This is a genomic window from Kurthia sp. 11kri321 (genome assembly GCF_001534765.1).
Classification (GTDB): Bacteria; Bacillota; Bacilli; order Bacillales_A; family Planococcaceae; genus Kurthia; species Kurthia gibsonii.
Genome location: NZ_CP013217.1, coordinates 467501 through 698186, shown reverse-complemented (window position 1 = coordinate 698186; position 230686 = coordinate 467501). Strand labels below are relative to the sequence as shown.

Below are 230686 nucleotides of genomic sequence, written 5' to 3'. Positions count from 1 at the left end.
GCTGCTGAGGCCCTTGGAATGAGTCGTCAAAACTTACAATATCGATTGCGTAAATTAAAAAATAATTAAATAAGGATTTAGTTTTCTTTTGAAGTATTTTACCCTATAATCAAATGAGAACATATATTCTCATTTGAAGGGGTGCTTTATTTTATGTGGAGAAAGATTGAATGCGTTGCAATTTATACACAAGATATTGAAAAATCGATTCGCTTTTATGAAATGCTCGGATTAACTAAATCATGGGATACTTTTCAAGATGAACAGAACAAGTGGAGACTTGTAGGAATGACTTTCCCTGATGGCAATTCAGAACTCGTTTTAAAAGATAATCCTGATTTACAATTTTCTGAAACCGAAATTATCGTATCGGATGTGCAAGAAACTTATGAAATGTTAAAAGACAATGAAAAAGTTATATGGATACGCACTCCTTTCTCCAATCACTTAGGGGGACATGTAGCGGTTATGCAGGCTCCTGATGAAAATGTATTTGTTTTAATCGGTAAATAACAGATTGTCACATATAAAAAGAAGAGCCCGGGACATAACAAAATGTTTATGTCTCAAACTCTTCTTTTTAATTTTGTTTAAAAACAATACTACTTTATTCTAACTCGAATAAAATTTTAGAGTAAAGTGGTTGTAGAGATGTTATTCAATTCCAGATTCTTTAATCCACTGATCGAGCTTTTCTTTTAAAGAATTAAATCCGACAGCGTCTCGTTCATTTACTCGATCTTGTAATGACTTACGCGGTGGCAATTCTTTCTTTTTCGGTGGTTTTTCTTGTAGCGCACGAATGGATAAACTAATTTTCTTATTCGCATCTTCTACTTCTAAAATCTTCACCTTTACTAAATCACCGACAGAGATGAAATCTGTAATGTTTTTGACAAAACCATACGTGATTTCAGATATATGCACCAATCCTTGCGTTTGCCCATCTAACGAAACAAAAGCGCCGTATGGTTGAATCCCTGTCACTCTCCCTGTCACCACGTCTCCTACTTTATATTTGTTTGACATCTCGTCATCCCACTTTCTAACTATTCAATTTTAAATGCTGTTATATATTCATTTAGCAGTATAGCACAGCACTGTATGTCGGGCAAAGAATCTACCAATTCACACCACTTTAGAAGATATGAATTTTCTATTTTTACAATTATAGTCATGTATTTTTTCAGAATATTGTTGTAAAATGAAACAATCGTATTTATAAGGAGGATATACATCGTGTCAAAAAGGGATCAATTTGCTTCTAAAATTGGCTTTATCTTAGCTGCTGCGGGCAGTGCGATTGGATTAGGGGCTATTTGGAAGTTCCCATATATGGCTGGTACTAACGGTGGTAGTGTATTTATTATTTTATTTATATTATGTACTTTAGTAATCGGTTTACCTATACTCGTCGCAGAATTTATGATTGGTCGTCGCGGACAAAGTGACGCTGTGACATCATTTAAAAAACAAGCACCTCGTACACCGTGGTTTTTAACGGGTTGGCTTGGCTTTATCTTATCAGGCATTATCTTATCATTCTACAGTGTGGTAGGCGGATGGATTTTAAGCTATCTTGTTCGTGCAATTGGCTTCAAGCTCTCAAGCAATGACGAAAATTTCTTCGCAGAATTATTCGGAAATTTAACGTTGAATGCATGGGAAGTTGTATTAGCACAAGGGGCATTCTTACTTATCGTCATCTTAATCATCTCAAGCGGGATTCAAAATGGTGTTGAAAAAGCAAGTAAATGGATGATGCCTTTACTATTTGTGTTCTTCATCATTTTAGCAATTCGCTCGATGACATTAGACGGTGCAATGGATGGAATTAAATTCATGTTTGTTCCTGATTGGAGCTATTTAACAGGAAAAACATTATTACTTGCGCTTGGTCAAGCATTCTTCTCACTAAGTGTCGGTGTAGCAGCAATGCTCACATATGCTTCTTATTTGAAAAAAGATGTGCGTCTTGGTTCATCTGCTATGAATGTCGCTTGGATGAACATTGGGATTTCAATTCTTGCAGGTCTTGTTATTTTCCCTGCCGTCTTTGCACTCGGCTTCTCGCCAGACCAAGGTCCTGGTCTTGTATTTATTATTATTCCAGCTGTATTCCAACACATTCCACTCGGTTCCATCTTTTTAATCATTTTCTTCATCTTACTACTATTCGCTACAATCACTTCGGCTATTGCAATGCTTGAAATTGTAGTTGCAACAGCAATGGGAAGTAAATTCGAAAAACGTAAAAAGTACGCTTGGTTATGTGGAATTGGTATTTTTATCATTGGGATTCCAAGTGCCTTATCATTCGGAAAGCTAGCGGATGTACAAATTCTAGGTCGCTCAATCTTTGATTTTGCTGATTTCTTCACAAACTCAATTGGTATGCCAATCGGTGCTTTATTAATGGCACTATTTGCTGGTTATCAATTAAAACGCGCAGAACAATTAGAGGAACTACCTGTGAAACCATGGGTATTTACTATTTGGCGTATTCTTGTACGTTATGTTGCACCAATCGCCATCATTATTGTGTTATATCAAGGGATTAAAGGATAATACTCACCAGAATAGGATGGAACAAAACATTTCAATCCCATTTTTAGAATTCGCAACGAAAAACTGGAACCACGCTGTGGCGTGATTCTAGTTTTTTTATGCTCATGTGAGATGATATTTTACACGTATTCCCCAACCCATTCTTTTTATTTAGTTAAACCTTGTAATCAAACTGTCACTTTTTCATGAAATATAATGTTTAAAAGCTTTTTAAAACGTGAATTTATTATTATTAATACTTTTATTTTAAAAAGGATGTGTTGAATATGATGCAACAAGAGATTGCAACCCAATTACGAGTAAGTCGAGCAGAAAGAGGACTTTCACTTGAAGAATTATCGTTAAAAACGAGGATTGGTACTGAAAAATTATTACGTTATGAAACAGGTGAAGAAATTCCGACTGAACCGACATTACTCATGTTATCAAATGCACTTGAAATTCCTGTTGCAAACTTGGTGGATGGTCTACATGATGAATAGATACAAAAAAGGAGGTACAACCAATTAAATGGTGTAACTCCTTTTTCTATGTATTCATTTCGCACTACACAATACTGTATTTCACATTTTGAATATGCTACTATTAATTCGTAATACGAAATTTTATAAAATACTTTTCATTTCAAATTTAATGGCAAGTAATTTATATGAAATTTCCACACACTTTTCGAGCGGAATCCATTGTTGGAAAGAATGTTGGTAGATTTCTTGAATGCTTTTACCTAAATCAGATGGATCGTCTACTTGTTGCAACGTAGTTAAGACTTGTTCTGCTTCTACCTGATAGGATTCACGTTCTAGGTTTAAAGGATTCCACTGTTCAACCATGTGAATCACTTTTCTATTCATTTCCTTTACATCCATGTTGTTCACCTACATATTTTATTTTGATAAAGGACATGATAACATAATTACGAACAAAAGTGCACAAAAGAGCAAATGCTGACAGAAAGAAGGGGTATGAATGTTTAATTTTGACGAAACTTATTCACGTAGAAATACAAGCTCACTTAAGTGGGATTTAATGGAGAAGATTTATTCTATTCCAGATGCTTCAAAAATTATTCCAATGTGGGTAGCAGATATGGACTTTGCTGCACCTGAAACGATTACGAACGCTTTAAAAGCACGTATGGATTTCCCGCTATTCGGCTACACATTTGAAGATGAGGCATGTGCTTCTTCTGTAACTTCATGGCTAGCACGTCGAAACGACTGGCATGTACCAACAGAATCTGTACTTTATCATCAAGGCGTTGTGCCTGCTATTTCAACAATTGTTGAAGCTTTTACGAATGAAGGAGATACTGTGCTTGTGAATGCACCCATCTATCCTCCATTCTTTAATGTACCTAAAAAACTAAATCGCCAAGTAGCCTATGCACCACTGCATGAAGAAAATGGTGTCTACACATTCGATTTTGAATCTTTTGAAGAGCAAGCTAAAAAAGATGATGTTAAACTGTTCATCTTCTGTCATCCACATAATCCATCTGGAACGGTTTGGTCTGAAGATGTTCTGAAAAGAATTGATACAATTTGTGCTGAAAATGGTGTCATTGTACTTTCTGACGAAATTCATAGTGATTTAATTCTAAACGGTACACAACATATTCCATTCGCAAAAGCTTCTTCACATGCTGATAATGTCATCACATGTGTTGCACCAACAAAAACATTCAATATCGCTGGTATTCAAGCTGCTATGATGATTGTAACCGATGCAAAGAAACGTCAAATAATTCGAAAAACAATGGAAAGTCATAGTCAAATGGGTCTTAACACATTTGCTTTAACAGCTGTACAAGCTGCTTTCTCCGAAGAATCTGAAGCATGGTTACATGCTTTAATCGATTATCTAAATGAGAATGTACGCTATGTCATTGATACCATCACACAAGAACTTCCAAAAATTAACATAAAACATCCTGATGCAACGTATCTATTATGGTTAGATATGCGCCAAACAGGTATGACTGAAAAAGAAATGATGCAAAAACTATTAGATGCAGGGGTCGCACTTGATCCCGGTACAAAATACGGTGCACCATTCGATGGTTTCCTTCGAATGAACATCGCTTGTACACGCGAAACTTTGAAAGAAGCTGTAAAACGCTTTATTCAAGCATTATCGTAAGCATCTCGTAGGTCAAAAAAAACTCCGATATGCTACGGCATATCGGAGTTTTATTATGCATTATTTTTCAATTACTTTAATGCTCTTAATTGAGATATCTTCTACTGGTTTGTCACGACCGTCTTTTTCTACGTCAGCCATTCCATCTACAACATCCATGCCACTTACAACGTGACCGAATACTGTATGTTTACCGTCTAACCATGGTGTACCGCCGTTTTCAGCATAAGCTTTGATTACTTCTTCTGGGTAATCATAATCTTGCATTTGTTTTAACATGTTTGAAGGAACATTTTTCGCTTGTACGATGAAGAATTGTGAACCGTTTGTTCCTGGACCCGCATTCGCCATTGATAATGCGCCGCGTAAGTTCATTAACTCAGGGTTGAATTCATCTTCAAATGTTGAACCATAAATTGATTCGCCGCCCATACCTGTACCAGTTGGGTCTCCACCTTGAATCATGAAATCTTTAATAATGCGGTGGAAAATAATACCGTCGTAGTAGCCATTTTTTGCATGTGTTACAAAGTTTTCTACTGTTTTTGGCGCTAACTCTGGGAATAATTTGATTTGAATTGGACCCATTGTTGTATCCATTTCAACTAGGATTTCATTTTCTTGTACTTCTTGGTTTAATTGTGGAAACATAATTGTCTCTCCTTTTATACGATAAGTTTATGCATTTTCTCAAAAGGGAATTTTAAGCGATACACGCGAAAATACCTTCTGAATTGTACCGTCATATTCTATCATAAAAACCATTTTAATTCAGTGTTTAACTACATTTTCATTAATATATAGAAAGAACGTGATTTTATGAGTCTTCAAAAACGCAATTTTATCATCATTTGGATTTCCAATCTCTTAGTCGCTGGAACGATGACGATGATTATGCCCTTCCTCTCTTTATACATCGAAACACTCGGTCATTTTTCAGAAGGCTATGTTCAAAAATGGTCGGGCTTAATCTTCGGAGCTACTTTTATATCTGCTTTTATCATGTCACCTATCTGGGGACGAATCGCAGATAAGTATGGCTATAAGCCGATTCTTATCATCAACGCCATCGGTCTAGCCATTAGTATTCTTCTGATGGGGTATGTAGAGAATGTTTGGCAATTCTTCTTCCTTCGTTTAGCAATGGGTGTCGTTACAGGATTTATCCCCACTTCACTCGCTTTCATTAGTACACAAACGGAGAAAAAAGAAGCAGGTAAGACACTTGGAACACTTCAAATGGGAAGTGTATCTGGTTCCCTATTCGGTCCTATTGTAGGTGGGCTATTAGCCGATGCTTTTGGTTTCCAATACACTTTCTTCATCACATCTGCTTCTGTCTTACTCGCTGGTATCATCATCTTCTTCGGTGTAAAAGAAGTACGCGCAGCTGTAAGTAAAAAAGCACGTCAAATCTATTCACGCAGACAAGTACTCCGTGGTATTTTTAAACACCGCTTATTATTCAATGTCATGCTGATTACATCGCTTATTCAAATCGGGAATTTCTCCATTCAACCACTTCTTTCTTTATATGTGGCTGATTTAACGCATGATGTCACACAAGTGACTTTCTTAGCTGGTTTAACATTCAGTGCAGCTGGTCTTGGGAATATTCTATTTGCACGTTTTTGGGGGCGTTTAGGTGATCATATTGGTTATGAAAAAGTACTGTTCATCTTACTAGGTCTCGCTGTTATCTTCATGATTCCACAAGCTTGGGTTACAGCTCTATGGCAATTAATTCTTTTACGTTTAGTTTATGGAACGGTACTTGGTGGCTTAATTCCGATTACAACAGCACTCATTCGTCGTGAGGCACCTGTTACTGTCCAAGGAGAAGTAATGGGTTACAATACGAGCTTCCGATTCTTCGGTAACATTATCGGTCCACTAATCGGTGGCTTTGTAAGTGGTATTTTTTCTATCTCTGCTGTTTTCTATGTGACTGCAGCACTATTTTTCATCGCATGGATTATTTTATACGTCGTAGACAAGAAACCTTTACAAGATTTGGACGATATAATAAAAGGTAAGTCATAAACTTACTTTTTATGCTATGCTATGACGGTATAATTTACATTGAAATCATATGAGGAGGATTGACTGTGAGAAAGGCACTCGGCATTATGCTGATTATTTGTAGCTTGCCTCTGCTCATCTTTTTATTTAATAAGATTGGTATAGAACTCATTTCAGCAAAAAATTTTAGTAAGCAATTCTCCTCCGCCATTGAAATTAAGGATCAACAACCGATTAATCCTACACTATTAAAAGACCAAGATAATGTTCTCTTTTCAGAAGAATACTCTGAATGGCGTGACCCATTAAAATTAGGCGATATTCCATCATTCGCACAGCAACTATTCGTTTTATCGGAAGATGCAGGTTTTTATGACCATATTGGATTTGATTTAACAGCAATCATGCGTGCAGTCATGGCAAATCGTTCAAGTGGTGAGACTTCACAAGGTGGTAGTACTATCACACAACAACTCGTTCGTATGCGCTATCTATCGCAAGAAAAAACGTATGAACGAAAAATGCTCGAATTATTTTATGCTTATGAGTTAGAGAAAAAAGAATCTAAAGATGAGATTTTAAATGATTATTTGAATGAAATGTATTTTGCAAATGGTGTTTATGGTGTGGGTGCTGCTTCAACCTATTATTTTAACAAGCCCTTACCAGAACTTTCAAAAGCTGAAATGGCTTTTATTGCAGCGATTCCGAATAACCCAAGTCTATATGATCCTCTTCGAAACTTTGAAAATACAAAAAAGCGTCAAGAACGATTACTAGATAAGATGGTTGAGAAAGAAATCTTAACAGAAGAAGAGGCAGCGAAGTTCAAAAAGGAAACCATTTCAATTTCAATCAAAAAGAAAACACAAAAATATCCTGAATATAGTACATACGTTATGTATGAACTCAGAAGTTTAATTTCAGAGGTAGATGGCTATCATAAACAATTTGAACAAGCGAAGACAGGCGCTGCTTTTGCAGCAGTTAATAAAGCATTAACAGAACGTGTAAATGAAGTTTTACACAATGGTTTGATTATCGAAACGAGTTTAGATCGAAAGAAACAACGTCAAGTAACAAAAGGTGCTAATACAATCTTAAGTGGTCGTGGTAAATTGCAAGCAGCTGGAACTGTTATTGATAACGAGCGTCGCGAGATTGTCGCAGTATACGCTGGAAAAGGTTATGAGAAATATGACTTTAATCGTGCTTATCAAGCAAAACGTCAGCCAGGTTCTGCAATTAAACCGATTTTAGATTACGGCCCTTATTTTGAAAACTATCGTGTAACACCTGATTCAACGATTGATGCTTCCCAATATTGTGTAAACGACTATTGTCCACAAAATTATGGTAACGAAAAGGTTGGTATTGTTTCATTAGAAAATGCATTCAAAAATTCGTATAATACAGTAGCTCTTCGTATCTTCGATCGTGTCGGCATAAAAAAAGCGTTCAATTACATGCAACCTTTCACATTTGATCGTGCAACGAAAAAAGACTTGTATTATACAGCTGCGCTTGGTGGATTCACCGATGGTATGTCCTCTGTTCAATTAGCAGATGCCTACACTTCTTTTATCAATGGGAACTATTCTCGTACACATGCGATTCGTGCTGTTAAAACAAGAAGTGGTAAACTTTTATATGAATGGCCAGATAAAAAAGAACAAGTTTGGGCTCCATCAACTGTCACATCTATTCGTCAAATGATGAAAGCAACAGCTGATTCTGGTACAGGTGTAGGTGTTCAAGCGAGCAGTAGTTATTTGGGAGTCAAAACAGGTACAACAAATGACTACCGAGATTATTGGATGGCTGGTTTGACAGGTCGTTATACAAGTGTTGTATGGCTTGGATATGACAAACCTGTTCAAATGAAAGATCTTGAAAAAGAAAAAATCCACCATAAATTATTCAATGTAATGGTGCAATAAAATATAAACAGGCTGGGACATAAGTGCAAAAAATACATCCCACATGAGCATAAGAAAAACTGGAATCGCGCTGTGGCGCGATTCCAGTTTTTCGTTGCGAACGCTAAAAAGGGAAGTGAAATGTTTCGTCCCAGTCTGTTTTGTATTTTACGATTTGAATGGCAAACTCGAAATAATCCCATTGTATAATTTTAATCCTGCATACACAACGAGCGTTAAAATAATCGCCCATACAACAATTTCAAAAAGCATAACACCAATGGATGCACCGAATGATACATGTACACTGATTTTATAAATAATATAAACAAAATAAATAAAGACAGTTGTAATAAATATGCCTCCAAGTATATAAATATTTGAAATACCTACTGCCGAAACCAGTGCACCGAAGAAGAAAATTACATTTCCACCACGAATCACAATCAAACTTTTACCATCCATATCTTTCGAAAAGAATAGCATGCCCATCTCGTGAATGGTCTCGCCGATTAATTTAAGAGCTGAAAAAATCATGAAATAAACTGCTGCAATAACAATTAATAGGAACACACGCAGTTGAATTTCAGATAGAAACTCCCGTACCCCCGCATATACACCAATTTTTTTAAATAGGACTAAACTTTCTGTTACGGAATACAATCCGAATGTTAAACTAAAGAGAATGATGGTAATTAACGGTAGATAGCCATAGATATATGGATTCTTCATAAAAAAATTTTACCTCGATTTTCGCGTAATTTTTTGTCTGTTTCTTCATATTTATAATATCGGAAAAATAGATTCACAATCAAGCGGGAATCCATTTGCCGAACCATGCAAAGCGCTCATTTATGAGCTATACTGTTGTTTAATCCATTGATTATTATTTGAAAGGGGGATTATAGTGAATCAAGTTCTACTCATTTTCCTACCCGTTTTATTTGCACTCTTCGTGCCACTACTTTATAAAACGTTCTCACGTATACATACGGGTTGGTTTGTTTTATTGGTTCCACTTACGCTCGCAATATACTATGCGCGCTTTATTCCAAACATTACAGAAGGTCCTTATACATCTACCTTCTACTGGGTAAAGTCACTCGACTTATCCGTAACATCTTATTTAGACGGTCTTAGTTTACTGTTCTCTTTATTAATTACCATTATTGGTTCATTAGTTGTTTTATACTCGATTTTTTATTTGGATCGAAAAAAAGAACAGCTGCATAATTTTTATTTCTATTTACTAATGTTCATGACAGCCATGCTTGGCGTGGTTCAATCCGATCATTTAATTAGTTTATATCTATTTTGGGAATTAACATCGATTTCATCTTTCCTACTGATCGGTTATTGGTACAATCGCGATCGATCTCGTTTTGGTGCGCTTAAATCGATGATGATTACTGTTTTTGGTGGTCTGATGATGCTCGGTGGATTTTTACTTCTTGCACAGGCAGGTGGTAGCTATTCCATTCGTGAATTGATTGCAAATGGTTCAGTGATTGCTGATTCGCCCTACTTCATTTGGATGATTGTACTCATTCTATTAGGTGCATTTACAAAATCTGCTCAGTTCCCATTCTATATTTGGTTACCAGATGCGATGGAAGCACCAACACCAGTTAGTGCATACCTTCACTCTGCCACAATGGTAAAAGCAGGGATTTACTTAGTTGCACGTCTAACACCATTATTTGCAGTGAGTGAATATTGGATTTGGCTCGTTGTTTTAAGTGGTTTGATTACATTATTCTGGGGTTCATTCTTCGCTGTAAAGCAAACCGACTTAAAAGGAATTCTCGCATTCTCGACTGTCAGTCAGCTAGGAATGATTATGGCGATGCTTGGTGCAGCGGGGATTGCATTCCATGTAGAATCTCCACAAAAGACAATTTTTGCATTTGCTGCCTATGCGGCTATTTTCCATCTTGTGAATCACGCCACATTCAAAGGTAGTTTATTCATGGTTGCCGGAATTGTTGATCATGAAACAGGTACACGTGATATTCGAAAACTTGGTGGCTTAATGAGCTTAATGCCAATTAGTTTTACAATTGCTGCAATCGGTAGTTTAGCAATGGCTGGTTTACCACCATTCAATGGATTTTTAAGTAAAGAATTATTTTTAACTTCTATGCTTTCATTAAAAGAATTTTCACTATTCAATTTTTCAACATGGGGTCCTATTCTTCCATGGGTCGCATTTGTTGCAAGTATTTTTACATTTGTTTACTGTCTATACTTCTTGTATTACACATTTATGGGCAAAGGAAATACAAGCAAATTACCGAAGAAGCCACATGAAGCACCGATTGGTATGTTAATTTCGCCAATTATTTTAGCTTCACTTGTTGTAGCAATCTTCTTCATTCCAAATGTTATCGGTAAATACTTCATTAAACCAGCTGTTCTTGCCATGCAACCACAGCTTTATGAAACAATTGATGATATTCCAATTCATGTACAAGCTTGGCATGGTTGGACAACTGAACTACAAATGACAATTGGTATTGTTGTCATCGGGTTCTTACTCTTTATAACACTTAAAAAATGGCAACCCATTTATCGTTTCGTATCAGAAAAATGGTCGTTGAATGGTCTTTATAACCGTTTAATGCGTTTTGCGGACGTAGATAGTCAGAAATTATCGAATCTTTATATGACAGGTTCGATGCGCCACTACTTAATGTATATGTTCGCTTTCATGGTTGTCGCTGTTATTTCGACATTGTTTATGAGTAATGGATTTAACTATAGTACAGCGAATACAGCAGAGGTTGGTATTTTTGAAATTGCAACCTTAATTGTCATGATTATTGGTACATTAACGGTACTGATTGCACGCACACGCTTAACTGCAATTATCGCACTTGGCGCTGTCGGTTACTCGGTTGCATTATTCTTTATTATTTTCAATGCACCTGACTTAGCGCTAACACAATTAGTAATCGAAACTGTATCAGTTGCGCTATTCCTATTAGCTTTTTATCATCTTCCAAAAATGTCACGTCACGAAGAACGTATGCCATTTAAAATTAATAACTTTTTAATTGCGCTTGGTGTTGGCGTCATGGTGACACTTGTTGCACTATCTGCACAGTCACAAAAATTACTTCCATCCATCAGCCAATATTATAAAGATACGGTTTATACAAAAGCAGGTGGCGGTAATATCGTCAATGTAATTCTTGTTGACTATCGTGGATTTGATACATTATTCGAAATCACTGTACTCGCAATCGCTGGTATGGCGATTCTTGGCATGATTAAATTACGTCGTCCAAAGAAGGAGAAGAAAACACATGAAACTAAATAACGTCATTTTAAAAACAACCACACAAGTTGTATTTTTCATGATTTTCCTTTTCTCCATTCATATCTTCTTTGCAGGACACTTCTCTCCTGGAGGCGGATTTGTTGGTGGACTTCTTACAGCAAGTGCACTTGTGTTACTTCTATTAACATATGATTTAAAAACGGTACAGCAGTTATTACCAATCAACTACACAACAATGACAGCGATTGGTTTACTCCTGTCATTAGGTACAGCTGCTACGTCTGCCTTTTTGGGCGATGCGTTCTTTAAACATTATTTTGATCATTTCACACTACCATTATTCGGCGACACAGAACTACATACAGCGATGTTATTTGACCTCGGTGTTTATCTGGTCGTTGTCGGTGTCACAATGATTATTATTCAATCGATTGGAGGGGATGAATAATGGAAGTTGTCATGTCCTTTGCTATTGGATTTTTATTCATGGCTGCTGTCTATTTAATTCTTTCTAAAAGTATTTTACGTATTATTATCGGTACAGGCTTATTAAGTCATGGTGCGCATTTACTCATCTTAACAATGGGTGGTCTAGGCGGTGAAGCACCTCCTGTTTTAGCAGATGGTGTTACAAATATGGCGGATCCTCTACCACAAGCCTTAATCTTAACAGCGATTGTGATTAGCTTCGGTGTCACAGCCTTCTTCTTAGTACTTGCATATCGTGCATATCAAGAGCTTGGAACAGATAACTTAGATGAAATTAGGAGGATTTTAGCAGATGATGACTAACTTTTTATTAACACCAATCATTCTTCCTTTTTTCACAGCCATTCTTTTAATGTTCGCTCCGAAAAAAGTATATTATCAACGTGTCGTAACACTTGTTAGTTTGATTTTAACGACAGCTTGTGCAGTTTACTTAATTCAAACGATTCACACAGAAGGCATCCAAGTTGTTACATTTGGTAACTGGCCGGAACCATTCGGTATTACGATGGTTGCTGATATGGTCGCGATGCTACTTGTTACGACAAGTGTTATCGTTGCACTATTTACAGTTTGGTATAGTTTCAAATCAATCGGTATTGAACGTGAAAAATTCTTCTACTATCCTGGTGTACTTTTAATGCTAACAGGTGTTAACGGAGCATTTTTAACAGGTGATATTTTCAACTTATTCGTATTCTTTGAAGTATTACTTATGGCTTCTTATTTACTGAGTGTATTAGGCGGGGAGAAAGGTCAGCTACGTGAATCCATTAAGTATATTCTCGTAAATGTTATTTCTTCAGCACTATTTGTTATTACAGTAGCCTTCTTATATTCTGTAGTTGGTACATTGAATATGGCGGATATTTCAGTGAAAATTGCCGAACTGAATCAACCAGGAATTATTACAACAATTGGCGTACTATTCTTAATCGTTTTCGGATTAAAAGCAGCCATCTTCCCATTATTCTTCTGGTTACCGAGTGCTTATGCTGCACCACCGGTTCCTGTTCTTGCACTATTTGGAGCCCTCTTAACAAAAGTTGGTGTATACGCAATTACGCGTACATATACGTTATTCTTCGTACATGATACAGGTTTTACACATACACTCTTACTCGTATTAAGTTGTTTAACGATTTTAGCGGGATGTATTGGAGCGCTTTCGACATTCAATGTTAAAAATATTATCATCTATAATATTGTGATTGCAGTTGGGGTTATCTTATATGGTGTCGCACAAATGAATGAAGATGGCTTGATGGGTGCGATGTTCTATATCGTTCATGATATGTTCATCAAAGCCGCACTATTCTTCTTAGTTGGTATTATGATTGTCGTGACTGGCACAGCCAATTTGAAAAAGATGGGTGGTATTATGCGCACCTATCCAACGCTCGCTTGGACCTATTTAATCGCTGCATTTGGTCTTGCTGGTATTCCACCATTAAGTGGCTTCATCGGTAAAATGTTGATTGTAGAAGGCGGACTTGCAGCTGGAAATCTATGGTCTAGTCTTTGGATTTTACTATCTAGCTTAATCGTGCTACTATCCGTTATTCGAATCTTTATTTACGGCTTCTGGGGTGAAGCAAAAACACTCGTTCCAAAAGAATCGAGAACGCATTATAAACAACTCTTGATTCCAAGCATGCTACTTGTTTTATTAACGGTAGCATACGGCGTAGGTGCAGAATGGATTACACCGTATATGCAAGACGCCGCAGAGGTACTATTACATCCATCTGTTTATACAGATGCGGTATTAAAGGAGTGATTGACGCATGGCAATTCAAGTACTATTGAATTTTTTCCTTGCATTCATTTGGATGTTTTTATCCATTAACTTCACACCCCAAGGCTTTGTTATTGGCTATTTACTCGGGATTATTATGCTCTTCATTATGCGTAACATGTTCCCTTCTCGTTTTTACATCGACCGACTTTGGTCTGCAATTCGCCTTGCATTCTTATTTCTAAAAGAATTGTGGTTGGCCAATATTGCAGTTGTGAAAATTGCACTCGCACCTAAAATGGACATGGAGCCTGCTTTCTTCGCTTATCCGACTATTTTAGAAAAAGAATGGGAAATTACATTATTGTCAAGCTTGATTACATTAACGCCTGGTACGATTGTTGTACATGTATCAGACGATTCAAAAACACTTTATATTCATGCGATTGATATTGATGATGTCGATGACACAATCGAGTCAATTAAACAATCATTTGAAAAAGCTATCTTGGAGGTGAGTCGCTCATGATGGATTACTTCATACTTATTCTCATCGTTCTGATCTCACTTACGATGATTCCTATTATTTACCGCTTAGTGAAAGGACCTACTGCACCTGATCGTATTATTGCGCTTGATGCAATTGGTGTTTGTATTATCGCTTTAGTCGGTCTATTTTCTATCTATGTGAAAACAAGTTTTTATGTGGAAATAGCATTACTATTAGCGATTCTTTCTTTCATTGGCACGACAGCCTTTTCTAAATTCTTAGAGAAGGGAGATATTATCGAACGTGACAATTCTAATTAATACCTTAATTGTTATTTCACTGGCGCTAGGAACGTTTTTTATCATTGTGACAGCAATTGGTCTACTTCGTTTCCCAGACGCTTATACACGCGCTCATGCTGCTTCTAAGAGTGCCACACTAGGTGTTATGTTCATCTTGATTGGTACTTTCATTCATTTCTGGTCTGTAGAGGGCGTTTATAACCCAAGAATTCTACTGGGGATTTTATTCTTGTTCGTTACAGGTCCTGTGGGTGGGCACTTAATGGCACGCGCTGCTTACTTTTCAGGTGTTAAACCATGGAAAGGTACAGTACAAGATGATTTAAAAGCAGAGTATCTCCGTAAAAAAGCAGAAGAAGAACAAATGACTAAAAAATAATAAAGAGACCAAAACGACTCGAGAGTTCGTTTTGGTCTCTTTTACTATCGATATTTATTATATGTCAATTTCTTGTTCAGTTTGACGCATAATATAAGTTGCAAGCGAACGTACCATGACACCTGTACCGCCTTTTGGTCCTAAGTCATGCGCTGCATTCGCGTCTGATGTACCTGCAATGTCTAAATGAATCCACGGTGTATCTCCAACAAACTCACGGATAAATCCACCACCAAAAATCATATGACCATCGCCACCTGGTGAGTTATTTAAATCCGCTATATCTGACTTACGTACGCGCTGTAAATCATTCTTTGTCAGTGGCATCAACCATGTAAACTCATTGGTTTCTTCAGTTGCTGCTAAAAATTCTTGATAAAATGCTTCATCATTTGTTAATGCACCTGTTTTATCATAACCAAGCGCTGTAATCACACCGCCTGTTAATGTAGCTAAATCAATGATTGAAGAAGCTCCCTGTTGTTTCGCATAAGCTACTGCATCTGCTAAAACAAGACGACCTTCCGCATCTGTATTTAAAATTTCAACCGTTTTGCCACTATAAGTTGTAATGACATCATCTGGCTTGAATGCACTCCCAGAAATCATATTATCTGTTGCGCCAATAATTGCCATAACATTATGGTTTGGTCGTAATTCACCGATAATACGCATCGCACCGAGAACTGCTGCTGCTCCGCCCATATCGCCCTTCATACCAACAATACCAGTCTTCGTTTTTAATGAATAACCACCTGTGTCAAATGTTACTCCTTTCCCTACAAAGGCAGTTACATTCGTCCATTCTTCTCGTGGTTGATATTTCATCGTAATAAGACGTGGTTCCTCTTGTGACCCTTTATTGACTGCTAAAATTGCACCCATTCCTAATTCTTCTAATTCAGTTTTTGTTAATATTTCTATTTCAAAATCATATGTAGCCGCAATACCTTTTGCATAATCTGCTAATAGTGGTGCTGTTAAAATATTACCTGGTAAATTCACTAGACGCCTCGCTTCATTTACAGCTTGACCATAAATTTCACCCACTTCTAATGCTGCACGTATGACGATGTCTTCTGCATGCGAAATAAACTTCACTTCTTCTAAATAAATTGCAGGAATATTTTCAGAGGTGCGATAATGGTCCATTTTATAATGCCCCATCACAATACCTTCCATCGCAATTGATGCAACATCTTCTGTCGTGATATCATCCGTTACGAATGAATCTATCCAGATTGCGAAATTTGATAGACGAAGTTGTTGAATTTCTTTCCCTACTAACCCAAAAGCTTGTCTTAGTTCTTCAGGTGTTAAATGTTTACGGTTTCCTAGACCAACATATAAAATACGTGGTACACGTGTAAGTGTTGTCGGTAGTTTTGTTCTCTTTTTTAAACCAACTGCAATATCATCTGATTTAAGCCACGTATTTGTTTGTTCACCAAACACCTCTGTAAATGTATTCCATTCACTTAAGTTTGTTTGATGCTCAGACACTCCTACAATAAGTAAATCTGCTGTTACATTCTCTAATGTCTGTTGTGTAAATTGCATACAATACCATTCCCCCATTCATTTTTTCTCTCTCTTTTATTATTCAATATTTTTATATAGAAAGCCAATCATTCATTCGAAATACGAAACATAAGCATTAAAAATATAATTTATAAGCAGTATAGCCAAAAATATTATCTTTCTCAAGTTCACCTAATCGTAATGGTTTAGCCATTAAATCTAACTCTAATAATTCCAAAATCATCAAAGAAGTTCGCTTATCTTCTCTCAATTTTTCTGGTGACATCCAGCAAGCTTCATATAGTTCATCTAATTGAGGTATAATCTGTTGTTGCGCTGAATGTGCTGTTAATAAGAAAACTGCTAAATTGTCGCTAATATCATATTTTAATACGCCTGTACGAAATCCTAAAAATCCTTGTAGTGCTGGTTTTACATTCGTTTCTTCCTCTAGTTCACGCAGACAAGCCTCATCAACTGTTTCACCTGGTTGTACAAAGCCTGCTGGCAATGACCATTTGCCATCTAACCCACCATATCTTTTCATAACCACTAGCCATTCACCTGATTCATTCACAACAAGTCCTGCTACACCAAGCCATACTCGTGTACGTTCATTCGGATCCATTCGTATCACCTCTCTCGAACAATCATTTTCCTCTACCATTCCCTTAAATTCGTTCGGTTCATACCTTTTTCTCTCACTTTTGCAATCTGACGTTTGTTTTTTATCATGAAGGAAATATTTTATGTAAAAAGAAAAAGGAGGTTTTTATATGAAACAACTCGATTTAACTTTTTTCAAACTCGGCCATCATCTTTTACAAGCAAGTGAGGAATGTCATTATTATCGCTTTCAATTAGCAGAAAATCCACTACAAGCCTCAAACTACGGTGAAATTTTCATGCCGAAAGAGGCAGAAAAGCCGAGTCGTATTATTTTTTATGATGAACACCATCAAACAGAACAATTAGATGAAACACCTTCATGGTTTATGGACTGCTTTAATATTTTAAAGCGCTCATACCATGTTTAATACATTAAAAAAATCGAGAACTCGGTCCATTCCGAATTCTCGATTTTATTTATACTTTAAACTTTCTCACCAATATTTGAAGATTTTCTGCCATATCAGATAATGATGCAGAAGATGCTGCAATTTCTTCCATTGCTGCTAATTGTTCTTCTGTAGCAGAAGCCATCTCTTGCGTCCCTTGATCTGTTTGTTCTGTAATTTGTTCTAGAATAGATGTTTGTCGTGCCATTTGTTCGGTACTCCTATTCATTACATTGAATGACTTTGTTACCTCTTGCATTTTTGTAGCAGTTTCTGCAATCGATTGTTGAATCGACTCAAATGATGTACCTGCTACTTTTACAAGTCCTATTCCAGCTGTTACTTTATTCGTAGTTGCATTCATCGAATGAACTGTTTGAGCGGTCTCTTGCTGGATAGTCGCAATTAAATCTGAAATTTGCTTTGCAGATTCTGCCGATTGTTCTGCTAACTTTCTTACTTCCTCGGAAACAATCGTAAAACCACGCCCATGTTCTCCTGCTCGAGCTGCTTCAATTGCAGCATTGAGTGCAAGTAGATTCGTCTGTTCTGCAATGGCCGTAATGGTATCCACAATTTGACGAATTTCACTCGAACGTTCACCTAAGTGTGTTACATCTTCTGATAAATTACTTACCGTCTGATTGATTTCATCCATTTGAGTCGTCATATTACTAATCGCTTTTGCGCCTTCTATCGCTTGTTCAGAAGCAATTGTAGCTGTTTTAGTTGCTTGATTCGTATGTTTAGTCATGTCATCTACAATCGCAGTTACTTGTTGCACCGTTGAAGTTGTCTCATGTAAACTTTGAATTTGTTTTTCAGAACCATGTGCCACTTCTTGGACAGTTGTAGATATTTTTTCTGTCGCATGCGTTGTTTCTTCTGAACTCGCTGTTAATTGTTCAGAAGATGCGGCTACTTGTTCAGCACTCGAGCTAACTTCTCGAATTAAAGAGCGTAACTGCTCCAACATTTGATTAAATGTTTTTCCCATCACGCCTAATTCATCTTTTGTTGTGACTGGAATTTCTTTTGTTAGGTCACCTTCACCTTCCGCAATCTCTTTTAAAGAGTCTGTCATACTATTAATAGGATGTATAATTGAACGCGCAATGAGATAAGCAAATACTTGTCCAATTACAAGTAAAATGAATACTAATGCATAGAATGTGATGGATTGATTCTTTTGTGTACTCTCTAAATTCTCTTTATACACTACAATCTCTTGATTCACTACCTCAGTCATTTTTTCAACACTTGGATCTACTAATTCTTTACGGATACTACGCTGTTTCCCTGTATGTACCATTAAAGCTTGTTTTTTATCGCCTCGTTGATAAAAATTCATCATATCCTTAGACTGCTCAAAGTATTGATTCATATTTTCTTCAATTGTCTGTAAACCTTGTAAATTATCTTTTTCTAAATGCGGCATTTTTTTCGCCTCATTTAAATAAGTCGCAATATCTTCTTTCTTCTGTTCAATTTGTTGAGTTAATGCTTCTTCACCTGTTAGTAAATAAGCACGTTCATCATTTGAAATACCCGTAAAACGATATTGAACTGATTTTAGTAATAACTGAAAGGCTTCGTGTTCTTGCATAATTTCATAGGCTTGCTTTGTAGACTTCAATTGATAAATCGACATACCAGCTGTAATGATTACTGCTGTTGTTAATACCAACATAACAAGCCTTAACTTCGCTTTAATTTTCACGCAAAATCCTCCATGTCTAATTTCTCTAGTTAGCATAAGACTATTGTACCTATTACTTAAGTATTAGACAATGTAAATCGCAGAACTTTTTATTTTACCCTAAAAATTTAATAATTTCGCTAATTTTGTCTGATATATTAGTTTTTCAACGATTGATTATAAACTTGAAACACATGCATGAGATTGTTGGTGAATTATCATTAACAATACGAACTATAGCCATTTTACTTTGCAAATCTCAATCTGTTAGTATGTCGCATGTCAGCAAAAAAAAGAACGACCTACATAATAGAATGTTGGCCGTCTATATATTGTTACTATAAAATGTACCCCGCCAGTACGCTTTGAACTTGATAAATATTAGTCGCTTTATTAAAGTTTTTCTGTATTGGAACGGCACTTCCAGAAACCCATATCTTTAATTCTGCATCTAAATCAAATGTGCCTGCAGTTTCAACAGAAAAATGAACGATATTTTTATATGGAATCGAATGATACGCTGTTTTCTTTCCAGTAACACCTTGCTTATCAATTAAAATAAGCCGCTTATTGGTAAAGATAAATGTATCTCTTATAACTTTGTATGCGTTCTCTATTGTTTCTCCAGATATTAATAACTCTTTTAGTTCTTCCTGTAATTTAGTTATACTCGCTTCGGATGCGTTTCCCATTAGTCCATCAAATAGCCCCATATCAAATCCCACCTTCAATTATTTTATATATCAAACTAATTTTACCATTTATTCAAGCGAATTAGAATCTTAATCCTATTACCTATTTTATGAACTTTATTTAGCTGTTCATTTCATGAATATCGGTCATAAAAAAAGCGCTCCCTTCCATATTATTTTTCAATACAGAAGAAAGTGCTTTTTATCATTAATATTCAAATATGTGATGAAAACTAACTAGCACATAGTTGTTATAAATACGTTTGCATGTCACACTACTGTTCACTCAAGAAATTAGCAGTTTTCAGGTGTTCCAGCAACTTTTGCTGTTCTGAATGATGTACCGCAACCACATGATGCGATAGCATTTGGATTGTCGATTGTGAAACCGCCACCCATTAGAGATTGTTTATAATCGATTTTTGTACCTTGTAAAATAGCTGCGTCTTCTTTTGAAACAATCACTTTTAATCCATTTTCCTCGAACTCAACGTCTGTTTCTTGTTTTTCTTGATCGAAGCCCATACCGTATGTTAAGCCGCTACAACCGCCACCTTTTACAGAGACGCGTAAGAACGCTGCTTCTTCTCCATTATTCTTCATCATTTCGTGAATATGGAAAACTGCTGCTTCTGTTATCTGAACGACATTTGTCATTTGCTTCACCTTCTTTCTTTCCTTTATCATATCAATTTTTCACATCAGAGTAAAACAACAAAACTTTTCATTTTCATCGCTATTTTTCGACAAATTATGATATAATAGTCTCATACATAACGTGAGAAATGAGGACTGTTAATATGGAAATAACTCCTTATTATGATAAACAAATGACATGTATTCATTGTCAAAAGAAATTTAACACTACAAAGATTCGCAAAAGCACAGTGAAAGTTGTGACAACAGACTCAGATTTTCATCCTATCTATGAAGGTGTGAATCCTCTGTACTATAATGTATTCGTTTGTGAACATTGTGGTTTGGCATTTACAGAGGACTTTTCTACTTATTTTGCACCGGGAACGCGTGAAGCGCTTCAATCACGTATTTGCGATCATTGGCAACCGCATTCTTTTGATGGGGAACGTACACATAACCAAGCTATTCAATCGTATCAACTCGCAATTATTTGCGGTGAAATAAAAAAAGAAAAAAATGTGTTACTTGCTGGACTTGCTCTTCGTACGGCTTGGCTTTACCGTGAACAAGGAAAAACCGATTGGGAAATTCGTTTCTTGGAAAGTGCGCGCGATAAATACGTTGAAAGCTATTTACAAGGTGATTATCAAGGGCTTGGTATGGGCGAATTAAAAATCCTCTACTTAATTGGAGAACTATCACGTAAACTTGGGGATATTGATATGGCAACACGTTACTTCTCACGTGTACTCGAAAAACAACGCACCTCAAACGAAACACGCATCGTTCAAATGACAAAAGAGATTTGGCAAGAGATACGTGAGAAAAAAGAAAAAGATATTGGGTAATACCCATACATATAAAAAAAGAGCGCGTCACGTTCGACACGCTCTTTTAAGCATACGTTGATTAGAATACTTGTTCAACCTCAATAACACCAGGTACTTCTTCTAATAATGCACGTTCAATACCTGCTTTTAATGTAATTGTCGAACTTGGGCAACTACCGCATGCACCTAATAAACGTAATTTTACAATTCCGTCCTCGATGTCTACTAATTCACAGTCACCGCCGTCGCGTAAAAGGAACGGACGTAATTTATCTAAAACTTCTTGTACTTGTTCTGTCATTTGTATCGACTCCTTTCTCTAAAATCATTATAATATTTATAGGCTTAAAAATCTATTAAAGAAATCGTGAGGGGATTAAAAGTGTCAGAAACAAATGTAGAAATTGAAATCTACGGAGCTAGCGTCCAATGTGCTAGTTGCGTGAATGCACCGTCATCCATCGATACGTATGATTGGTTGAAAGCAGCGATTGGACGTAAATATCCAAACCAACCTTTCAATATCACTTACATCGATATTGAGCAACCAATTGAGAATGAGCGCCATGCCGAATGGGCAGAGAAGGTTCAAAACGACGAATTTTTCTATCCACTTGTATTAATTAATAACGAAGTCGTTGGAGAAGGTTACATTCAGCTTAAACCAGTTCTTACACATCTAGAGCAATACGGTTTCAAAGTACCAGAATAGATTGAATAAAGAGTCTATGGGATACATCACCCATCTCTTTTAAATAAATATAAAAAAAGATCAACCTCGGTATTGTGAGATTGATCTTTTTTATGTTGCTATGTACAATCAGAAGGCTAATTTAGCCGTTTTGATTTTTGTACATCCATAGTAAACCAGATTTCATAAGACGTGCAATACGTCCTGTTACAGTACGGTCTGCTAAGTAAACGAAGCCTTGTTTCTTACCAAGCGCACCCATAAAGCCTTTTAATTTAATGTCTGGCATTTTTTCAGGTAGTGATTCATTCGCCCATACTTTTTTCAGTACCGTAACAATTTGCTCACCTTGTTCCTCTGCTAGTTGTGCAGATGGTCCAAATTGAGAAGCTGCACAGTCACCCACTACATAGATACTTGTATCGACTGGTGTTTGGTGGTATTGGTTCACAGCTACACGTCCGCAGTCCATTTCAAGCTCTAAATCACGTACGACTTTCACAGGTTGAATCCCTGCAGTCCAAACGATTAAATCAATATCAATTTGATCTTCATGATTGTAAAGTGCTGCTTTACCGACTTTTGTAATATTTGAGTTTGCAATAACATCGACATCATGTTTATCGAACCATTTTTTAACGTATTTTGATAAGCGTTCAGGGAAAGTTTTCAAAATACGAGGACCGCGGTCAAATAGTTTAATTTTTAAGTCTGAACGGCTTTCACGCAGTTCTGAAGCTAATTCAATACCAGATAATCCTGCTCCAACAATCCCTACTGTAGCGCCTGCTGGTAATGCTGAAATTGCATCGTATGCTTTACGTGATTTTGCCATTGTTTGAATGCTATATGAATGTTCTTCAGCGCCAGGTACGTTATGGAAGTTGTCTTCACAACCTAACCCAATAACTAATTCGTCATACGGAATTTCTTTACCATCTTCTAAAAACACAGCTTTTTTATCGCGATCAATATTCACGACTTCACCATAGACAATTGATAAACGTTCATGAGTTGGGAATGTCACACGCATATGTGTTTCAGGTGTTGTACCTGCCGCAAGTGCGTAGAATTCCGTTTTTAAACTATGGTACGGTGCGCGATCAACTAACGTAATTTGAACATCTTGTGGTAAGTTATTTGGTAATAGACGTAATAAAATACGCATATTGCCGTAACCTCCACCTAATAAGACTAAATTTCTCATTAGAACTCTCCTTTTCTGCTCACAATATCGTAACATTTTCTTTATCCCTAACGAGTATAAACGATTGTGAGAAGTTTCACAATATGTTTGTGAGAAGTTTCACAATTAAAATCAACTGATTGACGAAAATCGCGAAAAATAGTACTATCCTCTTTAGAGGTGACGCAACATGAATCCATTAGTTGAATTTTGCGTCAGTAACCTGGCAAATGGTGCACAAGATGCATTTGAAGTTTTAGAGAATGATCCGAATATCGATGTACTCGAATATGGCTGCCTAAGTTATTGTACGCGCTGTTCTGAAAGTTTATATGCGCTTGTCGACGGTGAGATGGTCGAAGCCGAAACTCCAGAAGAACTGACAAAAAAAATCTACAAACACATTGAAGAAAATCCATTATTTTAAATAATAAAAACTATAGTTTACGTAAAAAAGCTTGAGACAAAAATATTTCAAGCAATAATGATCCCGTATGATTTCTAAAGTCATACGGGATCATTTATTTATATCAATTTTCGCTTCGAAAAACGCTTTCCTCAGGAGTCGTTTTCTACTTGTTCAATTGATTCAATTATTCTTATTTAAAATACACTGATTTTGTTCTGTATAAATCTCTTTTACTATGTGTTACTTTTTAAATAATACTTCTTTATTAATATATTATTTTAAGTATGCATATTCTATAAATTATTTTTCAAACTTTAAATGTTAGAAATAACAATTAGTTCACAACTATTGGCTGTTTCATTTCGCCAATAATGCCCTTTAGATGCATCATAAAATAGCGTTTCTCCTTTTTTCAAAAAATAATCTTTTTTTTCAAGCGTTATATGTACTTCACCTTCTATTACATAAATAAATTCATGACCAAAATGTTGAATTTCGTCTCCTCGATTTTCATATGGTTTTAAGGTTACATGCAGCGGCTTAAAATTAGCATCTGTAATCCCGTTTGATAAATCCTTATAAATAAAAGGTAATTTATATTCTTCTTGTTCTGTATCACTGAAAAATGCACTTGGATGAATTTGAAGTGTATCTGCTATTTTTCTAAGTGTTTCTAATGTTGGGCTACATTTATCAAGTTCTACTTGAGATAAAAAACTAATGGACACATTTGTTTTTTCTGATAGCTCTTTCAAAGTCATTTTTAGTTCTTTTCTGCGTATTCTAATTTGTTTACCTATTGTTGACACGATGTCACCTCTTTTTTATTTTACATTAATTATAATAAAGTAATTGACAGAATTTTTTCAACTCTTTACACTATAAATTGAAGTAATACTTCAATTCATAGTAATTAGGGGTGACACAAATGGATAAAAAGCAAGAAAGAAGAATTTGGTTAGCGAGTTTAGTTGGGAGTTCTATAGAATGGTTTGATTATTTTTTATATGCAACTGTCGCTGGTTTAGTTTTTAATCAAGTGTTTTTTGTTTCAGAAGATCCAACTGTTGGTTTATTACTATCTTATGCATCACTTGCGTTAGCATTTTTCATTCGTCCATTCGGTGGAATTATTTTCAGCCATATAGGGGATAAAATCGGACGAAAAAAGACGTTAATCATTACTTTATCATTAATGGGTGGCGCTACATTTTTAATGGGTGTATTACCTACATATCAAGCTATTGGTGTAGCTGCACCAATATTATTGGTTTCGTTACGGCTTATTCAAGGTCTAGGTATTGGTGGCGAGTGGGGAGGCGCTTTATTATTAGCGTATGAATATGCACCACCTGAAAAAAGAGGTCTTTATGGCTCTATTCCGCAAATGGGTGTCACAATTGGTATGTTTTTAGGCACAGGTGCTTTAACATTTATTACATCTGTTATTTCTATAGATGCCTTCGTGTCATGGGGATGGCGCGTACCATTTATTTTAAGTGCATTTTTAGTTTTATTTGGTTTCTGGATTCGAAAAGGTATCGATGAAACGCCAGATTTTAAAAATTTAAAGGAATCTGGTGAGGTAGTTAAGGTACCTTTGTTCGAAACACTTAAAACACATTGGCGAGAAGTTTTAATTGCAATTGGAGCAAAGGTAGTAGAAACTGCTCCGTTTTACATCTTCGGTACTTTTGTTATTTCTTATGCAACTACACAACTTGATTTCACTTATGTAGAAGCACTCATAGCTGTTATGGTAGCAACAGTTGTTACAACTGTTTTAATACCTATCATGGGTAGCTTATCTGATAAAATTGGACGAAAGAAAATGTATATCTATGGTGTTTTAGCTATGTTTATTTATGCTTTTCCATATTTCTTACTCCTACATCAAGGTACTTTCATCACTTTACTAATATCAACTGTTATTGGCCTAGGTGTAATTTGGGCGCCTATTACTGCCGTTTTAGGAACTATGTTCTCTGAAATTTTCGATGCTAAAGTTCGTTATACAGGTATAACTCTAGGCTATCAAATTGGTGCAGCATTAGCTGGTGGAACAGCTCCACTCGTAGCAACAGCTTTACTATTAGAATTTAATAATTCATGGATTCCTATAGCACTTTACATTATGTTAACAGCAATTATCTCATTAATTTCTGTTTGGGCTATTCGAGATTCAAAGAAAACAGAAAAAACAATCGCATTAAAGGAGACTTAACTATGTATATATTCGAAACAGACTTAATGGAACAACACTATACGATGGCCGATGCCATCCAAGATATTAAAAGAACATTAAAAGCAAAAGCAGAAGGATTCATTGAAAGCCCTGAACGCACAGTGTTAGATGTCAAAAAACAAAATGCTTCAGCTTTATATATGCCCTGTTGTAATCTACAATCTGAAATGGCTTCTGTAAAAATCATTTCAGTCTTTCCAAATAACCCTGCTAAAGGGCTAGCTACTTCACAAGGTATTATCATACTAACCGACTTAAAAGATGGACAACATGTAGCAACTTTAGAAGCTTCATATTTGACGAGATTACGCACAGGTGCACTTTCTGCTATCGCCACGGATCGCTTTGCTAAAAAAGACGCTAACTGTTTAGCTGTTATTGGAACTGGTGCAATGGCTCTTGAGCAAGTAATGGGTGTGTCAGAAGTTAGAACTCTAGAAAAGATTTTCTTATATAATCGCTCAATCGAAAAAGCTCAGAAATTTAAAGAAATCTTAATAGTAAAAGGCTTACAAGCAGAAATAACGATTTGTGAAAGTGCTGATGAAGCAACGAGACAAGCAAGTATTATTAATTGTGCTACTCGTTCAAATACATCCGTCATTCATAAAGATGCTATAAAACCCAATACTCATATTAATGCAGTTGGCTCTTATTTACCTGATATGAGAGAAGTGGATACAGATTTGATTATCAAAGAAAATCAAATTATTGTAGATGACCTAGTGGGTGTAAAACATGAAGCAGGCGAATTTATTGCAGCTGTAGAATCAGGACAAATTAGTTGGAATAACATTTATGCTACATTAGAAGACGTTATTACAAATTCTGAGCTAAAGAAAAATTCATCTATCACGATTTTTAAATCAGTTGGTGCAGCCTATTTTGATTTAGCTGTTGCTGAAGGTGTTTATAAAAAGCTTCATTCACAAAGTAAAGAGATTACTTTATAGATATATTTAAATAAGAAAAAGAGAAAGCATTCATATTGAATGTCTTTCTCTTTTTTATACATCTATTCAAAAAAGTTTTTCAACTCTTCTAATGTCTGTACATAATATGTTGGTTTTAGCTTTTGCATACGTACTTGTTCTGTTGGTGATACGCCTGTATTCACATGGCATGTATCAATTCCAAAATGAATTCCTGCTAAAATGTCGGTCTCATAATTGTCTCCAATCATAATCATGCGACTTTTTTCTAGTTGGAATGTTTCTTGCAAGGCTGCTAACATATGCGGCTCAGGCTTACCAATACTAATTGGCTCTACATTTGATACTTCCGCTAATAATCGAACAAGGCTTCCGTTCCCTGGAACGAAACCACGCTCTTTCGGAATTTTCAAATCTCCATTCGTTGCAATGAACTTTGCACCGTTTTGTAGTTGATACCCCGCAAGTTCCATCTTCTCATAATTTAACGTCGTATCAAGACCTTGTACAACGAGTTGTGCATGGTCTTCTACAATCGGAATACCCTCTTGTTCAAGCGCCTCATACAAACCCGTTTCACCAATAATAAAAGCGGTTTCATTTGGATAGTACTTCGCAATATATTTCGCTGTCGCAATGGCAGATGTCATGATGTGATCTCGCTCTAATTCAATCCCCATACCCGATAGCTTTTCATAAATTTGCTGTTGTGTCATCTTCGCATTATTCGTTACGTAAAAAGGACGAATACCTTGCGCACGTAAGAACTGAATGAATTCACGTGCCTCCGGAATAACTGTAGAACCTCGGTAAACAGTACCGTCTAAATCAAAACAATACGATGTATAGTTTTTCATAGTTAGTCTCCTTCTGGGATGAACGCAGTAACAACAATACCTGACTCTCTTTCAACAAACTTTTCTACAGACGGCTTAAATTGTTTTAAGTTTGGTAATACTTCATTCATTGTAGCTAATAGAGCATCGATATCTACTTCTAAAATATCACGCACAAGTACACGACGGTGACTAATCAATGCTTTTAAAGGCGCTTCCATATCAGGTGTTACAACTTTTTCATCCACTAAGATATCGATAATATCATCATAACTTCCTGGATCACGCATAATAAAACCATCAATTAATGTATTCCCTACATCAATAACTGCTTCAATCAACACATTGGCAATACGAGCTGCTGCTAATTCATGAACTGTATCTTGTTTCCAATCTGTTGTTTCAAATGTTTGGAGTAAAGAGTCCATATAAACTAGATTTTTCGTAATTTTTTTACTATCGATGAAATACATTTGTACTTCTCCTCCATTCAAGGAATTAAGTTTGTTGAATCTTCTCTTATATAGTAACATATCTTTAGGAACTAGAGGGGGCAAGGTATAAAATGGACAGATTTTTCTTATATGATGACCAAGAAGACACATCAACGCGCTTTGTAAGCTTTATGGGCGAGGAACAGCGCTATGATTTAGCCATCATGCAAAGTACACGTTTTTACGGAAAATTAATCGTAATGGATATGCAATATAGTCGTTTCGCCATCATCGGTTCGGATGATTTAGATGAGCCTGGCTATCTCGAACATGTATTCAATCGTTCAGAAAAAGAAGCACAGGAACTACGTGAATATTTATATGAATTAGTTCACTAATAAAAAAGTAGCCCCTAATTAAAGGAGCTACTTTTCTTTATTCGCTGACTTCATTTTCTACAACTTCTGTTTCTACTTCTTGTACGACTTCTGGTTGCTTTTCGCCTCTTTTGAGTACAAAATATGCTGCACCAAAATTACAGTACTCATATAAATAATCTTGAAGTGTACCGATTTTTGTATCAAATGTTGCCTTGGCATTTTGATCATCATAAAAACCTTTTAAACGCAATTGACCATATCCCCAATCGCCCACGATATAATCATATTTCGCTAAAATATCGCTATAACGATTGGTGAAATCTTCTAGTTTAAAAGCCTCACGATAGTCTGTCTCAAGTGTATAAAGATATCCACCTGCACTAATCATATTCATCGTCCTCCGCTTATGGAGTGATTATTGATTTGACATTTGACGTTGTTTTGTTGCTGCATTTACTTGCTCGTCCGCATGGTAACTACTACGTACTAACGGACCCGCTTCACAGTGGCTAAATCCTTTACTCATCGCTACTTTACGTAACTTACCAAACTCAATTGGTGAGTAATATTTTTTAACTGGTAAATGCTTTTTCGTAGGTTGTAAATATTGACCAATTGTCATAATGTCTACGTTATTTGCACGTAAATCATCCATCACTTCATAAATTTCTTCTTCTGTCTCTCCTAATCCTATCATAAGTGATGACTTTGTAGGAATATCTGGCTGCATTTCTTTTGCACGACGTAAGAATTCTAACGAGCGATCATATGTTGCACGCGCACGTACACGTTTTGTTAAGCTACGTACCGTTTCAATATTATGATTTAAAATATCTGGACGCGCATCCATTAAAATACGTAAATTCTCCTCGATTCCACCCATATCTGATGGTAATACTTCAACTGATGTTTGAGGACTTTTACGACGAATGGCACGCACTGTTTCAGCTAATACGCTAGCACCGCCATCTTTTAAATCATCACGTGCTACAACTGTAATAACAACATGCTTCAGATTCATTAGTACAACCGAATCTGCTACACGTTCTGGTTCTGCTAAGTCTAATTCATTTGGTAAGCCTGTTTTAACAGCGCAGAAACGACAAGCGCGTGTACATACATCTCCTAAAATCATAAATGTTGCTGTACGACGCTCTCCCCAACACTCATGAATATTCGGACAACGTGCTTCCTCACAAACTGTATGTAGGTTTTTTTCTCGCATTAATTTTTTTAATCCACGATACTCGTCATTCGTATTTAGTTTGATTTTTAACCAATCTGGTTTACGAATATGTTCTTCTTTATTTGATTTTTGATTTGTCGGTTTACATGATGACACAAATATTCAGCTCCCATCATTATTTTAAGTAATCCCTTGCTTGTGTCAATGTACCATAAACGTGCTACTGTTACAACATTCAAAACCAATTATTTCAATCTTCTTTACAGAAAAAAAAAAGAGAAACTGCATACGAGTACAATTTCTCTTTTCTATTATTCACTTAAAACATAATCTAATTCGACTTTTACAATCTCAACATCATCTTCTAATTGATATTCATATGTAGCTTTTAATAATTGATTATCTTCTTCAAAAATACGTAGACCTGGTTTATTCGGTTGTGCATGATTTTGTTTATACACGATTCCTCGACGACCATCTGATAACAAAACAACCGAACCATTTGTATAAATCGCAATGACTTTTTCAAAAGCACGAACAACACGCTCATCATACAATGTACCCATACCTTCTTTAATAATTTCCATACCTTGTGAAGGGAGCATCTTATTACGATAGACACGGTTGGATGTCACCGCATCAAATACATCTGCAACTGCTATAATTTTAGCATAGGGGTGAATTTCAAAATCAACCAGTCCACGTGGATAACCACTACCATCTAAACGCTCATGGTGTTGGAATGCACAGTGTGCTGAAAGTAATGAAATCGTATGTAGATTACGCAATAAATCAAAACCATAACGTGCATGCAACTTCATCGTATCGAATTCTTCTGACGTTAAGCGACCTGGCTTGTTTAAAATCTCAAATGGAATGAGCATTTTTCCAACATCATGAAGCATCGCGCCAATACCGATTTGACGAATTTCCTCTGCATTATATCCTAATTCGCGTGCAATGGAGATGGAATAGATGGTCACCTGCAACGAATGTTGATAAATATATTCATCATAAATGAATGCATCGCTTAATACTGTTACAATCTCTTTACTCTCGAAAATATAGTCCATTAAATCATTAATGATTGATACAAATTGCTTCGAATTTTCATCTAGACAATACGTGATGTTTTTTTCTCTTGTTGCACGTTTAATGCTATTAAAAGAGTCTTGTATTTGTTGAATAGCTTTATGTCTTACTTGTAATGGTACAGTTTCTTGGACATCAATGTCTTTTGAAATAGTATCTTCAATATACACATAGTGAATATTAAGTTGTACTAAGCGCCCAATAATACGATCCGTAATCTGTACACCATCTTGCAAAAGTGGTCTTCCGGAATCATTCCAAATTGTGCGTCCAATGACCATACCTGGCTTAAGCGATTTCGTTGAAATTAGCCTCATTCTTAATCCCCATTTGCTGTTTAGTCTCTTAATTGATTTTATTATATAACATATATGGCAAATATAAGAATGGAAATTAGCCTATTTTCCAAAATATTTGTAACCATATATTGCTAAAATATCGCGTAAAAAATGTGGGAGTAAATATGTTTTTTTCATATCCTTTAATTCTGGGAAAAACCAACCAAATGTAAACATATCGAGTGTCACTACTTGAATACGCGCATCATCTTGCTTTTTCATACCATTTACATAAAGTTCATCCTTTTTTACCTCACAGTGATACTTTAGCATCTTACCTAAAATGCGCCCCCTGAAGCCCAATCCTTTTAGCTCCATTTGAGACCATTCTGCATTTTGCTCATCTATTTTTTGTAAACACGCCTTCAATTGTGTGCCTGTCATCTCAATCTTACAAGCATTAATTGGATGGGGCAGCATTTGATGTAAATCATATGCAGTAACAGGACCCTTTTTCAGTGGGGTTAAAAAGATACCTGCACTAAAAAATGCACAATCTGCCTTTGCATAGTCCATCAATGCTTCTGCAAAAAAACGTGCCAAATGACTATCGTGTTGCCATTCTAAATTACAATAGCGAGAAGCATGAAATACTTCTACACTTAATTGTTCTTTTCCCCAATTATGAAGCGCTTCGAATTCACGTGTCTCTCCCTCAACGTGTGGTAATTGACTTGTCTCGATTAACTCTGTTTCAATCTTTTCGATTTTATGGTTTTCTGCACTATATTTAATAACAGAATAACCAATATACTGTCCAAATTTTCCACCCCCTGTTAACAAGGCTTGTTCTACTTTCTTGCCATGTTTTAATACATGATGGGTATGTGAACCGATAATTAAATCAATATTTGGAATCGTACTAGCTAATATTTCATCTGAATTTAGACCTAAATGAGATAGACATATTACAATATCGGTCCTTTCACCGATTTCTTTAGCAGTTTTTTGCAAATTTTTTATAGGATCTGTGACTTTCCAACCTAACGGGCCATAATAATCATAAAAAGGAGCTGTTGCACCAATTACCCCTATTTTTATCCTGTCGTGCGTTGTATAGATTTTATAAGGGGATGCCCATACAGGCTGGGTATCATCTTGTTCTTTTAAATTCGATAAAATCACATCAAATTCTGTCTGTTCGTAAAGCGCTGCTAAAGCCTCTTTTGATAAGGTAATGCCTTCGTTATTACCAATTGTCACAGCATCATAGCCAGCTTCATCTAACAAGTGAACATTCTCTCGTCCAAGCGTTGCTTCTGTATAAAGGTCCGCTCGATCAATAAAATCTCCTAAATCAAAAATAAAACAAGCTTCTCCTTGTTGTTCGTGTATTCGACGCTGTGTTTGTAAATACTCACGCGTCCTTGCCCATGTTTTCAGATGACTATGAATATCATTCGTATGATAAATATGAATCGTTGTCATCTCATTCACTTCCTTATCTTCGTATTCGTGAAATGCTTACTCTTTATATTAATCCTACTACAATTGAACGAATTCCGAGAATCAGAAGCATAATTCTTAAAATAAAAATTACTGTATCTGACCCTAACCGTTTATTCCAAGCCGCACCAACTTTTGCACCAATATAAGCTCCTGGTATGACAGCTAATACTAAATGCCATGGAACATGCCCAAAGTAAATATGTGAAGCCGAATTAACAAGTGATGTTAAAAATACTAAAAACATCGATGTGGCAACTGCAATATGTGGTGGGAATAAAAAAAGAATGACAAGCATTGGCACAATCATAGATCCCCCGCCAATCCCAAACATACCTGACATCATACCAATTACAAATGTCATCACGAATGCAAACCAAATTGGATAGCCGTATGTATAACTTTTACCATCTAAATCTGTTTTTGTTATTTGCATACCATGATTTTTAAACCATTCAATCGGTTTAAATCGATTTTTAAAAATTAAAATGAGTGATAGTACAATCAATAATAGACCAAAGTAAAGGTTAAATGATGGCAAATCTAGCTGTTTACTAATCCATGCGCCAACGAATGTACCAGGAATACTTCCCGCGAATAAAATGAACCCAGATTTATAATCTACCGTACCTGACTTTATATACGATAAAGTTGAAGATAGGCCGATAAAAATCATCATAATGACGGATAAGCCAACAATTTTTTGTGGTGTTAGCTCTGGAATCATTCCTTGTGAAATACCAAAGTATAGCAATGCGGGTACAAGAATAACGCCCCCACCCAATCCGACTAATGCACCAATAATCCCTGAACAAAGTGAAAAAAATAAAATAATTGCGTATGTCATGTGTCATCTCCCCCAAATAAATCGAGCTGTTTTGGCGCAAGTCCATCGTAAGAAAGACCGAGCATATGAACCAGTGTTTTCGCATTTGGAAAAGCATCATAATCTGAATTATTATTAAAAACGACATATACATCTTGCACTTGTTTTTGAAGTGTCTCAATGACAGTTTTTAATTCTTGTAATTCCTCTTCATTATAATGATATAAAAAACGTACTTTTCGCCACTGTTCATTGTTCCCAGGATTACGCCATCCATGTACGTTTCGTCCATGAATTCTCACGAGTGCCTTATTCGATGTTGCCTGTGCAACAAGTGGAACACTGCCTTCTCCAACTTGCGGTTCATCACATACTGTATGAATTAGTTGTAATGATTTGAGTAATTGAAAAGTTCCTTCACGATACGGTTTGTCGTACCATGTACGATTTCGAAATTCAATCGCAACCGGAAAATCAGCTAACTGTTGTTTCACATAGCGTATATATTGTACATTTTTAAATTGGCAATCAAACCATGGTGGAAACTGTACAAGGACAGCCGCTAAACGTCCTGCCCGCTGAAAGATTTCGGCTACCTCTCGGAAAGCTTGGAACATCTCACCTTTTGTTTCATATGGTAAATTCTCACGTAGATGTCCTGTCATTCCTTGATACGCTTTTAATATGAATCGAAAGGTGGTTGGCGTATCATCCAGCCATTTTTGAATTGATTTTTCATTTGGAATCGCATAAAACGATGTATCCACTTCAACAATCGGGAAATGTCCACTATAATCGTATAATTTATCTGTTGCTTTCGTTGTTTTACTATATGCTGCTGGGTGATCTCCCCAGCCTGTTAAGCCAACATAAATCATCACTTCACATCCTTTCTTACTATGATAAAGGTATTTGCATTAAAAAAACAGCCACTAAGCTTCTAGTGGACTGCTTGATTTTCTTTAGATAAGGTTGTCTTAAAAGCAATTACGTAGCCATCTAAATCCCGAATTGCAAACTCTTTGAAACGTATACCCTCTTCATATGTATCACGTGGATTGAATGCAAAAAGAGCACCGTTATTTCGATATGTTAAATACATTGAATAAAGTTCTTCGACTGTATCTACACATACGTATAATTCTGGTTGTAACTTCTTTGGGTGTATTTCAGTGACATCCGTTGCTTGTTTTAAATGGATTACAAATTTTTTCTTTTCATCCACAAACTTCGAACCTTCTCCTTGAATCCCTAAAATCGTTGAGTAGTAATCGACGGAAAGTTCTAAATCCGATACAAGAATTTCTTTTTCAGAATTCTGCATAGGCGACATCTAAGAATCTTCATCCTTTCATAATGAAAATATTGTGCGTGCATCACAATGAATGACTCATATGTTCTTTCTATCTAAGGGACCATCATTCTATAAGAAAGACGCATAATTAGTAGTACCCCTCCCATTTTCATTTTAAACCTTCTTTTTTAAATGAATGAAATGTTTTTCACAATTGCTATCTTGAATACTCTTTACATGTATTCGAAATATGCGCTGAATCAAAGTTTCTGTCAAAATTTCTTCTGTGTTTCCTTTTGCAACAACTTTCCCCCCCTGCATAACGATAACTTCATCACTAAATTGCAGCGCTTGATTTAAGTCATGTAGTACCATGACAATCGTACGATTTTCCATTCGATTCATTTTTTCAATTACATGTAAAATTTCAAATTGATGATGCATGTCTAAGTAGGTTGTCGGTTCATCTAAAAGAATATATTCACTTTGTTGTGCGAGTGCCAATGCAATCCACACACGCTGTCTTTGCCCTCCTGAGAGTTGATGCATAAACTGATGTTGTTGGTCTATTAAGTCCGTTACGCGTAAAGCATCATCTACAATTCGATCATCCTCTGTCGTAAATCGCATCATTCCTTTACGATGTGGATATCTCCCCATCTCTACTAATTTACGGACTGTATAATTCATCGGTACATCATTTTGCTGATGAACAACAGCAAGCTTTTTCGCTCGTTCTTTTGCTGTATAAGTATAAAGCGACTGCTCATCTAATAAAAGTGCGCCACTTGTCGGTTTTAAAAGTCCTGCTAATAAATGTAACAATGTCGATTTCCCACTACCATTCGGTCCGATAATCGCTGTCACCTTTCCTTTCGGAATCATTAGCTGGTCAATCGCTAAAAAAGGAATTTTTGGATTATATGAAAAAGTAAGTTGTTTAATGTCCATAAATTGCACCAAACTTTCGAATTAATAAGATTAAGAACGGACCACCGATTAATGCCATAATAACCGAAGCTGTGATCTCATATGGCGGAATAATCGTTCTACCAATCGTATCGGCTACAAGTAAAAGCGCTGCGCCAAAGAGTGCTGAAAATGGTAATAAAAAACGATAATCTGAACCTACTAATAAGCGAGATATGTGTGGTACTAATAAACCGATAAAAGCAATTGAACCAACAATGGCTGTTGCGACACTCGCTAAATAAATTGATATAAATAAAACCGTCCATCTAACACGCATCAGTGGGAAGCCGATACTTCGAATCGTTTTCTCGCTCAACCCAAGTACATTACACCAACTCCCAACGAAAAGTGCTATGACAATTCCAACACCACTAAATAGCATTAATCCATTCGCATCATCCCACGTTTTCATACTTAGTCCTGTACTTTCCGTAAAATGAATCGCAGTCACGCCTGATACTTTAATAATGGCTGTAAACATCGCATTTAATGCAATCCCAACTAACAATACATAAATTGGTGACATCTGATATTTTTTCGTCACAGTATATAGGATGAGGAAGGCGATGATTCCACCTGCAAAAGCAAAAATTGGTGCATAAAAGAATAGATGCGGCAGAAAATTAATAACGACAATATTTCCAATCATCGCAGCTGTCGTAATACCGATAATTCCCGGATCTGCGAGTGGATTTTTAATTGCGGCTTGTAAGAGCGCTCCTGCTAGTCCTAGTGCAGCACCTGCGAATAGAGCAATCAGTACACGTGGTAATCGTAAATCAAATATAACGCCGATTTGTCCATCACGTTGGCCAAATATCCCCTTGACGAAGTCACTAATTGTCATGGGAATACTGCCTAACGTAAGCGACAGATACAAAATAACAATGAGCACGATTAACATTCCGCTATACATCCAAATGATTTTCTTCATGATTTTTTCTCCTCATACAATAGTTCATACAATGTTTGAAGGGCTTCATCTGCATTAACATTCGCTGTAATCCCAAAAAGATTTTCATCTAAGTCATAGACGCGCCCTTCTTGTATTGCTTTAAAATTACGCCATACGGTATTTGTTTTGAATTCTTCATCAAACATCGTTTTGACTTGTTTTGGAAAGCCATGTGAAGCACGTAAAATAACATCTGGCTGCATTTTGTATAACGCCTCTGTATTTGATGCAATAAACTCCTCATCTGATTTTGTCGCTTGAATGACATTTTCGCCACCTGCCAATTCAACTAAATTACCTAAAAATGATTTTTCTGTTGAAATGAGATAACTTCCTGGTACACCTAATAAAATTAATACTTTCGGCTTTTTCTTCTGTTTGATTTTCTTTTGAATGGTAGCGATTTGTTTGTCATACACTGCATTCAACTGCTCCGCTTCTTTTTTACGATGAAACTGTTCACCTAGCTCTGTAATCGCTTTTTGCATGCCCTGGATGGAATTATAATTATAGTAAGTAGCGGATACACCACTACCCTTTAACGCTTTTTCCATCTCTGGTTTAATACTTGTAACACTTAAAAGATGTGTTGGCTGTAGACTACGCACTATTTCTAAATTGGGTTGCTTCGCTTGCCCAATCGCCTGAACTTTCGCATATTTTTTTGGCAATACCTTTTCTGTATTTGGTACACCCACTAAATCTAAATTAAGCTTAGCAGCTGTTTCTGTTAGAGCAACAGTTGTTGCAATAATCCGTTCTCCTTCTTTTTTCGTTGGTTGTTCTTGTTTTCCACATCCTACTAAAAATAATAGACAGATTGTGACGCATAGGACGACTTTTTTCATGTTAGAACCTCCTTTATAAAAAGAGAAAACCGCAACAAATATGCGGCTTCCTCCTCAATTTTCTACCTATTTAAATACAATCTTTGTTGTGTAATGATGATCATATTTCATAGAAGGGATTTTTACATGTACTTTTACATACGCTCCCTTTTTTATATTACTTACTGGGAATTGGACTGTACGTGTATTTTTACCTTTTGCGACTACTTTGGCAGAAACATATTTACTTCCTTGTTTCACTTTAAAGCTTTTCCACCAACTTGCATTTTTTAACGTCATTTTAACGTATGTCTTACTGCCGACTTTTTGGATAGTAGCAGGTTTTTGAACATATTGATCCATAACAGAGCGTTTACTTGTTTTATTTTTATAGACTGTAAATGATTTTTTCGTTGTTTTTGCTTTATTTGAAACTTGAACTACTTTTTTCGTAGGAATGACTTTTCCAATTTGAATATAGTTTGTATAATTTCCTTCATATTTTGGTTTTGTTGCTTGAATATGAACTGTTGATTTCACCAGCTTTTTAGGTGATATAATAGGAAAATGAACCGTACGTGTATTTTTAGTTTTGTTCGTTGAGACTGTTTTTACAGATGTCATCTTTCCATTCACTTCTGTTTTAAACGACTTCCACCAGCTTGCATTTTTAATAGTCATTTTTGCATAATATTTACCGTCACTCATCTTCGTAATCGTCATCGGTTTTGTGACGTAAGCATCTGTTGCAGACGTACTTTTCTTATTCGACTTCAAAATTTTGTAATTGTAGTTTGTTGTCGATACAACTGTTGCTGGCTTCACATATTTTGATGTGATATCTAGATACGCCGTATAAGTACCTGCTAATTTTTTAGAAGCTGTCTGTAATGTGAAATGTAGCTTTGTTGTAGCTGTTGGTGACTTCACTTGGAAACGAACTGTACGTGTTTTCTTTTTCGAATTTGTAGCGATTGTTTTTACAGCTACTTTTTTACCATTCACTTCTGCTTTGACAGATTTCCACATCGCTGCATTTTTTAAAGTCACTGTCGCATAATATTTACCTGCTTGTGTTTTTTCAACTTTCACTGGTTTCGTCATATATGCATTTGCTTTGGATGTTGCTTTTTTTGTCTTATTTTTTAACACATAATTGTATTTAGTTGTGCTGATGACTTTATTTGGATCAACGATAACTGGTGGTTTAACTGTTGGGTCGATTATGCGATTAAAATCAAAATATGTCGTGTAAGTTCCTTCGTAATTACCCATTTGAATATGCGTTTTTGCTTTTATTAATTGATTAATTGAAGGTACTTCAAAACGTACAACTTTTGTATCTGCTGTTTTGTCTTCTTTTACAGTTGTAACATCTACAAGTTGACCAGCTACTTCTGTTTGGAATCCTTTCCAAATTGATGCTGATTTCAATGTCACTTCTGCATATTGTTTTCCATCTTTTTCGACAAGTCGAGCTGGAGTACCCATATAATTTGCCATTGTCGATGCTTTTTCTTTCGCTTCATCCCATACTTGGAAAGCTTGATCTTTTACAAACTGGAATTGCCCATTTTCAATGACATGATTAAAATCAAAATATGTTGTATAAGTTGCGTCGTAATTACCTGCTTGGATATGCGATTCTGTTTTTACAACTTCATCTAACGAAGGAATCTCGATTCGTACTACGCGTGTATTCGCTGCTACATTCTCTTCCACAACAGTCGCTTCTGTTAATACATCGCCTACAAGTGATTTTAACCCTTTCCAATACTGTGCTGATTTCAAGGTAATATAAGCATAGGTTTTATCACCTACTTGAACAATTTGAGCTGGTGTTTCTACTGAACGTGTCACACCTGAAGAAATCGCATCTTTTTGCTCATTCCATACTTGGAAAGAACGTAAGGATGTTGCATCTTGTTGGAATTGTAGATACGTGGTATGTTGCATCTTCGTAGGACCTGCTTGAATTTCAATATCAGCTCGAATCGCCTGAGATGTAGAAGGTACTTCAAATTTTACAAGTCGTGTATTTTCTACTTCATTCGTTGAGATTGTTTCAACTTCTTTCATCTCACCATGGACATCTGTTTTAAATGAGTTCCAAATAGAAGCACTTTTAATCGTGACATATGCATAGGTTTTACCATTCTCCACTTGTAATTTTGAAACTAAATCCATGCTACGTCCCATACTTGAAGTTTCTTGTAAATCTGCATGTTTATATACTTGGAATGGCATGTACTGAACTTGCAATTGCGGCTCTACAGCACTACTTTCTGCCGCTTTTACAGGTGTCGTATTCACTGAAAACATCGATGTAGTTAACAGTGTTGCAGCTGCTAATGACAGAATTGAATATTTCATCGGTTTCATTCTTTTCTCCTCCTTATTTGTTTTCCTACTATCGCAACAATCAAGAAGAACACCATCGCACTAATGACATAAACCCACCAACCCATTGGCTGTTCTTTCGTCTGTTTCTTCTCGATTATTTTAATTTCTTTTACATGATTGGATTGTTTGGCTAACTTATTTTCATCCAATACAAAATCAATTTCATAGCGGTTGTCATATAAAAAATCTTCACCATCCACTTTTTCATTGATATAAACAGCGAGTGTTCCTTTATGTTTTCCACTTATTTGTTTCAATGGAAATTGAATTGTTCGCATATCTTTTTCTTTATTTGTTTTTACAAGTGTTTCTTTTTTTCCATCAAACGTGACTTCTTTCGTCCAATGACTTTTTAAAATAGTAATTTCAAGGTACATCTTTTGGTTTGATACAATGAGGATTGCGGGTTTTTGAAAGTAATCATTCGCAATAGATGTGCTCGATTCTCCACTTTTTTTTACTTCATACGGTATTTTGTATGTTCCATTCTCGAGCGTCTGCGCCTTTGCATCCACAGGTAACATAAACAAACTACTCAATAAAAAAATAAAGATATATTTAGCCCACATAACCAACAGCTTCTGATGTATCGCTTTCTACAATCACTTCATAATGATCAATCGAGTTCCCTGTCACCATCTTTTGCCCGTCTGGTGTCATAGCTGGTTTTCGGTGTGCTAAGTGAAATTCTCGTGATGCAAACCAGTTCTCAAATGCTTTTTTATCTTCCCAAACTGTATGTACGAGTACTTCCTCATACCCTTTCATATTTAACTTTTTCATAACTTTTAATTCTTTAAAACCAGGCATCTCTTCAATTCCTTGACGTACTTTAAAACGCTCTAAAATTGCATCTCCATAACCTTCTAAAACTTGAATCGTATTTGTAACCATATACATGATGTGTTTCCTCCTTTATAATTCCATTTCATTCTATTGATAACGATTATCATTGTCAATTTCAATTCCTGTTAAAAAAATGAAAAAAATACGCAAATTTCTATGTTATAAATAGAAATTTGCGTATTCATTTCGTTGAATTCATATTTTATACATTCTTTTTATATAGATAATGTAGTTTTGCCCGACTTTAAATTTAAGCAATATACCATTTGTCTATAAAAAAATATTTTTAAAATGTCTTTTTATTCATTTTAAGGAACCTTATCTAGCAGAAAGTTCGTCTTTCAACTATAATGTAATATATCCATTTTAAGGATATTTAATAGTGAAGCGAAAGCAGAATGCGAGATGGAATGAATGACAAAAGCAAATTTTATCCAATATCTTTTAGCAAAAAAAGAAATCGAATTTTCATATGGGCGAAAAATTTTCTTTATTGCTTGGGATGAACAAAAAGGATTTATTTTATTAGATGTTTTATATGACGATACTTGTGTCGAGCTAACAGACTTTATTCAAAGTATTAAAGAATTTTTACAACAAGCACAAATTGATGGAAAAACACTCGAATATTTATTAGAACATGAGTTAGAACAAATAAAAATAATGGGTGTTTACTAAAAACTATTATAAATAACAAGAAATTAAGTTATAAAAAAAGCCTCCCAAATCAGGAGGCTTTTTAGTATTCAATGGATTAACCGATTGAACCTTCCATTTCAAATTTGATTAGGCGGTTCATTTCTACTGCGTATTCCATTGGAAGTTCTTTTGTGAATGGCTCAATGAAGCCCATTACGATCATTTCTGTTGCTTCTTGCTCAGAAATACCGCGGCTCATTAAGTAGAATAATTGTTCTTCAGATACTTTTGAAACTTTCGCTTCGTGCTCTAAAGAGATTTGATCATTCATTACTTCGTTGTATGGAATTGTATCAGAAGTTGATTCGTTATCCATGATTAATGTATCACATTCGATATTTGCACGTGCATTTGTCGCTTTTTTACCGAATTTTACTTGTCCACGGTATGTTACGTTACCACCGTGTTTTGAGATTGATTTTGATACGATTGTTGAAGAAGTATTTGGTGCTAAGTGAATCATTTTCGCACCTGTGTCTTGGTTTTGACCACGACCTGCAATCGCGATTGATAATGTCATACCACGAGCGCCTTCTCCTTTAAGGATACAAGCTGGGTATTTCATTGTTAATTTAGAACCGATGTTACCGTCAACCCATTCCATTGTACCGTGCTCTTCTACAACTGTACGTTTTGTTACTAAGTTGTACACGTTGTTTGCCCAGTTTTGGATTGTTGTATAACGGCAGTAAGCGTTCTTTTTAACAATAATTTCTACTACAGCTGAGTGTAGAGAACTTGTTGTATAAACTGGTGCTGTACAACCTTCTACATAGTGTACAGAAGCATCGTCATCAACGATGATTAATGTACGCTCGAATTGTCCCATATTCTCAGAGTTGATACGGAAGTAAGCTTGTAATGGTGTATCTAATTTTACGCCTTTTGGTACGTAAATGAATGAACCACCAGACCATACAGCCGAGTTAAGTGCCGAGAATTTGTTATCTGCTGGAGGAATGACTTTACCGAAGTATTCTCTGAAGATATCTTCGTTCTCTTTAAGAGCTGAGTCTGTATCTTTAAAGATTACGCCCATCTCTTCTAGTTCTTCCTTCATGTTATGATAGACAACTTCTGATTCGTACTGTGCAGAAACACCTGCAAGGTATTTTTGTTCTGCTTCTGGAATACCTAATTTATCAAATGTTGCTTTGATTTCTTCAGGTACTTCATCCCAAGATTTTTGCGTTGCTTCAGATGGTTTTACGTAGTATGTGATTTCATCGAAATCTAAACCAGATAAGTCGCCACCCCATTGAGGCATTGGTTTTGAATAAAAAATTTCTAAAGATTTTAGACGGAAATCTAACATCCATTCTGGTTCTTCTTTCATCTGAGAAATTTCTTTAACAATCGCTGGAGTTAGTCCACGTTCTGTACGGAAAATCGATACATCTTTATCATGGAACCCAAACTCGTAATCACCGATTTCTGGCATGTTTTTAGCCATCATTTCTCCTCCGTTCATCGCTTAGTTTTGTCTTACTTATTTTCGTTAATTCCTTTTTCCATCGCTTTCCAAGCAAGTGTTGCACATTTAATACGTGCTGGGAATTGTGCGACACCTGATAATGCTTCCACATCACCAAGGTCTAAATCTTCATCATGTTCTTTTCCTAACATCATGTCAGAAAATACATGTGCTAATTCGACAGCTTCTTCTGTTGTTTTCCCTTTAACCATTTGCGTCATCATCGATGCAGATGACATTGAGATTGAACAGCCTTCACCTTCGAATTTTGCGTCTGCAACAATTCCATCTTCTACTTGTAAAGTTAAGTGGATGCGGTCACCACATGTTGGGTTATTCATATCAATTGAAACGTTTGAGCCTTCAATTGTTCCCTTGTTACGTGGCTTTTTATAGTGATCCATAATAACGCTACGGTATAGTTGATCTAAATTAGACATTTGCAAAATACTCCTTCGCAAATCGCACACCTTTTGTTAATTCATCGATATCTGCTTCATCATTGTATAGGTAGAAGCTAGCACGAGCTGTTGCAACACAATTCAACCATTTCATTAATGGTTGTGCACAGTGATGTCCAGCACGTACAGCGATCCCATTACTATCTAGCGCTGTTGCTAAATCATGTGGATGTACATCATCGATATTGAACGTTACAAGCCCTGTGCGAATTTCTGGATTTTGTGGGCCATAAATTGTTAGGCCTTCAACAGTTGATAAGTTTTCGAATGCATACTTCGCTAGTTTATGCTCATGCGCAATAATCTCGTCCATGCCGATTTCGTTTAAGAAGTCAATCGCTGCACCTAGACCGATTGCACCTGCAATAATTGGCGTGCCTGCTTCAAACTTCGCTGGAAGGTCTGCCCATGTTGAATCTTGTAAGCCAACGAAATTAATCATTTCGCCACCGAATTCAACAGGTTCCATATTTAATAGATGTTCTTTTTTACCATATAAAACACCGATACCTGTTGGACCACACATCTTATGTCCTGAAAAGGCTAAGAAGTCACAGTCTAAATCTTGTACGTCTGTTTTCATATGTGGAACACCTTGCGCACCGTCAACAACCATTACAGCATCATGTTGATGTGCAACTTGTGCAATAGCTTTTACATCGTTAATTGTACCAAGTACATTCGATGCCATTGTGATTGCGACGATTTTTGTGCGATCAGTAATCGCTTTTTTCACTTCATCCATTGATAAAGTGCCATCTGCTTCTAATTCAATATATTTCAATGTGGCTTTTGTTGCTTTCGCAAGTTGTTGCCATGGAATCAAGTTAGAATGATGTTCCATATACGTGATGACAATTTCATCACCTTCTGAAACATTTGCACGACCATAGCTTGATGCAACCATGTTTAAACCTGTTGTTGTACCACGTGTGAAAATAATTTCCTCTGTGGACTTGGCGTTAATGAATTGACGGACTTTCTCACGAGCACCTTCATATTCGTCAGTCGCACGATTCCCAAGTGTATGCACACCGCGGTGTACATTTGAGTTATCAAATTCATAATACTTTTTAAGAGATTCGATGACTTGAATCGGTTTTTGAGAAGTTGCTGCACTATCTAAATAGATTAGCGGGTTCCCATTAATCTCTTGGTTTAAAATTGGAAAATAGCTACGAATGTCGTCTTTGATCATTATTTTACTTTCCTTTCGATTACCTCAACCAATTGTTTGCGTACGCCTTCAATTGGTAATTGGCTTACTACAGGCTCAAGGAATCCGTGAATGATTAGACGCTCAGCGTTTGCACGTGTAATACCACGACTCATTAAGTAGTAAATTTGAAGTGGATCAACGCGACCTACAGACGCTGCGTGTCCTGCAGTTACATCATCTTCTTCAATTAAAAGGATTGGGTTTGCATCGCCACGTGCATTTTCTGAAAGCATTAATACGCGTGATTCTTGTTCAGCGTTTGCTTTTGTTGCACCATGTTCGATTTTACCAATACCGTTGAAGATTGCGCGAGCCGCATCTTTCATAACTGCATGTGTTAAGATTTGACCGTCTGAAGATTTACCCCAGTTACGCACTTCAGTTGTGAAGTTTTGGCTTTGTTTACCGCGGCCAATGACAACTGTTTTTGCATCAGCGCGTGAACCGTCACCACGTAAATGTGTTACGTTTTCAGAGATTGTATCGCCATCATTCATTAAACCTAGTGCCCAATCTAATGATGCATCGCGTTTTGTTTCGCCACGACGGTTGATGTATGAAGTGAATCCTTCTGCTAATGTATCTACTGCGCCGAATGTTACGTTTGCGCCGTCATTTACGATGATTTCTTCTACGATATTTACTTGGCCTTTTGCTGCGCCAATTGAGATATAGTTTTCAACATATGTTACTTCTGCAAAGTTATCTGCTACAAGTAATACGTGGTTGAATAATGATACATTCTCATCATCTGTGAAGAATACAGCTTGAATTGGTTCTTTTACTTGTACATCTTTTGGTACATATACGAATAATCCACCGTTCACAAGTGCTGCATGTAACGCTGTTAATTTATGTTCATCTACTTCTACAGCTTCTGTCATGAAGTATTTTTGAACTAAATCACTGTGTTCTTTTACAGCAGTGAATAAATCCGTTACGATTACACCTTGTTCTTTTAATTCATCTGCTACTTGTAAGTAAGCAGGTGTATTGTTGTGTTGGATGTAAAGTGTTTGTTGGTTTTCATCAACGATTGCTTGAACTTCAGCTGGAAGTTCTGTTAAAGAAGAAATTGCTTTACCTTCAACCTTGTGTTCTGGGAATTCAAAGAAGTTCCAAGAATCTACATTTGTTTTGTCAGGCTTAACCATTTCTAATGTTTCTACTTTTTCAAGTGCACGTTCACGAAGCTCCGTTAACCACTTAGGTTCATTATGTGCTTCAGAGAATGAGCGTACGTCTTGAGCGCTTACCGCTAATTTTGTTTCCACAGTCATGGCTTGCTCGTCCTCCTTCTTATGCTTCTTCAGTTACTGCGTCTGTGTCTTCAATACCTAATTCTTTTTTAATCCAGTCATAACCTTCAGCTTCTAAACGTTGTGCTAGTTCAGAACCGCCTGATTTTACTACTTTACCTTGCATCATTACGTGTACGTGATCTGGTGTGATGTAGTTTAATAGACGTTGGTAGTGCGTAATCATTAAGCAACCGAAGCCTTCGCCGCGCATTTCGTTAATACCTTTTGATACAACTTTTAATGCATCGATATCTAAACCAGAGTCGATTTCATCAAGAACTGCGAATTTTGGTTTAATCATCATTAATTGAAGAATTTCGTTACGTTTCTTTTCCCCACCAGAGAAACCTTCGTTTAGGTAACGTTGGCTCATTTCTTCTGGCATTTCTAAGAAGTCCATTTTTTTGTCTAATTCACGGATGAATTTCATGATTGAGATTTCATCGCCTTCTTCACGACGTGCATTGATTGCTGAACGTAAGAAGTCTGCATTTGTTACGCCTGCGATTTCTGAAGGATATTGCATAGCTAGGAATAAACCAGCTTGTGCACGCTCATCTACTTCCATCTCTAATACATCTTCACCATCTAGTGTAATTGAACCAGAAGTTACTTCGTATTTTGGGTGACCCATGATTGCAGAAGCAAGTGTTGATTTACCCGTACCATTTGGTCCCATAATTGCATGGATTTCGTTTGTATTTAGTGTTAAGTTCACACCTTTTAAAATCTCTTTGTCTTCGATTGAGACATGTAGATCTTTAATTACTAAAGTTGACATTCCATTACCTCCATTGAATTATTAGGTTGGTTTCCCATTCCTAAATTATTATCATTCTAATTTTAACGCAAATAAAAGCCATTAGCAACTCATTTGATACTCATTATCATTTCACTATGAAATCCTTAAAAAGTCTTTACTTTATTCTATTTCCGAGGATTTCTAACATTTCCATTCTCATTTTCAATAAAGAAATCTAATTGAGAATTGTTTTCACTTCTGAAATAGTGATAACTGATTAAATTGTGGCTACTCAATGAACTCTCATCTAATAATAACAACTTTTAAAGAAAAAAAAAGACCAAATGAGAAAATTCTCACTTAGCCTTTTGGAAAAAATTATCTAACTGCGATTGCTAGGCGCTTCTTCAAAAATCCATGTACGACATCGGCTACTTCCCGTCCTTCGCGAATCGCCCAAACAATTAGGCTCGGTCCTCGTCTTGCATCTCCAGCTGTAAAGATGCCTTCTTCACTTGTTTCATATTTTTTAGTTGCGTAAATTCGATTGTTTAAAACACGTACATTGAAATGTTCACCGAGTTCTTCTTCAATTCCCTCAAAGCCAATCGCCACAAATACATAATCTGCAGGCCATACTTTTTCTGTCCCTTCTAGCTCATTAAAGTAGACATATCCTTCTTCATTGATTACCTTTTCCATCTGGATTGTATGCAGTTCTTTTAATCGACCATCAGGATATGCCACCATCTTTTTCGTTTGAATACAGTATTCACGAGGATCTTGTCCGAATTTTTCAACCGCCTCCTCATACGCATAGTCTAGTTTATATACACTAGGATCTACAGGCCATGGTTGGTCTTCTGAACGTGTCATCGGTAGTTGCGGATGCTTCCCAAATTGATGTACTGATTTTGCGCCTTGTCGAAGAGCTGTTGCCACACAATCCGCTCCAGTGTCACCTCCGCCAATAACAATGACATCCTTCCCTTTCACATCAATTGGTGCTGGTTCATTTGCTAGTATACTTTTTGTTGTCTTCGTCAAATAGTCCATCGCTCGAATAACACCTGTTGATTCGCTACCTTCTAAATGAAGTGAACGTGCGACTGTTGCACCTACACATAGAATAATTGCGTCGTACTCTTTTTGCAGCTGTGACTTTGTAATGTCACGTCCGATTTCTGTATTCAATTGAAAATGAATTCCTTCTGCTTCAAGTAAATCCACACGTCTTTGAACGACGGATTTATCTAACTTCATATTTGGAATACCATACATTAATAATCCACCCGCACGGTCGTCTCGTTCAAATACCGTTACTTCATGCCCCATTTGATTAAGTTGATCTGCTGCTGCTAGACCTGCTGGACCTGAACCAACAACCGCTATACGGTAACCTGTTCTAGCATTTGGAATACGTGGTTTTACCCACCCTTCTTCAAAACCACGATCAATAATTGCTCGCTCAATATTTTTAATCGCTACTGCTGGATCATGAATAGCTACCGTACATGCTCCTTCACATGGCGCCGGACAGACTCTACCTGTGAATTCTGGGAAGTTATTTGTTAATTGTAATCTTTCTAACGCTTCTTTCCACTGGCCTTTGTAAACTAAATCATTCCATTCAGGCATTAAATTATGAATCGGACAACCTGCTGCCATTCCTCGAATTTCTACGCCCATATGACAAAAAGGTGTACCACAATCCATACAACGCGCGCCCTGAATTGATAAAACATCATCTTCGAATCGACGTGTATATTCATCAAAATTCTTCACACGTTTTTTAGGTGCAACTTCATTCCCTTTTTGTCTCTCATATTCCATAAAACCAGTTTTCTTTCCCATGATGGACACCTCCTATTTTGTCGCAGACATGAATGCTTGCATCGCTGCTTCTTCTTTATTTAACCCTTCATCTTCAAATGTTTGAATCTCCTGTAGCATCATTTCATATTGCTCTGGAATTACTTTAATAAATGCTTTTTTCTTTTCTTCAAAATGATTTAAAATATCTTGTGCTTTTGTACTTTCTGTAATCAAATAGTGCTGTTCAATTAAATGATGTAAGTTCGTTTCATCTTTTTTCGTTAATACATCTGCGATACGAATCATCTCTTTATTACATGCTTTTTCGAATGCCTCACGATTTGTAGGGCAAATATAGACCACACCACCAGACATACCTGCTGCAAAGTTTTTACCGACATCACCTAAAATGACTACATGACCACCTGTCATATATTCACAGCCATGATCGCCTATTCCTTCTACCACGATATCAGCGCCGCTATTTCGAACTGCAAAACGTTCACCTGCTCGACCATTAATTAGCGCTTGACCACCTGTTGCACCGTAAAGACAGACATTCCCTGCAACAACATTTTCCTCGGCCTGCCCTTTCAATGGTGAGATGACAGCCGCTGTACCACCTGATAGCCCTTTTGCAAAGTAATCATTCGCATCACCTTCTACAGTCATCAACATTCCTTTTGGCATGAAAGCACCGAAACTTTGACCTGCACTTCCTTTAAAATGCAGTTGAATCAGTTGGTCTGGTAATCCTTTTGCACCGTATCTTTTTGAGATTTCGCTACCAACTATTGTCCCCACTACACGGTCTACGTTTCGAATTGGTGAAGTGACTTGGATGGCTGTTTTTGTTTGAATTGCGTAATCAACTTGTCTGAACAATGAACGCATATCAAGTGATTGATCTAAATGATGATTTTGTTCTACTTGTTTCGTACGCGGTCCTTCTACTTGCACAAGCAGTTTCGATAAATCTAAGTGGCGTGCTTTCCAATGCTCTTGCCCTTTCTTTCCTTGTTCGAGTATATCTGTACGTCCAACCATTTCGTCAAATGTACGGAAACCTAATTTCGACATCCACAAGCGAACATCTTCTGCAATAAAGTACATGAAGTTGACTACATGTTCTGGTTTTCCCATGAACTTTTCACGAAGCGCTGGATTTTGTGTAGCTACCCCTACAGGACATGTATCTAAGTGACATGCACGCATCATGACACATCCAAGTGCAATCAGAGGCGCGGTCGCAAAGCCAAATTCTTCTGCACCAAGTAATGCTGCTAGAATTACATCTTTCCCTGTCATAAGTTTACCGTCTGTTTCCAATGTGACACGCTCACGTAAATGATTCAGCATCAATGTTTGATGTGCTTCTGCTAAACCAAGCTCCCACGGTAAGCCCGTATGTTGAATACTCGTCTTAGGTGAAGCACCTGTTCCACCATCGTATCCACTAATAACAATTTTATCAGCTGCACCTTTTGCTACACCTGCTGCAATCGTCCCAACACCTGTTTTCGCTACTAGCTTCACGCTAATACTTGCTTCTCTGTTCGCATTCTTTAAGTCGTGAATCAATTCAGCCATATCTTCAATTGAATAAATATCATGATGTGGTGGAGGTGAAATTAATCCAACACCAGGTGTTGCACCGCGTACTTTCGCGACCCATGGATACACTTTATTTCCTGGTAACTGACCACCTTCACCGGGTTTTGCACCTTGCGCCATTTTAATTTGTAATTCATCTGCATTGACTAAATAATGCGAACTAACACCAAAACGTCCTGAAGCAATTTGCTTAATCGCACTTCTTCTTAATTGTCCTTTTTCATCGACTTCAAAGCGTTCTGGAGATTCTCCTCCCTCACCTGAGTTGCTGCGACCTCCAATTTGATTCATCGCAATCGCTAGTGCTTCATGCGCTTCTTCAGAAATTGAACCATAAGACATAGCACCTGTTTTAAATCGTTTGACAATCGATTGTGCTGATTCTACTTCTTCTAACGGAATTGATTGTAAGTCTTCTTTGAATGTGAATAAATGGCGTAAAAATCCGATTTGTTCTTCATTTGCCATCTCTGCATATTGATAATACAGTCCAGTATCATTTTTACGAACAGCCCACTGTAATGTATGAATCGTTTTCGGATTAAAGGCATGATGTTCTCCACCTGAACGCCATTGATATTCGCTGCCTGATTCTAATAATAAAGAATTAGCTTCAACTGCTTCATGGAATCGTTTTTCAGCTTCTAATTGAATCGTTGCTAAATCAATGCCACTCAACTGTGATTTTGTACCTGTGAAATGTTGAGCAATCACATCCGTATGAATCCCTACTGCTTCAAAAATCTGGGCACCGCGATAACTTTGTACCGTTGAAATCCCCATTTTCGCCATTACTTTAACAATTCCATCTGTCATCGCTTTTCGGTAACATGCGAAAGCTTCTGATAACGTTTGTGACAATTCTTCTGTATGCACTAGTTCCTCTACTGTTGCATAAGCCAAACTTGGATAGATTGCATCTACACCGTAACCGATAAGCGTTGCAAAATGATGAACTTCTCGCACTTCTAGCGACTGTACAACTATGCTGACACGCGTACGTCTACCTGTTCGAATTAAATGATGATGTACGCTACTCGCAGCTAATAAAATAGGTACTGTCGGTGTGATAGTGTGTAGGTCATCTGATAATACGATAATTTCAGCACCATCTTGAATTGCTTCATCTACTTGTTTTGCTAAATTTTTCAATATTTTTTCTAAATCTTCTGTCATTTCAAGAGAGATTGTCGCGATGCGGAATTGATTTTGCTTTTGTAATGCTAGCCATTCTCCTGATGTTAAAATCGGTGAGTCTAATTGAATGCGGCGACTATTATTTTCCGATGGATGTAATAAGTCACCTTCTTTACCAAGCAACGTCATCGTACTTGTTACAATATGTTCTCGAATCGAATCAATTGGCGGATTCGTCACTTGCGCAAATAATTGTTTAAAGTAATGGAATAACGACTGTGGTTTTTCCGATAAAACAGCGAGTGGTGCATCATTCCCCATCGAACCAATCGGATCTTTTCCTTCTTGTAAAACAGGTAACAGATATTTTTTCGTATTTTCATACGTATAGCCATGAATTTTTTGGCGTAATCTTATTTCATTTATTTGCACTTCGTCTTCCAGAGCTGTCAATTTAACAAGGGACTCATCCAACCACTGGCCATATGGTTTTTCTGTCGCCATTTGATGTTTCAGCTCATCATCCGCAATTACGCGGCCTTCTTCTAAATCAATTAATAACATCTTCCCTGGACTTAAACGCTCTTTATACAGAACATCTTCTTCTTTTACATCCACTACACCTACTTCAGAAGAAAAGATCATATAGTCATCTTTCGTTACATAATAACGCGCTGGTCGTAAACCATTTCGATCTAAAATCGCTCCAATTTGCTTTCCATCTGTAAAACAAATGGCTGTTGGACCATCCCACGGTTCCATTAATGTACTGTGATAGTTGTAAAAAGCTTTTTTCTCTTTTGAAATATGTGGATTTTCTGTCCAAGGCTCTGGAATCATCATCATCGCTGTTTGTGCTGGTGTACGTCCTGCTAAAACGAAGAACTCAAATGCATTATCTAACATAGAGGAGTCACTACCACTCTCATCAATAATCGGTAAGACTTTTTGTAAATCGTCTCCAAATGCATCTGAAATAAATTGTTGTTCACGCGCTTTCATCCAGTTAACATTTCCTTGTAATGTATTGATTTCACCGTTATGAATCAAGTAACGATTTGGATGTGCTCGTTCCCATGAAGGAAATGTATTCGTACTATAGCGTGAATGGACCATTGAAAAGGCCGAAGTAAAGTGAGGTTGTTGCAAGTCCTTATAAAAAACAGCTACTTCTTCAGGTGCTAATAGACCCTTAAAAACCATTGTTTTACTTGATAGACTCGCACAGTAAAATGAGATGTTTTTTGCTTTCGCAAATCGTTCCGTCTGTTTACGAATAAGATATAGTTTACGCTCAAAAGTGAGATTGACTGTTTGTGGGTTTGCTTGAATAAATAATTGTCGAACAACTGGTGCAGTCTTTTTCGCTGTATCACTCAATGTCGACGCATCAACTGGCACTGTTCGGAATCCTAGAACAGTTTGTCCTTCTGCTTCTGCATATTTTTTCATTTGTTCTTCAACTACTTGTTGACTTTTTGCATCGTCTTGCGAAAAGAATAGCATGCCTACACCATACATACCTTCTACCGGTAATTGAAAGGCAGTTATTTCTTGACGAAAGAAATCATGTGGGATTTGTACCATCAGTCCTGAACCATCACCTGTTTTCCCGTCGCTCCCTCTACCCGCACGATGATCTAGACGACATAACATTTCCAATCCTTTTTCAACGATTTCATGTGTTTTTTTTCCTTTTAAATTAACATATAGACCGATACCGCATGCATCATGCTCGTCTCTCGGTGAATATAAACCTTGCTCTTTTGGTAATAAATGAAATGACATATCGATTCCTCCCTTGTATTTTATATTTTAAATTCACAAATTCATATAAACAATATATAATTTATATAGAATCAATCGTTTTTTTAGATGAATAGGGGATGTATAACTATGGAATTAAGACAACTACGCTACTTTGTAGCTGTTGCGGAAAGAGAACACATATCAGAGGCTGCTGAATCTTTACATGTCGCACAGTCAGCAGTCAGTCGACAAATTTCGAATTTAGAAACAGAACTTGGTACAGAATTATTCGAACGTATCGGACGAAATGTTAAACTAACACCAATCGGTAAAATCTTTTTAGAACACGCTCTCATTGCGCTTGAAGCCATCGACTTCGCTGCCAAACAAGTCGAAGAATACTTAGATCCTGAACAAGGAACAATTAAAATCGGCTTCCCAACAAGTCTTGCAAGCTTCTTATTACCAACCGTCATTTCAGCATTTAAAAAAGAGCATCCGAATGTATCTTTTCACTTGCGTCAAGGTTCATATCGCTATCTCATCAATGCGGTGAAAAATCGTGAATTGAATCTTGTTTTTTTAGGACCTGTCCCTAAAAAAGATGAAATCATTGATACAAAAATTCTGTTTACAGAAAAAATATCTGCACTTTTACCTGCTACACACCCACTTGCAACCAAAAAAGAAATTCAACTAGCAGATCTTCGTAACGAACCTTTTGTTTTATTCCCAGATGGCTTTATTCTAAATAAAGTCGTAGTGGACGCTTGTAAGTCGGTTGGGTACACACCAATCGTTAGTTCTGAAGGAGAAGATATGGACGCTCTAAAAGGGCTTGTAGCAGCTGGAATGGGTGTTACATTACTTCCTGAGAGTGCCTTTTATGATTCGACACCGAGACGTACGGTGCGCTTGCCATTATCTGAGCCAAGCTTCACACGTAATGTAGGCGTTGTGTTCCCACATAACCGTGAATTAGCACCATCTGAAAAAATCTTTTTAGAATTCGTGAGCACCTTCTTCTCACGTCTTACACAATTCATCTAGTTGTATGAATACCCGAACCTCACATCATCTATACACACCTTAGAAAACGGGATATTAACCGAATGTAAAATAAAAGCTCGGAAAGCTGTGTCATTACACATGCTACTCCGAGCTTTTTCATGTAAAAAAATAAAGAGCATCGCCTAAACTGGCAATACCCTTTAATTCATTATTGATTCACAGGAACAACTGAACCTTTCCACTCTTTGTTAATGTAATCTTGGATTTCTTTTGAGTGTAAAACTTTCATTAATTCTTTGATTTCTTCTTTATCTTTGTCACCTTTACGAACTGCTACTACGTTTACATATGGTGAGTTTGAATCTTCAATTGCAATCGCATCTTTTGTTGGCACTAAACCAGCATCAATTGCATAGTTTGAGTTGATAATCACAGCATCACCTTCGTTATTTTTGTACATTTGTACTAATAATTCTGGAGCTGTTTTTGTATCGATTTTTAAATTTTTAGGATTTTTGTCGATATCTTTTACTTGTGCTGTTGATTTTTTAACGCCGTCTTTTAACGTGATTAAGCCTTTTGCTTCAAGTAATGTTAAAATACGACCTTGGTCTGCTACAGAGTTTGATACTAGAATTGTCGCGCCTTTAGGAAGGTCTTCTAATTTTTTATACTTTTGAGAGTAGATACCGATTGGCTCGATGTGTACGCCACCAGCACTTTCAAAATCATAACCATTTGATTTGATTTGATCTTCTAAATAAGGAATGTGTTGGAAGAAGTTCGCATCTAAATCTTTTGAATCTAAATCTTTATTCGGTAAGATGTAATCTTGGTATGGTTCGATTTCTAATTTAATGCCTTCTTTTTCAAGAATTGGTTCTGCTTGTTCAAGAATTTTAGCGTGTGGTACGTTTGAAGCACCGATTTTAATTACTTTTTCATCGCCGTCTCCTGATTTTTCTGAAGAACCACATGCTGCTAAACTAAGTGCTAGTGCTGCTGTTAAAAGACCTGCTACTAATTTTTTTGATGTTTTCATGATTCATTTCCCCTTTTCTTTGCTTTATCGTTTATCAATTTTTGCTGTAATCAAATCTCCAATGAATTGAATGATGAATACAACAACTAATACCAATACTGTTGCGACGAATGTTACGTCGTTTTGACTACGTTGGAAACCATCTTGGAAGGCTAGGTAACCTAGACCACCCGCACCAATGATGCCCGCCATCGCTGTATAACCTACTAAAGCAACTGCCGTCACTGTAATCCCTGAAATTAACGCTGGTAAAGACTCTGGAATGAGTACTTTCCAAATGATTGTTCCTGTTGTTGCTCCCATTGAACGAGCTGCTTCAATCACACCACGATCAATCTCTTTTAATGCAATCAATACCATACGTGCATAGAATGGTGCAGCACCGATAATAAGTGCTGGTAATGCTGCATTTGCACCACGCATTGTTCCCATTAAGAAAATTGTAAATGGAATTAATAAGATAACTAAAATAACGAACGGAATCGAACGGAAAATATTCACGATTGCTCCTGTTAAAAAGTTCACAACCTTATTCGCCCATAATTGGTGCGGTGCTGTTAAGAATAAAATAATCCCTAGCACTAGACCTAAAATAAATGTAATAATTGTTGAAACACCTGTCATATAAAGTGTTTCTAGCGTGGCTTGCCACATTCCTTCCCAATCAACATTTGGGAATAATCCTGTTGCCTCATTATTCATGTGACATCACCTCCGACTTAATTCCTTCAGCAGTTAAATAAGCTACTGCCTTTTCAACTTCTTCATCTGTTCCAGCAAGTTGTACGATTAACGTACCGTATGGACCACTTTTTGTCGGAGATATATTGCCATGTACAATATTTACATCGACATTAAACTGACGAATGAGTTGTGTCATAATCGGTTGCTCTGTTTTTGAGCCGACAAAGAATAATTTAATTAACTTTCCATGTTGGTATTGTTCTTTAATTTGTTCAATCGACTCTTGTTGCCCTACTGTATTCGTTACTTGTTGAACGAATCGTTGTGTAACAGGTGCTTGTGGTGCGTCGAATACTTGAAGAACATCGCCTTCTTCTACGACTTTCCCTTGCTCCATTACGGCTACACGATGACAGATTTTACGAATAACGTGCATCTCATGTGTAATTAAAATAATCGTAATACCGAGTTTTTCATTTACACTGCGTAATAAGTCTAAAATTGAATCCGTTGTTTCAGGGTCTAATGCTGATGTAGCTTCATCACAGAGTAATACTTCTGGGTCATTTGCAAGTGCACGCGCAATCCCTACACGTTGTTTTTGACCACCTGATAATTGTGATGGATAAGCCTTTTCGCGTCCTGTTAACCCAACAAGTTCAATTAATTCAGCTACTTTCTTCTTTTTCGCAGCTGAATCAATACCTGCAATTTCTAAAGGAAAAGCGATATTCTCTTCTACTGTTCTTGACCAAAGTAGATTGAAATGTTGGAATACCATACTAATTTTATGACGTGCTGCACGAAGTTTAGCGCCTTTAATTTTTGAAATATCTTCACCATTTACAATTACAGAACCACTTGTTGGTTTCTCTAAGCCATTAAATAAACGAATCATCGTACTCTTACCAGCACCACTGTAACCGATAATACCGAAGATTTCACCATCTTGGATAGTTAAGTTTACTTGATCGACAGCTGTGAGGGGACCATTTGAAGTTTTATATTGTTTTGTCACATTGCTGAGTTGAATCAAATTGTTTCCCACCTTTTTCGAACTTTATTCATAAAAAAACCCCTTCTGTCAGACAACAGAAGGGTTTAAACATCATAAAATATGCTAAACCGTTCTCTCATCTCTCAAAGACCATACAGTCCTTGCGTGAATTGGCACCTTTTCACATAATGTGATGGTTGCCGGGCTTCATAGGGCACTTCCCTCCACCTCTCTTTATAAGAGCAACGAATTAAGTTCATTTAGTTATTGTAGATACTTTATCACTTCTAAATTGAAAGGTCAATACTTCTTTAAAATTTTTTCAAATAAATGTGGTACTGACTGAAAGGCATAAATTTTCTCTACTAACTCGCCATTTTGCGTAATAAGAAGGCAAGGTACACTTTCAATTTCAAAGTCATACGCTAATTGCTCCATATAATTTAAGTTGGCTTTTCCCATTGAAACATGTTCGATTGCTTGCTCCGTTACATCCATCATTCTTGATGCAACTTGGCAAGTCCCACACATTGGTGTATAGAGGTAAAAAGCTGTTTTTTCTTGGGACTTCACTTGCTCTTCCCATTGTTCACGTGTCCATTCTTGCATTATTGTCATCCTTTATCTAATAAGTAACCTGACTTAATCTTAAATTTAGCTCCTTGTAACACTTTTGCTAAATGATAACGCGGCGTGCGTTCAACACCACCGTAACGCGGTAATGTATAAAGATGATGTGTATTGGGATATTCTTGTTGTACAAGCTTACGAAGTTTCTCGCCCATATCATCTGCATCGAAAAATGCATAAAAATCACAACTCTCATAAGGTTGTAATAGTTCATCTAAACGATGAGGACTTACGGTTCCGTTTGTACAGACAATCTCAACAGGTTCATTCAAAATAGGCTTTAACTGTAAACAATCTTGTCTACCTTCTACAATGAGGACTTTCTCAATAATCTTCATACACACCATCCCATCTGATTCCTTATTCTTTTTTCTGTTCTTTCTTACTTTATTTATACCATATTTTCGGTATATTTTTGTAGGAATAGTGCTTATAAAAAAAGCGCATAGAAAAAACTTTACATACTTTACAAAAAATAAAAAAAAGAAGACAACTGAAATCAGTGTCTTCTAATCAAATCGGCATGAAAACGCGCACCTACATGAAAGGGGTGCTATTAACCTGCGACTACTTCTTCATATTGTTCAGCAGTTAATAAAGCTTCTAGTTGTGCAGCGTCAGAAGGTTTTACGACAACCATCCAAGCTTTTTCGTAAGGTGATTCGTTTACTAGCTCTGGGCTATCTTCTAACTCCTCATTTACTTCTACTACTTCACCTGAAAGTGGTGCATATAGCTCAGAAACTGTTTTTACAGACTCAACGCTACCGAATGGTTGATCGATTGTTAATTCATCGCCTACAGATGGTAGTTCAACGAATACGATGTCACCTAGTTCAGATTGTGCAAATTCTGTAATACCGATACGTACTGTACCGTCTTCTTGTAAAACCCACTCATGCTCTTTTGAATAACGTAAATTAGTTGGAATGCTCATTTTTTTACCCCTCCATGAAATATGTAATGTTAATTTCATCTATAGTGTTACATATTTTTTCTGCAAATACAAGTCATTTTAGTTATTTTTTCCAATTTTCAATAAATTTATTTTCATTGAAGCCGACTGTGACACGCTCTCCATCGTACGTAATTGGGCGTTTAATCAACATGCCATCGCTTGCTAATAACTCTAATTGTTCGGATTCTGACATTTCTGCCAAACGATCTTTTAATCCTAACTCCCGATATTTCATACCCGATGTATTAAAGAATTTTTTAAGCGGTAAACCACTTTTTTCTTGCATCTCTTTTATTTCTTCAGCTGTTGGTGTTTCTGTCACAAGATCTTTTGTATCAAATGCAACGCCTTCTGCCTTTAACCAAGCAATTGCTTTTTTACAAGTTGTACATTTTGGATAATGATACACAGTGATTGTCACGATCATTCACTCCATTCTTATTGAATATCCTTATTGTATAAATCTATTAGAAAAGGTGCAACCTATTTCATCACAGATTCATCTATAAATTCCATACTAGATGTACAATTACCAATTGTAAAGGACAAGCTATGTTTATCATTGAGTTTCTACCTATATAATATAGAAGAAATACAATTGATTAAAACGCTTTTTACTGCAAGACAACTAATTGTGAACATTCTGAATGATTTTGTCACTACGTACAACTCTTTTTTTCTATTTTAATCTTCAAAGCAACAAAAAAAGAACCACATCATACTATGCGATTCTCTTTCTAGTTAATTACTTATTTTTTAATAAATTCATCAAATGTTACTGTTTGTTTGTTTAACAATTCTGCACGATTTTGAATAGAGTCATAATCTTTCACTACTTCGCCAATAAATGCTTGATTCAAATCTACTGTCTTTGAAATGGTATCTCCGGCCTTTTCAATTACTTCGATTTGTTTGGTTACATCTTTAATCATCGTACGAATATCCACAATTGATTTATCGACACTTTGCGACAATTTTCGCACTTCCGTCGCCACAACATTAAATCCAAACCCATATTCCCCAGCACGTGCTGCTTCAATCCCAGCATTTAATGCGAGTAAATTTGTTTGTTTCGCAATATGCTGAATCACTTTTACTATCTCTTGAATAGCATCTGTCTTTTCAATTAATTGATGAACAGATTGCTGATTTTGATTTGAAATTTCAACAACTGTATGAAAATTTTCATTCAAATTAGCTACATGATCTTTACCTGCGTCAGATAGAACATTCAGATCATCTGACATGGTTTTTAAAGCAGTTGCTAAATCAATCATTTGATTATTTCTCTCTGTAATATCAAATGCAATTTTCATAATGCCAATTACTTTAAAACGTTCATCACGAATCGGCATATATGTTGCTTCTAACCAGACACTTTTTCCATTCGCATGCTTTCTTTCTACTTTATCTTGAAAGCTTTTTCCAGATAGCAAACTACGCCAAAATTTTTCATACTCAAAACTATTTGCAAACTCTGTTAAACACAGCTCAGCATGTTTTTTACCGATTAATTCCTCTACCGAATACCCCATAGCTTCTGCAAATGGCTTACTTGCATATGTAACATTGCGATTCGTATCAAAGCGAATCACAGCTAGATTAGCTTCTAATGCTTTCATCAATAAATCATTCATCGTTACTTGTTCACGCTCTTGTAACTCTCTCATTAAGATGAGACCCCCATTAATTATAGTATTCACATTATACTTTTTTACACAACAAAAATATAGATTTTTTAGTTCTTTTATCATAATTTCTTTTAAAATATATGTCTGAAATTTCACTAATAATGATTTTCGAAGCATGATAAAGTATAAAAATGAGAAAAAATTAATAATTATTACTGAAAAAAGAATCAAAAAAACCTTAGAGTACGATATCATACTCTAAGGTTACTATTTACGTTAAGAATATTAAACAATATACTTTTCATTTTCAATTAATTTGCCTGTAGCTTCGCGTTTTTTCGCGACAATATTGTACGGTGTGTGACGTCCTAATTTACGTAGTGCCGATAATAACATACGTAACTCGTCTCCTTCAGTCGCTGTTAGCAATGTTTCTTTTGCTTCTTTTTCGATTTCAGCAAATGCTTCTTGTACAAAAATTTCTGTATATAATACTTTTTGATTTGCTTTTGCTTCACCATCACGTGCAATGGCTTTTTCGGTACGTAATACTACTGACTCCATTGCAAATAATTGATTTGCGATATTTGCGATATTCACTAATACTTCTTGCTCATTTTCAAGTTTTGGACCATATTTCATTGCCGCTGTACCTGCTGCAAGAAGAGCGATTTTCTTCGCCATCTTCACAAGATATTTTTCCTGGGCTAATGTTTCTGTGCCGATTTCTTCTGGCATCATTGAAAGTAGCTCAGCTTGTAATGCTTGTGCTTGTTGTAGAAGTGGTAATTCACCTTTCATCGCTTTCTTCATAAATGTTCCTGGTACAATCAGACGGTTAATTTCGTTTGTACCTTCGAAAATACGGTTAATACGTGAATCGCGGTAAATACGTTCTACTTCGTATTCTTGCATATAACCATATCCACCGTGTAACTGAACTGCTTCATCTACCACATAATCAAGTGTTTCTGAACCAAACACTTTATTGATTGAACATTCAATCGCATACTCTGCAATCGCAGCTGCTACTTCTTTACCGTCTTTTATTTCTGCTTCTGTTAATTGGCTCATACGATCTTCAAAGTAGCCTACTGTACGATAGATTAATGATTCAGACGCATAAATTTGTGCTGCCATTGTCGCTAATTTTTCTTTTGTTAGGTTAAATGAAGAAATAGCTGTACCAAATTGTTTACGCTCATTCGTATATTTAATTGCTAACTCTAATGCGCGTTTTGAAGCACCCACTGTACCTACCCCAAGTTTATAACGTCCAATATTTAGAATGTTGAATGCAATCACATGACCACGTCCAACTTCACCTAGTAAGTTTTCAATAGGAACTGCAACATCTTCTAAAATCAATGTACGTGTTGAAGATGATTTAATCCCCATCTTCTTCTCTTCTGCTCCTGTTGAAACACCGTCATACTCACGTTCTACAATAAACGCTGAGAATTTATCACCATCGACTTTTGCATAGACAATGAAAACATCTGCAAATGCTGAATTTGTAATCCATTGTTTTTCACCATTTAGTACGTAATGTGTACCTGCTTCATTTAAACGAGCTACTGTTTTCGCACCTAGTGCATCTGATCCTGAACCTGGCTCTGTTAACGCATAAGCTGCTAATAATTCACCTGATGCTAACTTCGGTAAATATTTCGACTTTTGTTCTTCATTACCGAACAACACGATTGGTAATGAACCAATTCCGACATGCGCACCATGCGTAATCGAGAAGCCACCAGCTGGGGAAATCTTTTCAGCGATTAATGCTGAAGATACTTTATCCAGTCCAAGACCACCATATTCTTCTGGTACATCGGCAGCAAGTAGACCTAAATCGCCTGCTTTTTTCAGTAGTTTTACTGAATGTTCAAACTCATGATTTTCTAGATTTGGTACGACTGGTAACACTTCATTATGCAAATAATCTTCCGTTGTTTTCGCAATCATTAACTGTTCATCTGTAAAATCTTCTGGTGTAAAGATATGTTGGAACTCTGCATCCTCCGTTAAAAAACTACCGCCTTTTACTACGTGCTTTTGTGTGTTTTCTGTCATAATCAATTCCTCCTCATATGTTTGTTAGATCATTTCAAATACGCCTGCTGCACCCATACCGCCACCGATACACATTGTCACAACACCATATTTTTTCCCTTGTCTTTTTAGTTCATGTAATAGTTTTAATGTTAAAATCGCTCCTGTTGCGCCAAGTGGATGTCCAAGCGCAATTGCACCACCATTAACATTCACTTTTTCAAGATCAATTCCTAGCTCTTTTACTACTTGAATCGACTGTGAAGCAAACGCCTCATTTATCTCCCATAAATCAATATCTTCAATCGTTAAGCCTGCAATTTTTAAAGCTTTTGGTACCGCAACTACAGGACCAATTCCCATAATTTCAGGTGGTACACCGCCAACAGCAAACCCTAAAAACTTCGCCATTGGTTGTAACCCTTGCGCCTCTGCTTCCTCGCGGTCCATCACGAGTACAGCTGCTGCTCCGTCCGATGTTTGAGAAGCATTCCCTGCTGTAACACTCCCTTTCACATGAAAGGCTGGACGCAATTTTTGTAACGTTTCAACACTCGTTCCTTGTCTAACGCCTTCATCCATTTTGAAAGTGAATGTCTTTTCTTGTAGTTTATTTTGCTCATCTACAAAACGTTCCGTTACTTCTACTGGTACGATTTCATCATTAAATTTGCCTTCAGCAATTGCCTGTGCCGCTCTTTCGTGTGAACGTACAGCAAACGCATCTTGTTCTTCTCGCGTCACACCATACTTACTTGCAACAGCTTCTGCTGTATGCCCCATTCCGATATAATACTCAGGCGCTTCCTCTGCTAATTTCGCATTTGGTCGAATAACATTCCCCATCATTGGCACCATACTCATCGACTCAATTCCACCAGCTACAATGGCTTTTGCATGTCCGAGCATAATTTTTTCAGCTGCATATGCAATCGCTTGTAAACCTGATGAACAGAAGCGGTTCACTGTAATAGCTGAAGTTGTATCAGGCAATCCTGCCAACGCACCGATATTACGTGCTACATTTAGCCCTTGTTCTGCTTCTGGCATGGCACAACCGATAATTAAATCTTCCACTTCACCTGTATAATTTGCTCGTTTTAGAGCTTCTTTCACAACAAGTCCACCTAAATCATCTGGTCTTACTTGCTTTAACGAGCCTTTTTTTGCTTTTCCAATTGGTGTTCTAGCACCTGCTACGATGACTGCTTCACGCATAATTCAGATCCCCCCTCTTAGTTTCTTAGTGGCTTACCTTTGATTAACATATGTTGCATACGCGCCTGTGTTTTTGGCTGTGCAACAAGTGATAAAAAGGCTTCACGCTCTAAGTCTAATAAATATTCTTCATCTACAAGAGAACCATATGGTACGAGTCCGCCTGCTAATACATGTGCAATTTTTTTCGCAATTTCTAAATCATATGGCGAGATATAACCTGATTTCAACATGGCATCTGCTCCTAGTAATAAGGCTGCATACCCTGGCGCACCCGATACAGGCACTTTTTCTCGCACTGGTGCTTGATAACCAGCTTGAACTAAACCAAGTACGGCTTGTTTAGCATCATATAATTGATGATCTGGATTCACACTGACAGCGTCTGCTTGATTTAAGAAACCTAAGTCACGTGCTTCTTCACCTGAAGTAGATGTTTTCGCTGTTGCAATTTTTTCGAATACCGATGCTGCTACTTGCACATAGTCAACTGCTACATCTTTCGGTAAACCTTTTAAGTGTTTCATATATAATTCTTTATTACCGCCACCGCCTGGTAATAAGCCCACACCTGCTTCAACAAGCCCCATATACGTTTCTGTTGTCGCTTGAATATGTGCTGCTGGTAAACATACTTCTGTTCCACCACCGAGCGTCATGCCGAATGGTGCTGCAACAACAGGCTTTTTACTATATTTCATACGAAGTGTACCTTGTTGGAATTGGCGCACGATATAATCTAATTCGAATAGAGCATCGTCTTCTGCTTCCATTAAAATCATGGCAAGGTTCGCACCAACTGAGAAGTTTTTACCTTGATTCCCAATCACAAGTCCTTTGTAATCGTCTGATGTATCTAATAAATCAAGTGCATGTGTTAGCATTTGCATAATGTCTAATCCGAGTGCATTTGATTTCGAGTGGAATTCTAGTAGTAATACACCATCTCCAAAATCGATTACGCTTGCACCAGCATTCGACTTTAATACACCATGCTGTTTTTTATATGTTTTTAAATTGATTTCTTTTTCATTCTTTGGAACAGCTACATACGTTTCACCATTATAGTAGTGTAGTACATGATCAATCTCTTTATAGAAAGTTTGATGTCCTTCTGCTAATAGTTGTTGAACGAAAGTCGGAATTTTTTGTCCTTGTTCTTCCAATCTTTGAACTGCGCGTTCAACACCGATTGCATCCCACATCTCAAATGGTCCTTGCGACCAACCGAACCCCCAGCGCATTGCTTCATCAATCGCTACGATATCATCTGCAATTTCACCATGTTTTTCAGCTGCATATACAAGTGTTGGACTAATAATCTTCCATAATAATTCACCCGCACGATCCTCTGCATAAATTAAATGTTTTAAACGATTCGATAAGCCTTTTAGTTGTTTACTTTGTTCAATTGAAGGAGCTTGCAATTTAGTTGTTGGTACATATTCAAATGTTTCAATGTTCAACTCTAAAATCTCTTTTCCTTGTTTTACAAAGTATCCTTTACCTGATTTCGCTCCTAAGTGACCTGCATCGACCATCTTCTGCATATGTGCCGGTACTTCAAATACACGCTGTTCTTCACCGTCTGTTTTGTGATACACCGTATTCGCTACATGGATAAATGTATCCAGACCTACAACATCTAATGTACGAAGTGTCGCTGATTTTGGTCGTCCAATTAGTGGTCCTGTTACGGAATCCACTTCACCAACTGAATAACCGTCTTCTAGCATGACTTGTAATGTTTTTAGCAGCCCATATGTGCCAATACGATTTGCGATAAAGTTCGGTGTATCTTTTGCAATAACAACACCTTTTCCTAATACATCTTCTCCGAATGTTTTCATAAATTGAACAATCGACTCATCTGTATAAGAGGATGGTACGACTTCAAGTAATTTTAGGTAGCGAGGTGGATTGAAGAAATGTGTTCCTAAAAAATGCTTTTTGAAATCATCTGAACGTCCATCTGCCATGGTATCAATACTAATTCCCGATGTATTTGAACTAACAATCGTTCCTTCTTTTCGAACAGCATCGATTTTTGTATAGAGTGCTTTTTTAATCTCTAAATTTTCAGTTACAACTTCGATAATCCAATCAACTTCGCCTAAGCGATGAGCATCATCTTCTAAATTCCCCGTTGTAATTCTCTGTAGACTTCTCTTGGTTGTAAGTGGTGCAGGTTTTTGCTTTTGTAACTTCTGAATTGCCGTATTAGCAAATTTATTTCGAAACGCTGGATGTTCAACAGTGAACCCCTTCGCCTGATCTTCTTCTGTTAATGTCGGTGGTACGATATCGAATAAGTAGGTATCAATCCCACAATTCGCTAAGTGTGCTGCAATTCCTGAACCCATGACGCCCGAACCAAGAACAGCTGCTTTTTGAATACGTCTTACCATGAACAACTCGCCCCTTCCACATTGAATGAATAACCATTCATTTTTTGATTAAAAAAAATAGCCATTGGCTTATAAACCCATTCTATGCCAATCTAAAAATGATTGCAACGAAAAAATACGATTTTTCTAATAAAAGTATATTTTTTCTTTATTATACACATTTTCTGTCCTTTATTCCGTACTCGGTACAACATACTATGCGTTTTCTCTAAAAAATTGTAGAATAATAATACATAGGAGGGATTTCATAATGAAACCAATTACAACTGTTGAACAATTCAACGAACTTATTTCGACTGACAAAAAAGTGCTTGTTAAATTTTACGCAGGCTGGTGCCCAGACTGTACACGTATGAACATGTTCATCGATCCAATCATCGAAAAGTACACACAATTTGACTGGTATGAATTAAATCGTGATGAACTACCTGAATTAGCTGAAAAATATGATGTAATGGGTATTCCTAGTTTACTAATCTTCCAAAATGGTGAAAAACTAGCACACTTACACAGTGCAAATGCTAAATCACCTGAACAAGTAACTGAATACTTAGATGCAAATATCTAATGAGTGATGAAGTTAATCACTCCAAACTAGCGTGAATTTTCATCATGCTAGTTTTTTTCTTTCTGAACAATCCATTTTTCTACTTAAAAACTTTTATTTGTCATATTACTATATTTACCCAACTACTACTTTTCGGCTATACTTAAGAAAATCAGTTAGAGGATGTGATGATGGGTGGCACAGAATTTAGAAGATCAAATTACTTTACTACGTCATGAAATAGCGCAGTACAAATCGATTATTAAAGAAATGTCTGTTCCATTAATCGAATCCAGCTTAAACAATACATTGCTCATGCCTTTAAGTGGTCATTTATTTCAAGAGCGCATTACACAAATTGAAGCAAAGTTATTCAACTACTTACAAGAACATCGCCATGTAAAAACCGTCATTATGGACTTCACAGGAATTTCGCACAAAAATACGATTATGATGTCGACCGATGAATTATCGGATGCTTTACGTAATCTACACACGACTTTAACTGTTGTAGGAATTCGCGTTGTTTATACAGGATTTCAACCTGAAGTGATTTTCAATTTTGTTAAATCTGGTTTTAATGAGCAGTTGGAGACTTATCCAACATATCGCCTAGCTCTTGAACATCTTTATAAAGAACTACATTTTTTTACAGAGAATTTAAAAAATGAAGATTAATTTTGATTGTCCCGTCTATTCACAATATGATTCAAATGTTAAAAAATCTTATCGTTCTTCCGCTTGTGGTCCTACTGCAGTTGCTTCGATTCTACATTTTTATAAAGATGATGCTCTGTCTATTAATCAACTTTACAAAGCACTACATTGTACAAAGATTGGATTACCTGCTGCTTTTATTCATTGGTTTTTACCGAGGGCTGTGCAGGGCAACTATTCAGTTCGAACATTACGGCTCTTTGAAGCTATACATTGGATTCAACAAAAACAGCCAGTAGCTGTTAAATTCGACCGCTATTTTACTTGGAAATTAAATCGCCCTTCTTATTTTAAATATCATTGGACGGTTATGACGGGATTCTATTGGAAACGAGATGGTCTTTATTTAATCGTTGAAGATTTAGGTACACCGAATCGAGCTAGTCGAACACATGAAATTCCTTATGCACCAAATGCACATGCACTCACATTTATAGGAATTCGGCCAAAATAGTGTTTTATTTTACTTTCTTCGTGGTATAAATTTTAAAATTGAATGTAGGAAGGTGCACCTTTATGGACATATATGCACAGGAAGCGCTCTATAAAACGTTATTACCACACGAAAAGATTGAATATTCTTTAAATGGTCTTCATGCAGATGAGAAAATGAATCGTTTGTTTAAATGTTCGACTTTAGTAGCTGCTACAACCGAACATATTTACTTGTGCATGACAGATGATGAAAGCTATCAGATTCGCAGTATTTCATACGAACAGATTGAAGCTATTTATCAGCGAAATCGAGTGTTAAGCGGTCGTGAAATTATTATTTTAACCAAAAATAAAAGATACTCCATTTCACATATCGAAGAAGCGAATTTACATCATTTTATGCAATTTGTTCAATCAGCTTGGAAGAAGAAATCAGCATACCGTCTATTTCAAGAACAAGAATCTGAAGAAACAGGGGCTTAAATGTCCCTTTTCTTTTAACATATGAGGTTTACATAGACGGTATAAAAGGTATACGGATATATAATATAAAAATAAGCGAGGTGCTTCATATGGAAAATACAACATCAATCTCTACACACTTACATGCTTTTTTAAATAAAAATGAACGTGTTCAAGTGCAATTAGTTGGGAATTTCGCTTATGTCCACGCGGAGACAAAAGGGACTTTATTTGCAACAAACGAACGCATCTGTTTTTATGCGCACGATGATTCAGCATTTTTAACATTTGATTATTATGAAATTGATGCAGTCATCTTACATCCCGACGAAGTGATTTTTTATAACCAAGGTGAACGTCATATTTTATCAGATATCGAACAAGGCAATGTAGAAGAATTTAATCAATTCGTCATTGACCGCATGCAAATTAAATCATAAAAAAACCGTTCGACTACCTCTTCTATTTTTTGTAGAATCCGTAGTCAACGGTTTTTTTATTTTATAGAAATACGCCTATTGCTGTAAAAACAAAAATAATAACTGCCGCTAAGATCAAAATCCATACCGTCGTCAAATCTTTTCGCTCTTTATACTCTCGATATGCAAGCATAAGAAACACGATACACATAAAGACATTGACTAACGGTAAATATTGAAATTGCTTTGTCAGTAGCATGAAAACACCTAGTGCTGCACTACATACACATAGAATCATGACCGAAATTCTCATGTTGCTCACTCCTGTCTAACGCATTAATGATGTTATATGTCTTACTACCAAACTATACTCCTCTGCCATTAAGCGCTCAAATTTCTCTTCATTCCAAGTTGGTAAAGCTAATTCATCGACTGTTGTCTCAATCATCAAATCTGTTTTTATACGTGCTAATTGTAGCGATAGTTTCAACATTTCTTCATCTGCTTCAATTTTTTTTCGTTGTCCTGGTGTTAATTCGTCAATCGAAGCTAAAACTCCTTCTACTGTTCCATATTTTTGAATGAGTTGAAGAGCTGTTTTTGGTCCAATCCCTTTTACACCTGGATATCCATCACCCGAATCACCCATAAATGCTTTTACATCTGCAAAACGTTCTGGTGCAATCGCATACTCTTCTTCAAAACGTTCAATTGTGTAAGGATTATATTCTGAGTAACCTTTTTTTGTTAAAGCAATCGTTGTATTCGGGTTTAATAGTTGTAGTAAGTCTTTATCACCGCTAATAACTGTAATCTTCGCATCAGACTTCCATTTTTCAACGAGCGATCCAATCGTATCGTCTGCTTCCATTCCTACTTGACCAAAACTTTTCCAACCAATTAAATCTGAAATTTGGCGCGCCAAATCAAATTGTGGTTTCATCTCCTCAGGTGGTTCAGGACGATGTGCTTTATAGCCTTCAAATAAGTCATTACGAAATGTTTGCGAACCCATATCCCAGCAAATTGCGAGGTGGGTCGGATTCATAATCGATTGCGCACTTAGCACATGTCTCGCAAATCCTTGAACACCATTCGTTGGTGTACCATCTTTTTTTCTAAAAAATTGATTCATTGGTGCTGTCGCATGGTATGAGCGGAATAGTAATGCCATACCATCCACAAGCATAATATGTGGTTGTGTCATGTAATATCTCCTCTATTCTTTCTTCTAGTATAACAAAAAAAGTGCTCAAAGAAGATTTCTTTGAACACGCTCTTCGCTATTCATTCGCAAATTGAATCGTTACATTTAGCGCTAATTCGACATTTCCACGAATCGCCTTTGAAATCATACACGTTTTTTCGGCCTTTTCAGCTAATCGTTGTACCATTCGCTGCGTGCGCTCATCTGTATTTTTTTCTAACAAAATAGTTGGATGGTGTGTAATTTTTTCATATGTGAAAACACCATTTGTCACATCGACAATTCCTGCTGATGATAGCGTTAAATCAACAGGAATAATTTTCGCGCGTTCCAACATCGCTGCATAGGAAATCAAATAACATGTAGCTGCAGCACCTAACAACATCTCATCTGGATTCGTGCCCACTCCAGGTCCATCCATCTCTTTTGGTATCGAAATTTTCGTTTGGAGCTGACCCGAAGAAATTGTTCCCACTTCATTTCTACCACCAGGCCACTGCGCTTCCAATATAAAGCGATGCGCTGTCATCTAATTCTCCCCTTACTTAGAAAAAGAATAGTATTGTTGATTATCTGGGTCAAACGCATAACGGTATACACGATCACCTTTTTCAACAGCAACTAAATACACTTCTTTTCCTTCATATGTTTTAATCACATTTGCATAATCTCGGTCTTTAATCACTTTACCACCTTCAGTTCGTACAATAAGAGCTTGTGCTTCTTCCACTTTTGTTTGTGGCATTTTTGAATGAAAAAAGAATGGCGCTGCTAATAATAACGCGTAGGCTGCAGCAAATAACATATATTTTTTTCGGAATTGATTCCCATCAATTAACACAAAATACACAACAAAAAAAGCGATATTCCCTACTATAATATAATCAATTAAATCATCTAAACCATTCACATAATTATAAGGTTTTCCCATGAAGTAGAAATAAATAATTTCGATTAACGATAAAATAATAACACCTAGTAGTAGACGTGTACGCTTATTCATTTTTTTGCGATCTTGTCTTCTCTGTTCTGCATCCATGTAAATCCTCCTTTATCATTGCTTCTATTATACATCATTTGATTTATTCAATATGACCGCATATGAGGACGGTTCACCCATCCAAATGGTTCCATTTAAGTAATACGAATGATTCGTTTAAATTGTTTCATTTATGTATACCTTTTTACCGCGCCCTCTAAATACATAACAAAATAAAAAAGAAGCTACATCACATCGATGCAACTTCTATTTTTTAATTAAGCTTGCTCAATTGTTGGTCCCATAATTGGTGGAACAGGTAGTTCAGCTTGACGAATTAACACCGTCATCTGACCACGGTGATGCGTTTGGTGGTCAATCATACTACGAAGTACTTGTCCAACAGGCATATTTTTTCCGAAAGCTTCTACTCTGCGCTCTAAATCGTGATCAGATAGTTTTGTTGCTTCTTCTTCTACTTTCGCTGCTTTTTTCTTATAAGCTTCTTCTAGTTCTTTTACCGTTGTTGGTTTTTCACCTTCTGGAATAGACGGTACATCAAGCCCTGCTAATCCACCGAAGAAACTCGGTGCATCTACTAAATGACTACTTAACCACCCTAATGTGTTATGCCCTTCAACAATTGCTTGATCGAGTTTATCATCTTCTAATGCCTCAATCGCTTTTAAAGTTCCTGCTGCTGAATAGTTCCAATCTCGAATAAAATCATCTACTTTACGATACATACTCGCATCTCTCCTTTAGTTATAGTTCCCTTTTATCGTATACACCATAACCAAAAAACACAAATTTTAACCTACCTTTGAATATATTGACTATAGAGTTGTTCTAATGTATTGATGTCATATTCCTGTAATTGTTCGACTAAGGCAAGCCAGAGCTGCGCTGTTAACTGTGCATCTCCTAAAGCATGATGACGATTTTTAATCGGCACTTGATAATGTGTACATGCTTCATCTAATGTTATAACAGAAGACGTTACATCACATACTTGCAGTGCGATATGCGTATCAATAATGCGATGTTGGAATTTCTTTTGAAAACATTTTAAATAATACGTTTCTAAAAAATCACGTTCATGTTGGGCATGATGAGCAATCAAAGGTCGGTGTCCGATAAATCGCATAAATTGTTCCAATACATCCCTTAACGGAAATGCATTTGCAATCTCTTTATTTGTGATTCCCGTCAGTTCTTCTACCTCTTTTGAAATCCACCCTTGAATTTTCGTCAGCGCATAAAATTGCTCCGTTGTTACCTTATTTCCCCTTACTTTAATGGCACCAATCGATAAGATTTCATCTCCTCTTAATGCCTCAAAACCTGTTGTCTCGATATCCAATATGACAAATTCATTTTGATGAAAAGGTTGGTCAAAATCACGTGCTAATCGAACCGTTTTCTCTAGTCTTCGTAAATAAGCCATTTGCTCTTTCGAAGCGACTTCATTCGTCAGTCCCGTATGTCCACGCCCAACGAGCTGACGAAATAAGGTTGAAAAATTCATTATGAACACCCGATTCCAATTTTTTCTCTCACATCATTGTGTAATTTACGAACCGATTTCACAAGTTCTTTTATAGCTTTTCGATTGGATGGCTGAATTTCGACGAAAGAAGGCTCTGTCATTCGAATTTCCATAATGGCATCATATAGCTTACAATCTTGTTGCATACCCGCCATCTTTTGTAATCTTCTACTATTGATGTAAGGTACATATACTGCATTTTTAAAATCGAAATATTTCGATTTTTCTAAAATCAATTTCCCTAATGGTGTCATACTTTTTTTTACCCACGTCGTCGTACAAATATATTTTTCAAGTTGTTCATGACTTTGAGGTTCCGTCCAGTTTTTCACCATCTGTTCATATGATTTATCCCCATAGACAATGCGTAAATCATAAAGCATTTGCAAATGACGAGTCGCTGTTATGTCATCACTGCAATACCATTCCATGAGTTGTTTTTGCCATTCATTTAGCGAACGACACCATGCACGTTCACTCGCCATAACGCCACCATCACAGTAAGAAAAGCCAATTTGGTGTAGACCATCTGCAATCTCTTGTCCTAATTGTTGAAAATAGCGCTCATGTCCATCCTCTCTATACATAATGCCGTGGTCTTGATCACTTGTTGGAACTAATTCTCTGCGTCCACCACTACCGATTACAAACCATGCGAAGTGACAAGGTGGCTCAGGGTATTTTTTTAGTGCAATTCGAATGACTTGAATCATCGCCCGATCATATAGACCATTTAAAGAACGAATGCCGAGCTCATCTTGCTGAACATCTTCTAACCATTCTTTAATTTCTGTGTAGCTTCTCATCGACTTCACTCCACACTTCTTGTTCACGACGCTTCATATGTTCTGGATAACCAAAACTACCATGTTCACTTAAATCAAGTCCCATAATTTCTTCCTCTTGTGTCACACGTAAAGTTCCCATGATTTTTTTCATGATATACAAGATGATATATGACCCGAAGAATGCAAAAGCACCACATGTCACAACACCTAGTGTTTGAACCCATAATTGTTCGAAACCACCACCATAGAATAAACCCGCTTTGCCGACTACAGCTAATTCAGGTGTTGCAAATAATCCAGTTGATAGCGTTCCCCAAATCCCTGGTACACCATGCACAGATAATGCAAAAATCGGATCATCAATACGTCGCGCTTCCAAGAAACGAGCGCTATAGAAACAAACGATTCCAGCGATAAAACCGATGATGACAGATGCATATACGTCAACGAACGCACAAGCAGCTGTAATAGCGACTAACCCAGCTAATGCTCCGTTTAAAATAGACGGAATATCCGGTTTGCCAAGTACTACCCATGAAATTAAAGTTGCAGCAACAGCACCTGCTGCGGCAGCTAAGTTCGTATTTACAGCTACAAATCCGAAGAAAGCTTCATCTACTGATACAGTTGAACCTGCATTAAAACCAAACCAACCTACCCATAAAATCAAAACAGCAAGTGCTGTATAAACTTGGTTATGACCAGTAATACGATTAGCTGAGCCATCTTTATTAAATTTACCAATACGTGGTTTTAAGAGCATTGTTGCAGCAAGTGCCGCCATCGCTCCAGTTAAATGGACGACTGTTGAACCAGCGAAATCTTGTTCACCGCGTTCTGCTAACCAGCCACCACCCCAAATCCAATGTGCGATGACAGGATAGATGAGTGCGCTAAATAGAATAGTGAAGATGACATATACAGAGAACTTTGCTCTTTCTGCAAAACCACCGAGTGCGACGGTTACAGAAATCCCTGCAAAAGCAAGTTGGAATAAAAAGAAGACGGTTGTAGAAAGGCTCGCATCTTTAATTTGCTCACCTGAAAAGAAGAAGTCGGTCATACCGACGAAGAAGTTTGCATTACTACCGAATATAAAAGCGTAACCTACTGCCCAAAATACGAGTGAAGCGAGACCAAATGTAAAGACTGTCTTACTCGCAACATGTCCTGCATTTTTCATGCGAGTTGACCCTGCTTCTAATAAGATAAAACCACCAATCATAAATACGACTAAAATTGCACCTAACATTGTCCACAAACTGTTCATTAAAAAAGAAACATCCATTGCATAACCTCCCAAATTTTATTCATGTCAGTTTTCCTAACATGAAAGTTTTATATTTCATATTTTACAGAAAAAAACGATGTAGTCAAATGTTTTTTCTGAATATTCTTTTTAATATGTCAGTTTTCCTCACATAAAAAATCTTCAAAAGCTTTATTTATTCTACATTTCTTATCTTTTTTATATTTATTAAATTTTTTTCTGGAAACGCTTCCTAATTTCTTTTTAAAACAATGTTTTTTCGCTAAATTGGTATTTTTAACCTTTTTCTGTTCATATTCTATTCATATTCACCCGACATACTAGAAGAAAAGTGGAGGTGTTCATGTTTGGAAAGAAAAGAGATTAAATTTTTACGTACAATGGGCATTTGGGATGGTATTTCATTATTAGTCTTACTCGGTATTGCGATGCCGTTAAAATATTTTGCAGATCTGCCAATCGCAGTTCGTATTACAGGTAGTGTGCATGGCGCAATCTTTATTACATATGCAATTGCAATTCTTATCGTGCAATTGCGTGTAAAATGGGCATTTTTCTACAGTGTTATTGCAGGTGCAGTAGCCTTTATTCCTTTTGGTAACTTTGTATTTGATAAGCACATCAAAAGGTATAGTGATTCATTACAAGCAAAAGAGAAAAAAGCAGTTCAAAACACAGAAGTTGTTTAAAATGAAAAGAGGTCAGGGAAAAATTCCCTTGACCTCTTTGTTATGTGGTTTATAAGCCTATTGAGATATATTTTGTTTCTAAATACGGCTCAATTCCTTCGACGCCACCTTCACGTCCAATACCTGATTCCTTCATACCACCGAATGGAATATGCGCACCAGACGGCGCACCATCATTCCAACCGACAATACCATATTGTAAGTTTTCACTGAAGTATAGTCCTGTTTTATAGCTTTCTGTGAAGAAGTATGTCGCTAAACCATATGGCGTATCATTCGCAATTTGAATCGCTTCATCAAATGACTCAAAAGTAGTAATCGGAATGACTGGCCCAAATGTTTCTTCATGCATAATTTGAGAAGATAGATCCACATTTGTTAGGACAGTTGGCTCTACGAAATAGTAACCTTTTTCATCATCAAAATCATATTGATTACCGCAAAGAACTTCCGCACCTTTTGAAGTGGCTTCTTCAATTTGTTGTTTGATTTTATCGAAGCCTTTTTTATTAATGATTGGACCTAAATCCACATCGGCCTCTAAACCATTACCCATCTTCAACTTACGAACGCGTTCTACCAACTTCTCTGTAAACGCTTCTACAACATTCTCATGTACGATGAGACGATTCGGTGAGACACATGTTTGACCTGCATTACGGAACTTTGCCATAACCGTTTGCTGTACAGCTAAATCTAAATTTGCATCTTCTGCTACAATAATTGGCGCATGACCACCTAATTCCATTGTTGCATGCTTCACTGTATCCGCACATTTTTGCATGAGTAGTTTACCAATTGGTGTCGAACCTGTAAATGTAATTTTACGAATCGCTGGATGTGACGTAAATACGTCGCCTACCATTGGCGCATCACCTAATACGTATTGTACAGCATCTTCTGGAATCCCCGCTTTATGCGCTAATTCGATTAAACGAATCGTTGTCAGCGGTGTTTCCTCTGCTGGTTTCACAATGAATGTACAACCTGCTGCGAGTGCTGGTGCTGCTTTACGCGTCATCATCGCTGCTGGGAAGTTCCATGGCGTAATCGCTGCTACGACACCAATCGGTTCTTTCGTTACAACAATACGTTTGTTTTGTACATGCGCCGGAACCGTACGTCCATATACACGTTTCGCTTCTTCCGCATACCAATCAATATAACTCACTGCGTAGTCTACTTCACCTAGCGCTTCTGCTAATGGTTTTCCATTCTCTAATGTGATGAGTTCACCTAGTTCTTGGCGATTTGTGCGAATCATCGCTGCCCACTTCATTAAAAGAGCTGAACGTTCATGCGCACTTAACTTCTTCCATGACGTGTAAGCTTCTTTAGAACGATCTACTTTTTCAACTACTTCTGCTTCTTCACTTCGTGTTAGCGTATGAATAATTTCACCCGTTGCAGGGTTCGTTACTTGAATTGTTGTCATCGGTTACGCCTCCTTCGCTGCTGCTTCGAATGCACGATCTAAAATCGCTAAACCCTTTTCTAATTCTTCATCTGTAATAACAAGTGGTGATAAGAAGCGAATGACATTTCCTTTAATGCCTGCTGTTAATAACAGTAATCCATTGTCATTTGCATATTTTGCAATTGCTGTTGCTGCTGCTTTATTTGGCGCTTTATGCTCATCTACTAATTCCACTGCTACCATCGCACCTAGACCACGAATATCGCCTACAAATGCATATTTTTCTGCATAGCCATGTAAGTGTTTTGTTAACTTGTCACCTAAAACTTGTGCTTTTTCGCATAATTTTTCATCTTCAATAATATCAATTACTGCAAGTGCCGCTTCACATGCTACTGGACTTCCTGCATATGTACCGCCTAATTCACCTGCTGTTGAAACTTCCATCATCTCTTTACGACCAACAACCCCACTAAGTGGTAGACCTGCCGCTAGTGATTTCGATACCGTCATTAAATCTGGCTCTACATCAAATTGCTCAATTGCAAATAATGTGCCTGTACGTGCAAAACCTGTTTGAATTTCATCTGCTACAAAAACAATATTGTTTTCTTTACAGAAGTTCGCAACGGCTTGTACGAATTTTTTCGGCGGTACGATAAATCCACCCTCACCTTGAATTGGTTCCATGACAACACACGCCACCATCTCCGGTGCAATTGTCGAGATAAAGAAGTCATGGAATTGCTCGATAATATGATCTACATAAGCTTCATCTGTAATGCCTTCTGGTTTACGGTACATGTATGGATAAGGCGCTTTATAAATTTCAGGAGCAAATGGTCCAAATTCATATTTATAAGGCTTTACTTTTGACGTCATACCCATTGTTAAGTTGGTACGACCGTGATAACCGTTTGTAAAAGCTACAACGGCTTGTTTTTTCGTATATTTACGTGCAATTTTCACTGCGTTTTCAACTGCTTCTGCACCTGAGTTTAATAAAACGACTTGTTTTTCAAAACTTCCTGGTGTAATTTCTGCTAATTTTTCTGCTAAACGAATATAAGAATCATACATAATGACATTGAAACCAGGGTGTAAGAATTTTTCTACTTGGTCTTTGACAGCTGATACTACTTTCGGATGACTATGACCTACGTTTAATGTACCAATGGCTGCTGCGAAATCAATCCAGTCATTACCTTCAATATCGACGATTGTTGCCCCTTTTGCTTCTTTCGCAACCGCAAGATTTCCGTTACTTACCCCTTGCACTACGTATTGCTTGCGTTTTTCAACTAATTCTTTTGTTTGATTTGTTTGTAACATTTCATTTCCTCCTTCGTTTCTTTTTTCTAATTATGCCCTTTTTTGGTACAATAAAAAGCACCAAGTTTATAAAAAAAAGGTACCAGAGGTGATAAGATTGCAGATTCAAGTGAATTCAAAAGGAAAAGGTCGCTTTATTTACCAACAAATTTATCGTCAAATTAAAGAACAAATTCTAAGCCATCAAGTGCGTGCACATCACAAATTACCACCAAAACGTGAACTCGCAAAATCACTTGCTGTTAGTACGAATTCAGTTGCGACAGCTTACGACCAGCTTTTGGCTGAAGGATATATTTATACAATTGAACGACTTGGCTATTTTGTAGAGGAAATTCAGCGCTTTGATATTAACGACCAGATTACGCCCTCATTCCCTGAAATATTAAGAGAAGAAGAAAGTTCGCGTGAGGGATGGATTTCGCTTTCTCACATGAATGCAAATCCGAAATTATTCCCCTTTCGTAAGTGGCTGAATTGTCAGGCGAAAATTTATGAGGAACATATGGATGAATTAAGTGAAATGCCACATACACAGGGACCTTACATACTACGGAAAAATATTGCGAATTTTATTTATGCGACGCGTGGTGTGAAGTGCGAACCTGAACAAATTATTATTCACGCAACAAGTCAGGGGTTGATGGAACGTCTCTTAATGTTGCAGACAACTAAAACAGCTTTTGCAGTCGAGAATCCGGGCTATGCAAGATACTATCAACTTCTACAGCGACATCAGTTTAAAACACACCTCATTCCACTTGATGATCACGGGATTGATGTAAAGTATATTGAGCAGACGAATGCACAGTTTATCATCACGACACCTTCTCATCAGTTTCCAACAGGCACTATTATGCCGATTTCAAGACGTGTTGAATTACTCAACTGGGCTTCACGCGATGAACAGCGCTATATTATAGAGGATGATTATGATAGTGAGTTTAAATACCAAACGGACAATGTTCCTTCGCTTCAAAGTTTGGATTATAACCGAAAAGTTATTTATATGGGGACATTCTCAAAAACACTGTTACCTGGAATGCGTATTAGTTATATGGTACTTCCAACAAAACTATTGGCAGCTTATCAAGAAGCATTTCCACTTGAGATTCAACCAGCGAATAATTTAGCGCTTTATACGTTGAATGAATTTATCGAGAGTGGGCAATATGAAAAACATATTCGAAAGATGACGAAACATTATGAGGAGATTCGAACCGCATTAATTGAAGCACTCTCTAACAATTTGACGCGTGATCTTGTGATTTACGATATTCCTGCTGGACTTCACTTTTTAATTGAAGTACCTACATCAAAATCTTATGAAGAAATCGAACAAGCAGCACAACAAGAGAAGTTAGAACTCTATACATTAAAACGTTTTTCATTGAATCCACTACCACTTATTCAGCGCAATCGTTTACTTGTGATTGGCTTTGCAAATATTCAAATGGAGGAAGTAGACGAAGCCATTCAGCGACTGGCGCGCTGTATTTAAATATAAATCTATAGGCTTTAAAAAAACGAAATCGCTTCACACAATGCGATTTCGTTTTGATGTTATACGTGTCCTTTCATTATTTCGCCACTTCTTCAAATGCTCGACCTAAAATGACCAACCCTTTTTCACATAACTTTTCTTCATGTACATTAAACCCAGGTAATAAAAACTTCTCTGCTTGCTCTTTTACAGCAGCTACAACTTCCGGGTGATTATGCCCAACATTTAATACACCAATCATAGATACAAAATCACTCTACTGTTTACCACCTAAATCCGTAACCGTTGCGCCTTTTGACAATCGCTAAATTCCCATTACTTACACCACGTACAATATATTGTTTTCTTTTTTCAATCCATTCATTCGTTTATTCTGACTAAGACATACAATTTCCTCCTTTGATTTATAAAGATTCCTTCTACAATCATTTGCACTTATACCCTTTTCAATAATGAAAAAGCAAACTAGACAATGTATGCACTAGTTTGCTGTAATGTTTGTTTATTTGAATGTATTTGGTTGATTTGTTTGCAAGAATTTTGTCACTGCATTCGTTACTTGAATCGCTTCTGCATTTTCATTCGTTCCAATCAAACCCGTTAAGTCCGAATGAGATAATTCATGTGTTGTGAGTAAATCAACTGGTTCGCCTAGTTTTTTTGCAGCCTTTACGAATTTCGTAGTTGATGCGTCCTCTCTTGAGATAATTAACATCGGCGGAACTGCTTGCTGACCAAGATAAGTACTAGGTGAAGCTGCTTTCCATACATTCGGATTTTTTCCGTAAACTGATTTATATTTCGGGACTTCTTTAATAAAGTCGCTCATATCAAGTGGTCCTTCAATATTAATAACACCGCGTATCGTATGAAGTGGTAATCCTACTTCTTTTAAGTATTGAGGATCTAATGCAACCAATGAGGCCAAATGTCCTCCTGCTGAATGCCCCATCAATGTAATTTGATTGGCATCTAAATGATATTGATCCGCATGATCGACAATCCACTTCATCGTAGCTGCTACATCATTCGCTTGGTCTTGATAATTGCCTACCGGTGATAAGCGATAATTCATCGAAATAAAGGTGTAACCCTTTTTGTTAAAATAACCTGGTTTTTTACCTACATTCGCTTTATCTCCTGCATACCAACCACCGCCATGTATATACAGTACAACAGGCGTTTTCTCTCCTTTTTTTAACCCTTTTTGATAAATTTTTAAGTCTTGATTCGCCTGTTCTCCATATGAAAACTCGTGCTTTGCATCAAATAATTCTGCACTTGTATAGTCGGCCCTCATTGAAAATACACCTACACTAATGACAAGTAATAATAATACAAATAACGGGATAAAGATTTTTTTATTCAGTTTTCCCAAATCGAACACCTCTTTACAAAATTTATATTTTATAAAAAATGTCATTTCGTAAGATTTTTACTATCATAAATAATTGTAATTTTAAATAAAGTACCCTTTTTTATGGTTATTAATATATCACCTTTATTCAAACATCGCACGTAAGTTGTCTTGTCAGATAACAAGATAAAGAAGATTTTTAAATTCTGATTTTACGAAGATTATTTTTGTGCAGGATGCGCGAATAAATGATACTATTTAGGATAGTGAAAATTTTATAGAAGTATGCAAGGAGAAGATACGATGAGTAAGCAATCAGAAAACTTTTGGCAAGATTTACCAAAGCCATTTTTTATATTAGCACCGATGGAAGACGTAACAGACGTTGTATTCCGTCATGTAATTAGTGAAGCAGGTCGTCCTGATGTGTTCTTTACTGAGTTCACAAATACAGAGAGCTTCTGCCACCCTGAAGGTATTTATAGTGTACGTGGTCGTCTTACTTATACAGAAGATGAACAACCTCTTGTTGCACATATTTGGGGAAATAAACCAGAGATGTTCAAAGAGATGAGCATCGGTATGAAAGAGATGGGCTTTAAAGGGGTCGACTTGAATATGGGTTGTCCTGTGGCGAATGTTGCTTCACGTGGTAAAGGTTCAGGTCTGATTAATCACCCTGAAACAGCTGCGGAAATTATCCAAGCCGCAAAAGCTGGTGGATTACCAGTTAGCGTAAAAACACGTCTTGGTTATACAGATGTGAATGAATGGCGCGAATGGTTAACACATGTTTTAAAACAAGATATCGCGAACTTAACGATTCATTTACGCACACGTAAAGAAATGAGTAAAGTGCCTGCGCACTGGGATTTGATTCCTGAGATCAAACAATTACGCGATGAGATTGCACCGAATACATTATTAACGATTAATGGCGATATTCCTGATCGTAAAGTCGGCTTAGAATTAGCTGAAAAATACGGTATCGATGGTGTCATGATTGGTCGTGGTGTATTCACAAACCCATTTGCATTTAGCGAAGATCCACGCGAACGTAGTGTAGAAGAATATTTAAATCTTCTATTGCTACAACTTGAACTATATGAAAAATATGCAGAAGAAACACAACGCCCTTATAATCATCTACATCGCTTCTTTAAAATCTATGTACGTGGGTTTAGCGGCGCAGCTGAATTACGTAACAGCTTAATGCAAACCAAGTCAGTTGAAGAAGCACGCAGTATGGTGGAAGCTGTACTAGCGAGTGAAGTAATCTAATATATGAAACCCGAATGCCCATCATTCGGGTTTTTTTGTGCCTTTTATAATCGCCTTCACCTTACAAACTTTGCATTGTTGTGGAAGCAAATCACTTACTTGATGAGGCAAAATCACATCGCCCATCCGAACTTTTTTAATTTTTTTATGACATGTATCACAATAAATAACTTTTGTTTGAGACTGCATGTAATCCCCTCCTATAAGACAATGTTACCATTCGTCCTGTACATTTTAATGCACACTTCAGCAATCCAATTTATTATATTTTTGATTAAAATATCATTTTTTCGCGTTAAACTACTCTTTTTTTCAATATGATTCAATGTCAAAATAGGATTTAATCCATATATTACCTTTCGTATTCATTAGGGTATAATAGGATGGATTGGAGGTTTTAGACAAAATGAAATTAAAATTAACTTGGAGTCTATTCATCATTTTAGCAGGGTCTTTATTCTTTTCCGCACAGGTCGACGCCAAATCGACTACTTATTATGCAAAGCCTGATACGTATTTATATGCAAAACAAAGCAAGTCATCTACGAAATTAACTACATTAAAACAGAACCAAAAATTCACAACAACATCGAAAGCATCTGCAACTTATTACAAAGTGAAGATTGGAACAAAAACGGGTTATATCCCAAAATCCAAAGCGTTAAAAAAGAAAACATGGTATTACTATGCAGATCGAGCGAATCTATCAGGTTACCATAAGAGAAGTTTCCAAGCGACTTCAACAACCTTAACAAATAAAAAAGGAACACTATTCACATCAAACGAAACCCCAAAAGCTACAAAAAATATTTCTTCTGCCCAAAATTTAATTCCTATTACGTATAAAGGAAAAAAATACTATGTACCTTTTATGTATTTGAATATAGGAAAGACCGAAAAACAATTGCGTTCTTATTTTACGAATATTCATAAAGGCAAAGATTACGCATTCCAAGGTTCGTATTTTGACACGTACACATTCTACGACGCAAAACGTGCCAAGACAATGCAAAACTATATTGAACGAAAAGGATTCGTAAAAGCCAGCCCAACCCTTTCTTTCTTCAATCCCTACACATACACCTATAAATTTGAACAGTTTGGTTCGTATAAATATTACACTTTGAAAGTGAATAAAAAGTAAAAAAGAGGAGGTATCGCCATCGCGATACCTCCTCTTCTTTATCCTAGCCTTCTACATATACTGCATCAAGTGCAGCCGCAATTTCTTTCATCTTTTCTTCTATGACTGGATGGGAAATTGCTACATAGAGTTCTCCATCGAAGAAACGAAATGGTACTTTCACTTGATCGACATGCCACATAAAAAAGTCACCTTTGATCCTCATCTCAACGCCTTCTTGATTGCGTGACACAAATGCATCTTCATACGTAAAATCAGATTGTGTAGAAAAGAATTGTTGCAAATCTTCCAATGTTAACATTGGCTCCTCTTGCTCATTCAAACGTGTAATTTTATAACGTGTATTCATCGTAAACTCCTTTAACATAGTCGTTACTTATATTATAAAGCTTTGAAAGCTATTCGCAAAGTAACCTATTTAATGACAATCCGATGAATCGTCTTATTCGTCTTTGTATCGACTAGACGAAGCACACCTTTCTCGATTACCGCATCATGCTCTAAATACCAAATCGCCATACCTTCCAGACGATATTTTTTTACAACTTCTTTTGGCAACTCATCTAAATTTAAAAATGTTGCTTGTTGTTTATTAAAGTAGACAGCGTGATTTTTTGTATTTTTCAATAGACCATACATGAGCTGTCCTTCGTATTCTTGATAACCTGTTAGCTTTTCGGAAGTATTTCGATCATCATGAATTTTTGTCCAAATAATACCACGTGTTTTCCAACCCCACATCCCTTTTTGAGCGTAGGTTACACCATACTTATAGTCATCCTTCACAAAAAAGTACAGTGCTTGGTTGTCTGTCTGATGAGCAGGAATCAATGTTAAATTCTTTTCAGCTGCACGAATCGCCTGCTCGGGCTTTTCATACGATGTATTCTTTAAATAAAATAACCATATCACAGCTAATACAAGCACAATAATGCCCACAATCGTGACAGACTTTTTATTAAGAATACCTTCTTTTCGCTGATGCACAGGCAACACCTCGTTTTTACAAGTTATTCCCTATTCATCATAAATAACACGCCTTACTTGACTGGTTGGTATATCTCATATAAATGTTCAAATGTTTTTAAAAACTCCTCACGGAATGCTTTCGGCTCTAATACCTCTACATGTTCACCTTGACTCATTAACCACATTTTAATTCCTTTACCGAACACTTCTGCTTCAAAAATCCAACCATCATCAATCGCCATGACCTCTTTTGCTGTTGGTAAACGATCTAATACAGCTTGTTTAGAAGCTCCTGTGAACTTAAACTTCACTTTTAATAAATCTCCTGTATACATAAACTGCACACGTTTACGGAATTCTCCCTCTTGGAATCGTTCTGAATAAGGGATTTTGAAAGATACCTGTTCCGCTTTAATCGACTTAATACGATCAATTCGGTAAATAATTGGATAATCAATTTCTTTATTTGCAGGGTATGCAAGTAAATAGAAATAGTACTCTGAAAAAATAATGCCAACCGGTTTAACAAGATGCTCTTTTTCAGCGTCTGCTAGTTCACGCTGATATGTAATCGTCATGATGTGTTGATTCTGGATATGCTCTGATAACGTCCAGATTTTTTCAATCACTGCTTGCCCATGCGATAAATCGGTATAGAGAAGTCTTTCATTCCCTGTCATTTTCTTTAAAATTTCTTGATCCTTTTTATTTACAAGCATTAATAACTTACTTACAATGCTGTCCATCTCATCTTTTTTAAATGCCCTTGAATCCATTAAAACTTTTAAAATCGCTAAGATATGTTGACTATTCAAACGACTTTCATCTTCACCTATACTCAACTGATACACTTTTTCTTTACGATTATAGTCTAAGTATGCATTATTTTTTTCCAATTCTAAAAATCTTCGAATATGATCAATATCACGTTGAATTGATTTCTCACTCGTTTGGAATCTTTGAGATTCTTCCTTCTTTACAAGTTTTTCACCTTTTTCCAGTCGATCATACATCGATAAAATACGATGTATTTGTGTTTCTTTTTCTCGACTCATAACATCACCTCTTTACACTCTATCTTACATAGGTCAATGGTCGTTATATGACCATTCAAAAAATATATAACTAAAATAATTATAACATTTTTCCCCTCAAAAAAGGACTTTATATCTAATGATCGAACTGTTTTTGAATTAAAAACAACAAAAAAAGTTATTTTTAGTATTTATGATTCACATGAAAAATGATTTCACAAAAATCTTAGCGGTTAGATAAGTAAAACAGTATTATTTCCTCTTAAAAATAATCTTAAATAACTATTGCATACAAATCCCAATTTTTCTTTTCAAATCAAATCATTCGTTCTTTTGTTTTATTTTCTTATATAATAGGAGTGTAAAAACCCCTAGATAGAAGGAGGACTACTTACTTATGAGTATTTATAATTATTTAGTAAAGAAACCAAACGGTGAAATTTTATCGATGGAAACTTATCGTGGAAAAACAATGTTAATCGTTAATTCCGCAAGTCAGTGTATGTTTACATATCAATATGAAGACTTACAAAAGCTCTATGCAAAATATAAAAATCGCGACTTCATTGTACTCGCATTCCCAACGAATCAGTTCGGTGAACAAAACCCTGAAGATGGTGTCACAACGATGACGACATGTAAAACTCACTTTGGCGTGGAGTATCCTATATTTGATTTAATTGAAGTAAATGGTGAACGCACTGCTCCATTATTCAATTACTTAAAACACGAAGTCGATGTACGCGATGTCGATCAAACGAATATGCAAGAGATGATGGTCATGGACCGTGTAAAGCGTGATTACCCAGACTATTTAATCGGACGTAATATTCGCTGGAACTTCACAAAATTCTTAGTCGATGCGAATGGTCAAGTAATTTCACGCTTCGAACCAACTGATTCACTCCTTGATTTAGAACAAGCAATTGAAAAAGTATTGTAATAAAAAAAGAACATCCTGTATGCTTTACCACATACAAGATGTTTTTTTATTTATTTTTTTAAAGCTACTAATTCAGATGACTTTGTAATTTCACCTTCACTTATGTCTTCGCTTTTAATGATGCCATAGCCTTTAGCATAGTAGTTTATAGACTGCATGCTTAAATCTGGTGTTGAAATCCAAATTTTCAATACATGTTTAAAAGTTTTTGCTGGTGTTCGAACTGTTGTATTTGTGGATAAAACTTTATATTTATGACGATCATAGTAAGCGGCATCACCCATATAACCTTTCGCACCCTTTTTTAAATTTCGCGGTAAAATTTGAGAACTTATAATACGTTCACCCGTTTTGTGCTTATAAACAGCTGTGCCATAGACACCTGTTGAATTGCTGCCATAATCAACATACCAGTTTTCATTATTAATTCTCCACATGCCTTTGTAAGAACCTTTTGACATATACCGATGTGTGACGATTTTAGCTTTTTTACCTTTTTCATAACTTTTAAAAACATATGTTTTATACGTATTTGAGCGTTTATATTTTTCATGATTATATTTTACTTTTGCTTCGACAATTGAAATCGTGCTGTTTCCACTTCCCCATATTAATAAGCCAATTAAGAAAAATAAAATGTATTTTCTTTTACCCATGAATCGCACCTGTTTTACAATTCACACGTCCGATTGTGTACCATGTACCATTCCATTTGTGCTCAATGCTATAGTAACCATCTTTACCGTATTTTTTACTTTTCACAAAACGGTATGGATCGTTATCTGCGTAGCTTTTTGCATATTTCTTCGCTTTTGCTTTTACGCCTGGAACCCAACTATAAGCACTTGTAAAATTTAAATTACCTTGTGCCACATAGCCCTTTTTATTTTTGTATGTGATTTTATAAAAACCAAATTGATCAGCAATCGGCCAATAGTATTGATCCGAACCTACATCTACGCCACCAATTACTTTAACTGCTTTTCCTTTTGGTACAGTGTACGCTACTTTATAAGATGTACCAGCCTTCACATACACTTTTACTGTTTTTGCTGTTTTAGCGCGGTCATACGAAGCCGCAGAAGCTTGTGTTGACCAGACACTACTAACTAACATTAAAACAAATACCATACTTAGAATTTTTTTCATTTGAATTCCCTCCTCTTATTTATAAACCAATGGATACAATAAACTGCTCATCTTGAATCGCAATTTCTTTAATATGTCCAATGGGAATTGCCTTCACTTTATCAAACGCATTGAGGTCAATCTGAATGACACGCTCATCATATGTCACAACGGGCGGCTTATGAAAAATCTTTTTATGCACTGTACTAAAATCAAGCGGCTTCATCTTTTTCAACTCAAACTGTAGCGCACGCCCCTCTGCATGAACAGGCTTTAAAGAAAGCGTGAAGTGAATATTTTTCGATATACCAAATTTCTTCACTTTCGTATCCCCTTCTAAAATAAGAAGCCCTTCCTCAATCTTCACTTGAAGATCCTCTACCCCTTCAATAGATTGACGCTCTAAAATCTTTTCAAACACAGACGCATTTAACAGTAAATCCACTGCCTTCTTTTCTTTGAAGTCCATAAACCCTGCTTTTAATTGGTCGAACATCTAAAAACCTCACTTCATTTATTTGTAATATCTACCTTCTTTTACAGTATAGAGTTTGTATTGGACGAAATATGACCAATTTAACCAATTAAAAAATACCTTTACCGACTATTATGAAGGCAAAGATATTTTATCTATTATTAAATCTCACAACACCATTTCAAAATCTTCTTCAATTTCTAATACTTTTCGACCGACGCGTGTCGCAATATCGGGTGGTAGTGTCACGATGACAGGATGTTCTGCTTTTAATGGCTTTTGATTCGCTGTTAGTTGAATTTGCAGCGAGTCGTGACATAAGAAATCGACGGTCACTTGTTTGTAGGCATCAGCAATAAGTAGCTCCAACCCTTCATCACTAATGAAGCGAAGTGGTTTTGCCTTCCCTTTATATTCGCCAAACCAGCTATTTCCGAACCCTGTAAGTATGACTTCATGTGCTTCTGGTACGGGCTTTGGTTCGATTGTTGCACGTTCTTTTAAGTAAATGGGTTCTCCTTGATGGAAGTGAACAATCGTTTCATGAACCGTCTGATGAATCGACTGTACTTGGCGTTCTTCGACACATATTAATTGTTTCGTATCGACTTCAAAAGCGTATAAATGCCAATCTCGGTCCACACAGCTCATATAGAGTCGCCCTTGTTCAAACGTACAAAACTGCACACGTTCTTCTAAATGAAGTGTTTCCGTTCTCGATAAAACATCGAAGGACATGAGTGAAGCAGTTTTTGGTTTTGGATAGTAAATATTTTTACCATGTGATGCGACATCATAAAGGTTCGTAAAGTATTGATAACGCTCGCTCAAACATTGCGGGTAATTCGCTTCATTCCACTGATGATCTTTTTTCATAAAAGCATCTGAACGGAGCAGGTAGCGATAACGAATTTCATGGTTCTTCATTTTCGAACCGACATCATCCCACGTCGCATCGATATGATACCAAGCGTCATCCAATTTCACCATATTCCATGCATGTCCTAAATCACTCTCACCGTCCGCTTGACCAATAACGTAATAACAAGGAATTTTTAGCTCCTCCATCATTTTTTCGAACAGTAGTGCATACGCCATACAGACGCCCTGCTTCTCATGCATAAATGTATAGACCGTAAACGGTGAACCAGTCGTATTCATCTCATATTGGTGATTGCGTACAATATAGTCATGAACAGCAATCACTTTTTCCACATCACTCATCGTATTCGTTATGAGGTCTTTTAAAATTAATTGAATCTCTTGTATCACCCATTGTTGTTCTTCTCTCGTCATACGATAGGTCATCGAAAAATTCATCTTAATACGGTTCTTCGATACATATTTGAACGAGCTCTCCTGTCTCGCACAATGTTGCGTATAAAAAGGCTCTTGTAAGTGCAGCAGTGAAAAAGCTTCTTGTAATAAATCTGGTACAGACTTTGGTAGACGTCCTTGTAAGTAGAGTGAAAACTGACGGTCGCCACGCTTCATATGTGTAACCATCGCTGGTAGTAATTGTTTCGCTGTAATCGTTGTTTGTTTTAAACCACCATCTTTTTGAAACATCTCCATTGACTCAAAATAGATGCCCATGTGTTCCCCCTACATTCGTATTTTCATTCATTATACACTAGTTCTTTTATAAAGACTTTTTCCAATATTAGGTTGTTTTTAAAATCAACTTCAAGTAAGCTAGAAGTTAAATGGAAAGGAGCTATTACTATGAAAAAAATCATCGTTCTTTTCATCGCCATATGCTGCATCATGAACCTTACTACCCTGAATGCCGATGCAAAAACAAAAAACATCACATTACAAGAAGTTAAAAAGCAAGTGACACAAAATAAATTACCTTATGCTATCGCAAAGATTGGTGATCCGTATAAGAAGTTTAAAGGGAAAAAACATGCGGGACTGCCTTACTATGCTAAAGAACGTGGTTCGTCCTTAAATGTTTATGGTTATGCGAATAATAGATATTTTAAAACGAAAGATACGATTTTTACTTATATTTTAAACGGGAAACAAAAAACAAACAAAGCGACGGATAAAGTGCGTGGTATGCTGCTCTCGACTCCTCAAAAATTCACAAAAAAACAAGTGACACAAACTTTCGGAAAGCCTGTTGAATATGAAGCGTCAAAAAATGGAGCAAATTATGTTTATTTTTACAATGCGAATATCTTAACAATCATTAGTGAATATGAAAAAGGAAAGCCCTATACGCGATTCTTACTTATTCCATTTAGTGAATTTTCACAAGGCGGAATCTTTGAAAGTTATCTTAAATAAACAACAAAAAGCCGAAATTGCAACAAGTGCGATTTCGGCTTTTTGTGTATGCTTAAGAACTATTTATCTACCTTAAATACTTCGGTTCGATTGGACCATACGGTGGTTCTGGCTCAATATGCACATAATTTGATAATCGAATGCGAATGTCTGGTGGTAAGTTGTAATACTCAATTTGTCGCTGTCTTTGAAGGTTATTAAATCTCGGTGTTAGATCATGCCCGATTTCTTCAAAAGGTAGTCTCGTTAACGTCGAGAACTTAGCACCTGCTTCATATTCCTCGACTAATTGATCATAACGCGTATGATTTTCAATTTTATTTGCGCCATGCATTATAATGAACGTCATACAAAAACCAATTACAGCTAAAACAACAAACTTGTTGCCTTTTCTCAGCCATCCTACGATTTTTTCATCACAAATTAGTAATAAACAAATGACTAGTAACATATAAGTTAACAGCATATTTCTTGGTCCAAATGGTGTAATTAATAAAAATGGACCTAATAAAATGATTGCATATAAAAAATATGTATAGAAGTATCGTTTATGCTCATTTTTAATTTTTGATTTCCCCACTATAATTAATAATGCAATCAAATAGATACACATTAAAATAAATTCCACTACTAGTAAGTAATAAGGTAGTGATGCGGGGCTTAATCCAACTAGATTTCTAATAATGAAATACATGGCAATTACTAGTATAGAACCTACTAAATACTTTTGCCCTTTACCGATTATTGCTAATACAATCGTAAACAATACGATGAGAATGAGATTATCTTTAAAATAAAATTCACTCCAACTCGTGATCATCGTTGTGAATAATAATGTGAAGTCTAATCCTCCAACCTCGCGCATATTCCCTTCCGTATGATAGGCCGTATTAGAGAACATTATATAAGCGCCAACTGTTGCACCTATTAGCCACACAATAAATACAGCTTTCTTTTCTTTATAGAATAGTGCCAATAACAATCCAATCACTGCCATAACAACGCTAGCGACAGATACGTTTTCAACAAAAAATTGTCCTAAAAACGCGATGATCCCTACGAAAAACAACTCAATCATTTTCGGCTGTTTTTTCTTGGCAACATATAAAATATATAAAATTGCCAATAAAGAAGTATTGTAGTTTGCGAAGCCTGCTAACCAACCATATGTTTCACCATAAATTGAGATTGGCATAGATATAATAAGTAACATGATGAGTGGAATGCTAAATTTTCGATTTAGTAATAACCAAGTCACATACACGATTCCTGTATTAACTAAAGCATAAATTGCAATTCTAAATAGTAGAGAGCGCGTAATAAAAATTTCAATTATATTCCCTAAGTAACGTCCGTTGTAATAATCGAATCCATTTTCAAGTCTTGACCATCCTTCTTCAGAACCCCATGCCCAATCATCACCTGACAGTATTAATAATGAGGCAATCACTGCATAGAATATAAAGATTGATAGCCAAATGTAACTTTTCTTAAAAGTTGTAATAATCAATGCAACTGCTCCTTATTTACTCTTTCCGCTTTAAAAACGGCTTTTTTTGAAATAATATAGTTTATAATAATTGCTAATATTTGTACGATAAATACAAAAATAAATTCATTTAATAAAGCAGGTGTTCCAATGAATCCTTTTGTTAATGAAGATGAAAAAAGAAGATGGTCGTAATTAATAGAATTCAAACCTAAGAAATGAATGATTTCTTTAGAATAGGCTACGACTGCAATATACGTAATCAGCAAGTCCAAACCAAATACGAACGCTCGACCTGCTATAAACCCTGTAATTTGTTTTAATAAATCGATTGGCTTCCATTTTTGATCTTTAAAGACGAAGATTTTATTCGTAAAGTAAGCGAATAATATGGCGGTAATTTGAGCTGTAATGACTGCCCACATTGAGTTTTCAGATATGTTTACAATTAAAAATCTTGTCAAAAAATAGACTGCTGTAGTACCAATCCCAAATAGGAGATAGAGTATTTTTTCATTTTTAAATAATTTTTTCATTCTTTTTATACACTTTCTGTTTTCGCAAATCTTTGCGATAATTGAATTTTTTCTAGTTCAATTTTTTTACCTGTATATTCTTGAACAAAATAAAGCGGTCTGTTTTTCGTTTCATGAAAAATCTTCCCTAAGTATTCACCCATGATGCCTAATGAAATTAGTTGGAAACCACCAAGCAGTAGAATCAATGTGACGAGCGTTGGATAACCTGGTACACTCGTTCCGTAAATTAATGTCGTTATGAGAATATAAACCATATAAAGCATCGAACTGAATGAGAGAATTCCGCCCAATATACCTGCAATTTTAAGCGGGAATGTTGTGTTCGATGTTAAGCCATCAATACCAAGTTTTAATAAGTCCATGAATTTCCACTTCGTTTCTCCCGCAAATCTCTCCTCCGCATCGAAGTTGACTTCTTTTTTACGGAAACCAATCCACATATATAACCCTTTTGTATATCTTTGCGTTTCTTTCATTTTTCTAATACTGTCGATGCATACACGATCTAATAATCTGTAATCACCTACACCTGGCAATACTTCTACTTTTGAAAATTTAACGAGTAATTTATAGTAGATTTCGGACATTTTCTTTTTTAGAAAACTTTCGCCTTTTCGTTCATTCCTTTTTCCATATACATCAAGATAACCAGCTTCCCATTGTTCGACCATTTCAAGAATTACTTTAGGTGGATGTTGCAAATCTGCATCCATCGTAATCACTGCATCTCCTAAACAATAGTCAAAACCTGCCGCCATCGCGACTTCTTTCCCATAGTTTCTCGATAAATCGAGCAACTTCACCCTTACATCTGCTAATGTTAAAGCTTTTACCTTTTTCACACTATGGTCGATACTTCCATCATTAATAAAAAGGAACTCAAAATCATACTTTTGAGTTAGAGGTCTAATCGTTGTTGTTAGTTGCTTATAAAATGCATCGACGTTTTCAGCTTCATTGTACATCGGCACACATATTGAAATAAGCTTTTTCACTACTTACACCCTTCCATATATTGTTATATTTTAATTCTGTAACAATTTTAACATAAATTTGTTATAAATTATTATTTTTTCATTATTTAATAAAATATACATATACATGGTGTTTTATCTTATAAGTTAGCATGCATTGGCATTTGGTACACGATCTACTGTCAGCTGAGACACATCAACTAACTTTGATGTATCATATGTAAAATATTAATCTATATAATGATTTACACAAAAATAAAGATATAATAATCCTGAATTCTTATACTTTCACACATAACTCAAGTGAAATTAAGCAAAAACACCTCCAATCGCTCGGAGATGTTTTTTTATTTAGTCTTATCCATAATAGTCTGAATCATCCAATCCAAGTTCTTTGTTTTTCTCTTTGAACTTCACATTATGGGATGATACCATCGCGACTTCGCGTGCATCTGGTGTAATATACATTTTGGCGTTATTTAAAGCGAGTACAGCATCAGCAAATGCTCCTGCGATGAGACGTACTTTTGAATCGTATGTTGTGAAATCTCCTGCACCGTAAATACCCGGAATACTCGTCGCACATTTATGATCGACGACTGCACAACCATTATCTAACTCCAATCCCCATTCTTCTAACTTGCCGCTATCATATTTGAAACCATGATTGATGATGACTGCATCAACTGAAATCGAACGTTCTTCCGATGTTTCTGTATGTTCAATGAAGACTTCATTAATCGCCTCACCATCTTCACTTTGAAGACTTTTAATTGTAAATGGTGTAAGTACCTGTGCTTTAGAATTTTTCATATTCACAACGTTGCGCTCATGACCGCCGAATTCATCACGACGATGGACAACTGTTACTTGTTTAGCAATTTGCACAAGTTCATTTGCCCAATCGACAGCCGAATCGCCACCTCCAGAGATGAGTACATGCTTCCCTCTGAACTGCTCCAATTCTTGCACAGTGTAATGAAGATTCGTAATTTCGAATCGATCAGCGCCTTCAATTTCAAGTTTTTGAAGTGATAGCATGCCATAGCCAATAGCTAAAATGACTGTTCTGGATAAATGCTGCTTTCCATCATGCGTCGTAATAAGGAAATTACCATCAACTAATTTCTCGTAATCGATTACTTCTGAGTTTAAAATAATTGTCGGTTCAAAAGTATTCGCTTGATCGATTAGTTGATCTATCATATCACGGCATAAAGTTGGTCTTGAACCACCAATATCCCAAATCATTTTCTCCTGATAAATGCGCATACGTCCACCAAGCTCTGAACCTGAATCAATTAGCTTCGTTTTCAAATCACGCATTCCGCTATAAAATGCCGTAAATAATCCAGCTGGTCCGCCACCGACAATCGTTACATCATACAATTCTAAAGACATGTTGACACCTCATTATTTTTTAATTTGTTTTTCAATAGCACCTGCTAAATCATCTAGTTGAAGCATTGCTGTGTATGCATCACTCATGAAATAAGAATGAACATCTACATCTACAACATGACCATTTTTCACTGCATCTAATGTACTCCAAATTGCAGGTAGTTTTTGATTTTTCACATCTGGATTCGAAATTTTCACGATATAATCGCCCGCGTAATCGCTAACTTTTTCCCATGAAACATCTAGGCGATCGCCATCTTTATCGATAATATCTGTTTGCACACGTTTTGGAGCTTTCATGTCTAGTAGTTCATAAAGTGTGTCCCCCCCACGTTCGCCTGTTTTACCTACAACAAGTGTTGATTTTGTCGTACCTACGTCAATAATTGAAATCGTCTTACCTTCTGGAATGATTTTACCGATACGCTCTTTCGCAGCTGCTACTTTTTTTTCTAATTTCTTATTAAATTCTTTCGCTTCTTCTTGTCGATTTAAAATCTCACCCATACCGATTACTTTTTCTTGAATCGTGTCATATTGTGATACGTCATATACTACAGTTGGGGCGATTTTCTTATATTTTTCTACTGCTTCTTTATCATACGTAATAATTAAATCTGGTTTTAAATCTAATATTTTTTCCATTGAAACTTGACCATCCACACCGATATCCTGTGTTTTTTCAGTTACATATGGTTTTAATAAAACTCCGAAATCTAAAATCGTTTTAGAAGTACCAACCGGTTCGATTCCCACTGCCATTACCTCACCTAAGTTCCAATCAACTATGACACGTTGTGGATCAGACGGTACGATTACTTTTCCCATTACTGTATCAATTTCACGCGTTTTTTCTTCCTCACTAGCACTCGCTTTACCATCCTTCTCCTTGTTATTTGAACAAGCAGCTAATACGAAAATTAAACTTATCGTACAAAAAAGTATTATTAATCTTTTCATTTTAAATTCCTCGATTCTTTATTTTGTAAAAACATCTACGATTTCTTCTAATTGTTGATCTAATGAAACTGGATCACTGAAATAAGCATCTGTTTCATCAATTTCAAATACTCTATTATTCTTTACAGCAGGCAATGTTTTCCATAAACCTGTTTGCTTCGTTTTTGAAAATTTCTCATCACCTGACTCTGCAAAAATATAATCCCCCGCAAACTCTGGTAATTTCTCTACTGAAAATGAAGCATAACCTTTTCCTTTAGATGTTTCTTCTCTCACTATTTTTGGCATCGCTAAATCGAATTCACCATAAATAATTTCACCGCCACGACTGAAGTTATCTCCATATACGTACGCATTCTTACCATAAACACCTAAAAGAGAGACCGTTTGATCACCAACTACTTTTTGAACTTGTGGTTTATATTTCGCTACTTTCTTATCCCACTCCGCAATCCATTGTGCAGCTTCTTCTTCCTTATTAAAAATCTTACCAAACTCCGTCATCTCTTCTTTAAATGTCATTTCTTTTGGAAGAATTGCAATAGTCGGCGCAATTTTCTCAAGTTTGTCCAAGTTTTCAGATTGTGCAAATGAAATGATTAAATCTGGATTAAGCGACATAATCTTCTCAGGCGACTCTTCGCCACCGACATCTACGATTCCATCAATACGATTGCCAAAATATTTATTGCTAAGCGCAAAACTTGAAAGCCCTACAGGTTTAATACCTAGTTGTAATGCATATCCTGCGAAACTATCAGCTGTAATAACAACACGTTTCGGATTTTTAGGAATCGAAATTGTACCGTTTTTCGCTGTATAATCGACCATCTCCACTTTGTCTGAAGATGATTTTTCTTCTTTTTTATTTCCACATGCTGCAAGTACAAAAATTGCCACAATTAACACCGCTAACCAACTGAATTTCTTACGACTCATCACACGAATACACGCTCCTCATTTTTCTCTTCCGTTAATTCATATGGCAGACATAGAGGTTTCCCTGTGCGAGGATCCTCGAGAATATCCGCCTCAATATTGAACACTTCACGCAAAACTTCCTTCGTCACAACTTCTTTTGGATTACCGCTACTTACAACAGTCCCCTTCTTAATGGCAATGACATTATGCGCATATTTCGTCGCATGGTTGAGATCATGGACGACCATGATGATTGTACGACCTTCCACTTGATTCAAATGTTCAAGTAATTTCAATACTTCAAGCTGATGCGCCATATCTAAAAATGTCGTTGGTTCATCTAAAAATAAAATATCTGTCTGTTGCGCCAACGCCATCGCAATCCACGCGCGCTGTCGCTGTCCACCTGATAATTGATCAACTCCACGGTTGTAGAATTCACCCATTCCTGTAACATCAATTGCCCAATGAATAATTTTTCGATCTTCTTTCGTCAATGATCCTATCCCTTTATGATGCGGAAAACGACCATAACTAATTAACTCATACACCGTTAAACCATCTGGAGCACTAGGGTTCTGTGGCAAAATCGCTAATTCCTTCGCCACTTCTTTCGTAGATTTTTCATGAATCATTTTTCCATCAAGAGATACCCCGCCTGATTTTGGTTTCATTAGTCGAGCCATTGTTTTTAAAATAGTCGATTTCCCCGAGCCATTCGCCCCAACAAGTGCTGTAATTTCTCCTTGTGGAATTTCAATATTAAGATTATTTACGATAATATGGTCATCGTATCCAATTGTTAATTCATTTGTTTTTAAACGTATTTCCATCTTGACTCCTCCTAGAGTTGGAATTGTGCTTCGTACAGTCGACTATAATTTCCGCCAGTTTGTAGAAGTTCCTCATGAGTCCCTTGTTCTTCTATGTCATCTTTTGTCACAACGATTATGCGATCCACATCACGAATCGTAGCCAATCGATGTGCGATAACAAATGTCGTACGTCCTTTTGATAGCTTACTTAATGCTAATTGAATTGCCATTTCTGTCTCAGTATCAAGTGCAGAAGTCGCTTCATCTAAAATTAAAATTGGCGGGTTTTTCAAGAACATACGTGCAATCGACAGTCGTTGTTTTTGACCACCTGATAACTTCACGCCTCGCTCGCCAATCATTGTCTGCATGCCTTCTGGTTGCGCATGAATCAATTCTTCCAACTGCGCTTGTCTTGCAGCTTCCCAAATTTCCTCATCTGTCGCATCCAATTTTCCGTAAGCGATATTATCTCGAATTGTGCCGTCAAATAGAAAGACATCTTGTTGCACAATACCAATTTGATTCCGTAAAGATTCCTGCGTCATTTGGCGAATGTCGATACCATCAATCGTAATCGAACCACTAGTAACATCATAAAATCTTGGCAATAAACTACAAATCGTTGTTTTACCACCACCTGAAGGTCCGACGAATGCGACCGACTCACCTTTGCGAATTTTGAAATTCACTTTATTTAATATTTGCTTGTCATCGGTATAGCCGAAACTCACATTGTTATAAGCAATCTCACCTTCCACTTTATCAATCGTAACGGCATCTTTCGTATTTTCAATTTCCTCCGGTGTATCCAATAATTCCATAAATCGTTTGAAGCCTGCAATTCCTTTAGGATACGTCTCAATAACAGAATTGATTTGATTAATTGGTCCAATGAAAATATTTGAAAGTAAGATGAACGCCATAAATTCACCGAAAGTCATTTTATTATTAATTACGAACCATGTGCCGCAAGCTAGGACAAAGATTGACACACCTTTAATTAAGAAATGACTAATCGACGCATTCCATGCCATCACTTTATAAGCGATTAATTTAGTCGTTCTAAAACGCTCGTTATTTACTGCAAATTGAGTGATTTCATGATTTTCGTTTGCGAATGCTTTGACAACACGAATTCCACTTACATTATTTTCAACTCGTGCATTGAAATCCGCAATATCACGGAAGAAACGGTCGAAAGTTTTCGACATCTTTTTACTAAAGTAAATTGATAGAATCAGCAGGAATGGAATGACAATGAATGTTAGAATCGCCAATTGTGGATTAATCATCATCATCAAACCGAATGCACCGATAAGTGTCATAAAGGCGATGAATAAATCTTCTGGACCGTGGTGAGCAATTTCACCAATATCCATTAAGTCATTCGTCATACGCGATACGAGATGACCTGTTTTATTATTATCGAAGAAGCGATTTGGTAACATTTGCACTTTATTAAATGCTTGTTTACGCATATCCGATTCGATATTGATACCGAGCATATGCCCCCAATACGTGACGATGTAGTGGAAAAATGCGCTCAATAAGAAGATACTCATTAATACAAGACATGCCGTTAAAATAGTGGACCAATTACCTGTTGGTAAGTAGTCGTCAATGACACGATTCACTGCCAAAGGAAAGGCCAGTTCGACAAGTGCCGCTAAAATCGCACATGTGAAATCCGCTATGAAAAGCCATTTATACGGTTTATAAAAAGCAAAGAATTTTTTTAACATCGTTACTCCCTTTCAATCCTTATTATTTCGATTTAGCTAGTAGGTATAAAAAATAAGGTGCGCCAATACAAGCGACTACTATACCAGCTGGTATTTCAGATGGTTGTATAATCCATCTGCCTAATGTATCTGCCATCAATACTAATAATCCCCCTACCAATGCTGTGCCAGGAATTAAAAACTGATGTTGTGGTCCGATTAAGCGACGTACTAAATGAGGTGCGATTAAACCGACGAAACCAATTCCACCACTAATTGATACGGAAGAAGCTGCTAAACCAACTGCTGCCGCTAATAATAAACGACGCTCTCTTTCCACATTTATACCAAGTCCGAATGAAATAGGGTCCCCCATATTCAAGACATTTAACACTTTCGCCTTGTACATGACATATGGTAATAGGATAAGAAAGAATGGTAGAACTGATACAACATACTTCCAATTTGACCCCCAAATACTTCCTGCCATCCATTTTGCTACAAAATTATATTGTTCTGGTGATAGTTTCAAAACAAGAACAATCATCGCTGCACTGATTGCTGCAGCAATCGCAATTCCTGTTAGTAATAGTCTTGTCGGTGATAGACCGTCGCCTTTTTTGAATGCTAACATATAAATAACTGTCGCTGTGACACCTGCACCAACCCATGCTAATAAAGGTAGTAACATAACTGATGATGTTGTTTCAATTGGTACGAAGGCGATATAAAGTACAACTGCCAACCCCGCACCTGCATTAATTCCTAAAATCCCTGGATCTGCTAACGCATTTCTCGAAAAACCTTGCATAACACAACCCGACACCGCTAATGAAGCACCGACTAAAATCGAGATGATAATACGAGGTAAACGGAATTCGAATAAAATTAAATCTTGTTGCGCTGTACCATTACCAAATAAAGTTTGAATCAATTCACTCGGCGATAATCGGATAAACCCAGTATTCATACTAATGATGAATGTTAAAAAAATAAGTATTGCGAAAGTAAGGAGTGTAACCGTCGCCTTTTTCTTACGCTTTCGGTCAGCTCTTGTATAATCAATTGTCGTCATTACAGTTCTCTCCTCTCTTTCCTCGCAAGATAAAGGAAGAATGGGACGCCAATTAATGCAATCAATGCACCAATCGGTGTTTCATAAGGAGCATTAATTGTTCTTGCAACTAAATCGGCTAGTACGAGCAGAACTGCACCAATAACCGCCGAACATGGAATGATGAACCTGTAATCCACGCCAACAATATAACGCGTTAAATGCGGTACGATTAAACCGACGAAACCTACTGCACCAACTACCGATACTGCTGAACCCGCAAGCATTAATACGATGATTGTACCTGTTACTTTTACAACAGTTGTATTCATCCCTAAACCTGCTGCGACATCATCGCCAAGACTTAGTAACGTTACTGATTTCGATAAAATAATTGCGCCAATAATCATGATGACTACTATTGGTACCATGACTTGAAGCTGTGCCCAGGTTGTACCCGCAACACCACCCGCATACCAGAATGCTAAGTCTTGACCTACTCTAAAATGAAGAGCAATTCCTTCGCTTAATGCACTGAATAATGCACTCACTGCTGTACCCGAAAGGATGAGACGAAGCGGTGTTAATCCCCCTCTCGCAAGTGAACCTACGCCGTACACTAACCCTGCACTAATTGCTGCGCCAAAAAATGAAAATAAAATTAAATAATGATAAGGTAAGCTCGGGAAAAAAGCGAAACTGATTGCCATTACGAGAACCGCACCCGCATTGATGCCAAGTAACCCCGAATCGGCTAGTGGATTTCTCGTCATTCCTTGCATAATGGCACCTGCTACCGAAAAACTTGAACCAACTAGAGCTGCACCGATAATTCGTGGGAATCGTAAATCACGAATGACTTGATGATTACTATTCGTCGCATCATAATTAAAAATCGCCTCTTTAATCGTCGCTAAGCTGACGTCTGCTGCACCATAGGCTAATGCTAAAAACATACTAATTACCAAAAGGATTGAACCAAAAATAAGGACAAACGTTGCTACAACTGGTCTTGCATAGATTTCTCGATCTTTCTCCATCACTTCATCCATATGTACTGCTACTCTAGCCATAACTCTCTCAACCAACCACCTTATCAATAATGATTCTCATTATCATTTAAAAAAATTTTAGAGAATCCTCATGTATTTTTATTAAAAGGACGGTCATCTCTTGTGTTGTTCCTTAACTGATAACCATTTTCAATTGTAGCAAGACAATAGTATAAAAAACATAGTCGAATGTAAGCTATACGATATGGACGATTATAAGATATAGTCGCCCTCTGCTAGTTTTTTCACTTGAATATCCAATTGATGCTCCAAAAAAGCCCCTTCACTTGCCCAAAAATCTTCGAGTTGTAAAATATACACTTTGCTATGATATTTCGTCCGAATCGCTTCCCAATATTTCGATTCCTTCAGTCGTAGCCCTTGTTCCGCTGTATGCACAATAACTAACATATGATCTGCCACATACGACGAAATTAAATATTCATCGATGACCAAATGTTTATGTGGCATCAAAACATCTTCTTCAATCGACTTAGGTACTTTCAATTCCAGTTGCTTATAAATATTGTAAGCACCTCTCGCAGATGAACGCCATACACCTACCTGATTATTTTCACGCAGTTCAAATACACCAACTGTTTCACCCGCTTCAATTATTGGTTTCAGTAATTCTTTCCCTCTCGCCACCTTTTCCTCATAACGTGCAATCCAACTTGCCGTTTCTTCCTCACGTCCGAGTAATTTTGCAATGATTTTCGCCTCTTCTAAACGATCCCAACGATCCCATTTCAAAATGAAGACAGGTGCAATTTTCTCCAACTCCTCAATTAATTTCGGATGTGTATATAAATAAGAAGGCGCGATAATCAAATCTACATCCAAAGCCTTCAACTGCTCAATCGTCGGATAATCATCGCGCGGTACAAGAAATGCATCACCCAGCTCTTGGACGAAATGAGGTGGAATATTACCCGGCCAATTCAATGTGCCTACAGGTTGAATACCCGCAGCTAATAAATCTCCTGTAAATTGAAACGTAAAAATACGCTTCTGTCCTTTGAATAATCTGAATTCAGTAGGTGACAGCCCCGTCTGTTTCCGAAATTTCCGACTAAAATACAATGAATCTTGATAACCGATTTTTCTTGATACTTCTGTAATGGTATAACTCGAATCCAACAATAATACCTTCGCCTTATCCAAACGAATATGCGCTAAATAATCTGAAAAACTCCAACCTGTTTCTGCTTTAATAAGCTTTGAGAAATAATTTTGGTGGTAGCCGAAATGATTTGCTACCTCATCACGCTTCAACGGTTTATTCGAATTAATTGACACATAATCCAATACCGATTGGAATGTCACTTCGGTCAATTGACTTTTTTGTAATTTGAACTCCTCTTCAATCGTAAATAGTAATTTATAAAGTAAATGTGCCTGCTCACTTTCTTTATTCGCTTGGTATAACGCTTCTGACACTTTGCGCACTTTGTTTGAAGATTTATGATAAACTAGCCCATTGTAGTTCACATATTCTTTTGATAACTCATATGTAAGTTGAAAATCTTGTCGATTTCGCAATTTATATTGTTGAAAGCGATAAATCCTATAAACGAATGGCTGATCTTCCTTATTTTTCAATTCCATACGCAAACCTAAATTACCTATAAAAATGGATGTATTTATTAATGGAATATAGCCATTCAATTGTGCCGTTCCTGACATTACCACCAAAATTACATTCGTCGCCTCCGTAAACTGTATCTGACTCTTCTCCTCTAAAATTCGCTCTTCCACACCTTCAAATCGACTCACTTGCTCCATAATCGCCATGTCCCCTTCTCTAATTGATTATAATTATCATTTACATTCTACTTGTTAAAGGTTGGAAAGACAATGTAAGGTTATTGGATTGATAAAATTGACATAAAAAGAGGCTTTATCTGAAGAAGAGCTCATAAGGTGGCTTCCCTTTATGACACAAATTTCGGGTAACACCACGATGACCATGACTCAAATTTGCCTCGTTAAATCACCTCGATAAATGGCTCTGTAGATTGTGTTAAAACTAATCGAATAATCGGATTTTTCGAGCTTTAAAGGATTTCTTTCTACTAAAATTGGGCTTAAAGTGGAAATTCAAGCTATAATAATCGACAAAAACCAAGCCACTTTGAATGAGTTTGATTTTTGTATGTTTATTTCTCTTTTAAACTGTATCCCCTTGCACAGGCTCTACTCCACCTTCAAATCGAATGCGTAGCGAATTGGCTTGCTCTATATGTGGACAATCCATTACTTGAAAGTGAATATGAGCTTCAGAAGAATTCCCCGAGTTGCCACAAAGCGCAAGTAACTCACCACTTTTTACTACATCGCCTTGTTTCACTACGGTACTATATTGCTTCAAATGGGCTATCAAACTATATTCTCCTTCCGCATGTTCGAGAATGATATAGTTTCCTAAAAAATCTGCTTCATTCATCTCACCTACTGGTTGGTCTGGAATATGCTGAATGACTTGAAGTACTTTTCCGTCTAATGGAGCCACTACTTTAGCTCCAAAAGCAAAATAATCTTCATTGTGTATTCCTTCATTTTTAAATGTTTGATGATCGACAACACGTATTAAATCATACGCATAGCGCTGATGAGGATAGAGATAATGGTAATTTTCAAATTCATTCGTACCACCCCAAAATATAAACCATTCGTCACAAATAGGCATGTGATATGTATTTTTTGTCCACCGATGATCTGTGTCAAATTGATAGTAAGGACGCAATGTAAAGCCCTGAATCGTTCCTTGTAAATCAGTCATGATGTGAACTGCTTTTTCACACTGTTCATCAACAAAAAGAATTTGAATCGAATGAAGCAGCTTTTTTTCGTATTGACGTTTTAATGCGCTAACTCCTTTTAAAAAGCTGCGACACATTCTGCTAAAACGCCAATAGGAAATCTGCTTTTGAAAACTCTTTGATGTGCACTTATAATATTTTTTCCATTCGCCTTGTACAAATTCCACTTCAAAGTCTGGTAACATCCACTTTCATCCTTCCGTTAAAAACTGAATAAACTTCTCTACTTCCACTGTGCGTACTTTGGTTAAAAGATAGGTCGTCGAAATCGGTGGTGCGATGGCTTGTGCTGGGATTGTCATGACTTCGTTCATTTCTTGAATCATCGAATACGGTAGGTAGGCACTTCCAAGCCCTGCTTCAATGAATCGTTTTGTTACTTCAATTTGATTCACTGGCATCGTTCGAACGAGAGGATAAGCGTGCTTTAGTTGCTGCAAAAATGCATCGCTACAATGCGGGTGGTTATGTGTCATAATACGGTCTGTCTGCATAACTCGCTCCTCATCCCAATCTCCTTGTCTTTTCTTCGACGTTAAAAGCATCGGTTCTTCATGTATATGAAGTGCTTCAATACTCGGTTGAATCGGTAGAATACGTGCTAATCCAAGATCAGCTCGCCCTGAACTCACCTCTTGTCCCACGTCATAAGAGGAGACAATATTCGTTATGACCTCAATTGTTGGATTTTCAGCCATAAACTGCGCCAACCATGTCGGTAATAATGATGCCGCAATTTGAGGTGCAACTACGATAACAAGCTTCTGTTCATACCCCTGTTTCCATGATTCAAAAGCTTCCATACCTGCTTCATATTCGGCGAGTAAATCATTCGCAAAGGTATAAAATCGCTTCCCCGCCGCTGTTAATGTGACGCGATTACTCGTGCGATGAAATAACGCTGTATGAATGACTTCTTCTAAACGCTGAATATGTTTTGTGACGGCTGGTTGCGTTAAAAATAATTGTTCTGAGGCTTGCCTAAAATTTTCACACCTCGCTGTTACAACAAATGTTTGTAGCCATTTAATTTGCATAGAAACCCCTCTTTACGATAACGAATCGTTATACTAAAACGCTATTTTCTTGAATGTTCTTCGGTATATTTTTCCATTATACTCAAATGAATCACAGCGAATCAATAAGGAGATGGAAAAGATGACCAAACAAGATTACTGGAATGCGACGCGTTATGATACGCAACACGCCTTCGTTTCACACTACGGAAAAGATATTTTGTCACTATTACAACCACAGCAAGGCGAGACCATTGTAGATGTAGGTTGTGGTACAGGAGACTTAGCGCATGAACTTTCAAAACAAGATGTTCATGTGATTGGCATTGATGCTTCACCAAATATGATTGCCACCGCAAAAGAAAAGTACCCACACATTCCATTCTATGTACAAAGCGCAACACAACTAACAGGCTTTTCAAATGTAGATGCAGTCTTTTCAAATGCGACACTACATTGGGTGAAAGAGCCACTCACTGCTCTACAAAGTATGTACGCCATTTTAAAATCAGGTGGAAGATTCGTCGCTGAATTCGGCGGCGCGCACAATGTCGAAACGATTACACATGCCATCATTGATGAAATCAGGCATGCTGGATACCGATTTGACGATGCACAGTTCCCCTGGTATTACCCAAGTATTGCTGAATACACAACACTAATGGAAGCAGCAGGTTTTCACGTCACATTCGCCGAACATATCAATCGCCCGACACCACTCCAAGGTGACGAAGGCTTACGCAACTGGATGTATATGTTTGCGGACGGATTATTTGAAGGAATTGAAAAGAACGCGAAAGACAGGATTATTAAGAAGGTGGAAGAACGCCTGCGTGATGTACTGTGGCAAGACGGGAGATGGCTAGCGGATTATAAAAGGATACGTGTAGTGGGGGTGAAGTAGATGGAGATGAAAAAAACAAGAATCGGATGAATGATTCTTATTTTTTTATGTTGGCAAAATTTGTTGTTATTTTTCTTTTAATATTATAATTATTTAAAATAATATATGGTGTTCTTCTAAAGTAAACGATTTAGCGTCTTTTATAAAACCCTATTTATTAAAAACGTATAAAAAACTCTTTTATTATTAAGGTTTTTTTCTAAATTCATAATACGAACATGTTGAACTACAAAATACATTGCAACTATTAAAAATAAAAAATTTGTTATGATAAAAGCTATATTCTTTTTATCTTCATCTCCTGAATAGATATTAGTAAAGATTGAAATACAGGTAGTTACTATTGCTAATATAAAACCTAGACTACTATACCATCCATTCATAGCTTCTTTATCTCTATTTTCACCTCTTTTAAAAGTTGAAAGCATCGACCAAAAAGAGCTTTTAGCTAGGGTTTTGTCCTAGTCTCTTTTATTTATACAAAAAAGTGCCAAAACCCTTATATATCAAGAATTTTGACACTCTATGAAATCATATGATTTCGTAGTATGGAGACGGCGGGAGTTAAACCGCTTTTTGTAGAAATGTTGATATATCAATACTTTGGAGCGGTTTCAAATCTTAATTTTATTTATTAGCTACCAATTTAGCTACCATACATTAAAAATATGCGTTGTAAGAGCAATTTGGGAGGTGATTATTCACCTTCTTTTTTTATACCCCGCTATGTTTGAAATAAAAAATACCCTTACTTTGTAGATAGCAAGGGTAATCAACCTTTACATACAATCACCCAAAACTTAAAATTCAAGTGAACTATAATTTATATATTCTTCAAAATATCTTTGTAACCTGTATCGATCCCTATTTTATCCATTCTGTTCTTAGGATATTTCAACATATAATCTAATGCCGAATTCAAATGAACATCGCTTGTTTCTTTCTTAAATTCCCCAATAAGTTTACGAAGTCTATTGTCTGGAATATCTTTATGAAAATCTCCTATAAACTCTTTATCCTCAAATAATTTGAGGAATTCCTTAATTTCTTTAATTGAAAAATTTCTAATAAATTCCTCATAATATGGAATAGCCCCTTCATCAACCCCTTCTCTACGACCGTTCCCATTACCGACATAACACACTACAATTGTTTTTACAAATAGCTTTCTTACAGAATCTGGTATACCATTAACAGGTAAAGAATCGGCTATCGACTTTGCATGCACACTCTCATTATAGAAATTATTAAATTCATAATGTGCTGATCTTAAATATTGCAATTTTTCTATTAATTCTGCGGCTAAACTATCATCATCTTTATATTGTACCCCATCAACAATTTCTAAAAATCTTTGTGTTGCTTCTTTTTTTAATGTTTCCCCATTTTTTCTGTACAAGCCAAATTTAGCTCCAATTGCATATTTAACATCTTTCGACGTAGCTTGCCAAATCCCTTTAGCTAAGCCTTCGATATTATCTTTAACCGATTGTTCTTGTCTTTCATCACAAAATAGACCATGGATAGAAATTATGAAATCGTCTAATCTTTCTTGAGGTTGCTTTTTCATATCTTCAGTAATAATTTCATAATCCTCAGTTGGTATCTTGTGTATTCTTATATTTGTCAAGAGCGTTTGAATTTGAATAACTGAATGATCTGGCTTAGCTATAATTGCATATTTTAAACAATTTTCAAGTAAGCCTAACATTTCAATTCCTGTTATCTCATTCTGATTTGGGTGTGCTGAACTGGCATGATTTCTTAAATAATTTACATGTTCTAATCTTTTATGATTAATATCATTTAACAAACCTATTCTTCTACAAATTTCTAGTAAATCATGTTCTGATACCACTTCAAAATCTTCGTAAGTTGATAATTTCTTATATTTACTAGATAGCTCTCCAGCAATCGTAAAGAAATATTGTAAATCAAATTTATAAGCCATTTTTCTAATTGCGGTTACTGTTTCATTCCACAAAAAATTTAAAGCCCCGTCAAATAAACCAACTGTAACCGCAACTGCAAATTTAGATAAATAATATGCCTTTTCTTTTTCTTCAATAGGTAGTATGTCTAAAGTACTTTGTAATGAATAAATTACTTTTTTCCTTTCCTCCGTAGACACTAAAACATCCTCAGTTGGTAATCCAATATATTCCAACATATCTGCTAATGGCTGATTTAATCTTGAAACAGATGTATCTATAGATTCTAATGAGGCACCATCCTTTATAATATCTATCTTAGGATAGCTCGTATATTCTATACCTGTTAAGTTTTCTGTCATTTTAAAATCCACTCCATACATCATTATTTTAATACAATTATATTCATAAAATACAAAATATTCAATTTATAATAAAATTCTCATTTTAATAAAAAAACACGTTAGTAATTAACGTGTTCTACTGCCCAATATCTTGTTTGATTTTTATTTCCGTCAAATCGTTTTCTCTGCTGCTTAATTCGATAATTAATGTTGTATTGTTCAAAAAAATCATTAATTAAATTAATGCTAGGGATTCCATCTTTAATTCTTGTCTTAATCCCGCTCTCTTTCATCTTCAAACGAAACTCCATTTTCTCCTCTTTTGTTATTAATATGAATATTTTCGAATCCTTTAATAATACGTCCAACTCTTTTTCAATCTTCATTTTTTCCAAACAAATAATTGGGACATTGGGATACAATTCATTTAACAATTTTGTGTAGGAGTTTAAAAGCTGTTCTGATTCATAAAATTTTTCTTGAAATGCTATTTTCTCTTCCAAACACTTCATTGTAATTGGATTACATTCTCTCATTGCTATAATTCCATCTAATTGATCTCTTTCTCCAATACAATAATTGTGTCTTTTACAAATTTGTTCGTAATCACCATACACCTTATAATTGCGTTTCATCTTTTTTAATCTTTCTTTCATTTTATTAATAATTTTTTTATCAGTTTTTTTCATAAGAAAGATCAAATCAACATAAAATTCATCTTGATTTTTCACTCTGATACGACTTGCAAATTGAATAATTGTACTTTCCGTTGGCAAATAACTGTAACTCACTAAATAATTTTCTTCAGCAATAATATTTATTCCTACTTCCATCGAAGAAGTGGCTATTAATGCTTCACAAATCATTTTTTGTGTGCCCACAATTGCTTTTCTTACAGCTTTATCATACGCATTCATAATTTGGTTATAATCTTGTCGATGAATTGATGCGATGTTTGCCACTGAATTTCCTATATTATTTTCTTTATAGTCTTTAAAGTTCTTTACTTTATCCGTCAACTCAAAGTTTTTATCTCCATTTCTTATACAATTTCTTTTAAATTCATCGAATTCTATTTCATTTCCTGTAACGTATATATTTCGAACGCAATGATTCATTTTATTCACTTCACGTACTGTTTTTATTTTTCTGTTCAAAAAAGGCTCAAGTTTTTTAAATCCTTTTGGTGTTCCTGTTAATACCAATATGATTCCTTTAAAATGATTGAGATATTCCACAAATAATACTGGGTTAATATCAAAATCGCTTGAATCAAAAATTAAATGAGCTTCATCAACGACGAGAAAATCATATTCCATTCGATGAAATGGCAACGAATAATTTTTCTCTATTGAAGTCGTTACACTTTGATACATTGCTATCTCCATATGCTCTTTTACTTCTTCTAGATGTTCGTCAATTAACTGTTCTTCCAAAGTAGACCGATTGCATAAATATAAAATTTGTTTATCCTTCAATGCCGCATATTCGTATAGATTCGTCATAATAGCAGTTGTTTTACCGCTTCCGCATTCTCCACCAATCAGATAAATATATTCATTGGTGAATCCTTTTATTTTTTCTTTTGTTAATTCTTTGCTTATATATTTTTTCATATTCTACTCCTTTAAATGGTTGAGACAAATATTTACGAGATTATATATATAGTTAAAAATTTGTCTCATTGACTCCTTTATATATAAAGAAAATCAAAAATAAACGATTTAATTTTTTTATTTTGGTTGTTTTTTATTTTTTTTGGTATACAACGCTCTTGAAATTATTTTTAAGGAGCAAAAAGAATATGCCAAATTTTAAAAAAATCGATCAAAAAGTTTTAAATGTCTTAAAAGAAAAAGCAGAATATCATGATGTCATCTTGAAATCACCAATAGGAATAAACACTACTCAAATCGCTAAGGAATTAGAAATGAGTCCAAATGCATTAAATAAAAAGCTTCATGATTTAAAAATCATCTACCCAACAAACAAAAAAATTCTTCTTGGGTACTTTATGCTAAATATCAAAATAAAGGTTATCAAGTTTCTCGAACAAGAAAAAACTCAAAGATTGATTTTCTTTGGACGCAAAAAGGACGTAAGTTTATTCATTCAGTAATTGCCAATACAAAGTATGAAGAAATCGAAACAGAAACAAACCATCAACTTTCATTCAGTGATTTATGGGAGGACTGGAAATGAATAATACAATGCTAGAAGAAATTAAAAAAATATTTATTACCTTACAAACAAAACCACCAAAAGAATGGCTTTCCTTAAAAGAAGCAGCAGAATATGCGGGTGTATCTTACAATACTTTTATCAAATTTCGTGAAATGGGATTGCGTGTTGCAGAGGTCGAAGGAGTGAAACGTGTATCCTGTAAAGAAATTGATAAATTTTATGAAAATCACAGCTTTTAAAATAAAGAGGAATTGTCTTTGGTATCTACGGAGTTATAATAGATATGAGAGGTAATTCCTCTTCTTTTTATTGCTCTTACAACGCAAATCAGAAGGAGAATTATCATGACAAAAAATACAACAACGATTGAAAAATACGAATTAAAAAATGGTGAAAAACGTTACCGCTTCCAAATTTACATTGGAATTGATCCTTTAACTGGCAAGCCAAAAAGAACAAGACGTTCAAATTTCAAAACCCAAAAAGAAGCAAAACTTGAATTAGCAAAAATTAAATTACAAATTGATAAAGGCACTTTCTTTAAACAAGTTGCAGAAACTTATTTAGACGTTTATAACCTTTGGGTTAAACAATATGAAAAAACGGTTGAAGAAAGTACCTTTGTAAAAACAATGGGTATCTTTAAAAATCATATTTTACCTGCTATGAGTGATTACAGAATTGAAAAAATCACAATCGATGTTTGTCAAAAGCACGTAGATGAATGGGCAAATAAACTTAAACACTTTCAAAAGGTAAAATCGTACGCTGCAAAAGTAATGAATTTTGCCATTAAACGTGGATTCATTCAAACAAACCCATTTGATTATGTAGATATGCCTGTCGCTTTAAAAAAGAAACAAGCAAGTATGGAAGAAGCGGAAGAAAATTTTTATACACGTGAAGAATTAATCAAGTTTTTATCTTGTTTTGAAAAAGAGAAAAACGTAAAAGCCTATACACTTTTTCGCCTCCTTGCTTATAGCGGTATGCGTAAAGGTGAAGCCTTAGCACTTACATGGAAAGACTTAAATTTCACACATAACAAAATCGTTATTAATAAAGCTATCTCACGTGGAAAAGATAATCAATTATATTTAAAACCCCCAAAAACAGGCTTTGCTCGTACAATCAAAATGGATCCTCAAACAATGGAAATTTTAAAAGAATGGCGTAAACAACAAAAAGAAGATTATTTCAAACTAGGATTTAATACAAAATCACCTAGCCAATTAATCTTTAGCAATGAACATAATGAATTTTTACAACCAACAAAAACACGTAAATGGATTGTACAAGTTCAAAAGAAATACAATCTTAAACCAATTACGACACATGGATTACTTCATACACATTGTTCCCTACTATTTGAAGCGGGAGCAAAAATTAAGGAAGTGCAAGATCGTTTAGGACATAGCGATATTCAAACGACCATGAACATCTATGCTCACGTAACAGCTAAAGCAAAAGAAAGTGCCATTCAAAAATTTGAGGAGTATTTAAGTATTTAATTCATAGTAGCAGCTACGTCTTTAGCTACGTCTCATTGATACTCATTGAAACTTCATGAAATTAAAAAAGTGCCAAAACCCTTTTATATCAAGGATTTTGACACTCATTGAAACCGTATGATTTCGTCTTATGGAGACGGCGGGAGTCGAACCCGCGTCCAGAAACTCCAGTACTTAAGCTTCTACGCGTGTAGTTTGTCTACTTGCAAGTTCACGTGACAGTATGCCGACAAACAGGCGTCGTGTACGCTAACCTTGAAATCTCTTCTGTTAGACTAAGGTGGCACCTAACAGCGTATCCCACTATAAGTGAGCCTAAACTACGCTACATGGGCGATAGGGTAGATAGGCAGTTTCAGCAGACTAGGCTGCGAAAGCTAAGTTGTTGTTTGTTTTGCCAGTTATTATATAACTTCCGTTGGTGACGAAGCCGAGACCTCCGACGCGCAACCTAAGCCGAGATATCCCTGTCGAATCCGTAACGTCCCCCTGATATAAATTCCAATCTACTACGCAATACTTTGTCAGCTGCCCTCACTTACTTCAGTCATGTACAAACGTACACTCCTTCGCGCGTTCTGTGGCTTTCGCGTCTTGCTTGTATCTTGAAATTTCTATATGATTTTTTTCATTGTGTCGGTAACACCACGAATTTTTCATATGTCCGTTCCAATCTACTGCGCAATGCTTTGTCAGCTGCCTTCACTTGCTTCAGTCATGTACAAACGTACACTCCTTCGTGCGTTCTGTGGCTTTCGCATCTTGCTTGCATCTTGAAATTTCTATATGTTTTCTTCACAATGTCTATGACACCACGAGTTTTTCATATGTCCATTCTTACAGCTAGTATTGGGTGATTGTGAATTTTTCATCCAATGGGCAACATCGTCAGTAGAAAGCGTGTGCCTTCTCAGAGTGCAGATTGGATGATCAAGGTTCATTCGGGATACAGTTGCAAAGTGGCAACTGTAGAATCAGAACGAATCTGATACTGGCTTGATTACTTGAATATTATATGACAAAAATGGTCAAACTTCAAGGGAAATGCCTGTTAGTATTGATTTTTCGCTTTAATTGCTCGATCCATGTTTCGTTTTGCTTCTTTTGCTTTTAGGTCGTGGCGTTTATCGTATGTCTTTTTCCCTTTACCTGTACCGATTAATAGTTTGGCAAAACCGTCTTTTAAGTACATTTTCAATGGGACAATTGTATAACCGTCACGTTTTACGTCTAAGTTTAATTGGTCAATCTGTTTGCGGTGTAATAAGAGTTTACGTGTGCGTAATGGGTCATGGTTGAAGATATTCCCTTGTTCGAATGGGCTAATGTGCATGTTTGAAATGAATGCTTCACCGTTACGAATAAGCACGTAGGAATCTTTCAACTGTACTTTCCCTTTACGGATTGACTTAATCTCAGTACCCGTTAGGACAATGCCTGCTTCAATCGTTTCTTCAATCGCATAATCGTGATTTGCTTTTTTGTTTTGTGCAACGACTTTTCCTGCACCCTTTGCCATGTGTACCACCTCAAATGTGAGCTGCTCCTGACAAATAATTTGTCAGGAGGGTTGTGCTCGTTATTTTTTCTTTTTGCGTCCTTTTTTCTTCTGTTGCTTAGCAATGCTCTCATAGAACTTCTTGCCCTTATGCGCTTTTTTCGGTTCGCCTTCCGTACTGCGTTTGCGATCTTGTTTACGTGTTTTACCGTTCACTTTTGGACCACTCGGTGTACGGCGCGATTTCGAACTGCCGCTACCACTACCTTTTTGTCCTTCAGACTTCTTCTTCGCACCGCGTCCACCTGCTGTAATGACACGTGTTGGTCTGCCTGATTTCGCACGTGGCGCTGGCATACCGACAACGATAAAGTCGACAGATGATTCTTCTAAGTTCACATCGTGTACTTTGACTTTCACTTTGTCACCAATGCGGAAGATGCGTCCTGTACGTTCGCCAATCATCGACATTGTACGCTCGTCAAAGTTGTAGTAGTCATCTGTTAGATTACTATTATGCACAAGTCCTTCAATCGTATTTTCAAGTTCGATAAACATACCGAAGTTCGTTACCGAGCTCACGATACCTTCAAACTCTTCACCGATTTTATCTGACATGTACTGTGCTTTTTTAATCGATTCTGTATCACGTTCTGCATCGACTGCGCGGCGTTCACGTTCTGACGTATGGTTTGCGATTTCTTCCATATGTGCGCCCCAATACGCAATTGTTTTGCCTGATGTGTCTTTATTGATGACATATGTGCGTAATAAACGATGCACAATTAAGTCAGGGTAACGACGAATTGGTGATGTGAAGTGCGTGTAGAACTCTGTTGATAAACCAAAGTGTCCAAGTGATTCTGGGCTATACTTCGCTTGTTGCATCGAGCGTAACATCATTGTAGAGATTACTGGGTATTCAGGTTGTCCTTCTACCGACTCTAAAATCTGTTGTAAAGCTTTTGGATCCACTGTGTCGCCCTTACCTTTTACAAGGATACCGAAGTTTGTAATAAACTCGAAGAAGCGTTGTAACTTCTCAGGTTTTGGATCTTCGTGAATACGGTAGATGAATGGTAGCTTCATGTTGAATACATGTTCTGCCACTGTTTCATTCGCCGCTAACATGAAGTCTTCAATCAACTTCTCTGCTACTGTACGTTCACGAATAACCACATCAACAGGCCATCCTTTTTCATCTACAACAACTGCAGATTCTTTGAAGTCAAAGTCTACTGCACCACGTTTTTCACGACGATTTCGTAAAATAGCCGATAATTCTTTCATATGTTCAAACATAGGTACTAATGGTTCGTAGCGTTTAATAAGCGCCTCGTCTTTTTCTTCTAAAATTTTATACACATCTGTGTACGTCATACGTTCTGTTGTGTTAATGACACTCTCGAAAATTTCGTGATCAACGACAATTCCTTGTGCATTAATCGTCATTTCACATGACAATGTCAAACGGTCTACTTGCGGGTTCAATGAACAAATACCGTTCGATAAACGGTGTGGAATCATTGGAATCACGCGGTCTGTTAAATAGACACTTGTCGCGCGGTCATACGCTTCACGGTCAAGTGGTGAACCATCTGTTACATAGTGACTAACGTCTGCGATGTGTACACCTAATTTATACGTACCATCATCATTTTTCGTTACTGTTACAGCGTCATCTAAGTCTTTCGCTGTTTCACCGTCAATTGTCACAATCAGTTGGTCACGTAAATCACGACGACCTTCTAAGTCTTGTGGTTGAACGGTATCTGGAATTGCTTTTGCGGCATCTAATACTTCTTGTGGGAAATCCACATCAATATTGTGCTTGTGAATAATGGATAAAATATCGACACCTGGATCATTTTTATGCCCTAAAATCGCTGTTACAATACCCGCTGCTGAGTGACGACCATCTGGCCATTCTGTAATTTCAACGACTACTTTATGTCCGTCTACTGCGCCAAGTGTGTGATTTTTCGCAATGAAAATATCTGTGCCAAACTTTTTATCATCTGGTACAACGAAGCCGAAACCACGATTCGCTTGGAATTCCCCAACGATTGTTGAGTTTCCGCGTTCGATAATTTCTACGACTTCACCTTCACGTCGCTCACCTGATTTTAATTTCGAGATGTTCACTAATACAGTATCTGTATTTAGCGCGCCATTTGTGGCAGTTGGTGGAATGAAAATATCGTCCATACCTTCTTCTTCTGGTGCTACAAATCCGAATCCTTTCGCGTGTCCGATGAAGCGTCCACGTACTTGATTCATTTGAATTGGTAAACCATAGCGATCTTGTCCTGAGCGAACGATACGTCCTTGTTCCTCTAGTTTTACAAATGCTTTGACCAATTCTTTAAAGTCCTCGGCATCTGTTAGTCCCAGCTGATCTTCGATTTCTGAAACCGTTGAAGGCTTATAGTTCTCTTGTTTCATCAGCGTGAGTATTTGTTGTTCAAAATTCATAAATCTTCCCTCCTTGTACAGCATGTTCGTATTTGATTACTTGGACCAATCTAATGTATTCAAGAAGTCCAAAATATCTTGCTGTAACTCTTTTCTTTCCTGATCTAATGTAATGACATGACCTGAATTCTCATACCATTTAATCGTTTTGTCATTGGATTCGACTGTGTCATAAATATATTGTGCAGAGTGAATATCGATGACCTCATCTTTACTTGCCTGCGCCACAAAAATCGGAGCGTAAATCTCATCTACTTGTTCACGTACTTGAATAATCAATTGACGTAATTCTTGTAGTGACGGCATTCCCTGCTCTTTTAAATGCTGTTGTAATGCTTTTTGCTCGTCTTCTGTATAAGCATGTGCTCGCCCAAAATCATAGGCATATTTTAACACACCTTCAAACATTTTTTCAGTTGTACGCATCGACATTGGAGCACACATCGTGACGATTCCCTTTAATGGAGCTGTATAACCCAATTTTAGCGAAAATACGCCACCAAGTGACAGTCCAGCGACAGCAATTTCTTCATATCCCTGCTCTTGTAGTGATTGATAAGCATGTTGTACGTCGGCCCACCAATCTGCAGGTCCTGTATGAATTAATTCTTCTGGGGATGTCCCATGTCCTTTATAATGCGGAGCCATCGTTGTATAACCGTTCTTTTGTAAAAAACGTCCTAGCATATGCACATCGGCTGAATTCCCTGTAAACCCATGTAACAGTAAGACTGCTCGTGGGCCTCCTTCAAAGAAAAATGGCTTCGGTAATGAAATTTTCATAGCACAAACCTCCAATATATAACAGAAAACGCCTAACCTCATGGTGGTTAGACGGTTATCATCTGTTCATTAAAATTTTGCGATAGCGATTGCTAAAACAAAGAAAATAACTGAAAGTACAATGGTGATACGGTGTAACACTAGGTCCATACCACGCGCTTTTTGTTTACCAAAAAGTTGTTCAGCACCACCTGAGATGGCTCCTGAAAGACCTGCACTTTTACTAGATTGTAATAAAACCACGATAATTAATGCGACTGATACAATTAATAATGCAACTAGAATTGCTGTATGCATACATTCCACCTCCTGAATCAAAAAACACGACAACATTGTTCAATTGACAATGTCCTGCTATTTCACACGAATACAATGATACTTCCATTTTAACATGAACTTCGCTTTGTACATAGCGATAAATGTAAATTATTTAGAATATACTTAAATCATATTCAATAGAAATACGTTTTAAAAATTCAATTCCCGCCACACTATTTCCGATTGGATCAATGGCTGGTCCGAATGTCGCAATCCCAATTTTTCCTTGTAAGCCTTGTAAGTCCTCATGTTCTGCTACACTTAAAATACCGCCTGACACACCACTTTTAGATGGTAGACCGACGAATGTAGCGAACTTTCCTGAAGCGTTATACATACCGCATGTCAGCATCAATGCTTTTGCCACTTTCGAAATCTCTTTTGAGAAGAAGCGTTCATTCGTAATCGGATCGACACCGTCATTCGACAAAATCAAGCCAATACGTGCCAAGCTCTCCACTGTTACTTCAATTGCACAATGTCGGAAGTAAACATCTAGCACACTCTCCACGTCGCCTTGTAAAATATGATTCGATTTTAAATAATACGCAATCGAACGGTTTCGGTCTGCTGTTTTAATTTCCGACTCATACACTTCTTGATTAATCTTTACCGGTTTGCCAATCATTTTCCCCATAAAGTCGCATAGATGCTGGAACTTTTCTTCACGATTTTGTCCTGGAAGTAATGAGGTTATGGTAATCGCACCTGCATTAATCATCGGGTTGAATGGTTTACCAAACTCCGTATTTTCTAAACGAATAATCGAATTGAATGAATCACCTGTTGGTTCAACGTCTACATACTGTAAAACATAATCGAGTGTCATTTCTTCACACGCATAAATAAACGAGATTACTTTTGAAATACTTTGAAGGGTAAAAGATGTTGATGTGTCGCCTGCTAAAAATTGATTTCCATTTTCATCAATCAAGCACACAGCGAACTGAGAAGGGTCCTGCTCATCAAGTGCAGGGATATAAGAAGCTGTTTCGCCTAACACAGCTAGATTTTGACTTTCTTGTACATAATATTCTAATGATGCCATTCAGGTCATCTCCTTTCATTCTACTTATTCATACCATTTTTTGCTCTGTGAAGCTAGCTTTTATTGATTTTAAGACTTAAATTTGTTTGTTTTATTTGAAAATTTATTGGAAGAAGGGGGTAGAGGTTTGTATGAAAGGGACTGATTTAGTCGCGAAAGGGAATTTACCATTTTGAAAGGGACTATTCCATCCACGAAAGGGAATCCTGCACTTTGAAAGGGACTATTCCACTCACGAAAGGGAATCTACCACTTTGAAAGGGACTATTCTACCCACGAAAGGGAATCCATCACCCCACCCCCACCTTCTATCCAACTAAAAAAGGAGCGCGCAAATGCGCACTCCTCTTTTTAGTTTGAATTATTTATCTAAGTTGTAGAATGATTTTAGGCCTTGGTAAACAGCTGTTTTACCTAGTTCGTCTTCGATGCGTAGTAATTGGTTGTACTTCGCTACGCGGTCTGTACGAGATGGTGCACCTGTTTTGATTTGACCAGCATTTGTTGCAACTGCGATGTCAGCAATTGTTGTATCTTCTGATTCACCAGAACGGTGAGAGATGATTGCTGTGTAACCAGCGCGTTTTGCCATTTCAATCGCATCTAATGTTTCAGTTAATGTACCGATTTGGTTTACTTTGATTAGGATTGAGTTTCCAACGCCTTCTTCAATACCACGTGCTAATTTTTTCGTATTTGTTACGAATAAATCGTCACCTACTAATTGCACGCGGTCGCCGATACGTTCTGTTAATAACTTGTGACCAGCCCAGTCGTTTTCGTCAAGACCATCTTCGATTGAAATGATTGGATATTTATTTGTTAATTCTTCGTACCAATCAACCATTTCCTCAGAAGTCTTCACAACGCCTTCACCGTCTAAGTGGTACTTACCATCTTCATCTGAATATAACTCAGAAGATGCTACGTCCATCGCCAATTGGATTTCTTCGCCTGGTTTGTAACCTGCGCGCTCAATTGCCGTAATGATTGTAGATAATGCTTCTTCGTTTGATGTTAAGTTTGGTGCGAAACCACCTTCGTCACCTACAGCTGTGTTATGACCAGATTCTTTTAATACAGCTTTTAATGAGTGGAAGATTTCAGTACCCATTTGTAATGCTTGTTTGAATGTTTTAGCACCAACTGGCATTACCATGAATTCTTGAATATCTACGTTATTATCTGCGTGTTCGCCACCGTTTAAGATGTTCATCATTGGTACTGGTAATTGTTTACCGTTTACGCCACCAATGTATTTGTAAAGTGGTAGACCATGTACTTCAGAAGCTGCACGTGCTACTGCTAAAGAAACACCTAGAATTGCGTTTGCGCCTAAGTTTCCTTTGTTTTCTGTACCGTCTAATTCAATCATTTTGTTATCAATTTCTACTTGTTCAGTTACTGCGTAGTTACCGATTAATGCTGGTGCGATAACATCGTTTACGTTTTGAACTGCTTTTGTTACACCTTTACCAAGGTAGCGACCTTTGTCACCATCACGTAATTCAACTGCTTCGTATTCACCTGTTGAAGCACCTGATGGTACGATTGCGCGACCGAATGCGCCTGATTCTGTTAATACTTCTACTTCTACTGTTGGGTTACCACGTGAGTCTAATACTTCGCGAGCGTATACATCTGTAATAATTGGCATGTTTAATAATCTCCCTACTGTTTTAAAATAATGGTGTTCCTGTCATTTCTTCTGGTTGTTTCACATCTAGTAATTTCAACATCGTTGGTGCTAAGTCACTCAACTTACCTGTTTCATTCAATGTGATTCCCTCTTTTGTGACAATCACTGGAACTGGGTTGGTTGTGTGTGCGGTCATTGGATTCCCTTCAAGTGTTACCACTTCATCTGAGTTTCCGTGGTCAGCTGTAATAATGGCAGCGCCACCTTTTGCAAGAATCGCATCAACGATTTCACCTAAACATTCATCCACTGCTTCAATCGCTTTAATTGTCGGTTCAAGCATTCCACTATGACCTACCATGTCTGGATTCGCAAAGTTTAAAATGATGGCATCTGTATGATCGTTATTAATCTCAGCAAGCAATGCATCTTTCACTTCATAAGCGCTCATCTCAGGTTGTAAGTCATATGTTGCAACTTTTGGTGAGTTAATTAAAATACGGTTTTCACGGTCGAATTTTTCCTCACGTCCACCACTCATAAAGAACGTAACATGTGGATATTTTTCCGTTTCTGCAATACGCAATTGACGTAAACCCGCATCTGCAATTACTTCACCAACTGTATTTTTTAAGTTCTCATCGTCAAATGCGATGTGACCGATAACAGTTTCACTATACTTCTTAAAACATACAAATTCAATATTTTTTGGATGTTTCTTACTTAATTCAAATCCTTCGAAGTGCGGATTTGTAAATGCAGTCGATAACTGAATCGCACGGTCAGGACGGAAATTGAAGAAAATCACTGCATCATTCGAGTCAAGTGTTGCAACAGGTTGACCGTCTTTTTCAACAACGAATGGTACAACGAATTCATCGTTTGTGCCTTGAGCATAAGATGCTTCAATGCCTTCTTTTGCTGATGTTGCAACAAGTCCTTCACCGTCTACAATCGCATCATAAGCTTTTTTCTCACGATCCCAACGCTTGTCGCGGTCCATCGCATAGTAACGACCGCTAATTGTTGCAAATTCACCCACGCCAATTTCGTCCATTTGACGCTCTGTTTCTTCCACATATGTTAGCGCTGTTTTTGGACCTACATCACGACCATCTAAGAAACCATGTACATAGACATCGTTCACACCTTGCTCTTTTGCTAATTTTAAAAGGGCGAATAGATGCTCATAGTGACTGTGTACGCCACCATCTGATAATAAGCCCATTAAGTGTAGCTTCGAGTTGTTCTCTTTTACGTGTTGAATTGCTTTTAATAAGGCAACATTCGTAAAGAAATCACCATCTTTAATCGCTTTTCCAATACGTGTTAAACTTTGATACACGACGCGTCCTGCACCAATATTTAAGTGTCCAACTTCCGAGTTCCCCATTTGACCGTCTGGTAAGCCAACAGCTTCACCCGAAGCAAGAATCTGTGTGTGTGGATATTTTTCATAGTAACGGTCAAAGTTCGGTTTATGTGCTTGTTTTACTGCGTTACCGAATTCTTCATCACGTAATCCAAAACCATCTAAGATAATGAGTGCTACTGGTCCTTTAGCCATTTGCGCCCGCCTCCAATAATTGTAGGTATGATGCTGGCTCTAAACTTGCGCCACCAACAAGAGCTCCGTCAATATGCTCCATTGATAATAATTCTGCAATATTACCTGGTTTTACACTACCACCGTACTGAATGCGTACTTGGTCTGCCACATCTGCACCGAATGCTTCTGAAATAGCTGAGCGAATTTCGCCACATGTTTCGTTTGCTTCTTCTGCTGTAGCTGTTTTACCTGTACCGATTGCCCAAATTGGTTCGTATGCAATCACAGATTGAATTACTTGCTCTTTTGATAGACCTTTTAAAGCTTCTGTTACTTGTGTTGAAACTTTTGAAACCGTTTGACCTGCTTCACGTTCTTCTAATGTTTCACCACAGCAAATGATTGGTGTTAAGCCATTTTCAAATGCAGCATGTGCTTTTTTATTAACAGCTTCATCTGTCTCATTGAAGTATTCACGACGTTCTGAATGTCCAAGTACAACATACTGAACATCTACATCTGCTAATTGTGATGGACTTACTTCACCTGTAAATGCTCCTTCTAATTCGAAGTGCATATTTTGAGCACCAATTTTCAAATCTGTGCCTTTTGTTGCTTCAACAAGTGTTGGTAAAAATAAGAATGGTGCACAAATGACCGCATCTACTTTTGAAGTAGCTGGAACTTGACCTTTTACTTCATCAACGAATTGTACAGCCTCAGATAACTTTTTAAACATCTTCCAGTTACCTGCAATAATCGGTTTACGCATAGACAAAATCCTCCTAAGATAGTGATGTTGTTGAAAAGACAGACAAGCTAAAATTCTCGCTATGTCTGTCAAATTTTTTTATCGGTCGTTTAACGCAACGACACCTGGTAATTCCTTACCCTCCATAAATTCAAGTGAAGCACCGCCACCTGTTGAAATATGATCCATTTTATCTGCTACATGGAATTTTTCAACTGCTGCTGCTGAGTCACCGCCACCGATAATTGTGTAACCAGCTGTTTCAGCCATTGCCTCAGCTACACCTTTTGTACCGTCTGCGAATTTTTCCATTTCGAATACACCCATTGGTCCATTCCAAATGATTAATTTTGAATTTTTAATTGTGTCTGCATATAACGCAACTGTTTTTGGTCCAATATCTAAGCCCATCCAGTCTGCTGGAATCGCATCAATGTCGACTACTTTAGAGTCAGCATCTTTTGAAAATTCAGAAGCGACTACCGCATCAACAGGCATTAAGAAATTGACGCCTTTATCTTTTGCTTTTTGCATAAATTCTTTTGCTAATTCAATCTTATCTTCTTCCACAAGTGAGTTACCAATTTCGTGACCTTGAGCCTTCACAAATGTATAAGCTAAGCCACCACCAATGATTAAATTATCTACTTTATCAAGTAAATGATCAATTACGCCGATTTTATCTTTTACTTTTGCGCCACCAATAATTGCTGTGAATGGACGTTCTGGATCTGATAATGCTTTACCTAATACATCTAATTCTTTTTGTAGTAAGAAACCTGATACAGCTGGTAAATATTCTGCAATTCCTGCTGTTGAAGCATGTGCACGGTGAGCCGCACCGAATGCATCATTCACATAAATTTCAGCTAATTCAGCAAATTGTTTTGCTAACTCTGCATCATTTTTCTCTTCACCTTTGTGGAATCGTACGTTTTCAAGAAGTACTACATCGCCATCATTCATGTTGTGAACAGCTGTTTTTACTGTTTCACCAACTGATTCGTCTAGTTTGAGTACAGGCTTTCCTAGAAGTTCTGCAAGTCGATTACCTACTGCAGTTAAACGCATATCCTCAACTACTTCACCTTTTGGTCGTCCTAGGTGACTCGCTAAGATTACTTTTGCGCCTTCATCGACTAAATGCTTGATCGTTGGAAGTGCTGCTCGAATACGTGTGTCATCAGTAATTTTACCGTCTTCCATTGGCACATTAAAGTCAACACGGACAAATACGCGTTTCCCTTTCACTTCTACATCATTCATCGTTTTCTTCGGATTCATTTGAAGAAAGCCTCCTTTAAATTTTATATTCGTGTTTTTCATAAAAAAAGGAGAAGTTATTATTCACTTCTCCCCTTTTTCCAAAATACATTATATACAATCTACCACGTAATGGCTAATCTTTTTTATTACAAACCTTGTTTTGCGATATATTCCACTAGATCAACAACACGTGTAGAGTAACCAGCTTCGTTATCGTACCAAGCTAATACTTTTACAAGATTACCTTCTAAAGTCATTGTTGATAATGAATCAACTGTTGAAGAAGAAGTCACACCATTATAGTCGATTGATACAAGAGGTACATCTGAATAATCTAAAATACCGTGTAATTCATTTTCAGATGCTTCTTTTAGTACTGCATTCAATTCTTCTACTGTTGTTTCTTGATTTAATTCTGCTACTAAGTCGACAAGCGATACATTTGGTGTTGGTACGCGGATTGCCATACCATCTAATTTACCTTTTAAGTTCGGTAATACTTTCGCTACCGCACTTGCTGCACCTGTTGTTGTTGGAATCATTGATTGTCCAGCTGCACGTGCACGACGATAGTCAGAGTGTGGTAAGTCTAAGATTTTTTGGTCATTTGTGTATGAGTGAATTGTTGTCATCATACCACGTTTAACACCGAATTTTTCGTCTAATACTTTTGCTACAGGAGCTAAGCAGTTTGTTGTACAAGAAGCATTCGACATAACAAAGTCTTTTTTAGGGTCATAATCAGTATGGTTTACACCCATAACAAATGTTGACATGTTTTTACCAGGTGCAGATACGATTACTCTCTTAGCTCCAGCTTCTAAATGTTTACCTGCTGAATCGGAATCACGGAAAAGTCCTGTTGATTCAACTACGATATCCACGCCTAAAGCTTCCCAAGGTAAGTTCACAGGATCTTTTTCTGCATAAACGCGTACTTTTTTGCCATCTACTACGATACAGTCATCTTCAGATGTAACTTTATTCGGAAGTGTACCATGTACTGAATCGTATTTTAATAAATGTGCAAGCATCGCTGCATCAGTTAAATCATTTACTGCCACTAATTCAATATCATCACGCTCTAAAGCTGTGCGGAAAACTAAGCGTCCAATACGTCCAAAACCGTTAATTGCTAATTTGATTGTCATAATCTGTTCCTCCTGTAAATACATTATTATTTTTGAATAATTTTAAACATTTGTTGTGCTGCTGCCATATCCGTAATAAAGATTGTCTGCTTCGCTGCATTTTTGAAATAAGATAAAATCGCTTTTGCTTTTTTTGTACCACCCGCTATTGCAAGTATAGTGGGACAATTTTTGACCTGCTCTAATTGCAAACCAACTGTCCTTATTCTCTGTACTGCTTTACCCTTTTCATCGAAATAATAACCAAAAGCTTCACCAACAGCACCCGATTTTTGAAGCGCTTGTCTCTCTGCTTCTGATGATTTCCGACGACCAGACATTTCATCTGCAGAACCAATTCCATGAATCACAATCGATGTTTTTTCGTAAAGTCCAAGCATCTCTTGTACCATCGGTTCTTCCTTCATCGCATTATAAGCAGCTTCACTTAAATGCTCCGGTAGATAAAGCGTGCGATAATCATTCCCCGAATTCGTTGCAAAGTTCGAAGCGATTGTATTCGCCTGCATTTGTACTTCGACACCCATACCTCCACGTGCAGCAATGAAAGTTAAATCCTTTAAACGATTTGATTTTTGAACAGCGTTTGATACTGCAGCTACCGTACTTCCTCCCGTAACTGCCACAATATCTTGCGGTTTCGCATATTGCTCAAGTTGCGTAACCGCTTCGACACCCATCAACGTCTTAACAGATGGCTCTAAATCAAGGTTTCCATCAACAATAATTACTTTTTTGATGCCAAGTAATTTTTGAAGCTGTGTTTCGAGATCTGAAATCCCTGACCACTCATAAACAAGTGGCTTCAACTTCTCTAATACTTGTACCCCTAATTCCGTAATTGTCATACCTGAACGACTAACATCCATTAATGTTTGTTCTCTGAGTAAATCTGTTTCTTTTCGAACTTCTCGTTCTGGCAATGATAGACTCTCTGCTAAAGAACGACGTCCAATCGGCCCAAGCATCTGAACCATTTGCAAAATACGATAACGAATTTGCAGCGACTCGGCCATTTCAGGCAACATTTTTAATTGTGCCTCCGTGAGTGACAACATAGCTAACTCTCCTATCAGTAGGTCAAAATAAGTCCCATATACTTATTTTTCGTCCCACCTAATGTAAAAAAATATTTCTAAAGATATTATATCAATGTCAGACATCTTTTGCAACAATGGGCACTATTTTATCCCACTTCATATCCTGAACACTATTTAAATAGAAGAAACTCCGATTTTTTTTCGAGAGTTAGAATACATTTGAATCTAAAGCGAGTAGCCTATTTCGTCCTTTTATTTGGATAATTTGTCTTTTTCGATGGTGGTGATTCCCTTTCGCGCGATGATTTATCCCTTTCAACAGCGGGGATTCCCTTTCACGCGACATTCAGTCCCTTTCAAACACGGCGATTCCCTTTCGCGCGACATTCAGTCCCTTTCAAACACGACGATTCCCTTTCGCGCGACATTCAGTCCCTTTCAAACACGGCGATTCCCTTTCGCGCGACATTCAGTCCCTTTCAAACACGACGATTCCCTTTCGCGCGACATTCAGTCCCTTTCAAACACGGCGATTCCCTTTCGCGCGACATTCAGTCCCTTTCAAACACGGCGATTCCCTTTCGCGCAACTATTTGTCCCTTTCGACAGCGGGGATTCCCTTTCGTGCGACATTCAGTCCCTTTCAACAGCGATGATTCCCTTTCGCGCGATGATTTGTCCCTTTCGACAGCTGATTCAATCAAAAAAGGAATCGTCCGAATAGACGATTCCTCTACATTTTATGATTCTGTTATTTCATTTTCTGCTTCTTTCATCGCTTTTTTCGATACCTTTTGACCTGGTACTTGGACGCGTTTTAAGAAGAACGCTAGAATTAATGCCGCAATTGTAATGAACATTGCGATTAAGAATGAGAAGTTAATACCTTCAACCATTGCTTTATCCACAAGTGGTTTCGATAATGATTGACCTAATTCTTTTGCATATTTTAAGATACTTGGATCTTCAGCTAGTTGCTTACCGTAAGCTGCTAATTCTGATTTAGACATTGGCGTACCTGCTTGAGCTGATTCTGTTGCTTTTTGTGTTACTTGTTCTGAAATACGTTCTTTCACTTTTGCAGCTACTTGACCTTTTACTTCATCTTCGACACCTGAAGCTTCACTCTTTGTACGAGTTGTCATGATTGTAATCATAACTGCTGAACCAATCGCACCTGAAATTTGTTGTAGTGTATTGTTCATCGCTGTACCGTGTGGATTTAATTGCATTGGTAATTGGTTTAAACCGTTTGTCATAATTGGCATCATAACCATCGACATACCAAACATACGCACTGTATAAGCAAGCATTAAATAAGTGTATGTTGTTTCTGTTGTTAATTGTGATAAGAAGTACGTTGAGATTGTCACGATTGTTAAACCGGTAATCGCTAAAATTTTCGGACCAAACTTATCGAATAACTTACCTGTAATTGGCGACATCAAGCCCATGATAACCGCACCAGGTAACATTAATAGACCTGAATCAAGTGGTGTAAAGCCACGAATATTTTGTAAATAAATTGGTGTTAAAATCATACCTGAGAACATCGCCATTGCTACTACGATCGAAATGATTGAAGCTAATGCGAACATTGGGTATTTATAAACACCGAAGTTTAGCATTGGATCTTTCATTTTTAATTGCATGATGACAAAGATAATTAATGCGATTGCACCAATTGTGATTGTACCCCATACATCAACTGCTCCCCAGCCATCTTCGCCTGAAGCTGAACTGAAACCGTATAATAGACCACCAAAACCAATTGTTGATAATACAAGCGATGTATAACTTAATTTGACTTTGCGTGTATCCATAATATTACGGAACTTAAAGATTGCGATAATTAAAATCGTGATTGATAACGGTAAAATCATTTCGAATAATACATGCCATGTCCAAGTTTCAACAATCCAACCTGATAATGTTGGGCCGATTGCTGGCGCTGTAATCATAACAAGACCAAAAATCCCCATAACTGCACCACGTTTGGCAATTGGGAATGATACAAGCATGATATTCATTAATAGTGGACCTAATACGGCAGCACCTGCTGCTTGAACCATACGCGCTGTTAATAAGATACTAAATGTTGGTGCGTATGCTGCTAAAGCTGTACCGATTGTGAAAATTGATAATGCTGTAATAAATAACGTTCTGTTTTTAATACGTGTAATAAAGAATGCACTTGCTGGTACTAAAACCCCTGATACCAACATATAACCTGTTGTTAGCCACTGCACCGTTGAAGCATCTACATCGAAGTCCTTCATAATAGAAGGTAATGCTACATTCAATAATGTATTGTTAAGTAATGCTACAAAAGCACCGATGAACATTAATACAATCATTGCATATGGTGGCTTTTTCTGTAACTGTTCCATATCCATTTATTAATCCCTCTTCTGCTTTATATTTCGTGTATAAAAGTTTACTTTCACTATAATATACTCATAGTCCAATTTTGGCAACAAGAAAATTAAGTTTTCGCAAAAATCATTGCTATTAAAGCGTTTTACAGTTAGAATGACAGTATAATATAAAGATTAAAGGTGGACATATGAATAATCGAAAACGCCAAGTTATCTTGGCTTCCCTTAAACTATTTGCTAAAAAAGGCTTCCACAGTACATCGATTCAAGACATCTTAGATGAAGCACATATCTCAAAAGGTACATTTTATAATTACTTTTCGTCCAAAAAAGATTGCTTAGTGGCAATTTTAGAAATTGGACGTTCAGATGCAACACTTCGAAAGGCTGAATTATTAATCGGAAAGAACCTATCCGATAAAAGTGTACTCGCAGCCCAAATTTCGACCATCATGCAAGTGAATCGCGAACGCGACTTACTACCAATCTTTGAATCAATCCTGCATTCAGGCGACCAAGAACTAAAAAAAATCGTCAAAGAATACCATTTAAAAGAGATGGAATGGTTATCAAGAAGGTTAGTAGACGTATATGGTGAACGCATTGTACCGTATCGCTATGATGCCACGATTCTTTTGTTTGGGATGATTCATCAGATGCTTCATATTGGAAGCATGACAGCTGGTGAGGCAATTGATCCTGTTGTGACATCAAAGTATGCATTACGTCAACTAGACTTAATCGTGCCTTCACTAATCGAAAATAACGACTATTATTTGGGACCTGACTTACAAAATTATATTTTCGAGAATACGAAGTATGAAGTACCTACACGCGATGAGATTTTAGATCAGTTAAAAGGATTTAGAAGTTGTTTAGAATCCGATATACCCGAATCTTGCATTGAGTACACGGACTGTCTAATAGAAGAATTCTCGATGGAAAAACCGCGTTACTATATTATTGGAACGATTGCGTATCAATTTTACAATAGCTTCCGCGATTCAAAGCACGCACTTGAAACAATTGAAATCGCCAATGAGATTTGGAAAGTCACACGCGCAAATAAAGGCAGTATCCTTAAAAAATAAGAGGCTTGGGAGCAATTCCCAAACCTCTTTTTTATGAATTCTTTTTTGAAAATAAATTCGCTGTTTTTAGGGCAATCCGAACCGCCTTACGATTCAATGTACCTTCTAAATGTTTTGTGCGTACTTGATGGCTTTTCACCTGACTTTTCAACTTTACAATACGTTCATTTTTTTGTTCTAATACATTACTCATGACCGTCTCAAAGCGCTCTCCCATCTCAGCTGCCGAGCAATGAATAAAGCTTTTTACTGGTGGAAGTAATTGAATTTCTTGTAGCTGTTTATCGAGTGGCGCTTCCACTAAATCAAGGTCTTGTTCATAAATATGTGGAATTCCATTATGGTTTAAGAAATGAATAAAACGATTAAAATTCTCTTCATGTACATGCTCACAACGATGGAAGTCACTCTTTTCAATTAAGTCCATAATCTGTGTTTGCTCTGTTAATTCGTTCCCAGCCACATAATTTAAAGCATGGTAATCTGTTAACTCACGCATACGCCCATCTTTTGGAATAATTAAGCTCGGTGTCCCAGCAATTGTCGCTGTAATGTTCCCATGCAATCGAGCACCAAAACTAAAGTCAGCTTCACCTATAAAATCAATCCATGATTTAGCGTTCAAGAAATAACGCACACGATCTTGGACATACAGTTCATCTGTTGTCTTCCCTTGATAATGTAGCTTCGGCTTTTCAAGATTAGGACCGCCTAAATAAATCATTTTTAATTCTTTATACCACTGCGGAATAAAATAATGATGTTTGAATTCATTTTTACTTCGATCAATAAATTCTAGAACATGATTTGGAGAAAGTTTAGATGAGTTAATGGTAACAATGGAATTCTCATTAATTTCTGTATCGCGTATACGTAAATGACGCCCATTTGCATACATTGACGGACAACCAATAATGACATGGTCAATCCCCTCTTTAAATCCTAAATGTGTTAGGTAACGTGATGTGAATTCTCCACGTACACCAATCATAGCTGAACGTTTTAATACTGCTTTAACGAAATCGACAACTGCTGCATCATATGGATTCTGTTTTGTGAAGTCTGGCTCGAAGTCAATGCGTACACCAACACCAATGACGTACACAGGTATTGTCAAACGATTAATTAATTTCGTATAAGATTTTAATGTATTTTCAAAGTCTGGTCGGAAGGCATCTGCTAATGGAATGAAATATGCATCATAATTCTCGTTAATATAAGGCGCATCTGCTGGATTTACACGATAGTAGTCAGGTACAAATTCAACATCTTCTGTCATCAATGTGCGATAAATGCTATATGCATAGATTAAGTTTCCTACATTTCCTCCAATTGAATTGTTGGCAATGATTTTAGCAGCATCAAACACATCTGTTGGTAACATACCGCTACGAATTAAATATTTTTTCATCAACCATTAAACTCCCTTCTATGTATCTACTTTAGTATCCTCTTATGTTATATTACCTTTTCCAAAGGTTATTTACCTCTTTTAACCCTTTTTATTCATTAAATGTAATTTAACTGTTATATTTTTCATAATATTGTCACTTGATTTTTGTTTATATATCACTTTAAAGGGAATTTGTACAAAAGAAAAAGCTGTATGTTGTCATGTTTATGACTTCATACAACTTGTATATGCCCCAGGAGGGAATCGAACCCCCAGCCTAAGAACCGGAATCTTATGTTTTATCCATTAAACTACTGAGGCGTATGACTATTATTATACAAATATAAAGTGCAATTGACAACTTGATTTAGACTTTGCAATATTTAACACAATATATTTGACCTTTTTTGACTATGCAATGTACAATAAGAGTACAGCTGATTCTAATCAGTAACTAGATTGAACGGAGGAGAATTAAATGAACTTAATTCCTACAGTAATCGAAACAACAAACCGCGGAGAGCGTGCATACGATATTTATTCTCGTCTTTTAAAAGACCGTATTATCATGCTTGGTAGCGCAATTGATGATAACGTTGCAAACGCAATCGTATCACAATTATTATTCTTAGAAGCAGAAGATCCAGAGAAGGATATCTTCTTATACATCAACTCACCAGGTGGTTCAGTAACAGCTGGTATGGCAATCTACGATACAATGCAATTCATCAAACCAGATGTACAAACAATCTGTATCGGTATGGCTGCTTCAATGGGTTCATTCCTATTAACAGCTGGTGCAAAAGGTAAGCGTTTCGCATTACCAAACGCTGAAATCATGATTCACCAACCATTAGGTGGCGCACAAGGTCAAGCGACTGAAATCGAAATCGCTGCTCGCCACATCTTAAAAACACGTGAAAAACTAAACAAAATTCTTGCAGAGCGTACAGGTCAACCTGTCGAAGTAATTGAAAAAGATACAGATCGTGATAACTTCATGTCTGCTGAAGAAGCATTAAACTACGGTTTAATCGATAAAATCATGACAAACAACGAAACAAAATAATGTATGCAAAAGAGGTGAAGGGTTTAAAACCCCTCACCTCTTTTTTGTTTATAAATTAAGCGTGTACAACATTACGTAATTCATTCAACTCATAAAAAGATACACCTGATTTTGAACCGACATTACCTGCTTTTAACGCTTTACCGAATAAAATTTTTGGTTGAACTGCTTGTCCATTTAATTGTGCGTTCGCTTTAAATACATCTACATCTTCTGTTGGTAATGGTTGTACATCTGTATAACCTAATTGACCCAGAATATTTTTTACTTGGAAATCGCGTGCAAGTTCAAAGTCGATTAACTCTGAAATTCCTAAGTCTACTATTTGTTCTGGTTGACCTTCTGTTTGTACATGTGCAACGATTGTAATTTCCATCATGAATGCCTCCTAAATTGCTTCATATATACTTATTTTAGCACTGACATTTTATTTATCAAGGTAAACAAAAAGCGGATTGTCGCTTATTTTGAAACAATTCAACATGAAATAGCACACACTTACGAAAAATAAGTTAAATAATGCACACTATTTTTCACCATATAAAAACAGGAATCGCCATCATGACGATTCCTGTCTATTTAAGCTCTACGCACTCTTTTTACGTCCACGCGCAAATACAACAAGACTTGCTCCAAGTAATGCAATACCCGCTAATGTGTATAATAAGAAGTCGCTTGAACCTGTTTGTGGTAGTTTACCATCTTTGCCAACTTCAGCTGTTACATGCTCACCTTTTGATACGAAATCGTATTCACCTGGTGGTAAGTCTGCGCTAATGTTACCGTCTTGATCAACTGTTACATCACTCGCCACTAAGTTACCATCTTTATCATATACATCATAATGGTCGCCTGGTTTAACACCTGGTTTTGACGGTTTAGAAGAATTTGTATTCTCCTCCGTATCGCCACCTGTGACTACTCCTGGTTTCGATGGTTTTTCTGGCGTTGTTGGTTTATTTGGTTTTCCTGGTTCTGTTGGTTCTTCTGTTTCACCATCTGTAACTGGCGCTTTAAAATCAATCGTTACATTACAACTTGTCATCGTTACAGTTTTTGTTTCTTTTCCAACTGTCACTTTGACTTGATACTCTTTTGTTGCATATTTCGGATCAATTTTCGCATTTCCCTTTGCATCTGTTGTTACGGTTTCAATTAATTTTGTAGAATCCGCGAAAGAATAGATACCGAATAATGCATAACATACATCTTTAAAATAAAAAATACGAGATAGCATCGCTGCTACCTCGTATTTTTACTAATCTTCTGATTCGATCATTGCACGTAAACCGGCGATTGCCTCTTGCTCGTCTTTTCCGTCTGCAAACAGTGTAATCTCTGTTCCATGTGCAACAGCTAAACTCATAATCCCCATGATACTCTTCGCATTTACTTTGCGCGTACCTTTTTGTAAGAATACATCCGCATGGTAGCGGTTTGCTTCTTGTACAAAAAGAGCGGCTTGTCTTGCTTGAAGACCAGATTTGAGTTTAACCTCCACCTGCTGCTCTACCATTACTTACTTCCTCCTTATGTTATGGCAATTGCCGTCAAATTTATCTTATTTCTTCTATTATACATCATTTTATGTTCAGCTTCTCACCAGCACGTAAAGAATCTGCAATTTCGTCAATTTTTCTTAGGCGATGATTAATTCCTGATTTAGAAACAGATGTTGTCATCATCTCACCAAGCTCTTTTAATGTCACATCTTGATACGCTACACGCAATCTAGCAATCTCTTGCAACTTCTCTGGTAGCTGCTCAATGCCAATTTGCTTGTCGATGTACTTAATATTTTCAACCTGACGAATCGCTGCACCAATCGTTTTATTCAAGTTCGCTGTTTCACAGTTCACTAAACGATTCACACTATTTCGCATGTCGCGTACAATACGCACATCTTCAAACTTCATCATCGCTTGATGCGCACCTACTAAATTTAAGAAATCAGAAATTTTTTCCGCCTCTTTTAAGTACGTCACGAACCCTTTTTTACGTTCAATCGTTTTTGCATTCAGATCAAAGTAATTCATCAAGTTCATTAAATCCGTACCATGTTCTTCATATAATGAATAGATTTCTAAATGATACGCTGACGTTTCTGGGTTATTCACCGAACCACCTGCTAGAAACGCACCACGTAAATACGCACGCTTCGATAAATCTGTCTTAATTAAATTTGGTGAGATATGATGGTTCATTAAAAAGTTACCTGATAGAATCTCTAAACTCTCAAGTAACTCTCTCGTACCTTCTCGTACACGGCAAATGTACACATTATTCTTTTTTAAACGCATCTTTTTACGAACGAGTAGTTCAATTTTGTAGTCGTATAACTGCTTCATAATCGTATACATCCGTCTTGCAATCGCTGCGTTTTCAGTTTGTACATCTAAACTGAATTGACGATTGGTCAGTGATAATGAACCGTTCATACGAATCATTGCGGAAAGTTCCGCCTTTAAATTAATTTCATTCGACTCAATTTGCGTTAATTCTTTTTTCATTTCTGAAGCGAAAGACATCGTCGTCCCTCCTTTCTAAATTAATAGGACATTAACCACTCCGCTACATTCGTTGCTTCGTGACGAACGCTTCCTTTTTCACTTAAAGTAGCTATCGCACCTTTTTCAACACGAAGACCCATTCCCTCTAATAATCTGACGTCAAAGCGTACAGGCTCGGCATTTTCTTCTTCGTATGCTTTTTGTACTTCTTCCGGTACATCTGCATCATCATTAATTAAGATGGTTTCGATAAAGGATTCTCCTACATGTGTATGAATCGCTCGCACATGATCACTTGCTGTATAGCCCGATGTTTCGCCCCGCTGTGTCATGAGGTTACAAATATACACCTTTCTAGCAGATGAACGAAGTACGGCTTGTCGTATATCTTCTACTAATAGATTCGGAATAATACTCGTATATAAACTCCCTGGACCGATAACGATAACATCTGCTTGCTCAATTGCTTCTACCGCTTCTGGTAGTGCATGCACATGATGTGGCTTTGAAAATACGCGCTTAATCGGTTGACCATATGAAGGGATTTTTGACTCGCCCTCTATAATTTTTCCGTCCTCAAATTCAGCGAATAGCGTTAGACGCTGATTCGCTGCTGGAAGCACGCGACCATTGACATTTAGTACACGACTCATTTGTCGAATAGCATGCGAAAAGTCGCCAGTAATCTCTGTAAGTGCAGTTAACATTAAATTACCGAGTGAGTGACCATTTAGATGTTCTTTTCCCTGTCCTTTAAAACGATATTGAAACATTTCTTCAACGAGAGGCTCAACTTCTGAAAGTGCGGCAATGACATTTCGAATATCGCCTGGCGGTGGAATTTGATAATCATCGCGTAAGCGTCCCGAACTACCACCATCATCCGCTACCGTCACAATCGCTGTTAAATCCGGACCGAATTTTTTCAGTCCTCTTAATAATGTTGAAAGACCTGTTCCACCACCAATCACAACAATACGCTTTTTCTGTTTTTTCATCGCATTAGCCCTCTTTTTTCGCAAGATCACGATGGAAAACAACAGTTGAAGCAATCTTCGCTAATTCATGTCCAAAGTACTCAGCTAATGTAACAGAACGGTGTTGTCCACCTGTACAGCCGAATGCAATGACTAACTGTGACTTACCTTCGTCTTTATAGCGTGGAACCATAAATTCAAAAAGGTCTGTCAGTTTCTCAATTAATGCTTTTGCGTCCTGTTGCTTTAATACGTATGAGGAAACTTCATCATCTAGACCTGTTTTCGGACGTAAATCTTCAATATAGTAAGGGTTTGGTAAAAAACGCACATCAAAAACTAAATCGGCATCAATCGGCATACCATGTTTAAAACCAAAAGACATGACGTTAATCGAGAATGTATTTTTTGTTTCGCTTGAAAACTGCTCTAGTAATAAATTACGCAATTCTTTTGGCTTCATAATCGATGTATTATAAATCTGCTTTGCACGCCCTTTAATATCTGCCAGTAATTCACGCTCTTTTTTAATCCCATCAAGCGGTAATGATTTAGAAGCAAGGGGATGTGCACGTCTTGTTTCTTTATAACGTCGCACAAGAGTTTCGTTATCTGCATCTAAAAATAGAATGTACGGTTTAATTTCATCTTCACGTTCTATTTCATCTAGTGCATCCATTAAAGTAGCGAAGAAGTCACCACCACGTAAATCCATTACGACCACTGTGTGTGTAATTTCTTTATTCGAGTCTTGCATCAAACGAATAAATGTAGGAAGAAGTGCAGGTGGTAAATTATCGATACAATAATAGCCTAAATCTTCAAAAGAGCGCACAGCTACTGATTTCCCTGCGCCCGACATACCTGTAATGATGATTAATTCTTTTGATTCATCTGTTTGTGGCATGATCTATTTCTCCTCTGTTGATTGCTGTATTTTTTCGGCTAGTAGTTCGAAATCTTTTGTGTATGTGAATGTACCGTACTGCATACCACTTTGTTCTACAGCGAACAATAAATTTGTACGGTCTCCTTCAGCCATTGGTAATGTTTTTAAATCTTCAATTGGATGCCACTCTAAAATACCTTCTCGTGTTTCGGTATAGGGTTCTCCAATTAAATCATTTGCTACAAAAGTATAAAGCATCCACTCGTCAACAAATTCACCGTCTTCTTGAATGACCATTGTATAAATTCCTTTTAAATGTGGTTTGACAGCACGCGTCCCTGTCTCTTCAAAAAACTCTCTAGCCGCTGCTTCGTAAATGGATTCACCACTTTCAATTTTCCCACCGGGTGCCACATACCATCCACGTCTAGGTTTTTTCAAAAGAAGTACTTCATCACCTTTACGCACAATTAAATTTGCAATTCGTTGCATACGCGCCACCTCATCTCTATTTTCATATTCTTAGTATTAAAAAATCCTATTTTCTATTATACACTGTTCCGGGTGTTTCTTACAAAATTTAAAAATTTACACCCTTTTTATTTACCACGAAAAAGAGGAAACGCTCGCCAGCGCTTCCTCTCATTCTGATTTCATCTACTTGAATAGAATCATCTTCACCAATAGTATTTCAAAAAGGGTTATTACACTTTATACTATACAGTTTGAATGTTTCATTCGGGTTACAGAATGATTAAGAACAAGTATCATCTGTATCTTATGGTTATTTATGCTAATGTTTCTTTTAATTCTTCAACATAATGTTGCACAGCTTGAGCTGCGATACTACCATCACCTGTAGCAGTTACGATTTGGCGTAATGTTTTATCACGTACGTCACCTGCTGCGTAGATTCCTGGAATTTTAGTTTCCATTTGTTCGTTCGTTGGAATGTAACCAGCTTCATTAGTAATACCTAATGATTCAAATGGTTTTGTTAGAGGGTTCATACCGATATAAATGAATACACCGTCTGCATCGACAGTTGATTCTGAACCATCAACTGTATTTACTAATGTAACACTACCTACTTTACCATCTTTTTCATTGATTTCTTTTACAGTATTATTCCAAATAAAATCAATTTTTTCGTTCGCAAATGCGCGATCTTGTAAGATTTTTTGTGCGCGTAATTTATCGCGACGGTGAACAATTGTTACTTTTTCAGCAAAACGAGTTAAGTACATACCTTCCTCAACTGCTGAGTCTCCACCACCAACAACGATTAAGTTTTTGTTTTTAAAGAATGCACCGTCACATACAGCACAGTAACTTACACCACGACCGCCTAATTCATTCTCACCAGGTACACCCATTTTTTTGTATTCTGCACCTGTTGTAATAATGATTGCGCGTGTTTTATATTCTTTAGAACCTGCTTTAATTGTTTTATATTCTTTACCATCGATGACTTCTGAAACGTCACCGTATGCATATTCTGCACCGAATTTTTTTGCGTGTTCAAACATTTTAGTAGAAAGCTCTGGTCCTAAAATCGTATCGAAACCTGGGTAGTTTTCTACTTCTTCTGTATTCGCCATTTGACCACCTGGAATACCACGTTCAAGCATTAATGTAGCTAGGTTTGCGCGTGAAGCATAAACCGCTGCAGTCATACCTGCTGGACCTGCACCAATAATGACAACATCATAAATTTTTTCTTCTGACATGTTTAACTCCTCCTACTAAAAAACTTCTATATACCCTAGTATGGTATAGCATTTTCTATACCTACTCAAGTTATTTGCTCATGGACGAAACATCGGTAAAAACGGAATAAGTTCGTTCACATATTTCGTCAACGTTTGCGGTGAAATATGATATTCTTCCGCAATCAATTTCTTCGTTACTTTCGCACGCGATGATCGATACATATATTCAACTGCTGCTGCTAATGCAACTGTATTTTTAAATGCATAACCTTGATCTAGCGCATTTTCACAGATGATGAACCACATTTGGAATGGGAAGGTATCTTCAATTTGCATCGGCTCTACTCGTTGATACAAAATTTCAGCTACTTCGACCATTTGAAATAAAGGTTTTAAGACTGCTTCATCTTCTAAATCACGCCCTAACACAAAAGCGAGAAATACTTTTTCAATCGCTGTATATTCCTCTACCTTTATAATCGTCGGGTTCGCTAAAATTTCATGTTTATGAGGTGATTTTTCTAATAAAAATAAGCCAAATAAACGTTCCGAGCGTTCATCATGTTGTAATAAACTTTGAATATACTCCACATCACGAAGTAAATCATCTTCTTGTACAATTGCATGTACCCATGGTTCGAATCCTTCTTTTGATGGGTCAACTTCTAGTAACTGTGTCCACACTTTACGAGATAGTGCTTCATCTCCTGCAAAATAAGCAGAATGTGATAACCAGAAGTAGAAACTGCCATCACCTGAGAAGCCATTCTTATATAAACTTTTCAACCACTTATAAGCTAACTCATACTGACCAATCAGTGCAAGTGTCGCACCTAACTTGAAGCGATGTTCGAATTTATACGGATGTAATTTAATAAGTAAACTCTCTAAATAAACGAGTTCTTCATCTTCTTTTGCATAATATGCCATAACCGTTAAGTTACATAGCGCATGTAAATTCCCATAATTCCCATGTAATACTTCACGCAACAAGGCACGTGCCTGTTCTTCCTCTCCCTGATAAAAATAAGCGAGTGCTAAATTATTATAGGCAGACCAGAAGAATGGGTTTTCTGCGATAATCTGTTCAAAAATCTCAATCGCTTGTTCGTGATGTCCTTCTTCCATCAGTTGACGCGCGCGCTCTTGTTCATGTATATAGACGCGATTCACATTCGGTTCTTCTGACGGAATCTTCTCAAGTGTGGCATGCGCAAAATCTAAAATATCTTTTGCCTCTGCTGTAAATTCGCCGCCTTCATCAAAATCTAAATATAAATTAGCGTAATAAAGTGCATCTTCTAAAAAGCCTAGTCCTGCTGAAGTCTCTGCTAAAAAGATAACTGTCTCAGGATTTCTCGGCTCTAATCGATCTGCTTCTAATAGTAATTCGCGTGCCTTCTCAACATTTCCTTGCTCTAACTCAACAACAGCATACTGCAAATAAATCATCGCATCTGTTGGGCTCAGCTCAATCGCTCTTTGTAAATAGATCGCTGCCTTCCCTAAATCGCCACGTCCCATAACATCCTGTGCTTTTTGATAGTAGAAATCTCCCGATGGCAAGAAATATACGATATTCGGTTTTGGCTTTTGTTTGTCGTTAAATTCTTCCAAGAAATATTCCTCCGAAAAGAAAAGCTTGGGACGAAAGGCTCACAACAAAAAGGAAAAACCGCGTCAATACGCGATTTTTCGTTTTTCATGCGTCATACATATAAGACCAACCTTAAGCCAATCCCAAGCTTTTGCATAATACCGTATATTATAACATAGTTAAAATAAAGTACACTGTGAATTAATGTTTTTCATGACGATTTTGTAAGACGCCTAATACATCATATAAATCTAATTTTTGCTCTTGTAATAAGACGAGTAAGTGATACAACAAGTCGGCTGCTTCCCACTTCAATTCTTCTGCATCACGATTCTTCGCAGCGATGACAACCTCTGTTGCTTCTTCGCCCACTTTTTTACCGATTTTATCGACACCTTGTTCGAATAAATACGTTGTGTACGCATTCGCTGGCATTTCTTGTTCGCGCGTTTGAATGACATTCTTCAATGTTTCTAAAATATCGAGTGAACCAATCGCAAGTGACTTTTCAATCACATCTTCATGGAAGCAAGATGTTGCGCCTGTATGACAAGCAGGTCCATTCGGTAATACTTCTACAACGAGCGCATCTTGGTCACAATCCGTACGCATCGCTACGACTTTTTGTGTATGTCCACTTGTCGCTCCTTTATGCCAAAGCTCTTGACGTGAACGCGAGTACAGCCAAGTCTCTTTTGTTTCGAGTGTTTTTTTATACGATTCTTCGTTCATATAGGCTAAAGTTAATACTTCTTTTGTACGTGCATGTTGAATGATGACAGGTACTAAACCATCTGCTCCAAATTGAATTTTCATCGAATCGACACTCCTTTATTTTTTAAATAACTTTTCACTTCTTCTACACTTGTTTCTTTATAGTGGAAGATGGAAGCAGCAAGTGCAGCATCGGCATCCGCATCTTCAAGCACTGCATAAAAATGTTCGGCATTCCCCGCACCGCCACTTGCAATAATCGGTACATTGACTTCTTTTCGAATGGCTTTCATCAGTTCTAAATCGAATCCTTTTTTCTCACCGTCTGAGTCCATCGATGTGATAAGTAATTCACCAGCCCCAAGTGCAACAGCTTGTTTTGCCCATGCAACTGCTTCAACATCAAGTCGGTTACGTCCGCCATGCGTGAATACCATCCACGTGTTGTCTTGTTCACTCCACTTCGCATCAATTGCTACAACGATACATTGCGAGCCAAAATAGCGCGCACCTTCTTCAATGATTTCTGGATTTTGTAATGCAGCTGAATTAAGAGATACTTTATCAGCTCCCGCTCGTAGCATACGCTTCATATCTTCTAGCGTTCGAATACCACCGCCTACTGTGAATGGAATAGATAATGTAGCGGCTGTTTGTCGCACGACATCTTCCATCGTCTCTCTTCCTTCATGTGTTGCAGATATATCTAAAAACACGAGCTCATCCGCACCCTGCTCATTATAAAAAGTCGCGAGTTCTACAGGGTCTCCAGCATCACGTAGCGATACAAATTGAACCCCCTTTACGACACGACCATCTTTCACATCGAGGCATGGAATAATTCGTTTCGTTAGCATTATTCTGCCTCCTTCAGCGCTTCTTCTAATGTGAATTGTCCTGTGTATAAAGCTTTCCCAATAATCACACCAGCAATCGTTGTTGATTTCGCAGCTTCTTTCACTGCTTGAATATCAGCTAAACTACTCATACCACCCGATACAATAATATTTGCACCTGTTGCACGCGCCAATGCTTCATTTGCTTCAATATTTGGCCCTTGAAGTGTTCCATCCGTTGCAATATCCGTAAAAATAAAGTGCTTTGCGCCTTTACTTGCAAAATATTGTCCAACTTCAATCGCTGTTTGATTCGATGTTTCTAGCCAGCCATGCGTTGCGACCATACCATCTTTTGCGTCCAATCCAATGACAATACGCTCTGCACCGTATTTTTCAATAAAGGAAGCAACAAGTTCAGGTTCACGAATCGCGAGACTTCCAATAATGACACGATCTACGCCTTGATCTAAATAAAATGCCACATCTTCTTCTGTTCGGATACCGCCACCAATTTGTACGCGCAGAGGTAATTCCTTTGCAACGCGGACAACATCTTTTGCATGTACACGTTCACCATCTTTTGCACCGTCTAAGTCGACCATATGTATGAACGTCGCACCTGCATCTGCAAAACTTTTAGCCATATCAAATGGTGAATCACCGTAAATCGTCTCCTGTGCGTAATCCCCTTTAAATAAACGGACACACTTTCCACCGCGCATATCAATCGCTGGGAAAATTTGAATTGCTGTCATGATTGCGTCTCCCCTTCTACTTGTTGTAACCAATTTTTTAATAGTGTCATACCGCAAGTGCCTGATTTTTCAGGGTGAAATTGCATACCTGTTACATTACCTTTTTGTACAATTCCCGGAACACGAATTCCTTCATATTCTGCATAGGCAACTAATTGTTCGGGTGCTAAATCTACACCGTAATACGAGTGAACAAAGTAAACATAACGATCTGCTAATTCCTGTGGTTCTTGCCAATTAGGCGTGAATGTAAATGTAAGGTTATTCCATCCCATATGCGGAACACGTACTTTTTCATCATCAAAGCGACGAATCGTCCCTTTAAAAATACCTAAACCTTTAAAGAAACCATTTTCTTCACTATCTTCAAATAGTAATTGCATACCTAAACAAATCCCGAGTAGCGGTTTTTGTTGTTCCGCTATTTCATAAACAAAGTGATTCAATCCTGTCTTTTCTAAACAACCAATCGCATCTGCAAATGCACCGACACCAGGTAAAATGAACGCATCTGCTTGCTTTAGTTCTTGTATATTTGAAGAAACAATCACTTCATAGCCTAATCTTTTAACTGCTTGCTCCACACTAAACAAGTTCCCCATACCATAATCAATGATTCCTACTTTCATCCAAGTAACCCCTTTGTTGACGGTACGCCTTGTACACGTGGATCAATTTGAACAGCATCATCAATGGCACGCGCAAGTGCTTTGAAAATCGCTTCGATAATGTGGTGTGTATTATGACCATATGGCACAATAACATGCACATTCATACGAGCTTCTAGTGCAAACTTCCATAAAAATTCATGTACGAGTTCTGTATCGAATGTGCCGACTTTTTGAGTTGGTAAAGTGGCGCGAAATTCTAAATGTGGGCGGTCTGAACAATCCACATAGACTTGTGCTAGCGCATCATCCATTGGCACAAAAGCATGTCCATAACGTTTAATACCTTTTTTATCGCCAAGTGCTTGTCGAACCGCTTGACCTAAAACAATGCCTAAATCTTCTGTTGTGTGGTGGTCATCAATTTCCACATCGCCATTCGCTTCAATTTTCCCGTCATATAAACCATGCTTCATGAATAAGTCGAGCATATGATCCATAAATGGTACACCTGTATTGACTGTTACTTGCCCTGTACCATCTAAGTCGAAATCAATGGCAATTTGTGTTTCATTCGTTTTACGTGTAATACTCGCTGTACGTGTTCCCATCACTATTCACTCCTTCTCCCAACCTCTTGATTCAACTGCTCTCGCATGTCCTTCCAAGCCTTCTAAACGTGCAAGACGCGCAATTTTCGGTGCGTTTTGTTCCCATGTTTTTTCTGTATAATAAACAACACTCGTTTTCTTAATAAAATCATCGACATTTAATCCCGAAGCAAATCGCGCTGTACTATTTGTTGGTAGGACGTGATTTGTTCCTGCAAAATAGTCACCTACAGGCTCTGAACTGTAGCGCCCTAAAAAGATAGCACCTGCATGACGAATTTGTTCGCTTACTGCTTCTGCATTTTTCGTTACAATTTCTAAATGTTCGGGTGCTAACTGATTAATTGCTTCTACTGCTTCCGCCATCGAACTTGCTATATAAATACGGCCAAAGCGTTCAACCGATTGACGAGCGATTGATTCTCTTGGTAATGTCTGCAATTGTTTTTCCACTTGTGTTGCAACAGCTTGAGCGAGTTGTTCACTCGTTGTAATTAAGATGGCACATGCAAGGGCATCATGTTCTGCTTGAGATAGTAAATCGGCTGCTACTTCATCAGCATAGGCTGTTTCATCTGCTAAAATAGCGATTTCGCTGGGCCCCGCAATCATGTCAATTGCGACATCACCGAACACTTCCCTTTTTGCAAGTGCTACAAAAATATTTCCTGGACCTGTAATTTTGTCGACGGGTTGAATCGTTTCTGTACCATATGCGAGTGCTGCAATTGCCTGTGCACCGCCCATTTTATAAATTTCTGTAATGCCTAAAATCGAAGCTGCTGCAAGTACTGCATCAGGTAATTTCCCCGTTGCATCACATGGTGTTGCAATGACTACGCGTTCTACACCCGCAACTTGTGCTGGAATCACATTCATCAATACAGAAGAAGGATAGGCTGCTGAACCACCTGGTACATATAGTCCAACCGATGTTAGCGGTAAAATACGCTGCGCTAAATATGAACCATCTTCTAATGGTAGTTTGAATCCATAACGACTTTGTTGTTCGTGATAACGACGAATATTGGTTGCTGCTTCGCGTAAGTCTTGTAAGATGATTTCATCCATCGCCTGAACAGCTGCATCGATTTCTTCCTGTGTAACACGTAGGTTTTCTAAACGAAAACCATCCCATTTTTCTGTATATGCTTTTACCGCTTCATCACCTTGCTGCTTTACATCTTTAATAACTGCACGAACTGTTTGCAGCTGCATCTCATTCCCTGTTTCGAGTTGACGCTTTAAAGAAATATCTGCTGTTAATGTTTGAATCTCCATCTACTCACCCCTATTTCACACATGCTTTTAGACGCTTTACTAAGTCTGTAATACGTTCATTCTTCATACGATAACTTGCAGGGTTTGCAACTAATCGTGATGATACATCCGTAATATATTCATATTCTACAAGTCCATTCTCTTTCAATGTTTGACCTGTTGAGACAATATCGACAATACGATCTGCTAAACCAATCATCGGTGCTAACTCAATCGAACCGTTCAATCCGATAATTTCTACTTGTTCGCCGCGCTCACGATAGTAGGCTGACGCAATATTCGGATATTTTGTCGCAATACGTGGCGCAATCTCATCTAGTACAGTGTTCGGTAAACCAGCTGACGCAATATGACATGTACTAATCTTTAAATCGAGTAATTCATGCACATGGCGTTGTTGTTCAAGTAATGTATCTTTCCCCGCGATTCCAATGTCTGCTACACCATGCTCAACATATGTTGGTACATCCATCGGTTTTGCTAAAATGAAGCGAATATTTTCAGAAGGTACTTCAAACATGAGTTTACGTGATAAATCAATTGTTTCAGGTAAGTCGAAATTCGCTTGAATTAATAGCTCATATGCTTCTTCAAAAATACGTCCTTTTGGCATCGCAATCGTTAATGGTTCATTCATAGCTTGTACCTCCTTGTCCAACACGTACTACTTTTGTAAATTGCTTTTCATATTGTGCTAGATTTTCGATTCCTTCTAAAGATTGCATCGTCGTACGGTAACCTTGTTCGCGCAATTGCTTCGTTTGTTCAAGTGCTTGTGCCAATTGTGTCGATACAAATAGAATAAGGACACTCTCTTTTTCATCTTCTATTTTCGGCATCGCTTCTAATAAATAATCAATTCGCAGTGCGAAACCTACTGCGCTCATATCTGCACCGAAATTTTCAAGCAACCCATTATAGCGTCCACCATTCCCAATTGGATAACCTGTATTCGCCGCAAATACTTCAAACATCATGCCTGTGTAATAATTCATATGGCTTGCGATTGTAAAATCAAATGCCACGTATTCTTGTACGCCAGCGATTTCCAAAATCGAAGCGAGTTGTTCCATATAAATAAGCGCTTCTTTTTCATAAAGATATTTTGAAATTTGTCGCATATTTGTTAAAGATGTCGCTTCTTCGATAAATGATTTTAAAGTGCTAGCCTGTTCAGTCGTTAATACAAAACGATCCACTGCTTCTTCAAAACCAACATAGTTACGATTCACGAGTAGTTGATGTAATTCAGTAAACTGTTCTTCTGTTTGAACATTTTTTCGAATGATCGCTTCTAAAATTCCCGCATGACCAATCGTAATTTTGAATGATTCAATACCTAAACGCTTCATTAAATCAATCGTCGTTAGAATGACTTCTGTATCTGCGTAAATTGAATCATCTCCAATTACTTCAATCCCCATCTGTTCAAACTCTGCTGGTTTTCCGCCTTCTAATTCTTGCGCGCGGAAGACATTTGAAAAATAAGCTAATCGCTGTGGTACTTTTTCTTTTAATAGTTTTGTTGAGGCAATACGTGCGATAGGTGTCGTCATATCTGGACGTAACACGAGTGTGTTCCCTTGTGAGTCGACTAATTTAAACAAGTTCGACTCTAAAATAGCTGAAAAACGACCAACTGTTTCGTAATATTCCAATGTTGGTGTCTTAATAAAGTCAAATCCTCTTAAAGAGAAAAATTCACGTCCGACTTGGCGTATCCATTCTTTCTTTTCAAAAATCCCTGGTAATGTGTCACGCATACCTAATGGCTTTTCGAATGGGCGAATCATAGACATACTTCCACTTCCTATCCGTTACTTTAGTTCACTAGAGTGCTAATGTGATGGTGTATAGTATTTTAACGCAATTCTAAATAACCGTCAAATTTCATGTATATAAAAAGACATGCTCACGTAAAATAATTCGTCTTTCAACTACTTTATTTCCTCGAACATGCCTTTTTTTCTTTTATTTCGTATTAAGATTTTTCAGATAATTTCTTTTCTCGTTGTTCCTTTGTATAAATAATTTGCATAGGGTTCCCACCAACCATCGCGCCTGCTGGTACATCTCGGTTCACAAGTGTCATTGCCGATACTACTGCATCATCGCCAATTGTAACACCTGGTAAAATGGTTGAATTGGCTCCAACCATGACACGACTCCCAATCTTCACATCACCTAATCGGTACTCATCAATTAAATATTCGTGCGCTAAAATCGTCGTGTTATAGCCAATAATCGTATCGTCGCCCACTGATATTCGTTCAGGAAACATCGTATCCGGAACAACTTTTAAAGCGAAAGCTGTTCGCTCACCGACTTTCATATGTAGTAGATGGCGATAGAGCCAATTTTTCATCGCTAGAAATGGTGTGATGCGTGCGATTTCAATGACGATAAAACATTTCGCCACTTTCCAAAAAGAAACCGTCTTGTAAATTTGCCATAAAGAAGAGGCTCCCTCTACTTTATAGCGTGTCGTTTTGCGCATAGGCTTCCACTCCTGTAATTTGATATAAATCACGCATATGGTAAAGCATATAAGTTGGGTGTAGTGCTTCTAAAAATGCTGCTCCCTTCAACGACCAAGCGACACCTGCTGTATGAACACCTGCATTTTGTCCGCCTTCAATATCGTGATAGTTGTCTCCAATCATAATAACTTCATGCTTTTGTAAACCAAGTTCTTGTAGAGCGAGTAAGACAGGTTCTGGATGTGGTTTAGTATGTTCAACCTCATCGTTACTAATAATTACATCGAATAGTTCTTCTACACCTAATACATGTAAACCAGTTAAAATAGCTTCACGTCTTTTTGTTGAGACAATGGCTAATTTTAAACCAGCTCTCTTCAATTGCTTTAGTACTTCGACTACACCGTCAAATTCTGAGACCAATTCGTCATGGTGCGTACGATTCCACGTAATATATTCTTTGATTAAAGTTTCAGCATTTTGTGGATCAATTGCTGTAAATGTTTCTTTTAAAGAAGGTCCGATAAATTGAGCCATATCTTCTTTTTTATATTTCCCAGGAAATTTTGGTGATAAGACATGATAAAAAGTTTCCATAATTAATTCGTTTGTATCTAATAATGTACCGTCAAAATCAAATAATAATCCTTTATAATGCATAGCTAACACTCCTTTTATATAAAACAACCCGGGCTACATGATGTAGTTCCGGGCGTTCTACTATTTATCTTTATAACGTACAACTGGATTCATCTTCTTACGACGATAAATCATCACAATTGCCGCAATAACTAATGCAATTAATGATACCATCTGCGCTGTACGAAGTGGGCCAATGTACAAACTATCTGTACGAAGTCCTTCTACGAAATAACGCCCGAATGAATACCACATCACATAGATTAAGAAAATTTCCCCACGTAATAGATTCACTTTTCTAAGTAGTAATAAAACAATCAATCCGACAATATTCCACATTGATTCGTAAAGGAATGTCGGGTGATGATAAAATCCTTGAACATTCATCTGTTCAATGATCCAATTTGGTAAATATAGGCTTTCTAAAAATGAACGCTCTACGACACTACCGTAAGCTTCTTGGTTCATGAAGTTGCCCCAGCGCCCGATAATTTGACCGATTAAAATCGATGGAGCTAGAATATCGGCTACTTTCCAGAAGTTGACGCCACGCTTTTTACAGAAGATTAATACAGTAATGGCACCACCAATCAGTGCACCATGAATGGCAATACCACCTTGCCATATTTGAACAATCTGTCCTGGATTCTCTTTATAGTAACTCCATTCAAATAATACATAATAAATTCGGGCACAGATGATTGCAATTGGAACCGTCCAAATTAATAAATCTGTTAAAAAGTCGTCTTTAAAACCTCTTTTGGTCATTTCACGCTGCGCAACTACATAGGCAATGATAATACCTGTTGCGATTAAAATCCCATACCATCGAACCGCTACAGGCCCTAAATTAAAGGCTACCGGATCAATTTGCATTAATAAAAAATCCATCTTTTTCTCCTTCCACGTACAGGACTTACCCCTGTCCTTGAATTACATCTTCTAGTCTCTTTGTAAATTCTTCCGCAGAATTAACACCAAGATTTTTTAGACGGTGATTCATTGCCGCTACTTCAATAATAACCGATAAGTTTCGTCCCGGCCTTACAGGAATTGTTAGTTTCGTTAAATCGGTATCTAAAATACGCATTGTATCTGTCTCGATTCCTAGTCTATCATATGTTTTTTCGGAATCCCAAACCTCAAGGTCGATGACAAGAGAAATTCTTTTATGGCGACGAACAGCTGAAGCACCGAACATTGTCATAATATCGATAATTCCAATACCACGAATTTCTAACATATGTGCAATAAGCGGCGGCGCATTCCCAATCAGTGTATTCTCACTCTCTTGGTAAATTTCCACACAGTCATCTGCGACAAGACGATGGCCTTTCTTTACAAGCTCTAATGCTGTCTCACTTTTACCGACACCACTATTTCCTGTAATGAGTACACCGATTCCATAAATATCAACCAGTACACCATGTACAGCTGTTGAAGGTGCTAAACGACTCTCTAAATACGTTGTCAGCTTACTTGAAAAACGTGTTGTTGATAGATTCGTTGTTAGTACTGGTACATGATTTTCTTCAGAAGCCATACGTAATTCTTCAGGTACTTCCATATTATGCGAAATAATAATAGCAGGAGTATCTTCTGCACATAACTTTTGCATGCGCTCAATTCTTTCCGCCTTTGGTAACATTAAAAAGAATGATAACTCTGTCTTGCCGAGTAACTGTACACGCTCTGCTGGATAGTGCGTGAAATAACCAGCCATCTCTAAACCTGGTCTCGAAATATCACTTGTTAAAATGTGACGACCAATTCCTTCTTCCCCACAAATGAGATTCAAATTAAATACTTCCATTATATCTCTCGTACATACTTGTTCCAACTTGTTCACGTCCTCTCAATCGTACGTTTATTTTATCATGTAGCGTGCGGAATTTCTTCCTTAAAACGATACAAAAAAACAGCTCGATTGTCATTTCTACAATCAAACTGCTTTTTAAATTACTTTTGAGTTGAAAGCCACTCTGCAACTGCTTTTGCTTCGTCGCCTTTGACAATACCACCAGGCATGCCACCTTGACCATTTTCAATAATGTCTAAAATCTCTTTTTCAGATTTCTTTGCACCGATATCTTTAATTGAAGGTGCATTCCCATTATTTAATTCATTCCCATGACAGCTAATACATTTCTGTTTTGCAATCTTTTCACCATCTACTTTTGTTGAATCACCTGATCCTGATTCACTTGAACCACAAGCACCTAAAAGTAATGCCGAACCAAGAATGGTTGCAAAAAATACTTTTTTCATGTCTTCCCCTCCAGTACAAGCTTCTTCATTCTAACTTATTATACAATAACAGGATTCATACATAGATTTCAATTATCACGAAAAAAGGAACTTTCTATTAAACTAATTGGAAGTTTGTTACCCATTGATTGGCTTTTTCCACAAATTCAAATAGTTCGTCTGTTTTTAGTTGAAGCTTATCTTCTAAACGTGTTACTTCTTCCCAATCTAAACGTTCTAGTGCAATTGCCATATCTAAAACAGGAGATAGGGCTGTTTCACTTCCTGAAATCGTTTCAACAATTTCATCTGACAAAGGTAACTGCGCCAAAATAATGTTCATTGGTTTTTCTAATAAAGCATCAATTAATGAGAACATACCCACTAAAAAATACTCTGAGTGATTACGATAACCAATTCTTTTCGCCATGAGCTCACATAATTTGGCACGACAAAGTGATGTCTTCATTAATTCTTCATACATATCCGCTTTAGGCTTTTTACTCCACTCACGATAAATTAAAATTTGCACCCATCTTTGCAAATCCGTTAATCCGAGTAGTAAAATTGCTTGTTTAATCGAACGGATTTTTCGTTTCGTTCGTTTAGAAGAATTATTAATGAGCTTTAATAATTTGAAAGAAAGCGCAACATCATGTTCAATATGATCAACTAGCCCATCAATATCTGGTTCTGCACTATTTAATAAAGCAATTACTTTATAATATTGCAGCATATTTGCTGGAATTTCATTACCTTTAATAATTTGAGGCTGTTTAAAATAGTACCCTTGAAACAACTTATACCCAATCGTTCTAGCTTCTAAATATTGTGCTCTCGTCTCTACTTTTTCTGCAAGCAATGTGATATGTGGATAATGTCTTAATACTTTCTCTTCAATTTCATGTCGTTCTACTTCTGTCGATAGCAGAAAATCCACTTTTATGTAATCAACATATTGAAAGAGCTGGTCATATAAACTCACATGATTTTGAAGAACAAAATCATCTAAAGCAATGCGAAACCCCCTATTATGAATCTCTTTGACACGCTCCACTAAATCAGCTGTGATTGGCACATCTTCTAATACTTCTACTACCACTTCTCGCGGTGATAAACTTTCAAAAATATCACTTTTTAATAATGTATCCGTAAAATTAATAAAGCATGGCTTACCACTCGCTAATTCATCAAAACCAATTGAAAAGAAGGAGTTTATAATGACCTCTACCGTTGCTAAGTCGGAGTCTACAGCCATATATTCATTCTGTTCTTGGCCATTTCTATATAAGAGCTCATAAGCAAATAATTTTTCATTTTCATCGAAAATCGGTTGTCTACCGATAAAAATCTCCATTTTCCTACTCCCTCACTATTTCGTCCATTTTATTATAGCAATATTTATGACTTTAGTCTTTATCTTCTATATAAAATATATAATTTTTGTACCATACATACAGTTATTCTAACCTAATAAATAGAAAATATTTCACATTTAATTATTTTTATGATAATATCATTTGGATTATTTGGTAAATATTATAAATTTATTCTATCATAAAAAAAGGGAAATCGGCTATTTTAGCGATTTCCCTTTCATTTTTATTTTATTTTAATATAACAATTAGTTACTTAGTCTCATTAAAGATAATTGACCATTCTGTTTTCTTATCTAACATCTCTTTCGCTAACTGTTTTGCGCCTTCTAAACTATGGCTTGCTGCCCAGCCACACTGAACTTCGTTACATGCTGGGACTTCTGTTGCGTCTACAACATCTTGTAATGTATTTTCTAAAATTGTTAATACTTCATCATAGTCTGTATGATTAATCATCGATAAATAAAAACCTGTTTGACATCCCATCGGACTTAAATCTACTACGTAATCTGTATGATTACGAATATTTTCAGCCATTAAATGTTCAATTGAGTGAAGTGCAGGCATCTCCATATGCTCTTTATTCGGTTGTTTAAAGCGAATATCGTATTTATATACCTCATCTCCGTGCTGCCCTTTTTTAATTCCTGCTAGGCGAACAAATGGTGCCTGTACTTTTGTATGATCTAAATTAAAACTTTCTACATTCATTTTTTCTGTCATCATAAAAACCCCTTTTAAATTCATTATTAAGAATATTCTAACATATATTTATTTAAAAAAAGACCTTTGCTATTTTTTAAGCAAAAGTCTTTTTATTTTACGATGTAGTTGATTTTCTCGATTTGATAAAGCCAACGAATGCTGGAATAACCGAAAGGAAAATAATCACAATTAATACGGTAGAGAAATTCTCTTTTACAATTGGGATATTACCAAAGAAATAACCAAGTAATGTACAGCTTCCCACCCATAACGCCGCGCCTACGATGTTATACATTAAGAAGTAGCTATACTTCATTCGACTTGCACCTGCAACGAATGGAATAAATGTACGAATAAAGGGCATAAATCGTGCGATGACGATTGTTTTACCGCCGTGCTTATTAAAGAACGCCTCTGCTTTATTCATCTTTTCTTGATTAATCATTTTCCCCATAAGTGTACCTGGACGAATCGTTGTCCCTACTTTTTTACCGATTTCATAATTTAATGAATCACCAATTACAGCAGCAAAGAAGAACACAAGAAGCAATGTTGGTAAGCTTAATGAACCAATTGCGGCAAATGTTCCTGCTGCGAATAACAACGAGTCCCCTGGTAAGAATGGAAAAATAACAAGACCTGTCTCAACAAAAACGATTGCGAATAAAATACCGTATGTCCAGTTGCCAAAGTCTCGAATGATTTCTACAAGATGTTGATCGATGTGTACAATAAAACTAATAATATATTCAATCATGCTAATCATCTTTTTTCATCCACAATCCTTTTCTATGATTTCTTTGTCTATCATACCTTTTTGTATATAAACTGTCATGTGAAATTGAACGTCACCATCATGGAAAAGTTGCTATTTTAAAGAAATTTACAATTTCTTAACAAACCAATTTTGAATGGCTTCTAATCGTTGTAAACGCAAATTCGGTAAACCAGTTCGTGATAAATCATGATTCGCCTGTTCAAAACGAATAAACTCTACCTCTTTCCCCATTGACTTCATTGTTGCATACAGCTGTTCTGCTTGTTCAATCGGACAACGATCATCTAATTCTCCATGTAGAATCATCAGTGGTGTTGTACTATTTTTGACATATTTTAATGGCGAATGCTCCCAAAGTTTGTCTACATCATGCATATCCCCTTCAATTTGCCATGGTGTGAAATAGTAACCGATATCGGATACGCCAAAGAAGCTCACCCAATTTGAAATAGAACGTTGCGTCAATGCAGCTTTAAATCGGTCTGTATGTCCAATAATCCAGTTCGTCATAAATCCACCATAACTACCACCTGTTACACCTAGACGACTTGAATCAACCCATGCGTATTCTGATGTTGCTAAATCCACTGCTGCCATTAAATCTCGGTAATCACCGCCACCATAGTCACCACGACAACCATTTACGAACTCTTGGCTATAACCATGACTACCACGAGGATTCATGTATAGGACACCATAACCTTCTGCAGCGAGTAACTGCATTTCATGCATGAATGTATTCGCATACATCATATGTGGACCACCATGAATCGCTAACATCAATGGATATTTCTGTCCTTCTTGGTATTGAGCTGGTTTCATCAACCATCCCCATACAAGTTGTCCCTCATTCTCCACTTGAATAATTTCTGGCTTAACTAGATGATGTGTTTGTTCATAGTTTTCATTGAATTGTGTAAGTTGATGACGTTCGCCTGTTGTAACTTCATGTAAATAAAGGTTACTAACGGTTGTCGGTGACGAACAAGTAATCAATGCATATTGTCCATCCTTTGTGATGTCATACCCGTAAATATGTTCTTCTTCAGGTGTAGCAGGATAGATTGCCCCACTCAATGTTGCGTAGTACAGGCGTACATCGCCCATTGATGACATTTGGAAGTAGAGATCATTTCCTTCCGTCCAAACAACAGAAGGTGCTTGAACACTCTGTTGTACATCGCCAATTGCATAGTCTCCAACAGGTAAGTCCATCATCGCGGTTAATGACCAAGCGGATTGCTGTGTTACATCGTATACATACACTTCATTATGTGTGGCATTACGATAGGGTTCGTTTGGCGACACCTCAAAAGCAATGTAAGCTCCGTCATGTGAGTACGTTGCTCCAACTAACGAACCATCCATATCAAAGATTTTTTCCATTGTTTTTTCTTCTATTGAATATTGTAAGAGTTGCATCGAAAAATCGTCATCTTTTGCTGTAGACCAATTCGTTAATAATACTGTCTGACCATCAGGCGAAACATGCTGTACACTATAATTCGTTTCGTCTTTTATAAGCGGTGTTATTTCCCCAGTTGTCACATCCAACTTTGCAAAAGCAGCATATTGTTTCGTATTGAGTAAACCTACACCATTCAATTTATAGCGCATGCGATCGACATGATAGGCTTCTGGTTTTTTCTTCTCTTTCTTTTCTTCTAAAAAACCTTGCTCTATTTTTGCTGTAAAATAAATTGTCGCATTATCTATATGCCATTGATAGGAAGTAATGTGACGTAACTCCTTTACAACTGCTCGCGCTTCTCCGCCATCAATCGGTAAAATATATAAAGTTGCCTCTTTCTCCCTTGTTGAAATAAAGGAAACCATCTTGCTATTTGGAGACCATTGAACCGAAGAAATACGTTCTTTTCCAAAAGTAAGCTGTTGTATCTGTCGTGTTTGTAAATTTAATTGATACAAATAGTTATAGTACGTATTTTCTTTTTCGTCTATTACTGTTTTCAGAAAAACAGCCTGTAACTGATTTGGTGCGATAATAGGTGTCGCAACTGATACCAATTCAAATAAATCTTCTTTTTCTACATATTTTTTCATCTAATTCACACTCCTCTACTACCATTATAAACCTGTTATAGAAAATCTCACAAATCTAATTAATACACATTATTTCTCGTTATACTTTAAAAGTAAATCAAAAATACATAAATTTTCTATCTTGCCTATTTCTTCATATCGGTGTACACTTTTTAAGTATTATAAATGCTTGAAATCACTTGTATTTTCTGAATTTTTAAGAGATATAATCTATTTATATCATGCGAATTGGAAAACATTATGCTATCATGTTATGGAAACACAAAAAATGCACTAAGGGGAGTTGTTTTTTATGAGTAATAAGCAACCAGAACTCAAGCGAGGTCTCGAATCAAGACATATTGCATTGATGTCGCTCGGCGCTGCCATCGGAGTAGGTTTATTCCTAGGTTCAGCTGGCGCTATCAAAATTGCGGGTCCAGCAGTCTTACTGACATACGCAATGGGCGGTCTTGTTATTTTCTTTGTTATGCGTGCTTTAGGTGAAATTGCAGTTGAAATTCCTGTAGCAGGATCATTCAGTCGTTATGCACAACAGTTTTTAGGACCACTAGCTGGATTTATTACGGGGTGGAATTATTGGTTCTTATGGATTGTAACGTGTATGGCAGAAATTACAGCAGTCGGTATTTATATGACATTATGGTTCCCAGATTCACCAAAATGGGCTTGGGCACTTGCAGCACTTGTTGCGATGACATTAGTCAACTTAATTGCCGCAAAAGTATTTGGTGAATTCGAATTCTGGTTCGCCTTTATTAAAGTATTTGCGATTATCGCGATGATTGTAATTGGTTTAGCCGTTATTCTATTTGGAATTGGCAACGGTGGTGTTGCAACCGGTTTCTCTAATTTATGGTCACATGGTGGATTCATGCCAAATGGATTCTCAGGCGTAATCGGCGCATTACCAATTGTTATGTTCGCATATCTAGGGGTGGAGATGATTGGCGTAACAGCTGGTGAAGCAAATAATCCAAAAAAGACATTACCAAAAGCAATTAATACGGTATTATGGCGTGTGTTAATTTTCTACATAGGTGCATTAACCGTTATTCTATCAATCTATCCTTGGAGTGATATGGACGGTCAAAGTAGTCCATTCGTTATGATGTTTGACCAAGTAGGTATTCGCTATGCTGCTGGTATTATTAATTTTGTCGTATTAACAGCTGCTTTATCAAGCTGTAACAGTGGTATTTTCAGTACAGGTCGTATGTTATTCAACCTAGCTGGTCAAAAACAAGCACCGAAAATTTTCCACAATGTTGGAAAAACAGGTGTACCAACTGTCGCAATTCTATTCTCAGCTATTGTTTTATTAATCGGTGTTGTCTTAAACTACTTCGTAGATGAAAAAGTATTTATCTATTTAACAAGTGTGTCGACATTTGGTGCCATTTGGACATGGCTCATTATATTATTTGCGCAAATTAAATTCCGTAAAACACTGACAGGCGATCAAGTAAATAAGCTGTCATTTAAAAATATTTTTTATCCATTAGGTTCTTACTTTGCAATCGCTTTCTTATTCATGGTTGTTGTGCTTATGTATTTCAACGTGGATACACGTATTGCACTCATCGTAGGTCCTATCTGGATTGCCTTACTCATTTTCTTCTACTTTGTTGTTTACAAAAAGCAAAAGAATCAAGGCGATTCATTCTAAATTTCAATACGAAACAGGCTGAAGCATATATGCTCCAGCCTGTTTTTTATTTTGAATCCGTATTTTTTTGTTCAGTCTGTTCATTGTATTTTTGTTCTTGTTGCACTTTTTCACGCGTTTGTGAAATTGGATTACGCCCATCCATATCGGGTCTTGTACCTGAAGTCGCCTCATCAAATGGTGCATATATGTGATCTGCTTTATTGTGTCGGAATAAATATCTGAAAATCACATAAATCACAAGAATAACGAGTATTAGACTAATCGCTCCCCAAACAATTGTTGCAATCATCTCAGTTCCTCCTCTGCTAATTGTCTTTTCAATACCTTACCTGTAGAATTCTTTGGTAATTGCTCGACAATTCGTATTTCTGTAGGACACTTATACTCTACTAAATGCCCTTCACAATACATTTTCAAACGTTCTGGATGAATTTCTTCTTTCAACGTAATATATGCACATACCTTTTCACCGTATTCTACATCTTTTAATCCAACAACAGCTGCTTCTAATACCGCTTCGTGTTGATATAAAACTTCCTCAACTTCTCGTGGATAAACATTATATCCACCTACAATGATTAAATCTTTTTTACGGTCAACAATAAATACATAACCCTCTTCGTCCATATAGGCTAAATCACCTGTGTATAGCCAGCCATCTTTTAAGACATTAGCGGTTTCTTCAGACATTTTATAATAACCTTTCATCACATTCTTACCACGTACTGTTAATTCACCAATCTTCATACGCGGCACTTCAAGTCCTTGTTCATCTACAATGCGATTTTCTACATGAACGATACTCTGCCCGATTGAACCCACTTTTTGTTTACCTAAAGGATTAAAACATGTAACGGGAGACGCTTCGGATAAGCCATACCCTTCTGAAATACGAAGCTGGAATCGTTCTTCAAATTGTTCAATTACTGCCTTTGGTAAAGATGAACCGCCTGAAATAGCTAAACGAATTGAACCGAGTGGCTTTTCATAACTAGATTCTGTATGTAGTAAAAAATTATACATAGTAGGAACGCCCGCCATAACAGTGGCTCCTTGTTCATTTGCTGCTTCGAAAATTCGAACAGGGCTAAAATGTGATTGAAGAAGTAGTGTTGCACCTTGTAAAAGTGGTGCATTGACAGCTACGGTCAATGCAAAAACGTGAAATACAGGTAATACTGTAATCATACGATCATCATGATAAATACCTAGAAATTCTGCTACATCTCGAGCATTTTCAAATAGATTTTCATGCGTTAACATAGCTCCTTTGGGATGACCTGTCGTACCTGATGTATATAAAATAACAGCCACATCTGCCATAGAATGTATATGAATATCTTGTAAACAGTTGTTTATAGAGGATAATTCAACTATTTCCACAGAACATACTATTGCCTCTAATGCTTGATATTGTTGTGTGACCAGTACAGTCTTTGCATCACTTTGTTCTAGAATGTATTGAATTTCGTGTTTAGTGTAATTTGGATTAATTGGAATGGCTGTTGCCCCCATTGCCCAAATTGCATAGAGTGAAAAAATAAAGGTTGGCTCATTGCCTATCATAATCGCAATATGGTCCCTTGCTTTGTACCCTTTCTCCTTTAAATCTCGTTGAATTCCTTCGATTACACGACTCATTTCTTCGTATGTATAAGATTCACGTTCTGCTTGAATCGCTAATTTAGTTGGATTTTTTCGCACATTTTCAATAAAGCTGTTCAAAAGACTCATATCATCACACTCCTATTACGTTACATTGTATGTTAATTTTTTGCATTTCACAATGTTAAGAAAAAAACAGATTGGGACAAAACAGTTCATCTTCTTTTTTAGCGTTCGCAACAAAAAACTGGAACCGCACCATAGCGCGATTCCAGTTCTTCTTATGCTCATGTGGGGTCATGTTTTTACACTTATCCCCCAATTTATTTTTAAATTAAATATTTATTTTTAAATGCGCTAAATAACGCCAGCGAATGAGATAAAAATAGAGCAATTGTAAGAGTGATACGCCAATCATCACTAAAATAATCTCCCTCATAATTGATAAATCTGCAATACCTCGCCAAAATACTTGTAAAGAGATGAAAGCAAATAAGCTATTCACCATCGCAATCGCCCATGGTAAAAAGAACTGTGGAATGAGTTGTCGATTAACGAGTTTACGAATTTCTTTTTTCGTTACACCCATTCGATACAATGTTTCATATTGTTTTTTCTCTTGTTCTAGATTCGTATAAAGTTTGAAGTAAATAAAACTTCCCGCAGCTAGGAAAAAGACTGCTGCAGCTAATAAACCAATGAATAATAACAGTGCGAATGTCGAACGAATAAACGAATAATCTAAACCTGTATTTTCAAAATAAAAAGGTAATGATGCTTCAGTTCCCATCGCATAAGCAGTATTAATCATCATTTCTAGGTCATGCCCTACATATTTAGTATCTTGCCATTTTGGGACATTAAAAATATAAATATGACTTGAAGACTGTGTACCATTCATGCCTGTCATAGGTGCATAAATACGTTTAAAATCTTCATCACTGACAATAATTTGATTCGTCCCTAACTTATCTGCTGGGAATACAATTTTCGGATAGGCAGAATCAATATGTAGTTTCACATTTGATTCTTGTAGCGTTGTATAAACATTTTCTTTTGATAGCATTTTTAATGACTCTTCCGAATACGCTAAGAAAAGTGCCTGTCCTTTTTCTAGTGAGACAAGTGGATAACCTAACGAAACAGCTAAATTATTCAAATCTTTTTCGCTAATAATCTTAACAGGTGCATACGTTTTAGAAGAAGTCTGCCTTTTTACGACGACACGATCTAATCGATAACTTAATCCCTCTTCTTGTAGTTCATGTTGAAGGTTCGTAATATGACGATGTTCATACGGGTTGTCTGCTGAACTTGTATATACGAGACTGAGTGGATTCAGTTGATGATATTTATGCGAAAATGTTGATAGTGAACTCAATGTGCCAATCGCTAAAAAAGCGAGCGTTGATACCATCGACGAAATGAAGAACATGCGTGCATTCTCTTTTAACATGGCTGCTACTTCTGAAACAGATAGTAAACGATATTTACGCCAGTAAACATGTTTATTTTTCCGAATGAGCTTTAAAAAGACTTGTACTGTATCTGTAAAGAATAAATACGTACCGAGTGTCACGATTGGTGGTAATAATCCTGCTAATGTCACTAAGTTACTCTTCGTCGCATTGGCAGCTAAAACGTACCCTACAACCAGTAATACCATACCAAAGATTGCACGCGCCCATGAGAATGTGACATCTTCTGGTTTTCGCTGTGTTCCTTTAATTAGTTGAATGACATGATCGTCTTTAATCGTAAAAATACTCACATAGGAGATGACGATAAATAGTGTCATAAACGTACCAATCGTAAGTGCAAAAGGCTTCCATGAAAAATAAAGTGCAAGCGATTTAATCTCTAAAATTTCACGTACAACCATGAAAAAGAACTTTGAAAAAACAAAGCCAAATAGAATACCTAAAATGACTGAAGTCATACCAATAATTAGAATTTCTAAAAGAACTAAACGATTTAACTGTTTTTTTTCCATTCCTAATTGCATTAAAATACCGAATTCTTTTGAACGCGCTTCTAAAAAGGCACGTACAGAATAGAATAAAAAGAACAGCATAAATAACACTAAAATAATTTCCGCAATAAACATCCCACGAAATGCAATCTCTGTTACAAATTCATTCTCAACACGCGGATGATACATGAGCATGGAATAAATGAAAAATACCATGACCGATGAAATACTTGCCATAAAAAAGGCCGCATATACACGGCTATTTCGAATGACATTACGGAAGGCGAACTGACGTAAAGTCACCAACATTCCCCCCTAGTAAGCTCAAGACATTCAAAATCCCTTGGAAGAATGTTTGTCGCTGATTGTCTTTATAAATTTCATTGAAAAACTCCCCGTCTTTAATGAACAGTACGCGGTCACAATAACTTGCTGCAATCGGGTCATGTGTTACCATAACAATTGTGGCGTTTTCTCGTTGATTAATGCGTCCTAATAACTCTAGTACATCCTTTGTTGATTTAGAATCTAAATTCCCTGTTGGTTCATCAGCTAAAATCAGCGTAGGACGGTGAATTAATGCACGACCAATGGCTGTCTTTTGTGCCTGACCACCTGAAATTTCGTTCGGTCTTTTTTCTAAAATTTTCGTTAAGTCCAGTTCTTGTGCTAATACATCAATACGACGCTGCATCTCCTCTACATTCATACCATCAAGTGTTAGAGGTAGCACCATATTTTCTTCGACATTGAGCATGGGAAGTAAGTTGAAATCTTGAAATATAAAGCCGAGTTCTTTTCTTCTAAAGTAAGCAAGCTCTGTTTTATTTAAGTCATGTGGATTCACACCGTCTAATTCAATCACGCCAGAAGTCGGACGATCAATCGTGGAGATAAGATTGAGAAGTGTCGTCTTGCCACTACCAGATGGTCCCATAATCGCTAGAAACTCACCCTTCTCTACTTCAAAGCTAAATTGATTCAAAGCACGATGCGTCACTTTACCTTCGTATACTTTCGTCACATCTTCAATTTTCAATAAAGCCATTTTCATCCCTCATTCTAAGCGTATTTAAAACAAACGGTAATTGTTGTTCCTTCTCCGACCGTTGATTCAATCGTCAATTTATGTCCTAATTTTGTGCAGATTTCCTGTGCTAAATAAAGCCCCATTCCTGTCGATTCTCCCGTTTTACGACCATTCTCTCCTGTAAAGAAAGCTTTCGTAACACGTTTTAAGTCCATCGCTGGAATACCAATTCCTTCATCCCGAATTTGAAGTGCAATTCCTTCTTCATGTTGAATCGCTGAAATATATACTTTTTTGCCATCTTCAAACGTATATTTCACCGCATTCGTTAAAAACTGTCCTATCATGAACTTGAGCCATTTTGGATCAGTTGGTACTTCAATATCATCTGATACATCAATACTTGGAAAGACATGATTCGAGATAAAAAGGCGTTTGTGTTGATTGACGACTTCTGTCACGATTTGTTTCAAATGTGTTTGCTCAATTTTTAAATCTTCTTCAAATGTATCCAATCGTGCATTCATTAATACCATTTCTAAACCATGTTTTAGGCGTTCCATCTCTTCACGTGTACTTTTTTTATCGAGTGGTTCATCTTCTTGCAACATCAATTCCATCACTGCAATTGGTGTTTTCATCTGGTGTACCCATTGATTCATAAACTGAAGATGACGATTTTGTTTTGCATATAATTCTTGCGCTTCTAGCTGATAAATACGATATAACTCATGCATGTACTCCTCGACTTGTACTTCTTCTGCTGTTTTCGCATTTTTTTGAAGCGCATCATCCATCGTCGTTGGTAAATGCACAATTTTTTTATAGAATGCTTGGCGCATCATATAACGTAAAGCTAAAAAAGTCAGCGTAAACACAATCGTTACGATGATGGAGTAAATAGCTGTACTCGTATTACGAAAGCCATCTAACCAATAAAGTAGCAGAATAAATGCTACAAGAAACAATTCGAACACGAAGAAAATAGCGTGGTCACGAATGAAAAGCTTAAGTGCTGCCATGCTACGCCTCCTCCTCATGCAATAAGAAACGATAACCTGCTCCTCGTACAGTTTCGATAGTTGACTGTACGTCATAATCCGCTAACTTTTTTCGAACGCGCGTCATATTTACATTTAGCGTATTTTCATCAACGAAAGCTTGGTCGTCCCATAATTCTTCTAATAAGCGTTCACGAGAGACAACTTTTGGTGCTTCACTCATAAGTAACTCTAAAATGACACATTCTTTTTTCTGCAAAGGAATCATCTCATCCTTCACTTGTAATTCCATACGTTCTAAAAATAATTGTAATTGCCCTTGTTGTACGGTTCTCTCCTCTTGTTTTGAAGCATATTCACCATACGTTCTTCTTAAATGACTTTTAATTTTTGCAAGTACGATTTCATAGTGAAATGGTTTCGTAATAAAATCATCGCCGCCATTTTCAAGTGCAAAAATTTGATCCATTTCGCCCGAACGAGCAGATATATAAATGATGGGTACTGTTGTGAATTGTCGTAATTGGCGACACCAATAGTAACCATCATAAGAAGGTAAGTTGATGTCTAACAAAACAAGATGAGGAGAGAAGGCCTTAAATTCCTCTACAATCTGGTCAAAGGCCTGTACAGTTTGGACTTCATAATGGTATTTTCGCAATGTATCCGCAAGCATAGAAGCAATTTTCAAATCATCTTCTACAATTAAAATACGATGCTTGTCCATTTTGTCCCCTCCTTCTCTATTAATACATTAATTGTACAAATTCTTCTTCTGTCACGCCACCAAAGTAAGTTGGTAAATCAAATGGTTGAAGTGCCTCTCGTATAGCGCTCGCTTCATATCGAACGCCTTTTAAAGCTTGTTCTAAATCTACCATATCACCAACACCGAAGAAATCGCCAAAGATTTGAATATCTTCAATCATACCTTTTTTCACTTCAATGTGTAAGTCGATAAAGCCCGATGCAAACTTCTTCGAACGCTGTGTATTGAATTTCGGTGACTTCCCGTAATTCCACTCCCACTTTTGATAGCGTTCTTCTGAAATTTTATGAATCGCTTTCCAATCTTCTTCTGTTAGTTCATAGTAACGAATTTGATCTTCTCCACCAAAAATAGCCTGTAAAATTTCTAAACGGAAATCTTCGATTGTAACCGTTTGGTCATCTAATAAATCAATAATATTCGTAACGCGTGAACGAACCGATTTAATACCTTTTGACTCCATTTTTTCTTTTTTAGGGCGTAAAGCGCGTACAACTTCTTCAATGTTTGCATTGAACATCAGTGTACCATGACTGAACATACGACCATTTGTTGAAAACATCGCATTCCCTGAGAATTTCTTTCCTTCTGCTAAAATATCATTTCGCCCTGATAATTCTGCTTTTACACCCATGTGATTTAGCGCGTCTACTACAGGTTGCGTGAACTTCTTAAAATTTTGGAAATTGTCTCCTTCATCTTTTGTTAAAAAGCTAAAGTTTAAATTACCTAAATCATGATATACAGCACCCCCACCTGAAAGACGACGAACGACGATAATATCATTTTCTTCGACATAGTCCGTATTGATTTCTTCGATTGTATTTTGGTTACGACCAATAATAATCGACGGTTGATTTATGTAAAACAGTAGTAAGCCCTCTTCTACATCTAAATTTGTCAGTGCATACTCCTCAATTGCTAAATTTATACGTGGGTCTGTAATCCCTTTATTATCAATGAATAACATAGATTCGTTAGCTCCTTTTTTAAGTTCTCACATCTATTTTACTTTATTTTTTATGTTTTGTATTGACTTTTCAATCTGTATTATAATACAATGTTAAATAACAAATCAGTAATATAACAGATTGCTTAGGAGGCGAATTCAAATGTTAGAAAACGTTGTAGAATTTTTCAAGAACCTGCCGGACAAACACTGTGCCAAATGTGGAGAGAAAATCGAAGAACAAAGTGAGTGCTACTCAAACACTTGCCATCATTGTGAATCACTGTAATCAATACTGTTATGTGCTGAGCTAGAAATTCCCCAAAATATTTCTAGTTCAATCATTACCGTTCATATTCTATACTGAACCATAGAATATGAACCTATATAAAGTCGCTTAATTTTATGGAGTAAATCCAAAAACGCTTAGAGATTCTGAACCAATCTCTAAGCGTTTTTTCATATGTAAAAAGCGCTTCTACCTTCTATATAAAGGCAGAAACGCTTTTATTTTTATGCTTGTGTTTCTTCAGTTGGTGTACCTGAATAGCGTTTTTTAAATAGTAATTGGAAGTAACCGAATGTTACAAGTAAACATACGACGATAATTGAACCTAGTACGGCGATGTTTTTCCAATAGAAGTCAAAGTCACCTGTTGAAATGGCTGCTTTGAACGCTTGGATTGTATAGGTCATCGGCATGAATTTATTCAATGCTTGTAGCGGTTCAGGAATTAATTCAAGTGGGAATGTACCAGCACTTGATGTTAATTGCATAACCATTAGAACAAGTACGATGTAACGACCGACATCATTGAATAGTGTTACAAACATTTGAATGATTGCCATGAACGTATAACTTGCGACTAGTGCAAGTAAGAACACAGCACCTAAGTTTTGAACTTCAATACCTAAGAATAACTTCACAAGACTTACAACAATGACAGATTGTAATAAACCAACTACAGCTAATACACTTGTCTTACTTAAGAACCAAGATGTTCCGTTCGTTGGACGAATAGCTGGGTGAACAATTGAGAAGATGACTGTTACAACAATACCACCTACAAGTAATCCCATTGAGATAAAGTATGGTGCAAAACCTGTACCATAGTTTTCAACATGGTTGATTGCTTTTTTATCCACTTCTACTGGGTTACTTACCATGTTGTATGTTTTATTTGTTGCATGGATATCTGCTACATCTGATGAAGCATCACCTAGTTTTGTTTGTAATGTTTTCGCGCCATTTTGAAGATCTTGTGTACCATCAGCTAGTTGACCTGAACCGTCTTCTAGTTTTAGTGTACCGCTCAATAATGACGTTGTTCCATTTGATAATTTACCTAGACCTGCTACTAAACTTGTCGAACCTGTTTGTAATTGTCCCATACCATCTGTTAATTTAAATGCTCCGTTTGATAGTTCACCTAAACCAGATACAAGACTATTAGAACCTGTTTGTAATTTTGATAGACCATTATTTAGAGATGAGATTCCTGTATTTAATGAACCTGCACCTTCGTCTAATTTTTTAGCACCTGCAACCGAGCTACCCCAATTCTGTTCAAGCTTCTCTGTACCAGCTGCTAGTTCCGTTGTACCTGGTTTTAATTTATTTTTCACTTGATCACTTGCTGTAGCTGCGCCTTCTGCTACTTGTGCTGCACCAGATTTCAACTTACTTAAATCGCCAGCTTCAGGCACTTGTACTTTTGATACTTCTGAATTTAATACTGCTGTATTAGAGCTTAAACTTGCTGCTCCGTCACTTGTAGCTTTTGCACCTGCGCTCACTTGTTTCGCTGTTGCAAGTAAAACGGCCTTCTGTTCTTCTGGGATTTCTAAAGCCGCAATTTGTTGTTCAAGTGCTGCTGTTCCATCTGCTACATTTTTTGTACCTGCTGCTACTTTTGCTGCACCATCATTAATACCGGATACACCATTTTGTAGTTTTGATACAGTTTGTGGTAAGGCTCCTAAACCATCCACAAGCGCTGTCACACCATCTGATACAGATTGTGAACCGTTCGCTAACACACCTAAACCTTTTTGTAGAGAACCTACACCATCATTGACTGCTTGTGCACCGTTATTCAATGCTTGGATATTCGATGTGTTATTTTCTAAACCAGATACAAGCGTTGCTGTTCCATCTTTTAATTGCTGTGAACCACTTTGTAATTGTGTTGAACCATCTGAAGCCGAGCTAATTCCATTATTTAATTGGCTTGCTCCGTCTTTCGCTGATAATGCACCATCACCTAACTGTGTTGCACCTTTTGCAGCAGAAGCAATTCCTGTACTTAACTGTCCTGCACCATCTTTTGCTGATAATGCCCCGTCGTTTAACTGGCTTGCTCCATCTTCGGCACTAACAATCCCGTCTTTCAGTTCATTCGCACCATCTTTTAATTTTCCGGCACCATTTTTTAATTTTTTAGCGCCGTCTGAGCCTTCTTGGAATCCATCGCCCAATTTAGCAATGTTTTTAAAAAGTTGCTCAGCATATGTTTTTGATACTTCTTCATTTACCTCTGTACGAATCGTTTCAATTGCACTCTTACCGATTTGACTTCCTAAGAAGTTAATTCCTTCATTCGGTGTATATTTAATTTTTAGTTTTTCAGGTTTATCTTCTAATAAAGTACCTGCATTTTTACTAAAATCTTTTGGAATGCGAATCGTCATATAATATGTACGATCTTCCATTCCTTTTTCAGCCTCTTTTTCAGAAACTACTTTAAAGTTCAAATTTTTCTTATCGAGTAATTCATCTGTCAATTCATCGCCTAATTTTAATTTCTTCCCATCAACTGTTGCACCGCGATCCTGATTCACAACTGCAACTGGTAGCCGATCTAAATGACCATATGGATCCCAAAAAGACCATAGGAACATACCAGCGTAAATGATTGGAACAAATAAAATTGCTACTAATGAAATGAGCATCATTTTATTTTTGAATATTTTCGTCCACTCTGCTTTAATCAATTCCGTTTTCCTCCTAAATACTTAATGACTAAAAACCTCATACAGTCATTCCATTGTTTAAAAAGACTCTATGGTGTTAAACCACCAAAGAGTGTATTTTTAAATAAATCTACAATTGTATGTTCATCAAGTTCTTCGTCATGTGTTTCTGGCCATTCTACAACAAAAGATAAATAAACTTTAAAAACTAAGTATGCAACATGCTCAGGATTACATGGTTTGATTTCTTTTTTATCAATGGCAATTTGAATCTTACTTGAAATATACGTTAAGATTTCGTTTTCGATTTTTTTTAGGACATTTTCTACTTGTGGTGTGCGAAGTGCATGACCTTCTTCTACAAGCTTCGCATAAAGTTTATGTACATCCCTAAATTGTAAGAGCTTCATTAAAATTTGATGTGTATTTTCTAAAAAACTAACATTTGGATTAATAATACGCTCTGCTTCGTTTTTCATTTCTTCAATCATACCCATCACAATCTCTTGAAACAGTACGTCTTTATTTTCGAAAAATGTATAGATAGTTCCCTTCCCAACATTCGCCATACGCGCCACTTGATCCATCGTTGTAGCTTTATAGCCGAATAATGTGAAAGACTTATTTGCCGCGACCAATATTTCATGTCGACGATCCATTTCCTCACACCCCTTATAATAAGTAAAAATGACCAGAAACCGATTTCGGTCATCTAGTCATTTATTTTATACCTACATAACGAATTTAGCAAGCACTAAATATATTCTTTTTCTTATCTTCTATTGTACTTCAATTTTTTGTTTTGGCATAATGTGCAGACCATGTGCTTCTGTATGTGCATAGACATAATATACGCCTTTTTTCTTTACTGTAGCCTGCGCAGTATAGTGACCTTCTCCTATATGTTTCGCATCAATCATACGACTATCTTTTCGCTCACCATCTCGCCAAATTTCAAATCGTACAAAACTTGCATCTTCCACAGGCTTTTTGTCTTGTGTCACTTCAACTTCTAACGGAATCTCTTTTTTCTTAAATTCATCTGGGTTGATAAATTGAACCTGTACTGCCGCAATCGTCTGGTCTGCTTCTACTGGATCTTCTTCTATTGAACAACCCGAAAGAAGAAGGAGAAAGAATGCAGCCAACATCATTCGAATTTTCATTCTTCCATCTCCTCCATTAATGGTAGGAATATGCGTATAGTCGTCCCTTCATTCAAAACACTCTCAATTTGAACACGTCCACCATGTGCTGTTACTAACTGTTGAACAATTGATAAACCGAGACCACTTCCTCCATCTGCACGACTTCTCGCCTTATTCACACGATAGAAACGTTCCATAATATGTGGTAAATCTTGTTCTGGAATACCAATTCCATGATCTTCAACTTCAATACACGCTTGATTCTCTACTTCATAACTTCGTACATAAATAGATGTTCCTTCATTTGAATAGCGAATCGCATTTTCAAGTAAATTAATCAAGATTTGTTTCATGCGCAGTTCATCTGCATTCACAATCACATGATCGTCTAGATTCGTATGAATCGTAATATCAGCTTGTTTCGCACGTCCCTCAAGCATATGCACTACTTCTCGAATCGTTTCAGATAATGGTAGTGGATACAGCTGCAATGTTTCCTTTTGTTCAGTCGTACGTGATAACTGTAGTAGTTCATTCGTCAACTTTTCCATACGTCCTGCTTCTCGAACAATTAATGCTAGTTGGTCGTTACGCTCTTGTTCAGATGTATTACTTGTAAGTAATGTCTCACCATACCCTTTAATATAGCTAATCGGTGTACGCAATTCGTGTGACACATTCTCTAAAAATTGGCGCTGTCTCTGATCTTCTTCTTCAATTGCTTGTGCCATCTCATTGAAAGTTTGTGCTAATTGTCCAATTTCATCTTTTGATGTACTCATGACACGCGTTTGATAATGCCCCTGCGCCATTTCTTTTGCTGCATATTGAAGCGATTGTAGTGGCTTCATAATAACACGTATTCCTTTGAATATAATGAAACTAATCAAAATTAAAAAGACAATTGCGGAACAAATTAAAAAAACAACTTCTTTTGAAGCAAGTTCTGTAATTTTTTCCAGTGGGAAATAGAGATATAAAATCCCTTCTAGCCTTTTTTCATCTACAAGCGGAATCACAACAGAAATCACTTGACGATCAAATCGCTTTTCATATCCTTGCTTCGTAATGATATTCCCTTTTAACAATTCATGTCGTTCGTCTGGTCCAATTAACGTATCATAATCAATATCAAATGGGACACAGGCACTCAATTCACGTGGATTTCGTACAGCAAATACATTGACATTCGCATATGTATTATAACTGTCTACATTGTCGATTAATTCGTCTGTTACTTTACCACCTGTATACATCTTTGAAAGCTTTTCACCGATTTCGATCATGGAGTTTTCTGCATCTTTTACATACAATCTTTCGTATAAAAAATTAGTTAAACCATACATAAATAGAACCGTCACTGCTACTGTGGCTAATACAAACACCCAAATCTTCGTGGAGATTTTTTTCATCGTTGTTCCTCAAAGCGATAGCCAATACCCCAAACTGTTTGAATCAGACGACTATATTCTTTTCCAAGCTTTAAGCGCAATGTTTTAATATGTGTATCGACTGTTCGTGTACCACCATCATAATCAAGCGACCAAATTTTCTCGAGTAATTGTTCGCGTGTATAAACAATATTCGGTTGTTTCATAAATAAATGTAGTAAATCGAATTCTTTTAGTGTAAGTGGAATTTCTCTACCTTCCACTGTCACACGTCTCGCAATTTCATCTAGGCAAATATTACCGCGCTGAATAATTTGTGTATGTGTTACATCTTGTTGTGGTTGGTAGCGACGTAAAACTGCTTGAATACGTGCGATTAACTCGGAAGCAGTGAAGGGCTTTACCATATAATCATCTCCACCTAATCGTAGTCCACGCACTTTATCGGCATTTGCATCTTTCGCTGTTAAAAAGATAATTGGGATATCTGAGTTCTTACGTATTTTCTGACACACTTCAAAACCATCTTCATCTGGCATCATGACATCTAATAAGATGAGGTCAATGGGTTGACGGTCTAAAATATCATATGCCTCTTGTCCGCCACTGGCTTGGTAGGTTTGAATATGTTCTTGGTGAAGCATAATCGAAATCAGATGACGCATTTCCTTTTCATCATCTACAATTAATACGTTCATTTGACATTCTCCCTTACTAAAAGTTGAAATGGTGCTTGCCCTACTTTTGTTTTTTTCACGATATGATGGTCTTTCACCCAATAAAGTGTTTGATCGTCATACCCTGCAACGACAATTTGATTTTGAAAAGCTTCGACTGCAAATGGATTTGAGCCAATCTCTTGTTCCCAACTAATTTGTTGTTGCTCATTCAGTTCATAGAGCATACTTTCACCATGACTGAGTACAAATTCACGTTCATCTAACTTTGCAAAAGCGATTGGCATAATTGGTAAATCCATCTTTCCAACAACTTTTGAAGTCTTTGGATTGATTTTTAATACATGTGTATTTGGTTTTTCACCTGCTCCATGTCCACCTAACCAGAGTTCACCATCAACAAAGTCTAATCCATGTGACGACTTTGGAATTGGTATTTTCTTTTCTAATTTTTTCGTCGTTGTATTGAATACAGAAATAAACGTATCTTTAAAATTCACCACGTATAAATGACCGTCTTCCACTAACATCGCCATTGGATACTTCCCTGTTTTCATTGTCTGAATACGTTCACCCTTTTGATTATAGGCAGTTACTTCGTTTAAGCCACTATTCGCTATATAAAAAGTTTTGTTTGCATCATCATAGTAAGCATTCGTAGCACCTTTTGATACATCAATTTTCTTTTGAATCTCACCCGTATCAAGATTCACTAAATCAGCTTGTTCTAATTGATTACCATATAAAAGAATTGCATGTTCACCAACCAATGTAGCTCCAGTATATGCTTCTTTTAAATCCCATGTTTCGATTTTTTCACCATTAGGCCGAATAAAATCAATAGATGGTTCACCAATATTCACTGAAGCGATAAAGGGTTCATCTTTTGAAATTCCTTTGTAATCTGTTCGATTGCAGGCTGTTAGTACAGCAAGCAACAATAATAATGACAGTATACCTACTTTTTTCATAACAACCCTCCTGTCCCTTATTTTATATGGAATATGTGAAAAAACAATGAAATGTACTTCATATTTTCAATCGTTCGCATAAGGTTCACATTCCGTAAATTTACTAAATAAAAAAACAAGAGCTTTCAGCAAACACTCTGCTGTCCTCTCCTGTTTTTTTAAGACTCTTTTATTCGATTACAAAGGATGGCAAATCTTTTAACTCTTGCATAATTTGCTCCGCACTCTCAATTGCTTGACGAACACATTTTGGAATACTAATGCCATCATAGGTATTCCCAATCAAACGAATTGTTGGGTAAGCTTCATATAAAGATTCTTTCGATTTTCGCACGCGCTCTAAATGTCCAATCGTATATTGTGGCATAGCATTTTTATAGCGCGTCACAATCACTTTTTCAGGCGCGCCTGTAATCCCCACTAAACGATGTAAATCTTGCAACACGACTTTTTCAATTCCTTTATCGGATAACTCAACAATGGCTTCATCGCCTACGCGTCCAATGTAAGCTTTGATTAATACTTTACCATTTGGTGCCGTACCTTGCCATTTACGATTCATAAATGTAGCCGCAGTAATAGATAGATCATTATTACGTGATACAACAAAATCCGTTCCTGTAAAATGATGAGCAATTTGAGTTTCATCAAAAGCTAAAGAAACAGTAGCTACTGTGTTCAATGGGATACCATCTAGTTCTTGTAAAAGTTGTTTTTCATGAAATAACGACTGCGCAATTGTATGAGATGTTGCGATAATTACCGCATCTGCTTTAATTGAACTTTGGTTATTTAATGATAGTAAGAGTTGATGATTGCTTTTTTGAATATTCGTTACACGAACACTCTTTTTTAGCTTCACTTCAGTTAATTCATGAATCAATGCATCAACGAATGTCTCAAGTCCTCCTACGAACGAAAAACTTTGTTCTGCGTCTGTTAAATAGTCCGAAGAACGAGTGTAAGACTTCATACTTTGAATCAAGCCACTTGAAGTTTTACTGTGTGTAGAGAGAAAGGGTAATACCGCTTGTAAACTTAGTTCGTCGATATCTCCATTATAAATCCCCGACAACAAAGGTTCGGTCAAGTTCTCTAGTACTTCGCCACCTAATCGCTGTCTCACCCACTGTCCAAGTGATTGATCTTCTGTCATTTTTCCTTGTGGACGTAAAAAGTCGAATGTAGCTCGTGCTTTACCACTCCAAGACACCAAGTCCGATGTCAAAAAGGGTGTCATCTCTGTTGGAATACCGAATTGCACACCTTTTGGAACTGCGTGCAATTCTTCATTCACCGCCACAAACTTCCGCTCTTCTTTACTCCGAACAAGCTGTTTTTCAACTTTTAATTTTTTCGCTAATGTAGCGACCGTTCCTTTGTGATCTGTAAAAGAATCCGGTCCTTTTTCAATTTGATAGCCATCTTCTACGATGGTCTGAATCTTCCCACCAAATCGATGCGATGCTTCAATCAATACAATCTCAATTGGTAATTGTGCTGACTTTGCTTGCTCTTGTAAATAATAAGCAGCGGTTAATCCCGATATTCCTCCACCGATGATTGCAACCCTGCGCTTGTCATTCGTCACATCAATCATCACTTTCTTTTTAAGCTTCAGCTAATCTTCTTGTTACAACATCAGCTAATCCATCAATGAATAATGGATCTGCATTTGGCATTTTTGGACGACGGTAATTTGCGCCTAACTCATCACATACCACTTTACATTCGTAGTCATTATCGTATAGAACTTCTAAATGTTCTGCTACAAAACCTACTGGCGTATACACGAATGAACGATATCCTTTTTCGTTATAAAGGTCGCGTGTTAAATCTTGTACGTCTGGCTCTAACCATGGCTCTGGTGTTTGACCAGCTGACTGCCAACCAAACTCTACATTTTTCACACCCGTACGCTTTTGTAAAATATCTTTTGTATCAAACATTTGGTCACGGTATGGGTCACCCATTTCGATAATACGTTGTGGTAATGAGTGTGCGCATACGATTAAGCACGCTGTTTCACGTTCTTCTTCTGTCATATCAGCGAAAGCTTCATTAATTTTTTCAGTCCAGTATTGTAAGAATTTTTCTTCTTTATACCAGCTATCCACTGTATAGAACTTCATTGAACTACCTAACTCTTTCGCTTTATCCATAGCACGTGTGTGATATGCTTTTGTTGAGAATGATGAGAAGTGAGGTGCTAGTACGATTGATACCACTTCTTCTACACCGTCCTTCACCATATCTTCTACTGCATCTTCTACGAATGGTGCGATATGTTTTAAGCCAAGATATAGTTTATATTCCACTTCGTCTTGCATCTCGTTTAAACGATTTACAAGTGCTTCACTTTGTTCAAGTGTCGTTTTTGCAAGTGGTGAAATACCACCAATCGCTTGATAACGTTCACGTAAATCTTCAATTTGTTCATCGCTTGGACGACGACCGCGACGAATATGTGTGTAGTAAGGGATTAAATCTTCATCTTTTTCTGGTGTACCATACGCCATTACTAATAAACCAACTTTTCTTTTCATCTCAATCACCTCATAAAGTTATTGTTATTTCTTTGATGCGCTATATTCATGAATAAATGCTGTTAAACGTTTTAGAACATCTGGATTTACTGAAGGGAATACACCATGTCCTAAGTTAAAGATATGACCTGGCATTTCTAATCCTTGATCGATAATATCTTTTGTACGAGCTTCTAATACAGACCAATCTGCTAGTAATAATGTTGGATCTAAGTTACCTTGAAGCGGTTTTGTAATCCCCATTTGACGGGCTTGTTTAATTGGTAAGCGCCAATCTAAACCAACTACATCAACAGGTAGCTCATTCCAATCCATTACTAAATGACTTGCACCTACACCGAATAAGATTGAAGGAACACCTTCATCTTTTAATTCTGTGAAAATACGTGTCATGATCGGTTTAATAAAAATTTGATAGTCTTCATGATTTAAAGCACCTACCCACGAGTCAAAAATTTGGAAGGCTTTTGCACCCGCTTGAATTTGCGCCTTTAAATCTATAATAATCATATCTGCTAATTTATCCATTAATTTAAACCAAGCTTGTGGTTCAGACACCATAAAGGCTTTTGTTTTCGCATAGTTTTTCGATGGGCCACCTTCAATCATATAGCTTGCTAATGTGAATGGTGCACCTGCAAAACCGATTAATGGTACATTCAATTGTTCTGTCGTCAGTAGCTTAATTGTATCCAATACAAAAGGCACATGTTCTTGGGGATTGAATTCACGTAGTGTATCGACGTCTTTTGCAGAACGAATTGGATTTGAAATAACAGGACCGATTCCTGCTTCAATCTTCACATCTATCCCCATGCCTGGTAGTGGTGTCACAATATCTTTATACAAAATTGCTGCATCTACACCATAATTTTGCACTGGTAAATGTGTGACGTATGCACATAACTCTGGTTGATGTGTAATTTCCTCAAGAGAGTATTTTTCTTTAATTTTACGGTACTCTGGCTGTGAACGTCCTGCCTGTCTCATATACCATACCGGTGTATGTTCTGTCTGTTCGCCTCTTGCTGCGCGTAAAAGTGTATCATTAAATTTCGTCAATTGATTAGCCTGCCCTTCCTTCAGTTCATCTTTTTACTTTTGATTCACTTCATGTAAATCGTCTGTTCTATATTGATATCCATTTTCACTATAGACTTTTCATATATTAAAGTATAGTTTCAAAACCTTTTTGTCAAAAAAACTTTTTCAAATCTTGTCTTTTTTTTGACAACGCTATCATAACGTAAAAATAATTTGGAAAAACGACTAGACATTTTCAAATGTTGTGAATCTTTTATGTTAAACGGATATACTATAGAGAGTAGAAAATTAAAACATGAAGGTGGCGTTGAAATGTATATCTATTTAGCAACAGGAACAGCCGATTTTATGGAGCATTTACAAGCAAAATATAAAAAAGAAAATATGACGGTACTATATGGTGGACAACAATCTGTCTTAATGCATGTGACGGAAGGTAAAACAAAATTTGCAACACCGCAGTCATTTGAAGTTGTTGAAGCAGTTGGTGAATTTGAACCAGGTGGCTTCTATGCCATTACGTATGTCGATATTTTTGAAGATAGCCAATTATCTTTTGAAAATCGTCTGAAAAGTAAATCATTCCACTTTATTAACGAACCTGGATTTATCGCGTATAAATTATTAAAGCCGATTAAGTCAACTGTATTTGCGATTATCCAACAATGGACAGGTCCAAACTCATATCAAGTTTGGCGCGATTCAGCAGACTATGCAGTGGATTTTGACTTTATGGGGAATCATGAAACAGACCGTAGACCAACAACACTCGCTGTTGCACCGTACACAAAACTCTATGGAACAGCACCTGTTGAAGAAGTAGAAGAAGATAGCGATGATCGTTTTTAAGAGAGAAGGTATTGTAGATGAAAGAAGTCATTTGGAATGAATTAGAAGAACAATTTACATCGATGCAAGAAATTCGACGTTATTTACACATGCATCCTGAAGTATCGTATAAAGAACATGAAACGGTTGAATATATTTGTAACTTTTATGATGAATTTGATATTCCTTACGAAAGAAATATTGGCGGGAATGGTATTGTTGCCCGCATTGAAGGTGGATTACCTGGCAAAACAGTGGCTCTACGTGCTGACTTCGATGCCTTACCGATTCAAGAAGAAACAGGTGTTGCTTATCAATCAACTGTTCCAAATGTAAGCCATGCTTGCGGACATGATGGACATACAGCGACACTTCTTGTGCTTGCAAAAACATTATTTCAACATCGCGAACAACTAGCTGGAAACTATGTAATGATTCATCAACATGCTGAAGAAGTAACACCAGGCGGCGCAAAAGCAATGGTTGAAGCCGGTTGTTTAGATGGTGTTGATGCTGTTTTCGGCACACATCTATGGTCACAATTCGAAGCTGGCATCATTCAAACACGACCTGGTGCTATGATGGCTGGAGCAGACTCTTTCACACTTACACTACATGGAGTTGGTGGACATGGCGCAATGCCGCATACAACCATTGATACAGTAACGCTCGGAGCGCAAATTGTGACGGCACTTCAACAAGTGGCTTCTCGTCGTATTAATCCAACAAGCCCCGTTGTACTCACAGTTGGTTCATTCCACGCTGGTGATGCTTTTAATATTATTGCAGGGAGTGCTGAACTAAAAGGAACGGTTCGTACGTTCGATGTAGAAGTACGCGAACAAGTAATTGTTGAGATGGAGCGCATCATCAAAGGACTTTGTGAAGCTGCAGGTGCAACCTTCACATTCGACTACACGCGTGGTCACCCTCCTGTTATTAATGATGTTCTCATGGCGCAACATGTACTGGAAACAGCGCAACATGTACCCAATGTAAAAGCCGCTCAAATCATGGATGCAAACATGGTTGGTGAGGACTTTTCTTACTATTTAAATGCACGACCAGGGGCATTCTTCTTCACAGGTGCAAAGCCTTTAGATGGCCCAGCTTATGCACATCATCATTCTAAATTTAATTTTGAAGAATACGCGATGGTAGCTGCCGCTCAAACATTAGCTGCTGTAGCCATTGATTTTAATACGAATGCTTAATATAAAAAGAGGCATCACACGTCTATTTTCGTGTAATTGCCTCTTTTATGTTTAATTTTCTTGTAGCTCTTTTAATGCTTGCATGATGATCTCATATGAATGGACGCGTTTTGCTGGTTCATAAATATGTGATGTCACCATAATTTCATCTACTTGTGTAATTTGCAAGAAACTTTGTAGTTGATTCTTCACTTTTTCTGGGCCGCCTTTGAATGTATAGCGAAGTGCTTCTAATACGGCATAGCGCTCATTCATCGTCCAAATCTCTTTCATCGAATCAACAGCAGGCATTAGTTTTTTCGGTGAGCCTTTTACAATTCCTAAGAAATATTGATACAAGCTCGTTACCATGCGCTCAGCTTCTTCATTCGTATCTGCTGCCATACCATTCACACATGCAATGGTGTACGGCTTGTCTAAATACTCGGATGGCTTAAACTGCGTGCGGTAAAGTTGTAGTGCTTGTTCTAAGTAATTCGGTGCAAAGTGACTAGCAAATGCATATGGTAGTCCCATTTGCGCTGCGAGTTCTGCACTGAATAAACTTGAACCTAAAATATAGATGGGTACATTCGAGTTCTCACCTGGGAAGGCGTGTACACGCGCTCCTTCATTTGCACCTAAGTATGTTTGCAATTGCTCTACATCTTCTGGGAAGTTATTCGGTGCGCCGTATGGACTTCTGCCAAGTGCCTCTGCAGTTGTTGGATCTGTTCCCGGCGCTCTACCTACACCTAAATCAATTCGTCCTGGATACATTGCATCTAATGTACCGAACTGTTCCGCTACGATAAGCGGCTTATGGTTTGGTAGCATAATACCACCTGAACCTACTCGCATTGTTTTTGTATGTTCTGCAATTTTACCAATCAATAATACAGTAGCTGAACTCGCAATGCTTGCGCTATTATGATGTTCTGCAAACCAGTAACGCTCATAACCTAATTCTTCTACTTTTTGAGCGAGGTGTACGCTGTTCTGAATGGCTTCTCCTGCTGTAAATCCTTCTCCTACAGCAACTAAATCTAATACAGATAATTTGACGTTTTTCATCTCTTACCCCTCTCTTTCCTAAACTAGCCTAACAAATTCAAAGAAAAAAATGAAGTTTCCTTACTCGGACTTCTCCAAATAAAGAAACTTCACGTATTATTTTGATAAGCGTAATGTAATTTCTCCTACTACGAGAACGACGATACCTTGTAAGTAGAAGTACGGTGTACCAATGCCAGCAAGCGTTACAATTACTGCTTGTGCAATTAATGTATAGCGCGTTACTTTTTGTGCGGCTTTTTGACGTGCATCAGCTGGTAATGGATAGAGCATACTCATGGAGAAATCGACTGGCTTTCCTAGTGCTTGTTTTAATTGAATCGCTGTAGCAAAAGCAAGAGCTGCTGCGACAATCCCTACAATAATCGGCATATTCACAAATGCTGCTACTAACGCTGTAATCACAGTAAGACGGAACCAAAGGAAGAAATAATCATCCGTTCTTATAAAGCTTCTAACTAAATAATATTCGAATGTTGTTTTTTTCGTTTTCGGTACACCATTCACAAGGAAGTCCAGATAACGTCTTCTTTTAATATTTCCTTTTACAGCAGGTACATCCGTAAAGTAATTCGCAAAGCGGTAAATACGCATCATGCGATTTTCTTCTAATTTTACAAAGTGTTCGTAAGGGAAGGGTTCTTCTAATGTTTTTTTCTTACACATGACAGGATAAAGTGCCAAAATGATGATCATAATAATCGCATATAAACTATCATGATTTAATAAGAAGTATAAGAATACACCTGAAAGAATACCTCGTACAATGCGGTCTAGCCAAACATAACGACCTTTTGTCGCCCAGCGGAACATGAATTCCACATGTACATTCCACCATTTTAGTAATACAGTGAAAGCTAATCCGATTGCAATCCCAGAAACCTCAATTTCGCCCACTTGTCGCATCATCGGCCACATCACAAGATAGACGACGAGTGCGACACCTAATTGACTGAAGACGGTGTAGTTTAAGACACGATTGAAGTACATTGGCATCTTCGTCTCAAGTGGTAATAAATACACTTCGTCTGGCTTCTTAATAAGCGTTACAGGTTTACTTATCGTGAGAACAATCCCCATCACTGTTGCGACGAATAGAATCGTTGGAAAATCGTGCGGGGCAACTTTTAACCATTCACTGTACTGATAACCACCAGCACCAAGTAAAAATACAATCACGAGCGCCATATGACCTGTGAAAATATAGCGCATATATTTTTGTAGCTCTGTTATATAGTAATTAAACCGTTTACGCCAAACATCTTGTAAGTTATTCATGTTCTTTTTCCTTTGTCATCGCGATGTATAAGTCATCTAACGTCGCATCTGGCATGTTGAAGGATTGGCGTAAGTCATCCATCGTACCAAATGCACGTACATATCCGTTGTGAAGCAGTAGAATTTTATCACAATGTTTTTCAGCAGTAGCTAATACATGCGTTGACATTAAAATGGCTGCACCTTCTTTTTTCTTCTCATCCATTTGTTCAAGTAATAGTGAAATCGCAAGTGGATCAAGCCCTAAAAATGGTTCATCAATAATATACAGCGATGGTTCTACTAAGAAAGCACACATAATCATAACTTTTTGACGCATCCCTTTTGAAAAGTGAGATGGGAACCAATTCAATCGTTTTTCCATACGGAATTCACTAAGTAACGGGGCAACACGCTCACGCATCGTTTCTAAATCGATTCCGTACGCCATCGCTGTTAATTCTAAATGCTCTTTTAATGTTAGTTCATCATATAAAACAGGTGTCTCAGGAATGTATGAAAAAGAAGTTCGGTATACATCCATATTCTCTTTCATCGTTTTTCCATTAATTTTAATTGTTCCTTTTTGTGGTTGCATCATTCCAATGATATGTTTGATTGCTGTACTTTTCCCAGCACCGTTCAGACCGACTAAGCCGACTAGCTCACCTGCTTCTAGTTTGAAGTTTAAATCGTGTATAACGGGTTTTCGTGTATAACCGCCTGTTACAGCAGATACTTCTAATATTGACATCTTCATCACTCCATTCTCAGACACAATTGCCTGAAACATCCTATTTGAATATACTTAGTTTATCAAAAATTCAATTATATCGCAGTTGTCATATGATAGAATAGAAAGAAATATATGAAAGGTGTGTGAAATAGAATGGCTGATTGCGTATTTTGTAAAATTATTGACGGTTCTATTCCAAGTAAAAAAGTGTATGAGGATGATTACGTATATGCCTTTATGGACATTACGCCTTTATCAAAAGGTCATACATTATTAATTCCAAAAGAGCATGTTGCGAATGTATTCGAATTATCTCCTGAAACAGCATCGCATCTATTCTCTGTTGCACCTGTAATTGCGAATGCGATTAAAGATGCATTCCAACCTGCAGGTATGAACTTATTAAACAACAATGGTGAAGCTGCGGAACAAAGTGTATTCCACTTCCATCTTCACTTCATCCCTCGTTACGATGAAAAAGATGGATATAAGCCAATTTGGAAAACAAAAGAAGACGAGTTTACTTCTGATATTATTACACAAGTAGCAGATGAAATTGCTGCACAATTAAATAAGTAAGCGCACTTGATTTTACACGGTTGACACGATAGAATTACGCTAAGTTTCGCTAACGCTCACGAGGAGACGTTAGGAGACGAAAAAATTTTAGAAGAGCTTAGGAGAGATGAGAAATGAAAACAAAAAACTTAGTATTAATGGCATTACTTGTTGCGGTAGGTGCTGCACTGTATTTAGTCATCCCAGGATTCAACGGAGGAATGAAACCAGACTTCATGTTAACGATGATGTTTATCGGTATTTTCCTATTCCCGAATTCTCGTGACGTATTCTTATTAGCTGTCACAACAGGTATTTTATCTGGTCTATTTTCTACATTCCCTGGTGGGTTTGTGCCGAACGTGATTGATAAGTTTGTAACTGCGTACGTAGTATTATTCCTTGTGAAACTATTAAAAGGACAAGCAAAGAATTTTGTCTCATCAGCTATATTAGTTGGCGTAGGAACAATCATTTCAGGCAGTGTATTTTTAGGATCAGCGATTTTAGTGATTGGTGCAAACATTCCATTTATTGCACTATTCTCAACTGTTGTACTACCAGCAATTGCGATTAATATCATTGCGTTTGTTGTAATTTATCCTATTATTACAACACTCGTAAAACGCTCTAAGTTTGATACTTCATTGTCACATGCATAAGTAAGACGAAAGTCGGTTGCTACTAAAAGTTAGGCGCTACTCATTAGAAATTGATGAAAAGACGATGACTTTTGAGGGCAACCGCTTTTATTTTTCTTGAATCATGTTTTAATATAATAAAAAAAGGAAATATTATCATTAGGAAGGAGCTTTTCACATATGAATGTAAAAATATTTGTGCTTGGCATCGGCGCTGGGCTTGTAGCAGGTGCTGCCGTAACATTATTCACAACTCCAAAATCAGGTAAGGAATTAAAGGGTTCTTTAACGCAGTATAAAAATAACTCCTCAGACATTAAGAACGAATTACAGCAACGAATTGCAACGATTAAGCAATCGGTTAATTCGATTAAATATGAAGTTCAAAACACGCTACCTGATGCAGTTTCAGGTATTAAAGAAGCTGTTAGTACATTCCAAGAAACTTCAGCTCCGTCGCAAGAAAACTTGAAGAAACACATTGAAGATTTAAAAAAATCAGCCGATGAATTAAACGCTGAGATGGAAGAGCTTCAAAAAATTACACTGAAGAAAAAAAAGGGCTCAACAAACTAAGAGCATGAAGATTTTAAAAATTCATTTATTTCATTCTTTTCTCGTTGTATATTTTTGGGAAATAATGATATAATGAAAAAAAATGCGAAAGTGGTGGTAGCATGTCTGAAGATTTATATTCGGTGAAAGAAGCCATGATTTATTCACAACGAATTGCCCATTTATCTAAAGCACTTTGGAAGGCTGTTGAAAAAGATTGGCAAGCCTGGATTAAACCGTATGACTTAAACATCAATGAGCATCACGTCCTTTGTATTGCATCTAATTTAGAAGGCGCGTCTATTTCAGATATCGCTAAATTTGGTGTTATGCATGTATCAACAGCATTTAACTTCTCCAAAAACCTTGAAGAACGAGGATTACTTTCTTTCTCTAAACGTGATGATGATAAGCGAAATACATACGTTGAGATTACAGAAAAAGGTCAGGCACTATTGCAAGATCTAAATGACAACTACGACAAAACAAATCATACTGTAGTCGACGGTTCGCTTCCGTTAAAAGAAATGTATGGTAAATTCCCACAGTATCTTGAGTTAATGGCTGTCATCCGTAACATTTATGGTGACGACTTCATGGATATTTTTGAAAAGTCATTTGAGAACATGGAAAAACAGTTATAACACAATCAAAAATCCTCTTCAATTTCTTTATTGGAGAGGATTTATTGATACCATCACATTGTAAGCGTTCTCTTAAATTCATACTAAAAAAAGTGCTTGCTTTTGTCATTAAAAAGACTTATGTTATGTATCGACGATTTTTATTCCCTATTTTGGGAACGTCGTTGAACACAGGAAGGACTACTACTTGGAAGCCCTTCAGTTATGAATGAATGGAGATGCTTACAGTGCATTGTTGGAAAACTATTAATGTGCAAAAACAATACGGACATGATCGTATTTTTCTATTTTCGATGATTTTCGTTTTTATTGTTTTTTCGTTTTTCTATATTTCAATTAATGTCTTTCGTCACGGTCCTATGTCTGATCAACGATTTTCATGGTTTTTACTCGTTTTATTATTGACATACCCTTTGCATAAATTATTACATTTTATGCCGATTGCACGTTATCGCAATCGACTACGCTTTTCAGTCGAGAGAAAATTCGGGATTATTCCCCTTTTAAATATGAGAATTCATGAACCAATTATGAAATCACGCTATTTGATTTCACTTATAATGCCTTTTATTATTATTAACTCGATCTTTATTATAGGTGCTATCACATTACCAAGTTTCCGCCACTACTTTACGATTCTACTCGCTTATCATAGTGGACTTTGTCTTATTGACTTGTTATATGCGAAACATTTATTAAAGACACCTAAAAAAGCATTGGTCGAAGAAACAGATAAAGGTTTTGAAATATTAGTTCCTTATACAAATACGCGAACAAACTTGTCAGCATAACAGTTCATTTGATATGCTTGAAGTGTATGATAGGAAGGGGGAACGGTCTTGATTATAATTGTCATTTTATTTGCGGTTTTTTACTTATTCCAGATCAATCGCATGACATATGCTCTATGCGCCAGAAAAGAAATTCCAGAAGAAAAACAACCAAAGGTATACAGAACAATCAATATCTTAATCACGATTTTATTAGTTTCTTTATATTTAAAGACCTACTATTCAATTTAAGCCTCACTTCTATCTTAAAACGTATATTTTATACTTAGATTATAAACAGGAGCAGCGAACGTCGCTGGTTCTGTTTTTATTTGCATATTTTTAGGGTAAAAAGCAGATAAATATTCTTTTTAAAAACAATATAGTAAAATATGTATTTTTTTCATATCGTTGTATAGGCAACCTTTTTATTTTTTAATCGTTCTATGGTATAGTTACAAAAGCAATGGTTTATTAGGCTTAAAGAGATATTAGGTTGGGAGAGAATTTAATAATGAAAAAGACAGTATTAACATTAACACTTGCGGCTTCAGTACTAGGTTTGGCTGCTTGTGGTAATTCAGGTGACGAGAAGGTAGTCACTTCTAAAGTTGGCGATGTAACACAAGAACAACTTTATAAAGAACTAAAAGAAACTGCGGGCGATCAAGCACTTCAATTAATCATGATTGAAAAAGTACTTGAAAACAAATACAAAGTATCTGACAAAGAAGTAGACGCACGTTACAAAGAACAAAAAGAACAAATCGAAGCACAAGGCCAAGATTTAAAAACTTACTTAGCGTCTCAAGGTATGACAGAAGATACATTCAAACGCTATCTTAAACTGAACCTTCTACAAGAGAAAGCACAAACAGACGGCATCAAAATCTCTGATAAAGAAGCGAAAGAATACTATGACCGCACAAAGAAAGAATTAAAAGCGAGCCATATCTTAGTAGCTGATGAAAAAGAAGCGAAGAAAATCGAAGCTGAATTGAAAAAAGATCCAAAGAAATTTGCTGAACTTGCAAAGAAAAATTCAACAGACCAAGGTACAGCATCTAAAGGCGGCGAACTTGGTTGGTTCGGTCCAGATCAAATGGTACAAGAATTCACTGATGCTGCTTATGTAATGAAAAAAGGTGAAATTTCTGAGCCAGTAAAATCAAGCTACGGTTACCACATCATTAAATTAGAAGATACACGTGTGAAAGAAGTAAGTAAATCATTTGATGATGAAAAAGATGCAATCAAACAAACACTTGCTCTTAAGAAAGCAAAAGCTGAAGATCCAAACTCTACAAAACTACAAGAAAAAATTGCTAAGTTAATGAAAGATGCTGATATTAAAATCAAAGATAAAGATTTAAAAGACGCTCTATCTTCATTCTTAGGTTCTTCTAAATAAATAAAGAAAAAGCATGATGGAGAATTATGATTCTCCTCATGCTTTTTTTGTTTATTCAATTGTTGGTTTGTAGAAAGCACGATTATCAAGAGCAAACAGACGCTCTGTAAATTCCCCTGCTTCTGTTTTTGATAATGCGCGTTTTAACATATTCATCTTCGCATCAATATTATCAATGTAGTGTAAAATCTCCGCTTCTTGAATCATTGGCTTTTTAGGGCTACCCCACTCTTCTTTACCATGATGCGATAACACCATATGTTGAAGTAGCATGACTTCCTCACCTTCAATCCCAAGTTCCTCTGCAATCACTTCAATTTCAGACACCATAATTGTAATATGTCCCAGTAAATTCCCCTTCACTGTATAAACAGTTGAAACAGGTCCTGATAGCTCTACTACTTTACCGATATCATGTAAAATAATCCCTGCATATAATAAATCTCGATTAATTGTTGGGTATAAATCTGCAATTGCCTTTCCTAGACGTAACATTGACGTTACGTGATCAATTAACCCCGATGCATAGTCGTGATGATTCTTTGTCGCAGCTGGATATGTCATAAACGCAATCTCATGCTTTTTCACTAATTGTCTTGTAATACGGTTAATCGCTGGATTGTGAATATCGAATAAATAAGATTGTAACTCCTCATACAATTGTTCTTTTGGTGTATCAGAAGATTGAACAAGGTCCGACACCTGAATTGGTTCGCCTTCTTTTACAGGTCGTATTTGTTTAATACGTAACTGTAACTTTCCTCTGTAATCTTGAATTTCTCCACTAATATGCACAATGCCACCTGCTGGATACATTTGAACTTGTTCATCACCTGCATCCCATAATTTCGATTCAATACTGCCACTCTTATCTTGCAAAATAAGGGTCATAAATGGTTTTCCCATTGTTGTAACACCCTTCGTTGCTTGTTTGATTAATAAATATTGGTTGACGGCTTCGCCAACACGTAATGTTGCAATTCCTTCCATCTCTTAATCAATCTCCTTTCCTCTGAAGTATTTAAAAAAACGCTTCAATATGATACTTACATAACATTTATTGTACCACTTTGGTAAAAAAGAAAGTATTTTAAATCCATTCGATTTCAGCATAGTGCATACTTTTTTTATCTATTCCCTGAAAAGCGTAGTTATCCCTAGAAAGTTTTTCGTATTTCATATTATAATGAATAAGTATTCATTATTTTATAAAGGGGTGCTTTATAATGAAATTTCGCTTTACTGCTTTTCAACCAACTGGGGAAGTCATTTTAGATGAAGATTGGGAATTCGAAAACGATCATGAAGCTAAAACAGCAGGTGCTGAAAAAATCGCCTCACTTGAATTAAGTGAAGCTACACATCGCTTAGTCAATTCAAAAGGAAAACTCATTCTTTTCCATTCGTAAAATAAAGAATAGGAAACCACGAATATGTGTGGTATTCCTATTCTTTTCTATTCCCCTTTAAAGTTTGGTTTACGCTTCTCTACAAATGCGCGAATACCTTCCATATGATCTTTTGTATCTCGCATTTTCTTCTGACCTTCTGTCTCTTTCAACAAAATCGATTCGAGCTCTGGTAAGCGACGTTCGTTTAGAATCTTTTTCGTCTCAATCATCGCTTTTAGTGGCGCATGTGAAAAACGTTGCACCATAGATTGTACAAATTCATCCACAGCACCCTCTGCTACAATTTCATCTACAAGACCAATTTTCTGTGCTTTTGTACCGCTCATAACTTCTCCTGCCCAAATAGCTTGCTTTGCTTTCACATTTCCCAAACGCTCCTGCATGAAGAAATGCCCACCACCATCTGGAATTAACCCAATACCAATGAAGTTCATCGCAATTTTAGCTGTTTCCTCAGCGATGACATAATCTGCTGCGAGCGCCGTACTCAACCCAAGCCCTGCTGCTGCCCCGTGGACTTGAGCAATGACAATCTTCGGTAATGTATATAATAAACGCGTATAACGCGCTACAAGCGTCATAGCGTCTTCCAAATCTAAATCACCTTGAATCATTCCTTTAATATCTCCACCTGATGAAAAGGCCTTTCCCTGTCCCTTTAAAATAACGACCTGAATTTCATGTTGATGATGAAGCTCCTCAAAACAATCACCTAATTCTTTCATCATTTCTAAATTAATTGCATTCATCGATGTTGGTCGATTCAATGTAATCGTTGCAACACGCCCTACCTGTTCAAAAAGAATTGTTTTTTCTGTCATATGGACACCCCTTATATTATGAATGGTCATTCATTATTAATATTCGTGAAAAATCTGAAAAGTCCTTTATTTCTTTTTGTTACGAACATTTATACGAATGAAAAAAACGTATTTTAACACTTTACTACACTAATGGATAAGAACTTTTAATGTTTACGGAAACCCCTAAACCTTACACCTTCAATATTGTAAGCGTTTTACTTTTACTCTCTGATACAATTTCAAAGCTTTCATTGTCCTCTCTAAAAGAACGAACATTTAAATGATTAATAATTAAAAATGTTCGTTTTAATTCTTTTTAAAGGTCTTAAAAAAGGTTATTTTTAATAATTTTCAAAATTACCGTTGACATTCCTTAACATTAGCTTTAATATAGATTTAAATTCAAATCACGCACAAATATGATGACGAAGACATGCTTATGATTTTTGAAAATCCCACAGCGAGCTGATGGTCGGTGCAAATCAGCGATTTCATACATAAGTTCCACTTCTGAATAGGTATTCTGAACATCCAAAAGTAGGTTTACCCGGCACATGCACGTTACGCATATAGATAAGACTGTCCTCTTTGTATGGACAGTAAATTAGGGTGGTACCGCGTTACTAAATGTATACATTTAGCCTTTCGTCCCTTGCAATTTTTTTGCAGGGATGGAAGGCTTTTTATTTTTTCAAAAACGAAAGGGGAAATTTCATTATGTTAACAGATTATCAATTATTACGTATTCCAGGACCAACACCAATCCCACCGAGTGTAGAAAGAGCGATGACAAAACCGATGATCGGGCACCGTGGTAACGAAACTAGTCAGATGATTCAAAATATTAAGCCAAAACTGAAAAAAGTATTCGGAACAGAGCAAGATGTCATGATGTTAACAGGTAGTGGCACTTCTTGTTTAGAAGCTGCAATCGTCAATGTTGTACATCCAGGTGACAAGGTACTTGTCGTTGCAACTGGTGTATTCGGAAACCGTTTCACAAAAATTTGTGAAGCATACCAAATCGATGTAGAGGAGTTCCACGTTGAATGGGGTACAGCACTTGACCCAGAGGCTGTAAAAGCACATGTTCAAGCAAACCCAGAAATTAAAGCCGTATTCTCTACTTACTGTGAAACATCTACAGGTGTCTTAAATCCTGTTGGTCGTTTAGCACAAGCGGTACATGAAGTATCTGAAGCACTTGTCATCATTGATGGTGTATCTTGTATGGCGGGTGTTGAAACGAAGATGGATGAATGGGGATTAGATATTGTTGTAACAGGTGCTCAAAAAGCATTAATGTTACCAGCTGGTCTTGGCTTTGTAGCTGCAAGCGAACGCGCTTGGAAAGTGATCGAATCAAATCCAAAACGCGGTTTCTACTTAGACTTAACAAAATACCGCGATAACTTAGCAAAAGATACGACACCATTTACACCTGCTCTATCTCTACTATTCGGCTTAGAGCAAGTTCTTGAAAATTTAGAAACAGAAGGTCTTGAAAATGTCTATGCACGTCACCGCTTAATGCGCGATATGACACGTGCTGCTTTCAAAACACTAGATGTTCCACTATTCACGAAAGATGAAGATGGTTCTCCAACTGTAACATCTTTAAAACCAATTGACTTCGATGCAGAAGCATTCCGTAAAGAAATCAAAGGAAGCTTCAATCTAACAGTTGCTGGTGGACAAGCTGACTTAAAGGGTAAAATCTTCCGCGTTGGTCACATGGGTTACTGCGCACCAACGGACGTACTTCAATATTTAGCTGCGATGGAAATTGCATTAGTAAAAGTAGGCAAGAAAATTCAATTAGGTGCTGGTGTAGCTGCTGCACAGCAAGTATATCTTGAACAAACACAACAACGTGAATTAGAAGGAGCGAAATAATCATGGCAATTAATATTTTAATTAGCGATCCACTAAGCGAAGATGGGATTTACCCTCTTCGCCAAGAACAAGAATTAGATTTAAATATCGTTAGTAATACAGGTTTAGCACCTGAAGAACTAAAAGCAATCATCAAAGACTTCGACGTACTACTTGTTCGTTCTCAAACGAAAGTAACGCGCGAAATTATTGAAGCTGCTGACAATTTAAAATTAATTGGTCGTGCTGGTGTTGGTGTTGATAATATCGACTTAGAAGCTGCAACAGAAAAGGGGATTATCGTTGTCAACGCTCCAGACGGTAATACAAACTCTGCTGCTGAACATACAACAGCAATGATTATGGCACTAGCTCGTCATATTCCACATGCTTACCAATCTTTAATGGAAGGTCGCTGGGATCGTAAAAAATTCGTTGGTGTTGAATTAAAGAATAAAACACTTGGTGTTGTCGGTTTTGGTCGTATTGGTCAAGAAGTGGCTCATCGCGCAAAAGGTAACCGTATGAACGTCATCGCTTATGACCCATTCTTAACAGCTGAAAAGGCAGAAAAAGCGGGTGTTGATTACGGTTCTGTAGAAGATGTCGCAAAAGTGGCTGACTTCATCACAGTCCACACACCATTACTTGATTCTACACGTCATATGATTAACGAAAATATTTTTAATATTATGAAAGATGGCGTACGTATCATCAACTGTGCACGCGGTGGAATCATTGATGAAGAAGCTCTTTATGCAGCAATCGAGTCTGGTAAAGTAGCTGGCGCAGCACTTGACGTAATGGAAGAAGAACCTTTCGTAGGAAACAAATTATTAGACTTGCCTCAAGTCATTGCAACACCTCACTTAGGTGCTTCTACAATTGAAGCACAAGAGTCAGTTGCAGTAGATGTAAGTAACGATATTTTAAGTTACTTCAAACATGGTACAGTTTTAAATCCTGTGAACATGCCATCTGTTCCTAAAGATATGGTCGCAAAAGTAGAACCATTCTTCGAACTAGGCGATAAAATTGGTAAATTAGTTTCTCATTTAACAGACGAACCAATTAACGAAGTCAATATCTATTACTCTGGTGATTTAGCAAACTTCGATGTTCGTCCATTAACGAATAATACAGTAAAAGGAATTTTAACGCGTAACTTAGGTAATCACGTAAATAACGTAAACGCACGTTACCTAGCGGATCGTAATGATATTAAAATTAACGAGCATAAATCAACACGTGCAAAAGCATTCTTAAACTCAATTACAGTTGAGTTAGTAACAAACAATACAACGCATAAAGTAAAAGGTACGCTACTTGCTGGACTTGGCGCACGTATTGTACAAATTGATGACTATAATGTAGATATTAATCCAGAAGGACATATCTTATTCATTAAACATACAGATAAACCAGGTGCAATCGGTTTAGTTGGTACACTACTTGCAGATCAAAATATTAATATCGCAACGATGCAAGTTGGACGTGCAATTGAAGGTGGGGATGCCATCATGGTACTTTCAGTTGACCACGTAGTTGAATATGTTGACTTCTTAAAACAACAAAAAAATATTTTCGAAGTAAAAGCAATTACACTATAAATCATTTTCACAAAGGTAATGAGAGGAGACGCAATAACGCGCCTCCTCTTTTTTTGCCATCATAAAGAGGATTACACATAAGCGTAATCCCCATCTTTTATTGTTTCATTTTATATAGACATACTGCAATTGTAAGTAACAACGACACAAAGACAATACGTTTCTTTTTACGACTTCGATTCATATTTCTTCCAATTCCTCCTCATGTCATTATAGAACGTGACACAAAAAAGAAAGTTTCTATTAAGCTTCAATAATTGCTTTTAATTCGCGCAAGTTTTGAATTTCATATGTAGGAATAACCGTCTCAGAAGATGCTTTATGTTCGCGATTAATCCATACATTCTTCATACCAATACGTGATGAACCTAAAATATCGGTCATTAAATTATCACCAACCATAATTCCCTCACCTGCTGAAATACTGGCTTTTTCTAATACATGTTCAAAAATAGAAGCATCTGGCTTTCCTTTACCAAAATCACCTGAAATAATAATATGATCAAAGTATGGAACTAGCTCAGGTGTAATTTCTAACTTCGTATTTTGTAGACTTGGCGCACCATTTGTTAATAATACTAATTGGTATTTCCCTTTTAATTGCTCCAATACTTCAAAAGTTTCCTCATATACAAAAGGACTTCTTTTACGCGCTTCAATAAAATATTCACCTAACATCTCACCAAGCTGCTCATCTTCAATACCATATTCTTTTAATCCTTGTGTCCAAGCATCTTTACGATATTGCGGTACAATCGTCTTCATCTTTTGGAACGAAGGTGTTGGATCGTCGAATGTTCCCCACATTCCTTCGAAGGGATTGATACCAATCATTTGTGTGTAATCGTAGACTTCATAACTTGCGTATAAATTTCTCGCTGCCGCACGAACAGCCGCTTCTAACTCCTGAACATCCACTTCTCCATCCACATGTTTTGCTGCTTCTTCACATGTTAAACGAAAAGCTTCTGCAATACTTCTTTGATCCCATAATAACGTATCATCTAAATCAAAAATAACTGTTGTAATCGTCATATTAACGCCCCTATATCATTCATTTTTCTCTCTTTATTGTACTATATTTTATAATATAAACGACATGAATTCAGAAAATTACAATAGATTTTTATGAATAAAATTAAAAAAACGAACGAAAAACGTAACATTCAAACTAATGAATAACGTTTTCGTTCGTTTAGGCATTAATAATCAATAATATGTCCTTTTTCTGTTTCGGTTTTCCACACTTGGATTTGTTCGTCCGTTCCAAATACGTAGTGACCTGGGTAAGCTTCATGCGTCGTTTGAGCAGCACTTACCCCTTCTTGTATATAAGGAATTCTTATTCTTTTTGCTTCGGATATTGGATCTGGTAATGGGATTGCTGACAGTAAAGATTTTGTATAGGGATGGATTGGATGATTGTAAATGGCATCGGCATCGCCAAGTTCAACAATCTTTCCATGATGCATGACAGCGATTCGATCGCTAATATATTTCACCATTGATAAATCATGTGCAATAAATAAAAAGGTTAAATTGCGTTCTTTTTGTAATTTTTTTAAGAGGTTTACGACTTGTGCTTGAATCGATACATCAAGTGCTGAGATGGGTTCATCTGCGATAATAAAGTTCGGGTCTAAACTGAGTGCGCGTGCGATCCCAATACGCTGGCGTTGACCACCTGAGAATTCATGTGCATAACGCCCTGCATGCTCACGATTCAAACCAACTGCTTCAAGCAGTTGACCAATAACTTCTTTACGCTTCTTTTTATCTTTATGCATACCATGGATATCAAAGCCTTCTGCGATAATCTCTCCAGCTGTCATACGTGGATTGAGTGATGCATACGGATCTTGGAAAATCATTTGCATCTCTTTATTAAACGCCATCTGTGATTGTCGATTTTTTCGCCCATGTACATTCTCATCGCGAAATCGTACTTCACCATCTGTAATATCATACAGACGAATAATTGAGCGCCCTGTTGTCGACTTTCCAGAACCCGACTCACCAACTAATCCTAGCGTCTCGCCTTCATACACTTCAAAACTAATATCATCGACTGCTTTAACTGTGCCGAAATATTGTTTTAAATTGCGTACCTCTAGAATTTTATTCGCCATCTACTGTTCTCCCTTCTGCAAGTATCCATCAATTCGTTTTTGTACCTCTTCAGGAATTGGAACATTCGGTGCATCAGGGTGAAGGAGCCATGTTTTCGCAAAATGAGTTGGCGTTACTTCAAACATCGGTGAATCTTTTTCGTAATCAATTGCCATCGCAAATTCGTTACGTGCTGCAAATGCATCTCCTTTTGGTGGATTAATCAAGTCGGGAGGTGAACCTGGAATCGTGCGTAATAACTCATCTGATTTATTATCTAAATCAGGCATTGAACCGAGTAATCCCCATGTATATGGATGACGTGGGTTATAGAAGATTTCATTCGCTGTACCATACTCAACAATTTGCCCTGCATACATCACTGCCACATAATCTGCCACATTCGCCACAACACCTAAATCATGTGTAATGAAGATAATGGACGTATTACTATTACGCTGAATTTCTTTCATCAATTCAATAATTTGTGCTTGAATCGTTACATCAAGCGCTGTTGTTGGCTCATCTGCAATCAAAAGTTTTGGATCTGCTGCAAGTGCAATCGCAATTACAACACGTTGACGCATACCGCCTGAAAATTCATGAGGATATTGAGAAAAACGCTTTTCAGGATATGGAATTCCTACTTCATCAAGTAATTCAATCGCGCGCTTTTTAGCACCCTCTTTTGAGAAGTTCTTTTTATGTTTTAAAATCACTTCCATGATTTGTTTTCCAACTTTCATCGTTGGATTTAAAGCAGTCATAGGGTCCTGGAAAATCATCGCCATTTCATTGCCGCGTATTTTCGTCATCTCTTTTTCAGTTAACTTGACTAAGTCACGACCATCAAAGAGGATTTCTCCTTCTGCATAAATACCTGGAGGTTGCGGAATGAGCTTCATTAAAGCATTACTCGTTACAGACTTCCCAGAACCTGACTCGCCTACAATTGCTAACGTTTTACCTTTTGCAATTGTAAAGTTCACACCACGTACAGCTTGTACTGTACCTGCATTCGTCTTAAAGTTAATCTTCAAATTTTTGACTTCTAAAATGATTTCATCCATATAAAACACTCCCTTATTTACGTAGTTTTGGATCGAGTGCATCACGCAGTCCATCACCAATGGCATTAAAAGCAAAAATCGTTAGTGAAATAAAAATTGCTGGGAAAATCAGTCTCCAAGGCGCTGTATCAATCGCATTATTACCATCTGATGCCATCGTTCCCCAACTTGCTTGTGGTTGTGGTACACCTAGACCGATATAGCTTAAAAATGACTCTGTAAAAATAGCATTTGGGATTGTTAATGTCATTGTTACGATAATCGCACCGAGAGCATTTGGAATAAGATGTCGCATAATGAGATGTCCTATACTTGCGCCAAGTGTTCTCGCCGCGAGTACATACTCCTGATTTTTAATGGAGAGTACTTCTCCACGCACAATTCGCGCCATATTCACCCAACCTGTAATGGAGAGAGCGATAATCATTGGTAACAAACCCGGTTGTAGTACAACAAGTAAGATAATGACAACTAATAAATACGGAACAGCTGTTAAAACGTCTGCAATACGCATCATAATATCATCTACTCGACCACCTACAAGTCCTGAAATTGCACCCCAAGCGACACCGATAATTAAGTCAATGACTGCAGCGGCTAAACCAATAAATAATGAAATACGTGCTCCGTACCAAATACGGGTAAATACGTCACGTCCTAAATCATCTGTTCCAAACCAGTTTTTTGAGCTTGGTGGTTCATTAAACTTTCCTAAAATTTGGTCATATTTATAAGGAGATAGCATGGGTGCAAAAATCGCCATGAGTGCAATCAAGATAATTATAATTACCCCAATTACAGCCAATTTATTATGAGAAAAGCGAATCCATACTTCTTTCCAAAAGGAAATGGATTTATCAGCTAATTGTTCATTTTTACTTTCGTCGACACCGACGATTTTAAATTTTTCTGGTGGGATTAGTTGCGTCATGATTTTTTCGCTCCTTTCAACTTGATACGAGGATCAATGAATCCGTATAAAATATCAACGATGAGAACACCTAGGAGTAAAATAATCGAATAGAAAACAGTTGTACCCATGATGACTGTATAATCACGGTTTGTAATTGAGGTAACGAAATATTTACCGAGTCCAGGAATTGCAAAAATCTGTTCCACGATAAAACTGCCTGTAATAACTCCGGCAAAAAGAGGTCCTAAATATGTGACAACTGGGAGAAGTGCATTACGAAGGGTGTGTTTGAAGACGGTTGTCCACTTTCCAATCCCTTTGGCGCGAGCCATTTTAACATACTCAGAACTGTTTTGTTCTAACATGCTGGAACGTGTTAATTTTGCGATGAAGCCCATATGTGTAATCGCAATGGAGAGGGCGGGTAAGATGCTATAAGCAAAGCCATTCCATCCGCTGATGGGTAGCCAGCCTGCTTTGAGTCCAATAAAATATTGTAAAAGTCCTGCAAGAATAAATGACGGGACGGATATACCGAGTACAGCAATGGTCGTACCTAAATAGTCTGGGAATTTATTGTGATAGAGGGCGGTGACGACACCGATTAATACGCCTAAACCAACTGCAAGTAGCATGGCTTCAACGCCGAGTGTGAGTGATACTGGGAAACTTTCTGCAATCATATCATTTGTGGAGCGGTCTTTGTATTTCATGGATTGACCAAAATCAAATTGTGCAGTGGAGATGAGGTAATCTTTGTATTGAATGTACCAGGGGTTATTGAGTCCATATTCTTCATTCATTGCTTTTTCAATTTCAGGTGGCAAACTTTTTTCGCTTGCGAAGGGACTACCAGGTGCGATACGCATTAGGAAGAATGTGATTGTTACAATAACAAATAGTGCAACAAGAATATAAGCAAACCTTTTCAAAATATATTGAAGCATCTTTCTACCTCCTTCTATTTTTGAATAAAACAAGAGGCTACGCTTAATCGAATCCTCGACTAAGCGTAGCCCTCTTGTGTGAAGCCTAATAAGTGAGGTTCACTTATTATTTTTCAATTTTAACATCTTTTAAGCTGATTTCACCAAGGCGGTTAGGCGCCATGTCTTTAACGTAATCTTTTTCAACCCAAAGGTTTGTGTAGTAGTAGATTGGTGCTACTGGGAATTCAGTCATAAGAATTTTCTCAGCTTTTTTCATAAGCTCTTCACGTTTCGCTTCGTCAGTTTCTTTCGTAGCTTGCGTCATTAGAGATTTGTATTCTTTGTTTTCCCAACCAGTGTCGTTGTTACCGTTCTTAGCAGTGTCATAACGCTCTAAGAATGTGTAAGGATCGTTGTAATCAGCAATCCAACCTAGACGACCTACATCATAGTCTAATGAAGAAATCTTATCTAGATATACTTGCCACTCAGCATTATCAATTTTAACGTTGATACCTAAGTTTTTAGTCCATCCTTCTTGAATGTACTGTGCGATTGCAGCATGTGCTTCAGAAGTGTTGATTGAGATACCGATTGTGATATCTTTTGCATCTTTAATACCTAATTCTTTCATACCTTCAGCAAGAGCTTTTTTAGCGCCTTCTACATCGTTATCTTTGATGTAACCGCGATCTGTTTCAAAGCCTTTGATTGCTTTTGGAACCATACCTAAAGCTGGTGTTTGCTCACCTTTTACAACGTTATCGATTAAACCTTGACGGTCAATTGATAATGTTAAAGCTTTACGGATGTTTTCGTTCTTAGTGAATTTACCTTTTGTATTGAATTTATACTCGTAAATAGCAGCATAGTCTTCAATTTTAAGTGATTTATCTTTTTTGTAACCATCGATTGCATCAAGTGGAACTGTTTGGAATGGAGAACCTAAGAAATCAATGTCACCGCTCTTGAACATACGGTTAGCAGTTGCTTCTGATTCAACCATTTTAATATCTACAGTACTTAGAGATACGTTTTCTTTATCCCAGTACGTGTCGTTCTTTTTAAGAGTAATTGAGTCTGAATGTTTCCAATCAGATAAAGTGAATGGTCCGTTTGATACGTAACCTTTACCGCCTTCAGCTGACCATTTTGCATTTTTCTTAGCTTCTTTTTCATTTACTGGCATTGCAGTGTAGAATGCAGTAATTTCAGTGAAGTAAGGAGTTGGATTTTCTAACTTAACTACTAATGTTTTATCATCTTTTACAGTGATACCAACATCAGAATCTTTACCTTTACCTTCGTTGAATGCTTGAGCACCTTTGATTGGGTATAGGATTGACGCATACTCAGAAGCGTTCTTTGGATCTAATGCATACATCCAAGCGTATTTGAAATCGCCTGCTGTTACAGTGTCACCATTTGACCATTTTGAATCACGTAATGTGAATGTGTAAGTTAATTTGTCATCGCTTACATCAATTTTCTCAGCAGCTGCTGGTTGCACATTACCGTCTTTATCAACGCGAGTTAAACCTTCGAATACTGAACGTAAAATTGCGCCTGATGTACTGTCTGTTGCTTTTTGTGGATTTAAGCTTGGTGGTTCAGATGGAATAACTAAGTTTAGTTGTTCATTTGAATCCTTACCGTTGTCTGAGTCTTTGCCGCCGCTTTCATCTTTGTCTTTACCGCCAAAGCCGCAAGCTGCAAGGACTAGCATTACTGCTGATAATAATACAAGCAGTAGTGACTTTTTCTTCATAAATGAAGCCCCCTTTATTGAAATTATTCTTCCAAGTAGAAAAATAGCTACCTTGTATAGCTATTAATATAATATCAAAATGTATAGAAAATTAAAAACATTATCTTTTAATTTTTCAAAAAAATTAAAATAATTGTAAGTTTCTATTTTTTCTAACATCTATGACCAAGTTGAAAACAAAAAAATACCATTATTTTGAATGCGCTTTTATCCTCAAAAGTAATAAAGTACTTCATCACATTAGATAATTGATTCAATGAAACGAAAATAAAATCCATTATATACCATTTTTAAGTTATCTATTAACTAGTTAATTAAAAAAGTATGTTGGTAATTTATTTTCACATTCTAATGTTTCGCACAACAAAACTTCTCATTTATATTGTAATAATGAGAATATATAGTGAAGAAGTCACTTTTTTTAAAAAGCGACTTCTTACTATTATATTGTTATATTTATGGACGCCATCTCTTTAATTGCTCTTCTGTTCCATAAACAAAATGACCTGGGAATACTTCATGTGTTTTTCCACCTTCGCCTACTTCCTCATGTTCATAAGGAATTCGTACACGTGTCGCTTCTGTTTTTGGATCTGGCAATGGAATAGCTGATAATAATGACTTTGTATATGGGTGTACAGGATGATAGTAAATATCTTCTGCTGTACCTAGTTCAACAATTTTACCACGGCGCATTACAGCGATACGATCACTGATGTATTTCACCATTGATAGATCATGCGCGATAAATAAATATGTTAAATCACGCTCTTTTTGTAATTGCTTTAGTAAGTTTACCACCTGTGCTTGAATTGAAACGTCTAATGCAGAAATTGGTTCATCTGCAATAATAAAGCTAGGGTCTAAGCTTAATGCGCGTGCAATACCGATACGTTGACGTTGACCGCCTGAGAATTCATGTGCATAACGCCCCGCATGTTCGCGATTTAAACCTACTGCCTCTAGTAATTCTCCAATAACTTCTTTACGCTTCTTTTTATCTTTGTGCATGCCATGGATATCAAAACCCTCTGCGATAATCTCGCCTGCTGTCATACGTGGATTTAATGATGCATAAGGATCTTGGAAAATCATTTGCATTTCTTTATTGAATTGTTGTAATTCTTTTTTCGATTTTTTACCATGAATATTTTGACCTTTGAAGATAATTTCTCCACCTGTAATGTCATATAGACGGATAATCGAACGACCTGTTGTTGATTTTCCACAACCTGATTCACCTACAAGACCAAGTGTTTCACCTTTATAAACATCGAAACTAATTCCATCGACTGCTCTAATCGAACCAAAATGTTGTTGTAAATTTTTAACCTCTAAAATTTTCTCAGACATATTGCTCGACCTCCTCACCTAAATAACCTTTAATGCGTTTTGCAACAGCTTCAGGTAATTCTACTTTTGGCGCATCTGGATGTAGTAACCATGTTTTCGCGAAGTGTGTTGGTGATACTTGGAACATTGGTGGCTCTTCTTCATAATCAATTTGCATCGCAAACTCATTTCGTGCTGCAAATGCATCACCTTTTGGTGGATTTGTTAAGTCTGGTGGTGAGCCTGGAATCGTACGTAATAACTCATCTGCATTATTATCTAAATCAGGCATCGAACCAAGTAATCCCCATGTATAAGGATGTTTAGGATTATAGAAAATTTCATTCACTGTACCATATTCTACAATTTGTCCAGCGTACATAACTGCTACACGATCAGCTACATTCGCTACAACACCTAAATCATGCGTGATGAAGATGATTGATGTATTACGCTCTTTTTGAATTTTCTTCATTAATTCAATAATTTGCGCTTGAATTGTTACGTCTAGTGCTGTTGTTGGTTCATCTGCAATAAGTAGTTTTGGTTCTGCTGCTAATGCAATGGCGATTACCACACGCTGACGCATGCCACCAGAAAATTCATGTGGATATTGCGAGAAGCGCTGTTCTGGATAAGGAATCCCGACTTCATCTAATAATTCAATCGCACGTTTTTTTGCTTCTGCACGCGACGTATTTTTATTATGTTTCAGAATAACTTCTGTAATCTGCTTTCCAACTTTCATCGTTGGGTTTAGTGCTGTCATTGGATCTTGGAAAATCATTGCAATGTCATTTCCGCGAATTTTTGACATTTGTTTTTCAGTCAGTGGAATTAAATCACGACCTTCAAACAAAATTTGACCATCTGCATAGATGCCTGGTGGTTGTGGAATCAGTTTCATCAATGCATTACTCGTTACAGATTTCCCTGAACCTGACTCACCTACAATGGCAAGTGTCTCACCTTGTTTCAAATCGAAGTTTACACCACGTACGGCATGTACAAGACCTGCATACGTTTTGAAATTTATTTTTAAATTTTTAACTTCTAAAATGGTTTCAGCCATTTTCCACACCTCCTATTTACGTAGTTTTGGATCGAGTGCATCACGCAAACCGTCACCGACTGCATTGAATGCAAAGATTGTTAATGAAATGAAAATTGCTGGGAAGATTAAACGCCAAGGTGCTGTATCAATCGCATTGTTCCCGTCTGATGCCATTGTTCCCCAACTTGCTTGTGGTTGTGGTACACCTAAACCGATATAACTCAAGAATGACTCTGTGAAGATGGCATTTGGAATTGTTAATGTCATCGTTACGATAATCGCACCAAGTGCATTTGGTACTAAGTGACGCATAATTAAATGTCCTGTACTTGCGCCAAGTGTGCGGGCAGCAAGAACATACTCTTGATTTTTAATAGATAATACTTCACCACGTACGATACGCGCCATGTTTACCCAACCTGTAATCGACAGTGCGATAATCATTGGTAGTAAACCTGGTTGTAAAACAACAAGTAAGATAATAACAACTAATAGATAAGGTACTGCTGTTAGTACATCTGCAATACGCATCATAATATCATCGACTTTACCGCCTACAAGACCAGCGATTGAGCCCCATGCAACACCGATAATTAAATCGATTACTGCTGCTGCCAGACCGATAAATAATGAAATACGTGCTCCGTACCAAATACGTGTAAATACATCACGACCTAAGTCATCTGTACCAAACCAGTTTTTTGCGCTAGGCGCTTCATTAAAGCGACCAAGAATTTCATCATATTTATAAGGTGATAACATCGGTGCAAAAATAGCCATTAAAGCAATAATTGCAATGACAATCATCCCTACTACTGCAAGCTTATTATGAGAGAAGCGAATCCATACTTCTTTCCAGAACGATACCGACTTATCGGCTAAGCGTTCACTTTTCTTTTCATCTACACCGACAATTTTGAATTTTTCTTTTGGAATTGGTTGTGTCATGATTTTTTCGCTCCTTTCAGCTTGATACGTGGATCGATGAATCCGTATAAAATATCAACAATTAATACACCTAGTAATAAGATGATTGAATAGAATACTGTCGTACCCATAATAACTGTGTAGTCACGGTTTGTAATCGATGTTACGAAATACTTACCTAATCCTGGAATCGCAAAGATTTGTTCCACGATGAAACTACCAGTGATAACCCCTGCAAATAGTGGTCCTAAGTACGTAACAACAGGTAATAATGCATTACGAAGTGTATGCTTGAATACTGTTGTCCATTTACCAAGTCCTTTTGCACGCGCCATTTTCACATATTCAGAATGATTTTGTTCTAACATACTAGAACGTGTTAATTTTGCGATGAAGCCCATATGCGTAATGGCAATTGAGAGGGCTGGTAATATACTATATGCAAAGCCATTCCAACCACTAATCGGTAACCAACCTGCTTTTAAACCGACAAAATATTGTAAAAGACCTGCCAAGATAAAGGATGGGACGGATATACCGAGTACGGCAATTGTCGTACCGAGGTAATCTGGGAATTTATTATGATAGAGTGCTGTGACAACCCCGATTAAGACACCAAGTCCTACTGCAAGTAACATCGCTTCTACTCCAAGTGTTAAAGATACTGGGAAACTTTCCGCGATCATATCGTTTGTTGAACGATCCTTATACTTCATTGATTGACCGAAGTCGAATTGTGCTGTTGAAATTAAATAATCTTTATATTGGATATACCACGGATTGTCTAAGCCGTATTCAGCATTCATTGCTTTTTCAATCTCAGGTGGTAAACTCTTCTCACTCGCAAACGGGCTACCCGGTGCGATACGCATTAAGAAGAATGTAATTGTTACAATTACGAATAATGCCACTAAAATATATCCAAGACGTTTTAAAATATACTTTAACATGTTATAGCCTCCCCTTATTTCTTAATTAAAAGATGGGCTGTTCAGAAGTTAACACTCCTAAGCAGCCCCAGTATGGTGTTCATCTGTCACCACACGCACTGACCTTACATTATGTCACTCACTTACAGACATAGCCCCTATTCCATGTCCCCATAAAACCTTTGCGTTATTACCATGATCAGCAGTTGTTATACACAATGAACAATGTATTCGCATCATTGTCACTCGATTCACCCCATGCGACCAACTTGATAATCAAAATTATTATCTTTGATTATTCACGTATGTTTACTACCCTCTTTTTTCTATACTTCTGTTAAAAATGTACTACGTTCATCTACGTTTCGTTTATGTAAAAAATATCCGTCTCTATAGATATGTAGAAGTTGCATAACTAACTTGTATAAAGTAAGTGAATAAAAAGAATAGAACCATTCGCAAATAGCATGTTATTACTATAGCAAAACAATTTTAAGAAAAAAAGAAGTTGAAAGAATATTTTCAACTTGCACACAATTATATCTTTTCTAAATTAACATACTTATTTATCCAATTCTAATTTCTCTTGTATTTTTATTAGAAAAAAGAGTTCAAAATCGTCAAATAAATAATAAATATACCATAAAATAATTATTTATAAATATTTAATTATTCAGACTAATGTTGTATGGATAAAAAATAGTTCGTACACTAATTCGTTAAAGTATTGATTTTTTAGTGTAATTTGTGTCTTTTTATCTATTTTTAAACTATAAGAATATTTTAAAAATTCGTATTTTCTTAAATAATTGATTTCTCACACAATTTTTAAGAAAAATGCTTTTTTTAGCACATTTTATTCTTTTTATACGTTTTTTTAGTTTTTTCAATATAGTAAGCCTTCAAAATATCCTAAAAATAAAAAAAGACTATATACTTTTAATATAAAGTCTTTTTTAAAAAGTAAAAGATATTTTAGATAAGCACTTTTTCACTTCAGCAAGCAAAAGTGGTTGGTTTTCACATAAATCGAGGCGAATATATAAACTCCGTAAAAGAGACTTGCAATTTTTATACAAATTCCAATAGTTCATATGTGTCATCTTTTCTTTTTGTCCTTCTAAAAATGCAGGTACTCTTTCTAAAAAATCAATGATTTTTTGCTCTGAAAAGCCTTTTTCTAACAGTAATTGAATAAAGTCTACTGTTATTTCTTCTTCATCATACTGATAGATTATCTGTGCTGTAAAAATTTTATTCATGACTGTTTGAAAAATCTGCGTATATTCTGCTGGATCTAGACGTGTATTTTGAACAATTGCATACAATGCTTCTAGACTAAAACGAACACTATTCACCCATCCCATATCCTCCGTATAAAAACGATAATCTTGTTCAAGATTAGTGTAGAGAATCACTTCTCTTTTAAGCAAATCAAATGTGTCGTGCGATAAAAAAACATCTTTTACATCTCTCTCTACTAATTCTTTAATAACATACATCGAAAATGCACGAGTCATTTTATAACGTGTGACAGTATCCCCGATTTCTTTATATAAATGTTCTTCATCAACACATTTTTTTGCTAATGCTTCTAAGGCCGATTCTGTTAGATGATATTGAACCATCTCTGACAAGAGGGGTTCTATTAACTTCTCTTTCAATTCAATATCGGTTGTTTGTATATGATCAAACATCTCTCGAACAACGTTGTTAACATCTATTTCATTCCATTCAATATCTTGTTGTTGAATTTGGATTAAGTAAGATTTCAAACTTTCTTCTGTCATGCGCGATCCCTCCCACTTTTTCGTAGGATTCAAACTACGATTTGAGTCATAACACTTTATACCTTAATAAATATTGGATTAAACACCACGTTATGACATTCTATTGAAAAGAAATTTGCTGTAAACACTTTTGAAGTGATTTTTGCGGTCTATTTAAAGCTTCTTCCATTGTTATTTCTTTCGTGATAATTTCATGTATTTCGTCAAAGTAAATAGCGAGCATATCTTTATTTTCAACTTTCCCAGAAATCAACATCGTCTTTTTATTTTTTAGCTTTGTTTGATATGCAATTTGAAAAGGCGCTTTACCTTCCAATGTTTGACGATCTGTTTTTCCCTCTCCTGTAATGACCCAATCTGCCTGTTGAAGATGTTGCTCGAATTGCTGTTCTTTCAATACAAGCTCTGCACCTGATACCATTGTTGTATTGAAGAAAGCTAATAACGCTGCCCCAATACCTCCTGCTGCACCTGCTCCTTGTTCATTCATGACACTTTTTTTAGTTTTACTTTCATATAAGCGACCCACATGATTCATATACGCATCATATTCTTCGAAATCTTCTTTTGATAATCCTTTTTGCTCCGAAAAAACATGCGTTGCTCCTTGTTCACCACATAAAGGGTTGGTTACATCGGAAGCAATCGTTACATGAAGCTCTGTGGGTATATGCATCTGGTGCGTATCAACTGTATCAATGTCATGTAGCTTAGGAATTTCCAACTTTTCACCTTGCGCGTTATAAAACTTTGCACCTAGTGCGGCAAGCATACCTGTTCCTCCATCATTTGTTGCACTCCCACCAATACCAATCACAATTTCGCTTAACCCCTTTTCAATTGCTAAATGAATCAGTTGTCCAACACCATATGTCGTTGTGATTTTAGGATTTAATTGCTCGACTGAAAGTAGCATTAAACCTGCACACTGCGCCATCTCAATAATCATTTTTCCATCTTTTATGCCGTACATAACTTCTATTGGCTCGGCTATTGGATTCAGTACAGTATGGTGAAATCGTTCTTCCTCTGAAGTCATCGCCTCTAAAAAGCCCTCTCCTCCATCTGACATAATCATCCTTTTTACTTCATGTTGTGGATTTTGTTTTATAATCTCTTGTTCAATTAAGTTGGCGACTTCTTGTGAACTTAACGTCCCTTTAAATGAATCGGGTACAACTAAATAATGACTCATATCCATCCCCCTTTTTTGTAATATCTCCATCGTATCGAAAAAAGATTAAAAAAAGCAAAAATTAAAAAGAAGCCATAACATTTGTTATCACTTCTTTTCGATTCTATTTACTTTTTACGCCATACATATCATTTAAAAGTTCAATCTTCTTATTAATTGAATCTTCATACGTCATAATATAGGCAGCTGGCTCTTTTGGATTATGGTACTGTTCAATCTTACCTGTATCAGCATGAACAAACTTGCTTGAAGCCCCGCAACCGAGACCAATGATGGTTTGAACCTCTTCCATAATGGCTATATTGTATATACTTTCCTCTCCAGGCTTAGAATAGCCGATATTTTCTAAGTTGCCGACGATATTTTTTTGTCTATACAAATAGTACGGTACATAATTATTTTCAGCTGTCCATTCTTTTGCACGATTCATCATCTTCTCAGCTGTTTGACGATTCGCTACTTTGTAACGATCACGATTATGTGTCATTTCGGAAGCACGTTTGAATGAGAGTGTATGAACAGTCAATGATTCTGGCTGCATTTTTGCTGTTTCTTCAATAGAATGTTCGAACTCCTCCATTCCCTCATTTGGTAATCCAATAATTAAATCCATATTGATATTATTCATTCCCTCTTTACGAGCTAACCAAAATTTATCAATCGTTTCTTGTACAGTATGATGGCGACCAATCGCTTTTAATGTTTCATCTGTATAAGATTGTGGATTTACACTAATACGGTCAATTCCCCATTTACGCAGTACTGCTAACTTCTCTTCGGTAATCGTATCTGGCCTTCCTGCTTCAACAGTTACTTCACGAATTGTTTCAGGATTTGGGAATGAACGATACATCGTCTCATATAGCGCATCCATTTCTTCTGCTTCAATCGAAGTCGGTGTCCCGCCGCCCCAATAGACTGATGTAATCTTCATATTATTTTCAGTCAGCCACTGCCCCATTCGTTCAATCTCAATATGCAAACCATCTAAAAAGGTAGCTACGCGACCTTTTTTACGGTTACTTTGAATTGCATAAGCAGGGAATGTACAATAGGCGCATTTTGTTGGACAAAATGGAATACCAATATAGATACTCACCTCATTACCAATTGTATCTAAATCAGGGATTGTCACTAGTTGTCTTTCTACAATTTTTTCCATCAAATCTACTTTTTCATTTGATAATCTAAATTCTGTCACTAGTTTGTTTCTTATTTCCTCTTTAGATAGACCATTTCTCCTAAAGTTGTGATACAATTTGGTCGGACGCACCCCTGTAAGGATACCCCACTTCTGATAAATATTTGTCATTTTTTCAAGGTTTTCTAATAAAACGTGCGAAACCGCTCGCTTCAAGCGGATATTAACACCACGTTTATCTGCATCCTCTTCATATGTTTGGGTAAATTCACTTACAAACTGTTTATCGTCAACTACTAATGTTGATGTTGCAGAAACTGTGAAGTCCTCCGAAATATCATACATAAACGATACATGCACATCTGCTGATTCATTCTTTGTTGTTACTTTAGAATCCTCAAAGAATAAATTACAAATATGCGTAATAACACGAATCCAATCTTGTGGATACGTTTGATCTAGAGCAATCAATTTCATTTATTTTGCACTTCTTTCTTTTTAATTATTTACATACTTTTATTACACAAAAGGAGATGATGATTCATGCCAAAATTCACAAGGAAATCAATCACACATCAACTAGAGGATCATATGACAAAAGAAATACCATATGTTCTTATCGCTTCAGATTTAAATCATTCGATTCAAACACAAATTCAAATGATTCAACTGACAGTCGATGACCTAGCTATTTTACGCGTTATGCGCCCTATCGTACAAGACAATATCGATTATATTGTAGCAAACTTTTATGACAATCTCGAAAAGGAACCTTCGCTAGGTAGAATCATACGTGATCATAGTACAATCACACGCTTACAACAAACATTAAAAAAGCATATTATCGAAATGTTTGATGGTGTTATTAACGAGAATTTTTTACAAAAGCGTTATCGAATTGCTACCGTACACTCGCACATTGGCTTAGAACCAAAATGGTATATGAGTGCTTTTCAAGACTTATTAAATTATTTTTCAAATTTGGTGCAAACAACATTGTACCCATCTGAAGAACAATTTAAAATGTTAATAGCTGTTTCTAAAATTTTAAACTTTGAACAGCAAATTGTTTTAGAATCATATGAAATTCATCATCAAGAAGAATTAAAACAAGAAAATAATCGTCAAGCTGAAATGATGGGTGTAATACGCGATAACTCCGTTTCATTAAGTGAAATGACACATCAAACTAACAATGATTTAATTCATATGATGACGGTACTAAGTCAACTTGAAGAACTTTCGAGTAATAACTCCGCATTGGCGGAAGAAGTACGTGAAGCTGCTATTAAAGAGCAAGAACAATTAAAAGAAACAGAGCAAAACTCTGAACAATTGCAAGAAACGATGCATACAATTCAAGAAAGTGTTAATCAACTTCACACATTGAATAAAAAAGTGTCGTCCATCGCACAAATGATTACACAAATTGCAAATCAAACGAACCTACTCGCATTGAATGCTTCTATTGAAGCAGCACGCGCTGGCGAACATGGACGTGGATTTGCGGTTGTTGCTGAAGAAGTGAGAAAACTAGCTGAAAGTACAAAAGTGTCGCTTAGTGAGGTCGATCAAATTTTATCTGAATCCTACGATAAGACCGAAAACATTTCTGAAATTTCTAAAAATTTACAATCGTTAATTCATCAGTCAAGTGAAAAAGTAATGGCAACAGGTAGTTCATTCTGTAATATTGTCGATCATATGCATCAATTAACTGAACGAAACGATCATCTATTCCAAAGTGTTTCGGAATTAACAGCGAGCGTGAATTCCATTCAACAAAACTCTGAACGTATTCACCAATCTTCTGAAGATTTAGCTGGTATGTAAATTAAAAAATCAGGATGGGACGCTTTCCTTTTTTAGCTTTCACAAAGAAAAACTGGAACCACGCCACAGCGCGATTCCAGTTTTTCTTATGCTCATATGGGATGATGTTTTTACACGTATGACCCATCCCGATTTCTATATTCATTATTCTGCGTCTGGAATACTGTCGTATAGAGCTTGTACAGGTTTAATAATAACGCTTGTAATTTCATTAATTACAGCACTTACTTCCATTTCAGCTAATAGCATTGCATTAATTTTTTCGTTTTGTTGTGCTAATTGAGCTGTTTTTTGAGCGTATTGTAATTCTTCTTCTGATAATTCTTCACCGCTCGCTTGTTTTTCTTGTAATGTTAATTGCATTTTACGGAAGTTTGAGAATAACGCCACTGCATCAGCATCTTTCTTCACTTCTTCAATTGTAAATTCAAGTGCTGTGAATTGTTCTGTTTTACGGAATGTTGCTTCTAATTTGTTTAAATCGTCATAAATATTAACCATGTGTAAAAACTCCTTTGTATTTAAAATGCGACAGCGATAATCCCTTGCACGACACCAATGATTCCACCAAGTAAAAATCCTAGTACGGTAATCATTTTAAATTCGCGCTTTGAGATCCCAAGTACTAAATCTTCAAGTGTTTCTACCGGGAATTTATCGACTTGTTCTCTTACAACATTCTCTAAATCCATACGCGATAAAATATCTTCTAATTTATTTTCTACTTGTGTAAAGGTTGTCTCAACTAATTTTGGATATACATTGTCCTGTAACCATTTTGCACCATCTGGTAAGTAATGTACAAGCGGTAAGTCTAAACGATCTCGAATTGCTAATTGTTCACGTGCATATTTTTGAATGCGTTCCGTTGTAGAAGTGAAATCTAAATCACCTAATAATTGCGGAACTGTTTGAACTTGTAACTTATCCCACTCTTTTTGAAGTAAATTATTAAGCACATGGAATGTCGAATCCGAGCTTAAAAACTTCTTCACTTCTCTTTGAAGCATAGGCACAAGTGATGAACCATCACCAATAAACATCTGAATCATACCGCCGAATGTTCCTTTTGAGCTTAGGAAACCGTCAATTAAGCCTTTAATTGCCTGTTCTCCCTCAACTGTATCAAAGTATTGATCGCCTTTATTCAAAATGTAACGTGAAATTTCTGGAATTTTTGATTCTGCACGTTCTTTCCAACTAGCTGGTAGTAACTGTTCAACTGTCTGTGTAGCTAATACATTTTGCACTTGACCTACTTGTTGAACGATTAAATCATCTAATTTTTTCTCAATCATTTCTGGTGCATGTGAAAGTCCTGCTTGGTCTAACCATTGCTGCAGTGTTTTTTCTTCTGTGAAGATTTTCTCTTTTGTTTGTTGCCCTAACCATTCTAAAACTTTTTCACGCATCGTCGCATTGAAAAACTTTGCTCGGAATGTGTCTGGCGTTAATAAATATTTTACAACTGTTTTTCCAAGTTGCTTCGCTAATTCATCTCGTCTACGTGGAATCAATCCAGGCGTAAATGGTAGTCGTTTTCCCCAGATATAAACTGGATTATGTGGACGAAACAACATTTTAATCGCTAAATGATTTGTCACACCACCGATTAATGAACCAATAACAACCATGAATAGAATTGTAATGACCGTATTCATGTAATCCACCCTTTTCTTTAAACTATCGTTATTATAACAGAGGATACTTTGTTCGGAAAATGAATCGTTTAGAAGTTTTAATTCGCTTTCCCTCCCTCATTCTGTTTATACTGAAAAAAAGGGGGATGAATGATGATTCAACATTTTACATTTGAACGATTATACGCAGGAGAAATGCCTGGTTGGCGTCTTTCTTTCTATTATAATAGAGAAAAGGTGACGGCTCTTTATCATGGAGATGGTGAAATTGAAATCGTGCAACCACAATCTTTTATCATTACTGAACAATTAAAAAAAGATATACATGAATTAATGGTCTTTCATGTATATGACCATTAAATAAAAAAGCAAACGAATCGATTTTCAACCGTTTCGTTTGCTTTTCGTTCATTATAAACTATGCTGTTTATTCCCAGACTGTAATTCATACATTTGACTATAGCGTCCACCTAGTGCAAGTAATTCATCATGCTTTCCACATTCTACAATTTCACCTGCATCTAATACTAAGATTTGATCAGCATTTTTAATTGTTGAAAGACGGTGCGCAATGATGAATGTTGTACGACCTTTTTTCAAAACATCCATCGCATGTTGAATAATTTCCTCTGTTTCCGAGTCAATATTTGACGTTGCTTCATCTAAAATGAGAATAGCTGGGTCAAATGCAAGCGCACGTGCAAATGATACAAGTTGGCGCTGTCCAGCAGATAATGTACTACCACGCTCGATTACAGGTTCATCTAAACCTTTTGGTAGATTTTTTAGTACACGTTCCCCACCAACCGCAACTAATGCATCTTCTATTTGTTTTCTTGTAATGCGTTCATCATTCAAACTAATATTAGATGCGATTGTTCCTGTAAATAAATACGGGTCTTGTAGTACGATTCCCATATGCTGACGAACGGTCTGTCTCGCATGATTTTCGATATTTTCACCATCAATTTTGATTGTTCCTTTTGAAGCATCATAATAACGGAATAAAAGATTGATAATCGACGACTTTCCTGAACCCGTATGTCCAACTAGAGCAACTGTTTCTCCTGCCTTAGCATCAATTGAAATGTCTTTTAATACATATTCTTCGTTTTTATAAGCAAACCATACATGTTCGAATTGTACGTGACCTTTATAACGTGCGATTTTTTCATCGCTAACGTCTTCTCCACTATAGTCTAGTAATTCAAATACACGTGTCGCTGCAACATTTGCACGCTCTAATCGCGAGAATTGATCGACGATTTGCATGATTGGATTCATTAAACGTGTAATGTACTCAACAAATGCATATAAAATACCTACAGATGCAATCGACGTACCTGTTACTTCAAGTGAACCAAAGTACCAAACGAATGCAATGAGAATGATACTACGGACAACACCTACTAAATTGTGTGATGTAGCAGAATCTAAAAATAATAACTTATTATTGTAGCGAAAATGTTCATCATTAATTTGATTGAACTCATTCTTCATATTCTTCTCTTGCCCATATGCTTGAATAATCGTCATACCATTCATTGATTCATTCAACATACCATTTAAGTCAGATAGTCTTGAACGAATCGCATGATTATATTTCGAAGCATATTTACGGTACACAATCGACCATACAATGAGGATTGGGACAACGATTAATGCGAAGAAGCCCATCCATGTGTTTAAAGAGAACATGATAATAAAAATCCCGATTAATGTCATAAAACTTGCGGCAAATTGTGAGACAACAGTTACGAACAATTCACGAATTGCTTCGGTATCATTTGTAATACGCGACACAACTTTCCCAGCAGGTAGTCGGTCAAAATAGTTAATTGATAGACGTTGTAATTGACCATATACATCTTTACGCATTTTTTGAACAATGCGATTTGAACCGATTTGCAGCATATAAAACTGTGTATATCGGAAAATCGCAAAGATAACAACGGTTCCTAAATAGGCACCTAACATTAAATACAGTGGCTTTACTTCTAATCCAGATTTCGGCATGTTGGCAACATAATTGTCTAAAATATATTTAATAATTAATGGACCTGATAAGTCAGCTCCAACTGATATAGCAAGTAGCACAAGTCCCCAAATCATCGGTTTCTTATAAAGTAGTGCATACTGCCATAATCGTTTACGAACGGGCATCTTATTCGCCCCCTTTTACTTGTTGTAATTTGAATTGTTCTTGGTACCAACCAGGTTGTCCAACCAATTCATCGTGTGTGCCGTACTGAATGACTTCACCATCGTCTACGACAATAATTTTTTCAGCATGTAAAATCGCTGATAATCGATGGGTCACAATAATCGTTGTTTTATCTTTTCGTTCATTTTGAATATTGTCGATAATGCGACTCTCTGTTTTTGCATCCACTGCAGATAGTGAGTCATCTAAAATAAGAATTTCTGGATTACGAATAAATGCACGCGCAATCGAAATCCGTTGTTTTTGCCCACCTGATAACGAGATTCCTTTTTCTCCAACCATCGTATCTAAGCCATCTGGCAGACGTTTTAAATCGTCTTCAAAGTTCGCCATACGAATTGCTCTAGCAATATCTTCTTCTGTTGCATCTGGCTTACCAAAGCGAATGTTATCACGAATTGTACGTGAGAATAGAATGTGACTTTGCGGTACATAGCCAATCCAATTCAGCACTTGCTCCTTATCTTGTAATTGAATCGCTTCATTCGCAATTTCTACGTCCCCTTCACCATGTGGATATTCACGCAATAACTGTTTCACAATCGTCGTTTTACCACTACCTGTCTTTCCGACAATCCCAAGTGTTTCACCACGATGTAATTCAATGTTTACATTCTTTAAATTAAGTGATTTTGATAATGGATATTGGAAGCTTACATCGTTAAATCTAATTGTCGTTGGTGTTTGAACGACCTTTCTTTCTTTAGGGTTCGGAACGTCTTCTTTTTCGTTCAATGTTTCACTCACACGATCCAATGAGGCATTCCCTTGTTGCATCGTATTGATTAATTCACCAATCGCCATCATTGGCCAAACAGCCATACCAAGATAAACGTTGAAAGCGACAAGACTACCTACTGTAATGTCGTTAATCGATACGAGATACGCACCGTATCCAAGTCCAATGACATAACTAAATGCTGTAATGAATTTACTGACAGGTGCGAATAAACCATTTACACGAGATACACGTAAATTCTTTTCAACGACTTCTTCGGTCTTTTGTGCAAACTGCTTTTCCATTTCACGTTCTTGCACATAGGCACGAACAACTCGTACCCCCTCGACTGCTTCTAGTACGCTATCATTCAATTCACCAAATGCTGCTTGAGAGATGGTATAACGTTTATGAATGAATTTGCCAATTTGTTGAAGTGCAATCGCTAATAGTGGTAATGGTAGTAACGCTGCAAGTGTCAGTTTCCAAGAGGTAGTGACACCCATCATAATAATGATCGTTCCAAGATAAAGCGTAGAATCAAGTAACGTCATGATGCCAAAACCAGCTGTTTCAGATACAGCTTGTAAATCATTCGTCGAACGCGCCATTAAATCACCTGTTCGATTACGTTCGTAAAATGGTGGTCGCATCCTCAAGAAATGGTCCATTAATTTCATTCGTAAGTCTTTTTGCAAGACATTTGCGCCGCCAAATAATTGGTACTGCCAAATGAAATTGACAATATACGCTGCAAATAATAAAGCGACAAGTGCGATGATATAATTCCATAACAATTCAGTAGTTAACTCTTTTGTATGAATGGCATCAATTGTATTTCCAATAATTTTAGGTGGGATGACTTCAATAATATTCGCTACCGTTAATAAAATGACGGCAGTTGTATACCTCCCCCAATTCTCTTTAAAAAACCATTTCAGTTTCGTAAATACAGAAAACATGTTTTCTCCTTCTTCCTTTTTACAAATTATCCCTTTAAAAAACAACAAAAAAAGGCGCACACCCTAAGGGCATGCGCCTATATTAGAGTATTGATGTGACACACCAATACAAATAAATACAAAATCGCTACATGTTGTCTTGTAAAGGTATGTGTCCATATGAATAGTTGTGTGTTACTGCAATTGTGTTTACTACTGTTAAGTTATTCATGATTCATACCTCCATTTTTTTATTTCACATTTCGTGTTTCTAAACAATAACATTTCGAATTCCGAATTGTCAACAATTTTTAGAAAAAAAAGATTATTACCATTTCTAGTCTTTACGTAAATATTATTTTTTTATGCCGTTTTTTCTTTATACATACAACTTTCATCCCATAAAAGCAGTTTGATGATTTGAATTTTTTCTAGTTCTATCTTATTATTAAAATACTGAACATTTTTAAACACACAGGAGGTGTACACTTTACTCTCCCCCTCATTTGGGCTAGGAGTAAAGGGATTCTTTGGAAATAGCCATACGGTTGACAGCATTCGCTGTCTTAATCGCCTGCTCTGCTTACTTTGTTGCAACGGAATTCTCCATTGTCAAAGTCAGAGCAACTCGAATTGATCAGCTAATCGCTGAAGGTAATAAAAAAGCTTTAAAAGCAAAAAAAGTTATATCTAGTTTAGATGAATATTTATCTGCATGTCAGTTAGGTATTACGATTACATCGCTTGGTTTAGGTTGGTTGGGTGAAGGTACAGTGAGCATGATTTTACGCCCTGTCTTTGATTTAATAAATCTAAATGGTAGTGTGACAACTATCGTATCCTTCATTGTGTCATTCTCAATCGTCACATTTATTCACGTTGTAGTAGGTGAGCTTGCACCGAAGACACTTGCAATCCAAAAAGCAGAAGCTGTAGCTTTAACAACAGCACCATTTTTAATTCTATTCCATAATGTGATGTATCCATTTATTAAACTATTGAATTCATCTGCAAATGGTTTAGCTGCATTATTTGGTATTCGCAATTCAAATGATTCTGAAGTTGCTATGACGGAAGAAGAACTGCGCATTATTTTATCTGACAGTTTAAAAGGTGGAGAAATTAATCAATCCGAATATAAATATGTGGATAACATCTTCAACTTTGACGATCGTATCGCTAAAGAAGTTATGGTTCCACGTACTGAAATTGTTGGGATTGAAAAAGATCTAACACTCAAAGAAGTTTTTGAAGTAATGGGTGTCGAGCAATATACACGTTACCCAATTATTGACGGCGATAAAGACCACGTCATCGGTCTTGTTAATATGAAACATCTATTAACAGCTTATATTCGAAATCCAAAAGAAAATGGAGCAAAACCTGTTACAGCATTCATGCGTCCTGTCATTCGCGTCTTTGAAACCGTTCCAATTAGTGATTTACTATTAAAAATCCAGCGTGAACGTATTCATATGGCCATTTTAATGGACGAATACGGCGGAACATCCGGTCTTGTAACAATCGAAGATATCATCGAAGAAATTGTTGGTGATATTCGAGATGAATTTGATGCAGATGAAATTGCAGAAATCCGTAAACTTGAGGATGGGCATTATATCGTAGATGCAAAAGTTTTATTAGAAGAAATTAATGACATTCTAAACATCGAAATTGAAGATGATGATATCGATACAATCGGCGGTTGGTTTATGACGCGTCATTTTGATGCGAAGAAAGGCGACCAAGTCTCTGAGCAAGGCTATGATTTTATCGTGCGCGAGTTAGAAGGTCATCACTTAATTTACTTAGAAATCATCAAACATCCTGAATTAGAAACAGAATCTGATTCAACATTACTTACACAAGAAATATAGTACGAGCGACGTTACATTGAAAAATGTAACGTCGCTTTCGTATATCTAGATTTCTTTCAAGGAGGAAACATTGTGGACCCATATGAAAAGTTACGCAAAGGAGAAAAAGGTGCATGGCTTAGTATCATCACATACATCTTTCTCAGTTTCGCAAAATTAATTGTCGGCTATGTCGGTCATTCAGAAGCTTTACAAGCCGATGGTCTAAATAATACAACTGATATTATTGCTTCTGTTGCAGTATTAATTGGTTTACGAATATCACAAAAGCCACCAGATGCTGATCATGCTTATGGGCATATGCGTGCAGAAACCATTGCCTCACTCATCGCTTCATTTATTATGGCAGTTGTTGGTCTACAAGTATTATTTAATGCAATCAAAGGCTTTTTTGCCAATGAACATGAGCCACCCTCACTTTTAACAGCGGTTGTGGCAATCATTTCGGGTGCTGTCATGTGGGGCGTATATCTTTACAATATTCGACTGGCAAAAGAAATTAATAGCTCAGCTGTTAAAGCTGCTGCTTATGATAATCGTTCCGATGCATTTGTCAGCTTTGGTGCGGCAATTGGTATTTTTGCAGCGATTATTGGTTTCCCAATCATTGACTCGATTACTGCTGCCATTGTAGCCATTATTATTTTAAAAACAGCGTATGAGATTTTTGCTGAAAGTGTGCTAACGTTAACAGACGGATTTAATCAAACAGATATTGAGACGATTCGCACTACTGTATCAAATGTTGAAGGTGTCGTTGAATTGCGTGACGTTAAAGGACGTTATCATGGAAATATGGCTTTAATTGATGTAACTGTATCCGTTAATCCTTATTTAAATGTATGGGAAAGTCATGAAATTACGGAGAAAATTGAAGAAGCGATTCTTGAAGTATTACCTAGTTCTGTAGCGCTCGTTCATATCGAGCCTGAAGAATCTTTAAAAAGAAATTGACGAATTCTGTTAAAGTTGTTATGCTAGGTCTAACTTATAAAGGGAGCAGGTGAAGTATTATGATGAATAAATATGAGATTGCGACGACTTCGCACGTATTTGGTATGCATAAAACTTTCTCCTGCCATGTAGCGCTATAATTATGTTATAGCTCTCTTTCAATGTGCGGTTAGGTTTATTGCATCCATCATGGTGCAATAAACCTTTTTTTATTACCACATTATTGGAGGAAATTACATTGACACAATTACAACAATACGGCTTTAAAGAGCCTTTTACATCTGAAGCTACAGCACTTTTAACACAAGCAGGTCACGAAAACTACTTGATTGGACGTATCACACTTGAACATAAACATAGTTATCGTATTCGCACAGAACAAGGTGAACTACTTGGAACGATTTCGGGTAAGTACGCATATAACGCATTCATGCGTAAAGACTATCCAGCAATTGGTGACTGGGTATTAGTTGAGCAAATGCCTGGTGAACAGCGTTGTTTAATTCACCAACTTTTAACACGAACTTCGACATTCTCACGCAAAATGGCTGGTGTAGAAATTGACGAACAAATCGTTGCGACGAACGTCGATCTTGTGTTCATCGTTATGAGCTTAAATCACGACTTTAATGTTCGTCGACTTGAACGCTATGTACTAGCTGCTTGGGATTCAGGTGCATCTCCCGTCATCATCTTAACGAAAAAAGATCTATGTGAAGATGTGACATCATTCATTGAACAAGCAGAACAAGTAGCAATTGGCGTACCCATCTATGCAATCAGCACATTAACAGGAGAAGGAATTGAAGAGATACAAAATCTACTTCTACCACATAAAACAGCTGCGTTAATGGGGTCTTCTGGTGTCGGGAAATCTACGCTCACGAATGCGCTTGTTGAAGAAGAGAAAATGACCGTTCAACACATTCGTGAAGATGATTCTAAAGGACGCCATACAACGACACATCGCGAACTTTTTGTTTTACCAAAAGGCGGTATTCTCATCGACACACCTGGAATGCGCGAACTTCAACTATGGTCAACAGAAGGTGCTTTAGAATCGAGTTTTTCTGATATTGAACAACTAGCTGACGCATGTCGTTTCCGAGATTGTTCACATAAAAATGAACCCGGTTGTGCCATTCAACAAGCTCTTTCAGATGGCTCATTAGAACAAGCACGCTATGCCAGCTATGTGAAGCTACAACGTGAAATTCGCTATCTTGAACAAAAGACGAATAAACAAGCACAACTAGCAGAAACACGTAAATGGAAACAAGTATCTAAACAGCTAAAAAATAAAAAGAAAAATCGTCTATAATATATAAAACCGTCTTGGACTATTTCTTTTTTAGCATTCAAAATGAAAAACTGGAACCGCACTGTGGCGCGATTCCAGTTTTTTATGTTCATATAGGATAGTGTTTTTTACACATATGCCCCAATCTGTTTATTTTTCAGTTAAACCGTATTTTACAGCGTATAGAGCTGCCTGTGTACGATCTTGTACTTCTAATTTCGCAAAAATATTTGAGATATGCGTTTTCACCGTTTTTTCTGTAACAAATAATGAAGAAGCAATCTCTTTATTGCTCTTCCCTTTCGTTAATTCCGCCAATACGTCTTTTTCACGACGCGTTAGTGGATTTTTCACATGCGGCAAATGTTGCGTTGATTCTTGGTTCTGATCGAGTTGATGCGTCACTTCAGGATGCATGCTATTTTCGCCCGCAATAATTTTACGAATCGTTAAAACGAGTTCATCTGGTTCAATATCTTTTAATTGATAACCTGCGGCTCCCGCTTCAATCGCTGGTAAAATATGATCTCGATCTGAAAAACTCGTCAACATCAAAATTTGAATATGTGGATACACTGATTTAATACGACGTGTCGCTTCAATACCGTCCATCTCTGGCATGACTAAATCCATTAATACAATATCCGGTTGATACACTGAAGCGAGTTCTACTGCTTCCTTACCATTTCGTGCTTCCCCCACTACCTCAATATCTTTTTGTGTTTTTAAAAAGAAAAGTAATCCTCTTCTTACAACATGATGATCGTCCGCAATCAATACTTTAATCATGCAATCCCCTCCTTAATAAGGTAGTCGAATTAATATTTCCGTCCCTTTTCCAATATCACTCACCCAGTCAATCGTTCCTCCAAGTGCTTCTGTACGATCACGCATACTTTGTAAACCAAGTGATGGAAGTGCAATCGACGAATCTACTGAGAAACCACGACCGTCATCTTTAATAACAAGTAAAATATCACTATGCGTTACACGAATAATGATTTGAGCTTGTTTTACACCTGCATGTTTTCGTACATTATTCAAAGCTTCTTGTGCAATCCGGAATAATGCTTCCTCAATTTTAGAAGGGAACTGTAATACACCCGACACTTTTACATCAAGTGTAATGCCAAGCATTTCAGCATAACCTTTTAGTGCTTCTAGTAATCCTGTTTCTAAGCCTTTCGGACGCAGTTGCCAAATGAGTGCGCGCATTTCTGTTAAAGCTTCTTGTGTAAGTGACTGAATTTCTGCAAATGTCTCTTTTACTAACGGTTCATCTGTCATTTCGATGCCTGCACGAGAAGTCAGTGTGACTGAAAAAAGTAGCTGATTAACTGAATCATGTAAGTCACGTGCTAGTCGATTTCGTTCCTGTGCAAGTGCAACGTCTTTTTCTTGTTTTGTAAGTAGAATACGCTTAATAGCTGAACCAATTTGGAACGCAATCGATTCTAATAGTGCAAGGTCATCATCTGAAAAACGTACCGTATTAGGAGATGCAACATTTAATAATCCGAACTTTTCAGGACCTGACTGTAACGGAACCGTCGCATGATGAGTAATTGCATCATGTGCTTCATTAGAATGCTTATTCGCAAGTTCAATGCGCTGACATTCTATAATGTTTGATGCTTTCTCTAGTTCATTATTATGGTATTTCGATAAACACCAACAACCACCCTTACATAGATAGCGACACCCCTCTTGTTCTAAATTATTCGGCAAGTTGGCTTCGGCAATTAGTTCATGGCGGCGACGATCTTTAATAAGAAAGATCCATCCCGTTTCAAACTTCGTGCCTTCAAGTAACTTCTCTAGTGCTAATTGAAGCATTTGTTTCATTTCAGTTTCTTCATTTAATAATTCTGCAATTTCTTTTAATAATGCGATATTTGAATGGTCTGCTTTCGTCAAAGTACCACCCTCCGTTCTATACTACCTTCTATTGTACATGGAAATGCCCTTTTCTCCTATGCGAATCCTTTCATACTTTTGACGGGTATTATAAGAGTAAACCAACAAAAAAACTTTGAATTTGAGAGAATTCTATTTTACAATGTTTGTAAAAGCCTTTATACTCAAGTAGGAAAATAATGTAGAACTAGGAGAATTATAATGTCTAAAAAAATAGAATATAGTATGTTATTTATGTGGGTTGTATCACTTGTAGCGATGATGGGTTCTCTATTCTTCTCTGAAGTGATGAAATATGAGCCTTGTACATTTTGTTGGTACCAGCGTATTTTAATGTATCCACTCGTATTGATTATTGGAATTGCGTATATTCAGCGTAATGCACAGATTGCTGTTACTACACTTGTCTTTTCATGTATCGGTGCATTGGTAGCACTTTATCATTATGGTATGCAAAAAATACCGTTTTTACATGATAATGCAATAGCTTGTGGACGTGTACCATGTACAGGAGAATATATTAACTGGCTTGGTTTTATTACGATTCCTTTCTTGTCACTTACTGCATTTGTATTGATTTTCATCACAAGTATCTTTATCCTTAAACAAGGAAAGAAGGAGGAAATGTAATGGCAAAAAAGAAAACGAATGTCCCTAAGAAAAAAAATAATGCTGGAATTCTAATTATTATTGCTTTAATTATTGTAGCTATTTTTGCAGCTTTATTATTACTTAATAAAAGTTCAAATGATAAAAAAGAAGAAGGTTCTTCACTATACGGAGACCATAAAATTAAAACACAATCAACGATTGATCAATTAGATGACGAAAACTATCAAAATATCATCTTACCAGATGCCTTAAAAGAAAAAATTGATAGTGGTGAAGGAACTTATGCTTACTTCTTCTCACCTGAATGTGTACATTGTCAAAAAGTAACACCAGAGTTAATGCCTTTAGCAGATGAAGCAAAAGTAGATATTAACCAATATAATGTTTTAGAGTTTGAACAAGGTTGGCAAGATTATAACTTGGCAGCGACACCTACACTTGCTTATTTCAAAGACGGTAAGGAAGTTGGTCGTCTTGTCGGTGAACAACCAAAAGAAGCATTTGTGAAGTTTTTTGAGGATATGAAAAAACAATAGAATTCATTGGAGAGGAATCGCCTGTATATGCGGTTCCTTTTCTTCTGATATGCTATAAAAAGGGGTTATACATATGTTCGGAACGATTTTTAATTGTTGCATGATTTTGATTGGTAGTACTATCGGAAGCTTAATGAATAAAGGGCTAAAAGAACGTTATCAAACGATTTTGCTACAAGCGATGGGATTTGCTGCTGTCGCACTTGGAATTAATGCAGTGACACAATACTTACCCAAAAGTGAAGAACCTGTTCTCTTCATTGTTAGTTTAGCGATTGGTGCAGTAATTGGTGAAAAAATCGACATTGAAGTACGTTTCAATCGATTTGTTGGACGCTTTTCAGACGGGCCACTCGCAAAAGGTCTATCTACAGCTATTCTTTTATTTTGTATTGGTACATTATCCATTCTCGGTCCTATTAATAGCGCCTTACAAGGTGACCATACATACTTAATTACAAATGGTATTTTAGACGGTGTAACGTCGCTCGTACTCGCTTCTACATTCGGTTTTGGCATCGCATTATCCGCAGTGGTACTCTTTTTATGGCAGGGCTTCTTCTATGTGATGGCTTTATTTTTAAATGACTTTATGACGGAGTCTTTATTAACTGAAATCTCGATTATCGGAGGCATTCTTATTTTTGCGACTGGTTTGAGTATTTTAGGAATTAAAAACTTAAAAAGTCTTAATATGTTACCTGCCCTTTTAATACCACCAGTTTACTTAACTTTTAAACATCTTTTCTTATAAAATGAAATGAAGGGTTACGCTCAAAAGCGTAACCCTTCATTTTTTTATTTTTTCAGATGGAATGTATCCGGATGTGAGCCGTAACGTTCATCTCGATTTAACATATCAATCGCTCGCATATCTTCAAGAGTTAGTTCGAAATCAAAGACATCCGCATTTTGTCGAATACGTACTTCTTGTACCGATTTCGGAATGACGATTAAGTCGTGTTGTAAATGCCATCGAATAATCACTTGTGCTGCTGATTTACCGTATTTTTCTCCGAGCTTCACAATTGCTTCATCTTCTAATACGCGACCACGACCAAGTGGTGACCACGATGTAATGGCAATATTATGTTGTTTTGCAAAATCACGATTTTTTTGTTGAATCAAATGAGGATGTAGCTCGATTTGATTCACCATTGGTTGTACATTCGCTGTCGCTAATAACTTCTCAAGATGATGCGGTTCGTGATTTGATACACCTGTAGCGCGAATTAATTTTTCATCGTATAAGCGTTCAATCGCACGATAAGTATCTACATATAATTCAGGAACCGGCCAATGCGTTAAATATAAATCTAAATAATCCATATCTAATTTCTTTAGACTTGTCTCAAATGCTCGTAACGTTTGGTCGTATCCTTGATCGGTATTCCAAACTTTCGAGGTGATGAATAATTCCTCACGCTTCTTTTTTGAATCGCGCACAGCTTGTCCTACTTGTTCCTCGTTATCATATAAAGCAGCTGTATCAATCGCAATGTATCCTGCTTCAAGGGCATGTGACATGGCACTATATGCTTCATCTGGATTCGTCATTTTATATACACCTAAACCAAAACGTGGCATTTCAACACCATTTACTAACTTTTTCGTTGAATGTAGATTTAACAAATGCTCTCACTCCTTTTCTACAGTATACCCCTATTGTCACATTATTTCGAGAATACTTATTTTTTCAGTACACCTTGCTTTTTCACCTCTTAGCGAATATTATAGACGTTGTCAAAAAAATCGTTCGGCTTTAAGGAGTTATTATTATGTTTAAATTAAAAGAAAATGGAACGTCTGTTAGAACAGAGCTTGTTGCTGGTCTTACAACGTTTTTAACAATGGTTTATATTATTATCGTCAATCCGACAATTTTAAGTGCAGCAGGTGTACCGAGCCAACAAGTGTTCATGGCGACAATCATTGCCGCAGTATTCGGTACATTGTGGATGGCTCTAGTTGCCAATTATCCAATTGCGATTGCACCAGGTATGGGTTTAAACGCTTTCTTCACGTATTCAGTTGTTCAAGCATCAAATGGTGAATTACATTATACAACTGCTTTTGCTTCTGTATTTATCGCCGGTATCTTATTCATTATTTTATCCTTAACACCTCTTCGCTCTAAATTAATTACAGCGATTCCGAATAATTTAAAATTAGCGATTACTGCTGGTATTGGTTTATTTATTTCGTTTTTAGGATTACGTATGGCGGGTGTTGTTGTAGATGACCCAACAAACTTAATTAAATTAGGTGATTTAACAAGTCCAAGTGTGCTATTAACACTTGGTGGTCTTATTATTACAGCGATTTTCATGGTACGTCGTGTACCAGGTGCTATTTTCATTGGGATGGTCATTACCGCCATCATCGCGTTCTTTACAGGGCAATTAAAAATTGATGAACTTGTTGCGATGCCACATTTACCAGAAGGTATTATTGTTTGGAATCCGATTGATGCTTTAAAAGAAGTTATTGCACATAGTTTATACGGTGTTGTATTCTCATTCATCTTAGTAACACTATTCGATACAACAGGTACATTAGTTGGTGTAGCACGCCAAGCTGGTTTAATGAAGGGTGAAACACTACCTCGCGCACGTAAGGCCTTACTTGGTGACTCATTCGGTACAACAATCGGAGCAATGTTTGGTACATCACCAACAACAGCTTATGTAGAATCATCTGCAGGTGTTGCGGCTGGTGGTCGAACAGGCTTAACTGCTTTAACAGTTGCCGTTCTATTTATTATTGCTTCATTCTTCTCACCTTTAGTTGCTTCGGTGTCAGGTGTTTCTGCCATTACGTCACCTGTTCTAGTCATTGTCGGAACATTGATGATTGCATCTGTTCGTCACATTGAATGGGATACATTTGATGAGGCACTTCCTGCATTTTTAGTGATGCTTATTATGCCACTCACTTCAAGTATTTCAACAGGGATTGCATTTGGATTTATTGCATATCCGATTTTAAAAATCGTCAAAGGTGAAGCAAAAAAAGTACATCCTTTACTTTATCTATTCGCTATCCTATTTATTATTCAACTTGTCTTTATCTAAAATAATAAAAAGCCAAAATCACAACACACATGCGATTTTGGCTTTTCTTATGTTCAGATGAATCAATATACCATCTTCTTATATTTAAGTATTATTTCGCTTCTTCTTTCTTCTCATCTTCATCATCATATTGTACGGGATCTTGTGTATAACCATCTCGTTTTAGCTCTTGTTCATCGCGTAGTCTTTCCATCTGTTTTCCTAATTCTACAACGTCACTGAAGTTATTCGTCATATGTCCACTCGACACATTATCTTTACCTTTTTTCATCATTACCACGCCCCTTTTTAAGCCTTTACTATGTGTACCCTTTTAAAAGACTTTTCAAACCTTTTTATGCTATGCTATTTGAAAAATGGAGGCGATTGGCTCATGCGTATTTTATGGGACTTTGATGGAACCATTATGGATACTTATCCTGCTTATACCGATATTTTATATGATATATTGAACGGACAATTTACAAAAGAAGAAATCTATCAACAACTTAAAATTTCACAATCACATGCGATGGATTATTTTCAATTAACAGATGAACAACGAAAAGAAATGATTGAAAAAAGTCGTGCGATTACGAATTACACACCATTCCCCTATGTTGAAAACGTTCTACAACAGGCTGAAGTAAATGTTATTATGACACATATGAACCGAGCTTCTGTTGAACGTATTTTACAAGAAACAGACTTAGCCAAATACTTCACAGAAATTGTCGCCGGTGATGATGGTTTTGCACGAAAGCCAGACCCTGCTGCTTATGTCTATTTACATGAACGCTATGAACTCGACTATGCGATTGGTGATCGTGAGCTCGACTTAATCCCTGCTAAAAAAGCTGGCTTTAAAACGATTATGTTCCAAAACGATTGTGACGTTGCTGATTATACCATTAATGACTATCATCATTTTTTCGATTTAATTCCTTAAATATCAAAAAGAAGAAATCGTACAATCACACGATTTCTTCTTTTTTTATTCTATAAAATTGGTTTAAAGCTTTGTTGACGTAGCGCTTCGTAAATAATAATCGCTGCTGTATTTGATAAATTTAATGAGCGTACGTGGTCGCTTTGTGGAATTTGTAGGCACATATGTTGTTTGTCTTCAATTAATTCACGTGGAATACCTGTTGTCTCTTTTCCAAACATAAAGAAGATATCTTCTTCTGTATTCGAATAATCAAACTCTGTATAATTTTTCGTCCCGAATGTTTCGATAAAATAAATTGTCGCCTGTTGATGTTTTTCGAAAAATTCTTCTACATTATCGTAATATGTGATATTGACACTTGACCAATAATCCAGTCCTGCTCTTTTCAACATCTTATCATCTGTTGAAAAACCTAATGGACGAATTAAATGTAGGTGTGTATTAGTTCCAGCACATGTTCTTGCAATGTTACCTGTATTTGCTGGGATTTCGGGTTGATATAGGACGATGTGTAACGTCATCTAAGGGCACTTCCTTCTATTTTGTAATAAATGATAGTCCTTTTTCTATTTCCTCAAGTACTTCTTCATCTTGTTCCTTTTGTAGCGCTTGTTCTAATATTGCTTTTGACGCTGGCGCATCAATTTTCCCAATCGCATAGGCTGCTGCACCGCGAATAATAGGTCGTGTATCTTTTTGTAGCACTTCTGTTAGTGTCGGAATGGCTGATTCCTCTTTAAAATGTGCAAGTGCATAAATCGCATTTCGCTGCAATGGTTTCTTCCCTCGCCAAGAACCTGAAACATGACCAAAATCTTGTTTAAACTGTTTATTGGACATGGTTAGTAGTGGTTCAAGTAACGGTTTTGCAATTTCAGGATCTGGGAAGAACTCTTCATGAATTAAATTATGCTTACGCTTATTTTTCGGACAAACAGTTTGGCATGTATCACAGCCATAAATACGATTCCCTAAATGTGTTCGAAACTCATCTGGTAATGTATCTTTTGTTTGTGTTAAAAAAGCAATACAGCGCTGAGCGTTTAGTTGTCCTGCTTGTACAATCGCACCTGTTGGGCAAACATCTATACACAGGCGACAATCTAAGCATTCATCTTCTATTGGCTCATCCGCTATAAACGGAATATCTGTAATAATCTCTCCTAAATAAACATAAGAACCGAACTCTGGCGTAATAATATTCGTATTTTTACCACTCCAACCAATTCCCGCTCTTTCTGCAACAGCTCGGTCGGATAACTCCCCTGTATCGACCATCGACTTCGTTCGTGAATGTGGATGATGTGTATGAATAAATTCTTCAAGTAACGCTAATTTCTCACGTAAGACGGTATGATAATCGACACCCCAAGAAGCACGACAAAAAATACCACGTCTCGCACCTTTCTTCCCTTGTGGTACATTCAACATCTTAGACGGATAAGCTAATGCAATCGCAATGATACTTTTTGCGTCTTCTAATAACAAGGTAGGCTCCGTACGTAAAGTGACATCAGATTCTTCAAATCCAGACTGATAGTTTAACTGTTGTTGCTGAATAAGACGTGCTTTTAAATCAATAAACGGTGTAGCAGATGCGAAACCAATTTTATCGATTCCAATGGACTGAGCATATTCTCTAACTTGTTGTTGAAACGATAAAACGTTCATTTGGTTTCATTCCTTTCTATATGATACAATTGGCAAAAATGAACAGATAGGTGATGTTTTATGCACATTCAACTAAATGAACAATTAACCAATCAAATAACAGATTTTAAAATCGGCACTGTCCATTATACCAAAATTATCGTGGAAGAATCGCCCCAAATGATTAAAGGACGTACACAATTATATCAAGAGAATCTATTTTTAGATTTGCAAGATACACCTGTCGCAGAACATAAAGCCATTCAAGAATGGCGACACATTTTTAAAACACTCGGTGCTGATCCAAGTCGCTACCGTCCATCTGCTGAAGCATTACTACGTCGCATTGCAAAACAACAATATTTACAACCCTTCCACTCTGCTGTCGACTTAAATAACTTCTTTTCACTACAATATGAGATTCCTGTAGGGATTTATGATACGCATGCTTTACAAGGTGCTATCGAAATGACTGTAGGAACAGAGAATAGTATGTATGAAGGATTAAATGGTCGTGATGTCAAGTTAGCTGGAATACCTGTAAGCTGTGATGAACAAGGTCCATTCGGTAGTCCTTATGTCGATAGTAAGCGTAGTGCAGTTACTGAAGCCACAACAGATGCACTTCAAATTTTCTATCTTCCACCATCACTTTCTCATGAGTCATGCGAGCAGTTACTCGCTTCTGCTTCTAAGATGTTTACACAAATCCACGGGGGCGATGCAACATATGCCATTTTGAATAAAGAACAATTACAGACGACCATTTAAAAAAGTTCGGGCACGATGTGTGTCCGAACTTTTTCTTTATTCTACACCTGGTAAAAAGGCTAGTACTTTTTCATCTGCATCTAAAATAACATCTACACCTAGGGGAATACCGACATTTAAATCCTCATGCCCAAATTTAAAACCACTCACAACAGGCTTATTGAAGTCTTTAAAATAACTTGTAAATAGTGCATCTAACGACGGTGAATCTGTATAATCACGTGGTTCTGCGTGTGTAAAGCTACCGATGACTACACCCGCACAATGTTCGAACTTTCGTGCCATGCGTAATTGATTCAGCTTCGCATCAATCTGTGCTGGCTCTAATCCAATATCTTCGATGAGTAACACTTTATTTGCTGTATCCACTTCAAATTTTGTTCCGAGTGATTCACACAGTAATGTTAGATTACCGCCAACAATCGGCGCACGTACACGCCCTTTTGCGATTGTTTGAAGTGGTGAAATACGTTCATCATAGTAAATCTCTGCTGGATTAAATAACTGCTGAAACATTAAATACGTACGTTCTGGGATATCCTCTCTACCTAAAGAGGAAAGTGTTGGGCCATGGAATGTTACCAAGTTACTCAACTCACCAATCGCTGTGTGTAAAAATGTAATATCTGAAAAACCCCAGAAGATTTTTGGATTTTCTTCAAATAGCATATAATCTAATTGATCTGCAATACGCGCAGAACCATATCCACCACTTGCACAGAAAATAGCACGAATAGACGGATCTTCTACCATACGCTGTAAGTCACGTACACGTAATTCATCACTACCAGCTAAATAATGTTCTTTCGCTGTAACACTCTCACCCATTACATATTGAAGCCCTAACCCTTCAATAAAATCGAGTGCTTTTGTTAATTGCTGTTGATTCGGCGGACTAGCAGGAGCGACAATCCCTACTGTGTCACCTTTTTGTAAACGCATCGGTCTTTGTTTCATATGCCAAGCTCCTTTTTTTATACTCTCCTCTATTATAGAGTGATTTGAATCATAAGTGTACACACTTCAATCACTAAACCGCAAATGACACCTATACAAATCGCTTTTTTCTTCATCTGAACCTCCGAATTTTTTTCTTTCATTATAAAAATCGAATATGTCAAACAGATGTCTGTTATAATAAGAACAAAGATTCGTTTTTTGAAAGGGAGATGACAATGGAGAAAACACGTTGTGCATGGGCAAATGTTTCGGAGCTTGATCAACAGTATCATGATGAAGAATGGGGTGTACCGATTACTAAAGATTCGGATTGGTTTGAAACACTTATTTTAGAAAGTATGCAAGCGGGCTTAAGTTGGGCAACCATTTTAAAAAAGCGTGAAACGATGCGCGAAGCATTCGATTATTTTGATTATGAAAAAATTGCACAATATGATGAAGCTAAAATTGAGCGCTTACTACAAAACGAAGGAATTATTCGTCATCGTGGTAAATTAACAGCAATGGTTCATAATGCTACCTTATTCATGGATATTCAAAAAGAATTCGGAAGCTTTAACGAATTCATTTGGACTTACACAGGGGGTACACCAATTCAAAATCACTTCACACAATTATCTGAAATGCCTGCGACTACAGAACTTTCCACACGCATTAGTAAAGATTTAAAAAAGCGTGGTTTTAAATTTTTAGGTCCGACAACGGTTTATGCTTTTATGCAAGCAAGCGGCCTTGTAAACGATCATGTAACAACTTGTTTTTGCTATAAAAAAGATCTGCATGGTGCTTAAAAGCATGCAGACCTTTTTTTTATTTAATACGCATCAACAAAGTCAGAGAAGAATCCATGAACACCCATTTGTTTATGTCTTTTCATCGTACCTCGGTCATTCACTGTATACGTATAAGAAACAATTTTTTTCTTTTTCAATGTTTGTACTAAAGGGGTATTTACAAATGTTTTATCAATACTCACTGCCCGAATACCGCGTTCATCACAAAATTCGGCTAATGATTGATTTGTATAACTTTCACGCCCAATCACATAGAGTACATCTTTAAAACCATAGTTTTTTAATAGTTGATAGTCTTGTTTGTAGAACATTTGAGGAATAAGACGATTTTTATCACGTGGCTTTAAGTTTTTAGTATAGACATTAATTTTTTTATATAGTGTTTGTACTGCTTGAGGTGACTTTGTTTTACCATCTAAAATAATATAAACATCATCATATTTCTTCAACAATTTAATAACTTGTTGAAAATCGATTGGTTTATATTTGTCTTTATAAAGTCGATTCTTAAAAGTTTCATATGTTTGGTCTTTTGTATCTTTCCAATCATGTCGCGCTACTACTTTTCCATCACTTGTCATATTAATATCTAATTCAATGAGGCGATGACCTTTCTCATAACTATTTTGAAAAGCCTCAAGTGAATTTGTATATTTATCTCCTTCTATTCCACCACCTGCATGTGCAATGATGGTGTTTTCAGTCCACTCATAAGACTGGGCAAATGTCATATAGCTCGTAATGACAGCGATTAAAAAAAGTGCAGGAACAAAGACTCCAATAAAACGTTTCATTGTACCCTCCTTTTTCTAAGACATCATATCTATCATACTATATGTAAACAGAAATAGAAAAAATTTTTAAATAAGAAAATAGATTAACTAAAAGTATTTCATATACCTTTTAAAATTCAAAGAGGTTGTGACAAATAGTTCATTTCCTCTTTTAGAGTTCGCAACGAAAAAATGGAACCGTGTCACAGCACGATTCCGTTTTTTTCTTATACTTCATCATCATATTCATATAATTTTACTTATTGTTACCTTCACTAACTACCTCAAAAGCAATCGCTTCTTTTGGTTTAATCATATATAAGACAAATCCAATGAGACACCATACACCTAAAATTAGCCATTCCATAGGCCATACAAGTGCTGAAGGCATGCCTGGTAAATAGAATGTAATGAATAAAATACTCAATGCAATCGCTGCCACTCCTGTAAACTTCCAATATTTAATGCGATATGGACGATGTAATTCTGGTTCTACTTTTCGTAACTTCATAAACGCAAAAGATACTAATAAGTAACCTACGATAATACCCACTCCACCAGCATCTACAATCCATACAAGTGCCGGTCGACCTAAGAAAGGCGCAACTGCTGCTAAAATACCCAAGAAGATAATCGCATTTGTCGGTGTTTTGTATTTCGGGTGCATATAGGCAAACCATTTTGGAATCATATGATGTTCTGCCATCGCATATAAAATACGACTCCCTCCGATAATGAAGGCATTCCAACTTGTAATAATTCCTGCAATACCACCAATCACTAGGACATATCCCCAAACAGGACTACCAAATAGTGCAACCATTGCGTCTGCTGTTGCTAATTGACTTGTTAAAAGTTGTTCGTCTGGTAGTGCTGCTGCTACCCCAAAGACAACGAATAAATAGAAACATACCGCACTGACAATTGATACAATAATAATACGACCAATTGTTTTACCAGGTGCTTTAATTTCTGCTGCTACTTGTGGAATAACATCAAACCCTACAAATAAGAATGGAATCATAACAAGTACAGATAGTGTACCTCCGAATCCATCTGTAAACATCGGATCTAAATTTTTCATATCACCATTCGCAAAAGCCCCATATACCATAAGAGCTGCTACTAATACAATCGCAACTGTAAAAACATTTTGGAAAATAGCTGCTGGTTTAATTCCAAAGAAGTTTAGTGCTGTTAGTGCGACTGCACCTACAGAACCGATTAAAGCCCATGTAAGATACACTTCCCAACCACCTAATGTCCAAAGACTTACTTTATGTTCAACAGGCATTACGTAATCAATAACCGTTGGTAATGCGACTGCTTCAAATGTTACAACAGATACATAACCAAAAAGTACACCCCATGCTGCTACAAATGCGCTCTTTTTACCAAAAGCACGCTGGACGAATACTAATCCGCCACCTGTTTTGGGAATCGCTGCTGAAAGCTCCGCATACGTTAAACCGATAAAGATTACAAGTAATCCTCCTAATATGAATGCAATAATCGTTCCTAAAAAGCCTGCCCCTGTAATCCATTCCCCTGATAAAACAACCCATCCCCAACCAAGCATAGCGCCTAGTGATAGAAAAAGTACATCGACCTTTGACATCGACTTTGTAAATTCTTTATTATTCTGATTGCCCATGTTAATTTCTCCCTTCATGCTGTAGACTCTCGTTGCTTTCAAGCTTAAAAGCATGCTACACATTTTCAAAAAAAGCTAATACAACCCCATATATTCTGTATTAACTTATATAAATTCCCCTTTATTCCTTTCTTTATAGTGCTTACATAGATTATGAAGAATACCACTTTAAAATAAAAGAACCATCTTTTTCTTTTTTTTGGAACCAGTTCATTAGCACAGTATTTACTTATATTTAAAAGACAGATACATACATTTTCATAATTTTTACAATTCAACTAGAACACATAAACAGAACAAAAAAAATCGACCTAATCAGTCGATTTTAATTTTTCACAATATGAAATTAAAAATTCCGCAAAATCAATTACTTGATTCATTGTTTCTACAGAAACTACTACTAACTCATTTTTCCTTATACGGATGGCTAGTTGAATAATTGGGTGCCATTGTTTCGGTAAATGCTGTAATCCATATATACCAGCATCATATTTTGAAGTCACCCCCACCTCCTTTAACGTATAAAATTGACGAAGTAACCCTAATACAATCCATTCAATTTCTTCTTTTATCTCTTCATCAGAAATAGATAAATCTAATTGAACTTCTCGCTTCAACCTCTCGATATAAGGTTTCCAATACTGTTGCATATTCTGAAATACATAGTCTCGAAGTTGAGAACCTGTAGTCGTTGGAAAAGGAGGATCTTGATAATTTTGATGTAAAGTCCACCAAGTAACCGGATTAAAGTTAAAGTAATCACCATAACTTAGTGTTCCTTCATTATAGTAAAAATAAGTATTTAAAAATGGGGATTGGGATGATAAATCTGCTTTAGCTATATATACACAATCCATTGGTATGTTTTCTTGTTGTTCAAATTGCAAATGAAGTTGATTCAATATTTCTTTCTGGTCTAATGTTAGTTCTGGATTCGTTACAATAATACAATCGATATCACTTTTGTTTGATTCATATGTGTTTAAGCCAATAGAGCCATGTATAAAGAGCTCTAACTGATAATCAGGTAATAACTTATGGCTTAACGACATATAAGTATCTACAGCCTTCTTGACCGTTTCAGGAATAAACAATAGATTACCACCTTTCCAATTGAATTAACTTTAGTGTAAAAGAATAATAAAAAAAGACCACTAGAATCTAGTAGTCTTATATAGATACCGGTGGTCGGGGTCGAACCGACACTCCAAAAGGAACACGATTTTGAGTCGTGCGCGTCTGCCAATTCCGCCACACCGGCATAATAGTATGTAAAGTTTTAGAAATAAAAAAAAATGGAGGCGGCAACCGGATTTGAACCGGTGATAAAGGTGTTGCAGACCTGTGCCTTACCACTTGGCTATGCCGCCATCTCATTATGAAATAAATTATGGAGCGGAAGACGAGGTTCGAACTCGCGACCCCCACCTTGGCAAGGTGGTGTTCTACCACTGAACTACTTCCGCAAAAATGGCTGGGGTACCTGGATTCGAACCAGGGCATGACGGAATCAAAATCCGTTGCCTTACCG

The 230686-nt window shown here is 36.7% G+C and carries 233 protein-coding genes, 5 tRNA genes, 1 other RNA gene, 1 pseudogene and 1 riboswitch (2 of these 241 cut by a window edge); of the genes and pseudogenes, 67 read left to right on the top strand and 173 right to left on the bottom strand.

All coding sequences use genetic code 11. The features are described 5' to 3' along the window. Window positions 1-69 carry the end of an AAA-type ATPase lid domain-containing protein gene (locus tag ASO14_RS03635; protein WP_068451575.1) on the top strand. Its footprint begins 1242 nt before the window's first position, so 69 of the gene's 1311 nt are visible here — the last part of the coding sequence; its start codon lies beyond the left edge, outside the window; it ends in the stop codon at window positions 67-69. Window positions 70-153: 84 nt separating this feature from the next. Next, a complete protein-coding gene (locus ASO14_RS03630; RefSeq protein WP_068451571.1) occupies window positions 154-513 on the top strand; it encodes a VOC family protein in 360 nt (119 codons plus the stop codon). Window positions 514-654: 141 nt separating this feature from the next. On the opposite strand, the gene yugI is transcribed toward ASO14_RS03630, so the two are convergent. After that, complete coding sequence (gene yugI / locus ASO14_RS03625; protein ID WP_068451568.1) at window positions 655-1029, bottom strand: S1 domain-containing post-transcriptional regulator GSP13; 375 nt, start codon at window positions 1027-1029, stop codon at window positions 655-657. 210 nt (window positions 1030-1239) lie between these two features. Here yugI and ASO14_RS03620 point away from each other — a divergent pair, with 210 nt between their 5' ends. Further along, on the top strand, window positions 1240-2568 hold the full coding sequence (locus ASO14_RS03620; RefSeq protein WP_068451565.1) for a sodium-dependent transporter: 1329 nt from the start codon (window positions 1240-1242) through the stop codon (window positions 2566-2568). A 266-nt stretch (window positions 2569-2834) separates the two neighbouring features. Beyond that, the gene (locus ASO14_RS03615; protein WP_307723182.1) at window positions 2835-3050 is read left to right on the top strand and encodes a helix-turn-helix domain-containing protein; all 216 of its coding nucleotides are present in this window, start codon (window positions 2835-2837) and stop codon (window positions 3048-3050) included. Between the two features lie 123 nt (window positions 3051-3173). Here the strand turns inward: ASO14_RS03615 and ASO14_RS03610 are convergent, their stop codons facing one another. Beyond that, window positions 3174-3419 carry a DUF1871 family protein gene (locus ASO14_RS03610; protein ID WP_231726979.1) on the bottom strand — a complete coding sequence of 82 codons (246 nt, stop codon included), beginning with the start codon at window positions 3417-3419 and terminating at the stop codon, window positions 3174-3176. A gap of 115 nt (window positions 3420-3534) precedes the next feature. On the opposite strand from ASO14_RS03610, the gene ASO14_RS03605 reads away from it, so the two are divergent. Continuing rightward, complete coding sequence (locus ASO14_RS03605) at window positions 3535-4707, top strand: MalY/PatB family protein (RefSeq protein ID WP_068451560.1); 1173 nt, start codon at window positions 3535-3537, stop codon at window positions 4705-4707. Window positions 4708-4767: 60 nt separating this feature from the next. Here ASO14_RS03605 and ASO14_RS03600 read toward each other — a convergent pair whose 3' ends face one another. Beyond that, entirely contained in the window at window positions 4768-5358 is a 591-nt protein-coding gene (locus ASO14_RS03600; RefSeq protein WP_068451557.1) for a peptidylprolyl isomerase, read from the bottom strand. 168 nt (window positions 5359-5526) lie between these two features. Between ASO14_RS03600 and ASO14_RS03595 the strand changes: the two genes are divergently transcribed. Beyond that, a complete protein-coding gene (locus ASO14_RS03595) occupies window positions 5527-6750 on the top strand; it encodes an MFS transporter (RefSeq protein WP_068451555.1) in 1224 nt (407 codons plus the stop codon). 65 nt (window positions 6751-6815) lie between these two features. Beyond that, complete coding sequence (locus ASO14_RS03590; protein WP_068451551.1) at window positions 6816-8669, top strand: transglycosylase domain-containing protein; 1854 nt, start codon at window positions 6816-6818, stop codon at window positions 8667-8669. A 147-nt stretch (window positions 8670-8816) separates the two neighbouring features. On the opposite strand, the gene ASO14_RS03585 is transcribed toward ASO14_RS03590, so the two are convergent. Next, window positions 8817-9380 carry a DUF5366 family protein gene (locus tag ASO14_RS03585; RefSeq protein ID WP_068451548.1) on the bottom strand — a complete coding sequence of 188 codons (564 nt, stop codon included), beginning with the start codon at window positions 9378-9380 and terminating at the stop codon, window positions 8817-8819. Window positions 9381-9555: 175 nt separating this feature from the next. Here ASO14_RS03585 and ASO14_RS03580 point away from each other — a divergent pair, with 175 nt between their 5' ends. The 7 genes from ASO14_RS03580 to mnhG are packed head-to-tail and all read left to right on the top strand — an operon-like array spanning window position 9556 to window position 15329. After that, complete coding sequence (locus ASO14_RS03580; RefSeq protein ID WP_068451545.1) at window positions 9556-11970, top strand: Na+/H+ antiporter subunit A; 2415 nt, start codon at window positions 9556-9558, stop codon at window positions 11968-11970. Then, entirely contained in the window at window positions 11957-12379 is a 423-nt protein-coding gene (locus ASO14_RS03575) for a Na(+)/H(+) antiporter subunit B (protein WP_068451542.1), read from the top strand. The genes ASO14_RS03580 and ASO14_RS03575 overlap by 14 nt, the downstream gene beginning before the upstream one ends. After that, entirely contained in the window at window positions 12379-12723 is a 345-nt protein-coding gene (locus tag ASO14_RS03570; protein ID WP_068451539.1) for a Na(+)/H(+) antiporter subunit C, read from the top strand. Before ASO14_RS03575 ends, ASO14_RS03570 begins: the two co-directional genes overlap by 1 nt. Next, window positions 12716-14200, top strand: a complete 1485-nt coding sequence (locus ASO14_RS03565; protein WP_068457253.1) for a Na+/H+ antiporter subunit D — start codon at window positions 12716-12718, stop codon at window positions 14198-14200. The genes ASO14_RS03570 and ASO14_RS03565 overlap by 8 nt, the downstream gene beginning before the upstream one ends. A 7-nt stretch (window positions 14201-14207) precedes the next feature. Next, the gene (locus tag ASO14_RS03560) at window positions 14208-14687 is read left to right on the top strand and encodes a Na+/H+ antiporter subunit E (RefSeq protein ID WP_068451536.1); all 480 of its coding nucleotides are present in this window, start codon (window positions 14208-14210) and stop codon (window positions 14685-14687) included. Further along, entirely contained in the window at window positions 14687-14968 is a 282-nt protein-coding gene (locus tag ASO14_RS03555) for a Na(+)/H(+) antiporter subunit F1 (protein ID WP_068457250.1), read from the top strand. The genes ASO14_RS03560 and ASO14_RS03555 overlap by 1 nt, the downstream gene beginning before the upstream one ends. Continuing rightward, window positions 14952-15329 (top strand): monovalent cation/H(+) antiporter subunit G, encoded by a 378-nt coding sequence (gene mnhG, locus ASO14_RS03550; RefSeq protein ID WP_068451533.1) that lies wholly within the window; start codon window positions 14952-14954, stop codon window positions 15327-15329. The genes ASO14_RS03555 and mnhG overlap by 17 nt, the downstream gene beginning before the upstream one ends. A 57-nt stretch (window positions 15330-15386) precedes the next feature. Here mnhG and ASO14_RS03545 read toward each other — a convergent pair whose 3' ends face one another. Both ASO14_RS03545 and ASO14_RS03540 read right to left on the bottom strand, forming a co-directional pair. Next, a complete protein-coding gene (locus ASO14_RS03545) occupies window positions 15387-16889 on the bottom strand; it encodes a leucyl aminopeptidase (protein ID WP_068451531.1) in 1503 nt (500 codons plus the stop codon). A 97-nt stretch (window positions 16890-16986) separates the two neighbouring features. Beyond that, entirely contained in the window at window positions 16987-17478 is a 492-nt protein-coding gene (locus ASO14_RS03540) for an NUDIX domain-containing protein (protein ID WP_068451528.1), read from the bottom strand. A gap of 148 nt (window positions 17479-17626) precedes the next feature. On the opposite strand from ASO14_RS03540, the gene ASO14_RS03535 reads away from it, so the two are divergent. Next, window positions 17627-17887 (top strand): hypothetical protein, encoded by a 261-nt coding sequence (locus ASO14_RS03535; RefSeq protein ID WP_068451525.1) that lies wholly within the window; start codon window positions 17627-17629, stop codon window positions 17885-17887. A 49-nt stretch (window positions 17888-17936) separates the two neighbouring features. Here the strand turns inward: ASO14_RS03535 and ASO14_RS03530 are convergent, their stop codons facing one another. The 3 genes from ASO14_RS03530 to ASO14_RS03520 all read right to left on the bottom strand — a co-directional run bounded on the left by ASO14_RS03530 (window position 17937) and on the right by ASO14_RS03520 (window position 20956). Continuing rightward, window positions 17937-19628 carry a methyl-accepting chemotaxis protein gene (locus ASO14_RS03530; protein ID WP_068451522.1) on the bottom strand — a complete coding sequence of 564 codons (1692 nt, stop codon included), beginning with the start codon at window positions 19626-19628 and terminating at the stop codon, window positions 17937-17939. Between the two features lie 317 nt (window positions 19629-19945). Continuing rightward, window positions 19946-20320: a PH domain-containing protein gene (locus tag ASO14_RS03525; RefSeq protein WP_068451519.1), complete on the bottom strand. Its 375-nt coding sequence runs from the start codon at window positions 20318-20320 to the stop codon at window positions 19946-19948. A 273-nt stretch (window positions 20321-20593) separates the two neighbouring features. Next, the gene (locus ASO14_RS03520) at window positions 20594-20956 is read right to left on the bottom strand and encodes a HesB/IscA family protein (protein ID WP_068451515.1); all 363 of its coding nucleotides are present in this window, start codon (window positions 20954-20956) and stop codon (window positions 20594-20596) included. 143 nt (window positions 20957-21099) lie between these two features. Between ASO14_RS03520 and ASO14_RS03515 the strand changes: the two genes are divergently transcribed. Next, window positions 21100-21786, top strand: coding sequence for a DUF2225 domain-containing protein (locus ASO14_RS03515; RefSeq protein ID WP_068451513.1), 687 nt, complete (start codon window positions 21100-21102; stop codon window positions 21784-21786). Window positions 21787-21847: 61 nt separating this feature from the next. Here ASO14_RS03515 and ASO14_RS03510 read toward each other — a convergent pair whose 3' ends face one another. After that, a complete protein-coding gene (locus tag ASO14_RS03510; protein ID WP_068451510.1) occupies window positions 21848-22069 on the bottom strand; it encodes a NifU family protein in 222 nt (73 codons plus the stop codon). Window positions 22070-22150: 81 nt separating this feature from the next. Here ASO14_RS03510 and ASO14_RS03505 point away from each other — a divergent pair, with 81 nt between their 5' ends. Further along, window positions 22151-22480, top strand: a complete 330-nt coding sequence (locus ASO14_RS03505; RefSeq protein WP_068451506.1) for a YuzD family protein — start codon at window positions 22151-22153, stop codon at window positions 22478-22480. A gap of 121 nt (window positions 22481-22601) precedes the next feature. On the opposite strand, the gene ASO14_RS03500 is transcribed toward ASO14_RS03505, so the two are convergent. Next, on the bottom strand, window positions 22602-23666 hold the full coding sequence (locus ASO14_RS03500; protein ID WP_068451504.1) for an NAD(P)/FAD-dependent oxidoreductase: 1065 nt from the start codon (window positions 23664-23666) through the stop codon (window positions 22602-22604). Between the two features lie 169 nt (window positions 23667-23835). Here ASO14_RS03500 and ASO14_RS03495 point away from each other — a divergent pair, with 169 nt between their 5' ends. After that, window positions 23836-24072, top strand: coding sequence for a YuzB family protein (locus ASO14_RS03495; protein ID WP_068451502.1), 237 nt, complete (start codon window positions 23836-23838; stop codon window positions 24070-24072). A 296-nt stretch (window positions 24073-24368) separates the two neighbouring features. On the opposite strand, the gene ASO14_RS03490 is transcribed toward ASO14_RS03495, so the two are convergent. After that, window positions 24369-24863, bottom strand: a complete 495-nt coding sequence (locus ASO14_RS03490; protein WP_231726978.1) for a helix-turn-helix domain-containing protein — start codon at window positions 24861-24863, stop codon at window positions 24369-24371. A 119-nt stretch (window positions 24864-24982) separates the two neighbouring features. Between ASO14_RS03490 and ASO14_RS03485 the strand changes: the two genes are divergently transcribed. Further along, entirely contained in the window at window positions 24983-26278 is a 1296-nt protein-coding gene (locus tag ASO14_RS03485) for an MFS transporter (RefSeq protein WP_068451499.1), read from the top strand. 2 nt (window positions 26279-26280) lie between these two features. Next, window positions 26281-27252: an ornithine cyclodeaminase family protein gene (locus ASO14_RS03480; RefSeq protein WP_068451496.1), complete on the top strand. Its 972-nt coding sequence runs from the start codon at window positions 26281-26283 to the stop codon at window positions 27250-27252. Window positions 27253-27314: 62 nt separating this feature from the next. Here the strand turns inward: ASO14_RS03480 and ASO14_RS03475 are convergent, their stop codons facing one another. Beyond that, window positions 27315-28088 (bottom strand): TIGR01457 family HAD-type hydrolase, encoded by a 774-nt coding sequence (locus ASO14_RS03475; RefSeq protein ID WP_068451493.1) that lies wholly within the window; start codon window positions 28086-28088, stop codon window positions 27315-27317. 2 nt (window positions 28089-28090) lie between these two features. Then, a complete protein-coding gene (locus tag ASO14_RS03470) occupies window positions 28091-28540 on the bottom strand; it encodes a DUF86 domain-containing protein (protein ID WP_068451491.1) in 450 nt (149 codons plus the stop codon). A gap of 92 nt (window positions 28541-28632) precedes the next feature. Here ASO14_RS03470 and ASO14_RS03465 point away from each other — a divergent pair, with 92 nt between their 5' ends. Then, on the top strand, window positions 28633-28899 hold the full coding sequence (locus tag ASO14_RS03465; protein ID WP_068451488.1) for a DUF3055 domain-containing protein: 267 nt from the start codon (window positions 28633-28635) through the stop codon (window positions 28897-28899). A gap of 37 nt (window positions 28900-28936) precedes the next feature. On the opposite strand, the gene ASO14_RS03460 is transcribed toward ASO14_RS03465, so the two are convergent. The 13 genes from ASO14_RS03460 to ASO14_RS03400 all read right to left on the bottom strand — a co-directional run bounded on the left by ASO14_RS03460 (window position 28937) and on the right by ASO14_RS03400 (window position 41120). Further along, on the bottom strand, window positions 28937-29269 hold the full coding sequence (locus ASO14_RS03460) for a YutD family protein (RefSeq protein WP_068451485.1): 333 nt from the start codon (window positions 29267-29269) through the stop codon (window positions 28937-28939). Window positions 29270-29296: 27 nt separating this feature from the next. Then, a complete protein-coding gene (gene lipA, locus ASO14_RS03455) occupies window positions 29297-30223 on the bottom strand; it encodes a lipoyl synthase (RefSeq protein ID WP_068451482.1) in 927 nt (308 codons plus the stop codon). Window positions 30224-30378: 155 nt separating this feature from the next. After that, window positions 30379-31476, bottom strand: coding sequence for an HD-GYP domain-containing protein (locus ASO14_RS03450; RefSeq protein WP_068451479.1), 1098 nt, complete (start codon window positions 31474-31476; stop codon window positions 30379-30381). A gap of 81 nt (window positions 31477-31557) precedes the next feature. Continuing rightward, window positions 31558-32925, bottom strand: coding sequence for a bifunctional metallophosphatase/5'-nucleotidase (locus ASO14_RS03445; RefSeq protein WP_068451476.1), 1368 nt, complete (start codon window positions 32923-32925; stop codon window positions 31558-31560). 43 nt (window positions 32926-32968) lie between these two features. Further along, window positions 32969-33790 carry a sulfite exporter TauE/SafE family protein gene (locus ASO14_RS03440; RefSeq protein ID WP_068451473.1) on the bottom strand — a complete coding sequence of 274 codons (822 nt, stop codon included), beginning with the start codon at window positions 33788-33790 and terminating at the stop codon, window positions 32969-32971. Continuing rightward, window positions 33787-34647: a DUF72 domain-containing protein gene (locus ASO14_RS03435; protein WP_068451471.1), complete on the bottom strand. Its 861-nt coding sequence runs from the start codon at window positions 34645-34647 to the stop codon at window positions 33787-33789. Before ASO14_RS03435 ends, ASO14_RS03440 begins: the two co-directional genes overlap by 4 nt. A 62-nt stretch (window positions 34648-34709) precedes the next feature. After that, on the bottom strand, window positions 34710-35102 hold the full coding sequence (locus tag ASO14_RS03430; RefSeq protein WP_068451468.1) for a VOC family protein: 393 nt from the start codon (window positions 35100-35102) through the stop codon (window positions 34710-34712). A gap of 135 nt (window positions 35103-35237) precedes the next feature. Beyond that, window positions 35238-36014 (bottom strand): ABC transporter ATP-binding protein, encoded by a 777-nt coding sequence (locus ASO14_RS03425; protein WP_068451465.1) that lies wholly within the window; start codon window positions 36012-36014, stop codon window positions 35238-35240. Further along, a complete protein-coding gene (locus ASO14_RS03420; RefSeq protein ID WP_068451462.1) occupies window positions 36004-36969 on the bottom strand; it encodes a FecCD family ABC transporter permease in 966 nt (321 codons plus the stop codon). The genes ASO14_RS03425 and ASO14_RS03420 overlap by 11 nt, the downstream gene beginning before the upstream one ends. Next, a complete protein-coding gene (isdE, locus tag ASO14_RS03415) occupies window positions 36966-37838 on the bottom strand; it encodes a heme ABC transporter substrate-binding protein IsdE (protein ID WP_068451459.1) in 873 nt (290 codons plus the stop codon). Before isdE ends, ASO14_RS03420 begins: the two co-directional genes overlap by 4 nt. A 66-nt stretch (window positions 37839-37904) precedes the next feature. After that, window positions 37905-40199: an NEAT domain-containing protein gene (locus tag ASO14_RS03410; RefSeq protein WP_068451456.1), complete on the bottom strand. Its 2295-nt coding sequence runs from the start codon at window positions 40197-40199 to the stop codon at window positions 37905-37907. Next, on the bottom strand, window positions 40196-40789 hold the full coding sequence (locus tag ASO14_RS03405; RefSeq protein WP_068451453.1) for an NEAT domain-containing protein: 594 nt from the start codon (window positions 40787-40789) through the stop codon (window positions 40196-40198). The genes ASO14_RS03410 and ASO14_RS03405 overlap by 4 nt, the downstream gene beginning before the upstream one ends. Beyond that, the gene (locus ASO14_RS03400) at window positions 40779-41120 is read right to left on the bottom strand and encodes an antibiotic biosynthesis monooxygenase (RefSeq protein ID WP_068451450.1); all 342 of its coding nucleotides are present in this window, start codon (window positions 41118-41120) and stop codon (window positions 40779-40781) included. The genes ASO14_RS03405 and ASO14_RS03400 overlap by 11 nt, the downstream gene beginning before the upstream one ends. Window positions 41121-41480: 360 nt before the next feature. Here ASO14_RS03400 and ASO14_RS03395 point away from each other — a divergent pair, with 360 nt between their 5' ends. Then, complete coding sequence (locus ASO14_RS03395; RefSeq protein ID WP_068451447.1) at window positions 41481-41744, top strand: hypothetical protein; 264 nt, start codon at window positions 41481-41483, stop codon at window positions 41742-41744. 76 nt (window positions 41745-41820) lie between these two features. Here the strand turns inward: ASO14_RS03395 and sufB are convergent, their stop codons facing one another. The 7 genes from sufB to gltB form a co-directional block, all read right to left on the bottom strand. After that, on the bottom strand, window positions 41821-43218 hold the full coding sequence (sufB, locus tag ASO14_RS03390) for a Fe-S cluster assembly protein SufB (protein WP_068451444.1): 1398 nt from the start codon (window positions 43216-43218) through the stop codon (window positions 41821-41823). A gap of 32 nt (window positions 43219-43250) precedes the next feature. Next, window positions 43251-43679, bottom strand: a complete 429-nt coding sequence (gene sufU / locus ASO14_RS03385) for a Fe-S cluster assembly sulfur transfer protein SufU (protein WP_068451441.1) — start codon at window positions 43677-43679, stop codon at window positions 43251-43253. Beyond that, the gene (locus ASO14_RS03380) at window positions 43672-44898 is read right to left on the bottom strand and encodes a cysteine desulfurase (RefSeq protein ID WP_068451438.1); all 1227 of its coding nucleotides are present in this window, start codon (window positions 44896-44898) and stop codon (window positions 43672-43674) included. The genes sufU and ASO14_RS03380 overlap by 8 nt, the downstream gene beginning before the upstream one ends. After that, the gene (sufD, locus tag ASO14_RS03375; RefSeq protein ID WP_068451435.1) at window positions 44898-46199 is read right to left on the bottom strand and encodes a Fe-S cluster assembly protein SufD; all 1302 of its coding nucleotides are present in this window, start codon (window positions 46197-46199) and stop codon (window positions 44898-44900) included. The genes ASO14_RS03380 and sufD overlap by 1 nt, the downstream gene beginning before the upstream one ends. A gap of 19 nt (window positions 46200-46218) precedes the next feature. Further along, complete coding sequence (gene sufC, locus ASO14_RS03370) at window positions 46219-47001, bottom strand: Fe-S cluster assembly ATPase SufC (protein WP_068451433.1); 783 nt, start codon at window positions 46999-47001, stop codon at window positions 46219-46221. Window positions 47002-47340: 339 nt separating this feature from the next. Beyond that, window positions 47341-48816 carry a glutamate synthase subunit beta gene (locus ASO14_RS03365; RefSeq protein ID WP_068451430.1) on the bottom strand — a complete coding sequence of 492 codons (1476 nt, stop codon included), beginning with the start codon at window positions 48814-48816 and terminating at the stop codon, window positions 47341-47343. A 12-nt stretch (window positions 48817-48828) separates the two neighbouring features. Next, window positions 48829-53316 carry a glutamate synthase large subunit gene (gltB, locus tag ASO14_RS03360; RefSeq protein ID WP_068451427.1) on the bottom strand — a complete coding sequence of 1496 codons (4488 nt, stop codon included), beginning with the start codon at window positions 53314-53316 and terminating at the stop codon, window positions 48829-48831. 108 nt (window positions 53317-53424) lie between these two features. Here gltB and ASO14_RS03355 point away from each other — a divergent pair, with 108 nt between their 5' ends. Next, complete coding sequence (locus ASO14_RS03355; RefSeq protein WP_068451423.1) at window positions 53425-54327, top strand: glutamate biosynthesis transcriptional regulator GltC; 903 nt, start codon at window positions 53425-53427, stop codon at window positions 54325-54327. 169 nt (window positions 54328-54496) lie between these two features. Here ASO14_RS03355 and ASO14_RS03350 read toward each other — a convergent pair whose 3' ends face one another. The 11 genes from ASO14_RS03350 to ASO14_RS03300 all read right to left on the bottom strand — a co-directional run bounded on the left by ASO14_RS03350 (window position 54497) and on the right by ASO14_RS03300 (window position 65908). After that, window positions 54497-55330 (bottom strand): MetQ/NlpA family ABC transporter substrate-binding protein, encoded by an 834-nt coding sequence (locus tag ASO14_RS03350; RefSeq protein ID WP_068451421.1) that lies wholly within the window; start codon window positions 55328-55330, stop codon window positions 54497-54499. 24 nt (window positions 55331-55354) lie between these two features. Continuing rightward, window positions 55355-56032, bottom strand: coding sequence for a methionine ABC transporter permease (locus tag ASO14_RS03345; RefSeq protein WP_068451418.1), 678 nt, complete (start codon window positions 56030-56032; stop codon window positions 55355-55357). Then, window positions 56025-57050 carry a methionine ABC transporter ATP-binding protein gene (locus ASO14_RS03340; protein ID WP_068451415.1) on the bottom strand — a complete coding sequence of 342 codons (1026 nt, stop codon included), beginning with the start codon at window positions 57048-57050 and terminating at the stop codon, window positions 56025-56027. Before ASO14_RS03340 ends, ASO14_RS03345 begins: the two co-directional genes overlap by 8 nt. 94 nt (window positions 57051-57144) lie before the next feature. Next, window positions 57145-57254, bottom strand: a riboswitch (SAM riboswitch). A 57-nt stretch (window positions 57255-57311) separates the two neighbouring features. Then, a complete protein-coding gene (locus tag ASO14_RS03335; protein ID WP_068451412.1) occupies window positions 57312-57620 on the bottom strand; it encodes a thioredoxin family protein in 309 nt (102 codons plus the stop codon). A gap of 5 nt (window positions 57621-57625) precedes the next feature. Then, a complete protein-coding gene (locus tag ASO14_RS03330) occupies window positions 57626-57979 on the bottom strand; it encodes a toprim domain-containing protein (protein ID WP_197409937.1) in 354 nt (117 codons plus the stop codon). Between the two features lie 218 nt (window positions 57980-58197). Next, window positions 58198-58578 (bottom strand): glycine cleavage system protein GcvH, encoded by a 381-nt coding sequence (gcvH, locus tag ASO14_RS03325; RefSeq protein WP_068451409.1) that lies wholly within the window; start codon window positions 58576-58578, stop codon window positions 58198-58200. A gap of 82 nt (window positions 58579-58660) precedes the next feature. Next, window positions 58661-59020, bottom strand: coding sequence for an arsenate reductase family protein (locus ASO14_RS03320; protein WP_068451406.1), 360 nt, complete (start codon window positions 59018-59020; stop codon window positions 58661-58663). A gap of 328 nt (window positions 59021-59348) precedes the next feature. Further along, a complete protein-coding gene (locus ASO14_RS15275; RefSeq protein WP_068451403.1) occupies window positions 59349-60269 on the bottom strand; it encodes a methyl-accepting chemotaxis protein in 921 nt (306 codons plus the stop codon). Window positions 60270-60515: 246 nt separating this feature from the next. Beyond that, entirely contained in the window at window positions 60516-62303 is a 1788-nt protein-coding gene (locus ASO14_RS03310) for an acyl-CoA dehydrogenase FadE (RefSeq protein ID WP_068451400.1), read from the bottom strand. 24 nt (window positions 62304-62327) lie between these two features. Then, window positions 62328-63500, bottom strand: a complete 1173-nt coding sequence (locus tag ASO14_RS03305) for an acetyl-CoA C-acetyltransferase (protein ID WP_068451398.1) — start codon at window positions 63498-63500, stop codon at window positions 62328-62330. Window positions 63501-63517: 17 nt separating this feature from the next. Then, window positions 63518-65908, bottom strand: a complete 2391-nt coding sequence (locus tag ASO14_RS03300; RefSeq protein WP_068451396.1) for a 3-hydroxyacyl-CoA dehydrogenase/enoyl-CoA hydratase family protein — start codon at window positions 65906-65908, stop codon at window positions 63518-63520. A 250-nt stretch (window positions 65909-66158) separates the two neighbouring features. On the opposite strand from ASO14_RS03300, the gene ASO14_RS03295 reads away from it, so the two are divergent. The 5 genes from ASO14_RS03295 to ASO14_RS03275 all read left to right on the top strand — a co-directional run bounded on the left by ASO14_RS03295 (window position 66159) and on the right by ASO14_RS03275 (window position 68509). Continuing rightward, window positions 66159-66476, top strand: a complete 318-nt coding sequence (locus ASO14_RS03295) for a thioredoxin family protein (protein ID WP_068451393.1) — start codon at window positions 66159-66161, stop codon at window positions 66474-66476. Window positions 66477-66650: 174 nt separating this feature from the next. Further along, complete coding sequence (locus ASO14_RS03290; protein ID WP_068451390.1) at window positions 66651-67133, top strand: STAS domain-containing protein; 483 nt, start codon at window positions 66651-66653, stop codon at window positions 67131-67133. Further along, a complete protein-coding gene (locus ASO14_RS03285) occupies window positions 67123-67626 on the top strand; it encodes a C39 family peptidase (protein ID WP_068451387.1) in 504 nt (167 codons plus the stop codon). The genes ASO14_RS03290 and ASO14_RS03285 overlap by 11 nt, the downstream gene beginning before the upstream one ends. 62 nt (window positions 67627-67688) lie before the next feature. Continuing rightward, window positions 67689-68090, top strand: a complete 402-nt coding sequence (locus ASO14_RS03280) for a PH domain-containing protein (RefSeq protein WP_068451384.1) — start codon at window positions 67689-67691, stop codon at window positions 68088-68090. Between the two features lie 89 nt (window positions 68091-68179). Continuing rightward, window positions 68180-68509, top strand: coding sequence for a PH domain-containing protein (locus ASO14_RS03275; RefSeq protein ID WP_068451381.1), 330 nt, complete (start codon window positions 68180-68182; stop codon window positions 68507-68509). A gap of 61 nt (window positions 68510-68570) precedes the next feature. Here ASO14_RS03275 and ASO14_RS03270 read toward each other — a convergent pair whose 3' ends face one another. From ASO14_RS03270 to ASO14_RS03235, 8 genes are all read right to left on the bottom strand, one after another. Beyond that, window positions 68571-68801 carry a hypothetical protein gene (locus ASO14_RS03270; RefSeq protein ID WP_068451378.1) on the bottom strand — a complete coding sequence of 77 codons (231 nt, stop codon included), beginning with the start codon at window positions 68799-68801 and terminating at the stop codon, window positions 68571-68573. 15 nt (window positions 68802-68816) lie between these two features. Continuing rightward, window positions 68817-69695 (bottom strand): 5'-3' exonuclease, encoded by an 879-nt coding sequence (locus tag ASO14_RS03265; protein WP_068451375.1) that lies wholly within the window; start codon window positions 69693-69695, stop codon window positions 68817-68819. 76 nt (window positions 69696-69771) lie between these two features. Beyond that, window positions 69772-70224, bottom strand: coding sequence for an OsmC family protein (locus ASO14_RS03260; protein WP_068451372.1), 453 nt, complete (start codon window positions 70222-70224; stop codon window positions 69772-69774). Window positions 70225-70236: 12 nt separating this feature from the next. Then, on the bottom strand, window positions 70237-70734 hold the full coding sequence (locus ASO14_RS03255) for a hypothetical protein (RefSeq protein ID WP_231726977.1): 498 nt from the start codon (window positions 70732-70734) through the stop codon (window positions 70237-70239). Window positions 70735-70952: 218 nt separating this feature from the next. Then, the gene (locus ASO14_RS03250; protein WP_068451369.1) at window positions 70953-71420 is read right to left on the bottom strand and encodes a DinB family protein; all 468 of its coding nucleotides are present in this window, start codon (window positions 71418-71420) and stop codon (window positions 70953-70955) included. Between the two features lie 71 nt (window positions 71421-71491). After that, the gene (locus ASO14_RS03245; protein WP_068451367.1) at window positions 71492-72202 is read right to left on the bottom strand and encodes an exonuclease domain-containing protein; all 711 of its coding nucleotides are present in this window, start codon (window positions 72200-72202) and stop codon (window positions 71492-71494) included. After that, entirely contained in the window at window positions 72202-73029 is an 828-nt protein-coding gene (locus tag ASO14_RS03240) for a DUF294 nucleotidyltransferase-like domain-containing protein (protein WP_068451364.1), read from the bottom strand. The genes ASO14_RS03245 and ASO14_RS03240 overlap by 1 nt, the downstream gene beginning before the upstream one ends. Continuing rightward, a complete protein-coding gene (locus tag ASO14_RS03235; protein WP_068451361.1) occupies window positions 73007-74299 on the bottom strand; it encodes an ammonium transporter in 1293 nt (430 codons plus the stop codon). The genes ASO14_RS03240 and ASO14_RS03235 overlap by 23 nt, the downstream gene beginning before the upstream one ends. A 329-nt stretch (window positions 74300-74628) precedes the next feature. Between ASO14_RS03235 and ASO14_RS03230 the strand changes: the two genes are divergently transcribed. After that, the gene (locus ASO14_RS03230) at window positions 74629-74970 is read left to right on the top strand and encodes a DUF3817 domain-containing protein (RefSeq protein ID WP_231726976.1); all 342 of its coding nucleotides are present in this window, start codon (window positions 74629-74631) and stop codon (window positions 74968-74970) included. Between the two features lie 49 nt (window positions 74971-75019). Here ASO14_RS03230 and ASO14_RS03225 read toward each other — a convergent pair whose 3' ends face one another. Both ASO14_RS03225 and gabT read right to left on the bottom strand, forming a co-directional pair. Further along, window positions 75020-76405: an NAD-dependent succinate-semialdehyde dehydrogenase gene (locus tag ASO14_RS03225; RefSeq protein ID WP_068451358.1), complete on the bottom strand. Its 1386-nt coding sequence runs from the start codon at window positions 76403-76405 to the stop codon at window positions 75020-75022. Window positions 76406-76408: 3 nt separating this feature from the next. Continuing rightward, window positions 76409-77719 carry a 4-aminobutyrate--2-oxoglutarate transaminase gene (gene gabT, locus ASO14_RS03220; RefSeq protein WP_068451355.1) on the bottom strand — a complete coding sequence of 437 codons (1311 nt, stop codon included), beginning with the start codon at window positions 77717-77719 and terminating at the stop codon, window positions 76409-76411. A gap of 88 nt (window positions 77720-77807) precedes the next feature. Between gabT and gabR the strand changes: the two genes are divergently transcribed. Continuing rightward, window positions 77808-79220 carry a MocR-like transcriptional regulator GabR gene (gabR, locus tag ASO14_RS03215; protein WP_411815010.1) on the top strand — a complete coding sequence of 471 codons (1413 nt, stop codon included), beginning with the start codon at window positions 77808-77810 and terminating at the stop codon, window positions 79218-79220. 79 nt (window positions 79221-79299) lie between these two features. Here the strand turns inward: gabR and ASO14_RS14955 are convergent, their stop codons facing one another. Further along, entirely contained in the window at window positions 79300-79464 is a 165-nt protein-coding gene (locus ASO14_RS14955) for an aminotransferase class III-fold pyridoxal phosphate-dependent enzyme (protein WP_156422328.1), read from the bottom strand. A gap of 261 nt (window positions 79465-79725) precedes the next feature. Continuing rightward, window positions 79726-80601 carry an alpha/beta hydrolase gene (locus ASO14_RS03210; RefSeq protein ID WP_068451349.1) on the bottom strand — a complete coding sequence of 292 codons (876 nt, stop codon included), beginning with the start codon at window positions 80599-80601 and terminating at the stop codon, window positions 79726-79728. Between the two features lie 282 nt (window positions 80602-80883). Here ASO14_RS03210 and ASO14_RS03205 point away from each other — a divergent pair, with 282 nt between their 5' ends. After that, window positions 80884-81861: a tRNA dihydrouridine synthase gene (locus ASO14_RS03205; RefSeq protein WP_068451347.1), complete on the top strand. Its 978-nt coding sequence runs from the start codon at window positions 80884-80886 to the stop codon at window positions 81859-81861. Window positions 81862-81882: 21 nt separating this feature from the next. Here the strand turns inward: ASO14_RS03205 and ASO14_RS14950 are convergent, their stop codons facing one another. Beyond that, window positions 81883-82050: a hypothetical protein gene (locus ASO14_RS14950; RefSeq protein WP_156422327.1), complete on the bottom strand. Its 168-nt coding sequence runs from the start codon at window positions 82048-82050 to the stop codon at window positions 81883-81885. A 217-nt stretch (window positions 82051-82267) separates the two neighbouring features. Between ASO14_RS14950 and ASO14_RS03200 the strand changes: the two genes are divergently transcribed. Further along, window positions 82268-83005 (top strand): hypothetical protein, encoded by a 738-nt coding sequence (locus tag ASO14_RS03200; RefSeq protein WP_068451344.1) that lies wholly within the window; start codon window positions 82268-82270, stop codon window positions 83003-83005. Between the two features lie 43 nt (window positions 83006-83048). On the opposite strand, the gene ASO14_RS03195 is transcribed toward ASO14_RS03200, so the two are convergent. The 3 genes from ASO14_RS03195 to ASO14_RS03185 form a co-directional block, all read right to left on the bottom strand. Next, window positions 83049-83354 (bottom strand): hypothetical protein, encoded by a 306-nt coding sequence (locus tag ASO14_RS03195; RefSeq protein WP_068451341.1) that lies wholly within the window; start codon window positions 83352-83354, stop codon window positions 83049-83051. Window positions 83355-83419: 65 nt separating this feature from the next. After that, a complete protein-coding gene (locus tag ASO14_RS03190; RefSeq protein WP_068451338.1) occupies window positions 83420-83992 on the bottom strand; it encodes a hypothetical protein in 573 nt (190 codons plus the stop codon). Between the two features lie 53 nt (window positions 83993-84045). After that, window positions 84046-85029: a helix-turn-helix transcriptional regulator gene (locus ASO14_RS03185; protein WP_068451335.1), complete on the bottom strand. Its 984-nt coding sequence runs from the start codon at window positions 85027-85029 to the stop codon at window positions 84046-84048. Window positions 85030-85405: 376 nt separating this feature from the next. Between ASO14_RS03185 and ASO14_RS03180 the strand changes: the two genes are divergently transcribed. Next, window positions 85406-85951: a glutathione peroxidase gene (locus ASO14_RS03180; protein WP_068451332.1), complete on the top strand. Its 546-nt coding sequence runs from the start codon at window positions 85406-85408 to the stop codon at window positions 85949-85951. Window positions 85952-86001: 50 nt separating this feature from the next. On the opposite strand, the gene ASO14_RS03175 is transcribed toward ASO14_RS03180, so the two are convergent. From ASO14_RS03175 to ASO14_RS03160, 4 genes are all read right to left on the bottom strand, one after another. Then, a complete protein-coding gene (locus ASO14_RS03175; RefSeq protein ID WP_068451329.1) occupies window positions 86002-86607 on the bottom strand; it encodes a hypothetical protein in 606 nt (201 codons plus the stop codon). Then, a complete protein-coding gene (locus tag ASO14_RS03170; protein WP_068451326.1) occupies window positions 86600-87100 on the bottom strand; it encodes an SH3 domain-containing protein in 501 nt (166 codons plus the stop codon). The genes ASO14_RS03175 and ASO14_RS03170 overlap by 8 nt, the downstream gene beginning before the upstream one ends. A 19-nt stretch (window positions 87101-87119) precedes the next feature. After that, window positions 87120-87575 carry a hypothetical protein gene (locus tag ASO14_RS03165; protein ID WP_068451324.1) on the bottom strand — a complete coding sequence of 152 codons (456 nt, stop codon included), beginning with the start codon at window positions 87573-87575 and terminating at the stop codon, window positions 87120-87122. 147 nt (window positions 87576-87722) lie between these two features. Continuing rightward, complete coding sequence (locus ASO14_RS03160; protein WP_068451321.1) at window positions 87723-89150, bottom strand: transglutaminase domain-containing protein; 1428 nt, start codon at window positions 89148-89150, stop codon at window positions 87723-87725. A gap of 129 nt (window positions 89151-89279) precedes the next feature. On the opposite strand from ASO14_RS03160, the gene ASO14_RS03155 reads away from it, so the two are divergent. After that, on the top strand, window positions 89280-89849 hold the full coding sequence (locus ASO14_RS03155) for a hypothetical protein (protein ID WP_068451318.1): 570 nt from the start codon (window positions 89280-89282) through the stop codon (window positions 89847-89849). A gap of 67 nt (window positions 89850-89916) precedes the next feature. On the opposite strand, the gene ASO14_RS03150 is transcribed toward ASO14_RS03155, so the two are convergent. From ASO14_RS03150 to ASO14_RS03090, 13 genes are all read right to left on the bottom strand, one after another. Continuing rightward, a complete protein-coding gene (locus tag ASO14_RS03150; protein WP_068451315.1) occupies window positions 89917-91359 on the bottom strand; it encodes a hypothetical protein in 1443 nt (480 codons plus the stop codon). Further along, the gene (locus ASO14_RS03145; protein ID WP_068451312.1) at window positions 91356-91874 is read right to left on the bottom strand and encodes a GtrA family protein; all 519 of its coding nucleotides are present in this window, start codon (window positions 91872-91874) and stop codon (window positions 91356-91358) included. Before ASO14_RS03145 ends, ASO14_RS03150 begins: the two co-directional genes overlap by 4 nt. 5 nt (window positions 91875-91879) lie before the next feature. Then, the gene (locus ASO14_RS03140) at window positions 91880-92842 is read right to left on the bottom strand and encodes a glycosyltransferase family 2 protein (RefSeq protein ID WP_068457229.1); all 963 of its coding nucleotides are present in this window, start codon (window positions 92840-92842) and stop codon (window positions 91880-91882) included. Between the two features lie 366 nt (window positions 92843-93208). Then, on the bottom strand, window positions 93209-94252 hold the full coding sequence (locus ASO14_RS03135) for an NAD(P)/FAD-dependent oxidoreductase (protein ID WP_068451309.1): 1044 nt from the start codon (window positions 94250-94252) through the stop codon (window positions 93209-93211). Window positions 94253-94264: 12 nt separating this feature from the next. Beyond that, a complete protein-coding gene (locus ASO14_RS03130; RefSeq protein ID WP_068451307.1) occupies window positions 94265-95212 on the bottom strand; it encodes an ABC transporter substrate-binding protein in 948 nt (315 codons plus the stop codon). An 18-nt stretch (window positions 95213-95230) separates the two neighbouring features. After that, window positions 95231-96151, bottom strand: a complete 921-nt coding sequence (locus tag ASO14_RS03125; protein WP_082701541.1) for an ABC transporter substrate-binding protein — start codon at window positions 96149-96151, stop codon at window positions 95231-95233. After that, on the bottom strand, window positions 96151-96966 hold the full coding sequence (locus ASO14_RS03120; protein WP_068451300.1) for an ABC transporter ATP-binding protein: 816 nt from the start codon (window positions 96964-96966) through the stop codon (window positions 96151-96153). Before ASO14_RS03120 ends, ASO14_RS03125 begins: the two co-directional genes overlap by 1 nt. An 11-nt stretch (window positions 96967-96977) precedes the next feature. Then, window positions 96978-98693: an ABC transporter ATP-binding protein gene (locus ASO14_RS03115; protein ID WP_068451297.1), complete on the bottom strand. Its 1716-nt coding sequence runs from the start codon at window positions 98691-98693 to the stop codon at window positions 96978-96980. Between the two features lie 22 nt (window positions 98694-98715). Then, the gene (locus tag ASO14_RS03110; protein ID WP_068451294.1) at window positions 98716-99747 is read right to left on the bottom strand and encodes a FecCD family ABC transporter permease; all 1032 of its coding nucleotides are present in this window, start codon (window positions 99745-99747) and stop codon (window positions 98716-98718) included. Further along, window positions 99747-100799: a FecCD family ABC transporter permease gene (locus ASO14_RS03105; RefSeq protein WP_068451291.1), complete on the bottom strand. Its 1053-nt coding sequence runs from the start codon at window positions 100797-100799 to the stop codon at window positions 99747-99749. The genes ASO14_RS03110 and ASO14_RS03105 overlap by 1 nt, the downstream gene beginning before the upstream one ends. A 192-nt stretch (window positions 100800-100991) precedes the next feature. Beyond that, window positions 100992-102563 carry a helix-turn-helix domain-containing protein gene (locus tag ASO14_RS03100; RefSeq protein WP_068451288.1) on the bottom strand — a complete coding sequence of 524 codons (1572 nt, stop codon included), beginning with the start codon at window positions 102561-102563 and terminating at the stop codon, window positions 100992-100994. A 385-nt stretch (window positions 102564-102948) separates the two neighbouring features. Continuing rightward, window positions 102949-103785, bottom strand: a complete 837-nt coding sequence (locus ASO14_RS03095) for a M23 family metallopeptidase (protein ID WP_068451285.1) — start codon at window positions 103783-103785, stop codon at window positions 102949-102951. Between the two features lie 6 nt (window positions 103786-103791). After that, window positions 103792-104637: a LysR family transcriptional regulator gene (locus tag ASO14_RS03090; RefSeq protein WP_068451283.1), complete on the bottom strand. Its 846-nt coding sequence runs from the start codon at window positions 104635-104637 to the stop codon at window positions 103792-103794. A 121-nt stretch (window positions 104638-104758) separates the two neighbouring features. Between ASO14_RS03090 and ASO14_RS03085 the strand changes: the two genes are divergently transcribed. After that, window positions 104759-105520: a class I SAM-dependent methyltransferase gene (locus ASO14_RS03085; RefSeq protein ID WP_325943565.1), complete on the top strand. Its 762-nt coding sequence runs from the start codon at window positions 104759-104761 to the stop codon at window positions 105518-105520. An 823-nt stretch (window positions 105521-106343) separates the two neighbouring features. Here the strand turns inward: ASO14_RS03085 and ASO14_RS03075 are convergent. Both ASO14_RS03075 and ASO14_RS03070 read right to left on the bottom strand, forming a co-directional pair. Then, entirely contained in the window at window positions 106344-107813 is a 1470-nt protein-coding gene (locus ASO14_RS03075) for a hypothetical protein (RefSeq protein ID WP_068451274.1), read from the bottom strand. Between the two features lie 101 nt (window positions 107814-107914). Then, complete coding sequence (locus tag ASO14_RS03070; RefSeq protein WP_068451271.1) at window positions 107915-109411, bottom strand: DNA/RNA helicase domain-containing protein; 1497 nt, start codon at window positions 109409-109411, stop codon at window positions 107915-107917. Between the two features lie 188 nt (window positions 109412-109599). Between ASO14_RS03070 and ASO14_RS03065 the strand changes: the two genes are divergently transcribed. The 4 genes and pseudogenes from ASO14_RS03065 (at window position 109600) to ASO14_RS03055 (ending at window position 111490) form a co-directional block, all read left to right on the top strand. After that, complete coding sequence (locus ASO14_RS03065) at window positions 109600-109914, top strand: phage antirepressor KilAC domain-containing protein (RefSeq protein WP_068451268.1); 315 nt, start codon at window positions 109600-109602, stop codon at window positions 109912-109914. Continuing rightward, a pseudogene (locus tag ASO14_RS15310) lies at window positions 109857-109997 on the top strand (hypothetical protein); the annotation flags it as partial. The gene ASO14_RS03065 and the pseudogene ASO14_RS15310, both read left to right, overlap by 58 nt. Then, window positions 109994-110218, top strand: coding sequence for a helix-turn-helix domain-containing protein (locus ASO14_RS03060; protein WP_082701357.1), 225 nt, complete (start codon window positions 109994-109996; stop codon window positions 110216-110218). The pseudogene ASO14_RS15310 and the gene ASO14_RS03060, both read left to right, overlap by 4 nt. A 105-nt stretch (window positions 110219-110323) precedes the next feature. After that, the gene (locus tag ASO14_RS03055) at window positions 110324-111490 is read left to right on the top strand and encodes a site-specific integrase (RefSeq protein ID WP_068451265.1); all 1167 of its coding nucleotides are present in this window, start codon (window positions 110324-110326) and stop codon (window positions 111488-111490) included. A 128-nt stretch (window positions 111491-111618) separates the two neighbouring features. Here ASO14_RS03055 and ssrA read toward each other — a convergent pair. The 13 genes from ssrA to ASO14_RS02990 form a co-directional block, all read right to left on the bottom strand. Continuing rightward, window positions 111619-111979: a transfer-messenger RNA gene (ssrA, locus tag ASO14_RS03050) on the bottom strand. A 562-nt stretch (window positions 111980-112541) separates the two neighbouring features. After that, on the bottom strand, window positions 112542-113009 hold the full coding sequence (gene smpB, locus ASO14_RS03045; protein ID WP_068451263.1) for an SsrA-binding protein SmpB: 468 nt from the start codon (window positions 113007-113009) through the stop codon (window positions 112542-112544). A 60-nt stretch (window positions 113010-113069) separates the two neighbouring features. Further along, the gene (gene rnr, locus ASO14_RS03040; RefSeq protein WP_068451261.1) at window positions 113070-115463 is read right to left on the bottom strand and encodes a ribonuclease R; all 2394 of its coding nucleotides are present in this window, start codon (window positions 115461-115463) and stop codon (window positions 113070-113072) included. Between the two features lie 36 nt (window positions 115464-115499). Further along, the gene (locus ASO14_RS03035; RefSeq protein ID WP_068451257.1) at window positions 115500-116246 is read right to left on the bottom strand and encodes an alpha/beta hydrolase; all 747 of its coding nucleotides are present in this window, start codon (window positions 116244-116246) and stop codon (window positions 115500-115502) included. 69 nt (window positions 116247-116315) lie between these two features. Further along, window positions 116316-116543 (bottom strand): preprotein translocase subunit SecG, encoded by a 228-nt coding sequence (gene secG, locus ASO14_RS03030; protein ID WP_068451255.1) that lies wholly within the window; start codon window positions 116541-116543, stop codon window positions 116316-116318. A 133-nt stretch (window positions 116544-116676) separates the two neighbouring features. After that, window positions 116677-117612: a glutaminase A gene (glsA, locus tag ASO14_RS03025; protein WP_068451252.1), complete on the bottom strand. Its 936-nt coding sequence runs from the start codon at window positions 117610-117612 to the stop codon at window positions 116677-116679. A gap of 361 nt (window positions 117613-117973) precedes the next feature. Next, complete coding sequence (gene eno / locus ASO14_RS03020) at window positions 117974-119269, bottom strand: phosphopyruvate hydratase (RefSeq protein WP_068451249.1); 1296 nt, start codon at window positions 119267-119269, stop codon at window positions 117974-117976. 22 nt (window positions 119270-119291) lie between these two features. After that, entirely contained in the window at window positions 119292-120818 is a 1527-nt protein-coding gene (gene gpmI / locus ASO14_RS03015) for a 2,3-bisphosphoglycerate-independent phosphoglycerate mutase (protein WP_068451247.1), read from the bottom strand. Then, window positions 120811-121572 carry a triose-phosphate isomerase gene (tpiA, locus tag ASO14_RS03010; RefSeq protein WP_068451244.1) on the bottom strand — a complete coding sequence of 254 codons (762 nt, stop codon included), beginning with the start codon at window positions 121570-121572 and terminating at the stop codon, window positions 120811-120813. Before tpiA ends, gpmI begins: the two co-directional genes overlap by 8 nt. 78 nt (window positions 121573-121650) lie before the next feature. Continuing rightward, the gene (locus ASO14_RS03005) at window positions 121651-122835 is read right to left on the bottom strand and encodes a phosphoglycerate kinase (RefSeq protein WP_068451241.1); all 1185 of its coding nucleotides are present in this window, start codon (window positions 122833-122835) and stop codon (window positions 121651-121653) included. Window positions 122836-122963: 128 nt separating this feature from the next. Then, on the bottom strand, window positions 122964-123968 hold the full coding sequence (gene gap / locus ASO14_RS03000; RefSeq protein WP_068451238.1) for a type I glyceraldehyde-3-phosphate dehydrogenase: 1005 nt from the start codon (window positions 123966-123968) through the stop codon (window positions 122964-122966). Window positions 123969-123994: 26 nt separating this feature from the next. After that, the gene (locus tag ASO14_RS02995) at window positions 123995-125026 is read right to left on the bottom strand and encodes a sugar-binding transcriptional regulator (RefSeq protein WP_068451235.1); all 1032 of its coding nucleotides are present in this window, start codon (window positions 125024-125026) and stop codon (window positions 123995-123997) included. Window positions 125027-125748: 722 nt separating this feature from the next. Beyond that, entirely contained in the window at window positions 125749-127404 is a 1656-nt protein-coding gene (locus tag ASO14_RS02990) for a DHA2 family efflux MFS transporter permease subunit (RefSeq protein ID WP_068451232.1), read from the bottom strand. Window positions 127405-127574: 170 nt separating this feature from the next. On the opposite strand from ASO14_RS02990, the gene ASO14_RS02985 reads away from it, so the two are divergent. Beyond that, entirely contained in the window at window positions 127575-128477 is a 903-nt protein-coding gene (locus ASO14_RS02985) for a TetR/AcrR family transcriptional regulator (RefSeq protein WP_068451230.1), read from the top strand. Window positions 128478-128508: 31 nt separating this feature from the next. On the opposite strand, the gene ASO14_RS02980 is transcribed toward ASO14_RS02985, so the two are convergent. Together ASO14_RS02980 and ASO14_RS02975 are read right to left on the bottom strand one after the other, a co-directional pair. After that, the gene (locus ASO14_RS02980; protein ID WP_068451227.1) at window positions 128509-129888 is read right to left on the bottom strand and encodes a polysaccharide pyruvyl transferase family protein; all 1380 of its coding nucleotides are present in this window, start codon (window positions 129886-129888) and stop codon (window positions 128509-128511) included. A gap of 231 nt (window positions 129889-130119) precedes the next feature. Further along, window positions 130120-130191: transfer RNA gene (locus ASO14_RS02975), tRNA-Arg, on the bottom strand. Between the two features lie 157 nt (window positions 130192-130348). Between ASO14_RS02975 and clpP the strand changes: the two genes are divergently transcribed. Then, window positions 130349-130939 carry an ATP-dependent Clp endopeptidase proteolytic subunit ClpP gene (gene clpP, locus ASO14_RS02970; RefSeq protein WP_068451225.1) on the top strand — a complete coding sequence of 197 codons (591 nt, stop codon included), beginning with the start codon at window positions 130349-130351 and terminating at the stop codon, window positions 130937-130939. A gap of 55 nt (window positions 130940-130994) precedes the next feature. Here clpP and ASO14_RS02965 read toward each other — a convergent pair whose 3' ends face one another. The 26 genes from ASO14_RS02965 to ASO14_RS02840 form a co-directional block, all read right to left on the bottom strand. Then, a complete protein-coding gene (locus tag ASO14_RS02965; protein WP_068451222.1) occupies window positions 130995-131315 on the bottom strand; it encodes a hypothetical protein in 321 nt (106 codons plus the stop codon). 210 nt (window positions 131316-131525) lie between these two features. Beyond that, complete coding sequence (locus ASO14_RS02960) at window positions 131526-132176, bottom strand: LPXTG cell wall anchor domain-containing protein (protein WP_068451219.1); 651 nt, start codon at window positions 132174-132176, stop codon at window positions 131526-131528. Between the two features lie 21 nt (window positions 132177-132197). After that, window positions 132198-132455 carry an HPr family phosphocarrier protein gene (locus tag ASO14_RS02955; RefSeq protein ID WP_068451217.1) on the bottom strand — a complete coding sequence of 86 codons (258 nt, stop codon included), beginning with the start codon at window positions 132453-132455 and terminating at the stop codon, window positions 132198-132200. A 64-nt stretch (window positions 132456-132519) separates the two neighbouring features. After that, window positions 132520-133467 (bottom strand): DNA-binding protein WhiA, encoded by a 948-nt coding sequence (gene whiA / locus ASO14_RS02950; RefSeq protein WP_068451215.1) that lies wholly within the window; start codon window positions 133465-133467, stop codon window positions 132520-132522. Between the two features lie 20 nt (window positions 133468-133487). Next, window positions 133488-134447, bottom strand: coding sequence for a gluconeogenesis factor YvcK family protein (locus ASO14_RS02945; RefSeq protein ID WP_068451212.1), 960 nt, complete (start codon window positions 134445-134447; stop codon window positions 133488-133490). A gap of 4 nt (window positions 134448-134451) precedes the next feature. Beyond that, window positions 134452-135333 carry an RNase adapter RapZ gene (gene rapZ, locus ASO14_RS02940; RefSeq protein WP_068451210.1) on the bottom strand — a complete coding sequence of 294 codons (882 nt, stop codon included), beginning with the start codon at window positions 135331-135333 and terminating at the stop codon, window positions 134452-134454. 3 nt (window positions 135334-135336) lie between these two features. Beyond that, a complete protein-coding gene (locus ASO14_RS02935) occupies window positions 135337-135807 on the bottom strand; it encodes an NUDIX hydrolase (RefSeq protein WP_068451207.1) in 471 nt (156 codons plus the stop codon). A 296-nt stretch (window positions 135808-136103) separates the two neighbouring features. Beyond that, complete coding sequence (trxB, locus tag ASO14_RS02930; protein ID WP_068451204.1) at window positions 136104-137045, bottom strand: thioredoxin-disulfide reductase; 942 nt, start codon at window positions 137043-137045, stop codon at window positions 136104-136106. 78 nt (window positions 137046-137123) lie between these two features. Next, the gene (locus ASO14_RS02925; protein WP_068451200.1) at window positions 137124-138644 is read right to left on the bottom strand and encodes a tetratricopeptide repeat protein; all 1521 of its coding nucleotides are present in this window, start codon (window positions 138642-138644) and stop codon (window positions 137124-137126) included. Window positions 138645-138825: 181 nt separating this feature from the next. Further along, on the bottom strand, window positions 138826-139440 hold the full coding sequence (gene hisIE, locus ASO14_RS02920; protein WP_068451197.1) for a bifunctional phosphoribosyl-AMP cyclohydrolase/phosphoribosyl-ATP diphosphatase HisIE: 615 nt from the start codon (window positions 139438-139440) through the stop codon (window positions 138826-138828). Beyond that, complete coding sequence (gene hisF, locus ASO14_RS02915) at window positions 139437-140195, bottom strand: imidazole glycerol phosphate synthase subunit HisF (RefSeq protein ID WP_068451194.1); 759 nt, start codon at window positions 140193-140195, stop codon at window positions 139437-139439. Before hisF ends, hisIE begins: the two co-directional genes overlap by 4 nt. Continuing rightward, entirely contained in the window at window positions 140195-140932 is a 738-nt protein-coding gene (hisA, locus tag ASO14_RS02910; protein ID WP_068451191.1) for a 1-(5-phosphoribosyl)-5-[(5-phosphoribosylamino)methylideneamino]imidazole-4-carboxamide isomerase, read from the bottom strand. The genes hisF and hisA overlap by 1 nt, the downstream gene beginning before the upstream one ends. Next, window positions 140929-141561, bottom strand: coding sequence for an imidazole glycerol phosphate synthase subunit HisH (gene hisH, locus ASO14_RS02905; protein WP_068451189.1), 633 nt, complete (start codon window positions 141559-141561; stop codon window positions 140929-140931). The genes hisA and hisH overlap by 4 nt, the downstream gene beginning before the upstream one ends. Continuing rightward, window positions 141558-142151, bottom strand: a complete 594-nt coding sequence (gene hisB, locus ASO14_RS02900; protein WP_068451186.1) for an imidazoleglycerol-phosphate dehydratase HisB — start codon at window positions 142149-142151, stop codon at window positions 141558-141560. Before hisB ends, hisH begins: the two co-directional genes overlap by 4 nt. A 6-nt stretch (window positions 142152-142157) precedes the next feature. Next, complete coding sequence (gene hisD / locus ASO14_RS02895; protein ID WP_068451183.1) at window positions 142158-143432, bottom strand: histidinol dehydrogenase; 1275 nt, start codon at window positions 143430-143432, stop codon at window positions 142158-142160. A gap of 10 nt (window positions 143433-143442) precedes the next feature. Continuing rightward, window positions 143443-144069 carry an ATP phosphoribosyltransferase gene (gene hisG / locus ASO14_RS02890; protein WP_068451181.1) on the bottom strand — a complete coding sequence of 209 codons (627 nt, stop codon included), beginning with the start codon at window positions 144067-144069 and terminating at the stop codon, window positions 143443-143445. After that, window positions 144062-145231: an ATP phosphoribosyltransferase regulatory subunit gene (locus ASO14_RS02885; protein ID WP_068451179.1), complete on the bottom strand. Its 1170-nt coding sequence runs from the start codon at window positions 145229-145231 to the stop codon at window positions 144062-144064. The genes hisG and ASO14_RS02885 overlap by 8 nt, the downstream gene beginning before the upstream one ends. A 182-nt stretch (window positions 145232-145413) precedes the next feature. Continuing rightward, on the bottom strand, window positions 145414-145929 hold the full coding sequence (locus ASO14_RS02880; RefSeq protein WP_068451178.1) for an acyltransferase: 516 nt from the start codon (window positions 145927-145929) through the stop codon (window positions 145414-145416). Beyond that, window positions 145907-146572, bottom strand: coding sequence for a pyrophosphatase PpaX (gene ppaX / locus ASO14_RS02875; RefSeq protein WP_068451173.1), 666 nt, complete (start codon window positions 146570-146572; stop codon window positions 145907-145909). Before ppaX ends, ASO14_RS02880 begins: the two co-directional genes overlap by 23 nt. Before the next feature lie 60 nt (window positions 146573-146632). Further along, complete coding sequence (gene lgt, locus ASO14_RS02870; RefSeq protein WP_068451169.1) at window positions 146633-147442, bottom strand: prolipoprotein diacylglyceryl transferase; 810 nt, start codon at window positions 147440-147442, stop codon at window positions 146633-146635. A gap of 25 nt (window positions 147443-147467) precedes the next feature. Continuing rightward, window positions 147468-148391 (bottom strand): HPr(Ser) kinase/phosphatase, encoded by a 924-nt coding sequence (gene hprK / locus ASO14_RS02865; protein WP_068451166.1) that lies wholly within the window; start codon window positions 148389-148391, stop codon window positions 147468-147470. A gap of 119 nt (window positions 148392-148510) precedes the next feature. Then, window positions 148511-148819, bottom strand: coding sequence for a cytochrome c551 (gene cccB / locus ASO14_RS02860; RefSeq protein ID WP_068451163.1), 309 nt, complete (start codon window positions 148817-148819; stop codon window positions 148511-148513). A gap of 97 nt (window positions 148820-148916) precedes the next feature. Further along, entirely contained in the window at window positions 148917-150155 is a 1239-nt protein-coding gene (locus ASO14_RS02855) for an EAL and HDOD domain-containing protein (RefSeq protein WP_068451161.1), read from the bottom strand. 271 nt (window positions 150156-150426) lie between these two features. Next, a complete protein-coding gene (locus ASO14_RS02850; RefSeq protein WP_068451158.1) occupies window positions 150427-150900 on the bottom strand; it encodes an S-ribosylhomocysteine lyase in 474 nt (157 codons plus the stop codon). Between the two features lie 97 nt (window positions 150901-150997). Beyond that, window positions 150998-151645, bottom strand: coding sequence for a VTT domain-containing protein (locus ASO14_RS02845; RefSeq protein WP_231726991.1), 648 nt, complete (start codon window positions 151643-151645; stop codon window positions 150998-151000). A 120-nt stretch (window positions 151646-151765) separates the two neighbouring features. After that, on the bottom strand, window positions 151766-153724 hold the full coding sequence (locus ASO14_RS02840; RefSeq protein ID WP_068451155.1) for a S9 family peptidase: 1959 nt from the start codon (window positions 153722-153724) through the stop codon (window positions 151766-151768). Window positions 153725-154016: 292 nt separating this feature from the next. On the opposite strand from ASO14_RS02840, the gene ASO14_RS02835 reads away from it, so the two are divergent. Further along, entirely contained in the window at window positions 154017-155393 is a 1377-nt protein-coding gene (locus tag ASO14_RS02835) for an amino acid permease (RefSeq protein WP_068451153.1), read from the top strand. 46 nt (window positions 155394-155439) lie between these two features. Here ASO14_RS02835 and ASO14_RS02830 read toward each other — a convergent pair whose 3' ends face one another. The 7 genes from ASO14_RS02830 to ASO14_RS02800 all read right to left on the bottom strand — a co-directional run bounded on the left by ASO14_RS02830 (window position 155440) and on the right by ASO14_RS02800 (window position 162743). After that, the gene (locus tag ASO14_RS02830; RefSeq protein WP_068451151.1) at window positions 155440-155685 is read right to left on the bottom strand and encodes a hypothetical protein; all 246 of its coding nucleotides are present in this window, start codon (window positions 155683-155685) and stop codon (window positions 155440-155442) included. Next, a complete protein-coding gene (locus ASO14_RS02825; protein WP_068451149.1) occupies window positions 155682-157130 on the bottom strand; it encodes an AMP-binding protein in 1449 nt (482 codons plus the stop codon). Before ASO14_RS02825 ends, ASO14_RS02830 begins: the two co-directional genes overlap by 4 nt. 205 nt (window positions 157131-157335) lie before the next feature. After that, the gene (locus tag ASO14_RS02820; protein ID WP_068451147.1) at window positions 157336-159276 is read right to left on the bottom strand and encodes an FtsX-like permease family protein; all 1941 of its coding nucleotides are present in this window, start codon (window positions 159274-159276) and stop codon (window positions 157336-157338) included. Next, window positions 159248-160021 carry an ABC transporter ATP-binding protein gene (locus tag ASO14_RS02815; RefSeq protein WP_068451145.1) on the bottom strand — a complete coding sequence of 258 codons (774 nt, stop codon included), beginning with the start codon at window positions 160019-160021 and terminating at the stop codon, window positions 159248-159250. Before ASO14_RS02815 ends, ASO14_RS02820 begins: the two co-directional genes overlap by 29 nt. 14 nt (window positions 160022-160035) lie before the next feature. Next, entirely contained in the window at window positions 160036-161025 is a 990-nt protein-coding gene (locus ASO14_RS02810; RefSeq protein ID WP_068451143.1) for a sensor histidine kinase, read from the bottom strand. Between the two features lies 1 nt (window position 161026). Then, complete coding sequence (locus tag ASO14_RS02805; protein ID WP_068451140.1) at window positions 161027-161731, bottom strand: response regulator transcription factor; 705 nt, start codon at window positions 161729-161731, stop codon at window positions 161027-161029. A gap of 19 nt (window positions 161732-161750) precedes the next feature. Continuing rightward, entirely contained in the window at window positions 161751-162743 is a 993-nt protein-coding gene (locus ASO14_RS02800; protein ID WP_068451137.1) for a lipoate--protein ligase, read from the bottom strand. A 142-nt stretch (window positions 162744-162885) separates the two neighbouring features. On the opposite strand from ASO14_RS02800, the gene yhfH reads away from it, so the two are divergent. Then, the gene (gene yhfH / locus ASO14_RS14835) at window positions 162886-163011 is read left to right on the top strand and encodes a protein YhfH (protein ID WP_082701353.1); all 126 of its coding nucleotides are present in this window, start codon (window positions 162886-162888) and stop codon (window positions 163009-163011) included. Window positions 163012-163235: 224 nt separating this feature from the next. Here yhfH and ASO14_RS02795 read toward each other — a convergent pair whose 3' ends face one another. From ASO14_RS02795 to hemE, 9 genes are all read right to left on the bottom strand, one after another. Next, window positions 163236-165716: a YhgE/Pip family protein gene (locus tag ASO14_RS02795; protein ID WP_068451134.1), complete on the bottom strand. Its 2481-nt coding sequence runs from the start codon at window positions 165714-165716 to the stop codon at window positions 163236-163238. A 68-nt stretch (window positions 165717-165784) separates the two neighbouring features. After that, entirely contained in the window at window positions 165785-166354 is a 570-nt protein-coding gene (locus ASO14_RS02790; protein ID WP_068451132.1) for a TetR/AcrR family transcriptional regulator, read from the bottom strand. Window positions 166355-166474: 120 nt separating this feature from the next. Next, complete coding sequence (locus tag ASO14_RS02785; RefSeq protein ID WP_068451129.1) at window positions 166475-166861, bottom strand: FixH family protein; 387 nt, start codon at window positions 166859-166861, stop codon at window positions 166475-166477. Further along, entirely contained in the window at window positions 166858-168255 is a 1398-nt protein-coding gene (locus ASO14_RS02780; RefSeq protein ID WP_068451126.1) for a sensor histidine kinase, read from the bottom strand. Before ASO14_RS02780 ends, ASO14_RS02785 begins: the two co-directional genes overlap by 4 nt. After that, the gene (locus tag ASO14_RS02775) at window positions 168252-168932 is read right to left on the bottom strand and encodes a response regulator transcription factor (RefSeq protein ID WP_068451123.1); all 681 of its coding nucleotides are present in this window, start codon (window positions 168930-168932) and stop codon (window positions 168252-168254) included. Before ASO14_RS02775 ends, ASO14_RS02780 begins: the two co-directional genes overlap by 4 nt. Next, the gene (locus tag ASO14_RS02770) at window positions 168929-169882 is read right to left on the bottom strand and encodes a YncE family protein (protein ID WP_068451121.1); all 954 of its coding nucleotides are present in this window, start codon (window positions 169880-169882) and stop codon (window positions 168929-168931) included. The genes ASO14_RS02775 and ASO14_RS02770 overlap by 4 nt, the downstream gene beginning before the upstream one ends. 169 nt (window positions 169883-170051) lie before the next feature. Next, on the bottom strand, window positions 170052-171473 hold the full coding sequence (gene hemG, locus ASO14_RS02765) for a protoporphyrinogen oxidase (RefSeq protein WP_197409936.1): 1422 nt from the start codon (window positions 171471-171473) through the stop codon (window positions 170052-170054). Between the two features lie 19 nt (window positions 171474-171492). Beyond that, window positions 171493-172428, bottom strand: a complete 936-nt coding sequence (gene hemH / locus ASO14_RS02760; protein WP_068451116.1) for a ferrochelatase — start codon at window positions 172426-172428, stop codon at window positions 171493-171495. A gap of 24 nt (window positions 172429-172452) precedes the next feature. After that, complete coding sequence (gene hemE, locus ASO14_RS02755) at window positions 172453-173490, bottom strand: uroporphyrinogen decarboxylase (protein ID WP_068451115.1); 1038 nt, start codon at window positions 173488-173490, stop codon at window positions 172453-172455. Window positions 173491-173784: 294 nt separating this feature from the next. Here hemE and ASO14_RS02750 point away from each other — a divergent pair, with 294 nt between their 5' ends. Continuing rightward, on the top strand, window positions 173785-174321 hold the full coding sequence (locus tag ASO14_RS02750; protein WP_068451112.1) for an antibiotic biosynthesis monooxygenase: 537 nt from the start codon (window positions 173785-173787) through the stop codon (window positions 174319-174321). Between the two features lie 17 nt (window positions 174322-174338). Next, complete coding sequence (locus ASO14_RS02745; protein ID WP_068451109.1) at window positions 174339-175514, top strand: M20 metallopeptidase family protein; 1176 nt, start codon at window positions 174339-174341, stop codon at window positions 175512-175514. Between the two features lie 51 nt (window positions 175515-175565). Here ASO14_RS02745 and ASO14_RS02740 read toward each other — a convergent pair whose 3' ends face one another. The 3 genes from ASO14_RS02740 to ASO14_RS02730 all read right to left on the bottom strand — a co-directional run bounded on the left by ASO14_RS02740 (window position 175566) and on the right by ASO14_RS02730 (window position 178578). Further along, the gene (locus ASO14_RS02740; protein ID WP_068451106.1) at window positions 175566-176567 is read right to left on the bottom strand and encodes an LLM class flavin-dependent oxidoreductase; all 1002 of its coding nucleotides are present in this window, start codon (window positions 176565-176567) and stop codon (window positions 175566-175568) included. Window positions 176568-176663: 96 nt separating this feature from the next. Continuing rightward, complete coding sequence (locus ASO14_RS02735) at window positions 176664-177845, bottom strand: ABC transporter permease (protein WP_068451104.1); 1182 nt, start codon at window positions 177843-177845, stop codon at window positions 176664-176666. Further along, window positions 177838-178578, bottom strand: a complete 741-nt coding sequence (locus ASO14_RS02730; RefSeq protein WP_068451101.1) for an ABC transporter ATP-binding protein — start codon at window positions 178576-178578, stop codon at window positions 177838-177840. Before ASO14_RS02730 ends, ASO14_RS02735 begins: the two co-directional genes overlap by 8 nt. A 135-nt stretch (window positions 178579-178713) precedes the next feature. On the opposite strand from ASO14_RS02730, the gene ASO14_RS02725 reads away from it, so the two are divergent. The 7 genes from ASO14_RS02725 (at window position 178714) to ASO14_RS02695 (ending at window position 183139) form a co-directional block, all read left to right on the top strand. After that, the gene (locus ASO14_RS02725; RefSeq protein WP_068451098.1) at window positions 178714-179139 is read left to right on the top strand and encodes an HIT family protein; all 426 of its coding nucleotides are present in this window, start codon (window positions 178714-178716) and stop codon (window positions 179137-179139) included. Window positions 179140-179252: 113 nt separating this feature from the next. After that, a complete protein-coding gene (locus ASO14_RS02720) occupies window positions 179253-179780 on the top strand; it encodes a tryptophan transporter (protein ID WP_068451095.1) in 528 nt (175 codons plus the stop codon). Between the two features lie 159 nt (window positions 179781-179939). Beyond that, complete coding sequence (locus tag ASO14_RS02715; protein WP_068451092.1) at window positions 179940-180335, top strand: YtxH domain-containing protein; 396 nt, start codon at window positions 179940-179942, stop codon at window positions 180333-180335. A 101-nt stretch (window positions 180336-180436) separates the two neighbouring features. After that, window positions 180437-180958, top strand: a complete 522-nt coding sequence (locus ASO14_RS02710; RefSeq protein WP_068451090.1) for an HTH-type transcriptional regulator Hpr — start codon at window positions 180437-180439, stop codon at window positions 180956-180958. Window positions 180959-181185: 227 nt separating this feature from the next. Then, window positions 181186-181749, top strand: a complete 564-nt coding sequence (locus tag ASO14_RS02705; protein ID WP_068451087.1) for a DUF3267 domain-containing protein — start codon at window positions 181186-181188, stop codon at window positions 181747-181749. Between the two features lie 48 nt (window positions 181750-181797). Further along, window positions 181798-181980 (top strand): hypothetical protein, encoded by a 183-nt coding sequence (locus ASO14_RS02700; protein ID WP_068451084.1) that lies wholly within the window; start codon window positions 181798-181800, stop codon window positions 181978-181980. A 262-nt stretch (window positions 181981-182242) separates the two neighbouring features. Beyond that, window positions 182243-183139, top strand: a complete 897-nt coding sequence (locus tag ASO14_RS02695; RefSeq protein WP_068451080.1) for a peptidylprolyl isomerase — start codon at window positions 182243-182245, stop codon at window positions 183137-183139. A gap of 51 nt (window positions 183140-183190) precedes the next feature. On the opposite strand, the gene yhaM is transcribed toward ASO14_RS02695, so the two are convergent. Continuing rightward, a complete protein-coding gene (gene yhaM, locus ASO14_RS02690; RefSeq protein ID WP_068451077.1) occupies window positions 183191-184129 on the bottom strand; it encodes a 3'-5' exoribonuclease YhaM in 939 nt (312 codons plus the stop codon). A 236-nt stretch (window positions 184130-184365) separates the two neighbouring features. Between yhaM and ASO14_RS02685 the strand changes: the two genes are divergently transcribed. Continuing rightward, on the top strand, window positions 184366-184548 hold the full coding sequence (locus ASO14_RS02685) for a YhzD family protein (RefSeq protein ID WP_068451074.1): 183 nt from the start codon (window positions 184366-184368) through the stop codon (window positions 184546-184548). Between the two features lie 47 nt (window positions 184549-184595). Here the strand turns inward: ASO14_RS02685 and ASO14_RS02680 are convergent, their stop codons facing one another. After that, the gene (locus tag ASO14_RS02680; RefSeq protein WP_068451071.1) at window positions 184596-185372 is read right to left on the bottom strand and encodes an enoyl-CoA hydratase; all 777 of its coding nucleotides are present in this window, start codon (window positions 185370-185372) and stop codon (window positions 184596-184598) included. Window positions 185373-186071: 699 nt separating this feature from the next. Here ASO14_RS02680 and ASO14_RS02675 point away from each other — a divergent pair. Then, a complete protein-coding gene (locus ASO14_RS02675; RefSeq protein ID WP_068451067.1) occupies window positions 186072-187250 on the top strand; it encodes a pyridoxal-phosphate-dependent aminotransferase family protein in 1179 nt (392 codons plus the stop codon). Between the two features lie 2 nt (window positions 187251-187252). Beyond that, entirely contained in the window at window positions 187253-188839 is a 1587-nt protein-coding gene (gene serA / locus ASO14_RS02670) for a phosphoglycerate dehydrogenase (protein ID WP_068451064.1), read from the top strand. Window positions 188840-189082: 243 nt separating this feature from the next. On the opposite strand, the gene ASO14_RS02665 is transcribed toward serA, so the two are convergent. The 13 genes from ASO14_RS02665 to ASO14_RS02605 all read right to left on the bottom strand — a co-directional run bounded on the left by ASO14_RS02665 (window position 189083) and on the right by ASO14_RS02605 (window position 204473). Beyond that, window positions 189083-189874 carry an HAD family hydrolase gene (locus ASO14_RS02665; RefSeq protein ID WP_068451061.1) on the bottom strand — a complete coding sequence of 264 codons (792 nt, stop codon included), beginning with the start codon at window positions 189872-189874 and terminating at the stop codon, window positions 189083-189085. A gap of 167 nt (window positions 189875-190041) precedes the next feature. Continuing rightward, on the bottom strand, window positions 190042-190968 hold the full coding sequence (locus ASO14_RS02660; protein ID WP_068451058.1) for an ABC transporter ATP-binding protein: 927 nt from the start codon (window positions 190966-190968) through the stop codon (window positions 190042-190044). Further along, on the bottom strand, window positions 190969-192018 hold the full coding sequence (locus tag ASO14_RS02655; RefSeq protein WP_068451055.1) for an ABC transporter ATP-binding protein: 1050 nt from the start codon (window positions 192016-192018) through the stop codon (window positions 190969-190971). It lies immediately after the preceding gene. A gap of 13 nt (window positions 192019-192031) precedes the next feature. After that, window positions 192032-192949 carry an ABC transporter permease gene (locus ASO14_RS02650; protein WP_068451052.1) on the bottom strand — a complete coding sequence of 306 codons (918 nt, stop codon included), beginning with the start codon at window positions 192947-192949 and terminating at the stop codon, window positions 192032-192034. Further along, window positions 192946-193878, bottom strand: a complete 933-nt coding sequence (locus ASO14_RS02645) for an ABC transporter permease (protein WP_068451049.1) — start codon at window positions 193876-193878, stop codon at window positions 192946-192948. Before ASO14_RS02645 ends, ASO14_RS02650 begins: the two co-directional genes overlap by 4 nt. 106 nt (window positions 193879-193984) lie before the next feature. Further along, window positions 193985-195628: a peptide ABC transporter substrate-binding protein gene (locus ASO14_RS02640; protein ID WP_068451048.1), complete on the bottom strand. Its 1644-nt coding sequence runs from the start codon at window positions 195626-195628 to the stop codon at window positions 193985-193987. Window positions 195629-196084: 456 nt separating this feature from the next. Further along, complete coding sequence (locus ASO14_RS02635; RefSeq protein WP_068451045.1) at window positions 196085-196981, bottom strand: ABC transporter ATP-binding protein; 897 nt, start codon at window positions 196979-196981, stop codon at window positions 196085-196087. Then, entirely contained in the window at window positions 196974-198032 is a 1059-nt protein-coding gene (locus ASO14_RS02630; protein WP_068451042.1) for an ABC transporter ATP-binding protein, read from the bottom strand. Before ASO14_RS02630 ends, ASO14_RS02635 begins: the two co-directional genes overlap by 8 nt. 12 nt (window positions 198033-198044) lie before the next feature. Then, entirely contained in the window at window positions 198045-198962 is a 918-nt protein-coding gene (locus tag ASO14_RS02625) for an ABC transporter permease (protein WP_068451039.1), read from the bottom strand. After that, window positions 198959-199891, bottom strand: a complete 933-nt coding sequence (locus ASO14_RS02620; RefSeq protein ID WP_068451036.1) for an ABC transporter permease — start codon at window positions 199889-199891, stop codon at window positions 198959-198961. The genes ASO14_RS02625 and ASO14_RS02620 overlap by 4 nt, the downstream gene beginning before the upstream one ends. Window positions 199892-200826: 935 nt before the next feature. Further along, window positions 200827-201660: a DUF2785 domain-containing protein gene (locus tag ASO14_RS02615; protein ID WP_068451033.1), complete on the bottom strand. Its 834-nt coding sequence runs from the start codon at window positions 201658-201660 to the stop codon at window positions 200827-200829. A 100-nt stretch (window positions 201661-201760) separates the two neighbouring features. Beyond that, window positions 201761-202855 carry a glycerate kinase family protein gene (locus ASO14_RS02610; protein WP_068451030.1) on the bottom strand — a complete coding sequence of 365 codons (1095 nt, stop codon included), beginning with the start codon at window positions 202853-202855 and terminating at the stop codon, window positions 201761-201763. A 103-nt stretch (window positions 202856-202958) separates the two neighbouring features. Further along, a complete protein-coding gene (locus ASO14_RS02605; RefSeq protein ID WP_068451027.1) occupies window positions 202959-204473 on the bottom strand; it encodes a coproporphyrinogen III oxidase in 1515 nt (504 codons plus the stop codon). Window positions 204474-204539: 66 nt separating this feature from the next. Between ASO14_RS02605 and ASO14_RS02600 the strand changes: the two genes are divergently transcribed. Further along, window positions 204540-205829, top strand: a complete 1290-nt coding sequence (locus ASO14_RS02600) for a globin-coupled sensor protein (protein WP_068451024.1) — start codon at window positions 204540-204542, stop codon at window positions 205827-205829. A gap of 144 nt (window positions 205830-205973) precedes the next feature. On the opposite strand, the gene ASO14_RS02595 is transcribed toward ASO14_RS02600, so the two are convergent. Beyond that, the gene (locus ASO14_RS02595) at window positions 205974-206330 is read right to left on the bottom strand and encodes a YlbF family regulator (protein WP_068451021.1); all 357 of its coding nucleotides are present in this window, start codon (window positions 206328-206330) and stop codon (window positions 205974-205976) included. Between the two features lie 20 nt (window positions 206331-206350). After that, the gene (locus ASO14_RS02590; RefSeq protein ID WP_068451020.1) at window positions 206351-207490 is read right to left on the bottom strand and encodes a DUF445 domain-containing protein; all 1140 of its coding nucleotides are present in this window, start codon (window positions 207488-207490) and stop codon (window positions 206351-206353) included. Window positions 207491-207622: 132 nt separating this feature from the next. On the opposite strand from ASO14_RS02590, the gene ASO14_RS02585 reads away from it, so the two are divergent. Continuing rightward, the gene (locus tag ASO14_RS02585; RefSeq protein WP_068451017.1) at window positions 207623-207829 is read left to right on the top strand and encodes a DUF5342 family protein; all 207 of its coding nucleotides are present in this window, start codon (window positions 207623-207625) and stop codon (window positions 207827-207829) included. Window positions 207830-207880: 51 nt separating this feature from the next. Here the strand turns inward: ASO14_RS02585 and ASO14_RS02580 are convergent, their stop codons facing one another. Together ASO14_RS02580 and ASO14_RS02575 are read right to left on the bottom strand one after the other, a co-directional pair. Then, window positions 207881-209632, bottom strand: a complete 1752-nt coding sequence (locus ASO14_RS02580; RefSeq protein WP_068451014.1) for an ABC transporter ATP-binding protein — start codon at window positions 209630-209632, stop codon at window positions 207881-207883. A 1-nt stretch (window position 209633) separates the two neighbouring features. Then, complete coding sequence (locus ASO14_RS02575; RefSeq protein ID WP_068451012.1) at window positions 209634-211373, bottom strand: ABC transporter ATP-binding protein; 1740 nt, start codon at window positions 211371-211373, stop codon at window positions 209634-209636. A 509-nt stretch (window positions 211374-211882) separates the two neighbouring features. Here ASO14_RS02575 and ASO14_RS02570 point away from each other — a divergent pair. The 3 genes from ASO14_RS02570 (at window position 211883) to rsgA (ending at window position 215504) form a co-directional block, all read left to right on the top strand. Next, window positions 211883-213229 (top strand): hemolysin family protein, encoded by a 1347-nt coding sequence (locus tag ASO14_RS02570; protein ID WP_231726975.1) that lies wholly within the window; start codon window positions 211883-211885, stop codon window positions 213227-213229. A 72-nt stretch (window positions 213230-213301) separates the two neighbouring features. Next, window positions 213302-214183 (top strand): cation diffusion facilitator family transporter, encoded by an 882-nt coding sequence (locus tag ASO14_RS02565; protein ID WP_068451006.1) that lies wholly within the window; start codon window positions 213302-213304, stop codon window positions 214181-214183. A gap of 238 nt (window positions 214184-214421) precedes the next feature. Then, complete coding sequence (rsgA, locus tag ASO14_RS02560; protein WP_068451004.1) at window positions 214422-215504, top strand: ribosome small subunit-dependent GTPase A; 1083 nt, start codon at window positions 214422-214424, stop codon at window positions 215502-215504. 129 nt (window positions 215505-215633) lie between these two features. Here rsgA and ASO14_RS02555 read toward each other — a convergent pair whose 3' ends face one another. Both ASO14_RS02555 and ASO14_RS02550 read right to left on the bottom strand, forming a co-directional pair. Beyond that, a complete protein-coding gene (locus ASO14_RS02555) occupies window positions 215634-216272 on the bottom strand; it encodes a response regulator transcription factor (RefSeq protein ID WP_068451001.1) in 639 nt (212 codons plus the stop codon). Between the two features lie 12 nt (window positions 216273-216284). After that, window positions 216285-217400 carry a GAF domain-containing sensor histidine kinase gene (locus tag ASO14_RS02550; RefSeq protein WP_068450998.1) on the bottom strand — a complete coding sequence of 372 codons (1116 nt, stop codon included), beginning with the start codon at window positions 217398-217400 and terminating at the stop codon, window positions 216285-216287. Between the two features lie 201 nt (window positions 217401-217601). Between ASO14_RS02550 and ASO14_RS02545 the strand changes: the two genes are divergently transcribed. From ASO14_RS02545 to ASO14_RS02535, 3 genes are all read left to right on the top strand, one after another. After that, complete coding sequence (locus tag ASO14_RS02545; protein WP_068450995.1) at window positions 217602-218030, top strand: disulfide oxidoreductase; 429 nt, start codon at window positions 217602-217604, stop codon at window positions 218028-218030. Further along, window positions 218030-218548 (top strand): thioredoxin family protein, encoded by a 519-nt coding sequence (locus tag ASO14_RS02540; RefSeq protein WP_068450992.1) that lies wholly within the window; start codon window positions 218030-218032, stop codon window positions 218546-218548. Before ASO14_RS02545 ends, ASO14_RS02540 begins: the two co-directional genes overlap by 1 nt. A gap of 73 nt (window positions 218549-218621) precedes the next feature. Then, complete coding sequence (locus ASO14_RS02535) at window positions 218622-219302, top strand: DUF554 domain-containing protein (RefSeq protein ID WP_068450989.1); 681 nt, start codon at window positions 218622-218624, stop codon at window positions 219300-219302. A 44-nt stretch (window positions 219303-219346) separates the two neighbouring features. On the opposite strand, the gene ASO14_RS02530 is transcribed toward ASO14_RS02535, so the two are convergent. After that, window positions 219347-220135, bottom strand: a complete 789-nt coding sequence (locus ASO14_RS02530) for an aldo/keto reductase (protein WP_068457222.1) — start codon at window positions 220133-220135, stop codon at window positions 219347-219349. Between the two features lie 191 nt (window positions 220136-220326). Between ASO14_RS02530 and ASO14_RS02525 the strand changes: the two genes are divergently transcribed. After that, window positions 220327-221622 (top strand): NCS2 family permease, encoded by a 1296-nt coding sequence (locus ASO14_RS02525; RefSeq protein ID WP_068450987.1) that lies wholly within the window; start codon window positions 220327-220329, stop codon window positions 221620-221622. A 91-nt stretch (window positions 221623-221713) separates the two neighbouring features. Here ASO14_RS02525 and ASO14_RS02520 read toward each other — a convergent pair whose 3' ends face one another. Further along, a complete protein-coding gene (locus ASO14_RS02520) occupies window positions 221714-221896 on the bottom strand; it encodes a hypothetical protein (protein WP_068450984.1) in 183 nt (60 codons plus the stop codon). Between the two features lie 99 nt (window positions 221897-221995). Between ASO14_RS02520 and ASO14_RS02515 the strand changes: the two genes are divergently transcribed. Then, entirely contained in the window at window positions 221996-222550 is a 555-nt protein-coding gene (locus ASO14_RS02515; RefSeq protein WP_068450981.1) for an HAD-IA family hydrolase, read from the top strand. A gap of 50 nt (window positions 222551-222600) precedes the next feature. Here the strand turns inward: ASO14_RS02515 and trmL are convergent, their stop codons facing one another. Further along, window positions 222601-223074, bottom strand: a complete 474-nt coding sequence (gene trmL / locus ASO14_RS02510) for a tRNA (uridine(34)/cytosine(34)/5-carboxymethylaminomethyluridine(34)-2'-O)-methyltransferase TrmL (RefSeq protein WP_068450979.1) — start codon at window positions 223072-223074, stop codon at window positions 222601-222603. A 16-nt stretch (window positions 223075-223090) separates the two neighbouring features. Further along, entirely contained in the window at window positions 223091-224224 is a 1134-nt protein-coding gene (gene queG, locus ASO14_RS02505) for a tRNA epoxyqueuosine(34) reductase QueG (RefSeq protein WP_068450978.1), read from the bottom strand. A 60-nt stretch (window positions 224225-224284) separates the two neighbouring features. Here queG and ASO14_RS02500 point away from each other — a divergent pair, with 60 nt between their 5' ends. Continuing rightward, entirely contained in the window at window positions 224285-224974 is a 690-nt protein-coding gene (locus ASO14_RS02500) for a B3/B4 domain-containing protein (RefSeq protein ID WP_068450976.1), read from the top strand. Between the two features lie 36 nt (window positions 224975-225010). Here the strand turns inward: ASO14_RS02500 and ASO14_RS02495 are convergent, their stop codons facing one another. Beyond that, a complete protein-coding gene (locus ASO14_RS02495) occupies window positions 225011-225931 on the bottom strand; it encodes a S66 peptidase family protein (RefSeq protein WP_068450973.1) in 921 nt (306 codons plus the stop codon). 218 nt (window positions 225932-226149) lie between these two features. Between ASO14_RS02495 and ASO14_RS02490 the strand changes: the two genes are divergently transcribed. Beyond that, a complete protein-coding gene (locus ASO14_RS02490; RefSeq protein ID WP_068450971.1) occupies window positions 226150-226725 on the top strand; it encodes a DNA-3-methyladenine glycosylase I in 576 nt (191 codons plus the stop codon). A 23-nt stretch (window positions 226726-226748) separates the two neighbouring features. Here ASO14_RS02490 and ASO14_RS02485 read toward each other — a convergent pair whose 3' ends face one another. The 7 genes from ASO14_RS02485 to ASO14_RS02455 form a co-directional block, all read right to left on the bottom strand. After that, window positions 226749-227522, bottom strand: a complete 774-nt coding sequence (locus ASO14_RS02485; protein WP_068450969.1) for a glycerophosphodiester phosphodiesterase family protein — start codon at window positions 227520-227522, stop codon at window positions 226749-226751. Between the two features lie 235 nt (window positions 227523-227757). Continuing rightward, the gene (locus ASO14_RS02480; protein ID WP_068450966.1) at window positions 227758-229155 is read right to left on the bottom strand and encodes an APC family permease; all 1398 of its coding nucleotides are present in this window, start codon (window positions 229153-229155) and stop codon (window positions 227758-227760) included. 311 nt (window positions 229156-229466) lie between these two features. Then, the gene (locus ASO14_RS02475) at window positions 229467-230249 is read right to left on the bottom strand and encodes an aminoglycoside adenylyltransferase domain-containing protein (RefSeq protein ID WP_068450963.1); all 783 of its coding nucleotides are present in this window, start codon (window positions 230247-230249) and stop codon (window positions 229467-229469) included. Window positions 230250-230334: 85 nt separating this feature from the next. Then, window positions 230335-230416: transfer RNA gene (locus ASO14_RS02470), tRNA-Leu, on the bottom strand. Between the two features lie 35 nt (window positions 230417-230451). Beyond that, window positions 230452-230525, bottom strand: a tRNA-Cys gene (locus ASO14_RS02465). A 21-nt stretch (window positions 230526-230546) separates the two neighbouring features. After that, a tRNA-Gly gene (locus tag ASO14_RS02460) sits at window positions 230547-230621 on the bottom strand. Between the two features lie 5 nt (window positions 230622-230626). Next, window positions 230627-230686, bottom strand: a tRNA-Gln gene (locus ASO14_RS02455); it runs 15 nt beyond the window's last position.

What these genes read in the sequence shown, in the direction of transcription:
- ASO14_RS03630 (WP_068451571.1), top strand. Translation starts at nt 154, where the DNA reads ATGTGGAGAAAGATTGAATGCGTTGCAATTTATACACAAGATATTGAA.
- yugI (WP_068451568.1), bottom strand. Translation starts at nt 1,029, where the DNA reads ATGTCAAACAAATATAAAGTAGGAGACGTGGTGACAGGGAGAGTGACA.
- ASO14_RS03615 (WP_307723182.1), top strand. Translation starts at nt 2,835, where the DNA reads ATGATGCAACAAGAGATTGCAACCCAATTACGAGTAAGTCGAGCAGAA.
- ASO14_RS03610 (WP_231726979.1), bottom strand. Translation starts at nt 3,419, where the DNA reads ATGAATAGAAAAGTGATTCACATGGTTGAACAGTGGAATCCTTTAAAC.
- ASO14_RS03605 (WP_068451560.1), top strand. Translation starts at nt 3,535, where the DNA reads ATGTTTAATTTTGACGAAACTTATTCACGTAGAAATACAAGCTCACTT.
- ASO14_RS03600 (WP_068451557.1), bottom strand. Translation starts at nt 5,358, where the DNA reads ATGTTTCCACAATTAAACCAAGAAGTACAAGAAAATGAAATCCTAGTT.
- ASO14_RS03595 (WP_068451555.1), top strand. Translation starts at nt 5,527, where the DNA reads ATGAGTCTTCAAAAACGCAATTTTATCATCATTTGGATTTCCAATCTC.
- ASO14_RS03585 (WP_068451548.1), bottom strand. Translation starts at nt 9,380, where the DNA reads ATGAAGAATCCATATATCTATGGCTATCTACCGTTAATTACCATCATT.
- ASO14_RS03575 (WP_068451542.1), top strand. Translation starts at nt 11,957, where the DNA reads ATGAAACTAAATAACGTCATTTTAAAAACAACCACACAAGTTGTATTT.
- ASO14_RS03570 (WP_068451539.1), top strand. Translation starts at nt 12,379, where the DNA reads ATGGAAGTTGTCATGTCCTTTGCTATTGGATTTTTATTCATGGCTGCT.
- ASO14_RS03565 (WP_068457253.1), top strand. Translation starts at nt 12,716, where the DNA reads ATGACTAACTTTTTATTAACACCAATCATTCTTCCTTTTTTCACAGCC.
- ASO14_RS03560 (WP_068451536.1), top strand. Translation starts at nt 14,208, where the DNA reads ATGGCAATTCAAGTACTATTGAATTTTTTCCTTGCATTCATTTGGATG.
- ASO14_RS03555 (WP_068457250.1), top strand. Translation starts at nt 14,687, where the DNA reads ATGGATTACTTCATACTTATTCTCATCGTTCTGATCTCACTTACGATG.
- ASO14_RS03545 (WP_068451531.1), bottom strand. Translation starts at nt 16,889, where the DNA reads ATGCAATTTACACAACAGACATTAGAGAATGTAACAGCAGATTTACTT.
- ASO14_RS03540 (WP_068451528.1), bottom strand. Translation starts at nt 17,478, where the DNA reads ATGGATCCGAATGAACGTACACGAGTATGGCTTGGTGTAGCAGGACTT.
- ASO14_RS03535 (WP_068451525.1), top strand. Translation starts at nt 17,627, where the DNA reads ATGAAACAACTCGATTTAACTTTTTTCAAACTCGGCCATCATCTTTTA.
- ASO14_RS03525 (WP_068451519.1), bottom strand. Translation starts at nt 20,320, where the DNA reads ATGGGGCTATTTGATGGACTAATGGGAAACGCATCCGAAGCGAGTATA.
- ASO14_RS03520 (WP_068451515.1), bottom strand. Translation starts at nt 20,956, where the DNA reads ATGACAAATGTCGTTCAGATAACAGAAGCAGCAGTTTTCCATATTCAC.
- ASO14_RS03515 (WP_068451513.1), top strand. Translation starts at nt 21,100, where the DNA reads ATGGAAATAACTCCTTATTATGATAAACAAATGACATGTATTCATTGT.
- ASO14_RS03510 (WP_068451510.1), bottom strand. Translation starts at nt 22,069, where the DNA reads ATGACAGAACAAGTACAAGAAGTTTTAGATAAATTACGTCCGTTCCTT.
- ASO14_RS03500 (WP_068451504.1), bottom strand. Translation starts at nt 23,666, where the DNA reads ATGAGAAATTTAGTCTTATTAGGTGGAGGTTACGGCAATATGCGTATT.
- ASO14_RS03495 (WP_068451502.1), top strand. Translation starts at nt 23,836, where the DNA reads ATGAATCCATTAGTTGAATTTTGCGTCAGTAACCTGGCAAATGGTGCA.
- ASO14_RS03485 (WP_068451499.1), top strand. Translation starts at nt 24,983, where the DNA reads ATGGATAAAAAGCAAGAAAGAAGAATTTGGTTAGCGAGTTTAGTTGGG.
- ASO14_RS03480 (WP_068451496.1), top strand. Translation starts at nt 26,281, where the DNA reads ATGTATATATTCGAAACAGACTTAATGGAACAACACTATACGATGGCC.
- ASO14_RS03475 (WP_068451493.1), bottom strand. Translation starts at nt 28,088, where the DNA reads ATGAAAAACTATACATCGTATTGTTTTGATTTAGACGGTACTGTTTAC.
- ASO14_RS03470 (WP_068451491.1), bottom strand. Translation starts at nt 28,540, where the DNA reads ATGTATTTCATCGATAGTAAAAAAATTACGAAAAATCTAGTTTATATG.
- ASO14_RS03465 (WP_068451488.1), top strand. Translation starts at nt 28,633, where the DNA reads ATGGACAGATTTTTCTTATATGATGACCAAGAAGACACATCAACGCGC.
- ASO14_RS03460 (WP_068451485.1), bottom strand. Translation starts at nt 29,269, where the DNA reads ATGATTAGTGCAGGTGGATATCTTTATACACTTGAGACAGACTATCGT.
- ASO14_RS03450 (WP_068451479.1), bottom strand. Translation starts at nt 31,476, where the DNA reads ATGAGGCTAATTTCAACGAAATCGCTTAAGCCAGGTATGGTCATTGGA.
- ASO14_RS03445 (WP_068451476.1), bottom strand. Translation starts at nt 32,925, where the DNA reads ATGACAACGATTCATATTTATCATACGAATGATATTCATAGTCATCTG.
- ASO14_RS03440 (WP_068451473.1), bottom strand. Translation starts at nt 33,790, where the DNA reads ATGACATACGCAATTATTTTATTTTTTTCACTTTGTTCAGGGATTATT.
- ASO14_RS03435 (WP_068451471.1), bottom strand. Translation starts at nt 34,647, where the DNA reads ATGATTTATGTTGGCTTAACAGGCTGGGGAGATCACCCAGCAGCATAT.
- ASO14_RS03430 (WP_068451468.1), bottom strand. Translation starts at nt 35,102, where the DNA reads ATGTCGCCTATGCAGAATTCTGAAAAAGAAATTCTTGTATCGGATTTA.
- ASO14_RS03425 (WP_068451465.1), bottom strand. Translation starts at nt 36,014, where the DNA reads ATGGACATTAAACAACTTACTTTTTCATATAATCCAAAAATTCCTTTT.
- ASO14_RS03420 (WP_068451462.1), bottom strand. Translation starts at nt 36,969, where the DNA reads ATGAAGAAAATCATTTGGATGTATAGCGGAATGTTAATCGTGCTCATT.
- isdE (WP_068451459.1), bottom strand. Translation starts at nt 37,838, where the DNA reads ATGAAAAAAGTCGTCCTATGCGTCACAATCTGTCTATTATTTTTAGTA.
- ASO14_RS03410 (WP_068451456.1), bottom strand. Translation starts at nt 40,199, where the DNA reads ATGAAACCGATGAAATATTCAATTCTGTCATTAGCAGCTGCAACACTG.
- ASO14_RS03405 (WP_068451453.1), bottom strand. Translation starts at nt 40,789, where the DNA reads ATGTGGGCTAAATATATCTTTATTTTTTTATTGAGTAGTTTGTTTATG.
- ASO14_RS03400 (WP_068451450.1), bottom strand. Translation starts at nt 41,120, where the DNA reads ATGTATATGGTTACAAATACGATTCAAGTTTTAGAAGGTTATGGAGAT.
- ASO14_RS03395 (WP_068451447.1), top strand. Translation starts at nt 41,481, where the DNA reads ATGACAAAAGCAAATTTTATCCAATATCTTTTAGCAAAAAAAGAAATC.
- sufB (WP_068451444.1), bottom strand. Translation starts at nt 43,218, where the DNA reads ATGGCTAAAAACATGCCAGAAATCGGTGATTACGAGTTTGGGTTCCAT.
- sufU (WP_068451441.1), bottom strand. Translation starts at nt 43,679, where the DNA reads ATGTCTAATTTAGATCAACTATACCGTAGCGTTATTATGGATCACTAT.
- ASO14_RS03380 (WP_068451438.1), bottom strand. Translation starts at nt 44,898, where the DNA reads ATGATCAAAGACGACATTCGTAGCTATTTTCCAATTTTAAACCAAGAG.
- sufD (WP_068451435.1), bottom strand. Translation starts at nt 46,199, where the DNA reads ATGACTGTGGAAACAAAATTAGCGGTAAGCGCTCAAGACGTACGCTCA.
- sufC (WP_068451433.1), bottom strand. Translation starts at nt 47,001, where the DNA reads ATGTCAACTTTAGTAATTAAAGATCTACATGTCTCAATCGAAGACAAA.
- ASO14_RS03365 (WP_068451430.1), bottom strand. Translation starts at nt 48,816, where the DNA reads ATGGGAAAGAAAACTGGTTTTATGGAATATGAGAGACAAAAAGGGAAT.
- gltB (WP_068451427.1), bottom strand. Translation starts at nt 53,316, where the DNA reads ATGTCATTTCATTTATTACCAAAAGAGCAAGGTTTATATTCACCGAGA.
- ASO14_RS03355 (WP_068451423.1), top strand. Translation starts at nt 53,425, where the DNA reads ATGGAATTAAGACAACTACGCTACTTTGTAGCTGTTGCGGAAAGAGAA.
- ASO14_RS03350 (WP_068451421.1), bottom strand. Translation starts at nt 55,330, where the DNA reads ATGAAAACATCAAAAAAATTAGTAGCAGGTCTTTTAACAGCAGCACTA.
- ASO14_RS03345 (WP_068451418.1), bottom strand. Translation starts at nt 56,032, where the DNA reads ATGAATAATGAGGCAACAGGATTATTCCCAAATGTTGATTGGGAAGGA.
- ASO14_RS03335 (WP_068451412.1), bottom strand. Translation starts at nt 57,620, where the DNA reads ATGCAAGAATGGACACGTGAACAATGGGAAGAGCAAGTGAAGTCCCAA.
- ASO14_RS03330 (WP_197409937.1), bottom strand. Translation starts at nt 57,979, where the DNA reads ATGAAGATTATTGAGAAAGTCCTCATTGTAGAAGGTAGACAAGATTGT.
- gcvH (WP_068451409.1), bottom strand. Translation starts at nt 58,578, where the DNA reads ATGAGCATTCCAACTAATTTACGTTATTCAAAAGAGCATGAGTGGGTT.
- ASO14_RS15275 (WP_068451403.1), bottom strand. Translation starts at nt 60,269, where the DNA reads ATGAGAGAGTTACAAGAGCGTGAACAAGTAACGATGAATGATTTATTG.
- ASO14_RS03310 (WP_068451400.1), bottom strand. Translation starts at nt 62,303, where the DNA reads ATGACAGAAAACACACAAAAGCACGTAGTAAAAGGCGGTAGTTTTTTA.
- ASO14_RS03305 (WP_068451398.1), bottom strand. Translation starts at nt 63,500, where the DNA reads ATGCGTGAAGCAGTCATCGTAGCAGGTGCTAGAACACCAATTGGAAAA.
- ASO14_RS03300 (WP_068451396.1), bottom strand. Translation starts at nt 65,908, where the DNA reads ATGGTAAGACGTATTCAAAAAGCAGCTGTTCTTGGTTCGGGCGTCATG.
- ASO14_RS03295 (WP_068451393.1), top strand. Translation starts at nt 66,159, where the DNA reads ATGAAACCAATTACAACTGTTGAACAATTCAACGAACTTATTTCGACT.
- ASO14_RS03285 (WP_068451387.1), top strand. Translation starts at nt 67,123, where the DNA reads ATGAAGATTAATTTTGATTGTCCCGTCTATTCACAATATGATTCAAAT.
- ASO14_RS03280 (WP_068451384.1), top strand. Translation starts at nt 67,689, where the DNA reads ATGGACATATATGCACAGGAAGCGCTCTATAAAACGTTATTACCACAC.
- ASO14_RS03275 (WP_068451381.1), top strand. Translation starts at nt 68,180, where the DNA reads ATGGAAAATACAACATCAATCTCTACACACTTACATGCTTTTTTAAAT.
- ASO14_RS03270 (WP_068451378.1), bottom strand. Translation starts at nt 68,801, where the DNA reads ATGAGAATTTCGGTCATGATTCTATGTGTATGTAGTGCAGCACTAGGT.
- ASO14_RS03265 (WP_068451375.1), bottom strand. Translation starts at nt 69,695, where the DNA reads ATGACACAACCACATATTATGCTTGTGGATGGTATGGCATTACTATTC.
- ASO14_RS03260 (WP_068451372.1), bottom strand. Translation starts at nt 70,224, where the DNA reads ATGACAGCGCATCGCTTTATATTGGAAGCGCAGTGGCCTGGTGGTAGA.
- ASO14_RS03255 (WP_231726977.1), bottom strand. Translation starts at nt 70,734, where the DNA reads ATGGATGCAGAACAGAGAAGACAAGATCGCAAAAAAATGAATAAGCGT.
- ASO14_RS03250 (WP_068451369.1), bottom strand. Translation starts at nt 71,420, where the DNA reads ATGTATCGTAAAGTAGATGATTTTATTCGAGATTGGAACTATTCAGCA.
- ASO14_RS03245 (WP_068451367.1), bottom strand. Translation starts at nt 72,202, where the DNA reads ATGAATTTTTCAACCTTATTTCGTCAGCTCGTTGGGCGTGGACATACG.
- ASO14_RS03240 (WP_068451364.1), bottom strand. Translation starts at nt 73,029, where the DNA reads ATGAGAAGCTACACAGAAATTAAAGAATGGTTAGAAGATGTTCAGCAA.
- ASO14_RS03235 (WP_068451361.1), bottom strand. Translation starts at nt 74,299, where the DNA reads ATGGATGTTTCTTTTTTAATGAACAGTTTGTGGACAATGTTAGGTGCA.
- ASO14_RS03225 (WP_068451358.1), bottom strand. Translation starts at nt 76,405, where the DNA reads ATGACAACAATTCAAGTAACGAACCCTGCAACGGGTGAAATTATTCAT.
- gabT (WP_068451355.1), bottom strand. Translation starts at nt 77,719, where the DNA reads ATGTTACAAACAAATCAAACAAAAGAATTAGTTGAAAAACGCAAGCAA.
- ASO14_RS14955 (WP_156422328.1), bottom strand. Translation starts at nt 79,464, where the DNA reads ATGATTGGTGTATTAAATGTTGGGCATAATCACCCGGAAGTTGTAGCT.
- ASO14_RS03205 (WP_068451347.1), top strand. Translation starts at nt 80,884, where the DNA reads ATGAGTAAGCAATCAGAAAACTTTTGGCAAGATTTACCAAAGCCATTT.
- ASO14_RS14950 (WP_156422327.1), bottom strand. Translation starts at nt 82,050, where the DNA reads ATGCAGTCTCAAACAAAAGTTATTTATTGTGATACATGTCATAAAAAA.
- ASO14_RS03200 (WP_068451344.1), top strand. Translation starts at nt 82,268, where the DNA reads ATGAAATTAAAATTAACTTGGAGTCTATTCATCATTTTAGCAGGGTCT.
- ASO14_RS03195 (WP_068451341.1), bottom strand. Translation starts at nt 83,354, where the DNA reads ATGAATACACGTTATAAAATTACACGTTTGAATGAGCAAGAGGAGCCA.
- ASO14_RS03185 (WP_068451335.1), bottom strand. Translation starts at nt 85,029, where the DNA reads ATGAGTCGAGAAAAAGAAACACAAATACATCGTATTTTATCGATGTAT.
- ASO14_RS03180 (WP_068451332.1), top strand. Translation starts at nt 85,406, where the DNA reads ATGAGTATTTATAATTATTTAGTAAAGAAACCAAACGGTGAAATTTTA.
- ASO14_RS03175 (WP_068451329.1), bottom strand. Translation starts at nt 86,607, where the DNA reads ATGGGTAAAAGAAAATACATTTTATTTTTCTTAATTGGCTTATTAATA.
- ASO14_RS03170 (WP_068451326.1), bottom strand. Translation starts at nt 87,100, where the DNA reads ATGAAAAAAATTCTAAGTATGGTATTTGTTTTAATGTTAGTTAGTAGT.
- ASO14_RS03165 (WP_068451324.1), bottom strand. Translation starts at nt 87,575, where the DNA reads ATGTTCGACCAATTAAAAGCAGGGTTTATGGACTTCAAAGAAAAGAAG.
- ASO14_RS03160 (WP_068451321.1), bottom strand. Translation starts at nt 89,150, where the DNA reads ATGGGCATCTATTTTGAGTCAATGGAGATGTTTCAAAAAGATGGTGGT.
- ASO14_RS03155 (WP_068451318.1), top strand. Translation starts at nt 89,280, where the DNA reads ATGAAAAAAATCATCGTTCTTTTCATCGCCATATGCTGCATCATGAAC.
- ASO14_RS03145 (WP_068451312.1), bottom strand. Translation starts at nt 91,874, where the DNA reads ATGAAAAAATTATTTAAAAATGAAAAAATACTCTATCTCCTATTTGGG.
- ASO14_RS03140 (WP_068457229.1), bottom strand. Translation starts at nt 92,842, where the DNA reads ATGTACAATGAAGCTGAAAACGTCGATGCATTTTATAAGCAACTAACA.
- ASO14_RS03135 (WP_068451309.1), bottom strand. Translation starts at nt 94,252, where the DNA reads ATGTCTTTAGAATTGTATGATGTAACGATTGTCGGTGGCGGACCAGCT.
- ASO14_RS03130 (WP_068451307.1), bottom strand. Translation starts at nt 95,212, where the DNA reads ATGAAAAGATTAATAATACTTTTTTGTACGATAAGTTTAATTTTCGTA.
- ASO14_RS03125 (WP_082701541.1), bottom strand. Translation starts at nt 96,151, where the DNA reads ATGAGTCGTAAGAAATTCAGTTGGTTAGCGGTGTTAATTGTGGCAATT.
- ASO14_RS03120 (WP_068451300.1), bottom strand. Translation starts at nt 96,966, where the DNA reads ATGGAAATACGTTTAAAAACAAATGAATTAACAATTGGATACGATGAC.
- ASO14_RS03115 (WP_068451297.1), bottom strand. Translation starts at nt 98,693, where the DNA reads ATGTTAAAAAAATTCTTTGCTTTTTATAAACCGTATAAATGGCTTTTC.
- ASO14_RS03110 (WP_068451294.1), bottom strand. Translation starts at nt 99,747, where the DNA reads ATGACGACAATTGATTATACAAGAGCTGACCGAAAGCGTAAGAAAAAG.
- ASO14_RS03105 (WP_068451291.1), bottom strand. Translation starts at nt 100,799, where the DNA reads ATGGCTAGAGTAGCAGTACATATGGATGAAGTGATGGAGAAAGATCGA.
- ASO14_RS03100 (WP_068451288.1), bottom strand. Translation starts at nt 102,563, where the DNA reads ATGGAGCAAGTGAGTCGATTTGAAGGTGTGGAAGAGCGAATTTTAGAG.
- ASO14_RS03095 (WP_068451285.1), bottom strand. Translation starts at nt 103,785, where the DNA reads ATGTTACCAGACTTTGAAGTGGAATTTGTACAAGGCGAATGGAAAAAA.
- ASO14_RS03090 (WP_068451283.1), bottom strand. Translation starts at nt 104,637, where the DNA reads ATGCAAATTAAATGGCTACAAACATTTGTTGTAACAGCGAGGTGTGAA.
- ASO14_RS03085 (WP_325943565.1), top strand. Translation starts at nt 104,759, where the DNA reads ATGACCAAACAAGATTACTGGAATGCGACGCGTTATGATACGCAACAC.
- ASO14_RS03075 (WP_068451274.1), bottom strand. Translation starts at nt 107,813, where the DNA reads ATGACAGAAAACTTAACAGGTATAGAATATACGAGCTATCCTAAGATA.
- ASO14_RS03070 (WP_068451271.1), bottom strand. Translation starts at nt 109,411, where the DNA reads ATGAAAAAATATATAAGCAAAGAATTAACAAAAGAAAAAATAAAAGGA.
- ASO14_RS03065 (WP_068451268.1), top strand. Translation starts at nt 109,600, where the DNA reads ATGCCAAATTTTAAAAAAATCGATCAAAAAGTTTTAAATGTCTTAAAA.
- ASO14_RS03060 (WP_082701357.1), top strand. Translation starts at nt 109,994, where the DNA reads ATGAATAATACAATGCTAGAAGAAATTAAAAAAATATTTATTACCTTA.
- ASO14_RS03055 (WP_068451265.1), top strand. Translation starts at nt 110,324, where the DNA reads ATGACAAAAAATACAACAACGATTGAAAAATACGAATTAAAAAATGGT.
- smpB (WP_068451263.1), bottom strand. Translation starts at nt 113,009, where the DNA reads ATGGCAAAGGGTGCAGGAAAAGTCGTTGCACAAAACAAAAAAGCAAAT.
- rnr (WP_068451261.1), bottom strand. Translation starts at nt 115,463, where the DNA reads ATGAATTTTGAACAACAAATACTCACGCTGATGAAACAAGAGAACTAT.
- ASO14_RS03035 (WP_068451257.1), bottom strand. Translation starts at nt 116,246, where the DNA reads ATGAAAATTTCATTACCGAAGCCATTTTTCTTTGAAGGAGGCCCACGA.
- secG (WP_068451255.1), bottom strand. Translation starts at nt 116,543, where the DNA reads ATGCATACAGCAATTCTAGTTGCATTATTAATTGTATCAGTCGCATTA.
- glsA (WP_068451252.1), bottom strand. Translation starts at nt 117,612, where the DNA reads ATGGCATCATTAGAATATTATGTACAAGAAAGTCAAAATCTAGCTGTG.
- eno (WP_068451249.1), bottom strand. Translation starts at nt 119,269, where the DNA reads ATGCCAATTATTACAGATGTATACGCTCGCGAAGTATTAGACTCACGT.
- gpmI (WP_068451247.1), bottom strand. Translation starts at nt 120,818, where the DNA reads ATGGCTAAAGGACCAGTAGCACTCATTATCTTAGATGGTTTTGGATTA.
- tpiA (WP_068451244.1), bottom strand. Translation starts at nt 121,572, where the DNA reads ATGCGTAAACCGATTATTGCAGGTAACTGGAAGATGTTTAAAAAGTTA.
- ASO14_RS03005 (WP_068451241.1), bottom strand. Translation starts at nt 122,835, where the DNA reads ATGAATCCGAAGAAAACGATGAATGATGTAGAAGTGAAAGGGAAACGC.
- gap (WP_068451238.1), bottom strand. Translation starts at nt 123,968, where the DNA reads ATGACAATCAAATTAGCAATTAACGGTTTTGGACGTATTGGACGCTTA.
- ASO14_RS02995 (WP_068451235.1), bottom strand. Translation starts at nt 125,026, where the DNA reads ATGTTGTCACTCACGGAGGCACAATTAAAAATGTTGCCTGAAATGGCC.
- ASO14_RS02990 (WP_068451232.1), bottom strand. Translation starts at nt 127,404, where the DNA reads ATGGATATGGAACAGTTACAGAAAAAGCCACCATATGCAATGATTGTA.
- ASO14_RS02985 (WP_068451230.1), top strand. Translation starts at nt 127,575, where the DNA reads ATGAATAATCGAAAACGCCAAGTTATCTTGGCTTCCCTTAAACTATTT.
- ASO14_RS02980 (WP_068451227.1), bottom strand. Translation starts at nt 129,888, where the DNA reads ATGAAAAAATATTTAATTCGTAGCGGTATGTTACCAACAGATGTGTTT.
- clpP (WP_068451225.1), top strand. Translation starts at nt 130,349, where the DNA reads ATGAACTTAATTCCTACAGTAATCGAAACAACAAACCGCGGAGAGCGT.
- ASO14_RS02965 (WP_068451222.1), bottom strand. Translation starts at nt 131,315, where the DNA reads ATGGAAATTACAATCGTTGCACATGTACAAACAGAAGGTCAACCAGAA.
- ASO14_RS02960 (WP_068451219.1), bottom strand. Translation starts at nt 132,176, where the DNA reads ATGCTATCTCGTATTTTTTATTTTAAAGATGTATGTTATGCATTATTC.
- ASO14_RS02955 (WP_068451217.1), bottom strand. Translation starts at nt 132,455, where the DNA reads ATGGTAGAGCAGCAGGTGGAGGTTAAACTCAAATCTGGTCTTCAAGCA.
- whiA (WP_068451215.1), bottom strand. Translation starts at nt 133,467, where the DNA reads ATGTCTTTCGCTTCAGAAATGAAAAAAGAATTAACGCAAATTGAGTCG.
- ASO14_RS02945 (WP_068451212.1), bottom strand. Translation starts at nt 134,447, where the DNA reads ATGAAAAAACAGAAAAAGCGTATTGTTGTGATTGGTGGTGGAACAGGT.
- rapZ (WP_068451210.1), bottom strand. Translation starts at nt 135,333, where the DNA reads ATGCCACAAACAGATGAATCAAAAGAATTAATCATCATTACAGGTATG.
- ASO14_RS02935 (WP_068451207.1), bottom strand. Translation starts at nt 135,807, where the DNA reads ATGCAACGAATTGCAAATTTAATTGTGCGTAAAGGTGATGAAGTACTT.
- trxB (WP_068451204.1), bottom strand. Translation starts at nt 137,045, where the DNA reads ATGTCAGAAGAAAAAATTTATGATGTTGTCATTATTGGTGCAGGTCCA.
- hisIE (WP_068451197.1), bottom strand. Translation starts at nt 139,440, where the DNA reads ATGAAAATTCAATTTGGAGCAGATGGTTTAGTACCTGTCATCATTCAA.
- hisF (WP_068451194.1), bottom strand. Translation starts at nt 140,195, where the DNA reads ATGCTAACGAAACGAATTATTCCATGCCTCGATGTGAAAGATGGTCGT.
- hisA (WP_068451191.1), bottom strand. Translation starts at nt 140,932, where the DNA reads ATGACAGCAATTCAAATTTTCCCAGCGATTGATATGCGCGGTGGAAAG.
- hisH (WP_068451189.1), bottom strand. Translation starts at nt 141,561, where the DNA reads ATGAAAGTAGGAATCATTGATTATGGTATGGGGAACTTGTTTAGTGTG.
- hisB (WP_068451186.1), bottom strand. Translation starts at nt 142,151, where the DNA reads ATGGGAACACGTACAGCGAGTATTACACGTAAAACGAATGAAACACAA.
- hisD (WP_068451183.1), bottom strand. Translation starts at nt 143,432, where the DNA reads ATGGAGATTCAAACATTAACAGCAGATATTTCTTTAAAGCGTCAACTC.
- hisG (WP_068451181.1), bottom strand. Translation starts at nt 144,069, where the DNA reads ATGAATGAACCATTAACGATTGCGATGCCAAAAGGACGTATTTTTGAA.
- ASO14_RS02885 (WP_068451179.1), bottom strand. Translation starts at nt 145,231, where the DNA reads ATGTCTATGATTCGCCCATTCGAAAAGCCATTAGGTATGCGTGACACA.
- ASO14_RS02880 (WP_068451178.1), bottom strand. Translation starts at nt 145,929, where the DNA reads ATGCGCAAAACGACACGCTATAAAGTAGAGGGAGCCTCTTCTTTATGG.
- ppaX (WP_068451173.1), bottom strand. Translation starts at nt 146,572, where the DNA reads ATGCATTATAAAGGATTATTATTTGATTTTGACGGTACATTATTAGAT.
- lgt (WP_068451169.1), bottom strand. Translation starts at nt 147,442, where the DNA reads ATGGATTTTTTATTAATGCAAATTGATCCGGTAGCCTTTAATTTAGGG.
- cccB (WP_068451163.1), bottom strand. Translation starts at nt 148,819, where the DNA reads ATGAAAAAAGTATTTTTTGCAACCATTCTTGGTTCGGCATTACTTTTA.
- ASO14_RS02855 (WP_068451161.1), bottom strand. Translation starts at nt 150,155, where the DNA reads ATGGAGATTTTTATCGGTAGACAACCGATTTTCGATGAAAATGAAAAA.
- ASO14_RS02850 (WP_068451158.1), bottom strand. Translation starts at nt 150,900, where the DNA reads ATGACAGAAAAAATGAATGTAGAAAGTTTTAATTTAGATCATACAAAA.
- ASO14_RS02840 (WP_068451155.1), bottom strand. Translation starts at nt 153,724, where the DNA reads ATGAAAAAATATGTAGAAAAAGAAGATTTATTTGAATTGGTATCAGTT.
- ASO14_RS02835 (WP_068451153.1), top strand. Translation starts at nt 154,017, where the DNA reads ATGAGTAATAAGCAACCAGAACTCAAGCGAGGTCTCGAATCAAGACAT.
- ASO14_RS02830 (WP_068451151.1), bottom strand. Translation starts at nt 155,685, where the DNA reads ATGATTGCAACAATTGTTTGGGGAGCGATTAGTCTAATACTCGTTATT.
- ASO14_RS02825 (WP_068451149.1), bottom strand. Translation starts at nt 157,130, where the DNA reads ATGAGTCTTTTGAACAGCTTTATTGAAAATGTGCGAAAAAATCCAACT.
- ASO14_RS02815 (WP_068451145.1), bottom strand. Translation starts at nt 160,021, where the DNA reads ATGGCTTTATTGAAAATTGAAGATGTGACGAAAGTATACGAAGGTAAA.
- ASO14_RS02810 (WP_068451143.1), bottom strand. Translation starts at nt 161,025, where the DNA reads ATGGCAGCACTTAAGCTTTTCATTCGTGACCACGCTATTTTCTTCGTG.
- ASO14_RS02805 (WP_068451140.1), bottom strand. Translation starts at nt 161,731, where the DNA reads ATGGACAAGCATCGTATTTTAATTGTAGAAGATGATTTGAAAATTGCT.
- ASO14_RS02800 (WP_068451137.1), bottom strand. Translation starts at nt 162,743, where the DNA reads ATGTTATTCATTGATAATAAAGGGATTACAGACCCACGTATAAATTTA.
- yhfH (WP_082701353.1), top strand. Translation starts at nt 162,886, where the DNA reads ATGTTAGAAAACGTTGTAGAATTTTTCAAGAACCTGCCGGACAAACAC.
- ASO14_RS02790 (WP_068451132.1), bottom strand. Translation starts at nt 166,354, where the DNA reads ATGGATCGTCGACATGAAATATTGGTCGCGGCAAATAAGTCTTTCACA.
- ASO14_RS02785 (WP_068451129.1), bottom strand. Translation starts at nt 166,861, where the DNA reads ATGAAAATTCGAATGATGTTGGCTGCATTCTTTCTCCTTCTTCTTTCG.
- ASO14_RS02780 (WP_068451126.1), bottom strand. Translation starts at nt 168,255, where the DNA reads ATGAAAAAAATCTCCACGAAGATTTGGGTGTTTGTATTAGCCACAGTA.
- ASO14_RS02775 (WP_068451123.1), bottom strand. Translation starts at nt 168,932, where the DNA reads ATGAACGTATTAATTGTAGATGATGAAAAGGAAATGCGTCATCTGATT.
- ASO14_RS02770 (WP_068451121.1), bottom strand. Translation starts at nt 169,882, where the DNA reads ATGAAAAAAGTAGGTATACTGTCATTATTATTGTTGCTTGCTGTACTA.
- hemH (WP_068451116.1), bottom strand. Translation starts at nt 172,428, where the DNA reads ATGAAAAGAAAAGTTGGTTTATTAGTAATGGCGTATGGTACACCAGAA.
- ASO14_RS02750 (WP_068451112.1), top strand. Translation starts at nt 173,785, where the DNA reads ATGTATATCTATTTAGCAACAGGAACAGCCGATTTTATGGAGCATTTA.
- ASO14_RS02745 (WP_068451109.1), top strand. Translation starts at nt 174,339, where the DNA reads ATGAAAGAAGTCATTTGGAATGAATTAGAAGAACAATTTACATCGATG.
- ASO14_RS02740 (WP_068451106.1), bottom strand. Translation starts at nt 176,567, where the DNA reads ATGAAAAACGTCAAATTATCTGTATTAGATTTAGTTGCTGTAGGAGAA.
- ASO14_RS02735 (WP_068451104.1), bottom strand. Translation starts at nt 177,845, where the DNA reads ATGAATAACTTACAAGATGTTTGGCGTAAACGGTTTAATTACTATATA.
- ASO14_RS02730 (WP_068451101.1), bottom strand. Translation starts at nt 178,578, where the DNA reads ATGTCAATATTAGAAGTATCTGCTGTAACAGGCGGTTATACACGAAAA.
- ASO14_RS02725 (WP_068451098.1), top strand. Translation starts at nt 178,714, where the DNA reads ATGGCTGATTGCGTATTTTGTAAAATTATTGACGGTTCTATTCCAAGT.
- ASO14_RS02720 (WP_068451095.1), top strand. Translation starts at nt 179,253, where the DNA reads ATGAAAACAAAAAACTTAGTATTAATGGCATTACTTGTTGCGGTAGGT.
- ASO14_RS02715 (WP_068451092.1), top strand. Translation starts at nt 179,940, where the DNA reads ATGAATGTAAAAATATTTGTGCTTGGCATCGGCGCTGGGCTTGTAGCA.
- ASO14_RS02710 (WP_068451090.1), top strand. Translation starts at nt 180,437, where the DNA reads ATGTCTGAAGATTTATATTCGGTGAAAGAAGCCATGATTTATTCACAA.
- ASO14_RS02695 (WP_068451080.1), top strand. Translation starts at nt 182,243, where the DNA reads ATGAAAAAGACAGTATTAACATTAACACTTGCGGCTTCAGTACTAGGT.
- yhaM (WP_068451077.1), bottom strand. Translation starts at nt 184,129, where the DNA reads ATGGAAGGAATTGCAACATTACGTGTTGGCGAAGCCGTCAACCAATAT.
- ASO14_RS02685 (WP_068451074.1), top strand. Translation starts at nt 184,366, where the DNA reads ATGAAATTTCGCTTTACTGCTTTTCAACCAACTGGGGAAGTCATTTTA.
- ASO14_RS02680 (WP_068451071.1), bottom strand. Translation starts at nt 185,372, where the DNA reads ATGACAGAAAAAACAATTCTTTTTGAACAGGTAGGGCGTGTTGCAACG.
- ASO14_RS02675 (WP_068451067.1), top strand. Translation starts at nt 186,072, where the DNA reads ATGTTAACAGATTATCAATTATTACGTATTCCAGGACCAACACCAATC.
- serA (WP_068451064.1), top strand. Translation starts at nt 187,253, where the DNA reads ATGGCAATTAATATTTTAATTAGCGATCCACTAAGCGAAGATGGGATT.
- ASO14_RS02665 (WP_068451061.1), bottom strand. Translation starts at nt 189,874, where the DNA reads ATGACGATTACAACAGTTATTTTTGATTTAGATGATACGTTATTATGG.
- ASO14_RS02660 (WP_068451058.1), bottom strand. Translation starts at nt 190,968, where the DNA reads ATGGCGAATAAAATTCTAGAGGTACGCAATTTAAAACAATATTTCGGC.
- ASO14_RS02655 (WP_068451055.1), bottom strand. Translation starts at nt 192,018, where the DNA reads ATGGATGAAATCATTTTAGAAGTCAAAAATTTGAAGATTAACTTTAAG.
- ASO14_RS02650 (WP_068451052.1), bottom strand. Translation starts at nt 192,949, where the DNA reads ATGACGCAACTAATCCCACCAGAAAAATTTAAAATCGTCGGTGTCGAC.
- ASO14_RS02645 (WP_068451049.1), bottom strand. Translation starts at nt 193,878, where the DNA reads ATGCTTCAATATATTTTGAAAAGGTTTGCTTATATTCTTGTTGCACTA.
- ASO14_RS02640 (WP_068451048.1), bottom strand. Translation starts at nt 195,628, where the DNA reads ATGAAGAAAAAGTCACTACTGCTTGTATTATTATCAGCAGTAATGCTA.
- ASO14_RS02635 (WP_068451045.1), bottom strand. Translation starts at nt 196,981, where the DNA reads ATGTCTGAGAAAATTTTAGAGGTTAAAAATTTACAACAACATTTTGGT.
- ASO14_RS02630 (WP_068451042.1), bottom strand. Translation starts at nt 198,032, where the DNA reads ATGGCTGAAACCATTTTAGAAGTTAAAAATTTAAAAATAAATTTCAAA.
- ASO14_RS02625 (WP_068451039.1), bottom strand. Translation starts at nt 198,962, where the DNA reads ATGACACAACCAATTCCAAAAGAAAAATTCAAAATTGTCGGTGTAGAT.
- ASO14_RS02620 (WP_068451036.1), bottom strand. Translation starts at nt 199,891, where the DNA reads ATGTTAAAGTATATTTTAAAACGTCTTGGATATATTTTAGTGGCATTA.
- ASO14_RS02615 (WP_068451033.1), bottom strand. Translation starts at nt 201,660, where the DNA reads ATGACAGAAGAAAGTTTGAAATCTTACTTAATCCAAATTCAACAACAA.
- ASO14_RS02610 (WP_068451030.1), bottom strand. Translation starts at nt 202,855, where the DNA reads ATGAGTCATTATTTAGTTGTACCCGATTCATTTAAAGGGACGTTAAGT.
- ASO14_RS02605 (WP_068451027.1), bottom strand. Translation starts at nt 204,473, where the DNA reads ATGAAATTGATTGCTCTAGATCAAACGTATCCACAAGATTGGATTCGT.
- ASO14_RS02600 (WP_068451024.1), top strand. Translation starts at nt 204,540, where the DNA reads ATGCCAAAATTCACAAGGAAATCAATCACACATCAACTAGAGGATCAT.
- ASO14_RS02595 (WP_068451021.1), bottom strand. Translation starts at nt 206,330, where the DNA reads ATGGTTAATATTTATGACGATTTAAACAAATTAGAAGCAACATTCCGT.
- ASO14_RS02590 (WP_068451020.1), bottom strand. Translation starts at nt 207,490, where the DNA reads ATGAATACGGTCATTACAATTCTATTCATGGTTGTTATTGGTTCATTA.
- ASO14_RS02585 (WP_068451017.1), top strand. Translation starts at nt 207,623, where the DNA reads ATGATTCAACATTTTACATTTGAACGATTATACGCAGGAGAAATGCCT.
- ASO14_RS02580 (WP_068451014.1), bottom strand. Translation starts at nt 209,632, where the DNA reads ATGCCCGTTCGTAAACGATTATGGCAGTATGCACTACTTTATAAGAAA.
- ASO14_RS02575 (WP_068451012.1), bottom strand. Translation starts at nt 211,373, where the DNA reads ATGTTTTCTGTATTTACGAAACTGAAATGGTTTTTTAAAGAGAATTGG.
- ASO14_RS02555 (WP_068451001.1), bottom strand. Translation starts at nt 216,272, where the DNA reads ATGATTAAAGTATTGATTGCGGACGATCATCATGTTGTAAGAAGAGGA.
- ASO14_RS02545 (WP_068450995.1), top strand. Translation starts at nt 217,602, where the DNA reads ATGTCTAAAAAAATAGAATATAGTATGTTATTTATGTGGGTTGTATCA.
- ASO14_RS02540 (WP_068450992.1), top strand. Translation starts at nt 218,030, where the DNA reads ATGGCAAAAAAGAAAACGAATGTCCCTAAGAAAAAAAATAATGCTGGA.
- ASO14_RS02535 (WP_068450989.1), top strand. Translation starts at nt 218,622, where the DNA reads ATGTTCGGAACGATTTTTAATTGTTGCATGATTTTGATTGGTAGTACT.
- ASO14_RS02530 (WP_068457222.1), bottom strand. Translation starts at nt 220,135, where the DNA reads ATGCCACGTTTTGGTTTAGGTGTATATAAAATGACGAATCCAGATGAA.
- ASO14_RS02525 (WP_068450987.1), top strand. Translation starts at nt 220,327, where the DNA reads ATGTTTAAATTAAAAGAAAATGGAACGTCTGTTAGAACAGAGCTTGTT.
- ASO14_RS02520 (WP_068450984.1), bottom strand. Translation starts at nt 221,896, where the DNA reads ATGATGAAAAAAGGTAAAGATAATGTGTCGAGTGGACATATGACGAAT.
- ASO14_RS02515 (WP_068450981.1), top strand. Translation starts at nt 221,996, where the DNA reads ATGCGTATTTTATGGGACTTTGATGGAACCATTATGGATACTTATCCT.
- trmL (WP_068450979.1), bottom strand. Translation starts at nt 223,074, where the DNA reads ATGACGTTACACATCGTCCTATATCAACCCGAAATCCCAGCAAATACA.
- queG (WP_068450978.1), bottom strand. Translation starts at nt 224,224, where the DNA reads ATGAACGTTTTATCGTTTCAACAACAAGTTAGAGAATATGCTCAGTCC.
- ASO14_RS02500 (WP_068450976.1), top strand. Translation starts at nt 224,285, where the DNA reads ATGCACATTCAACTAAATGAACAATTAACCAATCAAATAACAGATTTT.
- ASO14_RS02495 (WP_068450973.1), bottom strand. Translation starts at nt 225,931, where the DNA reads ATGAAACAAAGACCGATGCGTTTACAAAAAGGTGACACAGTAGGGATT.
- ASO14_RS02490 (WP_068450971.1), top strand. Translation starts at nt 226,150, where the DNA reads ATGGAGAAAACACGTTGTGCATGGGCAAATGTTTCGGAGCTTGATCAA.
- ASO14_RS02485 (WP_068450969.1), bottom strand. Translation starts at nt 227,522, where the DNA reads ATGAAACGTTTTATTGGAGTCTTTGTTCCTGCACTTTTTTTAATCGCT.
- ASO14_RS02480 (WP_068450966.1), bottom strand. Translation starts at nt 229,155, where the DNA reads ATGGGCAATCAGAATAATAAAGAATTTACAAAGTCGATGTCAAAGGTC.